201 protein-coding genes and 1 riboswitch (2 of these 202 cut by a window edge) are annotated in these 227,755 nt (G+C 69.5%); of the genes, 125 read left to right on the top strand and 76 right to left on the bottom strand.

What is annotated here, in order from left to right; all coding sequences use genetic code 11:
- Positions 1-99, top strand: the 3' end of a protein-coding gene (locus ACZ5IK_RS11210; RefSeq protein WP_465487582.1) for a TspO/MBR family protein. It extends 378 nt beyond the left edge of the window; 99 of the gene's 477 nt are visible here — the last part of the coding sequence; its start codon lies off the left edge, out of view; its stop codon occupies positions 97-99.
- On the opposite strand, the gene ACZ5IK_RS11205 is transcribed toward ACZ5IK_RS11210, so the two are convergent.
- Positions 92-1,396 (bottom strand): type VII secretion protein EccE, encoded by a 1,305-nt coding sequence (locus tag ACZ5IK_RS11205; protein WP_465487581.1) that lies wholly within the window; start codon positions 1,394-1,396, stop codon positions 92-94. The genes ACZ5IK_RS11210 and ACZ5IK_RS11205 overlap by 8 nt on opposite strands.
- Positions 1,397-1,514: 118 nt before the next feature.
- On the opposite strand from ACZ5IK_RS11205, the gene ACZ5IK_RS11200 reads away from it, so the two are divergent.
- Genes ACZ5IK_RS11200 through ACZ5IK_RS11185 form a run of 4 tightly spaced genes read left to right on the top strand, consistent with a single transcriptional unit; the run spans position 1,515 to position 7,858 of the window.
- Positions 1,515-3,581 (top strand): fibronectin type III domain-containing protein, encoded by a 2,067-nt coding sequence (locus ACZ5IK_RS11200; RefSeq protein ID WP_465487580.1) that lies wholly within the window; start codon positions 1,515-1,517, stop codon positions 3,579-3,581.
- A gap of 28 nt (positions 3,582-3,609) precedes the next feature.
- Positions 3,610-4,563, top strand: coding sequence for an AAA family ATPase (locus tag ACZ5IK_RS11195; RefSeq protein WP_465487579.1), 954 nt, complete (start codon positions 3,610-3,612; stop codon positions 4,561-4,563).
- Between the two features lie 2 nt (positions 4,564-4,565).
- Complete coding sequence (locus ACZ5IK_RS11190) at positions 4,566-5,693, top strand: DUF58 domain-containing protein (RefSeq protein WP_465487578.1); 1,128 nt, start codon at positions 4,566-4,568, stop codon at positions 5,691-5,693.
- A complete protein-coding gene (locus ACZ5IK_RS11185; protein ID WP_465487577.1) occupies positions 5,690-7,858 on the top strand; it encodes a transglutaminase TgpA family protein in 2,169 nt (722 codons plus the stop codon). The genes ACZ5IK_RS11190 and ACZ5IK_RS11185 overlap by 4 nt, the downstream gene beginning before the upstream one ends.
- A 351-nt stretch (positions 7,859-8,209) precedes the next feature.
- Here ACZ5IK_RS11185 and ACZ5IK_RS11180 read toward each other — a convergent pair whose 3' ends face one another.
- The gene (locus tag ACZ5IK_RS11180; protein ID WP_465487576.1) at positions 8,210-9,640 is read right to left on the bottom strand and encodes a serine/threonine protein kinase; all 1,431 of its coding nucleotides are present in this window, start codon (positions 9,638-9,640) and stop codon (positions 8,210-8,212) included.
- 102 nt (positions 9,641-9,742) lie between these two features.
- Here ACZ5IK_RS11180 and eccD point away from each other — a divergent pair, with 102 nt between their 5' ends.
- Together eccD and eccB are read left to right on the top strand one after the other, a co-directional pair.
- Positions 9,743-11,125 (top strand): type VII secretion integral membrane protein EccD, encoded by a 1,383-nt coding sequence (gene eccD / locus ACZ5IK_RS11175; RefSeq protein WP_465487575.1) that lies wholly within the window; start codon positions 9,743-9,745, stop codon positions 11,123-11,125.
- A 4-nt stretch (positions 11,126-11,129) separates the two neighbouring features.
- Positions 11,130-12,563, top strand: a complete 1,434-nt coding sequence (eccB, locus tag ACZ5IK_RS11170; RefSeq protein WP_465487574.1) for a type VII secretion protein EccB — start codon at positions 11,130-11,132, stop codon at positions 12,561-12,563.
- An 84-nt stretch (positions 12,564-12,647) separates the two neighbouring features.
- On the opposite strand, the gene ACZ5IK_RS11165 is transcribed toward eccB, so the two are convergent.
- Both ACZ5IK_RS11165 and ACZ5IK_RS11160 read right to left on the bottom strand, forming a co-directional pair.
- On the bottom strand, positions 12,648-13,901 hold the full coding sequence (locus ACZ5IK_RS11165; RefSeq protein WP_465487573.1) for a sensor histidine kinase: 1,254 nt from the start codon (positions 13,899-13,901) through the stop codon (positions 12,648-12,650).
- On the bottom strand, positions 13,898-14,563 hold the full coding sequence (locus ACZ5IK_RS11160) for a response regulator transcription factor (RefSeq protein ID WP_465487572.1): 666 nt from the start codon (positions 14,561-14,563) through the stop codon (positions 13,898-13,900). The genes ACZ5IK_RS11165 and ACZ5IK_RS11160 overlap by 4 nt, the downstream gene beginning before the upstream one ends.
- Before the next feature lie 180 nt (positions 14,564-14,743).
- Between ACZ5IK_RS11160 and ACZ5IK_RS11155 the strand changes: the two genes are divergently transcribed.
- The 5 genes from ACZ5IK_RS11155 (at position 14,744) to ACZ5IK_RS11135 (ending at position 19,128) form a co-directional block, all read left to right on the top strand.
- Complete coding sequence (locus ACZ5IK_RS11155) at positions 14,744-15,397, top strand: helix-turn-helix transcriptional regulator (protein WP_465487571.1); 654 nt, start codon at positions 14,744-14,746, stop codon at positions 15,395-15,397.
- On the top strand, positions 15,397-17,052 hold the full coding sequence (locus ACZ5IK_RS11150; protein WP_465487570.1) for a right-handed parallel beta-helix repeat-containing protein: 1,656 nt from the start codon (positions 15,397-15,399) through the stop codon (positions 17,050-17,052). The genes ACZ5IK_RS11155 and ACZ5IK_RS11150 overlap by 1 nt, the downstream gene beginning before the upstream one ends.
- Positions 17,053-17,110: 58 nt before the next feature.
- Positions 17,111-17,773, top strand: a complete 663-nt coding sequence (locus ACZ5IK_RS11145; protein WP_101609863.1) for a winged helix-turn-helix domain-containing protein — start codon at positions 17,111-17,113, stop codon at positions 17,771-17,773.
- Positions 17,774-17,836: 63 nt separating this feature from the next.
- A complete protein-coding gene (locus ACZ5IK_RS11140; protein WP_465487569.1) occupies positions 17,837-18,187 on the top strand; it encodes a hypothetical protein in 351 nt (116 codons plus the stop codon).
- On the top strand, positions 18,172-19,128 hold the full coding sequence (locus tag ACZ5IK_RS11135) for a DUF6177 family protein (protein WP_465487568.1): 957 nt from the start codon (positions 18,172-18,174) through the stop codon (positions 19,126-19,128). Before ACZ5IK_RS11140 ends, ACZ5IK_RS11135 begins: the two co-directional genes overlap by 16 nt.
- A 1,180-nt stretch (positions 19,129-20,308) precedes the next feature.
- Here the strand turns inward: ACZ5IK_RS11135 and ACZ5IK_RS11130 are convergent.
- From ACZ5IK_RS11130 to ACZ5IK_RS11115, 4 genes are read right to left on the bottom strand one after another with little or no spacing between them, the layout of a single operon-like run.
- Positions 20,309-22,393, bottom strand: coding sequence for a YrhB domain-containing protein (locus ACZ5IK_RS11130; protein WP_465487567.1), 2,085 nt, complete (start codon positions 22,391-22,393; stop codon positions 20,309-20,311).
- Complete coding sequence (locus tag ACZ5IK_RS11125; protein ID WP_465487566.1) at positions 22,393-32,052, bottom strand: toxin glutamine deamidase domain-containing protein; 9,660 nt, start codon at positions 32,050-32,052, stop codon at positions 22,393-22,395. The genes ACZ5IK_RS11130 and ACZ5IK_RS11125 overlap by 1 nt, the downstream gene beginning before the upstream one ends.
- A 15-nt stretch (positions 32,053-32,067) precedes the next feature.
- Entirely contained in the window at positions 32,068-32,412 is a 345-nt protein-coding gene (locus ACZ5IK_RS11120; RefSeq protein WP_465487565.1) for a hypothetical protein, read from the bottom strand.
- Positions 32,409-32,780: a YbaB/EbfC family nucleoid-associated protein gene (locus ACZ5IK_RS11115; RefSeq protein WP_465487564.1), complete on the bottom strand. Its 372-nt coding sequence runs from the start codon at positions 32,778-32,780 to the stop codon at positions 32,409-32,411. The genes ACZ5IK_RS11120 and ACZ5IK_RS11115 overlap by 4 nt, the downstream gene beginning before the upstream one ends.
- A 116-nt stretch (positions 32,781-32,896) precedes the next feature.
- Between ACZ5IK_RS11115 and mycP the strand changes: the two genes are divergently transcribed.
- Positions 32,897-34,177, top strand: a complete 1,281-nt coding sequence (mycP, locus tag ACZ5IK_RS11110; RefSeq protein WP_465487563.1) for a type VII secretion-associated serine protease mycosin — start codon at positions 32,897-32,899, stop codon at positions 34,175-34,177.
- A 129-nt stretch (positions 34,178-34,306) separates the two neighbouring features.
- Here mycP and ACZ5IK_RS11105 read toward each other — a convergent pair whose 3' ends face one another.
- Both ACZ5IK_RS11105 and ACZ5IK_RS11100 read right to left on the bottom strand, forming a co-directional pair.
- Positions 34,307-34,618: a hypothetical protein gene (locus tag ACZ5IK_RS11105; RefSeq protein ID WP_465487562.1), complete on the bottom strand. Its 312-nt coding sequence runs from the start codon at positions 34,616-34,618 to the stop codon at positions 34,307-34,309.
- Between the two features lie 4 nt (positions 34,619-34,622).
- Positions 34,623-34,925, bottom strand: coding sequence for a hypothetical protein (locus ACZ5IK_RS11100; protein WP_465487561.1), 303 nt, complete (start codon positions 34,923-34,925; stop codon positions 34,623-34,625).
- A 142-nt stretch (positions 34,926-35,067) separates the two neighbouring features.
- Between ACZ5IK_RS11100 and eccCa the strand changes: the two genes are divergently transcribed.
- From eccCa to ACZ5IK_RS11070, 6 genes are all read left to right on the top strand, one after another.
- Positions 35,068-39,036: a type VII secretion protein EccCa gene (gene eccCa / locus ACZ5IK_RS11095; RefSeq protein ID WP_465487560.1), complete on the top strand. Its 3,969-nt coding sequence runs from the start codon at positions 35,068-35,070 to the stop codon at positions 39,034-39,036.
- Positions 39,037-39,123: 87 nt separating this feature from the next.
- Complete coding sequence (locus ACZ5IK_RS11090; protein ID WP_465487559.1) at positions 39,124-39,507, top strand: hypothetical protein; 384 nt, start codon at positions 39,124-39,126, stop codon at positions 39,505-39,507.
- Between the two features lie 10 nt (positions 39,508-39,517).
- The gene (locus ACZ5IK_RS11085) at positions 39,518-41,008 is read left to right on the top strand and encodes a hypothetical protein (protein ID WP_465487558.1); all 1,491 of its coding nucleotides are present in this window, start codon (positions 39,518-39,520) and stop codon (positions 41,006-41,008) included.
- 12 nt (positions 41,009-41,020) lie between these two features.
- Complete coding sequence (locus tag ACZ5IK_RS11080) at positions 41,021-41,437, top strand: hypothetical protein (protein WP_101609851.1); 417 nt, start codon at positions 41,021-41,023, stop codon at positions 41,435-41,437.
- A gap of 103 nt (positions 41,438-41,540) precedes the next feature.
- Positions 41,541-42,668, top strand: coding sequence for a hypothetical protein (locus tag ACZ5IK_RS11075; RefSeq protein ID WP_465487557.1), 1,128 nt, complete (start codon positions 41,541-41,543; stop codon positions 42,666-42,668).
- An 89-nt stretch (positions 42,669-42,757) separates the two neighbouring features.
- Positions 42,758-43,150: a hypothetical protein gene (locus tag ACZ5IK_RS11070; RefSeq protein ID WP_465487556.1), complete on the top strand. Its 393-nt coding sequence runs from the start codon at positions 42,758-42,760 to the stop codon at positions 43,148-43,150.
- Positions 43,151-43,222: 72 nt separating this feature from the next.
- Here the strand turns inward: ACZ5IK_RS11070 and ACZ5IK_RS11065 are convergent, their stop codons facing one another.
- Positions 43,223-43,924 carry an IclR family transcriptional regulator gene (locus tag ACZ5IK_RS11065; RefSeq protein WP_005158149.1) on the bottom strand — a complete coding sequence of 234 codons (702 nt, stop codon included), beginning with the start codon at positions 43,922-43,924 and terminating at the stop codon, positions 43,223-43,225.
- Between the two features lie 79 nt (positions 43,925-44,003).
- Between ACZ5IK_RS11065 and leuC the strand changes: the two genes are divergently transcribed.
- The 3 genes from leuC to ACZ5IK_RS11050 all read left to right on the top strand — a co-directional run bounded on the left by leuC (position 44,004) and on the right by ACZ5IK_RS11050 (position 46,979).
- Positions 44,004-45,422, top strand: coding sequence for a 3-isopropylmalate dehydratase large subunit (leuC, locus tag ACZ5IK_RS11060; protein ID WP_465487555.1), 1,419 nt, complete (start codon positions 44,004-44,006; stop codon positions 45,420-45,422).
- 32 nt (positions 45,423-45,454) lie between these two features.
- On the top strand, positions 45,455-46,057 hold the full coding sequence (leuD, locus tag ACZ5IK_RS11055) for a 3-isopropylmalate dehydratase small subunit (RefSeq protein ID WP_101609847.1): 603 nt from the start codon (positions 45,455-45,457) through the stop codon (positions 46,055-46,057).
- 253 nt (positions 46,058-46,310) lie between these two features.
- Positions 46,311-46,979 (top strand): HU family DNA-binding protein, encoded by a 669-nt coding sequence (locus ACZ5IK_RS11050; RefSeq protein ID WP_465487554.1) that lies wholly within the window; start codon positions 46,311-46,313, stop codon positions 46,977-46,979.
- A gap of 1,002 nt (positions 46,980-47,981) precedes the next feature.
- On the opposite strand, the gene ACZ5IK_RS11045 is transcribed toward ACZ5IK_RS11050, so the two are convergent.
- From ACZ5IK_RS11045 to cofC, 3 genes are read right to left on the bottom strand one after another with little or no spacing between them, the layout of a single operon-like run.
- Complete coding sequence (locus tag ACZ5IK_RS11045) at positions 47,982-48,917, bottom strand: NUDIX hydrolase (RefSeq protein ID WP_465487553.1); 936 nt, start codon at positions 48,915-48,917, stop codon at positions 47,982-47,984.
- Positions 48,914-51,232: an RNA degradosome polyphosphate kinase gene (locus ACZ5IK_RS11040; protein ID WP_465487552.1), complete on the bottom strand. Its 2,319-nt coding sequence runs from the start codon at positions 51,230-51,232 to the stop codon at positions 48,914-48,916. Before ACZ5IK_RS11040 ends, ACZ5IK_RS11045 begins: the two co-directional genes overlap by 4 nt.
- A gap of 58 nt (positions 51,233-51,290) precedes the next feature.
- Entirely contained in the window at positions 51,291-51,920 is a 630-nt protein-coding gene (gene cofC / locus ACZ5IK_RS11035) for a 2-phospho-L-lactate guanylyltransferase (protein ID WP_465487654.1), read from the bottom strand.
- Between the two features lie 66 nt (positions 51,921-51,986).
- Here cofC and ACZ5IK_RS11030 point away from each other — a divergent pair, with 66 nt between their 5' ends.
- From ACZ5IK_RS11030 to ACZ5IK_RS11020, 3 genes are all read left to right on the top strand, one after another.
- Positions 51,987-52,730 (top strand): lysophospholipid acyltransferase family protein, encoded by a 744-nt coding sequence (locus ACZ5IK_RS11030; protein ID WP_465487653.1) that lies wholly within the window; start codon positions 51,987-51,989, stop codon positions 52,728-52,730.
- Positions 52,730-53,755 (top strand): NAD(P)H-dependent glycerol-3-phosphate dehydrogenase, encoded by a 1,026-nt coding sequence (locus tag ACZ5IK_RS11025; RefSeq protein WP_465487551.1) that lies wholly within the window; start codon positions 52,730-52,732, stop codon positions 53,753-53,755. Before ACZ5IK_RS11030 ends, ACZ5IK_RS11025 begins: the two co-directional genes overlap by 1 nt.
- A gap of 259 nt (positions 53,756-54,014) precedes the next feature.
- Complete coding sequence (locus ACZ5IK_RS11020; RefSeq protein WP_465487550.1) at positions 54,015-54,494, top strand: cysteine dioxygenase; 480 nt, start codon at positions 54,015-54,017, stop codon at positions 54,492-54,494.
- Positions 54,495-54,582: 88 nt separating this feature from the next.
- Here the strand turns inward: ACZ5IK_RS11020 and ACZ5IK_RS11015 are convergent, their stop codons facing one another.
- From ACZ5IK_RS11015 to ACZ5IK_RS10990, 6 genes are all read right to left on the bottom strand, one after another.
- Positions 54,583-55,593, bottom strand: coding sequence for an asparaginase (locus ACZ5IK_RS11015; protein ID WP_465487549.1), 1,011 nt, complete (start codon positions 55,591-55,593; stop codon positions 54,583-54,585).
- Between the two features lie 95 nt (positions 55,594-55,688).
- Positions 55,689-56,513, bottom strand: a complete 825-nt coding sequence (locus ACZ5IK_RS11010) for a class I SAM-dependent methyltransferase (RefSeq protein WP_465487548.1) — start codon at positions 56,511-56,513, stop codon at positions 55,689-55,691.
- Positions 56,510-56,890, bottom strand: a complete 381-nt coding sequence (locus ACZ5IK_RS11005; protein WP_101609839.1) for a VOC family protein — start codon at positions 56,888-56,890, stop codon at positions 56,510-56,512. Before ACZ5IK_RS11005 ends, ACZ5IK_RS11010 begins: the two co-directional genes overlap by 4 nt.
- 52 nt (positions 56,891-56,942) lie before the next feature.
- Positions 56,943-57,680, bottom strand: coding sequence for an FAD:protein FMN transferase (locus tag ACZ5IK_RS11000; RefSeq protein ID WP_465487547.1), 738 nt, complete (start codon positions 57,678-57,680; stop codon positions 56,943-56,945).
- On the bottom strand, positions 57,677-58,102 hold the full coding sequence (locus ACZ5IK_RS10995; protein WP_465487546.1) for an FMN-binding protein: 426 nt from the start codon (positions 58,100-58,102) through the stop codon (positions 57,677-57,679). Before ACZ5IK_RS10995 ends, ACZ5IK_RS11000 begins: the two co-directional genes overlap by 4 nt.
- 18 nt (positions 58,103-58,120) lie before the next feature.
- Positions 58,121-59,467: a ferredoxin reductase family protein gene (locus ACZ5IK_RS10990; protein WP_465487545.1), complete on the bottom strand. Its 1,347-nt coding sequence runs from the start codon at positions 59,465-59,467 to the stop codon at positions 58,121-58,123.
- Positions 59,468-59,613: 146 nt separating this feature from the next.
- Here ACZ5IK_RS10990 and ACZ5IK_RS10985 point away from each other — a divergent pair, with 146 nt between their 5' ends.
- The gene (locus ACZ5IK_RS10985) at positions 59,614-60,312 is read left to right on the top strand and encodes a response regulator transcription factor (RefSeq protein ID WP_465487544.1); all 699 of its coding nucleotides are present in this window, start codon (positions 59,614-59,616) and stop codon (positions 60,310-60,312) included.
- Positions 60,309-61,742, top strand: a complete 1,434-nt coding sequence (locus ACZ5IK_RS10980; protein WP_465487543.1) for a sensor histidine kinase — start codon at positions 60,309-60,311, stop codon at positions 61,740-61,742. Before ACZ5IK_RS10985 ends, ACZ5IK_RS10980 begins: the two co-directional genes overlap by 4 nt.
- A gap of 78 nt (positions 61,743-61,820) precedes the next feature.
- Here ACZ5IK_RS10980 and ACZ5IK_RS10975 read toward each other — a convergent pair whose 3' ends face one another.
- Entirely contained in the window at positions 61,821-62,474 is a 654-nt protein-coding gene (locus ACZ5IK_RS10975) for a pyridoxamine 5'-phosphate oxidase family protein (protein ID WP_465487542.1), read from the bottom strand.
- Positions 62,475-62,562: 88 nt separating this feature from the next.
- Between ACZ5IK_RS10975 and pdxR the strand changes: the two genes are divergently transcribed.
- Positions 62,563-63,921 carry a MocR-like pyridoxine biosynthesis transcription factor PdxR gene (pdxR, locus tag ACZ5IK_RS10970; protein WP_465487541.1) on the top strand — a complete coding sequence of 453 codons (1,359 nt, stop codon included), beginning with the start codon at positions 62,563-62,565 and terminating at the stop codon, positions 63,919-63,921.
- A 33-nt stretch (positions 63,922-63,954) separates the two neighbouring features.
- Positions 63,955-64,926: a zinc-binding dehydrogenase gene (locus ACZ5IK_RS10965; RefSeq protein WP_465487540.1), complete on the top strand. Its 972-nt coding sequence runs from the start codon at positions 63,955-63,957 to the stop codon at positions 64,924-64,926.
- Positions 64,927-64,942: 16 nt separating this feature from the next.
- Here ACZ5IK_RS10965 and ACZ5IK_RS10960 read toward each other — a convergent pair whose 3' ends face one another.
- Both ACZ5IK_RS10960 and ACZ5IK_RS10955 read right to left on the bottom strand, forming a co-directional pair.
- Positions 64,943-65,488, bottom strand: a complete 546-nt coding sequence (locus tag ACZ5IK_RS10960; protein ID WP_465487539.1) for a DUF3515 domain-containing protein — start codon at positions 65,486-65,488, stop codon at positions 64,943-64,945.
- A 19-nt stretch (positions 65,489-65,507) separates the two neighbouring features.
- Positions 65,508-65,741, bottom strand: a complete 234-nt coding sequence (locus tag ACZ5IK_RS10955) for an Lrp/AsnC family transcriptional regulator (protein WP_101609830.1) — start codon at positions 65,739-65,741, stop codon at positions 65,508-65,510.
- 133 nt (positions 65,742-65,874) lie between these two features.
- On the opposite strand from ACZ5IK_RS10955, the gene ACZ5IK_RS10950 reads away from it, so the two are divergent.
- The 4 genes from ACZ5IK_RS10950 (at position 65,875) to ACZ5IK_RS10935 (ending at position 68,645) form a co-directional block, all read left to right on the top strand.
- Positions 65,875-66,831 (top strand): thiamine-phosphate kinase, encoded by a 957-nt coding sequence (locus ACZ5IK_RS10950; RefSeq protein ID WP_101609829.1) that lies wholly within the window; start codon positions 65,875-65,877, stop codon positions 66,829-66,831.
- A 62-nt stretch (positions 66,832-66,893) separates the two neighbouring features.
- Positions 66,894-67,364 (top strand): GNAT family N-acetyltransferase, encoded by a 471-nt coding sequence (locus tag ACZ5IK_RS10945; protein ID WP_465487538.1) that lies wholly within the window; start codon positions 66,894-66,896, stop codon positions 67,362-67,364.
- 8 nt (positions 67,365-67,372) lie between these two features.
- Positions 67,373-67,894 (top strand): gamma carbonic anhydrase family protein, encoded by a 522-nt coding sequence (locus tag ACZ5IK_RS10940; protein WP_465487537.1) that lies wholly within the window; start codon positions 67,373-67,375, stop codon positions 67,892-67,894.
- 73 nt (positions 67,895-67,967) lie between these two features.
- A complete protein-coding gene (locus ACZ5IK_RS10935; protein ID WP_101609826.1) occupies positions 67,968-68,645 on the top strand; it encodes a uracil-DNA glycosylase in 678 nt (225 codons plus the stop codon).
- 247 nt (positions 68,646-68,892) lie between these two features.
- Here the strand turns inward: ACZ5IK_RS10935 and rpmB are convergent, their stop codons facing one another.
- On the bottom strand, positions 68,893-69,084 hold the full coding sequence (gene rpmB, locus ACZ5IK_RS10930) for a 50S ribosomal protein L28 (RefSeq protein ID WP_007031450.1): 192 nt from the start codon (positions 69,082-69,084) through the stop codon (positions 68,893-68,895).
- Between the two features lie 133 nt (positions 69,085-69,217).
- Here rpmB and ACZ5IK_RS10925 point away from each other — a divergent pair, with 133 nt between their 5' ends.
- The 5 genes from ACZ5IK_RS10925 (at position 69,218) to ACZ5IK_RS10905 (ending at position 76,016) form a co-directional block, all read left to right on the top strand.
- Positions 69,218-70,801, top strand: a complete 1,584-nt coding sequence (locus ACZ5IK_RS10925) for a DAK2 domain-containing protein (RefSeq protein ID WP_465487536.1) — start codon at positions 69,218-69,220, stop codon at positions 70,799-70,801.
- 4 nt (positions 70,802-70,805) lie between these two features.
- On the top strand, positions 70,806-72,959 hold the full coding sequence (gene recG, locus ACZ5IK_RS10920; RefSeq protein ID WP_465487535.1) for an ATP-dependent DNA helicase RecG: 2,154 nt from the start codon (positions 70,806-70,808) through the stop codon (positions 72,957-72,959).
- A gap of 83 nt (positions 72,960-73,042) precedes the next feature.
- Positions 73,043-73,423, top strand: a complete 381-nt coding sequence (locus ACZ5IK_RS10915) for a hypothetical protein (protein WP_465487534.1) — start codon at positions 73,043-73,045, stop codon at positions 73,421-73,423.
- Positions 73,420-75,510: a caspase family protein gene (locus ACZ5IK_RS10910; RefSeq protein WP_465487533.1), complete on the top strand. Its 2,091-nt coding sequence runs from the start codon at positions 73,420-73,422 to the stop codon at positions 75,508-75,510. The genes ACZ5IK_RS10915 and ACZ5IK_RS10910 overlap by 4 nt, the downstream gene beginning before the upstream one ends.
- A gap of 2 nt (positions 75,511-75,512) precedes the next feature.
- On the top strand, positions 75,513-76,016 hold the full coding sequence (locus ACZ5IK_RS10905) for a GNAT family N-acetyltransferase (protein ID WP_465487532.1): 504 nt from the start codon (positions 75,513-75,515) through the stop codon (positions 76,014-76,016).
- Here the strand turns inward: ACZ5IK_RS10905 and ACZ5IK_RS10900 are convergent.
- Together ACZ5IK_RS10900 and ACZ5IK_RS10895 are read right to left on the bottom strand one after the other, a co-directional pair.
- Complete coding sequence (locus ACZ5IK_RS10900) at positions 76,006-76,413, bottom strand: hypothetical protein (RefSeq protein ID WP_465487531.1); 408 nt, start codon at positions 76,411-76,413, stop codon at positions 76,006-76,008. The two genes, ACZ5IK_RS10905 and ACZ5IK_RS10900, sit on opposite strands and share 11 nt — an antisense overlap.
- Before the next feature lie 140 nt (positions 76,414-76,553).
- The gene (locus ACZ5IK_RS10895; protein WP_465487530.1) at positions 76,554-77,171 is read right to left on the bottom strand and encodes a TetR/AcrR family transcriptional regulator; all 618 of its coding nucleotides are present in this window, start codon (positions 77,169-77,171) and stop codon (positions 76,554-76,556) included.
- Between the two features lie 31 nt (positions 77,172-77,202).
- Between ACZ5IK_RS10895 and ACZ5IK_RS10890 the strand changes: the two genes are divergently transcribed.
- The 5 genes from ACZ5IK_RS10890 to ACZ5IK_RS10870 all read left to right on the top strand — a co-directional run bounded on the left by ACZ5IK_RS10890 (position 77,203) and on the right by ACZ5IK_RS10870 (position 85,231).
- A complete protein-coding gene (locus tag ACZ5IK_RS10890) occupies positions 77,203-78,387 on the top strand; it encodes an erythromycin esterase family protein (protein ID WP_465487529.1) in 1,185 nt (394 codons plus the stop codon).
- Positions 78,388-78,448: 61 nt separating this feature from the next.
- Positions 78,449-79,348 carry a S8 family peptidase gene (locus tag ACZ5IK_RS10885; protein ID WP_465487528.1) on the top strand — a complete coding sequence of 300 codons (900 nt, stop codon included), beginning with the start codon at positions 78,449-78,451 and terminating at the stop codon, positions 79,346-79,348.
- Positions 79,349-79,435: 87 nt separating this feature from the next.
- Positions 79,436-82,813, top strand: a complete 3,378-nt coding sequence (locus ACZ5IK_RS10880; RefSeq protein ID WP_465487527.1) for a pyruvate carboxylase — start codon at positions 79,436-79,438, stop codon at positions 82,811-82,813.
- A gap of 103 nt (positions 82,814-82,916) precedes the next feature.
- A complete protein-coding gene (locus ACZ5IK_RS10875) occupies positions 82,917-83,711 on the top strand; it encodes an arginase family protein (RefSeq protein ID WP_465487526.1) in 795 nt (264 codons plus the stop codon).
- 230 nt (positions 83,712-83,941) lie between these two features.
- Positions 83,942-85,231, top strand: coding sequence for a PucR family transcriptional regulator (locus tag ACZ5IK_RS10870; protein ID WP_465487525.1), 1,290 nt, complete (start codon positions 83,942-83,944; stop codon positions 85,229-85,231).
- Between the two features lie 3 nt (positions 85,232-85,234).
- Here ACZ5IK_RS10870 and ACZ5IK_RS10865 read toward each other — a convergent pair whose 3' ends face one another.
- Genes ACZ5IK_RS10865 through ACZ5IK_RS10845 form a run of 5 tightly spaced genes read right to left on the bottom strand, consistent with a single transcriptional unit; the run spans position 85,235 to position 94,302 of the window.
- Positions 85,235-86,734: an AbfB domain-containing protein gene (locus ACZ5IK_RS10865; RefSeq protein ID WP_465487524.1), complete on the bottom strand. Its 1,500-nt coding sequence runs from the start codon at positions 86,732-86,734 to the stop codon at positions 85,235-85,237.
- 14 nt (positions 86,735-86,748) lie between these two features.
- Positions 86,749-88,812, bottom strand: coding sequence for an AbfB domain-containing protein (locus ACZ5IK_RS10860; protein WP_465487523.1), 2,064 nt, complete (start codon positions 88,810-88,812; stop codon positions 86,749-86,751).
- A complete protein-coding gene (locus ACZ5IK_RS10855) occupies positions 88,797-89,357 on the bottom strand; it encodes a hypothetical protein (protein ID WP_465487522.1) in 561 nt (186 codons plus the stop codon). Before ACZ5IK_RS10855 ends, ACZ5IK_RS10860 begins: the two co-directional genes overlap by 16 nt.
- Positions 89,354-93,187, bottom strand: a complete 3,834-nt coding sequence (locus ACZ5IK_RS10850; protein WP_465487521.1) for a hypothetical protein — start codon at positions 93,185-93,187, stop codon at positions 89,354-89,356. The genes ACZ5IK_RS10855 and ACZ5IK_RS10850 overlap by 4 nt, the downstream gene beginning before the upstream one ends.
- 53 nt (positions 93,188-93,240) lie before the next feature.
- On the bottom strand, positions 93,241-94,302 hold the full coding sequence (locus ACZ5IK_RS10845) for a hypothetical protein (RefSeq protein ID WP_465487520.1): 1,062 nt from the start codon (positions 94,300-94,302) through the stop codon (positions 93,241-93,243).
- Positions 94,303-94,562: 260 nt separating this feature from the next.
- On the opposite strand from ACZ5IK_RS10845, the gene ACZ5IK_RS10840 reads away from it, so the two are divergent.
- From ACZ5IK_RS10840 to ACZ5IK_RS10825, 4 genes are read left to right on the top strand one after another with little or no spacing between them, the layout of a single operon-like run.
- On the top strand, positions 94,563-95,135 hold the full coding sequence (locus ACZ5IK_RS10840; RefSeq protein WP_410664186.1) for a hypothetical protein: 573 nt from the start codon (positions 94,563-94,565) through the stop codon (positions 95,133-95,135).
- Positions 95,132-96,643, top strand: a complete 1,512-nt coding sequence (locus ACZ5IK_RS10835) for a hypothetical protein (RefSeq protein WP_465487519.1) — start codon at positions 95,132-95,134, stop codon at positions 96,641-96,643. Before ACZ5IK_RS10840 ends, ACZ5IK_RS10835 begins: the two co-directional genes overlap by 4 nt.
- Positions 96,640-97,557, top strand: coding sequence for a polyprenyl synthetase family protein (locus ACZ5IK_RS10830; protein ID WP_465487518.1), 918 nt, complete (start codon positions 96,640-96,642; stop codon positions 97,555-97,557). Before ACZ5IK_RS10835 ends, ACZ5IK_RS10830 begins: the two co-directional genes overlap by 4 nt.
- Complete coding sequence (locus ACZ5IK_RS10825) at positions 97,554-99,533, top strand: FAD-dependent monooxygenase (protein ID WP_465487517.1); 1,980 nt, start codon at positions 97,554-97,556, stop codon at positions 99,531-99,533. Before ACZ5IK_RS10830 ends, ACZ5IK_RS10825 begins: the two co-directional genes overlap by 4 nt.
- A 3-nt stretch (positions 99,534-99,536) precedes the next feature.
- On the opposite strand, the gene ACZ5IK_RS10820 is transcribed toward ACZ5IK_RS10825, so the two are convergent.
- On the bottom strand, positions 99,537-100,913 hold the full coding sequence (locus ACZ5IK_RS10820; RefSeq protein WP_465487516.1) for a DUF6801 domain-containing protein: 1,377 nt from the start codon (positions 100,911-100,913) through the stop codon (positions 99,537-99,539).
- Between the two features lie 72 nt (positions 100,914-100,985).
- Positions 100,986-101,612 (bottom strand): DUF6801 domain-containing protein, encoded by a 627-nt coding sequence (locus tag ACZ5IK_RS10815; RefSeq protein WP_465487515.1) that lies wholly within the window; start codon positions 101,610-101,612, stop codon positions 100,986-100,988.
- Positions 101,613-101,957: 345 nt separating this feature from the next.
- On the opposite strand from ACZ5IK_RS10815, the gene ACZ5IK_RS10810 reads away from it, so the two are divergent.
- Positions 101,958-102,872, top strand: coding sequence for an RCC1 domain-containing protein (locus tag ACZ5IK_RS10810; protein WP_465487652.1), 915 nt, complete (start codon positions 101,958-101,960; stop codon positions 102,870-102,872).
- A 78-nt stretch (positions 102,873-102,950) separates the two neighbouring features.
- On the opposite strand, the gene ACZ5IK_RS10805 is transcribed toward ACZ5IK_RS10810, so the two are convergent.
- The 12 genes from ACZ5IK_RS10805 to ACZ5IK_RS10750 all read right to left on the bottom strand — a co-directional run bounded on the left by ACZ5IK_RS10805 (position 102,951) and on the right by ACZ5IK_RS10750 (position 114,360).
- On the bottom strand, positions 102,951-103,610 hold the full coding sequence (locus tag ACZ5IK_RS10805; protein ID WP_465487514.1) for a hypothetical protein: 660 nt from the start codon (positions 103,608-103,610) through the stop codon (positions 102,951-102,953).
- Between the two features lie 62 nt (positions 103,611-103,672).
- Positions 103,673-104,284 carry a hypothetical protein gene (locus tag ACZ5IK_RS10800; RefSeq protein WP_465487513.1) on the bottom strand — a complete coding sequence of 204 codons (612 nt, stop codon included), beginning with the start codon at positions 104,282-104,284 and terminating at the stop codon, positions 103,673-103,675.
- Positions 104,281-104,784, bottom strand: coding sequence for a hypothetical protein (locus ACZ5IK_RS10795; RefSeq protein WP_465487512.1), 504 nt, complete (start codon positions 104,782-104,784; stop codon positions 104,281-104,283). The genes ACZ5IK_RS10800 and ACZ5IK_RS10795 overlap by 4 nt, the downstream gene beginning before the upstream one ends.
- Entirely contained in the window at positions 104,769-105,962 is a 1,194-nt protein-coding gene (locus ACZ5IK_RS10790; protein WP_465487511.1) for an MlaD family protein, read from the bottom strand. Before ACZ5IK_RS10790 ends, ACZ5IK_RS10795 begins: the two co-directional genes overlap by 16 nt.
- Positions 105,962-107,017, bottom strand: a complete 1,056-nt coding sequence (locus ACZ5IK_RS10785) for an MCE family protein (RefSeq protein WP_465487510.1) — start codon at positions 107,015-107,017, stop codon at positions 105,962-105,964. Before ACZ5IK_RS10785 ends, ACZ5IK_RS10790 begins: the two co-directional genes overlap by 1 nt.
- Entirely contained in the window at positions 107,017-108,009 is a 993-nt protein-coding gene (locus tag ACZ5IK_RS10780) for an MCE family protein (RefSeq protein WP_465487509.1), read from the bottom strand. Before ACZ5IK_RS10780 ends, ACZ5IK_RS10785 begins: the two co-directional genes overlap by 1 nt.
- Positions 108,006-108,995 (bottom strand): MCE family protein, encoded by a 990-nt coding sequence (locus ACZ5IK_RS10775; RefSeq protein WP_465487508.1) that lies wholly within the window; start codon positions 108,993-108,995, stop codon positions 108,006-108,008. The genes ACZ5IK_RS10780 and ACZ5IK_RS10775 overlap by 4 nt, the downstream gene beginning before the upstream one ends.
- Positions 108,992-109,993 carry an MCE family protein gene (locus tag ACZ5IK_RS10770; protein WP_465487507.1) on the bottom strand — a complete coding sequence of 334 codons (1,002 nt, stop codon included), beginning with the start codon at positions 109,991-109,993 and terminating at the stop codon, positions 108,992-108,994. The genes ACZ5IK_RS10775 and ACZ5IK_RS10770 overlap by 4 nt, the downstream gene beginning before the upstream one ends.
- Complete coding sequence (locus ACZ5IK_RS10765; protein WP_465487506.1) at positions 109,990-111,264, bottom strand: MCE family protein; 1,275 nt, start codon at positions 111,262-111,264, stop codon at positions 109,990-109,992. Before ACZ5IK_RS10765 ends, ACZ5IK_RS10770 begins: the two co-directional genes overlap by 4 nt.
- The gene (locus tag ACZ5IK_RS10760; RefSeq protein WP_101609801.1) at positions 111,261-112,112 is read right to left on the bottom strand and encodes an MlaE family ABC transporter permease; all 852 of its coding nucleotides are present in this window, start codon (positions 112,110-112,112) and stop codon (positions 111,261-111,263) included. Before ACZ5IK_RS10760 ends, ACZ5IK_RS10765 begins: the two co-directional genes overlap by 4 nt.
- Positions 112,112-112,906: an MlaE family ABC transporter permease gene (locus ACZ5IK_RS10755; RefSeq protein ID WP_076155564.1), complete on the bottom strand. Its 795-nt coding sequence runs from the start codon at positions 112,904-112,906 to the stop codon at positions 112,112-112,114. The genes ACZ5IK_RS10760 and ACZ5IK_RS10755 overlap by 1 nt, the downstream gene beginning before the upstream one ends.
- Positions 112,907-113,364: 458 nt before the next feature.
- The gene (locus ACZ5IK_RS10750; protein ID WP_465487505.1) at positions 113,365-114,360 is read right to left on the bottom strand and encodes an LLM class flavin-dependent oxidoreductase; all 996 of its coding nucleotides are present in this window, start codon (positions 114,358-114,360) and stop codon (positions 113,365-113,367) included.
- A 172-nt stretch (positions 114,361-114,532) separates the two neighbouring features.
- Between ACZ5IK_RS10750 and ACZ5IK_RS10745 the strand changes: the two genes are divergently transcribed.
- Entirely contained in the window at positions 114,533-118,348 is a 3,816-nt protein-coding gene (locus ACZ5IK_RS10745; RefSeq protein ID WP_465487504.1) for an nSTAND1 domain-containing NTPase, read from the top strand.
- Positions 118,349-118,600: 252 nt separating this feature from the next.
- On the opposite strand, the gene ACZ5IK_RS10740 is transcribed toward ACZ5IK_RS10745, so the two are convergent.
- Positions 118,601-120,715 (bottom strand): HelD family protein, encoded by a 2,115-nt coding sequence (locus tag ACZ5IK_RS10740; protein WP_101609800.1) that lies wholly within the window; start codon positions 120,713-120,715, stop codon positions 118,601-118,603.
- Positions 120,716-120,837: 122 nt separating this feature from the next.
- On the opposite strand from ACZ5IK_RS10740, the gene rsmD reads away from it, so the two are divergent.
- The 13 genes from rsmD (at position 120,838) to ACZ5IK_RS10675 (ending at position 129,882) form a co-directional block, all read left to right on the top strand.
- Positions 120,838-121,392 (top strand): 16S rRNA (guanine(966)-N(2))-methyltransferase RsmD, encoded by a 555-nt coding sequence (rsmD, locus tag ACZ5IK_RS10735; protein ID WP_465487503.1) that lies wholly within the window; start codon positions 120,838-120,840, stop codon positions 121,390-121,392.
- A gap of 53 nt (positions 121,393-121,445) precedes the next feature.
- Complete coding sequence (gene coaD / locus ACZ5IK_RS10730; RefSeq protein WP_101609798.1) at positions 121,446-121,928, top strand: pantetheine-phosphate adenylyltransferase; 483 nt, start codon at positions 121,446-121,448, stop codon at positions 121,926-121,928.
- 99 nt (positions 121,929-122,027) lie between these two features.
- On the top strand, positions 122,028-122,732 hold the full coding sequence (locus tag ACZ5IK_RS10725; protein ID WP_465487502.1) for a ribonuclease domain-containing protein: 705 nt from the start codon (positions 122,028-122,030) through the stop codon (positions 122,730-122,732).
- A gap of 67 nt (positions 122,733-122,799) precedes the next feature.
- Positions 122,800-123,315, top strand: coding sequence for an RNA polymerase sigma factor (locus tag ACZ5IK_RS10720; RefSeq protein ID WP_276363069.1), 516 nt, complete (start codon positions 122,800-122,802; stop codon positions 123,313-123,315).
- Positions 123,315-124,115, top strand: coding sequence for a hypothetical protein (locus ACZ5IK_RS10715; protein ID WP_465487501.1), 801 nt, complete (start codon positions 123,315-123,317; stop codon positions 124,113-124,115). Before ACZ5IK_RS10720 ends, ACZ5IK_RS10715 begins: the two co-directional genes overlap by 1 nt.
- Before the next feature lie 129 nt (positions 124,116-124,244).
- Positions 124,245-124,970: a DivIVA domain-containing protein gene (locus ACZ5IK_RS10710; protein WP_101613428.1), complete on the top strand. Its 726-nt coding sequence runs from the start codon at positions 124,245-124,247 to the stop codon at positions 124,968-124,970.
- A gap of 135 nt (positions 124,971-125,105) precedes the next feature.
- On the top strand, positions 125,106-125,723 hold the full coding sequence (locus ACZ5IK_RS10705) for a YceD family protein (RefSeq protein ID WP_465487500.1): 618 nt from the start codon (positions 125,106-125,108) through the stop codon (positions 125,721-125,723).
- Between the two features lie 72 nt (positions 125,724-125,795).
- The gene (gene rpmF / locus ACZ5IK_RS10700; protein ID WP_005160412.1) at positions 125,796-125,978 is read left to right on the top strand and encodes a 50S ribosomal protein L32; all 183 of its coding nucleotides are present in this window, start codon (positions 125,796-125,798) and stop codon (positions 125,976-125,978) included.
- Positions 125,979-125,993: 15 nt separating this feature from the next.
- Positions 125,994-126,740 carry a ribonuclease III gene (gene rnc, locus ACZ5IK_RS10695; RefSeq protein ID WP_020630746.1) on the top strand — a complete coding sequence of 249 codons (747 nt, stop codon included), beginning with the start codon at positions 125,994-125,996 and terminating at the stop codon, positions 126,738-126,740.
- A 26-nt stretch (positions 126,741-126,766) separates the two neighbouring features.
- Positions 126,767-127,627 carry a bifunctional DNA-formamidopyrimidine glycosylase/DNA-(apurinic or apyrimidinic site) lyase gene (gene mutM / locus ACZ5IK_RS10690; protein WP_465487499.1) on the top strand — a complete coding sequence of 287 codons (861 nt, stop codon included), beginning with the start codon at positions 126,767-126,769 and terminating at the stop codon, positions 127,625-127,627.
- 68 nt (positions 127,628-127,695) lie between these two features.
- On the top strand, positions 127,696-128,136 hold the full coding sequence (locus ACZ5IK_RS10685) for a helix-turn-helix domain-containing protein (RefSeq protein WP_037311474.1): 441 nt from the start codon (positions 127,696-127,698) through the stop codon (positions 128,134-128,136).
- A gap of 1 nt (position 128,137) precedes the next feature.
- Positions 128,138-128,701 (top strand): hypothetical protein, encoded by a 564-nt coding sequence (locus ACZ5IK_RS10680; RefSeq protein WP_465487498.1) that lies wholly within the window; start codon positions 128,138-128,140, stop codon positions 128,699-128,701.
- The gene (locus ACZ5IK_RS10675) at positions 128,698-129,882 is read left to right on the top strand and encodes an MAB_1171c family putative transporter (protein WP_465487497.1); all 1,185 of its coding nucleotides are present in this window, start codon (positions 128,698-128,700) and stop codon (positions 129,880-129,882) included. The genes ACZ5IK_RS10680 and ACZ5IK_RS10675 overlap by 4 nt, the downstream gene beginning before the upstream one ends.
- Here ACZ5IK_RS10675 and ACZ5IK_RS10670 read toward each other — a convergent pair.
- The 4 genes from ACZ5IK_RS10670 to ACZ5IK_RS10655 are packed head-to-tail and all read right to left on the bottom strand — an operon-like array spanning position 129,879 to position 132,241.
- Positions 129,879-130,232, bottom strand: a complete 354-nt coding sequence (locus tag ACZ5IK_RS10670; protein WP_465487496.1) for a DoxX family protein — start codon at positions 130,230-130,232, stop codon at positions 129,879-129,881. The two genes, ACZ5IK_RS10675 and ACZ5IK_RS10670, sit on opposite strands and share 4 nt — an antisense overlap.
- Positions 130,233-130,266: 34 nt before the next feature.
- On the bottom strand, positions 130,267-130,956 hold the full coding sequence (locus tag ACZ5IK_RS10665) for an ABC transporter permease (RefSeq protein WP_465487495.1): 690 nt from the start codon (positions 130,954-130,956) through the stop codon (positions 130,267-130,269).
- Positions 130,953-131,843, bottom strand: coding sequence for an ABC transporter ATP-binding protein (locus ACZ5IK_RS10660; protein ID WP_465487494.1), 891 nt, complete (start codon positions 131,841-131,843; stop codon positions 130,953-130,955). The genes ACZ5IK_RS10665 and ACZ5IK_RS10660 overlap by 4 nt, the downstream gene beginning before the upstream one ends.
- Positions 131,840-132,241: a GntR family transcriptional regulator gene (locus tag ACZ5IK_RS10655; protein ID WP_199192913.1), complete on the bottom strand. Its 402-nt coding sequence runs from the start codon at positions 132,239-132,241 to the stop codon at positions 131,840-131,842. The genes ACZ5IK_RS10660 and ACZ5IK_RS10655 overlap by 4 nt, the downstream gene beginning before the upstream one ends.
- A 139-nt stretch (positions 132,242-132,380) precedes the next feature.
- Here ACZ5IK_RS10655 and ACZ5IK_RS10650 point away from each other — a divergent pair, with 139 nt between their 5' ends.
- The 7 genes from ACZ5IK_RS10650 to aspS all read left to right on the top strand — a co-directional run bounded on the left by ACZ5IK_RS10650 (position 132,381) and on the right by aspS (position 141,443).
- On the top strand, positions 132,381-132,704 hold the full coding sequence (locus ACZ5IK_RS10650; RefSeq protein WP_101609787.1) for a PadR family transcriptional regulator: 324 nt from the start codon (positions 132,381-132,383) through the stop codon (positions 132,702-132,704).
- Positions 132,701-133,945, top strand: coding sequence for a DUF1700 domain-containing protein (locus ACZ5IK_RS10645; RefSeq protein ID WP_465487493.1), 1,245 nt, complete (start codon positions 132,701-132,703; stop codon positions 133,943-133,945). The genes ACZ5IK_RS10650 and ACZ5IK_RS10645 overlap by 4 nt, the downstream gene beginning before the upstream one ends.
- A gap of 517 nt (positions 133,946-134,462) precedes the next feature.
- Positions 134,463-135,359: an alpha/beta fold hydrolase gene (locus ACZ5IK_RS10640; RefSeq protein ID WP_465487651.1), complete on the top strand. Its 897-nt coding sequence runs from the start codon at positions 134,463-134,465 to the stop codon at positions 135,357-135,359.
- Between the two features lie 47 nt (positions 135,360-135,406).
- Positions 135,407-136,036, top strand: a complete 630-nt coding sequence (locus ACZ5IK_RS10635; protein ID WP_465487492.1) for an MBL fold metallo-hydrolase — start codon at positions 135,407-135,409, stop codon at positions 136,034-136,036.
- Positions 136,033-138,840, top strand: a complete 2,808-nt coding sequence (locus tag ACZ5IK_RS10630) for a helix-turn-helix transcriptional regulator (protein WP_465487491.1) — start codon at positions 136,033-136,035, stop codon at positions 138,838-138,840. Before ACZ5IK_RS10635 ends, ACZ5IK_RS10630 begins: the two co-directional genes overlap by 4 nt.
- A 112-nt stretch (positions 138,841-138,952) precedes the next feature.
- Positions 138,953-139,873 carry a hypothetical protein gene (locus tag ACZ5IK_RS10625; protein WP_465487490.1) on the top strand — a complete coding sequence of 307 codons (921 nt, stop codon included), beginning with the start codon at positions 138,953-138,955 and terminating at the stop codon, positions 139,871-139,873.
- Between the two features lie 316 nt (positions 139,874-140,189).
- Positions 140,190-141,443: an aspartate--tRNA(Asn) ligase gene (gene aspS, locus ACZ5IK_RS10620; RefSeq protein ID WP_465487489.1), complete on the top strand. Its 1,254-nt coding sequence runs from the start codon at positions 140,190-140,192 to the stop codon at positions 141,441-141,443.
- A 67-nt stretch (positions 141,444-141,510) separates the two neighbouring features.
- Here aspS and ACZ5IK_RS10615 read toward each other — a convergent pair whose 3' ends face one another.
- Positions 141,511-142,035 carry a YflT domain-containing protein gene (locus tag ACZ5IK_RS10615; protein ID WP_465487488.1) on the bottom strand — a complete coding sequence of 175 codons (525 nt, stop codon included), beginning with the start codon at positions 142,033-142,035 and terminating at the stop codon, positions 141,511-141,513.
- Between the two features lie 227 nt (positions 142,036-142,262).
- On the opposite strand from ACZ5IK_RS10615, the gene ACZ5IK_RS10610 reads away from it, so the two are divergent.
- The 13 genes from ACZ5IK_RS10610 (at position 142,263) to ACZ5IK_RS10550 (ending at position 158,258) form a co-directional block, all read left to right on the top strand.
- On the top strand, positions 142,263-143,627 hold the full coding sequence (locus tag ACZ5IK_RS10610; RefSeq protein ID WP_465487487.1) for a glutamine synthetase family protein: 1,365 nt from the start codon (positions 142,263-142,265) through the stop codon (positions 143,625-143,627).
- The gene (locus tag ACZ5IK_RS10605; protein ID WP_465487486.1) at positions 143,608-144,321 is read left to right on the top strand and encodes a gamma-glutamyl-gamma-aminobutyrate hydrolase family protein; all 714 of its coding nucleotides are present in this window, start codon (positions 143,608-143,610) and stop codon (positions 144,319-144,321) included. The genes ACZ5IK_RS10610 and ACZ5IK_RS10605 overlap by 20 nt, the downstream gene beginning before the upstream one ends.
- Positions 144,318-145,721, top strand: a complete 1,404-nt coding sequence (locus ACZ5IK_RS10600) for an aldehyde dehydrogenase family protein (RefSeq protein ID WP_465487485.1) — start codon at positions 144,318-144,320, stop codon at positions 145,719-145,721. Before ACZ5IK_RS10605 ends, ACZ5IK_RS10600 begins: the two co-directional genes overlap by 4 nt.
- Positions 145,722-146,489 (top strand): 3-oxoacyl-ACP reductase, encoded by a 768-nt coding sequence (locus tag ACZ5IK_RS10595; RefSeq protein WP_465487484.1) that lies wholly within the window; start codon positions 145,722-145,724, stop codon positions 146,487-146,489.
- Between the two features lie 136 nt (positions 146,490-146,625).
- On the top strand, positions 146,626-147,000 hold the full coding sequence (locus tag ACZ5IK_RS10590; RefSeq protein ID WP_465487483.1) for a four-helix bundle copper-binding protein: 375 nt from the start codon (positions 146,626-146,628) through the stop codon (positions 146,998-147,000).
- A 214-nt stretch (positions 147,001-147,214) separates the two neighbouring features.
- A riboswitch (glycine riboswitch) is annotated at positions 147,215-147,319 on the top strand.
- 43 nt (positions 147,320-147,362) lie between these two features.
- On the top strand, positions 147,363-150,194 hold the full coding sequence (gene gcvP / locus ACZ5IK_RS10585; protein WP_465487482.1) for an aminomethyl-transferring glycine dehydrogenase: 2,832 nt from the start codon (positions 147,363-147,365) through the stop codon (positions 150,192-150,194).
- 8 nt (positions 150,195-150,202) lie between these two features.
- Positions 150,203-151,294, top strand: a complete 1,092-nt coding sequence (gcvT, locus tag ACZ5IK_RS10580; protein WP_410602732.1) for a glycine cleavage system aminomethyltransferase GcvT — start codon at positions 150,203-150,205, stop codon at positions 151,292-151,294.
- 17 nt (positions 151,295-151,311) lie between these two features.
- Positions 151,312-151,689, top strand: a complete 378-nt coding sequence (gene gcvH, locus ACZ5IK_RS10575; protein ID WP_101609772.1) for a glycine cleavage system protein GcvH — start codon at positions 151,312-151,314, stop codon at positions 151,687-151,689.
- A gap of 3 nt (positions 151,690-151,692) precedes the next feature.
- The gene (gene glyA, locus ACZ5IK_RS10570; protein ID WP_465487481.1) at positions 151,693-152,976 is read left to right on the top strand and encodes a serine hydroxymethyltransferase; all 1,284 of its coding nucleotides are present in this window, start codon (positions 151,693-151,695) and stop codon (positions 152,974-152,976) included.
- On the top strand, positions 152,973-153,974 hold the full coding sequence (lipA, locus tag ACZ5IK_RS10565; RefSeq protein WP_101609770.1) for a lipoyl synthase: 1,002 nt from the start codon (positions 152,973-152,975) through the stop codon (positions 153,972-153,974). The genes glyA and lipA overlap by 4 nt, the downstream gene beginning before the upstream one ends.
- 16 nt (positions 153,975-153,990) lie before the next feature.
- Entirely contained in the window at positions 153,991-155,364 is a 1,374-nt protein-coding gene (locus ACZ5IK_RS10560) for an L-serine ammonia-lyase (RefSeq protein WP_465487480.1), read from the top strand.
- 89 nt (positions 155,365-155,453) lie between these two features.
- Positions 155,454-156,176, top strand: coding sequence for a FadR/GntR family transcriptional regulator (locus ACZ5IK_RS10555; protein WP_101609768.1), 723 nt, complete (start codon positions 155,454-155,456; stop codon positions 156,174-156,176).
- Positions 156,177-156,320: 144 nt separating this feature from the next.
- Positions 156,321-158,258, top strand: coding sequence for a transglycosylase domain-containing protein (locus ACZ5IK_RS10550; RefSeq protein WP_465487479.1), 1,938 nt, complete (start codon positions 156,321-156,323; stop codon positions 158,256-158,258).
- Between the two features lie 71 nt (positions 158,259-158,329).
- Here ACZ5IK_RS10550 and ACZ5IK_RS10545 read toward each other — a convergent pair whose 3' ends face one another.
- Together ACZ5IK_RS10545 and ACZ5IK_RS10540 are read right to left on the bottom strand one after the other, a co-directional pair.
- The gene (locus ACZ5IK_RS10545; protein ID WP_101609766.1) at positions 158,330-158,986 is read right to left on the bottom strand and encodes an O-methyltransferase; all 657 of its coding nucleotides are present in this window, start codon (positions 158,984-158,986) and stop codon (positions 158,330-158,332) included.
- Positions 158,987-159,061: 75 nt separating this feature from the next.
- Positions 159,062-159,889 carry an ABC transporter ATP-binding protein gene (locus ACZ5IK_RS10540; protein WP_410602721.1) on the bottom strand — a complete coding sequence of 276 codons (828 nt, stop codon included), beginning with the start codon at positions 159,887-159,889 and terminating at the stop codon, positions 159,062-159,064.
- Positions 159,890-160,030: 141 nt separating this feature from the next.
- Between ACZ5IK_RS10540 and ACZ5IK_RS10535 the strand changes: the two genes are divergently transcribed.
- Positions 160,031-161,359: an aminotransferase-like domain-containing protein gene (locus tag ACZ5IK_RS10535; protein WP_465487478.1), complete on the top strand. Its 1,329-nt coding sequence runs from the start codon at positions 160,031-160,033 to the stop codon at positions 161,357-161,359.
- A 76-nt stretch (positions 161,360-161,435) separates the two neighbouring features.
- Here ACZ5IK_RS10535 and ACZ5IK_RS10530 read toward each other — a convergent pair whose 3' ends face one another.
- The 3 genes from ACZ5IK_RS10530 to ACZ5IK_RS10520 all read right to left on the bottom strand — a co-directional run bounded on the left by ACZ5IK_RS10530 (position 161,436) and on the right by ACZ5IK_RS10520 (position 165,606).
- The gene (locus tag ACZ5IK_RS10530; RefSeq protein ID WP_465487477.1) at positions 161,436-163,244 is read right to left on the bottom strand and encodes a hypothetical protein; all 1,809 of its coding nucleotides are present in this window, start codon (positions 163,242-163,244) and stop codon (positions 161,436-161,438) included.
- Between the two features lie 111 nt (positions 163,245-163,355).
- The gene (locus ACZ5IK_RS10525) at positions 163,356-165,329 is read right to left on the bottom strand and encodes an SDR family oxidoreductase (RefSeq protein WP_465487476.1); all 1,974 of its coding nucleotides are present in this window, start codon (positions 165,327-165,329) and stop codon (positions 163,356-163,358) included.
- Between the two features lie 58 nt (positions 165,330-165,387).
- Positions 165,388-165,606, bottom strand: coding sequence for a hypothetical protein (locus ACZ5IK_RS10520; RefSeq protein WP_039922712.1), 219 nt, complete (start codon positions 165,604-165,606; stop codon positions 165,388-165,390).
- A 195-nt stretch (positions 165,607-165,801) separates the two neighbouring features.
- On the opposite strand from ACZ5IK_RS10520, the gene ACZ5IK_RS10515 reads away from it, so the two are divergent.
- Positions 165,802-167,025, top strand: coding sequence for an NAD(P)/FAD-dependent oxidoreductase (locus ACZ5IK_RS10515; RefSeq protein WP_465487475.1), 1,224 nt, complete (start codon positions 165,802-165,804; stop codon positions 167,023-167,025).
- A 92-nt stretch (positions 167,026-167,117) separates the two neighbouring features.
- Here the strand turns inward: ACZ5IK_RS10515 and ACZ5IK_RS10510 are convergent, their stop codons facing one another.
- The gene (locus ACZ5IK_RS10510; protein WP_465487474.1) at positions 167,118-168,383 is read right to left on the bottom strand and encodes a Bcr/CflA family multidrug efflux MFS transporter; all 1,266 of its coding nucleotides are present in this window, start codon (positions 168,381-168,383) and stop codon (positions 167,118-167,120) included.
- 208 nt (positions 168,384-168,591) lie between these two features.
- Here ACZ5IK_RS10510 and ACZ5IK_RS10505 point away from each other — a divergent pair, with 208 nt between their 5' ends.
- Genes ACZ5IK_RS10505 through ACZ5IK_RS10480 form a run of 6 tightly spaced genes read left to right on the top strand, consistent with a single transcriptional unit; the run spans position 168,592 to position 175,111 of the window.
- Positions 168,592-169,452 (top strand): fumarylacetoacetate hydrolase family protein, encoded by an 861-nt coding sequence (locus ACZ5IK_RS10505; RefSeq protein WP_465487473.1) that lies wholly within the window; start codon positions 168,592-168,594, stop codon positions 169,450-169,452.
- A complete protein-coding gene (locus ACZ5IK_RS10500; protein ID WP_465487472.1) occupies positions 169,452-170,756 on the top strand; it encodes an enolase C-terminal domain-like protein in 1,305 nt (434 codons plus the stop codon). The genes ACZ5IK_RS10505 and ACZ5IK_RS10500 overlap by 1 nt, the downstream gene beginning before the upstream one ends.
- On the top strand, positions 170,749-171,507 hold the full coding sequence (locus ACZ5IK_RS10495) for an SDR family NAD(P)-dependent oxidoreductase (protein WP_465487471.1): 759 nt from the start codon (positions 170,749-170,751) through the stop codon (positions 171,505-171,507). The genes ACZ5IK_RS10500 and ACZ5IK_RS10495 overlap by 8 nt, the downstream gene beginning before the upstream one ends.
- A gap of 30 nt (positions 171,508-171,537) precedes the next feature.
- A complete protein-coding gene (locus ACZ5IK_RS10490) occupies positions 171,538-172,581 on the top strand; it encodes a sugar ABC transporter substrate-binding protein (protein WP_465487470.1) in 1,044 nt (347 codons plus the stop codon).
- Entirely contained in the window at positions 172,578-174,101 is a 1,524-nt protein-coding gene (locus ACZ5IK_RS10485; protein WP_465487469.1) for a sugar ABC transporter ATP-binding protein, read from the top strand. The genes ACZ5IK_RS10490 and ACZ5IK_RS10485 overlap by 4 nt, the downstream gene beginning before the upstream one ends.
- Entirely contained in the window at positions 174,098-175,111 is a 1,014-nt protein-coding gene (locus ACZ5IK_RS10480; protein ID WP_465487468.1) for an ABC transporter permease, read from the top strand. Before ACZ5IK_RS10485 ends, ACZ5IK_RS10480 begins: the two co-directional genes overlap by 4 nt.
- A 199-nt stretch (positions 175,112-175,310) precedes the next feature.
- Here ACZ5IK_RS10480 and ACZ5IK_RS10475 read toward each other — a convergent pair whose 3' ends face one another.
- Positions 175,311-176,003 carry a FadR/GntR family transcriptional regulator gene (locus ACZ5IK_RS10475; protein ID WP_465487467.1) on the bottom strand — a complete coding sequence of 231 codons (693 nt, stop codon included), beginning with the start codon at positions 176,001-176,003 and terminating at the stop codon, positions 175,311-175,313.
- Between the two features lie 106 nt (positions 176,004-176,109).
- Between ACZ5IK_RS10475 and ACZ5IK_RS10470 the strand changes: the two genes are divergently transcribed.
- Genes ACZ5IK_RS10470 through ACZ5IK_RS10460 form a run of 3 tightly spaced genes read left to right on the top strand, consistent with a single transcriptional unit; the run spans position 176,110 to position 178,201 of the window.
- Positions 176,110-176,412 (top strand): L-rhamnose mutarotase, encoded by a 303-nt coding sequence (locus ACZ5IK_RS10470; RefSeq protein ID WP_101609752.1) that lies wholly within the window; start codon positions 176,110-176,112, stop codon positions 176,410-176,412.
- Positions 176,409-177,380 (top strand): aldo/keto reductase, encoded by a 972-nt coding sequence (locus ACZ5IK_RS10465; protein WP_465487466.1) that lies wholly within the window; start codon positions 176,409-176,411, stop codon positions 177,378-177,380. The genes ACZ5IK_RS10470 and ACZ5IK_RS10465 overlap by 4 nt, the downstream gene beginning before the upstream one ends.
- The gene (locus ACZ5IK_RS10460) at positions 177,377-178,201 is read left to right on the top strand and encodes an amidohydrolase family protein (protein ID WP_465487465.1); all 825 of its coding nucleotides are present in this window, start codon (positions 177,377-177,379) and stop codon (positions 178,199-178,201) included. Before ACZ5IK_RS10465 ends, ACZ5IK_RS10460 begins: the two co-directional genes overlap by 4 nt.
- Positions 178,202-178,545: 344 nt before the next feature.
- Here ACZ5IK_RS10460 and shbA read toward each other — a convergent pair whose 3' ends face one another.
- From shbA to ACZ5IK_RS10440, 4 genes are all read right to left on the bottom strand, one after another.
- The gene (shbA, locus tag ACZ5IK_RS10455; RefSeq protein WP_168214378.1) at positions 178,546-179,202 is read right to left on the bottom strand and encodes an RNA polymerase sigma factor ShbA; all 657 of its coding nucleotides are present in this window, start codon (positions 179,200-179,202) and stop codon (positions 178,546-178,548) included.
- 250 nt (positions 179,203-179,452) lie between these two features.
- Positions 179,453-179,749, bottom strand: a complete 297-nt coding sequence (locus ACZ5IK_RS10450) for a DUF202 domain-containing protein (RefSeq protein ID WP_465487464.1) — start codon at positions 179,747-179,749, stop codon at positions 179,453-179,455.
- Between the two features lie 13 nt (positions 179,750-179,762).
- Positions 179,763-180,113 (bottom strand): YidH family protein, encoded by a 351-nt coding sequence (locus ACZ5IK_RS10445; RefSeq protein WP_101609748.1) that lies wholly within the window; start codon positions 180,111-180,113, stop codon positions 179,763-179,765.
- Positions 180,114-180,123: 10 nt separating this feature from the next.
- The gene (locus ACZ5IK_RS10440) at positions 180,124-180,579 is read right to left on the bottom strand and encodes a GtrA family protein (protein WP_465487463.1); all 456 of its coding nucleotides are present in this window, start codon (positions 180,577-180,579) and stop codon (positions 180,124-180,126) included.
- A gap of 267 nt (positions 180,580-180,846) precedes the next feature.
- On the opposite strand from ACZ5IK_RS10440, the gene ACZ5IK_RS10435 reads away from it, so the two are divergent.
- Positions 180,847-181,158: a hypothetical protein gene (locus tag ACZ5IK_RS10435; protein WP_005153325.1), complete on the top strand. Its 312-nt coding sequence runs from the start codon at positions 180,847-180,849 to the stop codon at positions 181,156-181,158.
- 18 nt (positions 181,159-181,176) lie between these two features.
- Here ACZ5IK_RS10435 and ACZ5IK_RS10430 read toward each other — a convergent pair whose 3' ends face one another.
- Together ACZ5IK_RS10430 and ACZ5IK_RS10425 are read right to left on the bottom strand one after the other, a co-directional pair.
- Entirely contained in the window at positions 181,177-182,301 is a 1,125-nt protein-coding gene (locus ACZ5IK_RS10430) for a glycerate kinase (RefSeq protein ID WP_465487462.1), read from the bottom strand.
- The gene (locus ACZ5IK_RS10425) at positions 182,298-183,263 is read right to left on the bottom strand and encodes a 2-hydroxyacid dehydrogenase (protein ID WP_465487461.1); all 966 of its coding nucleotides are present in this window, start codon (positions 183,261-183,263) and stop codon (positions 182,298-182,300) included. The genes ACZ5IK_RS10430 and ACZ5IK_RS10425 overlap by 4 nt, the downstream gene beginning before the upstream one ends.
- A 156-nt stretch (positions 183,264-183,419) precedes the next feature.
- On the opposite strand from ACZ5IK_RS10425, the gene ACZ5IK_RS10420 reads away from it, so the two are divergent.
- From ACZ5IK_RS10420 to ACZ5IK_RS10370, 11 genes are all read left to right on the top strand, one after another.
- Positions 183,420-183,578, top strand: a complete 159-nt coding sequence (locus tag ACZ5IK_RS10420; RefSeq protein ID WP_465487460.1) for a hypothetical protein — start codon at positions 183,420-183,422, stop codon at positions 183,576-183,578.
- A gap of 377 nt (positions 183,579-183,955) precedes the next feature.
- The gene (locus ACZ5IK_RS10415) at positions 183,956-184,765 is read left to right on the top strand and encodes a CoA transferase subunit A (protein WP_465487650.1); all 810 of its coding nucleotides are present in this window, start codon (positions 183,956-183,958) and stop codon (positions 184,763-184,765) included.
- A complete protein-coding gene (locus tag ACZ5IK_RS10410; RefSeq protein WP_410602678.1) occupies positions 184,762-185,556 on the top strand; it encodes a CoA-transferase subunit beta in 795 nt (264 codons plus the stop codon). The genes ACZ5IK_RS10415 and ACZ5IK_RS10410 overlap by 4 nt, the downstream gene beginning before the upstream one ends.
- Positions 185,553-186,731 (top strand): thiolase family protein, encoded by a 1,179-nt coding sequence (locus ACZ5IK_RS10405; protein WP_465487459.1) that lies wholly within the window; start codon positions 185,553-185,555, stop codon positions 186,729-186,731. The genes ACZ5IK_RS10410 and ACZ5IK_RS10405 overlap by 4 nt, the downstream gene beginning before the upstream one ends.
- A gap of 29 nt (positions 186,732-186,760) precedes the next feature.
- Positions 186,761-187,495, top strand: coding sequence for a protocatechuate 3,4-dioxygenase subunit beta (gene pcaH, locus ACZ5IK_RS10400; RefSeq protein WP_465487458.1), 735 nt, complete (start codon positions 186,761-186,763; stop codon positions 187,493-187,495).
- The gene (gene pcaG / locus ACZ5IK_RS10395; protein ID WP_465487457.1) at positions 187,495-188,043 is read left to right on the top strand and encodes a protocatechuate 3,4-dioxygenase subunit alpha; all 549 of its coding nucleotides are present in this window, start codon (positions 187,495-187,497) and stop codon (positions 188,041-188,043) included. Before pcaH ends, pcaG begins: the two co-directional genes overlap by 1 nt.
- On the top strand, positions 188,036-188,815 hold the full coding sequence (pcaD, locus tag ACZ5IK_RS10390) for a 3-oxoadipate enol-lactonase (protein ID WP_465487456.1): 780 nt from the start codon (positions 188,036-188,038) through the stop codon (positions 188,813-188,815). The genes pcaG and pcaD overlap by 8 nt, the downstream gene beginning before the upstream one ends.
- Positions 188,812-189,216, top strand: a complete 405-nt coding sequence (gene pcaC, locus ACZ5IK_RS10385) for a 4-carboxymuconolactone decarboxylase (RefSeq protein WP_465487455.1) — start codon at positions 188,812-188,814, stop codon at positions 189,214-189,216. The genes pcaD and pcaC overlap by 4 nt, the downstream gene beginning before the upstream one ends.
- Before the next feature lie 9 nt (positions 189,217-189,225).
- Positions 189,226-190,047, top strand: a complete 822-nt coding sequence (locus tag ACZ5IK_RS10380) for an IclR family transcriptional regulator domain-containing protein (RefSeq protein WP_465487454.1) — start codon at positions 189,226-189,228, stop codon at positions 190,045-190,047.
- Positions 190,040-190,609 (top strand): nucleotidyltransferase family protein, encoded by a 570-nt coding sequence (locus ACZ5IK_RS10375; protein WP_465487453.1) that lies wholly within the window; start codon positions 190,040-190,042, stop codon positions 190,607-190,609. Before ACZ5IK_RS10380 ends, ACZ5IK_RS10375 begins: the two co-directional genes overlap by 8 nt.
- A gap of 31 nt (positions 190,610-190,640) precedes the next feature.
- A complete protein-coding gene (locus ACZ5IK_RS10370) occupies positions 190,641-191,513 on the top strand; it encodes an AAA family ATPase (protein ID WP_465487452.1) in 873 nt (290 codons plus the stop codon).
- A 6-nt stretch (positions 191,514-191,519) separates the two neighbouring features.
- Here ACZ5IK_RS10370 and ACZ5IK_RS10365 read toward each other — a convergent pair whose 3' ends face one another.
- The gene (locus tag ACZ5IK_RS10365; RefSeq protein WP_465487649.1) at positions 191,520-192,539 is read right to left on the bottom strand and encodes an aldo/keto reductase; all 1,020 of its coding nucleotides are present in this window, start codon (positions 192,537-192,539) and stop codon (positions 191,520-191,522) included.
- Positions 192,540-192,636: 97 nt separating this feature from the next.
- Here ACZ5IK_RS10365 and ACZ5IK_RS10360 point away from each other — a divergent pair, with 97 nt between their 5' ends.
- The gene (locus ACZ5IK_RS10360) at positions 192,637-193,203 is read left to right on the top strand and encodes a TetR/AcrR family transcriptional regulator (RefSeq protein ID WP_465487451.1); all 567 of its coding nucleotides are present in this window, start codon (positions 192,637-192,639) and stop codon (positions 193,201-193,203) included.
- On the opposite strand, the gene ACZ5IK_RS10355 is transcribed toward ACZ5IK_RS10360, so the two are convergent.
- Positions 193,200-194,234, bottom strand: a complete 1,035-nt coding sequence (locus ACZ5IK_RS10355; RefSeq protein WP_465487450.1) for a nucleoside hydrolase — start codon at positions 194,232-194,234, stop codon at positions 193,200-193,202. The genes ACZ5IK_RS10360 and ACZ5IK_RS10355 overlap by 4 nt on opposite strands.
- 93 nt (positions 194,235-194,327) lie before the next feature.
- On the opposite strand from ACZ5IK_RS10355, the gene ACZ5IK_RS10350 reads away from it, so the two are divergent.
- The 3 genes from ACZ5IK_RS10350 (at position 194,328) to ACZ5IK_RS10340 (ending at position 197,829) form a co-directional block, all read left to right on the top strand.
- Positions 194,328-195,539: an FAD-dependent oxidoreductase gene (locus ACZ5IK_RS10350; RefSeq protein WP_465487449.1), complete on the top strand. Its 1,212-nt coding sequence runs from the start codon at positions 194,328-194,330 to the stop codon at positions 195,537-195,539.
- An 81-nt stretch (positions 195,540-195,620) separates the two neighbouring features.
- Positions 195,621-196,724, top strand: a complete 1,104-nt coding sequence (locus ACZ5IK_RS10345; RefSeq protein WP_465487448.1) for a vWA domain-containing protein — start codon at positions 195,621-195,623, stop codon at positions 196,722-196,724.
- On the top strand, positions 196,717-197,829 hold the full coding sequence (locus ACZ5IK_RS10340) for an XdhC family protein (RefSeq protein WP_465487447.1): 1,113 nt from the start codon (positions 196,717-196,719) through the stop codon (positions 197,827-197,829). Before ACZ5IK_RS10345 ends, ACZ5IK_RS10340 begins: the two co-directional genes overlap by 8 nt.
- Here ACZ5IK_RS10340 and ACZ5IK_RS10335 read toward each other — a convergent pair.
- Positions 197,807-198,286 carry an Lrp/AsnC family transcriptional regulator gene (locus tag ACZ5IK_RS10335; RefSeq protein WP_465487446.1) on the bottom strand — a complete coding sequence of 160 codons (480 nt, stop codon included), beginning with the start codon at positions 198,284-198,286 and terminating at the stop codon, positions 197,807-197,809. The two genes, ACZ5IK_RS10340 and ACZ5IK_RS10335, sit on opposite strands and share 23 nt — an antisense overlap.
- A gap of 70 nt (positions 198,287-198,356) precedes the next feature.
- On the opposite strand from ACZ5IK_RS10335, the gene ACZ5IK_RS10330 reads away from it, so the two are divergent.
- From ACZ5IK_RS10330 to ACZ5IK_RS10300, 7 genes are all read left to right on the top strand, one after another.
- Positions 198,357-199,292, top strand: a complete 936-nt coding sequence (locus ACZ5IK_RS10330) for a threonine ammonia-lyase (RefSeq protein WP_465487445.1) — start codon at positions 198,357-198,359, stop codon at positions 199,290-199,292.
- 84 nt (positions 199,293-199,376) lie between these two features.
- The gene (locus ACZ5IK_RS10325) at positions 199,377-200,045 is read left to right on the top strand and encodes a TNT domain-containing protein (RefSeq protein WP_465487444.1); all 669 of its coding nucleotides are present in this window, start codon (positions 199,377-199,379) and stop codon (positions 200,043-200,045) included.
- A gap of 226 nt (positions 200,046-200,271) precedes the next feature.
- Positions 200,272-200,802 carry a (2Fe-2S)-binding protein gene (locus tag ACZ5IK_RS10320; RefSeq protein WP_101609727.1) on the top strand — a complete coding sequence of 177 codons (531 nt, stop codon included), beginning with the start codon at positions 200,272-200,274 and terminating at the stop codon, positions 200,800-200,802.
- Entirely contained in the window at positions 200,802-203,240 is a 2,439-nt protein-coding gene (locus tag ACZ5IK_RS10315) for a xanthine dehydrogenase family protein molybdopterin-binding subunit (protein ID WP_465487443.1), read from the top strand. Before ACZ5IK_RS10320 ends, ACZ5IK_RS10315 begins: the two co-directional genes overlap by 1 nt.
- Complete coding sequence (locus ACZ5IK_RS10310) at positions 203,237-204,091, top strand: FAD binding domain-containing protein (RefSeq protein WP_465487442.1); 855 nt, start codon at positions 203,237-203,239, stop codon at positions 204,089-204,091. The genes ACZ5IK_RS10315 and ACZ5IK_RS10310 overlap by 4 nt, the downstream gene beginning before the upstream one ends.
- A gap of 19 nt (positions 204,092-204,110) precedes the next feature.
- A complete protein-coding gene (locus tag ACZ5IK_RS10305; RefSeq protein WP_465487441.1) occupies positions 204,111-204,743 on the top strand; it encodes an SRPBCC family protein in 633 nt (210 codons plus the stop codon).
- 50 nt (positions 204,744-204,793) lie between these two features.
- Complete coding sequence (locus ACZ5IK_RS10300; protein ID WP_465487440.1) at positions 204,794-205,852, top strand: NAD(P)-binding domain-containing protein; 1,059 nt, start codon at positions 204,794-204,796, stop codon at positions 205,850-205,852.
- On the opposite strand, the gene ACZ5IK_RS10295 is transcribed toward ACZ5IK_RS10300, so the two are convergent.
- Positions 205,821-206,687, bottom strand: coding sequence for an alpha/beta fold hydrolase (locus ACZ5IK_RS10295; RefSeq protein ID WP_465487439.1), 867 nt, complete (start codon positions 206,685-206,687; stop codon positions 205,821-205,823). The genes ACZ5IK_RS10300 and ACZ5IK_RS10295 overlap by 32 nt on opposite strands.
- 176 nt (positions 206,688-206,863) lie before the next feature.
- On the opposite strand from ACZ5IK_RS10295, the gene ACZ5IK_RS10290 reads away from it, so the two are divergent.
- From ACZ5IK_RS10290 to ACZ5IK_RS10275, 4 genes are all read left to right on the top strand, one after another.
- Positions 206,864-210,655, top strand: a complete 3,792-nt coding sequence (locus tag ACZ5IK_RS10290) for a non-ribosomal peptide synthetase family protein (RefSeq protein ID WP_465487438.1) — start codon at positions 206,864-206,866, stop codon at positions 210,653-210,655.
- Between the two features lie 22 nt (positions 210,656-210,677).
- Complete coding sequence (locus tag ACZ5IK_RS10285; RefSeq protein ID WP_465487437.1) at positions 210,678-211,424, top strand: maleate cis-trans isomerase family protein; 747 nt, start codon at positions 210,678-210,680, stop codon at positions 211,422-211,424.
- A 48-nt stretch (positions 211,425-211,472) separates the two neighbouring features.
- On the top strand, positions 211,473-212,051 hold the full coding sequence (locus ACZ5IK_RS10280) for a TetR/AcrR family transcriptional regulator (protein ID WP_465487436.1): 579 nt from the start codon (positions 211,473-211,475) through the stop codon (positions 212,049-212,051).
- A 103-nt stretch (positions 212,052-212,154) separates the two neighbouring features.
- A complete protein-coding gene (locus tag ACZ5IK_RS10275; protein ID WP_465487435.1) occupies positions 212,155-213,015 on the top strand; it encodes an NAD(P)-dependent oxidoreductase in 861 nt (286 codons plus the stop codon).
- A 58-nt stretch (positions 213,016-213,073) separates the two neighbouring features.
- Here the strand turns inward: ACZ5IK_RS10275 and iolD are convergent, their stop codons facing one another.
- The 7 genes from iolD to ACZ5IK_RS10240 all read right to left on the bottom strand — a co-directional run bounded on the left by iolD (position 213,074) and on the right by ACZ5IK_RS10240 (position 220,628).
- On the bottom strand, positions 213,074-214,915 hold the full coding sequence (gene iolD, locus ACZ5IK_RS10270) for a 3D-(3,5/4)-trihydroxycyclohexane-1,2-dione acylhydrolase (decyclizing) (RefSeq protein ID WP_465487434.1): 1,842 nt from the start codon (positions 214,913-214,915) through the stop codon (positions 213,074-213,076).
- Complete coding sequence (gene iolB / locus ACZ5IK_RS10265) at positions 214,912-215,802, bottom strand: 5-deoxy-glucuronate isomerase (RefSeq protein WP_465487433.1); 891 nt, start codon at positions 215,800-215,802, stop codon at positions 214,912-214,914. The genes iolD and iolB overlap by 4 nt, the downstream gene beginning before the upstream one ends.
- Positions 215,799-216,731: a 5-dehydro-2-deoxygluconokinase gene (gene iolC, locus ACZ5IK_RS10260; protein WP_465487432.1), complete on the bottom strand. Its 933-nt coding sequence runs from the start codon at positions 216,729-216,731 to the stop codon at positions 215,799-215,801. The genes iolB and iolC overlap by 4 nt, the downstream gene beginning before the upstream one ends.
- The gene (locus ACZ5IK_RS10255; protein ID WP_465487431.1) at positions 216,728-217,528 is read right to left on the bottom strand and encodes an ATP-binding cassette domain-containing protein; all 801 of its coding nucleotides are present in this window, start codon (positions 217,526-217,528) and stop codon (positions 216,728-216,730) included. The genes iolC and ACZ5IK_RS10255 overlap by 4 nt, the downstream gene beginning before the upstream one ends.
- The gene (locus tag ACZ5IK_RS10250; protein WP_465487430.1) at positions 217,525-218,559 is read right to left on the bottom strand and encodes an ABC transporter permease; all 1,035 of its coding nucleotides are present in this window, start codon (positions 218,557-218,559) and stop codon (positions 217,525-217,527) included. The genes ACZ5IK_RS10255 and ACZ5IK_RS10250 overlap by 4 nt, the downstream gene beginning before the upstream one ends.
- The gene (locus tag ACZ5IK_RS10245) at positions 218,556-219,584 is read right to left on the bottom strand and encodes a substrate-binding domain-containing protein (protein WP_465487429.1); all 1,029 of its coding nucleotides are present in this window, start codon (positions 219,582-219,584) and stop codon (positions 218,556-218,558) included. Before ACZ5IK_RS10245 ends, ACZ5IK_RS10250 begins: the two co-directional genes overlap by 4 nt.
- Before the next feature lie 153 nt (positions 219,585-219,737).
- Positions 219,738-220,628 (bottom strand): sugar phosphate isomerase/epimerase family protein, encoded by an 891-nt coding sequence (locus ACZ5IK_RS10240; RefSeq protein ID WP_465487428.1) that lies wholly within the window; start codon positions 220,626-220,628, stop codon positions 219,738-219,740.
- Positions 220,629-220,739: 111 nt separating this feature from the next.
- Between ACZ5IK_RS10240 and ACZ5IK_RS10235 the strand changes: the two genes are divergently transcribed.
- The 3 genes from ACZ5IK_RS10235 to ACZ5IK_RS10225 all read left to right on the top strand — a co-directional run bounded on the left by ACZ5IK_RS10235 (position 220,740) and on the right by ACZ5IK_RS10225 (position 223,704).
- Positions 220,740-221,738 carry a LacI family DNA-binding transcriptional regulator gene (locus ACZ5IK_RS10235; protein WP_465487427.1) on the top strand — a complete coding sequence of 333 codons (999 nt, stop codon included), beginning with the start codon at positions 220,740-220,742 and terminating at the stop codon, positions 221,736-221,738.
- A 13-nt stretch (positions 221,739-221,751) separates the two neighbouring features.
- Entirely contained in the window at positions 221,752-222,753 is a 1,002-nt protein-coding gene (locus ACZ5IK_RS10230; RefSeq protein ID WP_465487426.1) for a Gfo/Idh/MocA family protein, read from the top strand.
- Between the two features lie 486 nt (positions 222,754-223,239).
- Positions 223,240-223,704, top strand: a complete 465-nt coding sequence (locus ACZ5IK_RS10225) for a hypothetical protein (protein WP_465487425.1) — start codon at positions 223,240-223,242, stop codon at positions 223,702-223,704.
- On the opposite strand, the gene ACZ5IK_RS10220 is transcribed toward ACZ5IK_RS10225, so the two are convergent.
- Complete coding sequence (locus ACZ5IK_RS10220) at positions 223,701-226,703, bottom strand: AfsR/SARP family transcriptional regulator (protein ID WP_465487424.1); 3,003 nt, start codon at positions 226,701-226,703, stop codon at positions 223,701-223,703. The genes ACZ5IK_RS10225 and ACZ5IK_RS10220 overlap by 4 nt on opposite strands.
- Positions 226,704-227,093: 390 nt before the next feature.
- Between ACZ5IK_RS10220 and ACZ5IK_RS10215 the strand changes: the two genes are divergently transcribed.
- Both ACZ5IK_RS10215 and ACZ5IK_RS10210 read left to right on the top strand, forming a co-directional pair.
- Positions 227,094-227,489 carry a GntR family transcriptional regulator gene (locus ACZ5IK_RS10215; protein WP_410664248.1) on the top strand — a complete coding sequence of 132 codons (396 nt, stop codon included), beginning with the start codon at positions 227,094-227,096 and terminating at the stop codon, positions 227,487-227,489.
- Positions 227,486-227,755, top strand: the 5' portion of a protein-coding gene (locus ACZ5IK_RS10210) for an ABC transporter ATP-binding protein (RefSeq protein WP_465487423.1). Its footprint extends 594 nt past the window's final position; the window shows 270 of its 864 coding nt (coding positions 1-270); its start codon is at positions 227,486-227,488; the stop codon falls past the right edge of the window. The genes ACZ5IK_RS10215 and ACZ5IK_RS10210 overlap by 4 nt, the downstream gene beginning before the upstream one ends.

The raw sequence follows: 227,755 nt of genomic DNA, 5'->3' as shown, positions 1-227,755 counted from the left end.
CGCCGGTCTTCCCGGGTTTCGGCCGTGTTGTTGCTGCCGTACCTCGCCTGGACGTCGTACGCGACGGCGCTCAACGTCGCGATCGTCGTGCTCAACTGACCCCGATCGGCAGCGTGGCGGCCACTCCCTTGGCGTGCCTGCCGTCGAGCCGGTCCAGGGTGAGCCCGCCCCGGCGGACGGCGAGTTCCAGGTCCCGCACCGCGTGCTCGACCGCTTGAGCCCCCGCGGCGGCGACCCTGATCGCCGCGCTCACCCGGGGTTCGGTCTCGGCTCCTCGGCGCGCGGTCACGGCGAGCGTCACCGCGGCCCGGGGCGCGGCGGCGAGCAGGCGGCGCGAAAGGTCCGCCGCGAGCGCCGGTGACAGCGCGTCCCAGCCTTCGAGGCGGAAGGTCGCCTGGCAGATCGGGCCGCTGTGCCAGAACCGCCATTCCTCCCGGATACGTGCCCGGCCCGCGGTGACATGCGCCAGCGACGCGAGCGCGCCGAGCACCTCGTTTTCGGCGAGCGACCGCACGGGCAGGCCGTCGCGGCGGAGTTGCCGCCGCACCCGCCGGACCGTGTTCCCGAGCGCCTGTCGCACGTCGGCGTCGTGATGGACGTCGACAGTGCGCAACGCCTGCAGCGCGACCCAGCCACGCGGCGGCCGTGAGCGGTCCGCGCCGACGTGCTGGATGACCTGCGCGGCGACGTCCAGAGCCTGTTCCCGCGACGGTGGCAGCAACGTCAGCGGTGACGGCATCGGCCGTTCTCGTGCGGCTGATTTCGGTTGCAGCACAGCGGTGATCCCGTCGGCGCGGCTGACCATGAACACCGTCTCGCCACCGATCTCACCGGTGGTCCCCGCCGCTTCCGGGGACAGCAGGCTCAGCAGCGCCCGGCCCGCCTCGCCCGCGTTCCGGAGATCCCGGTCGCGGTCGCGGGTCAGGTATCCCGACGCCGAACCGAGCCATTCGTAGAGCCAGCGCCCGCGAACCCGGACGGCGGTCAGCGCGACGGTCACCACGGACGCGGTGACCACGGCGGCCGCCAGCGGCCATGGCCGTCCCGCCACCAGGACGAGCGCGACGACGACGAGCTGCCAGCAGACGATCTGCAGGACACCGATCCGGCGGGGACGGCGTCCCGAAGCGGGTGCCACCGGATTCGGCCGCGGCGGCCCGGGCACCGGAGCGGGAACGGGCGCCGCCGCGGACCACCGCGGTCGTTGCTCCGCCTGGCGAGCGGCGCTCAACGCGGCCAGCGCGGCCTCACGTGCGGCGGTCCTGGCGTCCGGCGCCGCGTAGGTGAGCTGGCCGGGCAGGGCCTCCACCCGCGGTACGGCCGGCGCCGCCCGGGGAAGCGGCGGGGGCGGAGCCTGGTACCGCTCGCCCGTCCTGGCCGCGCCGAGATCGGTCATCGTCCTGCCTCCTCAAGCCGTGTGCGCCTCAGCGTCCCCGGCGAACATGAGGTTTCGATGACACGGCCGGGACAGGCTGTTTCATCGAAATTTCATGGTCGCTCTCTAGCTTGATCGCGTGAACACCGACGAGCGGAGCACGAAGCGGTTCAGCGTGGTGGCCAGGACCCGGATGGCCGTGGCGCTGGTGGTCGCGGGCTGCCTGGCGCTGGTCGGCCTGGCCGTGAGCGGACAGGCGTCCACGCCGGCGGCGCTGGAATTCGTCCAGGTCGGCCACTGGGTCTACAACGACGCCGCCCAGTCGGCGTTCCACGTCGACGGCTCGACGAACCGCGTGGACGCGCGCGCGAACGTGCCCGGCGCCGAAAGTGGCAGCCAGGTCGTGCAGGGGGACGACTCGGGCTACGTCGTCGAGCGGAACCGCATCACGGAGTTCGACAAGGCGACCTTGAGCGTGGACGAGTCCAAGCCGCCGCCCGCGCCGGAGACCCCGTTCGTGATGGAGGTCATGGGCGGTCCGTACCTGGTCTACCGCAACGCCGGTCAGGTCGTGCGCCTCGGCGATCCGACCGCGACAGTGCCCGCAGGGGGGCCACTGTCCCGGCCGGTCGCGACCGTCGAGGGCACGGTGTGGGTGCACCGCGTCGACAACGGCTCGATCTGCGAGCTGCCCAAGGGCGCCGCCGTCCTGACCTGCACCGCGCATCTCCCGCCGTCGCACGGCGGCGGGCTCACGCTGGTCGGTGACCGGCCGGTCGTGCTCGACACCACCGGCGACAGCCTCCACCGGGTCGGCCTCGACGGGCTCGGTGAAGCCCTTCCCCTCGGCATCAAGCTCTCGCCGTCGGCCCAGGTGGCCACCAGCGCCGTCGGCGACCGGCTGGCCATCGCCGACCCGGAGCGCAACCAGCTCCACCTCATCGACATCAGCGGCCTCGACCAGGACCGCCCGTCCGCGAAGCCGATTTCGGTCGAGCTGACCAAGGGCAGCCGGTTCAACGGCCCGGTCTCCTCGTCGAACGTCTTCGCCATGGTCGACGAAACCCGCGGGGAAGTCCTGACCTACGACATGGCGGGCAAGCTCAAGTCCACGGTGAAGGTGCCAGGCCAGGCCGCGGCGGCGAGGCTGGCCAAGGGCGAGGACAACCGGATCTACGTCGACAGCTCCGACGGCTCGCACGTCCTGGTCGTCAACGGCGAGGACGGCACGGTGCTCGACGTCGATGTCGACAAGGCAGCCAGCAGCCAGACCGCGGGAGCGCCGTCGGCCACGCCGGAACCGCCGTCCGGTAACGAACCCCCGCCGCAGCAACAGCAACCGCCGCAGCAACAGCAGGCGCCGCCGAACACCCAGAAGCCGGTTCCGCCGGTGGCGAAGGCGACCCCGCCCGGCGCGCCGAGGAACGTGGGCGCGACCTCGGGGGACGGCTCGATCAAGGTCTCGTGGAGCCCGGCCGCCGACAACGGCGCGCGGGTCACCGGCTACCGGCTGACCTGGTCCGGCGGTTCCACCCGGGTCGGCGGGTCGGCACGGGGGGCCACCGTTTCCGGGCTGAAGAACGGAACCCCGTACGTGATCACCGTGGTCGCGGAGAATTCGGCGGGCGTCGGGGCGGGGGCCAGTGCCAAGGCCGTCGTCCCGGGACCGGCGTCGCGGCCCGCCACGGCCCCGGTCGTCACCGCGAACGCCGGTGCCGACGGGAAGGTCTCGGTGAGCTGGACCCAGCCCGACCTCCGCGGCGGCACGCTGGTGCACTACCTGGTGAGCGCGACGGGCCAGGGCGAGCGCAAGCTTTCGGCCAGGTCCACGGAGTTCACCGGGGTCAAGGGCGCCATCACCATCACGGTCCGCGCGGTGACGAAATTCGGTTCGGGGGCCGCGCTCACCGGGGCCGCGGGCAGCCGGAAGGTCACCGTGCCGGTGGCTTCGGGGCCGCCGACGATCACCATCACCCAGGTGCGGGGCGAGGGCAGCCAGCTGTTCGTTTCCGTGATCGCCGACGGGAAGGGCGCTCCCGCGACCTGCCAGGCGGAGTTCTTCGGCAAGACCAAACCGGTGGCCTGTTCCGGGGCGACGACCCTGGTCATCTCGGAGGTCTCCTGGATCGGCGCCATCACGATCGACGCATCCATCAAGACCTCGGCGGGTACCGCCACGGACACCTGGCGGGGTGTGCCGTCGTGACCGGCCGACGAAAGGACAAGGAAGTTCTGTGACGCTCACACCCAGGGTCGCCTACGAGCAGATCGCCGAGAACGTGCAATCGGTGGTGCGCGGCAAGCCGGAGGTCGTCCGGCTCACCGTGGCGGCGCTGTTCGCCGAAGGGCACCTGCTGATGGAGGACGTGCCCGGCGTCGGGAAGACGACGATCGCGCGCTGCCTCGCCGCCAGCATCGGCGGCCGGTGGAGCCGGATCCAGTTCACCCCCGACCTGCTGCCCGGCGACATCACCGGCGTGATGGTCTACCACCAGAACACCGAGCGCTTCCAGTTCCACCCCGGCGGGATCTTCGCCAACGTGGTGCTGGCGGACGAGATCAACCGGGGGACGCCGAAGACGCAGGCCGCGCTGCTGGAGGTGATGGCCGAGCGCCGGGTGACCGTCGATTCGGTCGGCCAGGCGGTGCCGCGGCCGTTCCTCGTGGTGGCCACGCAGAACCCGATCGAGCTGGAGGGCACCTACCGGCTGCCCGAGGCGCAGCTGGACCGGTTCCTCATGCGCATTTCCGTCGGCTACCCGGATCTGGAATCCGAGATGCGGGTGGTGATGGGGGACTGCGCGGGGGTGACCCCGGACGAACTGAAGCCGGTGCTGGGCATCGCCGACGTCCAGCAGGTGATCGACGAGGTCCGGAAGTCCCATCTGGCACCGGAGATCGTCAACTACGCCGTCCGCCTCGCAGCGGCGAGCCGGACGCATCCGGACGTCCGCTACGGCGCGAGCCCCCGGGGCAGCATCGCGCTGATCCGCGCGGCACAAGGGCTCGCCGCCACCTTCGGCCGCGACTTCGTCACGCCGGACGACGTCAAGGACGTCGCGCATCCGGTGCTGGACCACCGTCTGGTGCTGACGCCCGACGCGGAACTCAACCAGCGGCGGACCGCCGACATCGTCGACGAACTCCTGGGCGCGACGGCCGCTCCCATGGCCGCGATGGGGAGGTAGGCGTGCGGCTCACTCGCCGCGGCGTCATCGTGCTCGTCTTCGCCGCCGGGTTCTACGCGCTCGGCGAGTTCGGGGGGTACACGTTCTTCCGCGCGTTCGCCGGTATCGCGGCGGCCGCGGTGCTGATCGCCTTGGCCACCACCAGGTTCCGGCCGAAGGTGGAGATCGGCCGGACGGTCCGGCCGGACCGGGTCGAACGCGGGAAGCCCGCGCTGGCCTCGCTCGTCGTGCGCAACACCGCTTCGCGCAGGCACGGCGGTTTCGCCGCGGGGGACGGGATCGGGACCGAAACGCATCGCCTGCGCGTCCGCCCGCTCGCCCCCGGCGCGGAAGCCACGTACCACTACGAACTCCCGACGACGGTACGCGGGAAACTGCGGGTCGGGCCGCTCGTGGTGCACCGGCCGGATCTGTTCGACCTCGCCCGCGGCGAACAGACCGTCGGCGGGACCGCCTGGCTGTGGGTGCATCCGCGGCGGCACGCGGTGCGCGCCGCGCAGGCGGGCCATCCGCGGCACCACCACGAAGGCCCGATCACCGATCCGCCGCTGCGCGGTTCGGCGGATCTGCGCGCGGTGCGGGAGTACGTGATCGGCGACGAGGTCCGGCATCTGCATTGGAAAGCGACCGCCCGGACAGGGCGGCTCATGGTGCGCGAGTACGCCGATCCGGCCCAGCCGCGGTTCACCGCCGTGCTCGACACGCGGCGCTCGTCGATGAGCCCCGCCGTCTTCGAGGAGGCCGTCGAGGTGGCGGCCTCGCTGTGTTACGCGTCGGCGTCGGCGGGACAGCACTGCCGCCTGATCACCGCCACGGGCACGGACACCCTGACCGACAGCGGCGTGCGCGCGGCGAGGACCTTGCTGGACGAACTCGCGCTCGTCACGCAGGACGCGGCGGACGACGCGCCCCTGCTGCCGTCAGTCCTGGCCGCCGGTCAGCGCCCGGGAGGGGTGCTGGTCGTGATCACCGGTCCGGACGCCGACCTCGGCCACGCCGCTCGCTGGCTGCCCGACACCGTGGTCCGGCTCGGTGACCTCAGGCCTTCGGCGGGCGCAGGCGGCCTGATCATCGCCGTCGACGCCGCCGGTGCCGCTGCCCAGTGGAATTCCTTGGCGGGCAAGGCATGAGCGCAGGGTTCGACCGGATCGCGGTCGCCGGGCTGCTCGGCGCGACGGGGGTCGCGGGGCTGCTGTTCGCGCCGGTGTTCGGCTGGGAGGCGTTGCTCGTTCCAGTGCTCGTGGTCGTCCTCGTCGGCTACGGCTGCGCGGAGCTGACGGCGAAGTTCCCCAGGCTGGTTCCCTACCGGCCGTTGCTCTTGGCGCTGCTCGGCCTGCTCGGGCTGATCGAGACGGTGCTGACCTCGACCACGCTCGCCTACCTTCCCACCGCGGCGTCGGTGCAGGGGGTGGCGCGCGGCCTCACCGAAGGCTGGCAGCTCACCCTGCAGTCCACCTGGCCCGCGCGGCCGGTTCCCGAACAACTGCTGTTCGTTCCGCTGTCGGTGCTGATCGCCGTCGTGCTCGGGCTGGAATTGGTGCTGCGCCTGAAGAAACCGCTCGTGTCGCTCGTGCCGAGCCTGGCCGTCGCCGGACTCGCGCAGGCGTACCAGGCGTTGACGGGCATCGGCGCGGTGGCGGCGGCGCTGGGGTATGCGCTGCCCGCCGGGCTCCTGCTGTGGTCGGGCCGCCGGCAAGTGGTCCGGGCCCCCGGCGGGCCGCGGTTCTCGTGGCGCGTGACGGGATCGGCGGTCTGGCCGGCACTGTCCACTGTGGTCGCTCTCGTCGCGGGCGCCGTCGTGCTCGCCGGGCTCGATCCGGTCGGGCGCGATCCGCTGACGCTCAAGGACACCCAGGCCGCGCCGCCGCCGAAGAGCAGGCTCGGCAACCCGCTGGACGACATCGCCCAGCGGCTCACCCGGCCGGACGAGGAGGTGTTCCGCTACCGCGGAGACACCCCCGTCGATCAATGGCGCTTGATCGTGCTGAACGGTTTCGACGGCTCGAACTGGCTGGCCGATTCCCGGCTCCGGCGGCTCGGCGCGGGACTCGACGGCGCTCGCGACGGTGCGGGTGGTTCCGCCGAACTGCGGGTGCGCGGGCTCGCCGGACCGTGGCTGCCGAGCCATCCGGATCTCACCGGTGTGGACGGTCTGACGCCGCTGGTGGACGAATCCGCAGGCACCTTGATGATGGATTCGCCGTCCACCGGCCCAGAACGGAACTATCGGCTCAACTGGTCCTCACCCGACGTCGACCTGGGCTCCGGGGAGGTCGACGCGCGGGCGCCGGGCGGGCTCGGCGGACTCGGCGCGGTGCCCCCCGAACTCGAGCAGGTGGCCAGGGATGCCGTGCGCGGTCTGCGCCCGACGTTCCAGACCGCGTTGCAGCTGGAACGCTTCCTCAGCACGAACTACCAGGTCGCGGTGGGCAAGGAGGATTTGCCGACCGGGCACGGCTGGCCGCAGTTGCGGCACTTCCTGCTGGAGAGCAAACGGGGCACGAGCGAGCAGTTCGCCACGGCGTACGTGGTACTGGCGCGGATGAGCGGCATCCCGGCGCGGCTGGTCGTCGGATTCCGCGGTTCGGCCGAGACCGACGGCGGGATGAACGTCGTCCGCAACCGCGATGTCCTGGCGTGGCCCGAAGTCGCGGTCGCCGGGGCGGGCTGGGTGGCCCTCGACCCGACCGCGACGGCGGGCAAGGCGGGACGGGATCAGGGTGGTCCCGGCAAGGCCGTCGCGCGGGCGAGGGCCCAGTTGCCCGCCGAACAGGAACTCCGGCCGCCGCAGCTTCCGCCGGGTACGCCGCCGGACGCCGCCGAGGACCAGAGCGCCGACGTGGGGGCGGGCTGGTGGTGGCTGGCGGCCGCCGCCCTGATCGTCCTTTTCGGACTCTTGTGGCTCTTCGGGGTGCCGATGGCGAAGGTCGTTCGTGCGCGGCGGCGGCGTCGCCGTTCGGGTGCGGAAGGGGTGCTCGGCGCCTGGGACGAGATCCGCGACCGGTTGCGCGCGCACGGCGTGCCGTTCCGGATCGGGATGACCCCGCGGGATCTCGCGGAGTCGGCGGGCGCGCTCGCCGGGGAGGGGATCCGCGAGCCTGTCGCCAGGCTGGCCAAGGTGCTGGACGTGACGCTGTGGTCCGGTGTCCCGGTGGGCGATGGCGCCGTCCGGCGGGCGTGGCAGGAGGTCGGCGAGGTCCGCCGGGGCCTGGCCACCAGACCGTTCGCGGCTCGGGTGCTGGCGGCACTCGAGCCGCGGACCCTGGTGCCGATCAAGGCTGCGCGCCGGTCTTGAGCGGCGTGGTGGGTCCAGTTGGTCGTGGGGGGGGGGGGGGGGTTTTTTTCCCCCCCCCCCCCCCCCCCCCCCCCCACGACCCACCCGACCCACTCGGTACCGGCACCCTTGTCGCCGGAAGTACGTGAAGGCCCCCTTCCTTGCGCCTAAGTACAGGAAGGGGGACTTCAAGTACTTGGGGAAGGTGTGAAGGTCGCGTTTCTTCGGCTGAGCCGAGTGAAGGAGTCCTTCACGCGCCGTCGCCGGGGCTCGTGAGGTTGCTGAGGCTGAAGGTGCTGTTCTGGGCGAGTGAGGGGAACTTTGAGGGACCCTGGGTCCCTCAAGGAGTCCTTCACGGACTCCGCGGCCGGTTCAGGAGTTGCAGCGGGCGCCGCGGATCGGGATCGGTTCCGTGGTGTAGACGTGACGGCCGTCGGTCGCCCTGAGCTGGAAGCAGTACCGCCGCGCCGGGTCGACCGGGACGTCCAGGCCACGCTGGCGGTGGGCGACGAGCTGTTTCGTCTCGAGCCGCTCGCCCGCCATGATCACGACGAAGTCCAGTTCGCCTTCCGCGGTCCAGGTCAGCCGCACGTGATCGCTCTGATCCTGAGGCGGGGCGAGGGCCAGCTTGACGTCGGGAGCCGGAGCCGAAGTGGGTGACGGCGGCGGGATCGCGGCGGCCACCGGGACCGCCTGCCCGCCGACCTCCGCCGGGCCGAGGGCCAGGGGCAGCACGGCGATCCCGGCGACGAGCACGCCGGCACCCGCCAGCGCGACGGGGCGCCACGGAATCCCGCGTTCGGTCTTGAGCGGTCCGCTGAATTCGCGGATCAGCGTGCGGCCGCCCGCGGGCGGCGCCTGCACCACCTGGACCGGCGCCGGGACCGCGGGGGGTGCCGCGCGGACCGGGGCGGCGGACCGGTGGACTTCGGCGAAGTCGTCGAACTCGACGTCGACGTCCTCTTCTTCGCTTTGCGCGTCAAGGGAATCGCCGGTGACGACCTCTCCGCCGGGCAGGCGCAGTTTCGTGAACAGCCGGGCCAGTGAGGCGACGTCCTGCGGCCGGTCGGCCGGTTCCTTGGCCAGCAACCGGAGGATCGTGCCGGAGAGTTCCCTCGGGACACCGGCGTCCTGGATCGGCGCCACCGGTTCCCTCAGTACCTGGAGGATCCGCTCGCCGGGCTGCTGCCCGGTGTGCTGGGGGAAAGGCGGCGCGCCGGTCAGCGCGGCGTAGAGCACCGCGCCGAGTCCATAAAGGTCGGACGCGGGGGAAAGCGTGTCGTCGCGCAGGGTTTCCGGCGCGGTGTACTCGACCGCGTACATCGGATCGCGCGGGAATCGCCGCCGCAGGGCCACGCCGAAATCGGCGAGCACGAATTCGCCGGACGCGCGGTACAGCACGTTGTGCGGGGTCACCCCGCCGTGCAGGACGTCCGCCCCGTGCGCCGCCGCGAGCGCCGAAGCGATCGAGGCGCCGAGCGCGAGGACATCGGAAACCCCCAGGCGGGCACCGGATTCCAGCAGTCCGGCGAGTGAACCCGGGCACACCTCACGGCGGATACCGGACCGGCCGTCGGGGTAGGACTGGACGTCGTCGATCTGCAGGACCGACCGCGTCGACCGCACGGCGGCGAGCGCCTTCCGTTCGCGCTCGAGCCACGCCGAGGTCTCGCGGTCGAAGGAACCGGGGAACATCTTGACCGCGAAATCGTTGCCCGTCACGGGATCCCGGCCCGCGTAGACGGTGGCGATGGGGCCCTGGGCGAGTAGCCTCGGTCCGCCGACGCCTGTCTCGATGCTCATGACCCCATTGTCGCGCAAGAAGGCCGGATCCGTCGCCCTTTCCCGGCGGCAGGTTCCTGCCGCGGCGGCCCGGCGGCCCGGTTACCGGCCCACCCTTTTCCCATGCAGACTGCCGGCCTGGTCAGGGTCACCATCACCACTCCGCACCGGCGCATCGACATGGCGCTGCCGGAACACGCGTCCGTCGCCGAAATCCTCCCCGGCCTGCTCGCGCGGGCGGGTGAAGGGATGGCCGACGACGGGGTCGCCGGCGGCGGCTGGCAGTTGCGCCGCGCCGACGGCACGGCCTTCGATCCGGACCGGACGCTGGGCGCGCACCGGGTCCGGGACGGGGAGATCCTCCATCTGACGCCGCGCCGCGCCGAATGGCCGGAGCCCGAGTACGACGACCTCGTGGACGCGATCGCCACCGGTTCCGGCCGCACCGGCAAGGCCTGGGGACCGCGGCACACGCGGCAGGCCGGGCTGGCGGCCGGTGCGGTGGCGACGATGTTCGGCCTGGTCGCCGTGCTGCGCGCCGGTCCGCCGTGGACGTCCCCGGCGTTCTGGGCACTGGCGGTTTCCGCGCTGCTGCTCGCCGCGGGCGTCCTGCTCGCGCGGGCCCTGCGCGACGCCGGTGCCGGAGCGGTCCTGGCCGCTGTCGCGCTTCCGTTCGCCTTCACCGGCGGCGGGCTGTTGCTGGCGGGCGACGACCCGATCGGCGCGCTGTCCGCCGGTCACCTGCTGCTGGCGAGCGCGGCGCTGCTGCTCGCGGCCGTCGTCGGGCATCTCGGGGTGACCGCCGCGCCGGAGCTGTTCGCCGGGGCGGCCACCATCGGGGTGCTCGGCGTGCTCGGCGGCTGGCTGGCCACCTTCGACGACCTGGCGGGCTACCGGTCGGCCGCCGTGATCGGCGGCGGGGTACTCGCGCTTTCGACCACGTTCGCGCCCTTGGCGCTGCGGCTCGGCCGGGTGCCGATGCCGGTGCTGCCGCGCTCGACCGCGGACCTCGTCCGCGACGATCCCCAGCCGCCGCTCGCCCTCGTGCACGCCGCCGTGGCCAGAGCGGACGCGCTGCTCACCGGGATGCTGGGCGGCGCCGCGATCGTCGTCATGTACTGCCAGCTGTCGCTGATCCGCAGTGACAGCGAGGCCGCGGTCGTCCTCGTGGCCCTGCTCGCGGCCGGTTTCCTGGTGCGGGCGAGGTTGTATCCGATCCTGCGGCAACGGTTGCCGGTGCTGGTGACCGGGATCTTCGGCGCCGGATGCCTGCTGGCGGGTCCGCTGATGACCGACCGCTCGCTGCTGCTCGTCCTGGCCGGCCCGTTGTCACTGGCGGTGGCCGCGGGCGTGATCGCCTCCGGCGTCGTGCTGAGCACCCGCGCCGCCAACCCTTATCTCGGACGGCTCGCCGAGTACTTCGAGATCCTGGTGATGATCGCCGTCGTCCCGGTGGCGTGCTCGGTACTCGGCCTGTACGGCTACGTGCGCGGACTGGGGGGCTGAAACCATGGCGTCCAAACGAGATCAGCTGCAGGCGTACCAATTCCTGGTGCAGCGCGCGATTTCCGCGCTCGTGACCAGGGAGACCGATCCGGAGCAGCCGCCGTTCCGGCGTCCGTCCGGTGCCGCCTTCGCCAGTGTCGCGCTGGCGATCGTGGCGCTGGCGTGCGTCGGCGTGTACGGGATGATCGTGCCCGGCGGGAACAACGCCTGGCGCAAGGAACCGGCGGTCATCCTGGAGAAGGAGACCGGAACCCGGTACGTCTTCCTGGACGGCAGGCTGCACCCCGTCGCGAACTACACGTCGGCGTTGCTGCTGCTCGGCGATCACCGCGCCACGGAACGGGTTTCGCGCGATTCGCTCGCCGGAGTCCCACGCGGGCCGCGGATCGGCATCGCCGACGCGCCGGACGCCTTGCCCGGCACGGAAAAGCTCCTGACCGGTTCGTGGTCGCTGTGCTCGGCCCCCGCCAGCGATCTCGCGGGCAGCCGGATCGAGGAGTCGGTCCTGCTGGCGGGCGCGTCGCCGTCCGGCGGCGCGGAACTGGGCGAGGGGGCCCTGCTGGTGGAATCGACGTCGACCGGCGACCGGTTCCTGGTGTGGCGCGGACACCGGCACAAGATCGACGACTACAACGCCGTCGGAACCGGCCTCGCGCTCACCGCCGAGCCGTGGGCGCGGGTCGGCAGGGCGTGGCTCGACGTGCTCCCGGAAGGCGCCCCGATCGGCCCGCTCCCGGTGGCGGCGGCGGGCGAGGTGTCCACCGCGGTCCCGGGCCGGGCCGACATCCGCAACGGGATGCTGCTGATGGTGCAGACCTCCGGTGGCGGGCAGCAGCACTACCTCGCCGAGAGGGACGCCCTACGGCCGATCACCGAGCTGCAGTACGACGTCCAGCGCGCGAGCGCCCAGATGATGGCCGCTTATCCCGGTGCCGAACCGAAGACCGTGCCGCTGCCGCCTTCGCTGGCGACGATGTCCCGGCAACTGGACCCGATCCAGGCCGAAGCGGGCGCGGCGCCCGCCACCCGGCCCGCCATCGCGCGGCTGCGCGACCAGGACGCCACCGTGTGCGCCACCTTCGGCGACGGCGCGGCAGCCCCTTCGCTGGCCGTCGATCCCACGCTGCCGCCCGCGGATCCGATGTCCACCACCGCCCGCCGGACCGCGTCCGGGACACCGCTCGCGGACCGCGTCCACGTGCCCCCGGGCAGCGCGATCGTCGTCGAGGCGATGCCGTCGGCACAGGCCCCGGCCGGGACGCTGACCGTCGTGACCGACATGGGGCGCCGCTATCCGCTGGCTTCACCCGACGTGCTGAAGATGCTCGGCTACCCGTTGGCGCGTCCGGTGCGGCTTCCCGCCGGCCTGGTCGCGCGGCTGCCCGAAGGCCCGAGTCTCGACCCTTCGGCCGCTCGGCGCCAGACCCTGGGCGGCTGAAGGGGCCTTTGCCCGCGTCCGACACGACAAAGGGAGCTTTCCCCGCAGCGGATGCGGGGAAAGCTCCCTTCGGCTATTCCGGGGTCAGGAAGTGCTGACCGGGAACCGCAGTTCGAAGATCGCGCCGCCCTCGTCGGCGTTGTACACCGCGAGCGTGCCGCCGTGCGCCTGCGCGACCCATCGCACGATGGAGAGCCCGAGACCGGAAGATCCGCCGGTGCTGGCGAACCGGTCGAAGGCGTCGCCCGCCATCGTGGTGTCGATACCCGGGCCGTGGTCCGCGACCGTCACGGTGCCGCCGGCGACGGTCAGGTGCACGAAAGCCTTCGCTCCCGGTTGGCGGCCGTAGCGCACGGCGTTGTCGAGAAGGTTGCCGATGGCCCGTTGCAGCAGCGCGGGATCGGCGTCGACCTTCGTGGGCGCGGCGGTGACGGTGACCTCGGCGCCGTCGGTCGCGCTGTCTTCGACGATGCCCACCACCAGCTGGTCGAGCCAGATCGGCTGGATGCTCAGCTGTTCCACCCCCGCGGCGAGCCGGGCGCGGACGAGCAGGTCGTCGATGATGCCGCCCATTCTCGCGGCGAGGCGGACCGTCCGCGGCAGCAGTTCCGCCGACTGCGAGGGGTTGGCCATCGCGGTTTCGGCGAGCGCGCGCAGGGCGGCGACCGGGGTGCGGAGGTCGTGCGCGGTTTCGGCGAGCAGGACCTCCTGCTGCTGCAAGGCCGCGGCCGCGGGCCGGATCGAACGGCCGGACAGCAGGTGGCCCGCGAACCCCAGTATCGCGACCAGCAGCACGGTGCCACCGATCACCAGCAGCGTGAACCGGGTGTGCGCGGCGTCTTCGGCCTCGGTGGACTGCACCGCGACGACGGCCGCGAACGTCTTGCCGTCACCGTCGCGCAGCGGTTCGACGCGGACCTTGACCACGTCGCCGTTGGTCGCCTTTTGGTGGCCCTGCACCAGCTTGCCGGTCTTCACCGCTTCGGTGGCGAGCCCGGTCAACAGCTGCATGCTCATCGGGACGCAGGTCGCCCGCGAAAGATGTGGCTGGAACGCGGGCGCACCGCCGGGCAGGACCGCGAACTGCGGGCAGCGGTCGTTCAGCACGTCGGTGTTGACCAGACCGAAGCCGACGGTGCCGTCGAATTCGACCAGCCTGCTGACCGACGACGTGACCTGGTTCAGCGCGGCGTCGATCCGTTCCTCGCCCTGGTCACCGTCCTCGTTGACGAGCAGCCACGCGAAGACGACCAGCCCGAGGGTGTTCATCGCGGTGAACAACGCCGTCAGTGTCCAGCGGAGCCGTCGCAGGCGATCGGCCGAGGAGTGGGTGTTCACCGGGCGCCCAGCCGGTAGCCGAGGCCGCGGACGGCGTGGATCAGTTCGGGTTCCTTCAGCTTGCGGCGCAACCGCTTCACCACCACATCGACCACATTGGACATCGGATCGGCCTGCTCGTCCCAGCAGTGCTCGATCAGATCCGCCCGCTTGACCGGCAGCCCCGCCCTGGTCAGCAGGTATTCGAGCACCGCGTACTCCTTGTTGGTCAAGGTGAGCAGCACGCCTGCCCGGCGCACCTCACGCCGCGCGCAGTCCATCACCAGGTCTTCGTGCTGCAGCACCGAGGGCCGGTCGAACGCGGAGCGGTGACACAGATTGGCCACCCGCTCGGTCAGCTCGGCCATCACGAACGGCTTCACGAGGTAGTCGTCACCGCCGTGCTCGAAACCGGCGACCCGGTCGGCGAGCGCGTCGCGGGCGGTGAGGAACAGCACCGGCGCCCGCCAGCCCAGCTGCCGTCGCATGTGGACGTATTCGATGGCGTCGCCGTCCGGCAGCATCCGGTCGAACACCACGCAGTCGTGGTGCGTACCGCGCAGCAGCCGGTCCGTGGTCGCGATGTCGGCGGCCTCGTCGACGACGAAACCGGCCGAGCGGAGCTGCGTCACCAGCGCGAGCCGCAGATTTTCGTCGTCTTCGACGACCATCACCCGTGTCATCAAAACCTCATGTTCGGACGGCGAAAGTAGACGCGTGCAGTTGCCCCGGCCCACCGTGCCGGCCGTGATGCCCCTGAACGCTAACGCGTCGGGTGTCCCCGGCGGCCCGGACGGGGAGCAACTGGCATGAACAGGACGTCGTCGGCGGCACCGCGCCGGGGGAAGAGGGAGGTACCTGCGATGACCGTGCAGACCGGCCAGCTCAGCCTGGTCACGGGAACGGGCCAGGGCGGCGACCGGGCGGGGCTCGGCGAGCTGCTCGCGGACGCGACCGGCGAGGTGCTCGTGATGAGCACGGGAACGGACACCGCGTTCCAGCGGATCGCGCTCGCGAACGTGCGCCCCGGCGTACGTCACAAGGTGCTCTTCCCCGACTCCGCGCGGATGTCCGGCGCGCTCAACCGGCTGTCGCGGGCCGGGGCCGAGGTACGGACCGACGCCGAGGTCCCGATGGACGCGCTGGTGATCGACCGGACGCTGGTCGTCCTTCCCGCGGAGGGCAGGCAGGCCGGTTCCGCGGTGTTCCGGCTGCCCGGCGTGGTCACCGCGACGGTCGGGCTGTTCGAGCGGATCTGGCAGGCCGCCGCGCCGCTCGTCCCGCTGGAGGACCCGGAGTCGGAAAACGCCTCGATTCTGACCGGCCGCGAGCAGGAACTGCTGACGCTGCTGTTCTCCGGCACGACCGACGAATCCGCCGCCGCGCGGCTCGGCGTCTCGGTGCGCACGGTGCGGCGGATGGTCGCCGACATCATGAACCGGCTCGGCGCCCGCAGCCGCTTCCAGGCGGGGGCCAAGGCGGTCGACCGCGGCTGGCTGATGGCGAAGGCGGGTTGATGACCATCTCGACCCCGGGCCGCGCCATGCTCGTCGCGCGACGGCCCGGTGCCTTCCCGACCATCGGCGAAGCTCTGCTCGAGGCGTCCGACGGTGCTGTCATCACCATCGAGGGCGGTGAATACGCGGAGACCGTCGAAGTGAGCGGTCGCCGGGTGACCCTGGCCGCCGCGAAGGGGGCCAGCGTGGTCATCGACGGCAGGGGCGCGGACCGTCCGGTCTTCCGCTCCACCGGTGGAGCGCTTGTCCTGCGGGGGATCGAGGTGCTGGCCGACACGTCGTCCGCGGTCGTGGCCGACGACACCGAGCTGGTCATGGACCGCTGCACCGTCTCCGGCGGGCGCGGTCCCGCGGTCATGCTCCGCGGGACGGTGGCCTTCACCGTGACCGGCTGCGTGATTTCGGCGGCGGAGCAAGGGATCACCGTCGACGGCGCGCCGGGCAGGATCGAGGACACGACCGTCGAAGGCGTGACCGGTGACGGGATCACCATCGGGTCCGGCGCCGATCCGGTAGTACGCAACTGCACCGTGACCGGCTGCGGATTGCGTGGGTTCTACGTCTACCAGTACGCCCGGCCCGTCATCGAAGGCTGCGCGATTTCGAACGCCGGTCACGAAGGCATCGCCGTGGCGCATCACAGCGCTCCCGTGCTGAAGCGGTGCACGGTCAACGAGGTGGGCGGGTCCGGGATCGCGTTCGGCCCCGGTTGCGGAGGTTCCGTCACCGCCTGCCGGGTCGAGAACACCGCCGAACCGGGGATCGCGATCGCGGAGAGCGCGACGGCGACGGTCACGGCGGCGGATCCGGCGGGTCGCGGTATTTCCGGCGACCTCGAGCTCGACGACATGCTCGCCGAGCTCGACGCGATGATCGGCCTGCCGGAGGTGAAGGAGGAGGTCCGCGCGCTCGTCGACGAATTGCAGGTCAACGAATGGCGCCGCCGGGCCGGGCTGCCGATCGGCGCGGCCGCCCATCACCTGGTCTTCGCGGGCGCGCCGGGTACCGGGAAGACCACGGTCGCCCGGATCTACGGCAAACTGCTGAAGGCGCTGGGAATCCTGCCGCGGGGCCAGTTCTGCGAGGTCTCGCGCCGGGATCTGGTCGGGCAGTACATCGGGCACACCGCGGAGAAGACCGCCACCGTGTTCGAGAAGGCCAAGGGCGGCGTCCTTTTCATCGACGAGGCGTACACGCTGTCGCGGCTCGCCGGTTCCGGTGGCGACTTCGGCCAGGAGGCGATCGACACCCTGGTCCCGCTGATGGAGGAACATCGCGACGAGGTGGCGGTGATCGTGGCCGGGTACACCGGCGAGATGGTCGACTTCCTCGCCGCCAACCCCGGTCTCGCGTCCCGCTTCGGCAAGACCATCGAGTTCGAGGACTACAGTCCCGGCGAACTGCTCTCCATCTTCGGGCGCATGGTGTCGGCGGGTGACTACGAACTCGATCCCGGCGCCGCGCCGGTGCTGACCGAGCACTTCCGGCTCGTCTCCGGCGACGTCAACTTCGGCAACGCGCGGGACGCGCGCAGGCTGTTCGAAGGGGCGCGCAAGGCGCAGGCGCAGCGGTTACGGCTGCTGGGCCGGATGCCGACCGTCGAGGAACTGCGCGCGTTGCACGTGGCCGACGTGGAGGTCGCGACCACACGATGATGCCCTGTCGAAGGTCGATCGCGGACACGGGTTCACCGACAGGCACTAGGGTGCCAGTGTGCGGGTGCTGGTGACCGAGGACGACGAGAACTTGCGGGTGGCGCTGGAATTCGCCCTGCGCGGCGACGGGTTCGCGGTGGACACCGCCGCCGACCTGCCCGGCGCGGACGAGGCGCTGACGGTGAACGCCTACGACTGCGCGGTGTTCGACCGGATGCTGCCATCGGGGGACGCGCTGGCCTACGTGCGCGGCAGGCGGGGTGCCGGCTGGCAGTTGCCCGTGTTGTTCCTCACCGCGCGCGACAGCGTGGCCGACCGCATCGACGGCCTGCGCGTCGGCGGGGGCGACTACCTCGTGAAGCCGTTCGCCATGCCGGAGCTGATCGCGCGGGTGCGCAGCCTGTGCCGCCGCGACATGTCCGGGCAGGCGGTGATCCTGCGGTGCGCCGACGTCGAACTCGACACCGGCAGGCACCAGATCTCCCGGGCGGGCGTGCTGCTCACCGTGACCCGCAAGGAGTATCTCGTCATGGAGCGGCTGATGGCCGCGTCCGGGCGGCCGGTCTCGCGCCGGGAACTCATCCGGTACGCGTGGGACGAGATGGCGGACCCGGCGTCGAACGTGCTGGACGTGGTGATCGCCCGGCTGCGGCGGAAGCTCAAGGATCCGCCGTTGATCCACACCGTACGAGGGTCGGGGTACCGGATGGCGCCGCACTGATCCGGTTCGGCAGCTTCCGGCCAGCGGCGCGCACGGCGCACGCGTCCGGTGTCTGATCGGCAGGTGACCTTCGACATCATCGGCCTGTGCGCGGACCGGCCTGATCCGGCGACCGCCCTCGAGTCGGTCCTGCCGCTGAGCGGCGGGCTGACCGCGTCCACAGTGGAGGGTGGGCCGGTGGTCCAGCTCCGCCATCCCGACGGTCGGCTGCTGGTGAGCATCGAGGACGCCCGCCTCGTGCGCGTCCCCGGCGAGGCGCGGCGGTTGCTCGGCGTCGAGATCGAGGTCCCGCATCCGGTGTGGTGGGTGGAGAGCCGTGCTCCCGACGAGGACCCGGAGGCGGAAGCCGTCGCCAGGGCGTTCACCGAGGCGCTGGTGGGCGGGACCGGGGGGTTGTCGTGGTCGAGCAGGTGACCGGGCATCCCGCCGCGGACTGGGCGACCTCGGAGGCACTGGTCGTCGAACAGTCCCGCCGTATCGTGCCCGCTTCCTCGTGGATGATCGACGCGGCGCGTTCCGCGCTGCGGAGCAAGCGGGTTCTCCAGCTGCTCGCACCCGAGGACAGCAGGCTCACCTACCCGATGGAGCTGCTGCTGCGGGACGCCGCGGCCGAGTGGATCGTGCAGGAAGACGCCGACCGCTACCGGGACGGGATCCGCGGCGTTCCGATGACCTGGACCGGAACGCGCTTCGTCCGCGATCCGGGCGGGCGGGCCGCCACCCCGGTGGAGCCGAAGATCGGCACCGGCGACGTCGAGGTGCGGATCACCACGGTGCACCCGGTCTCCGGGCCGCTCCGGCTCGGCTCCGCCGCCGAAGCCGTGCTGCGGGCGTTCACCGGTGGCGCGCCCGTGGGCTGGGGGGACGCCGAACCCGCCACCTCGCCGTGGTCGGCCGACGAGATCACCGCGTACTGCCGGAACCGCGCCCCCGGCCGCACCCAGCTGGTCGTGGTCGGCGGTGAAGTGACGGGGCAGCTGCGGGTGTCGCCCACGGACGAAGGGACGATCGAGGAAACCAGGCTCAGCGGTTCCGGGACGCTGCGGCCGGAAGACCTCACGGCGCTGGCCGAGCAGGTCTCCGGCAGCGCGCGGCTGATGCTGGCCGCGGTGCATCCCGGCAGGCAGGGCGGGTCTCGTTCGGCCCGCCCGACCCGGCCGGCCCTGCCCTACGGACTCCTTGTCGGACAAGAGATAGTCGCGGCTCGCGGCGTGGTCCACGCCGAGCGGGCCCCGGCCTCGCGAGTCACGATGTTCGGGTCCGCCGCCTGGTGCACGCTGGACGGCGGCCGTCGGCCACCGTACGAACAGCTCGCGGACCTGCTCCGTCACTTCGGCGTGCAGGACACCCCCTGATCGCGACGTCTTTCGCGACATCCCGGGAGGCTGGTGTGGCCTTCACAGTGGTCGGGTTGGTCGTGAGTGGCAAAGAGGGTTATTGAGGGGTAAGTCAAATGTGGCATGACCGAGCCGTCTGCGGCGAAGGACTCCTTCGCTGGCTTCAAGGTTTAGAGGTGGCCTTCGTGGCGTGGTTCAGGACCGGCCTGCGGGCGCCAGTCGTTCCCTGAGTGTCCACAAGGGACACTTTCTGGCGACAGAATGTCCGATTGATGGTTAGGTGTGCGGTTTTCGATGGGGTCGTGAGTGGTAAAGAGGGTTCTAACCCAATGCCACGTAGCTTAAGTTGATCCTGGAATGCGCCCTTCGATGACTGTCGCTCTGATAGATCAGGCTGGATAAGTCGCCAGCACGAACCCGGGGTGCGACCGTCTGCAGAGGACGCCAGTCGGGATCGAAGTGCCTGATTTGGGTGCTTTGCGTAGTCGTACGAGAGGGTCGTGAGTGGTAAAGAGCGTTCTAACGCTCTTTGCCACTCACGACCCCTTGATGGAATTGTCCATTCAGTCGCAAATCGGACATCCGGTCAGCGGCAGGTGTCCACAGTGGACGCCTGGCACTGGTCGGCTCCCATCAGTCAGGGCAACCAAGCATGTGACCTGCGACAATCATCACCAGCGATGATCAAGATCTGCCCAAGATCAACTTAAGCTACGTGGCATTGGGTTAGAACCCTCTTTACCACTCACGACCCCCTTCGCAAAGCGTGCATATGGGTATCAATCAGACATTTACCCGCCTAAATGTGTCCTGTGTGGACGGTCAGGGCGCGGCCGGTCCAGATCCGCGACGCTGAAGACTCCCTTCACCGCATCGGACGCGAAGAAGGGAGCCTTCAGTCCGGCACGCCCCGCCCGCGAACACGACACGTTTGCCCTTCCCCTCAATAGAACCGGCATTGCCACTCACGACCCTCTCGAAAACCGCATATCTAGCCATCAACCGGACATTCAGTCTCCAGAGAGTGTCCCCTGTGGACACTCGGGAACGACTGGCGCCCGCAGGTCAGTCCAGAACCACGCCGCGAAGGCCACCTCTCGACCTTGAGGCCAGCGAAGGGGTCCTTCGTCGCAGAGGCTCGGTCACGCCACGTTCGCCTTACCCCTCAAGAGAAGGCCAACTCGCCTGCGGTGACCTGTCACAGCTCTCGTGGGTAACGCATCGCCCACTCCGCGGCGTAGCGCTCGTCCGCCGACGGCGGCTGCGCGGAGAAGTGCCAGAACGCGTCTCCGGCCACGGTCTCGACCAGGTCGCGGGCGGCGAGCCGGTCGAGCCACTTTTCCGGCAGTCCTGGGATTCCTGCCCGCGATCCGGCGACGGCCCCGGCGATCGCGGCGGTGATCGCGCTGCCGCCGGAGCGGTCGACCGCGGCCATGATCGTCCACTGTGGATCGAAGAAGCGCCGGAACACCGCGGTCATCGAGCCGCCCAGCGCGTCCACGGCGGAAACGCCCGCGAACGGCTCATGCTGATCGGCGCGGACGTCGTCCCGTGCGCGCAGCGCGCTGGACAGCGCTTCGGCCACCGGTCCCGCTGTCGCGCCCGAGTCGATCAGTCGCCTCGCGAGGACATGCGGGGGCGCCGGTTCGGGCCGAAACAGCCCGGCGAACAGAGTCGCCACCGCCGCGGCGGCCTCGGCGGTCACTTCATCGGCTCCGTCGCCGGAGGCCAGCAGGCGGGCGACGCGTGGGGCCGTACCGCCGCACAGCGCGGCCACGATGCCCGGCACGAGGAATCCGGCGTCGTCGGCGGGACCCGGCAGTTCCGGCGGGATCGTGCGCAGTTCCCGGACGCGGCAGAGCCAGCCCCCGTCCTGCGCGTCCTCCAGACGTCGCCTCGCCCGTACGCCGACGGTCATCAGCCCGCTCGGCACCGCCCCGCTATACGGTCCGGGCAGCGCTCGCAGCAGGCCCTCCGTGCAGAACAGCAACCGCCGCGTGAGCGGGCCGATCCCGAGTTCCCCGGTCTCCACCGCCGACCCGAGCGACTCGCCGAGGGCGAACCCGGCGAACGCGCCGGCGACGCGATGCCAGGCGGACTCGCCGTCGACGGCTTCCTGGCGGAAGAACTTGCCGCCGGTCGCCACGTGCGGGCGGATCCGGCCCGCCGCGTCGTATCCGGCGGCGAGCCCGTTGGCGTGGAGGTCGTCGGGCCAGTGCTGTCCGGTGAGGTCGTCCAGCGGGGAACCGACCCCGGACGGGGACACGCCATTGCGCTGTTCCCAGGCCCGGCCGAGGACGAACCGTTCGCATTCCCGCGCAGACAGTTCATACCCGGCGGACCTGGCCTTGGCCGCCGCTTCCGCGAGCCCGGCCGCCGGTTCGGCCGCCCCCGATTCCGCCCTGATCCGCTCGGCCGCGACCAGTACGGACTCCGAGTACTCCGGTGAGACCTCCACTTCCCGGGTGCGAGGGAGAAGTTCCGGCCAGCGCGCCACCGTGTCCGCCAGTTCGGCCGCGCCGACCGTGTCCGACGGGAACGAACCGGGATTGATCGACAAACCGGCTTCGGGGAACTCGCGGACGAACGAGAGGACGTCCGTGCGCAGCCATTTCTCCGTACCGGGCGGCAAACGACGCCGCGAGCCGAACACGAGCAGCGCGTCCGGCTTCTCCTGCCGGAACCCGGGAAGCGGCGTTTCGGTCCGGAAGTCGAGCGGGAGAAGGACTTCCGAACTCAGCAGCCCGGCGAGATAGCGCGGGCGGTCGTACCGGTCCGCCGCCAGCAGGCCGAGGAGCCGGTCCGTCGCGGTGTCCATGGGCGAGTACCCCAGGCGTTCCGGACCGGGCCGGTAGTCCGGGTTGACCCGGATCTCACCGGTCACGGAACCGTCCGGAGCGTATTTGTGCCATGCCATCACGGCACTGGACGGGACGCCGAGATACGCCACGCCGCTTCGCCGGAACTCCGGTTCCAGGATCTCCCGCCAGTCGTCCTCGCCCGCCACCGGCACCGGACTGCTCGGCCCGGTCCCGTCCCGGCTGCTGTCCGGCAGGCGCAACTCCCCGTCTTCACGCACGATCAGCGCCGGTTTCGGCACCAGGGAAGCCAGCCTGTCGCCGTCCAGCGCGCGGACCGTGTCGTAAGGCACGAACCAGCCTTCGGGAACACGCAGGACGTTCGCGAGATCGACCCGGACCGCGTACTCGCCGCTCGTCAGATCGGTGGACGTACCGGTCCGCAGCCATTCTTCGACCTTCGCGGTCGCTTCCTGCGCCTGCACTACGCACCTCGTTCTCGGGGGAAATGGAGCAGCAGAATCTGCAAGGGGAATTCCTCCAGCAGCGTCAGCCAGCCGGTGAGCGGGTCGAGGAAGACGACGCCGCTCGGATGGTGGGCGACCAGTGCCACATGCGATCCGGTCTTCCTGTCCTTCTGGTAGAAGAAGTTCACCGCCGCCAGCGCGCCGACGGGACGAGCCAGCATGGCCGAGATGACACCGTCGTAACTGGCGTCGTCGACTTCCGTCCATTCCCCGCCGAGGTTGTCCGACACGTAGCTCAGCCTGGCGATCTCGTCCTTGAGCTCCACCGGAACCGGCGGCGCGGTCAGGTCCTCACCGAGCAGCCTTCGCACGTAATAGACCACGGAGCGGGTGCAATTCGTGTGGAAGCCGAGCCGGTCGGCCCAGTCCGTGTAATAGCCGGGATTGGTTTCCGGCAGCTGGGGGAAGTGTTCCATGATGAAGGCGACGGCCTCCTTCCAGCGACCGTCCACGGTGTCCGCGTCCATCGCGGGCAGCGAGTGGAGCGGCGTGTCGCGGAACATCGCCGAACCGTCTTGCGGCCCGGATTCCGGCGAAGGCGGGTACCGGTCGTAGGCGGGATGACCGTTGTAACCGAAGTCGGCGGAGAATTCCGGCAGCGAACGGTACACGGCGTCGCCGCGCGGAGAGGTCGTGACGATCTTCTCGCCCAGCTCACGACTTTTCGAGGGTTCCGGTAGGTGGAGATTCCCGGGCGGCGCGTCAGGATCGGTGTAGGGCAGCAAAGCGATCCTGGTGGGCCTCGGCGGCAATTCCATCAGCGCGCCGTCCAGCGGGTCGAGGAACACGACCCCGTGCTTGTCCCGGCTCACCAGCGCGACGTGTTTGTTCTCCGTTCCCTTGGGGGTCCTCGAATCCACGGCGATCACGGCCATCGCGCCGACCGGCCGGTCGAGCATCGCGGAGATGATGCTGTCGTAAGAGGTGCCGTGACCGTGGTCCCACTCGCCACCGAGCCGGTCGGAGACGTACCCCAGGCTCCCCAGTCCGGCGTCCTCCGGCCGGAGCGGCGGTGCGGTGACGTCTTCACCGAGCCTGCGACGCTCGTGATAGACCACCCCGCGCGTGCAGTTCGCCGTGTGGCCGGAAGTCTCGGAGTCTTCGTCGTGGAAACCGGGATTGACCTTGCCGAGCTCCGGATGGAACTTCTCCAGGTACGCCTTGACCTCGGCGGGGCGCAGCCGCGCGGTCCCGGCGTGCAGGGCGCTCAGATCGTTGAGCGAGGTGCTCCTGAACAGTTTCGCGAAGTCGTCGGGATGCCCCAGCGCCACGGGGTTCGCGCTGTTCAGCTCGTCGAGTGTGATCGGGCGGGAGCCCCCGGCGGAGTGGAACATGACCGGACGTTTCCCGTTCGGCGGGAATTCCGCCCAGCCGTCGCCGGCGCCGTAACCTTCGACGACCTCCTGCCCGAACCGCAGCACGGTGCCGTCCGGCAGTTCGGTACGGCGGCCCAGTACGTGCAGGTCGGACACCGGGGCCGTCACCGGCGCGCCCAGCGCGACGGCGAACCGCCGTGCCCACGTCGCCGAACCGCAGGAATGCAGCCGCACCGGGCGGCCCGGCGTGTAGTACTCGCTGCGCAGCGTCGCCGCCGCGAGTTCTTCGGGGCTGGGGAGCGCGCCGTCGTCGTGCACGGTCACCACATACGGCCGGCCGGAATCCGGCCGGTTCGCCATCATCGTCCGGAGGTGCGCCTTCTGCGTCTCCGCGGCGGAGCCGACCGACATTCCCGACGGCGCGTACCGGACTTCTTGACCGTTGCCCAGCGCATGACCCGGAGAGAGAGGGGCCGCCTCGACTGGATTCCCCTTCAGCCCGGGGACCTTCAGCTTCTTGACGGCGAAGATGGCCTTCTTCAGATCCTTCTCCGCAGCCTTCAACGCCTTGTCGTAGCCGGTGGACCCTCGTCCACGGGGAGCGCCGACCTGCCAATAGTGGTGGAGAGCCCAATGCAGTTCGCCGAGCACCTGCCCCAGTTTCGCGTCCTGACCGGCGGCCTCACGCCATTTCGGCGCGCTTTCGCGCCGGTAGCGGTCGATGACCCGCTCGATCTCGTTGAGCGCCGAGGTGATGTTCCCGGCCCGGGCACCCGTCCGCCGCGTGGCGTTGAGCTGGTGATAGCGGGTGATCGCGTGCTTCAGCCCGGTGAGCGCGTCTCTGACCTCGTCGGTGGCCGAATCCGGCCAGCGCCAGCCCGCCGCGGTCGCCTTCCGGTGACGCGCGATCGCGTTCCGCAGGTCGGTGACCGCGGCCCGCATCGCGGGGGCGGACGGTTCGTGCCGCTTCGGATCCCGAAGAGCCTGATAGCGGTCGATGGCCTTGTGCACCCCGGCTTCGTCACCCGTCGCGCGTGCGCCGGGGGCGGATGGCTCCCGATACCGGCGGACGGCTTCGTCCACGGCGCCGAGCGCCGCCCGCACGTCCGAGGTGCGGGGACGACGCCAGGTCGGCGCGCTCCGGTCCAGGTAGCGCCCGGCGGCGCCGTCCACTTTGGACAACGCGTCGCGAGTGGCCTGGACGGCCACGGGCGGCTCGAGATACCTCGGTCCGTTCAGCTGGTATTCGTGCACGGTGTCGTTCAGCGCGGCGATCGTCGTCTGGGCCGGCCCCGCGCCGTACTCGCCGATGGCGTCGAGATGCGTCACTGCCCGGCCGGCGAGGTCGAGGACGCTCGTCAGCAGGCCCAGCCGCTTGGCCAGCGTCGACCAATCGCCCGAGCGGACGGCCAGCTCGGTCCGTTCGGCTTTGACCGACTGGCGGATCTCGTCGAGCGCGGCCTTCGCCTGGTTCCGCACCGCCTGGTCGTGCCAGCGGTCACCTTCGATCCGCAGCGGTCCGAGTTCGTCGAACGGTGCCGCCGGGGACTCGGTCTCGACGTGTCGTGTCAGCATCCCCCAGACGTCGGACAGCAGGGCGAGCACGTCGGTACGGCCTGCCCGCGCCGCGTCGTCCGCGATGGACACGAGGGGATCGGTCAGCCGTTCGGTGAGGAACTCGGCGAGGGCGGTGGCGTCACGTTCGAACTCGGCGAACCCTTTCAGCGCGTCGGCGTCGGCCTTCTTGTTCCTCGCGGCCAGTTCGACCTGCCGATGCCGCCACTTGTCCCGGCCCACCCAGCCACCGGTGGTCAGCGCGGTGAGCGCGGCCACCGCGTAGGAGAGGTCGAGACCGAGCGCCAGCGCGGTGGCGGCGGAGCCCAAGCCGCCGAGAACGCCGAGGGCGCGCCAGATGTGCTTGTAGTCGGTCTTCGTCACCGAGCCCGGCCTCTCGACGGGAACCGGTGAGGGCGGCGGCGTGGTTTCCACCGGTCGCGCCGGAACCGGAGCCACCGGAGCGGGCTTGCCGAACAACCGGCGGAGCAGGCCCGGGCGCTGTGCCACGGCGTTGTCCGCCGCGGTACGGGCGGCCTCCACCGCTGCCAGCTGTGCGGCCAGCAGCGCCTGCTGCTTCGCTTGCTCCGCTTCGAACTTGGCCCTCTTGTCGACGGCCGTCCTGGCGACCTTGTTGATCATCTCGATCTTGTCCACCCGGCTGATCAACGGGATCGCCGGGAGTGCGAACAACGCCTTGCCGATGCCGTAGTCGAGCATGGCTTCGTAGAAGCTGACCGTGAACACCGCGTCCGCGTCGAGCGGCTTCGGTTGCGACGGCGGCACCGCCTGCTTCACGGTCTGGACCGGACCGTCGAGGCCTTCGGTCACGGTGGCGCTCATCGGCAGATCGGGGGCCGCCTGCGCCTGCCCGGGGACAGGGCCGGGCGCGTCGGGGACCGGCCGTCCGCTCACCGCGCGTACCAGGTCGCGATCGGCCTTGTCTTCGGCGTGGTAGGCCTCGGGCAGGAGCCGCCGGGCGTTGCGTTCACCCGCCCGCAGCTCGGTGTTCACCTTGGTGCGTGCCCGTTTCCAGTGCAGGAGCGGCGACACGATGGCCATCACCCCACCACCGATGGCGAGCCCCAGCCGGGTCGACGTCGCCAGCTCCAGTACCGGGAGCATGCTCACGGCGACCGCCGTGGCCGGTGGGACGCCGTACCGCAGATAGAAGTTCCGCAGTTTCTGGGTGCCGGACGAGCTGGCCCCTTCCGGTGCCTTGACCGCAGCCAGATCCGGACCGTGTCCCTCGGGCAGCCCCATGCGCCGCAGCAGCAGGCGTTGCCGATCGGTGGGCCGGAACACGCCCTCGAACTGTCGTTGCGCGTCCAGGTGTTTCCGCAGGGCGCCGATGGCCGCGTCGTCCCTGCTCTCGTGACCGCGGGTGAGGACGCCGGCGGTCACGGCGGCGAGGAAGGTGGTCAGCGTGGCGGCGATGGCCGCGGGCACGCTGCCCATGGCGGCGAGCACCCCGCTCGAGAGCAGGCCGGGGGCGACCGTGCCGCTGAACTGGGTGACGAGGTTGTCGACGGTGGTCGCGAGCCCGAGTTCGTCGTCGAGTGGGGCGAGCCGCCGCCACACCACCGATGCGGCCGGATGGTTCTCCAGCGTGGCCGCCCGGTGCACGAAATCGGGATGGTTCGGATTCAGTCCGAGCTCGTCCAGGAGGCCGCCGAGCTCGTCCCGCAATCGTCGTTGTCGCCAAGGGTTCGCCCAGGAACGGCTGATCGCCCGGTCGAGCGCGGCGATGTGCTTCAGGTTCTCGTGGTCGGTGGCGGTCAAAGTGGCCGGGCCACTGAGATCCCCGTGCCGGTCGAGGTAGCGCGGGGGAAACGCCGGGGTCGTGCCCTCGATCGCGAAGCCGGTCAGCCGCGTTTCGAGGTCCGCTCGCTGTTGCCCGGTCATCTTGCCGAGCACCTTGGGGAGTTTCCGCACGGCGGGCGGCTTCTTCTTGTCCCGCACCTGGGCGACGGCCGCCGCCAAGGTGCCGGCGGCGTTCAGTCCGCGGGAATGGACACTCGCGAGCGCCAGGCGTTCGGCGGCGCTCAGCTCCCGCCACACGGCGAAGGGAATTCCCGGCGGCGGCAGGGGTGAGGACGTCGGCGGGACGGCCTGGGCGCCCGATTCGGGCAGCCGGGCCGGAAGATCCGGGTCCGGACGCCCTGACCCGCCCAGCGTCACCGGCCCGGACGGATCCGGGGACGGCGGCGGGGGTGGTTCGGGCGGGTCCGGCGGTTCGGGCCGGGGATACCTGGTCGTGAACCCGTGCGGATCGGCTTCGAAGGCTTCGGCGACGGGGTTGCCGATCTTCGGGCCGCCCGCCACGGCCTCGCGGATCCGGGCCAGGTCACGTCCATGGCTCACCCCGATCGCCAGTAGCTGCTGGAACAGCGCCGCTTTGTACTCCGGGGCGAGACCTCCGAACTCGACCTGGATGACGCGGTCCAGCTGATCCCAATCCCTTGCCATGGGCGACAAGCGCGGCAGATCCGAGACGTCGCGGCGCAGGTCTCGAGGCACGATCGACTTCTCCGCCTCGGTGCGCATCGCCTCGGCCACGAGGATTTCCCCGCTCCTGCCCTGGAATTCGTGAGCCACCCGGAAAAGGGTTTCGGCCCACAGTCGCACGGCGCCTTCCCCGACGACGAGGGAAGCCGGATCCTGCAGTCCGTGCACCGCGAACTCGTGCATCATGGTGGTGAGGAACTCGGCCATCCCGAGCAAGGGGCGGATCAACCCGGTGCCGGAATCCGGCATGAACACGCCGTCGCGCCTGCTGTCGATCCTGAGCAGATCCCCGAAGATCCCGTCGATGTCCAGACCCGGGTAGCGCTGGTTCAGCGCCGCTCTGTCCAACGGCACCGCGAGAGCGGCGGCCCTGGTGGCGTAATCCAGTCCCGGCGCGCCGAAGATCGATTCGAACCAGTGCGCCACGATCGCCTGGGTCACGACATCGAAGTGGCCCGCCTCGGTGACCGAGGGCTGAAGAGTCCGCAGGCGATGGGGATCCAGCAGGTCGAACCGGATGACTTCGCGCCACCCCGGGAGGGACGAATCGGCGTGCGCCCTGGCGTATTCGCGCAGGGATTCGCTGAACGCGCGCAGTTCTTCGAGCACCGGTCGCACGTCGTCGGTCCGGTCCGCCTCGGCGATCGATTCGCGGAGGCCGCCGGCCCGCACCACGAAGTCCGCCCATGCCGCCATCCGCCGCTGGAACTCGGCGGGTGAGATCCGGCCTTGCGCCAAGGCCCGCGCCAGCTGATCCCGGACAGCGGGTGCCGCGGCTTCGACCCGTGCCGGGAGGTTCGACGGCGAGGCGACGCCACCGGGCATGAGGAACGTCGTCGCGAGCCAGAGTTTCTTGTCGAGCGAGTATTCGGGATCGGACAGCAGGGTGACCAGATCGCGGTGGTGCTTCGGGTCGGTTTCCTGGAGCTGATCCAACTTGGCACGAAGCGCGGGAAGTTCAGGGGCGTAGTCGTCCATCGCCGCGACCTTCGACCAGTCCTCGGGAGTGAGATCCTTCTCGGACGCGATCCCGAACGCCACATTGTCGAGGTGTGCTTCCCTCGGGTGCTCCCGCGCGGCGGATTCGGCGGCGGCGTTCCACTCCTCCCAGGCGGCCGCGGCCTCCGCTCGCAGGGCGTTTCGTTCGGTGAGACCGTCGAGGTACTCCTGGAGACCCTGCGGTTCCGGCCAGGGTACCTGCCACTTCGGATCGGACCAGCGCTCCCAAGGCCGGAACTCCGGTGCGGGCCTCTCCCTCGCGGCCCGGAGTGGATCCGCCGGAATCGACGGCTCCTTGGGCAGCTCCGTGATCTCCGGATCGCTGGGCAGCGCCCGGATCTCGGGATCCTTCGGCAGCTCGCGGATTTCGGCTCCCTCGATCGCCGACCGGACTTCGGGGTCCGTTGGCAGTTCCCGGATCTCTGGTTCCTTCGGCAGCCCTGGAATCTCGGGGAGAGCGGGCGCCACCGGATCTTTCGCGGGAGCGGGCGGGACTTCCGGGGACGGCCCGACGCTGGGGCCGGGTGTCCGCGGGAGAGCGGGTGGCGCGGGGTCGGGTTTCGGCGGCGTCGGCGCGGGGGATCCCGGACTCGGGTCGGCGGGCCGCCCGATCTTCGGCGGCTCTTCCCAGCCGACACGTGGCGACGCGGGGTCGCCGACCCGGGGCGGTTCACCCCAGGCGACGTGGGATGGTTCCGCCCGGCCGATCCCCGGCGGCTCGGTCCAGCCGGGATTCATCCGTGAGGGCTCCACCGGTTTCCCCGGTCCGGTGCCGTGACCCGGCAGGATCTCCTCTCGTGGCACCGGAGTCACCGTCATCGGGCGCAGGGGCTCCGGGGTGCCGTCCGGGTGCAGGATGACCGGTTTGTTCGGGATGGGTTCGGCGGTCCGCGGCTCGGGCCGCGCGGCTTCGCGGACCGGCGCTTCGACTCTGGCCTTGGCAGCGGCCGGAGCACTGTCCGGCCGCGGGGCCGTTTCGACGACCGGCTCGGCGACCCGCGGACGTGTTTCGAGCGCGACGCCGCCGCGCGCGGCTTCGGCCTGTGCGGCACCTCCGGAGCCGGACGGTCGAGGCCCCGGCGAAGGTCGATCGGGATTCCCGGCTCCCGTGCCCGGCGAACCGTCGTCCCGTGGTCCGCCCCCACCGTCCTCGTGTGCTTTGCGGTACTCGTCCGGAAACCGTTCCCTGGCGAACTCGTCGAGTGACGTCCGCCGAGTCGGCTTCGGCGTGGGTTCGGGTCGGTCGGGTTCCGGAGTGTCGTGCCTGCCTGATTCCTTGTTCCGGCCTGGAGTTCCGTCCGGGCTTTTGTCGCCGCCGGTCGGTGGGCCGTTATCTGGATGTGCGCCGCCGGGTGCCCCGTGTCCGCCCCGGATGGATTCGGAGAACGCCATCTGCCGTGACCACGCCTTGACGACGTGGTCCGGGTAGACGACACCTCCGGCGGCTCGCTGTGCTTCCTCGTAGAACTTCCGTTCCATCCGGGCCAGTTCGCGGTTGTCGTACAGCCGCCTGAGCTCCTCGGCGGACGGCTTGGCCGGCGTCCCGCGTTCCGGCCCTGGGGTGTCGGCCCGTTTCGCCGCGTCCCCCGCGGTCGTGTGCACCGGCGTCGTGGCCGCGGGTGCTTCCCGGCCCGGCGCGCTCGCCGGTGCGTCGGCACTCCGGGTCTGCGCGGCCTCGGCGCCGTGCCCCGACGGCTGACCGCTGTTGCCGTGCTGACCTTCGGCCCTGGTGGCGGGCGTGTGGTCCGCCGCCGTCGACGGCGGCGTGCCTCCGGGGGCGTCCTGGTGTGGTTGCAGTTGCCGCGGCTCGGGAGAGCCAGGGGAGGGGTCATGGCGGGCCGCGGGCGGCTCGGCGGCAGGAGGGACCGGATCCCGCCTGAGGCTTTCGGGACCGTCTGCTTTGGACACCGGCCTCGGTTCGGTGTGCGGTGCCACCGGGGTTTCGTCGCGAAGCCGTTCGCCGTGACCACCGGACGGCGGTGAAGGCTGTTCCCGCGTCGGGGGAGGCCCGTCGTGCGGCGGTTTCGGCTCGGGCAGGGCTTCGGGATGCGGCGTCTGTGGTGACGGCGGTTTGGTGGGGCCGGTCCCGTGCGGTTCGGGAGCGCCGGGACCGCGCGAGCCGGCGTTGGGAACCTCGGCGGGACGGTCGTGGATCAGGCGCGCGACTTCGGGGGTGACCGTGGGAGGCAGCACACCGGGCTTGGGCTTGGCGGTGTCGCCGAGCTTGTCGATGACCTTGATCGCCCCATGCGTCAAGGTGAACTTCCCGACGCGCTCACCGAATGCGATCAACTTCGGTGCCTTGCCGACCTTCCCGGCCAGCCTGAGGGCGGCACCCGCGCCGCGGGTGGGACCGAGCAGGCCGATGACCATTCCGGCGGTGTAGCCCACGGCGTGCCACCGGGCCGAGCCACCCTCCGCGGTCCAGTTGTCGTAGTCGATGAAGGCCTTTCCAGCCTCGGTCAGGGTTTCCCCGAGCATGCCGTCGAACAGCATGTCGTCGATCTGCCGGTCGATATCGTTCGGCATGGAGTACAGCGCCAAGGCGCCGAGGAGCTTCTCCAGATGACCCCAGGCGACCTGGGCGTTGAACACCGACCAGTCGCCGTCCTCGCCGCGGCCGAACAGGCCCAAAAACGCCTTGCCCTGGTCGATCGCGGACTTCCAGAGCCCACTGAACGGGTTGTTGCTCACGGACTCGGCCTCGGGCCGCGGACGGGTGGACGGATCCTTGACCCATCCGGCGTGGTCGATCACCGTCTGGTGGACGTTCTCGGCGACGTTCCGGGCGAAGTCCGCCTTCTTCCGCCTCGCGTGCGACGGGATGTCGAAGCCGAGCGCGGTGTACTGCCAGCTCAGATCCTCGACGTAGTCCTTGATGGTGGACTTGGCGCTCTCGAGGATCGCGGCGTAGTACTCGTATTCGCCGGCCATACCCTCCATGGAGGAGACGATTTGGCGGAATCCCTCGTCACCGTTCGTCCTCGTGATGAAGTTCCGCATGTAGCCGCCGGCGGCGTCCGGCCAGGTGCCACCCCCGCCCGGCTCGTGGATCTTCCCGGCGACACCGTTCACGGTGTTCAGCGAGGCATCGAAAGTGTCCTTGGCCTTGCGCCAGCGCGCGGCCTGCTCCTTCGCGAGGGCCTCACTGTCCGGTGGCCAGCCCTCGTTGGCGGGCAGGAGTGCGCGGACCGCGCGCCACAGGTCGCAGTTCGGTTCCGGGACGTCGCCGTCAGCCATACTCGCCGGAACCCGTCAGGAGAGCTGGACGAGGATGAAGTTGGCGGCCTCGGCGTCGCGTGCCACGTACGCCTTCACCAGGTTCTGACCGGCGACCGAGAGATCACGGTAGAAGACGGGGACCGAATCCGCCGCCTTGCGGATCGAGTCGTCCACATCGAGCGTCCGGGTGTTGAACTTGTCGCCGATCAGGCCATGGCCGAACTTCCCCGGCTCGGGCAGCGCGGCCCTGATGGTGTTCCAGGCTTCCTGGAGACGATCTCCTTCCGCCGACATCGCGTTCATTTGCCGGGTGGTGCCATCGGTGTACATGTCGACGAGACCGTCACCGTCCATGCGGACGCCGTCGTCCGTGCTCATCGCTCGCCTCCCGCGATCCGCCGGTCGAGTTCGTGCAGCACGGGACCGACGCGGAGATCGGCCTTCGCGGCGGTGACGCCGGCCGGGAACAGTTCCGAGACGAGGGCGAAACCCTCCTCGTTGGCGAGTTCGGCCGCGCGGTGGACGGTCTTCGTGATGGCTTGCGCGAGGCCCTTCGAATCGGGAGTGCGGAAGATCCGCGGGTCGAGCGTCAGTTCCACCAGTTCGCCGTAACCGCCGACGGTCGCGCTGATCAGCCCGTCGTCGGATTCGGCGGTGGCCCGGATCTCGGCCATCCGCCGTTGCTGCTCGCGCAGACCCTGTTCCGTCCTCAGGTATCCGGCTTTCCTGTCGGCGAAGGTTTCCACCGTGCCTCCTCGTTCGGTCGGTACGAGTGTCGCCGGAACGAGGGGGCCGCGAGGCGACGTGACAGGTTGCGGCCACCACGGCGAGACCGGGCCCGTCCTGCCCGACGATTGCCGAAATGAGACGACTTCCGGCACTCGCGGCGGCCGGTGCGCTGGCCGCGGTACATCTGGTCGGCGGGGCCGTTCCGGCGTCCGCGGCTCCACCGGCAGGGGTGTGTCACGATCCCGATCCCGCCCACGAGCGGATCCAAGCGCTCCCGTGGCCACAGCAGACGCTCGATCCGCAACGGGTCTGGCCGCACAGCAAGGGGGCGGGCGTGCTGGTCGCGGTGGTCGATTCGGGCGTCGACGCCGACCACCCGCAGTTGCGCAGACCGGGCAAAGTACGGACAGGCCGGGATTTCTACCTGCCCGGCGGGCTGCCCGGCTCGTTCGACTGCGTGTCGCACGGCACCGGGGTCGCGGGCATCATCGCCGCCGATCCGTTGCCCGGCATCGGATTCCACGGCTTCGCCCCGGACGCGGAGATCCTCCCGGTGCGGATCACCGACCGGGACATCAGCGATCGGGGAGAGTCGCTGCGGATCAACCCGGACGCGGTGGCCGCCGGAATCCGTTACGCGGCCGATCAAGGCGCTCGTGTGATCAACCTTTCGCTGGCGGGGTTCAGCGATTTCCCCGCCATCCGGGCGGCGGTGGCCCACGCGGTGGCCAGGGACGTGGTCGTGGTGGCGGCGGCGGGCAATTCCCAGCAGAACGCGGCTGCCGGGCTACCGTCCTTTCCGGCCTCTTACGACGGTGTGCTCGGCGTCGGCGCGGTCGACCGCGCGGGGGCGAGATTGGGAACCTCCCAGGTCGGTTCGTACGTCGGCATCGTCGCGCCCGGCGCCGAGGTGCTGACCGCGACCAGGGAGGACGGCCACACCCAGGTCGACGGAACGAGTTTCGCCGCGCCCTTCGTCGCCGCGACCGCCGCCTTGGTGCGCTCGGCGTGGCCGCACTTGTCCGCCGCGCAAGTGATCCAGCGGTTGAAGGCCACGGCCGATCCCGCGCGAGGCGGACTCGGCAGCGACGCCTACGGCGCCGGACTGGTCGATCCCTACCGCGCGGTGACCGACGGCCTCGATCCGGAGAAACCCGCGGCGATGCCCGTTTTCGTGCCGCCACCTCCGGATCTCGCCGGACTCGAGAAGGCCGCGCGGATCGAGAAAACCGGGACCGCGGCGAAATGGCTGACCGTCGCCGCGCTCGGTGCGCTGGTGCTGGCCGGGCTGGTGGCGGCGCTCGTCCCGCGGGGGAACAGGCGCCGTTGGCGGCCGGGCCGGGTGACCTCGGCGCCCGCCGAGCCGCGTGTGGCGGAACCGCCCGAGCAGGTTTTCCTGATCCGCGAACGGTGACCGAGACTCAGGGGTGAGCGCGACGCACCTGTCGCGCTCACCCTGAGTCTCAAGTACGTGAAGGCCCCCTTCACTGCGTCTAGCGCAATGAAGGGGGCCTTCACGTACTTGAAAGGAAAACCGCGGAACTCAGCCCATGCCGCCCAGACGGTTGATCGACATGTCGCGGGCGTTCACCAGCGAGTGGGCCCCGTTGGTCAGGGCGTTGCTCGTCCGGTCGTGACCGTCCCACTGCTCGTTGGCGAGCCGCTTGTTGAAGCGATCCTTCTCCAGGACGGCCTGGCCGTATTCGCCCTGGGCTCCTTCGTAACTGAAGTTCTGGGCGCGCTGGTGCAGGAGATCGGTGTTGTCGCGCGCTTCGGCGCCGGTCTTCTTGGTGCTCTGAGCCGTATCGAGGGTCTGCCCCACGTTGAGGGTGACCCTTTCCTGGTTGTGCGCCATCCTTCTACCTCCCGTAGTTGAATCCGGCCGCGGCGTCCGCGTCGGAGGACGCGTGAGCCTGCAGGCCGTAGTGGATTCCGTCGGCGGTATCGCTGTACTGGGTGCCCACCTTGGTGACCTGTGTCCCGAGCTGGTCGTAGGCGTCGTTGGCCGCGATGTTCATCCGGCCGCTGTTCTGCGCGATCATCGCCTGGGTGGTGCCGTTCAGCCGCTGTTGGCCGTCGTTGATCTGGCCGACCGAGTCGGTGATGAACGAAACCTGGCGCTGACCCATCACGAGATCGAGATCGACGTCTTGATTCGTCAAGGGGCTCTCCTTTCCTTTCGCCGGACCGACGATCACTGTCCTTCTTCAGCGAAGGTAGGCGGCGTGGCGCGCTCGCTCGGCCTCCCGGCATCTTCCTGCCATCGCCGTCGAGACGATCGTGTGGGCGCGCAGGATTCCGGGTATGTCGACAGTCGTCGTGAAGAGGCCGGCCCGACGGCCGGCTCCGGACATGCCCGCCGGAGAGCTGCTTCTGCAGCCGCCGCCGGAGATCCCGCCACCGCCGTCGAGGCAGTGGGCGCAGATCTTCATGGTGCTGCCGATGGTGGCCATGATGGCGGCGATGCTGCTGATGTACTCGGGCTCCATCGGCGGATCCATGCGCTTCGTCGTCTACGGGCTGATGGGTGTCGGCATGCTCGGCATGGTCGCCATGGGTTTCCTGCAAGGTGGCGGCCCGAGTAAGCGGGAGATGGGCCACGCCAGGCGAAAGTACCTGCGCCACCTTTCACAGCACCGGTTGCGGCTGCGCCGATCGGCCCGCAAACAGCGCGCGGCGATGGAGTACCTGCACCCGGATCCCGCTTCGTTGTGGTCGCTGGCGGTCAGTTATCGGCTCTGGGAACGGCGCAAGGAAGATCCCGACTTCGCCGTCGCCCGCATCGCCCGTGGGCGGCAGCGTCCCGCGCTCACCGTGGTCGCCCCGGACACGAAGCCGCTCGAAGAGCTCGAACCGCTCTCCGCCTTGGCATTGCGCCGGTTCGTCACGACCTACGCTACGATCGACCGGCTGCCGATCGCCATCGCGGTCAACGGGTTCAGCCGGATCCACGCGCGCGGCGATCGCGACGCCGTCCTGGGCATGGTGCGCGCGATGCTGGCCCAGCTGGCCGTCATGCAGTCGCCGGACGATCTGCGCGTCGCGGTCTGCGCCGGCGAAGATCGCCGCGCCGACTGGGAATGGGTCAAGTGGCTCCCGCACGTGCTGCATCCGGAGCGCGCCGACGCACTCGGCCCGCTGCGCCTGGTCGCCACGACCATCCCCGCGCTGGAGTCGATGCTCGAAGAGGAGCTCACCAAACGGCCGAGGTTCGATCCGGAGGCGGCGACGCGCCTGCCGGGCCCGCATCTGGTGGTGGTCCTGGACGGCGGCGCGGTCGCCGGTTCCGACCATCTGATGACCGGTGGCGGCGTCGAAGGGGTGACCGTGGTGGACCTGAGCACCGCGCCGCCGAGGGCTTTCGACCGGACCACCGTGCTGCTCGACGTCGCCGCGGACGGCGACCTGCTCAGCGAGACCGTCGACGGCGCGGTCTCCCTCGGCCGGGCCGACCGGCTCGGCGCGGTGGCCGCCGAAGGCCTCGCCAGGCAACTCGCGCCGCTACGGCTGACCTCGGGCCTGCCGGGGGACGCGCCGATGAGCGGTGAACTCGGCCTCGCCGAATTGCTGGAACTCGGTGACCCCTACGACTTCCATCCCGATGACACCTGGGTGCCCCGGCCCAATCGCGACCGGCTCCGGATCAAGCTGGGGATCAAGGAGGACGGGACCCCGATCGAGATCGACCTGAAGGAATCCGCTCAGGACGGGATGGGCCCGCACGGCCTGCTGATCGGTGCGACCGGCTCGGGCAAGTCGGAACTGCTGCGCACGCTCGTGCTGGCGCTGGCGGTCACCCATCCGCCGAACTCGTTGAACTTCGCCTTGGTCGACTTCAAGGGTGGCGCCACCTTCAGCAGGCTGGACAAGCTCCCGCACACCAGCGCCGTGATCACGAACCTGGCCGACGAGCTGCATCTGGTCGACCGGATGTCCGACGCGATCAACGGTGAGCTGATCCGCCGTCAGGAACTGCTTCGCGCGGCGGGGAACTTCTCCTCCTTGCGCGACTACGAGAAGGCGAGGGCCGCGGGTGCGCCGCTCCCGGAGGTGCCCACGCTCCTGGTGATCTGCGACGAGTTCTCCGAACTGCTCTCGGCCAAGCCCGACTTCATCGACATGTTCGTCCAAATCGGACGGGTCGGCCGGTCGCTCGGCGTGCATCTCCTGCTCGCGTCGCAGCGGCTGGACGAAGGCAGGCTGCGTGGTCTCGAAGCCCACCTGTCGTACCGGATCGGGCTGCGCACCTTCTCCGATATGGACAGTCGCGCGGTGCTCGGGGTGCCGGACGCGTTCACCCTGCCGAGGGCTCCCGGGCACGGCTTCCTGAAGGTCGGCACCGAACCGATGGACCGCTTCCGGTCCGCCTACGTGTCCGGTGTGTACCAGCGCGCCACCGGGGCGGGCTCTACGTCGGCGTCCGCCGAGGCGTTCGCGCTGCACGAGTACACCACCGCGTACCTCGCCCCGGACCTCGACGATCCGCCGGAGGAGCGCACGGGCGACGACGATCCGGACCTGACCACCGGCGAGACGCTGCTGGACATCCTGGTCGACCGGTTGGAAGGGCGGGGAGCCGCGCATCAGGTGTGGCTGCCGCCGTTGGGCGACTCTCCGACGCTGGACCAGTTGCTGCCCTCGCTGGTCATCCATCCGCAGCGCGGGGTGACCCCGAATTCGGCCGAGGCGGCGGGTGCGCTGCGCCCGGTTCTCGGCATCGTCGACCGGCCGTACGAGCAACGCCGCGACCCGCTGATGCTGGACCTGTCCGGTGGTGCCGGGCATGTACTGGTGCTCGGGGGACCCCGGTCGGGCAAGAGCACCACGCTGCGCACGATCATCACCAGTGTCGCGCTCACCCACACGCCGCGGGAAACGACTTTCTACTGCCTCGATTTCGGTGGTGGCGCACTCGCTTCCGTCGCCGGCCTGCCGCATGTCGGGGGTGTCTCCGGCCGCCTCGACACGGGCGCGGTCCGGCGCACCATCGCCGAAGTGGCGACCCTGCTCGCCCAACGGGAACGGCTGTTCGCCCAGCACCAGATCGACGGGATGGCCACCTATCGCAAGCTCCGGGCCGAGGGAGGATTCGCCGAAGACCTCCACGGTGACGTGTTCCTCGTCATCGACGGCTGGCTGACCCTGCGCAACGACTTCATGGATCTCGAGGAGACGGTCAACGACATCATCGCGCGTGGCCTCGCCTTCGGTGTCCATGTCATCGCCGGCGCCACGCGTGCCTTCGATCTGCGGATGAACGTGCGGGATCTCTTCGTCAGCACGCTGGAGCTGAAGATCGGCGACCCGATCGATTCGGTGATCGACCGGCGGGCGGCGATGAGTGTGCCGCCCGATTCGCCGGGACGAGGTGTCGCGATGAGCGGGCACCAGATGCTGGTTTCGCTGCCGAGGGTGGACGGAGTGTCCGGCACCGAGGATCTGGCGACCGGGGTGGCGACGCTGGTGGACGCGGTCAAGAAGGCATGGCAGGGGCCGCCCGCCCCCTCGGTCCGGCTGTTGCCGCCGGTCCTGCCCTACCTGGAGCTCCCCGCGACCGACGAACCGTCCGGACCGGACGCGGGCTTCGCCGTCGGCATCCACGAGCGCGACCTCAGCCCGTTGCGCCTCGACTTCGCCGACGACCCGCATTTCCTGGTGCTGGCGGACATCCGCAGCGGCAAGACCAACTTCCTCCGGGTGCTCGCCAGGCGGATCTGCCAGGCGTACACGCCGGAAGAGGCACAGATCGTCCTCGTCGACCATCGCCGGGGGCTTCTCGGTGAGGTCGACGGCGAATACCTGATCGGCATGGGGGTCAACGATTCCCACAGCTCCGAGCTGCTGGCACAGGTGGCCGAGCGGCTCACCGCCCGGCTGCCGGGCCCGGACATCACCACCGACCAGCTGCGGAACCGCAGCTGGTGGACCGGCCCGGAGATCTTCGTCCTCGTCGACGACTACGACCTGGTGGCGACGCACAAGGACCATCCGCTGTTCGCGCTCTTCCCGTTGATCGCACAGGCTTCGGACATCGGCCTGCACGTCGTGCTGGCCCGCCGCAGCGGTGGTGCGGGTCTCGGCCTCGGCGAGCCGTTCCTCGCCAGGCTGCGCGACGTCGGCGCGTCCGGCCTGATGATGTCCGGCGACCGGGACGAAGGGCCGCTGCTCGGCGGAATGCGTCCTCAGGTGCTCCCACCCGGCCGCGGCTGGTTCGTCGACCGGCGCGGGACCAAGAGCCTGACCCAGGTCGCCTGGCTGCCACCCAAGGAATGACCGGTGGCCGCTTCCTGTCGCGGCCCGCCCGCCACGCCGCCGGCGTGGTTGCCTTCATCAGACGTAACGGAAACGAGGAGCGGGACAATGGGATCCGGTGATTCCGTCGACGGCGACGTCACGGTGATGATGCAGGCCGCGCAGAGTTTCAACAACATCGTGCAGGACGTCCCGAAGCTGATGGGCCGTTCCGTCGACGCCGCTTGCGGCAACGGCCTGACCGAATGCGGTCCGCTCGTGCAGGCCGACGCCTACGCGACCAAAGCGCTGCAGACGTTCGTCCAGAACGTCAGGTACGGCATCGCGGCGTACGGGAAGTTCGCCCAGCGCTCCGGAATCGACTATCGCGACGCGGACGAAACGGCCGCGGCGGGAATTCTCAAGGACTGGCGCGACGAACGAGGAGCCGGGCTTCCGGACACCACCAAGGCGCTCCCGCCAGGGGTGGCCGTCGCACCGCGGACGAAGTAGGGGAGCCGACATGGGCGGAGTCTTGGGGTCCCTGTTCGGGTACTCCACCTTGGGACTCAAGGAGCAGCACGACAAGATCACGGCCGAACTCCCGCATATCAAGGGGCTCCACGCGGCGGCGGACATGTGGGGCGAGGCGGCCACCTGGATCGCGGACAAGGCCGTCGCCTTTCACCAGCAGGTGGAGAATCTCGTCTCGCACTGGCCGGACGGGGCGGGAGCCACTTTCGGTGCCGTGGCCAAGCAGGACATCGACACCCTCCGTTCCTGGGTGCAGACGCCGGACGCGCAGATCCCGGTGGCCAACGGGATCATCCTCCCGATGCTGCCGAGTTCGGTTCAGTCACCACTGAGCCGCCCCTCGCACGGCATCACGATGTCCAATGTGGCCAATCGGCTGCGCGCGCTGGCCGACGACATCAAGAGGACGTTCGACTATGTGGACAAGCTGTACCGCGACTATCACGAGCTGTTCGACAACAAGCCGGGCGTTCAGGCCGAGGACAGGAAAGCGGTCGAGGACGACTACCGGGTGAAGGCGGGCTTGGCGCTCGACAACCTCGCGCGCCACTACCGGGATGTCTCGGACAACGCGCTGCCCGACGCCAGGGGACTGGCGTGGACCGGCCCGCGCAGCGACGTCGTCCCGACGGTGAAGTCCGATTCACCGGCGACCGACCCCGGGGGAGGCGGGGACCCGAGCAGCTCCGGCGGAGACCCGGGATCGCCGAATCCTGGTGAGCCCCAGGAGCCGAATCCCGGTGACACACCGGAGACCCCCGAAGAACAGAAGCCGCTCACACTCCAGGAACAGCTGGATCTGGCCTCGTCGGGGCTCGACGTCGCCGGCAAGGCCGTCGACCTCGGAGGCAAGGTCGCCGAACAGTTGCTCGGCGCGGGCGGGGCCGGATCGGTGGACGTACCGGATCCGGCGACCGTGCCGAATCCGTTGGAAGGCTGGAAGCCCGGTGAGTATCCGTCGCTGAGCGGCCTTTCGTCCCCGGACAATCCGCTGGGCCTGCCGACCCTCGCCGGTCTCGGCGACGGTGGCGGCGGAATCGGCGGTGGCCTGGGGGCGGGCGGAATCGGCTCGGGCGGCGGCGTTTCGCCGATGCCCGGAACCGCGTCCCCGGCGGCCGGCGTGGCGGGTTTCGGGGCCGCGCCACCGGGAACCTCCGCCGCGGCGGGGTCGGCGGGCGGAACGACGGGCCTGGGCGGAAGCCCGGGGATGATGCCGATGTATCCGCAGAACGGCGCGGGCGGGAGAGCAGGCGGCGGCGATGTCAGGCCGGGAGCCGCCGAACACGTCAACGCGGTCCGTTCGCGCAAACCCGATGGCGAACCGGGCGTGGCGCTGCGAGGCAGGGCGGGGGCGGCGCCGCGCCCGCCGGTCACCCGGCAGCGCCCGGCCGTCGAAAACGACGTCGTGCACGTGCTCGACGAAGACCTGTGGCAACTCGACCCGGCCACCGATCAACCGAAATACCGCACCGGATACTAGGAGGAGGGGCTCATGTCCGACGTCGTAGACGGCGACCCCAGCTCGATGTTCGCTTATTCCCAGCAACTCAAGGCACCACCGATACCGGGCTCGGTGACCGCGGGTCTCGCGACACCGGCGAATCTGTCCGGGATGGTCGAGAGCGCGCTCTTGTCGGTGCTGGATCAGGCCGTCACCGCCGAGATCAACGCCTATCTCGGCGTTGTCACCGCGGACATGGTCACTTACGGCGCGAAGGTCAAGCAAGCCGCCGCGACCTATTCCCTCGCCGACATCACCAGCGCGCTCGACCTGGCCACGTCCGGGGTCAAGCTCGGCCAGAAGGTGGTCGGCGTCGCTAAGCAGGTGTCCGGGGCCGCGGGCTCGCAGTCCGGCACGACGGATCCCACCGACACGGGCGCGGGCGACGGCTCGCCGCAGACCACTTAAGGAGCCTCTCTTGTTCCCGTATGGCGTACTTCCGATGGAAGTCATGGTCGGGTGCATCACACAGACACAGCTCTGTGTCCCGGTCCTCACGCAGAAATCGGCGATGTGGAAGGAGGCGCGCGTCTGGGTCGAAGAGGCCAAGGTGGAGTTGCAGACCCGCGCCAACAACCTGGCCCCGGACTGGACCGACGACGCGGGCAGGGCGTTCGAGGAGAAGACCAAGCTGTCACTGGCCGACCTGACGATGTGGGGTCAGCGGATCGACGACTCCCGGGTGTCGGAGAACCTGGCCTCGCTGGCGGCCGCCCTGCCGGAGGCGCAGGGGATCGTGCTCGGGATGGCAGGCGAGTACGAGGCCATGCTGCTCAGTCTCAACTTCCCGGGAGCGTTCGCGGTGCAGCAGAAGGCGGGCGTCTTCCTGAGCGGATTGGGTACCCGCTTCGACACGACGATGCTGTCGATGTGCGCCGCCGCCGGGATCGCGAATCCGGCCGATCTGCTGCCCGGTTTCCCCCAGGTCACCGGTTCCGCCGCGGACGCGGTGAAAACGGCAGACGCGGCGGTGAACCTGCTCACCGAGGTGCAGAGCCTGAGCGAATCCCTCGGCATCGGCGGGGCGGGCGGGAAACTGCCGGACTCGTCCGGCCTTCTCGGCGGCTGGAACGGGTCGGAAGCGCCGTCCGCGTCCGGTCTCGCCTCGGCCGCGGGGAACGGGCCGACGCTGGCCGGGCTGGCACCGAACGCCTTGGCGTCCGGCACCCTCCCGGGCGCCCCGCTGAGCGCCCTCTCCGGTGGCGGCCTGCCGTCGGGCGGCCTCGCGTCGCTGCCGCCCATGCCGCTGGGAACACTCGGCGCCGCCGGTGGACTCGGCGGGGTTCCGGCGGCATCGCGAGCAGGCTCGGGAAAGCGCGCCCTCGGTTCGATGGCGGAGATCCCGCCGGGCGGCACGATCGGTTCCGCGAAGGGCGCCGGAGGCGGGATGATGCCGCCGGGGATGCCGCAGCACGCCGCGGGGACGGCCGGAACGGTGCGACCGGGAGCGGCCGAGCACCCGCACGAGCGTTCCGAAGACGCGCCGAGGCCCGCTTCAGGGGCCGACGGCGTGGTGGCGGCACTGCGGGGCAGAGCCGTCGACGGTGACGGGAACGGCTTCACGATCCCGGGCCACCGGCGGGCGGCCGAGTCGGACACGGGATCGCTGCAACTGCTGGAGGACGACACCTGGCGGTGAGCCCCCCGAACGAGACCATCGACACTCCTCCGCCCCGGATGTGCCATGCTCGACAGCGCACGAGGCGGCGAAACCGAGAGGTGACGAGGGTGTCCATCTGGGCAGGCGTGATCAATTTCGTCCGGGCGCGATACGAAGTGCTCGAAGAACGGGGCGACTGGCTCCGGTTCCGGGTCGACACCGAAGACGGCCGTGGCCAGCAGGTCACCTTGCACCATCTGCCGGACCACGACGGGCTGGAATGGGTCGAGCTCTCGTCCCCGGTCGGCTGGGCGGACAAGATCGACCTGCGGCGCCTGCTCGAACTGGCGGGTGGCGACTCGGTCGGCGGCGCGGCGATCGTGGACGGCGTCGCCCTGCTCAAGCACACGATCCCGCTGGCCGACCTGAACCTGCAGAACGAGTTCGGGCATCCGCTGACGTCCCTTGTCGCTCGCGCGGACGCCTTCGAGCACGAGCTCACCCGGGCCGACGAGTTCTGATAGGACGGTAGAACGTGAAGGGCCCCCTGCTCACGGCATGAGCAGGGGGCCCTTCACGTATTTCGAGAGAGCTCAGAGGCGCTCCTGCAGCGCGTCCGCGGCGGCGAGCAGGTCCGCGGCCCAACGGGCCCCCGGCTTACGCCCTATGCGTTCGATGGGCCCGGAAACCGACACCGCGGCGACGACGGTGCCCGTCGAATCCCGCACCGGTGCCGAGACACTCGCCACACCCGGTTCCCGCTCGGCCACGCTCTGGGCCCAGCCACGACGGCGGACTTCGAGCAGTGTGCGCTCCCCGTACACCGCTTCGGAAAGGATCGTCCGCTGCGTATGCGGATCCGACCAGGCGGCGAGCACCTTCGCGCCGGAACCCGCCGTCATCGGCAGCCGTGAACCGATCGGCACGGTGTCACGGAGCCCGCTGGGCGGCTCCGCGGTCGAAACGCAGACGCGCTGGACGCCGTCGCGACGGTAGAGCTGAACGCTTTCCCCGGTGATGTCGCGCAATTTCGGCAGCACCGAACTCGCCGCGTCGAGCAGCGGGTCGGTCGAACCGCCCGCCAGCTCCGCGAGCGCGGTACCCGGCCGCCAGCGCCCGTCAGGGCCCCGGCGCAACAGGCGATGCACCTCGAGACCGACCGCGAGCCGGTGCGCCGTCGCGCGCGGCAATCCCGTCCGCGTGCACAGTTCCGCCAGGCCACAAGGATCTTCGGCCACGGCCTGAAGCACGGCCACGGCCTTGTCGAGTACTCCGATACCGCTATGCTGTCCCACAAGCCGATACTATCTTCCCGAAGTTTGAGATGTCCAGATGGTGGGAAGTACCTATTTCACCGCATGTGAGGAGCCGGAAATGCCCCGGACACTGGCCGAGAAAGTGTGGGAGTCGCACCTGGTGCGGCGCGGCGAGGGGGCCGAGCCCGACCTGCTCTACATCGATCTGCACCTGCTGCACGAGGTCACCAGCCCGCAGGCCTTCGACGGACTCCGTCTGGCGGGCCGGAAACTGCGCCGCCCCGACCTCACCATCGCGACCGAGGACCACAACGTCCCGACGATCGACATCGAGCTGCCGATCGCGGATCCCGTGTCCCGGACGCAGGTCGACACCCTTCGCAACAACTGCAAGGAGTTCGGCGTCCGGCTGCATCCGATGGGCGACGCCGAGCAGGGCATCGTGCACGTCATCGGCCCGCAGCTGGGCCTGACCCAGCCCGGGATGACCGTGGTGTGCGGCGACAGTCACACCTCGACGCACGGTGCCTTCGGCGCGATGGCCTTCGGGATCGGCACCTCCGAGGTCGAACACGTGATGGCGACCCAGACCCTGCCGCTCCGTCCATTCAAGACGATGGCGATCACCGTCGACGGCACCCTGCGCCCCGGTGTCACGGCGAAGGACGTCATCCTCGCGGTGATCGCGAAGATCGGCACCGGCGGCGGACAGGGCTACGTCCTCGAGTACCGCGGCGAAGCCATCGAAAACCTGTCGATGGAAGCCCGGATGACGGTGTGCAACATGTCCATCGAAGCCGGCGCGCGCGCCGGGCTCATCGCGCCGGACGAGACGACGTTCGCGTACCTGAAGGGCCGTCCGCACGCGCCGCAGGGCGCCGACTGGGACGCCGCCGTCGAAAACTGGCGTGAACTCCGCACGGACGACGACGCCGTCTTCGACGCCGAGGTTCACCTGAACGCCGACGAGCTCACGCCTTTCGTGACCTGGGGCACGAACCCGGGCCAGGGCCTCCCGCTGGGCGCCGAGGTGCCCGATCCCGAGCGGATCGGTGACGAGAACGAGCGCATCGCCGCTGAGAAGGCCCTGTCCTATATGGACCTGAAGCCCGGCACGCCGCTGCGCGAGATCTCGGTGGACACCGTCTTCCTCGGCTCGTGCACGAATGGCCGTATCGAGGACCTGAGGGCCGCCGCGGACGTCCTGCGCGGGCACCGGGTCGCCGAGTCCGTCCGGATGCTCGTCGTCCCCGGCTCGATGCGGGTCCGCCAGGCGGCGGAAGCCGAAGGGCTGGACCAGGTCTTCACCGAAGCGGGCGCGGAATGGCGTCAGGCGGGCTGTTCGATGTGCCTCGGCATGAACCCGGACCAGCTCAAGCCGGGCGAGCGCAGCGCGTCGACCTCGAACCGCAACTTCGAAGGCAGGCAGGGCAAGGGCGGCCGGACGCACCTGGTCTCGCCCCTCGTGGCGGCCGCGACGGCCGTGCGGGGAACCCTGTCCAGCCCCGAAGACCTGCAGTCCGCCACCTCCCGCTGACATCGCTGACATCCGCGAAGGAGTTCCCAACCATGGATGCGTTCACCCACCACACCGGCGTCGGGGTCCCGCTGCGCAGGTCCAACGTGGACACTGACCAGATCATCCCGGCGGTCTACCTCAAGCGCGTGAGCCGCACCGGCTTCGAGGACGGTCTCTTCGCCGCTTGGCGCTCCGACGAGTCGTTCATCCTCAACCAAGAGCCCTTCACGAGCGGGTCGGTCCTGGTCGCGGGCCCGGACTTCGGCACCGGTTCCTCCCGCGAGCACGCGGTCTGGGCCCTGATGGACTACGGCTTCCGCGCCGTGATCTCGGCCCGGTTCGCGGACATCTTCCGCGGTAACTCGGGCAAGCAGGGCCTCGTCGCCGCTCAGGTCGAGCAGGCCGACGTCGAACTGCTGTGGAAGCTGCTCGAAAACGAGCCTGGGACGGAGGTCACGGTGGACCTCGAGTCGAAGACGGTACGAGCCAAGGACTTCACCGCGCCCTTCCAGATCGACGACTACACCCGCTGGCGGCTCCTCGAAGGGCTCGACGACATCGCCCTGACACTCCGCCACGCGGAGGAGATCGACACTTTCGAGATCCAGCGCCCCTCCTGGAAGCCGGTGACCCTCCCGGCGGCCACCTCCTAGGCCCGGTCGAAGGGTGCGGATTCCCTTGCTGAGCAGGGAATCCGCACCCCGGCCGAGGGTCCTTCGCAGAGCCCCGAAACCACACCGAACGGCACCTCTAGAGGCCCCGGAGGGGTCCCTCGAGAGGCGGAACAGCCCCCGAGGCAAGGGAAATTTCCGCGCGTCGTTTGGAATTTGTGCTGCATTGGTAATACCGTGTGCGCTAAGTCGGCCGACGGGGCCGTGCACAACAAGTTCTTCTTGGAGGACTGGAATGGCCAACAAGGCCCAGCTGATCGAGGCGCTGTCGGAGCGCCTGGGCGACAAGAAGGTCGCGTCGGAGGCCGTCGATGGCCTTGTCGACATCATCATCCGGACGGTCAACAAGGGCGAGAAGGTGAACATCACCGGCTTCGGTGTGTTCGAGAAGCGCGCCCGCGCCGCCCGTACCGCGCGTAACCCGCGCACCGGTGAGACCGTCCGCGTCAAGAAGACCAACGTGCCCGCTTTCCGCGCCGGCACGACCTTCAAGGACGTCATCAGCGGTTCGAAGAAGCTGCCGAAGGCCACCGCTGTGAAGCGCGCGACCGCCGGCACCACCACTCGGGCCGCCGCCACCCGCGCGACGACGACCCGGACGGCCGCCAGCCGCCCGGCCGCGACGCGCACCACCACCACGCGGACTCGCGCCGCCGCCGCCACTACGCGCACCGCCGCGAAGCCGGCCGCCAAGGCGACCGCGACCAAGGCCGCCGCCAAGCCGGCAGCGGCCAAGGCGGCTCCGAAGGCCGCCGCGAAGGCGACGACCACTCGCGCCACCACGGCCAAGAAGGCGACCGCCACCAAGGCCGCCGCGAAGCCGGCCGCCAAGGCGACTGCCGCCAAGGCACCCGCCAAGAAGGCTCCGGCCAAGCGGACTTCGGCGGCCGCGAAGAAGAAGTAAGCTCTCTCTTCACGAGTGAGCCAACGGCAGGGCCCCGCGCACGGCGCGGGGCCCTGCCGCATTTTCGGGGCAGGTGCGCCGAGGCCGTCTCTATTCCCCTCAACGCCCTTGAGAGAGGGCGTCCGGGGAAACGGACCCGAAACGGATCCGCGGCGGTCTGTGGACGAATGCGCCGGGCATACGGCGGAGTTATCCACTCTTCGTAGAACCGCGCGGGCGCCACGGTCACCCCGATGGCGCATCATCTCGCTCCCCGAGCAGCCCTCCACAGTGGAGCGACGACCGTCCGCACCGGGCTGTTGCCGCTGGACAACGCCTCGCGAGACCGAATCCCGGCGCGGCGGCGGAACGCATTTCGCGGCGGATCCGCCTGCTCGCAAGCACTTCGAAATCCGGCGAGCTTTGCCTCACCGGGACACGGCCGGAGTAGCGGCGCGTCACCCACGTGGGGGAGTCGCATTCGAAACGCGGTGCGGATGAGTGGTGGCCAGGTGGGTCGTGAGTGGCGATTCGGGTTAGTGCCGAAGGGGTCTTAAGTACCTGCTGCTTGTGGCTGGAGTTGGTCGCATCCTGTACCTAGGAGCAAGGAAGGGGGCCTTCATGTACCGCAGAGGCGAGCCAGGGCGGCGGTGGCGTGGTGGGTCGAGTCTCGGAGGGCCGCGCCAGTCAGCCCGAGTGTCGCGAAAGCCACTTTCGCGACGTCTGATGTCCCGAAAGTAGCTTTCGCGACACGGCCGCTGGGCACCACGAACTTGCGAACACTCGCACGCAAATCCAGTAGGTACCTAGGGCACCCTTGGCTAGCACGCGAATCGCCACTCACGACCATCCCGCCCCCTTCGGTACCGGCGCCCTGGTCGCCTGAAATACGTTCACGCGCCAGCGTTGTGGCTGGACACCGCCCAACTCACGAACGCGCCTCCTAGCCCCACCCCGAATCGCGTGAAGGCCCCCTTCCCTCGGCTGAGCCGAGGGAAGGGGGCCTTCACGCGCGAAAAAGCGTCAGTGATGGGCAGGAGCAGGAGTGGGCAAAGGCGACGCGAAGTAGTCCGCGGCCACCAGTACCGGCCCGTTCTCCTCGGTCGGCGCCCGGAAGGACAGAACCCAGAACGAGCCCTTCTTCGACGGCACCACACCGCCGCGCGCGGCGGGCAGGTCGACGCCGTCGCGGTCGGCCAGCGCGCTGACGACGTCCGGGATCACGCCGCCCTGGCTGGAGATCACCGGTGTCCCGCCGTCCCCGGCGATGGCCAGCAACCGTGCGACACCGAGCACGGGATCCGGCCAGTAGCCCTCTTCCGACAGCAGCGGCTCGTGCCGGATCTCGGTTCCGAGATCTTCGGCGAGCCCGTTCACCGTCTGGACGCATCGAAGCCGCGGCGCCGAGAGGACCCTGCCGGGCGCGTAGTGCTTCAGCAGCGAACGCAGTGCTTCCGCCTGGCGCTGACCCGCTTCCGAAAGCGGGCGCAGGTCGTCGTCACCGTTCCACTCGTCCCGCTTACCGGCCTTGGCGTGCCGCACCAGGATCACCGTGGCGAGTTCGGGCGGCAGCGCGGAGAACTCGCGTAGCACCCGGACGTCTCCCGGCCGCGTCAGCAGTTTCTCCGCGGTCTCCGCGTCGACCCAGCGCAGTTCGTCGACCTCGTCGTTCGGAGCGAACGAGCCGGAAGCCGCGTGAGCGGCGAAGTAGTCGACGGTCTTGGGCGAGCCCGCCACGGTGTACTCGGTCCGGAACAGATAGCGGCCGAGCACCGCCTCGAATCCGGTCTCCTCCTGGATCTCCCGGACCGCCGCTTCCGCGATGGTCTCGCCCGGATCCAGCTTTCCCTTCGGCAGCGACCAATCGTCGTAGCGGGGCCGATGGACCAGCGCGACCTCGGTCCGGTCCCCGTCGCGACGCCAGAGGACGGCCCCCGCCGCCCGCACGACCCCGCTCATCCGGCGGCTCCGTGCCGCTTCGCCAGTTCGACCTGATGATCGCGGACGTCGTCGCCGGACGCGGGGAACGGGGTCCACTCGCCGGTCGAGTTCAGCACCCAGCACCGGGTCGCCGGATGCAGCGCCGATTCGAAGATGTAGTCCAGTTGCGCCGTCAGCTTCGGTTCCTTGACCCGCACCAGCGCCTCGATGCGACGGTCCAGGTTGCGGTGCATCATGTCCGCGCTGCCGATCCAGTGCGTGCCGCCCGCGCGGAAGTTGAAGATCCGCGAGTGTTCCAGGAAACGGCCGAGGATCGACCGGACGTGGATGTTCTCGCTCAGTCCCTCCACGCCCGGCTTCAGCGCGCAGATGCCGCGTACGACGATGTCGACCGGCACTCCGGCCTGCGAAGCGTGGTACAGCGCGTCGATGATCTGTTCGTCGACGAGCGAGTTGCACTTGAGCCGGATCCCGGCGGTCTGCCCGGCGCGCGCGAGTTCGATCTCCTCGCCGATCGCGCGCACGATGCCGCGGCGGATCCCGTGCGGCGACGTGAGGATGTTGCGGTAGGTGTCCTGGCGGGAGTACCCGGTGAGCACGTTGAACAGATCCGTCAGGTCCGCGCCGATCGTCGGGTCGGCGGTCAGGATGCCGAGGTCCTCGTAGAGACGCGCGGTCTTCGGGTTGTAGTTGCCGGTGCCGATGTGGCAGTAGCGGCGGATGGTCGAACCCTCCTGGCGCACCACCATCGACACCTTGCAGTGCGTCTTCAGCCCGACGAGGCCGTAGACCACGTGGACGCCCGCGCGTTCCAGGGTGCGGGCCCAGGTGATGTTGGCCTGCTCGTCGAACCGCGCCTTGATCTCGACCAGCGCGACGACCTGCTTGCCCGCCTCGGCGGCGTCGATCAGCGCGTCGACGATCGGGGAGTCGCCGGAGGTGCGGTACAGCGTCTGCTTGATCGCCAGCACCTTCGAGTCCGCGGCGGCCTGTTCGATGAACCGCTGGACGCTGGTGGAGAACGAGTCGTACGGGTGGTGCACGAGGACGTCGCCCTCGCGCAGCGTCGCGAACACCGACTTCGGCGTCTCGCGCTCACCGAACGCCGGATGCGTCGCGGGAACGAAAGGGCGGTCCTTGAGTTCTTTCCGGTCGACGCCGGAAAGCTGGTGCAGGCAGGTCAGGTCCAGCAGACCGGGCACCTCGACGACGTCGCGAGGGTCGACCTCCAGTTCGCGCAGCAGCAGTTCGAGCATGTGCTCGCTCATGTCCTGCGCCACTTCGAGCCGCACGGGCGGGCCGAACCGGCGCTGGGCCAGTTCGCGTTCCAGCGCCTGGAGCAGATCCTCGTCCCGGTCCTCTTCGACCTCGAAGTCCGCGTTGCGGGTGACCCGGAACGCGTGGTGCTCGGTGACCTCCATCCCGGTGAACAACTCGCCGAGGTGGGCGGCGATCAGTTCCTCCAGGGGAAGGAAGGTCGCGGTGCGGCTTTCCCTCGGCTGCTGCTCGATCCGCATCAGGCGCGGCACGTTGCTCGGCACCTTGACGCGCGCGAACCGTTCGGTGCCGCCCTCCGGGTCGCGGACGGTCACCGCGAGGTTGAGCGAGAGGCCGGAGATATAGGGGAACGGGTGCGCGGGATCCACGGCCAGCGGTGTGAGCACCGGGAAGATCTGCTCGCTGAAGTAGTTGGACAGCCGGAGCTGGTCGGCGCCGGTCAGGTCGTTCCAGCCGACGATGTGGATGTCTTCGTCGGCCAGCCGCGGCCGCAGGTGCAGCTCGAAGGCGTTCGTGTGCCGCTCGACGAGATCCTGGTTCCGCTTGGCGATGTAGGCCAGTTGCTCGCGCGGGGTGAGCCCGTCCGCGCTGCGGACCGGGAGCCCCGTCTCGTCACGGCGCTTCAGCCCGGCGACCCGCACCATGTAGAACTCGTCCAAATTGGACGCGAAGATCGCCAGGAACTTGCCGCGTTCGATGAGCGGCTGCGATTCGTCCTCGGCCAGCGCGAGCACGCGCGCGTTGAAGTCCTGCCACGAGAGCTCACGGTTGAAGTACCGGTCATCGGGCAGCGTCTCGACGGCGGTGGGCGCCGACGTCACCGCGGGAGGCGCGGCGGGCAGCGCGCGGAACTCCTGTGCGGGACGGCTCGCCGCCCCGCCGCGGGTCGCGCGGGGAGTGCGGTGATTGCCGGTGCTCTTCACCACGGGACCGGTCTTCCGCGCCCTGGCGGGTTTGGCCGCCGCGCTGGTGTCCGGTTCCGGTTTCGCGGCGGAGGTCTTCCGCTTCCTTGCCGAGTTCGGGGTGCCGCCGTCGTTTGTGCTCACGCGCTTCATTGTTCACCACTCGGCGCGATTATGTGCGCCGCGCGCGGGTCCTCGGGGTGAACTCTCGTCACATCACCACGCAGGGTGTTCCCAACAGTGTTGACGTGCGCTTTCCGACACCGAGGGTGCGGACGTGAGCGAGATCATCCGCGGTGTCCACGTCCGCGCGGAGTGATTCCGCGGGAAGGGTGAGCGGGGTCGCACCGGAGGCGGTGTGCGCCCGCGCGGATCCCCCGCCGAACCGGGGTGCCAGCGCGCGGCCGGCCCCCGCGAGCAACAGCGTCGTGCCCGTTCCCTGCCGGTCCGCGACGAATGCCCGATGCCCGGCGGCTTCGGCGAGCGCGGCGGTGAGGTCCTCGGTCCGCAGCGCGGGCAGGTCGGCCTGCAGCGCACCGACGAGACCGGACGGTGTGTCCCGGCGCAGCAGCTCTTCGCCGTACCGCAGTGCCGCGTTCAACCCGCCCCGCGACGGCTCGATGACGATCTCGACGCCCAGCTCGGTGAGATCCGCCACGGACGCCGGGTCGGCGGCGACCACCAGCACCCGGCGGACCCCGTCCGCCGAGGTCGCCGCGGACAGGGTGTCGTAGGCCAGCGCCAGCACCAGTTCGGGGTGCCGCTCGGGCACGACCGCGCCGCGAAGCCGCGACTTGCCCTCCGCCGGTCGTTTCATCGGCACGATCAGGTCGATGCCCATACTGTCCACATCTCTCTTCTTACCCGACCCTCCCTGGACCCCGCTCGCGTGCGCGCGGCAGGATCAGTGCTCTGGGACGGCACGCGCGACTTGGAGGAGGACGAATTGGCCCGGCGTGAGAAGGGCGGCATCTGGGTTGGCATCGCCGCCGCACTGTTCTACCCGGCGACGGCCATCGGCAAGCGGGTCTACCGCAACGCCGAGCGGATCCCCCGCGAAGGCGGCGCGCTGCTGCTGCTCAACCACGTGTCCCACATGGACCCGGCGGTAGACGCGGTGTTCGTGCACCGTCAGAAGCGGGTGCCGCGGTTCCTCGGCAAGGAGAGCCTGACCAGGACGCCGGTCTTCGGCAAGATCTTCGTCGGCGCGGGCCAGATCCCGGTCTCGCGCGGTTCGGCCGCCGCCGGCGACAGTCTCAAGGCCGCCCACCAGGCGTTGCGTGACGGCAAGGTCGTGGTGATCTATCCGGAGGGGACGATCAGCAAGGACCCGGACGGCTGGCCCAAGAAGCCGTTCACCGGTGCCGCGCGCCTCGCGCTGGAGACCGACGTGCCGGTGATCCCGATCGCCCGCTGGGGCACGAACCACATCTTCAACGGCTACACGAAGAAGTTCACGCCGTTCCCGCGCAAGAAGATCACGCACCTGGTCGGCGAGCCGATGGACCTGTCGGCCTACAAGAACGGTTCCACGCGCAGCGCGTCCAAGCTGCGCGATGTCACCGAGCTGATGATGACCGAGATCACCGCGCTCCTGGCGGAAATCCGCCAGGAGGAACCGCCCGCGAAGAAGCCGGGGGACGACGCCTGATGGCCGGAACCGCCACCGAGGTCCAGCGCCTGACCGTGCTCGGCGCGGGATCGTGGGGGACGGCGTTCGCCAAGGTGCTCGGCGACGCCGGCCGGGACGTGACCATCTGGGCCCGGCGGCCCGAGGTCGCGGCCGAGATCCGGGAACGGCATCGCAATTCATCCTATTTGCCTGATATCGACCTGCCCGCGCGGATCACCGCGACGGCGGATCCCGCCGAGGCGCTCGACGGCGCGCAGGCCGTGGTCCTCGCGGTGCCGAGCCAGACGTTGCGGACCAACCTGTCGGAGTGGTCCGGTCTGCTGCCCTCCGACGCGATCCTGGTGAGCCTCGCGAAGGGCGTCGAACTGGGCACGCTCAAGCGGATGAGCGAGGTCATCGCCGAGATCGCCCGCGTCGACGCCGGGCAGATCGTGGTCGTGTCCGGGCCGAACCTGGCGAAGGAGATCGCGCTCGGGCAGCCGGCGGCGGCGGTGCTCGCCTGCACCGACCACGACAACGCCAAGGCGATCCAGCAGGCGAGCTTCAACCAGTACTTCCGGCCGTACACCAACACCGACGTCGTCGGCTGCGAGCTGGGCGGGGCGTGCAAGAACGTCATCGCGCTCAGCTGCGGGATGGCGGCGGGGCTGGGGCTGGGCGCGAACACCGTGGCCACGCTCATCACCCGGGGGCTCGCCGAGATGGCGCGGCTCGGCGCGAAACTCGGCGCCGACCCGCTGACCTTCGCCGGGCTCGCGGGCGTCGGAGACCTGGTGGCGACGTGCTCGTCGCCGCTGTCCCGCAACCGGACCTTCGGCGAGCGGCTCGGCCAGGGCGAGACGCTGGAGCAGGCGCTCGCGGCCACCGGCGGCCAGGTCGCCGAGGGCGTCAAGTCGTGCACGTCGATCCGGGAGCTCTCGAAGAGCCTCGGCGTCGACATGCCGATCACCGACGCGATGCACCGCGTCTGTCACGAAGGTGTCGACCCCCGGCGGGCGGGCGCGGAGCTGCTCGGGCGGTCGCAGAAGCACGAGTGGTCCTGAGCAAGACCGCAGGATCGCGACAGACCGGGTCCGATTCGTGCTGCGAGCATGGTCGGCAGGTGCAGAACTCACGGTCCACGGTGTGAGATCGGTTGACCGCCGGGATCCGCACTGGTTCGCTGAGGGCATGTTCGCACGTGGGATGACTGTGTCGCGGGGCCTCTCGGGTCTTGGTGCGGTCGCGTGCGCGTGTCTCTGTTGTCGGTGAACCCCGCCCCGGCCCAGTTCGACACCTTCTTTCCTTTGCGAGGACTCCTTCATGTTCGCCGTCCCGGACAACACGCTCGTCATTCCCGAAAACCCCGCCCTGCGTCACCCGGTACGGGTCGCGATCGAGTACGCCGCGGACCGTGACCGCTGGCGGCATCTCCTGCGCTACGACCCCGAGGCGCGGTTTTCCGCCCTCGTCGACGCCGACGAACTGCAGGAGATCTGGTTGATGAGCTGGCTGCCCGGCCAGAGCACCGACCTGCACGACCACGAATTCGCCGCGGGCGCGTTCACCGTGGTCAGCGGGCAGCTGAGCGAGACCGTCGCCCGCCACGCGTCCGACGGGCGGGCGGTGACGGAGCTGCATTCGCTGTCGGAGGGCCAGTCGCGCGTCTTCGGTCCCGGCTACGTCCACGAAGTACGCAACGACGGCCCGGATCCCGCCGTCAGCGTGCACGTCTACCGGCACCAGACCCGCACCATGCGCCCGTACCACTTGGACCCCGTCTCGGGCCCTATCCGGGACTAGCCCCCTTACTTCTCGCAATTCGTCCTCTAGTTGCGGTCCTTGCACACGCAACTACCGCAACTAGAGGACGAATTGCGGCGGATGAGGGCTAGGTGAGGTCGCCGCGCAGCCGGAATTCGGCCTCGACGCGCTCCCAGGAGGCACCGGTGGCGAGCAGGGTGTGCAGCAAAAGCCGGGATTTGCGCGGGTCGAGCCAGCCAGCCATGGTCGCGCCCATTGCGATCAGGTCGGACTCCGAACCGCGGAAGCCGTAGGTACCGCGGAACGTCGGCCCGGCGCCGGTGCGGCCCGCGACCACGATCGGCAGGTCGGGGAGCGCGCGCTCGATCACGTCGGCCGTCCCGGCCGAGACGTGACCGGCGCCGTTCGCGGCGAGCACCACTCCCTTGAGCCCGGCCTTGACCAGCGTCTCCAGGAGTTCGCCGGTGTCTTCGACGCCGCTTTCGAGGATCGGCACCAGCCCGGCGAAGTCCGCGTTCTCCAGGGACAACGCCGCCGGGCGGGCGGCGACCGGGTGGAAGTAGTGCACCGCGCCCTCCGCGAGCAGCCCGAGCGGACCGGCGGGATTCGACGAGAACGCCTCGACGTGGCTCGAATGCGCCTTGCGTACCCAGCGCGCGGCGTGGACGTCGTCGTTGAACGCGACCAGCGAGCCGCGGCCCCGGCTGCGGGGATCGGCGGCGACGGTGAGCGCGGCGAGCAGGTTCGCCGGGCCGTCGGCGCTGGGCAGGCTCGGGTTGCGCATGGCGCCGGTGACGACGATCGGGGCCTCGGAAGCCCAAGTCAGCTCGAAGAAGTACGCGGTCTCCTCGAGGGTGTCCGTGCCCTGGACCACGACGACGCCCTCAGCGCCGTCGGCGACGGCCCGCGCGGCCCAGTCCCGGGTCTTGACGAGGGTCGCGAAGTCCATCGAGGCGCTGGAAATCCCCGCGAGGGTTTCGGCCCGGACGTCCATCGCCAGGTTCTCGCCCAGCTCGCCGAGCAGATCCGCCGCGGTCAGCCTGGGGACCGCGTGGTCCTCGCCGTCGCCGGGGACCATGGAGATGGTGCCGCCCAAGGCGGCGACGGCGACCAGCGGCCGCCTGAACTGACTCGACATGTGCCCCATTCTTCACCCAGTCACCGCAATTAGTCCTCTAGTTGCGGTAGTTGGCAGTCCGAACCACCGCAACTAGAGGACGAAACGCGGGGGTTTCAGGCGCGTTTCACGGCCTCGATGGTGAAGCTGGCCGCCAGCCGTTGGGGATCCTTCGCCAGCCGCCATTCCTCGGTCGCCTCGTCGAGGGTCATGAACCCGGGCAGCGCGTTCCACGGCACGCTGTCGTGCTCCACCAGCTTCGTCAGCGTCAGTCCCGCGTCGAGCAGCGAAGTGACGATCTCGCCCAGCCCGTGGTTCCATTCGTGCGTCCGGTTGTGCTGGAACGAAACGTCGGTGTCCACATAGGTCCCCGGCTCGTCGAACACCAGCGGCTCGGCCTGCTCGAAATACGGGTAGTGCGGGGTGATCAGCGGCTGGGTCTCGTCGAGGGTGCCCAGCATCGGATGCATGTCCCGGATGAACAGCCGCCCGCCCGGCTTCAGCAGCGAGCCGACGACCTGTCCCCAGCGGGCGATGTCGGGCAGCCAGCAGATCGCGCCGATTCCCGTGTAGACGAGGTCGAACTCCCCAGCGCCCAGCACGTCGGCGGCACTGTACACATCGGACTCGTGGTAATCGATCTCCGCGCCCGTCTCGGCCGCCAGCCGCCGCGCGATCTCCAGCGCGGGTGCGGAAAAGTCGAGCCCGGTCATCCGCGCGCCGAGGCGGGACAGGGAAAGCGTGTCTGTGCCGATGTGACACTGCAGGTGGACACCGCGCGCCCCGGAGACGTCGCCGAGCAGCGGCCGGTCGAAGGTGACCACGCCGCTGAGGTGCGCGGGGTCCTTCACGAACCGTTCGTAGCCGTAATCCGCCGACGCCGCGTGCGCCGGGGCGCGTTCGTCCCAGTTCGCGCGGTTGACGGTGACGTAGTCCGTCACGAGGTCGCGGCCTTCTCGGCGGCGCTGCGCAGCACGCAGAATTCGTTGCCTTCGGGATCGCCCAGCACGGCCCAGCCGGTGCCGTCCGGGTTGCGCCGGTCGTGCAGCAGGGTCGCGCCCAGCGCCAGCACGCGTTCCACCTCTTCGTCCCGCGGGATGTCGGGCTCCAGGCACAGGTGGATCCGGTTCTTCACCGTCTTGGGTTCGGGGACCTGCCCGAAGAACAGGGTCACGCCGTTGTCCAGCACGATGATCGCCTCGGGATCGCCGGGCACGTCGTCCTCGGCCATCGGCTTGCCGACGACGCCGCTCCAGAACCTGCCCAGTTCGTAGGCGTCGGCGCAGTCGAAGAAGAAATTCTGTACGACAGAGGTCATGGAGCCGCAGTCTGCCCGAGCCCGCGAACCCCGGCCAACGGTTTAAGGCCACTCAAGCCAGCCGCAGCCCCGGCGACCGGTGCACCTGCCGTTCCGCGTCGATGACCAGCACCTGGCACCCCGGCTGTGACGCGACCCACGCGATTCCCTCGGTTCCCATCGCGAAAGCGGCCGTGGCCAGGGAATCCGCCGTGACGAGGTCGTCGGCGGCGACCGTGACGCTCAGCAGCCCGGTCGCCGGTCGCCCGGTCCGCCCGTCCAGGATGTGCGCGCCGCGCTCGTACTCCGCCGACGTCGCGACGGCACCATTGGACGACTCCACCACGGCGCAGATCGCGTTCGGCCGTTCGGGATGCCGGATGCCGATCCGCCAGGCGCGGCCGGGTTCGGGTTCGCCCGCGGTGACCACGTCCCCGCCGGCGTTGACGCAGAAGACGTCCAGGCCCTCGGCCAGCAGCAGGGACGCCGCCCGCTGCACCGCCCAGCCCTTGACCACCGCGTTCGGGTCGAGCCGCCGTCCGGGGAGCCGCGCGGTGAACGCCCCGCCGGACAGCCGTTCGTAGTGATCGCACAGCGAAAGCACCTCGAGCAGGTCGTCGCTCAGCTGGGAAGGGGCGAGTTCGCCGCGGTCATAGCGGCAGACCTCGCTGTCGGCCCTGAACGGGCTGAACCTGGCGTCGACCTCCCGCAGCCAGCCGAAAACGCCGTCGATCGCGTGGTCGACGAGGGCACCGCCCGCCCGGACGTCGACCGAGACCGGCAGCCCCATCACCTGCTCGACGCGGTTCATCTGGCGTCCAGCGCCGCCTGCAGCGATTTGACGTACGACTCGCTCGTCGAAGTCGCCCCGGAGACGGTGTCGATGTCCGCGCTCTGCGCTGTCAGCGTCTCCTGCTGGAGCACCGGGAGCGCGTCGACCCCGCGTCCGCTGGTCGGCCGCCGCAGCAGCCGGACGTCGGAGATCTTGTCTTCGGCCGAGATCACCAGTTGCACCTGGACGGTGCCGTACCGGTTGCTCTCCACCGAACCGTCGACGGTGCGTTCGGCGCCTTCGGAGGCACCACCGTCCGAAGAGGACACGGTGGACGGCGCGGGCGCCGATGCGGCGACGGCCACGGTCTCCGAACCGAGCGGACCCGGTTCGTACAGCCAGACACCGAGGAAGCCGAAGGCCGACAGGGCGACCGTGGCGGCGACGATGGTCTTCTTCATGATCGGGGACTCCCTGGCTCAGGCGGCGAGACTGAAACGTTCGGCGTGGACCTGACCGGCGGGTACCTGCAACTCCCGCAGGCTGCGCAGCGTCGCCGAGGTCATCCCGGGCGGGCCGCAGACGAACACGTCCCGGTTCCGGACGTCCGGCACCATCCGCCGCAGGCTGTGCGCGCCGAGAACCGGACCGTGCGGACCGGCCAGATCGGACGGTCCACTGAGGACCCGGACGACGGCGCCGCGCGCCCGCGCCAGCCCCATCAGCTCCGGCAGCAGGACGGCGTCGTGCTGGGTGCGGACGCGGTAGAGCACCACGACGTGCCCGGAGATCTCTTCCAGCAGCGCGCGGATCGGCGTGATCCCGACCCCGCCGGCGACCAGCAGCGCGTCCGGTTTCCGTTGGTGCATCGTGGTGAACGCGCCGTACGGTCCTTCGGCGAACACCCGGGTGCCGACCTTCAGCGACCGCAAGGACGCGCTGCCGTCACCGGCCGCCTTCGCGGTCAGCCGCAGGGTGCGGCCGTCCGGCGCGGCGGACAGCGAGAACGGATTGGCCTGCCACCAGCGATCCCTCGTCATGAAACGCCACAGGAAGAACTGGCCCGCCTTCGCGGGCATCTTGTCGAGGTGCTTGCCGGTCATGTACACCGACACGGTGTCGTGGGATTCGGGGACCACGGCGACGACCTTCAGCTGGTGACGCAGGTTCCGCGCCAGTGGCAGGATCACGCGGCCGGCGACCACGGAGCCCAGCGCGACCCCCCACATCGCCCACCAATAGGCCTGCGCGCCCGGCGAGGACGCGAACGATCCGCCCAGCGCGATCTGATGGCTGAACGCCAGAACGACCGCGGCGTAGGTGTAGAGGTGGATGAAGTGCCAGGTCTCGTACGCCAGACGGCGACGGGCGAAGCGCGCGGAAACGGCGCCGACGAGCAGGATCAGCGCGAACGCGACGACCGCGCGCAGGATCCCCTCCAGTTTGGTCACCATCGTGACGAACTCGTCCACCACGCCGTTGTCCTCGACCTGCGCGTAACCGAAGAGGATGAAGACGAAGTGCGCGAGCAGCGTCCACAGGAGGCTGAACCCGGTCCAGCGGTGCCAGACGGTGAGCCGGTCCATGCCGAGGCGGCGGTCGAGCCACGGCAGCCGGGCGACCAGCAGCAGCTGGAACGCCATCGCCAGCGCCCCGTAGAGCCCGGCCAGCCTGCCGATGCTGATGAGGACGTTGTCCGACGGCCCAGCGGCGAAGAAGAGCACGGTCACGGCGGCCACGTTGGCCCCGATGAAGGTCAAGAGCCCGGCGCGTGCGGCGATCCTGGGACGGATCGCCGGGCGCGGTTTCACGGCGGTCTGCGTCATGGTTGTCACACGTGGTCCCTTCCGGTCCGGTTCAAGTCCTGAGCCTCCTGTGCCAACCTGTGACCTTTCTTGGCGGAAGCTGTCGGCTTCCTGTCGTGTGCCCTCCCGCCTCGCTCTCGCGCGTGTGTTCACGGAGGATGGGTTCCGTGAACACCGAAAACCCCGTCCGCCTGCTCGTGGTGGACGACGAGCCGCATATCGCCGACCTGGTGGCCACCGTCGCCCGGTACGAGGGCTGGCAGGCCGTCACCGCCGGATCGGGCGAGGCCGCGCTCGCCAAGGCCGCCGAATTCGTGCCCGACATCGTCGTGCTCGACCTCATGCTGCCGGGGATCGACGGGTTCACCGTGCTGGACAAGCTCCGCGAGGCCGGGACGGCGGTGCCCGTGGTCTTCCTCACCGCGAAGGACGCGACAGCCGACCGTGTCGCCGGGCTCACCCGGGGCGGCGACGACTACCTCGTCAAGCCGTTCTCCGTCGAGGAACTGATGGCGCGGCTGCGTGCGGTCCTGCGCCGCAGCACCAGCCGGTCCAGGGCTGCCGCGGTGCTGCGGGTCGGCGATCTGACCCTGAACGAGGACACCCGCGAGGTCGCCCGCGACGGGAAACCCGCGGAGCTGACGCCGACCGAGTACGAACTGCTGCGTTATCTCATGCGGCGTTCGCCTTCGGTGCTGACCAAGGCGCAGATCCTCGACCACGTCTGGGAGTACGACTTCGGCGGCCGGTCCAATGTGGTCGAACTCGTCATCTCGCACCTGCGCCGCAAACTCGACGACGGCGGCGAACCGCTGATCCACACCGTGCGTGGCGTCGGCTACGTCGTCCGGCAGGCGGCGAGATGAAAATGCTGCGCCGGTGGTACGACGCCTGGCGCCGATCGAGGCTCGGGACCCGGCTCGCGCTCGGCCTCGGTGTCCTGGCACTGATCGTGTTCGCCGTCGTCGGCACCGTGATGGTCGGCATCATGAAGGGCTACCTGAACGACCGGCTCGACGAACAGCTCGCCAAGACCCAGATCAGCCAGGTGCCCTCGTTGCGCACCACGCACGGCGGGAAACCGCAGCAGGCCTACGGCTGGTTCTCGGCGGTCTTCTCGGTACAGAACGGCGACGCGTCGCCGCAGACGGGCGGTTCGCTGCCGCCGGACACGAAAGCGCTCGAAAAGGTCGCCGAGGACGCGACGCAGACCGAAGTGCTGCGCACGGTCTACATCGAGGACAAGGGCACCTACCGGGTCCGGGCCTGCCCGATCGAGCGAGACCAGAACATCGTGCTGGTCAGCGCCGCGCCGCAGGCCGATCTGGACCGGACGGTGAGCCAGCTGGTGATGGTCGAGGTCGTCGCGTTCCTGCTGGCGCTGGCGGTGCTGGTGATCGCGGGAAGGCTGGTGCTGCGGCGCGGGCTGCGGCCGCTGAGCGACATGGCCGGGACGGCGCACGACATCGCGTCGCACGATCTGACCACGAACGCCGATCTCCCGGTGCGCGCGCGGCCGAACGGCGGCGGTGCCGAGGTCGAGGAACTGCGGACGGCGTTCAACCTGATGCTGGCGCACCTCGATTCCTCACTGGTCGCGCGCAGGGAGGCGAACGAACGGCTGCGGCGGTTCATCGCCGACGCCTCACACGAACTGCGCACACCGCTGACGTCGATCCGGGGCTACGCCGAGCTTTTCCGCTACGAGGCGGCCAACGAACCCGCCGAACGCGAGGCGCATCTGTCGAAGATCCGGGAAGAGACCCAGCGGATGAGCGTGCTCGTCGACGACCTCCTGCTCCTCGCGCGCCTCGACGCGCCGGAGACCGAAGCGCCGCTCCGGCTGGTCGATGTCGACCTCGCCGAACTGATCACCGACGCGGGCGAGGCCTTCACCGCCGGGCGCCCGGAGCATCCGCTGACCGTCGGCCCGCTTCCGGAAGGTGTTGTCCTGCAAGCGGATCCGGTCCGGCTGCGGCAGGTGCTGGACAACCTCCTCGCCAACGCGGCGGTGCACACGCCGCCCGGGACGGCGGTCACCGTCTCGGGCGCCGCCTCGGGCGCGCAAGTCGTCCTGCGGGTGAGTGACGCCGGGCCGGGGATCCCGCCGGAAGCGCGGGAGCGCATCTTCGACCGGTTCTTCCGGGTCGACACCGCTCGCACGCGCGGCAACGGCGGGACCGGGCTCGGGCTTTCGGTGGTGCGCTCGCTCGTTTCCGCGCACGGCGGGACGATCGAGGTCGAGAGCGTGCCGGGGGCGACGACGTTCACCGTGCGGCTGCCTCGACGGCGGTGAGCGCCCGCCGAGTGTCATGAAAGGGGCTTTCAGGACACTTTTCGTCCTGAAAGCCCCTTTCATGACATCGGCTACCCCCTACCCGACGCGAGTCTTCACGTGGTCCGGCACCGTCCACTCCGAAACCAGGTCCACCGACGGTTCCGGTTCCCCGAAAACGGTCCGCACCGGCAGCACCCCCGCCCACGACAGATCGGCCGCGACCTCGTCCTCGGGGTCGTCGGGCCCCTCGCCCCGCATCTTCACCGAAGCCTCGGTGAGGTCCAGCTCCAGCACCGAAACCGACGCGAACTCCTTCGCGTTGACGTCCCGCGCGTGCTCCCACGAGCCGGGCGCGAGGTGGTCGGTCAGCACGTGGAGGGCGTGCATCTTCCGTTCGGCGTCGGTGACCGCGGCCGCCTTGCCCAGGATCACCGCGCTGCGGTAGTTCATCGAGTGGTTGTTGACCGAGCGCGCGTAGACGATGCCGTCGAGCAGGGTCACCGTGACGCAGATCTCGACGCCGTCGGAGTCGCGCATGCTCTTCGCCCCGGTGGATCCGTGCAGGTAGAGCGTGTTCCCGTCGCGGCCGTAGCCGGTCGGGATGACCATCGGGGTGCCGTCGCGCACGACGCCGAGATGGCAGATCAGGGCTTCGTCGAGCACCGCGTACAGCGCCGAGCGATCGGTGAGCGCGCGGTTCTTCTTGCGGCCGAGTGTGGTCCGGTCGGTGGGAGAGAGCGGGGTGGACATGCGAGTAGTCTCACCCACGAGAGTGGACTGTAATAACGTCCAATTCTCCTATACTTGAGAAGGCCACTTCCGGAGAGCGGGGTACAGCATGTCCGACACCGCCCTGCCGGTCAGCCTCGATCGCGATTCGCTCGTCCCGCTCGCGGTGCAGCTGGCCGACGCGTTGCGCGCCGCCGCGGGCGACGGGCATCTGCGCGGCGGCGACAGGCTGCCCTCGACCAGGGCGCTCGCGCACCGGCTCGGCGTCAGCCGCACGGTGACGTCGGCGGCGTACGAGCAGCTCCACGCGGAGGGCTGGATCGCCGGTCGCCACGGCTCCGGCACCTACGTCACCACGACACCGCCCGCGGACAGGCCGTCGAAGGGCCCCGCGCCGGGCGTGGCCGCCGCACCGCTCACGCTGGTCGACCTCACCCCGGGCGTGCCGTGGGCCGACGGCATCGAGAAGGCCGCCTGGCGCCGTGCGTGGCGGGCCGCCGCCGACCCGCGGCCGACCTATCGCGAGGACAGGGCCGGGCTGCCCGCGTACCGGGACGCGGTGTCCGAACACCTGCTGCGTCACCGCGGTCTCGCCGCCGGAACGGTGCTGGCCACCGGCGGGACGACGGCGGCGGTGATCGAACTCGCGGGCGCGGTGCTCTCGCGCGGCGACCGGGTCGCGATCGAGGAACCGGGCTACCAGCGCGCGGTGCAGGCGTTCCGGCGGGCGGGTCTCGAGGTCGTGCCCGTCCCGGTCGACGAGGAGGGCCTGCGCCCGGACGCCGTCCCGGCCGACGTGCGCGCGGTGTACTGCTCGCCCGCGCACCAGTACCCGCTCGGCAGCCGGATGAGCGCGTCCCGCCGGGTCGACCTGGTCGAACTCGCCCGCGCCGAGGGCATGCTGGTGATCGAGGACGACTACGACGGGGAGCTGCGGTTCGACGTCGCGCCGCTGCCGCTGCTGGCCGCGCTCGCCCCGGACGTCGTCGCGCATCTCGGGACCACGAGCAAGATCCTCACCCCGGCGCTGGGCGCGGGCTGGATGGTCGCGCCGACCCAGGTCGCGGCCGCGGTGCTGGAGTACCGCGAAGGGACCGGGACGCGCCCGTCGCCGGCGGGGCAGCGGGTCCTCGCCGAACTGGCGCGGCACGGCGATCTGGGGCGGCATCTGCGGAAGCTCCGGCGGGAACTGTCGGAGCGCCGGTCCCTGGTGTCGGCGACGCTGACGTCGGCGGGGATCCCGGTGCTCGGCGACGACGCGGGGGCGCATCTGGTGGTCCCGTGCGGATCGGCGGCCGAGGAAGCGGCGCGGATCGCGGCGGCGGAACACGCCGGGATCCGGCTCGACGGTCTGGCCCGGCACTTCGCGGGGACGCCGACGGTGTTCGGGAACCTCATCGGGTACGCAGGTTGTTCGCGGGAAGCGCTCCACTCGGCGCTCAAACCACTTCTCGCCGTCCTGGCTTGACCTCTACCTTGCTTGAGGTCGTAACTTTCGCTCATGCAGGCGATCAGAGTGTCCCGATTCGGCGGTCCTGAAGTTCTCGAGCCGATCCAACAGCCCACCCCCGAACCCGCGGAGGGTGAACTCCGCATCGCGGTGACGGCGGCCGGAGTCGGCTGGCTCGACGCCCTCATCCGGCGCGGTGACGGCCCTGACGTGTTCGCGGTCGAGCCGCCGTACGTGCCGGGTGGTGCGGTGGCGGGCACCGTCGAGGCGGTCGGCGCCGGAGTCGACGAGAGCTGGCTGGGCAAGCCGGTCATTTCCAGTGCGAAGGGCGGATACGGCGGGGGATACGCGGACAAGGCCATCGCACTGCCGGACAGCACCTTCCCGATCCCTGCGGGCCTCGACTCCCAGCACGCGCTGGCCCTGCTCGACGACGGCAGCACGGCGCTGGCGCTGCTGGAGAAGACCCCGGTCCTGGCCGGGGAGCGGATCCTGGTGGCACCGGGCGTCGGCGGCCTCGGCAGCCTGCTGGTGCAGCTCGCCCGCGCGGCGGGGGCGACGGTCATCGCGGCGGTCCGCGGCGAGGAAAAGGCGGCGATCGCCCGGAAACTGGGTGCCGAGCCGGTCGACTACTCGGTGGCGGACTGGACCGGTCAGGTCCTCGCCCTCACCGGCGGCGAGCGGCTCGACGTGGTGTTCGACGGCGTCGGCGGCGAACTGGGCGCGGCTTCGCTCGCCCTGCTCGGGAACGGCGGCCGGTTCTCCGGCTACGGCATGTCCAGTGGCGTGGAGACCGTGATCGGCGACGCCGACCGGGCCCGGCTGACCATTGTGGATATGGCGCAGCTGGCCGGGTTCTGGCCCGACACGCCGCGCCGGGTGCGGGAGGTGCTGCGGCTGGCCGCGGGCGGGAGCCTGGCGCCGGTCATCGGCCGCACGTACCCGCTGACGGAGGCGTCCGCCGCGCACGCGGACATCGAAGGACGGCGGTACACCGGCAAGACCCTGCTGGTCGTTCCCTGATCAGAAACACTGGCGGTCAGAAACGCAGCGGCACCGCGGGGAGGTTGGCGGCGATGACGTCCGAAATGGTCTGGAGCGGCCCGGTCCCCGCGGTGTCCGGCACGGTGAGTGCCGTGTAGACGGGACGGTCGACCACGAACCACGTCGCCGTGCCCTCGCCCTGGACCTGCAGCCACTGGACCTTGTTGATCGTCCGCAGCTGCGAGGTCCGGTTGAGCTCCGGCGGCTTGCCGAGCCCGCACCGCAGGACCACCGGGTCACCGGTGCCCCAGCCGACCGCCGCCTCCGGGGCGGGCTCGGCCAGCTTCCGCCGGACCAGCGTGTTCCCGGCCGACGTGAGTTCGTGCGGGAGCGCGCCGACGAGCTTCGCACAGTCGGGTGAACCCGACTGGAACGCCGGGATCGGGACGAGCGGGAGCGGCCCGGCTTCGGCCTGATCCGTGACGGGATCCGCGCCGCGCGTCAGCCCGAAGACGGCCACGCCCGCGACGAGCAGGACCGCCAGGCAGGCGGCCGCGATCAGCAGTGGTTTCGGGGGAGCGCCGGTGTCCGTGTCAGCCACCGGACAACTACACCACCTCTTACAGATTCACGACCGGGCAGGTCAGCGTACGGGTGATGCCCTCCACGTTCTGCACCTTGGCGACCACGAGCTGGCCGAGCTGATCGACGGTTTCGGCAGCGGCCTTGACGATGACGTCGTAGGGACCGGTGACATCCTCCGAACTGGTGACACCGGAGATGGTGGAGATCTCCGCGGCGACCGCGGCGGCTTTGCCGACCTCGGTCTGGATGAGGATGTATGCGTGGACCACGGCGCGCCCCTTCGTAAAAGTCGGCTCAAGGTAGGAACGTTGTAGCAACGTATCGCCAGCCCCGGGAAAAACCTAGGGCTTCCGACTATCGGTGATCGACATTTGTCCGGACAAGGGAAAGTGGAGGTGACGGGTGTCACCGAATGACGGCACGGTCGCCGGTACCGGTGAATTCCGGTTGATCGAGGCGGTGACGTCCGGCCGGAAACAGCCGGAGTCGACGCTGCTCGGACCGGGGGACGACGCGGCCGTCGTGGCCACCCCGGACGGCCGGACGGTGGTCTCCACCGACGTCCTCGTGCAGGGCGTGCATTTCCGCCTCGATTGGTCCAGCGCCGAACAAGTGGGGCGCAAGGCGGTCGCGGTGAACCTCACCGACATCGCCGCCATGGGCGCCCGCCCGACGTCCGTCCTCATGGGATTCGCCTGCCCGCCGGACACCGAGACGTCGCTTGTCGTCGAGCTCACCAAGGGCATGTGGGCCGAAGCCGACCGCGCCGGCGTCGGGATCGTCGGCGGCGACATGGTGAGCGCGGGCCAGATCGTGATCAGTGTCACCGCGCTGGGCGACCTCGGTGGCCGGGAACCGGTGACGCGGTCCGGCGCCCGACCCGGCGACGTCGTCGCGGTGTGCGGACGCCTCGGCTGGGCGGCCGCCGGGCTCGCCGTGCTCGGTCGGGGTTTCCGCTCACCGGTCAGCGTGGTCAACGCGCAGCGCTGCCCCGAACCGGACTACGAAGCGGGCGTCCGAGCGGCCGACGGCGGCGCGACGTCGATGATCGACGTGTCCGACGGGCTGCTGTCCGACCTCGGCCACATCGCCACGGCCTCCGGCGTGGGGATCGACGTGCGGACGGCGGATCTCGACGTGTCGAGCAGGCTGACCGAAGTCGGCACCGCCCTCGGCGCCGATCCGCTGAAGTGGGTGCTCACCGGCGGCGAGGACCACGCGTTCGCGGCCACTTTCCCCGCGTTCGCCGACCTGCCGGAGGGCTGGACCGAAATCGGCGTCGTGACGATGCCGGATTCGGGGGTGACGGTGGACGGGAAGCAGTACGGACACAAGAGCGGCTGGGAGCACTGGCGCTAGCGTCCCGGTTGGGCCGATTACCTGCTTCCCCCGCGAGACGGCCGATGGCTAATCTCGCGCTCATGGACCTTCGTGTGCTGCCCTACGACCACCCCGACGCGGTGAAGCTGCTGGCCGAAGCCCAACTCGAACTGGCCGCCCGGTACGGCAGCGAAGACGAGACGCCGATGGACGGCGCTCAGTTCGCCGCACCGAAAGGGCTGTTCCTGGCCGCGTATCTCGATGACGCCCCGGTCGCGTGCGGTGCCTGGCGCGCGCACGACGGACCGGAACCGCTGCTGCCCGGCGACGCCGAGATCAAGCGCATGTTCGTGATGGCCTCGGCACGCGGGCGGGGGCTCGCGCGGGCGATCCTCGCCGACCTCGAACGGACGGCGGCCGAAGCCGGGCGGAAGCGCATGGTGCTGGAAACCGGCGACAAACAGCCGGAGGCCATCGCGCTGTACCTGTCGGCTGGTTACCGGGAGATGCCGGGTTTCGGGTACTACAAGGACGAACCGGAAAGCGTCTGCTTCGGCAAGTCGCTGGTCTAGGAGAACGCATGCCGATCTACGCACTGGGCGACCTCGAACCCTCGATCCACCCCGACGCCTACGTCCATCCCGACGCCACGGTGATCGGCGACGTCCGGATCGCGGCGTTCGCGTCGGTGTGGCCGCAGACGGTGCTGCGCGGCGACCACGGGTACATCGAGATCGGCGAGCGGTCCAACGTCCAGGACGGTTGCGTCCTGCACTGCACCCGCGAGGAGCCGACGGTGATCGGGAAGTCCTCCGCCGTCGGGCATTCCGTGCACATCGAGGGCGCGCGGATCGGCGAGGGCTGCCTGATCGCGTCGGGATCGGTGGTGCTGAACGGAACCGTCGTCGAGGACGGCGGGATGGTCGGCGCGGGCGCGGTGCTCTCCTACGGGTCCCATGTGGACAGTGGGCACATCGCGCTCGGTGTCCCGGCGAAGACCCGGCCGAACACGTCGTTCGGGCCGGACCTGATCAAACGGGTCGTCGATGGGTACGTCGAGCGCGCGGCCCGGTTCCGGGTCGAACTCCGGCGGCTGGACTAGGACGGCGCTGGTGACCGGTGTCTCAGTGCACCGGAAAAAGGGGCGCCGACCGGCCTGGGTAAGCTCGCTCGCCGTGACCGCACGACCGCTGCAGGACATCGTCGAAGCAGGCTGGGCGCAAGCCCTCGAACCGGTGGCGCCGCAGGTCGCCGCGATGGGGGAATTCCTCCGCGCGGAGATCGGCGCCGGTCGGACCTATCTCCCGGCCGGGGAACATGTGCTGCGGGCTTTTCAGCAGCCGTTCCACGACGTCCGGGTGCTGATCGTCGGCCAGGACCCGTATCCGACGCCCGGGCACGCCGTCGGGCTGAGCTTCTCGGTGGCGCCGGACGTCCGGCCGATCCCGAAGAGCCTGATCAACATCTACAAGGAGTACGGCGAGGACCTCGGGCACCCGTTGCCGTCGAACGGCGATCTGACCCCGTGGGCCGACCAGGGTGTCCTGCTGCTCAACAGGGCGCTGACGGTGCAGCCCGGCAAGTCCAACTCGCATCAGGGCAAGGGCTGGGAAGACGTCACCGAGCAGGCCATCAAGGCGCTCGCCGCGCGGGACGAGCCGATGGTGGCGATCCTGTGGGGCCGCAACGCGCGGAACCTGAAGCCGATGCTGGGGAAGGTGCCGTGCATCGAGTCGGCCCACCCGAGCCCGCTTTCGGCGCACGCCGGGTTCTTCGGCTCGCGTCCGTTCAGCCGGGCGAACCAGCTGCTCGCCGACCAGGGCGCCGGCCCCGTGGACTGGAAGCTCCCCTGACCACGCGATTAGTCCTCTAGTTGCGAAAGTTCCCGCGGCGCTGCCACGTGACACCTGTGACAGCTGTGCCTCCTGAGGTGACGCTCAAGTCCGTGAAGGCCTCCTTGAGGGACCCAGAGTCCCTCAAGGAGGCCTTCACGGACTTGAGCCAGGCCTTCACGCGGCACCGCGGCGCAACCAGAGGACTAAACGCGCATAAAAAATGGCGAGTGCTCCGAAGAGCACCCGCCATTCCCCAAAACCTGGCTCAGCCGCGAACGACCTTGCCCGCCTTGATGCACGAGGTGCAGGCGTTCAGGCGCTTGCGCTGGGACAGACCGATCTTGGCGTGAACGGTCTGGATGTTCGGGTTCCACCGGCGGTTGGTACGCCGGTGGGAGTGCGAGACCGACTTGCCAAAGCCCGGTCCCTTGCCACAGACGTCGCACACGGCAGCCACGTCGAACTCCTCTGGATCTGGGACAAAGAATGATGCGCCCAGCATGCTGGGCAACTCGACCATAGTAACCAGTGGCTCAGAGCCCTCCGGCACCGGGTCGATACCCTCGCTGGAACAGCTAGGAGGTTACGGCGTGCGGGTGCTGGACGTGGCGGCGGTGTCGGCTTGGTCGGCGGCCTGTGTGCACAGTTTGTCGGTGCTGCGGCCGGCGATCGACGGCATCAACGTCTACCCGGTCGCCGACTCCGACACCGGCTCCAACCTGCTGTTCACCATGACCGCGGCCCGCGACGCGCTGGCGGAGGCGGAGCCCGGGACCACCGCCGAGGCGCTCGCGGCCTTCGCCAAGGGCGCGGTCGCGGCGGCCAAGGGCAACTCCGGCGTGATCATGTCGCAGGTCGTGCGCGGGATCGCCGAGTCGGCGGCGGCCAGGGAGCTCGACGGGCCCGGGCTCGCGGACGCGCTCGGGTGCGCGGACAGGGCGGCCACGGGTGCGGTGAGCCGCCCGGTCGCCGGGACCATCCTGACCGTCCTCCACACCGTCGCCGCGACCGTCCGCGACGCGACCGGGTCACTCGAAGAGGTGGCCGCGACCGCGGCGAGCGTCGCCGCCGAAGCCCTGGAAGAGACCCCCAAGCAGCTGCCCGTCCTGGCGGTGGCCGGCGTCGTCGACGCGGGCGCCCGCGGGCTGGTCGCGGTCCTCGACGCCCTTGCCGGCGTGATCTCCGGCGGCCTCACCGAACCGGAACACCCGCTCGAAGCGCATCACCATCACACGATCGACGCGCCGACGGCCTGGGAGGTCATGTACCTCCTCGACGGCGTCGACGAGAAAAGCCTCCCCGAGCTGCGCAAGACCCTCAGCGGCCTGGGCGACAGCGTCACCGTGGCGGGCGACGGCGCCGGAAGTTTCGCCGTCCACGTGCACTGCGCGGACATCGGCGCGGCGCTGGAGGCCGGGATCGAGCTGGGCCGTCCTCGAAGAGTCCGGGTCGAGCCGCTGATCACGCCCACGCCGGTCGAGGTCGGCGGCGGTGTCGACCGTTCGGTGGTCGCCGTGGTCCACGGCGGGCCGCTGGCCGAACTGCTGCGGGCCGAGGGGGTCGCGGTGCTGTCCGTGCCGCCGGGCGTCGCGCCGACGGTCGAAGAGATGCTGGGCCTGATCAACGAGGCCGCCGGGCACCACGTCACCGTCCTCCCCGGCGGTCAGGGGCTGACCGCGGCGGCCGACGCGGCGGCGGGTCACGCGATGGCCGCGGACCGCGACGTCGTCGTCATCCCGTGCGTGTCACCCGTTCAGGTGCTCGCCGCGCTGGCCGTGCACGACAAGGACCGCCGCACCAACGACGACGTCGTCGCGATGGCCGAAGCGGCCGCCGCCACCAGGCGTGGCGAGCTGCGGATCGCGCAGGAGGAGTCGCTAACCTGGGTGGGCCGGGCGCAGGCCGGTGACGTCGTCGGTCTCGTCGACGGCGAGGTCGTGCTGATCGAGCCCGCGCCCGCCTCGGAGACGAGCCTGGTCGCGGCGGCGGTCGGTGTGCTGAACCGGATGCTGGCCCTCGGCGGCGAGCTGGTCACCGTGCTGACCGGCGTCGGCGTCCCGGTCCGGTTGCCCGGTGAGCTGGCCGATCAGCTCCGCCTGGAACATCCCGAGGTCGAGTTGACGAGTTACGCCGGCGGCCAGACCGACGCCGTGCTGCTGATGGGGGTGGAGTGACCGGATGACGAACCTGCGCGCGGACCTCAAGCTGGTCGTGGGCGCGGCGACGGCGAAGGCACTCGCCAAGGGCCTCAAGATCGAGACGGTCAGCGACCTGCTGCGCCATTATCCGCGCCGCTACGCCGAACGCGGCCAGCTCACCGACATCGCCGGTCTCGAACTCGGTGAGCACGCGACCGTGATGGCGCGGATCGAGCGGGTCAACAAACGCCGCATGAAGGCGCGCAACGGCACCTTGCTCGAAATGGTGATCACCGACGGCAAACGCCGTCTGCAGTGCACCTTCTTCAACCAGGCCTGGCGCGAAAAGGACCTGGTGCCCGGCAAGAACGGGCTCTTCGCGGGCAAGGTCACCGCCTTCCGCGACGTCCTGCAACTGGCGAACCCCGAGTACGAACTGTTCGACGCCGAGCGCCAGGCCGAGGCGATGGACGACTTCCTAGCCGAGATCATCCCGGTGTACCCGGCGGCGCAGGGGATCCCGACCTGGGTGATCGCCAAGAGCGTGCGCCAGGTGCTGGACGTGCTGGAGGTCGACGAAGACCCGATGCCGCTGGAACTGCTCGCCCAGTACGGCTTGCCCAGCCTGGAAAGCGCGTTGCGCGGCATCCACCGTCCCTCGGGCTGGGACGCGCTGAACTCCGCGCGCCGCAGGCTCAAGTGGGACGAAGCCATGGCGGTGCAGCTGATTTTCGCGCAGCGACGGCACTCCCTGGTCTCCCGGCCCGCGAAAGCCTGTCCGCACACCGACGGCGGCATCCTCGACGCCTTCGACAAGCGGCTCCCGTTCGCGCTGACGTCGGGCCAGGAGGAGATCGGCGAGGAGATCGCCCGGGATCTGTCCACCGAGCATCCGATGAACCGGTTGCTGCAGGGCGAGGTCGGTTCCGGCAAGACCGTGGTCGCGCTGCGCGCCATGCTGCAGGTCGTCGACTCCGGGCGGCAGGCGGCGATGCTCGCGCCGACGGAGGTCCTCGCCGCGCAGCACGCCCGGTCGCTGCGCGAGATGCTCGGCGATCTCGGGCAGGCGGGCGAACTCGGCGGCGCGGAGAACGCGACGCGGGTGACCCTGCTGACCGGTTCGATGGGTGCCAAGGAACGCAAGAAGGCGCTGCTGGAGACGGTCAGCGGCGAGGCGGGGATCGTCGTCGGCACGCACGCGCTGATCCAGGACACGGTGTCCTTCGCGGACCTCGGCCTGGCCGTGGTCGACGAACAGCACCGCTTCGGGGTGGAGCAGCGGGACGCGCTGCGCTCCCGCGGCGCCGACGAGACCAGCCCGCACGTGCTCGTCATGACGGCGACGCCCATCCCGCGGACGGTCGCGATGACCGTCTACGGCGATCTGGAGATCTCCGCGCTGCGGGTCATGCCCGCGGGCCGGTCGCCGATCAAGACGTCGGTCGTGCCGGTCGCGGAGCGTCCCGCGTGGCTGGACAGGGCGTGGCAACGGGTCCGCGAGGAATGCGGCAAGGGGCACCAGGCCTACATCGTCTGCCCGCGGATCGGCGACGAACCGGCCTCGGACAAGGGCGACAAACGGCCGGCGCTCGCGGTCCTCGAAGTGGCACCCGAGCTGGCCGAAGGTCCCTTGAAGGGGTTGAAGATCGGCGTCCTGCACGGCCGGATGCCCGCCGACGACAAGGACGCCGTGATGCAGGCGTTCGCCAAGGGCGACCTGGACGTGCTCGTCGCGACCACCGTGATCGAGGTCGGCGTGAACGTGCCGAACGCGACGGCGATGGTGATCATGGACGCCGACCGGTTCGGCATCAGCCAGCTGCACCAGCTGCGCGGCCGCGTCGGCCGGGGCAGCGTGCCGGGGCTCTGCCTGCTGGTCACCGAGACCCTGGACGGCACGACGACCCGGGAGCGGCTCGCCGCCGTCGAATCCACGACGGACGGTTTCGAACTGTCCAGAATGGACTTGGAGCTGCGCCGCGAGGGCGACATCCTCGGCGCCGCGCAGTCGGGGAAGAAGTCGACCCTGAAACTGCTGTCGCTACTGCAGGACGAGGAAGTCATCGCCGAGGCGCGCGCCCGTGCGCTGGAAATAGTCGAAAAGGACCCGGCTCTGGGGAATTACCTGGGGCTGGCGCACATGATCGCCGACGTCGTGGACGAAGATCGTGTGGAGTATCTGGAAAAAAGCTGACGTGAACATCTCTGCCCGATCGGACCTTGCCGCCGGGCGGCCTGAGGCGTTTCCTCTTTCTGTGCGGGCGAGGGAGGCCGGGGATGACGTCAGCGGTGCGGATCCAGCTCGGTGAGGACGGGGCCGACGCGGAGCGTGTCGACAGGCTCGCCGGCTACCTCCGGGGCGACCTGCTCGATCGCGGGGTCGCCGACGTCAAGGCGTTGCCCGCCGGTCCGGCTCCGCCCGGCTCCCGCGGATTCGATGTCGCGACGGCGGGCGGACTGCTGGTCACCCTGGGGAAGTCCGCCGAAGGCCTGCGCTCGGTCGTCGCGGCCGTGCGGGAATGGCTTTCGCGCGGCGGGCGGGTGAAGCGCACGGTGCGGCTGGAGATCGACGGCGACGTGCTGGAGCTGTCCGAAGCGAGCCTCACCGATCAGGACAAGCTCGTCGACCTTTTCGTGAGCAGGCATTCGACGCCATGACCGGCGAGCGGCGTGCCCTGATCATCGCCAACGGGGAGTACGACAATCCCGGGTTGAGTTCCCTGCGTTCCCCGGCGGCCGACGCCGAGGCGCTCGCCGAGGTCCTGGCCGACCGCAACATCAGCGAGTTCGACGTCCAGGTGGTCCGCGACGAGACCGCGCACGTGATCACGAGCCGGGTCGAGGACCTGTTCGCCGACAGCGCGGCCGACGACGTCCTGCTGGTGCATTTCTCTTGCCATGGCTTGAAAAGCGAGTCGGGCGAGCTGTTCTTCGCCGCTCGCAACACCCGGCCGGAACGGCTGGCGTCGAGCGCCGTCCCCGCCGATTTCGTCCAGCGCTGCATGCGGATGAGCCGGTCGCGGAGCATCGTCCTGCTGCTGGATTGCTGCTACGGCGGCGCTTTCGGCCAGGGGGTCGCGGTGCGCTCCTCCGGTGAGGTCAACGTGCTCGACGCGTTCCCCGGCGGTGGTTTCGGCGGCCGCGGGCGTGCGGTGATCACCGCGTCGAACTCCATCGAGTACGCCTTCGAGGGTGATCATCTCGCCGACGAGCACGCCCGGCCGTCGGTGTTCACCTCGGCACTGGTCGACGGTCTCCGGACCGGCGACGCGGACCGCGACGAGGACGGCTGGATCGCGCTCAGCGAGCTTTACGACTACCTGTTCGACAGCGTCCGCGAGCGGAACCCGAACCAGACGCCCAGCCGCGACATCGAGATGCAGGGCGAGCTGTACCTGGCCCGGAGCAGGCGCCGCCGGATCAAACCGTCGCCGGTCCCGGCCGATCTGCGCGCGGCGAGCGAGGATCCGAACATGTTCACCCGCCTCGGCGCGGTCACGGAACTCCAGCGGCGCCTGACGAGTGAGAACCTTCCCGTCGCCATCGGGGCCCACGAAGTCCTCACCACGATGGCGCAGAACGACATCCAGCACATCGCCGAGGCGGCAGAACTGGCGCGGCGGGAAGGCCGGGTGCGGGCCGAGCCCGACGAGGTGCGTTTTGGCGAAGTCGTCCGGGGATCGCGGCCGATCGCGCGGATCCGGTTGGACGGGCCGCCGATCGCGCGGGCCTGCCGTTTCGCGGCGTCGCATTCCTGGCTGCGGGTCACGGAAGTCGACGGCGGGGCCGAGTTTTCCCTGGACCTGGTGGAACTCGGGGCGTTCGAGGGGCGGATCACGGTGACCGGGCCGACCGGTGAGGCGGTCGTGCGGGTCGAGGGCCAGATCGTCGAGGAGCCGAAGCCGATTCCGGCGCCCGAGCCGGAACCCGAGCCGAGTCCGCCGCCCGAACCCGTCCGAAAGCCCGCGCCGCCACCCGAACCCGTCCGCAAACCCGCGCCGCCCGCCGAAACCGCCGCACCACGGCCGAAACCCGACCCGTTCGCCCCTGCCGCCGGTCTGGCGGCGTTCGTGGCCGCGGTGTACCTGGTGATCATCGCGTTCCCGCTCAGCCACAGCCTGGAGGACTTCTTCGAGGACGGCGGCTGGACCATCGTGCCGCTCGTCGTCTTCGCGATCGGCGCGGGGATCGCGATGTTCCCGCCGAAGACACGCCGGATGGAGGGGCCGGGGCTGCTGTGCGGGCTGGCGCTGCTTTCGACGATCCCGTTCGGTCCGGCCGTCCTCCTGATCTCCGACGGCTGCCTGATCCTCGCGGCCGTCCTCGCGCTGGTGTCGGTGCGGCGTGACCGGGGTTTCCGGCTCGGGCTGGGCAAACCGCGGGGCGCCCTCACCGTCGCGGCGCTGATGGCCGGGATCACCGGCGCGGCCGGTCTCGTGATCGAGGCCGCCGAGCTTTTCGAGTACTCGTCGAGCCGGGTCGACGAGGGAACGATCTATCTTCTCGTCGCGGGGCTCTTGCTCGCCGGGACGGTGCTCGGGGTGACCCTTCGGCCGGCGCGGTTCGGTGTGGCCTTCCTCGGTGGTGTGGCCGGAGGCGGCATCGTCATGGTGTGTGTGCTGTTCTACGCGATGCCCAGCAGTTCGAGCGTGACCGGCGCGGGCTGGGGGATCGCGCTGGGGATGGTGCTCTCATTGGCCATCGTGACCGGCCTCGTCGCCCGCAAGGTGCGGGCGGAAGACTGACGATGGCCACGATCCGTCTCGCGACCGTCGAGGACGCCTGGCCCATCGCCGAGGTGAACGTCCGGTCGTGGCAGTCGGCGTACCAGGGCCTGTTGCCCGAGCTCTACCTGCGCGATCTTTCGGTCGAGGGCCGAGCCGCCCGATGGCAGCGGGTCCTCGCCGACCCCGCCAACCGGGGCGACGTCCTGGTCCTCGTCGAGGACGGCTCGCTCCTCGGCTTCACCGCCGTCGACAGGGTCCGCGGGGAACTGCGCGCGATCTACCTCGAACCGGAACGCTGGGGCACGGGACTGGGACGGCTGCTGCTCGACACCGCCGTCGCCGCGTTGCGGGATTCCGGGCACCGTGAGGCGACGCTCTGGGTGCTCGACACGAACGTGCGCGCCCGGCGTTTCTACTCGGCCGCGGGATGGACGCCGGACGGGGCGGCGAAATCCGACACCATGCCCGGCGAGGACGTCCCGCTTTCCGAAGTGCGCTACCGGATCGACCTCGTCAGCGGGTGAACCAGGCGTGTTCCTCGGGCTTGTTGAGGACGACGATGATGCCGATGGCGATCCCTATCCCGATCAGCTGGGTGAACGCCCCGCCGTTCAACAGGCTGATCGCGCCCAGCACCACGGACAGCCCTTCCACAACCATGACCGTCGGCCGCACCCACGCCGTACCGTGGGAGATCTGTATCGCGCACGCGATCAGCACGATGGAGACCAGGAAGCCGAGGATCGCCAGCACCAGCAAGAGTCCCGCTTCTTCGTTGCCGTGGTTGAGTTCGTTGATCGTGAGGAAGGTCAAGAGCATGGTGACGAGGATGTTGAGGACCGCCTGCAACCAGAGGAAGCCGCGGACGAACCTGAGCCGGCGCGGCATTTCCAGCGGCCGGTTCCGGACTTCTTCGGTCATGACGGGCTCCCTCTCTCGGCACGAAGACGCCAGTGTGGGCCCGGAAGTCATCCGCGGTTGAGGGTAAAAGTGTCCGCAGCCCGTGACCAACCCGCATCCAGAGGACTAAACGCGGTCGTCGGTACCCCGAACGATCGCAATCAGTCCTCTAAATGCGAGTTTGGGACGAAGGCGCCTTCCCGTGCGGCAAGGGCTACCGCTCGTGCGGTGACCCGCGCGTCCGCCACCGTGACGCCTTCCCGTGACAGGAACAACCGGTAGAACATCGGCCCGCACACCGCCCGCACCAGTTCGTCGCCGTCCGTGCCGGGAGGAACCTCGCCCCGCGCGACGGCCCGCTCCGCGATCGGCGCCATCCGGACATGCCGGTCCTGATAGAAGTCGTGCAGCGCCTCGGCGGCCTGCGGCGACTGGAAGGCCGCCAGCACCGACGCCGTCGGCAACTCCTTCAGCGCCGGTTCGGTGAAGTACCGCACGACCTCCGCCGCCACTTCGTGCAGATCGTCCTCGAGGGACCCGGTGTCGGGCGCCTTCCAGTCGTCCTCCGCGCCCATCTGCAGCGCGGCCGCGACGAGGCCGTCCGACGAGGACCAGCGCCGGTACACCGTCGTCTTGTGCACTCCGGACCGTTCCGCGACCGCGTCCACGGTCAGCTCGCTGAACCCGCGTTCGGCCAGCAGGTCGAGGGTGGCGTGCAGCACGGCCTGGCGGGTGCGCTCGGTCCGGCCGCCCGGCCGCTGGGTACCGGAGGTTGCCAATTGCTACTCCTGTTGCGTTAGTCTGGTCAGTATGTCAGACCCAGCGAAGATCGCCGAACTCATCGGGGACGCGAAGATCGTCGCCATCGGCGAGAACAACCACCATCTTCACGAGTTCGGAGATCTGCGCAAGCGTTTGCTCCAGCACCTCGTCGAGTGGCACGGCTTCCGGGTGGTCGGTTTCGAGTCCGGCTTCGCCGAAGGGAAGCTCGTCGACGACTGGCTGAAGGGCGCTCCCGGAGACGTCGCCGACATCGGCCGCGACGGCTTCACCTTCTCGCTCGGCGAGTCGCCCGAGGCGCACGAAATGCTGACCTGGCTCCGCGAGCGCGGTGACGTTCGCTACTTCGGCCTCGACGTGCCGAGTTCCGCGGGCTCGCCCGTGCCGTCGCTCGACGCGGTCCGCGCCTACCTGTCCACTGTGGACGAAGCTGCCGTGAGCCTGGTCGACGTGGCGATCGAGGCGACCAAGGGGTACGCATCGGTCAGCAGCGCGGAATCGCCCGCCAAGTACGCCGCCCTCGACGCCGCCGCGCGAGACAAGGCCACCGCGGCGCTCACCAGGCTCAAAGCACATCTCACCTCGTTGCGCCCGGTGTACGGGAACACCGAGGCGCAAGCCGTCGCGGAACACCACGCCGAAGGCGCGCTGCGCGTCGACACCTACCTCGCCGAGGTGGCCGCGATGATGTCCGGTGACGCGCCCGCCCTGCAGAGCGGTTCGCGGGACGCGTATCTGGCCGAGACCGTCCGCCTGATCCGGCGGCTCCACGGTGACGACACGAAGATCGTCCTGATGCTCCACAACGGACACTTGCAGCGTGTGCCGTTCTCGCCGTTCCCCGGGCTCACCTCGCCCTCCGCCGGAACACATCTCGCGGCCGAGTTCGGCGACGACTACTTCGCGCTGGCGCTCACCGCGGTCGGGGGCGAGACCACCGGCCTCAAGCCGGATCCGGCCGCACGGCTCGGTTTCACCGTGTACCGCCAAGAACTCGACGCGCCCGCGGACGGTAGCGTCGAAGCCGAAGGGCCCGGGCTGGTGGACCTCCGCGCCCGGCGCGGAACCGAGGGACCCCAGAGCATCCGTCACGCGCACCTGTTCAACGCCGTCGACGTCGTCAGCGCTTTCGACGCGCTGGTCTGCTTCCCGGAATCGACGGTCAGCGGCCACCTCCGACCAGCCCCAACCGATCGGGTGACGACCGGAGGTTGAGGTTGCCACCCGCGGGTGACAGGCGTAGGCCCGAGGGATGATCATTCGACTGGTAAGGGTCATGGCCGCGCTGCCCCTCGTGGTGTTGCTGGCGCAGCCCGCCTCCGCGACGGAAGTCCAGCAGAACCCGCCGAACTGGGGGCTGGACCGGATCGACCAGCGAACGGGCCTCGACCAGCTCTATCACTACGAGACCGACGCCAAGGACGTCACGGTCTACGTGATCGACAGCGGTGTCGACGCCGCCCATCCGGATTTCGGCGGCCGGGTGAAGCCCGGTAAGGACTTCCTCAACGGCGGCACGGACACCTCCGACACCAACGGTCACGGGACGTACCTGGCCGGGGTCGCCGCGTCGAGGACCTTCGGCGTCGCGAAGGCCGCGCAGATCGTCCCGGTCCGGGTGATCGACGCGCAGGGCGGCGGGTCGACCGACAAGATCATCGCGGGTATCGACTGGGTGACGCAGAACGCGAAACAGCCCGCGGTCGCCGTCCTCGGCATCGGCGGCGCGCCCAACGACCAGCTCGACACCGCCGTCCGCACGCTCGCGGCGGTCGTCCCGGTCGCCCTTCCGGCGGGCGGCGAGGCCACCGACGCGGGGCAGTTCTCACCCGGCAGGGTGACCGAAGCGCTCACCGTCGGCTCGACCGACGCCAGCGACCAGGTCGGATCCACCTCGAACCACGGCGAGGTCGTCGACCTGTTCGCCCCCGGCGTCGACGTGCCGGGACCCAACGCCGGGGGCAGCGGCGGCCGGGTGCTCAGCGGGACCTCGTCGGCCGCCGCGCACGTCGCCGGGGTCGCCGCGCTGTACCGGTCCCTGCATCCCGCGGTGTCGGCGGCGGACGTCGCGAAGGCGCTCGTCGACACCGCTTCGGTGGACGTCCTGACCGGTGTCCACGCGGGCACCGCGAACCGGTTGCTGCAGAGTCCGGGGGCGCAACTCAAGCAGGGATGACGTCCATCACCTGGGCGACAGCTCCCGCCCTGCGGGAACGGCAGGTAACGTGCCTCACCTACCGATCCGATGATGGGAAGGACCGGCATGTTCCGCAAGGTACTGGTCGCCAACCGGGGTGAGATCGCCATCCGCGCGTTCCGCGCCGGATTCGAGCTCGGCGCGGGCACGGTGGCTGTGTTCCCGCACGAAGACCGCAATTCGCTCCACCGGCTGAAGGCCGACGAGGCCTATGAGATCGGCGAACCCGGTCATCCGGTGCGGGCCTATCTGTCGGTCGAGGAAATCGTGGCGGCCGCCAAGAAGGCGGGCGCAGACGCCGTTTACCCCGGCTACGGCTTCCTCTCCGAGAACCCGGACCTCGCGCGCGCGTGCGAGGACGAAGGCATCACCTTCGTCGGGCCGAGCGCGGACATCCTCGAGCTGACCGGGAACAAGGCCCGCGCGGTCAAGGCCGCGCGCGAGGCCGGGGTGCCGGTGCTGGGCTCCTCCGAACCGTCCTCCGACATCGACGCGCTGATCGCCGCGGCCGAGGAGATCGGCTTCCCGGTCTTCGTGAAGGCCGTCGCCGGCGGTGGCGGGCGCGGTATGCGCCGTGTCCTGGAACCCGCTCAGCTGCGCGAGTCCATCGAGGCCGCCGCGCGCGAGGCCGAGTCGGCCTTCGGCGACCCGACGGTGTTCATCGAGAAGGCCGTCGTCGAGCCGCGCCACATCGAGGTCCAGATCCTCGCCGACGGCGAGGGCAACGTGATCCACCTCTACGAGCGCGACTGTTCGGTCCAGCGGCGGCACCAGAAGGTCATCGAGCTGGCGCCCGCGCCGAACCTGCCGTCCGAACTGCGGGACCGGATCTGCGCGGACGCGGTCAAGTTCGCGCGCCAGATCGGCTACCGCAACGCCGGTACCGTCGAGTTCCTGCTCGACAAGGACGGCAACCACGTCTTCATCGAGATGAACCCGCGGATCCAGGTCGAGCACACGGTGACCGAGGAGGTCACCGACGTCGACCTCGTCCAGTCGCAGCTGCGCATCGCCTCCGGCGAGACCCTCGACGACCTCGGTCTCTCACAGGACAAGGTGTACCTGCGCGGCGCGGCCCTGCAGTGCCGCATCACCACCGAGGATCCCGCCAACGGCTTCCGCCCGGACACCGGGATGATCAGCGCGTACCGCTCGCCCGGCGGTTCCGGCATCCGCCTCGACGGCGGGACCGCGTTCTCCGGCACCGAGATCAGCGCGCACTTCGACTCGCTGCTGGTGAAGCTCACCTGCCGCGGCCGCGACTTCACGACCGCCGTCGGCCGCGCGCGGCGCGCCGTCGCCGAGTTCCGGATCCGCGGCGTGGCCACGAACATCCCGTTCCTGCAGGCCGTCCTCGACGATCCGGACTTCCGCGAAGGCCGCGTCACGACGTCGTTCATCGAGGAGCGCCCGCATCTGCTCACCGCGCGCCACTCGGCCGACCGCGGGACCAGGCTGCTGACCTACCTCGCGGACAAGACGGTCAACAAACCGCACGGCGAGCGTCCGCGCACCCTCGAACCGCAGGTCAAGCTGCCCAAGCTGCCCAAGGACCTCGAACCCGCGCCCGGCTCGAAGCAGAAGCTCGACGAGCTCGGCCCGGACGGTTTCGCGCGCTGGCTGCGGGAGTCGCCGACCATCGGCGTCACCGATACCACCTTCCGCGACGCGCACCAATCGCTGCTCGCCACCCGCGTGCGGACGAAGGACCTGCTCGCCGTCGCGCCGGTCGTCGCGCGGACCACGCCGCAGCTGCTCTCGCTGGAGTGCTGGGGCGGCGCGACCTACGACGTCGCGTTGCGGTTCCTCGCCGAGGATCCCTGGGAGCGGCTGGCGAAGCTGCGGGAAGCGGTGCCGAACATCTGCCTCCAGATGCTGCTGCGCGGCCGCAACACCGTCGGCTACACGCCGTACCCCACCGAGGTGACCAACGCCTTCGTCGAGGAGGCGACGGCGACCGGGATCGACATCTTCCGGATCTTCGACGCGCTCAACGACGTCGAGCAGATGCGACCGGCGATCGAAGCCGTCCGCGAGACCGGTTCCGCGGTCGCCGAGGTGGCGCTCTGCTACACCTCGGACCTGTCGAACCCGGCCGAGAAGCTGTACACACTGGACTACTACCTCAAGCTGGCGGAGCAGATCGTCGGCGCGGGGGCGCACGTCCTGGCCATCAAGGACATGGCGGGCCTGCTGCGGGCGCCGGCGGCGGTGCGGCTGGTGACCGCGCTGCGCAAGGAGTTCGACCTCCCGGTGCACATCCACACGCATGACACCGCGGGTGGCCAGCTGGCCACGTACCTGGCCGCGATCCAGGCGGGCGCGGACGCGGTCGACGGTGCCGTCGCGTCCATGGCGGGCACGACCTCGCAGCCTTCGCTTTCCGCGCTGGTCGCCGCCACCGACCACTCGGACCGGCCGACCGGGCTGGACCTGCAGGCCATCGGCGATCTGGAGCCGTACTGGGAGAGCGTGCGCAAGATCTACGCGCCGTTCGAGGCCGGTCTCGCTTCGCCGACCGGACGCGTGTACCACCACGAGATCCCCGGCGGTCAGCTGTCGAACCTGCGCACGCAGGCGATCGCGCTCGGCCTCGGCGAGCGGTTCGAGGACATCGAGGCGATGTACGCGGCCGCGGACCGGATCCTCGGGCACCTGGTGAAGGTCACGCCTTCGTCCAAAGTGGTCGGTGACCTCGCGCTGCACCTCGTCGGCGCCGGTGTCTCGCCGGAGGACTTCGAGGCGGAGCCGAACAAGTTCGACATCCCCGACTCGGTGATCGGCTTCCTGCGCGGCGAGCTGGGCGACCCGCCCGGCGGCTGGCCGGAGCCGTTCCGCACCAAGGCCCTCGAAGGCCGCGCGAAGCCGAAGCCGGTGCAGGAACTGTCCGAAGAGGACCGCAAGGGGCTGGCCGAGAACCGGCGCCAGACGCTGAACCGGCTGCTGTTCCCCGGGCCCACGAAGGACTTCGAGGCGCACCGCGAGCAGTACGGTGACACTTCGGTCCTGCCGTCCAAGGACTTCTTCTACGGGCTGCGCCCGGGCGAGGAGTACTCGGTCGACCTGGAGCAGGGTGTCCGGCTGCTGATCGAGCTGGAGGCCATCGGCGAGGCCGACGAGCGCGGCCTGCGCACGGTGATGTCCACGCTCAACGGCCAGCTGCGCCCGATCCAGGTCCGCGACACCTCGATCGCGTCGGACATCCCGGCGACGGAGAAGGCCGACAAGGGCGACCCGAAGCAGATCGCCGCGCCGTTCGCGGGCGTCGTCACGCTGCAGGTGTCCGAGGGCGACGAGGTCGAGGCCGGTGCGACGGTCGCGACCATCGAGGCGATGAAGATGGAGGCGTCGATCACCGCGTCCGCCGGTGGCAAGGTGTCGCGGCGCGCGATCAACGCCGTCCAGCAGGTCGAAGGCGGGGACCTGCTGCTCGTCCTGGAGTGAGTGACGTGAGCTGAAGGGGCCCTTCACCGCATGCGACGCGGTGAAGGGCCCCTTCGTCGCGTCTTATGCGGTGAAAGGCCCCTTCAGCCACTAACGTGGTCCGGTGCTGATCAACGCCGTACCCCAGTTTCAAGGCGCGCTGACCAAGCGTGCGCCGGAGTTGCCCGAAGGCTGCGTCGCGCTCGCCGAGCTTGCCGGTCACGTGCTGGGCGTGCCGGTGCACCACATCCGGCAGACCCGCGAGACCTCGCCCGTGGTCGACGGTGTCGCCAACCGCGAAATCCTCATCGGCGAGAACCGCGCCGCGCAGCTCGCCGCGCTGGAGGCGCCGGGCGGGCCGGTACTCACCATCGGCGGTGACTGCGGTGTCGAACTCGTCCCGATCGGGGTCGCGCGCTATCGCTTCGGCCCCGGCCTCGGCGTCGCCTGGTTCGACGCGCACGCGGATCTCAACACCGCGGAGACGTCGCCCTCGGGCGCGTTCCACGGCATGGTGCTGCGCTCGCTGCTCGGCGAGGGCGACCCGGACTTCGCCGCGAACCCGCCGGTGGAACCCGGCCGTGTCGTGCTCGCCGGGACCCGGGTCTTCGACGACGCCGAGCGGGCCGTGGTCGACCGCGGGCTCGTCGTCGAATCCGCCGACCTCGCCGCCGGGCTGGCCGGCGCGGACAAGGTGTACGTCCATCTCGATCTCGACGTGCTCGACCCGGGGGAGTTCGACGGCCTGAACTACCCGGAGCCGGGTGGCTTGACGATCGAGCGTCTGGTGGCGATGCTTCGCGGGCTGAGCGGCTTCGAGGTCGTCGGCGCCGGGATCACCGAATGCGTGGGCACCGAGGTGCGCGTGCTCGAACCCGTGCTCGAAGCACTCGGGGAATTGCTCACCCCCACGCGGTGACGCTCCGTCACGGCGTTCTCACCTTCGGCCGTTCGTACGTACCACGCGAGGCGTTTGCCGGGCACTTGTCATCAAAATTCAGGGGCGACCCGTGATTTTGTCACGACGGTGACAAGAAATCGGTTTCTTCTGCGGAAGGTGACACATTCACGAGCGAGTTTGCGATGTGTTCGTTGTCACCCCACGACGATTGTGGGGTGCCGGACGCTGGGCGGAGCAAAGGAGCTGCGATGACGTTGGAGCGCGGAATCGAACACGCTGCGCCGCATCCCGCAGCCTTGCCGCGCAAGCTCGCCGACATTTTGCGGCCGGAGCTGGGCAGTCTCGCCAACGAGATCGTCGACGAGATCCGGGCGACCATCCCCGCGTACGCGCGCCCGCTCGACGGGCCCTACGGCAAGTCGATCCGCGCGGGCGTCGAGTACGCGATCACGCTGTTCGTCGCCCAGATCGCCGATCCCACCGTCTCCAAAGAACAGTCGCATGAGGTCCACCACCGGCTCGGGCAGAACGAGATGCGGGAAGGCCGCAGCCTCGACACCCTCCAGTCGGCCTACCGGGTCGGCGCGCGCGTCTCCTGGCGGCGCATCATGCGCGTCGGCCGCCGCAGCGGGCTCTCGTCCGCGGTGATGTCGCAACTGGCCGACGCCATGCTCGCGTTCATGGACGAACTCGCGTCCGTCGCGCTGGACGGCTACCTCGAAGCGAAGGCGCGCACCGCGGGTGCCTTGGACACCTGGCGCCGCAAGCTGCTGCACCTGGTGCTGGAAACCCCGCCCGCGCCGTCGAAGGCGATCGCGGAACTCGCGCAGCTGACCGGCTGGACGGTGCCCGAACGCGCGACGCCGGTGGTGCTTCTCCCGATCGACGACACCGTCAGACCGCGGCGGCACAACGCGGTGGATTCGGACGTCCTGGCCGAACTCGACTGCGCTGAGCCGCGTCTGCTGGTCCCCGGCGAGATCTCCGGCGCCCGGCTGGCCACCCTGCAGGCCGCGCTGCCGGACTACCGGCTGTCGATCGGCCCGTGCCGTCCGCTGGACTCCGTCGCCGATTCCCTGCGCTGGGCCCGCGACGCGCTGCACCTCTCCGAACGCGGGATCATCCAGGCCCGCCGCGTGATCCGCGCCGAAGAACACCTCGCCACCCTGCTCGTGAACGCCGACGCCGCGCTGACCTGCCAGCTGCGCGACCGGCTGTTCGCCCCGCTCGCCGAGATGACCGGGAAGCAGCAGGAACGGCTGCTCGAAACCCTCCGCGCCTGGCTCGACAGCCAGGGCAACGTCGTCGACATCGCCGAACGCCTCCAGGTCCACCCGCAGACCGTCCGGTACCGCATGCGGCAGCTGCAGGCGACCTTCGGCGCGCATCTGCGCGACCCGGGGGCGCGGTTCGAAATGGAACTCGCGCTGCGGGCCGGGCTCGGCCAGGCCGACCAGCGAACGGCTACCGACCACGCGATCCCGGAGGTGCTTCCGGTGCCGCGTCGCAGTCCACAGTGGACTCCGAGCGGGTCTTAGCGTTCACGACCCCGGGTAAGGAGCGCTCGCCTGCCAGACGATGTCGGTGGCGTACCCGGTGGCCGTGTCGTGCGGCTGCTGCCCGCTCCCGTTCGCCGCCCAGACGTGGTTCTGGAACTGTCGCAGGAACCTGCCGCGCAGCGTGAACGACTCCAGCGTGGCGGTGGTCCCGGTGGTTCCCGCCTTCGTGCACCATGTCGCGTCGGAACGAAACTGGTCGGTCCCGTCGGACGGCGCGATGACCACCCGCTGCCCGGACTGGCGCAGATAGTGTTCCGGGAACCGGACTGATTCGAACGAATGGCAGTTCACATCGGCTTTGCCGGGTACGACCCGCCACGTCGCGTCGGCGCCGTCGCCGCCGGAGACCCCCGCGGCCACCACGGCGTCACCGGAACCGCGCAGATACCGGTCGCCCGAGAACCGCAGGGACTGCGTCAGCACGGCGTCCTCGTATTGCCCGACGCGAAGGAACAGTTCGACGTCGTCGTAGGTCCCCGCGAGTGCCGCGTTCGCCGCTGTCACCAGAGCCGGATGCACCCGGCTCTGGTCGGCCCTGGTCTTGAGCTCGAAGGCGAGACGCCGGTCGGCCTCGCCCTTCTTCTTGAGCCATGCCTGCCAGTCCTTGAAATTCGCCTGGTGGATCCCGGTGCCGATGTAGGCGACCAGGTCGGCGGGATTCGGGCTGCGCAGCGCCCGTTCGGCCGCGGCGCGGACCTCGCTGCTCGGCTTGGCCCGGTCCCACAGGTCCATGACGAAGTTGACGTCGGGTTCGACCAGGTGGCCTTCGGTGGCGACGAGCGCCACGACCGCCGCCGCCCGGATCCGGGCGTCCCGGGCGTTGCGCCTGGCCTTCTCCTCGGCGTCGGCCTGCTGGTCGGCCTCGACAATCGCCTTCTGGTCCGCTTCACGGGCGGCGAAGATGCCGGTGAGGATGAAGGCCTTCAGGTCGGCGGGTGAACCGTTGTACGCCGCCAGCGCCGCTTCCTTGAGCAGTGGGCCCGAGGCTTGCTGCCACATGGCGAAGACGAAGTCCTTGTCGCTCTGGATGAGCAGTTCGACCGGGGCGACGATCCCGTTGACACGTGCGGCGCGGTCCTTGTTCTCACGTGCGGCCCTCGCCGCCGCGTCGCTTTGCAGCTTGTGCGCCTGGTCCCGGGCGTTCGCCTCGTGGACGCCGGTTTTGATCCACTGTGTCCATTCCGATTCCACGCCGGCGTAGGCGAGTTCGGCCGACGCCCGGACTTCGGTACCGGACGCGCGTTGCCACAGCGCGAAGACGAAGTTCCGGTCGGTCAGGATGAGCAGCTCCGGAGAAGCGACGACACCGATCTCCTGCGCGGCGCGGACCTTGTCGTCCTGAGTGGCGGGCCGGGGTGGATCGGCCGTGACAGCGGCCGTCACGACCGGTTCGGCCACCGCCGGGGTGACCCCGGCGAGCAGGGCCAGTACGGCGGCGGGCACGAGGCCGCACAAGGCGAGCGTTCTTCTTCTTGCGTCCATTGTGGAGTTTCCTGTCAGCTCGTCGCGAGGTGGACGGTGGCGATCTGCGTGGCGGTGTCGTAGTCGATTCGGCCATGCTCGAACGTGCTCCGGCGCCCGCCGGGGATGGCGGTTTCGTCACCGGTCGGGTAGCCCAGCGCGGATTTCTCCGAGCCGATCGACTGCCACTTCGCCCGGATCGCGCCGCGGACGACGTGGGTGCCCGCCCGGTCGATCGAATAGATCGAAGCCCCGCCCGCGAAATGTGCGAACCGCCCCAGTTTGTCCGCGGTGCAGGCGTCGTCGGTGGACGGGGCGCCCAGTTCGGCGTGCCCACCGAGCAAGAGGTAGGTCGCGAGGATTTCCGGTGCGGGACAAGCGGTCCCACGTCCGACGGTCAGGGTGTGCACACCGGTCGCCCTGGTCCAGTAGGACCGGAACGCCCAGTACGAAGGTGCTCCGCGGCGCTGGAAGTCGCGGTACCGCACCCCCGCGTCGATCTGCTCCCCCCGGACGGGCGAGACCATGAGTTCGGTGTACGGGTCGTAGTCCGGTAGATACTTGTTGAGCCAGTTCACCGTGATCTCGGTGGAGTCCGGCTCCGGATCGGTGACCCACCAGTAGAACTCGGATCCCACCCCGGCCCTGCCGTCAGCCTGCCTGGTCAGGAAGTCCGCGCCACCGCGCAGGGTCACCCCGGCGCCGGGAAGGATGTTGTCGACGCACCAGGTGGCGTTCCAGTCGTATTCGACGGTCCCGCTCGCCGGTCGCACACCGATCTGGATCTTCGTCCCGTCGTAGTAGCGCGCCAGGTAGTGGTTGGGCTTGGTCACCGATTCGAGCGACCGGCATTCCGGGTCGGCCAGGCCGGGGACGATCCGCCAGGTGGCGTCGATCCCGTCACCCGCGGCGGGTTCCGCCGCACCGGGGTTGACCACCACACCGGACGTGGTGTCCCGCAGGTACTGCCCCGCGATGTTCCCGTTGAGCGCGGACCGGCTGAACGACTGCGTCGACGCGTCGAACCGGCCCTGGTCGAGGAAGGCGAGGACGTCTTCGACCCCGCCCGCCAGTGCCTTCGCCGCGGCATGGGCGAGTCTCGGCTGGATGCCCGCCCGGACGGCCTCCGTCCGGATCTGCTCGACGAGTTCGCGGTCGGCTTGGGCCTTCTGTGCGAGGACGGCGTCGATGTCGCGCCGGTTCGCGTCGTAGACCCCGACGTCGATGAACCGTTTCCAGTCCGCCCGGTCCCGGCTGCGCAAGGCCTTGACGGCCGCGGTCTCCACCTGGCTGTCCGGCCGCGCGTTGTCGGCGATCACGCGGAGGACGTCGTCGTCCGGCAGGGTCACGATGGCGGGAGTCGGCGGCACCTTCACCACGGAGACCGCCCGGCCTCGCGCGGCTTCGGCGGCCAGCCGGATCCGTTTCGCCTCATCCGCCTGTGCGTCGGCGTCGATGGCGTCTTGCTGGTCCTGTGCGTGCGCCAGCCGGATCCCGTTGGCGATGAACTCCTTCTGCGCGGGCGCGGGCGCGCCGAAAGCCACCAGGGCGGCGGCCTTCACCTTCGGGCCGGTCGACCGCTGGGTGATCACGTGGATGAAATCGCGATCGTTGCGCACGAAGAGCTCTTCGTCGGGCGGGATGCCGAGGATGAGGGCGGCGGCTTCCTTGGCCTCCCTGGCGACCCGTGCCGCGTCGGTGTCCCGCAACCGCTGCTCCTGGTCCCTGGTGTTCGCCGCGAGCACGCCGTTCTTGATCCACTCGGTACAGGCCAGAACGGTTCCGGCGAAGGCGAGTTCCGCCGACGCGCGCACTTCGGTGCCGGTGGAGGCGCGCCAGAGCGCGATCACGAACTCGCGTTCGCCGAGGGCCATCATCGCGTCGGTCGGCACGATCCCGAGTGTCCTGGCCGCACGCAGCTTCTCCGATTCGGAGGAGACCGGCGGCGTGACCGCCTGTCCCGCCGCCGCCGTCACCGGTGCGGCCTCGGCGGTCCCGGCCGGGACCGTCAGGACGGCGGCCACGCTGATGGCCGCGACGACGAAGGCCGTCCGTGCGCCGACGGGTCTCCGGATCCGGGCTCTCACAGCGTTTTCCATTGCTCGTAGCGCTCCTTTTCCGCGGACGGGGGCAAGAGGTGGTCGATCCGCCGGAGGTGCCAGAGCAGGCTCAGCCGTCCGACGATCGCGCCGGCTTCAGGTCCCGGCGACGGACCCGCCAGGAGTTCGCGTGCCGTTTCGACCGGCGGCGAGTCGTGCAGGAACTCGTGGAGGAGCCGCATCGGGTCGAGGAGAGCGATGTCCGTCCTGGGACCGATGGCGAGGATCAGTGTCGTGGACAGATGGAACCTGTTCGCTGTCGCGGAACGCCTGCTGTAACCGCCGTAGGGCATCAGCCAGGAAAAGAACGTCTCGGCGATCTCGGCGCAGTGCCGCAACCGATCGTCGGTGAGTTCCCGGCAGTGCTTGATGAACCCGCCCCGGAAGTCCTCGTCGATCAACACCCAGGGGGCCTCCAGCAGGTCGATCGGATTCGCCTTCGCCAGCCGCGCGGGATCGACGGCCGCCAGCCTGTCGGTCAGCTCCTCGAAGGTCATCCACCTGGCCTCCGAGAACGTCGGTAGTACCGTCTGGTTTTCGCTCATGGGATGAAGTACCCCAACGCTTCGAAGGCTTCCTTGCCGATTTGGTAGTAGCCCCGGTACCGGGAACCGCTCCGCGGCGGATCGTAGTGGCCGCTGTGGAGGTTGAAGTCGGAGATGATCAGGGTCGTACCGTTGTAGTGGACCGTCATCTCACCGACGGATCGGACATCGGCGCCGCCGCTGAGCACAGGGTGCTTGATTTCGGTGTCCTGGACGTACTTCGGGATCACGACGAGTCTGCCGTCGGTCAGGACCGCCCACTTCAGCTGACTGTGGTCCCTGACCAGCGCCAGGAAGTCGGCAGTGCCGACCGCGACCGGGGCGACGTTGAGCAGCCTGGCGATCAGGAGTTCGTCCGCCAGGTCTTCGGGACGCAGGTTCTTGAGTGGGAAGCAGAACACGCTCGACGCGGCGGCGGATACGTCCGAGGTGGAGACGAACCCGGCGGCGCCCGCGCCGTTCCGTTGTGCGACCCGGCTGGTCGCCCGGCAGACCCGGCGGATCTTGTCGAGCACGCTCAGCACCTTGGCGCCGATCTTGCGGATCAGTTCGGCTTTGGCGAGGTACTTGCCGATGTTCACGACCACCGCGCCGATGGCCTTGACGATCGCCTTGCCCTTGATGAAGGGCAGTACCAGGCCGACGACGTTCACGACGGTCCAGAGGCAGGCTTCGATGTTGCCCGAACCGAAACAGCGCTTGAGGTCGGGGATCCCGATGAACTCGAGCAGGACTTCGCCACCGACCTCGAACAGGAAGCTGGTGACGTCGTCACCGTTCATGCAGCCCTGCTGGGCGGCGCGGTACTCGCCGAGAGCGGCGGCGCTCTGGTCGTCACCCATCAGGTCGTCGATGTCCTCGACCGTGAGCCCCGGCAGACAGCCCGCGAGCACCATGGCTTCGGTCTGGCGGCGTTCCGCCTCGCGCTGGCGATCGGCCGCTTCGGACTGTTCCACCGCGTGTTGCGCGTCCGCTGCCGCCTCCCGGGCCCTGGCTGCGGCGGCCGAGGTGTTCTGCGCGTGGATCCTGGCGCGTTCCGCCGCGTCCGCGGCGGCTTGAGCGTCGATGCGGGCTCTTTCCGCTGCCGCCCTGGCCTTGGTCGCGTCCGCCTCGGCTTGGGAGGCGGCACCCCGGGCCGCCTCGGCGTGCCCTTCCGCGGTGTCGGCGGCCAGCCCGGCGATAGCCGCGTCCTGCGCGGCTTCGTTCGCGGCGTTCCTCGCTTCGACGGCGTTGGCGTGCGCGCGGGCATCGGCGGAATTCGCCTGGCTCGCGTTCGACCGGGCGCTGCTCGCCCAACCGTGCGCGGCTTGGGCCGCGCGTTGTGCCTTCGCCGCCGAGACCGCGGTCTCGTGGGCCGACTTCGCGGCGTCCGCCGATGCCTGGAACGCCGCCTTCGCGTCGGCGGCCGCCTGATCCGCCGCTTGCTGTGCCTGGGTGGCGGCGGTCTGCGCCTCGGCCGCCCTGGCTTCCGCGGCCCGCGACTGCTCCTCCCCGACGGCTTGGGACTGCCGGGCCACCTCGGTCACGAAGTCGGCGTCCAGATCGGTGCCGGTGAACGGGGCGACCACGATGATCGCGGTGTTCGCCGGATCGGTGATCGCCGCCGCCGAAGCCCGTGCGGCCACCGAGGCCCGGCTCGCCAATCCCGCCTGCGTCGCCGCTGAATCGGCTTCGCCTTGGGCTTCGTCGGCGTTCCTTTGCGCGTTCACCGCGCTGACGGCCGCGACCCGGGCCCGTTCCACCGCTTCCGCGGCCTGCGCGCCCGCGGTCCGCGCGTTCGCCGCCGCCTGGACCTCGGCCGAGGTCGCGGTGGCGGCCGCGGCGTTCGCCTGCATCGCCGAGTTGTGCACGCCCGCGGCGGTCGCCTCGGTCTGCGACGCCGCGAGATCGGCGTTGGCGGCGTGTTCGGCCGCTTCTTCCGCCGCCGCACGGGACGCGGCCGCGGCGGCGGTCGCCTTGGTCGCCGCTTCCCTGGCGCGTGCCGCGGCCGCCGTGGCCAAGTTCGCCGCGCCTTGGGCCGCGTCGGCCGCACTCGCCGCGTCGTCGGCGTCTCGTCTGGCTTCCTGAGCCGCGGCCCAGGCCGGTGCCTCCTGCGCCGTGCCGCGTGCGGCCGCGGCGGACGCTTCCAGCGCCTGTGCCCGCGCCTCGGCCGTATTGGCATCGCGTTTGGCGGCCCAGGCTCGATCCCGGGCGATCGCGGCCTTCCGCTCTTCTCCTTCGGCGGTCCTCTCGCAGCCGCGGGCGATGCCTTCTTGGGTCTCGGCTCGGTGCCGCGCGTCGGTGGCGGCTCGCTGGAAGGCTTCCGCACGTCCTCGCTGTTCCCGCGCCTCGGCCGCCGCTTCGTCCGCGTCCCGGCGATAGCTCGCGGCCTTGTCACGCTCCAGTTCGGCGGTCTGCCTGGACGCCTTGGCCTTGTCCCGTTCGCGTTTGGCGGTTTCGAGGGTGGCCTGGGTCTCCCATTCGCCCGCCCACGCGGCCTCGACCGCGCGAATGGAATCGTCGAGGGCCGCTCTCGCCCGGACGGCCGCGTCTTCGGCCGCCTTCACCTGATCCTTCGCCGCGGCCGACAGTGACGCGGCGGCGCGAGCGTTCTCTTCGGCTAGCAGACGCCAGCGGCGGGCCTCTTCCGCGCGGGCCGTGGCCTTCGCCTGATCGCCGATCGCGGCGTCGGTGGCCATGGTCGCGTCGATCGTGTGCCGCACGGTCTCGATCGCCGACACCGCGGCTTGGGCCGCGGAAGCCATGCCCTGAGCCATTTTCGCCCAGTCGGCGCCATAGGGGAGGCCGGTCTCGACCAGGATGTCCGCTTCCGCGGTCGCCGCGACGGCCGCGGCCCGTGCTTCGCCGGTGGCCTGTTGCGCGAAGTCGAACTGCCGGGCCGCTTCCTGCTTCACCAGGCTGAACGATCCGGGGGAGTGGTTCCCGCTCGCGTTGTTGGCCGCGAGGATCTGCGCGGCCTGACGGCCCGCCGTCGCCGCCGAAGTCATCGCGTTGGCCGCCCGCTGGAGTGACCGGACGCCCCGGCCGTGCGCGACGACGAGATTCCGTCTCGCCTGTGATGCCCTGGCCGCGCGCTTCGCCAGATCACTGGCCTGTTCGGCGGCTTTGGTCCGCTCTTCGAGCTCCTTCAGGTGCTGCTCGTTCGCGGCGGCGTCCCGTTTCGCCGCTTCGAGGTAGCCGCCGTTGAGGAAGGTCGCGATCGCCGCGTCCCCGGCGTCGAGCGCGGCTTGGGCGGCGCGCTGTACCTCCGGTCCGGCGACCCGGACCAGAACCGTCACCCGGGTGCGGAGCTCGTCGGCCCTGGCCTGGGTGGCTTGCCGGGCACGCTCGTCCCGGTCGGCGGCGATCGTCCTGCCGTAGTCGAGGAAGGCCGCGCGGTCGGAGTCCGAACCGGCGAGGACCCGTTCCACTTCGGCGTTGAAGATCGGCCCGCCGGTACCTCGCAGATCGAGGACCTTCTCACGGTTCACCCTCGCGGTCTCGTCCCGGCGTGCCTGCGCGCGTGCCTGCGCGTCCGGTTCACCGACGTCGAAGAACTCGAAGAGCGCGTCGTCCGTCCCGAGCGCCAGCGCGGCCTCTGCTGCTTCGCGGACTTCGGGCTCTTCGGAGTACTGGGCGATATCGGAGACGAGCTTCCAATATCGGGGATCGACGGGCTCACCGAGCCCGCTTTCGCCGTCCCAGCCCGGATAGTCCTTCGCCGGGATCGGACGGCCGGCGGGTGGCGGATCTGCGGCCACCGCGGCGAGAGCGGGTGTCGACGTCCCCGCCACGGTGACGGTGAGGACGAGCAGGAGCAGGAGTGCCCGGTACGCGAACGTCCGCAGCATGCGGAACCTCCGGAAAGTCGGAGTGCGGGAGAGGATCGGATCGGTGCGGTGGTTCAGGTGCGGGGGGACGTCATCCGCGTCTCGCCGTCGAGGGCCTGCTGGAGCAGGTCCGCCCAGAAGCGGGTCTGACCGTCGGCCCAGCCCTGCTCCGCGGACCATTCGGTGGCGGTGTCACCCGCTGTCGCGGCGATGGCCTTCCAGTTGGGGCCGGTCGCGTTCGCCGCCGCTTCGGCCACCGCGCGCCAGTTCGCGGCCTGCGCCCGCGCGACCTGCTCGGCGTCCGTCCACGCGGTCCTGACGGGCCCCGCCTGCGCCGCCGCCTTGCGCCACGCGCTCGCGGCCGTCGCCCTCGCCTGTTCCACGATGTCCTCCGCCGCCTCCAACGCCGCCTGTTCGGCTTCACGCGCGTCGGTGATCAAACGGCGGATGGCCACCTGGCGGCGGGCTTCCTGTTCGGCGTCGCGGAGGCGATGGGTTTCCAGGTCCAGCCGGGCGGCGGTGGCCCAGCCATAGGCGAAGAATTCGACCAGGTCGGCATCGGTCGAGCCGGGCCGCAGTGCCCATGCCGCAGCGGCGCGGACCTGCGGGCCCGGGTCCGTGGCGCCGAGTTCCCTGATGTAGCGGCGATCTTCTTCGACGATGGCTCGTTCCTGGCTGCCGTCTTCTTCGCGTACCCGCCTGTCACGCGCTTCGGCCGCGGCGAATCCTTGCGCGACGAACGCGGCGCGATCGGAGTCCGCGCCCAGGAGTGCCCGCTGTGCGGCGGCGTGGACTTCGGGGGCGAATTCGGCGGTGTAGGTCGACAGAATGCGGCGACAGAAGTCTGAATTGACCGAATTCGTCTCCGCCGCGCGTCGTTCCGCGGCGGCGAGGCCGTTCTCCAGGAATTCTTCGATCGCCCAGTCTTCGCCCGCCGCCCAGGCCACCCAGGCGTCCGCGCGCACCGCGTCCCTCGGATCCCTGCCTGCGATCCGGCGGACGAGTTTCCGCGCTGCTTCGGAAGAACTCAAAATGTCCACAGTGGACTTCGCGGACGCCGGTGCGGCGAGCGAAAGTCCGGCCAATGGTGTACCGGCGAGGAGAACACTGAGCAGAATTGTCCTGCGCTGAACCATTCGACCGCCCCCCAGTCGACGGACGATCATGCCGTGAAGGTCCGCTGAACAGCAACGTAACACCGCGTCTTGTGGTGATCAATCGCCCGTTCGGCCGTGGTCGGGTGCGGACATCGAAAGTTGTCATGATCGGATGAAGTCCGCCGGTAATACGCGATCACCTTGTGGGGCAATGGTTCCGTCGTTAATGTCTGCCGAAGGCCAGTGAGGCGATTCTTGGGGGAATCACGATGAATCCGGCATTTTCTCGGCGTGCCGCCATGAAAGGCACCGTCGCGGCCGCCGCTGCCACGGTGGCCATTCCGGGTACCGCGGTGGCGAGCGACTTCAAAGAGCTCAACTGGATGGTGTCCGTTCCGGCGACCACACCGGTGCCCTTCCTGACCCGCGTCATCTCGGGCGTGCCGGTGTTCGTGGAGTACGGAAAGCCCGTCGTGTTCGGCCCGGTGATCGTGCAGGCGATCGGAGGGCCGAAGGTGACGGCCATGGCCCGCGCCGCCAACTACGTCTCGTTCGCCGGCGTCATCACCACGACGGTGGCCGTGACGGACGCGCGCGGGCTGTCCGGGCGGTTCCCGATCACCGTGACCTTCCCTCGGACCTCGATCCCGCCGACCAACATCGACTACGTCCTGACCGGCACGGCGACACTCGCGGAAGGAACACCACTTCCGGCACCGCGGAACCCCGGCCCGATGACCATCGCCGCGGAAACCCCGGCGAAGGGCGCGATCACCATCTACAAGGCCACGGGCGCCACCACGGACTACGTCAGTTCGATGACGCTCGTCCACGGGCAGGACCCGGTGCTCGCGACGGTGGAGGTGCGGTGACCGTGTTCATGGACGAACGGACGGCGGCTTCACTGGACCTGGCCAAGGCCCGTCTCGCGGAGTCCCGCGAGGACGATCCCAACGTGGTCGGGGTCGCCAAGGGGTTCCGCACGCGTGACGGCGAGCTGACCGGGGAACCGGTCGTCGTCGTGCTGGTGCGCAAGAAACGGCGCCCCGCGTTGGTATCGAGCAGGCGGCTTCTGCCGCGGACGGTCGAAGTGGACGGGCGGGCGCACGGCGTCGACGTGCTGGAGACCGGTGAGTTCCACTTCTCCGGTGTGACCGCCGCCGCCCCACCGGTCACCGAGCGGTTCCGGCCGCCGCTGCAGGGAGCCGGTCTCGGCACCCTCGCCGACGGCACACTCGGCACCCTGGGCTGTCTCGTCCGGGACAAGACCGACGGCACGATCTGTGTGCTGTCGGCGAACCACGTCCTGGCGAATTTCGGTGCCGCGCCGGAAGGAGCGGAGATCGTGCAGCCCGCCACCCTCGACGGCGGCGCCGTCAGCGACAACGTGATCGCGAAGCTCAAACGGTCCATCCCGTTGGTCAAAGGGGTGGCGAACGTCGCGGACGCCGCGATCGCCCAGCTGGAGCCGGTAATCGTGGTGAGCGGCACGGTGGCGCGCAACCTGATGGCGCCGATCTCACCCACCCACCGGGCGGTCGGCCTCGCGTTCGTCTCCAGCGTGCACGGAAGCACCTTCATGGCCAAGATCGACACCGTCCTGACCGAGCTGAACGTCGAACTGCTGACCCCGGACTCCACCGCGGTGGCGGTCGAAGGCCGTCGCATCGAGAAGGTCGGGCGCACGTCGGGGTACACCTCCAGTGTCATCCTCGACACCACCGCGAGGCTGTGGGTGAACGGCTACTTCTTCACCGACCTGATCTACGCGCAGCGGTTTTCGGTCAAGGGCGATTCGGGCGCGGTGGCGTGTGAGGGCGGCAACGGCAGGACACTCACCCCGCTGCCTTCGGTCGCTTGCCGGATGCTCGGCGCCGTCGGCACCTTCTACGATCTGCCACTCGGCGAGGACAACGGGCACTTCGATCGCGTGCGGGACGAGTTCTTCGCCGAGAGCGCGGTCGGGAACCTGTTGATCCAGGTCGCCTACCAGAACCTGGACAGCGTGGCGGCCAGGGTCGAAGCAGCGGTGGGTACGACGGAAGAGCGCGCTCGGGCCCGGCAGTACTACGACGCCTACCGCGCGCTCGCGATCTCCGTGCTTGGCGACCCGGAATCGGCCGTGACCGTGACGCAGGAGCACGTCGACGACGTCCGCGCGATGATGGCCGGGTTGTCCCCCGAGCTCGTGAGCTTGCCGGAGAAGAAAGCCGCCTGGGTGATCTTCGACGAGGTCGTGACCAGGAGCGTGGGGATGAACCGGGCCCAGGTGCTGGACTTGATGAACGACCTCGCGGTGTATCGGCGGGTGCGGGAACTGCTGGCGGCGATCCCAGGCCTGGACCTGGATTCGCCGTACGAGTTCTCGGATCGTCGATGACGGCGGTGCGTGACCGGCTCACCCTGCTCGTCGGCGGGATGACCTCGCCGATCCGCGACGCGATCGGAACGCTGGCGAGCCGGCCGGGGAAGCAGTTGCGGTCGACGCTGCTGAGCGCTTGCGCGGGGTACGGTCCGGCCGACGAGGACCGGGTCACCGCGGCGGGAGCGGTGGTCGAGCTGCTGCACCTGGCTTCGTTGGTGCACGACGACCTCATCGACCGAGCCGCGGTACGCCGCGGTACGACAGCGGTGCACGTCGCCGCCGGCTCGGATCTGGCCGTACTGGCAGGTCTTTCCTGCTTCAGTGCCGCGGGGACCGAAGCGGCGGAGCTGGGAGAGGACGTGGCGCTGGTGGTGAGCCGGACCGTCGCCGAGCTCTCCCACGGCGAACTGCTCGACGTCGAACGCGGCTTCGACACCTTGCTTCCGTTGGCGGACTACACCGAACTGGTCGGTCGCAAGACCGGTGCGCTTTTCCGGCTTTGCTGCCTGCTGGGCGCGATGGAATCCGGCGTGGACGCGGACTGCCGAAACGCGCTGGGCGAGTTCGGACAGGAACTCGGTGTCGCGTTCCAGATCCTCGACGACTGCCTGGACCTGGAGTCGGATGGGGCGGACAAACCGGTCGGGACCGATCACCTGCTGGGTCTGTTCGGTGCCCCGACGCTCGCGGCGTTGCGGGCCGACACGACCGGGGAGTTGAGCGAGTTGCTGTTGTCGGTCTCGTTCGGCGCGCCGGACCTGGCCGAAGTGCGGCGTCTCGTCGCACACCACGGAGGACTGGAGACGGCGCGCGAACTCGCTTCGGTCCACTATGGGCGTGCGAAGGCGGCGCTCTCGCGGACGGTGGAAGGTCCGGCTCGGGACTCGGTCACGGACGTGGCCGAAGCAGTCTGGTCAGGACGGTCGTGACCACTCGGTACTCGGTCACCGTGGTCGTCCTCGGCGCCGGGCCCGCGGGATCGGTGACCGCGGCCGTCCTGGCCGCCCGGGGGATCGACACTCTCGTGGTCGATCCGGACGAAGACACCGCCGGGCACGGCGTCCTGCTCGGTGCTCCCGCGCGGCACCTGCTCGGCGAGCTGGGGCTGGCGACGTCTTCGAAGATCGAGGACCTGCCGGTCGAACTGTGCTTCGGCCCGGGAACCCGGCACGACCTCCCGGACGTCCGATACTCCGTCGTCGAGGATCTTCGGCTGCGTAAGGCGTTGCGCAGGCACGCCGCTTCAGCCGGTGTGGCTTTCCTGCGAGGAGCCGCCGCCGTCCCGGTCGCGGTGAACGGGCGATTCGAAGTCCGCGTCGGCGAAGACGTCGTCGACGCCGCGCACGTCGTGGCCGCCACCGGTGCGAAGTCCCTGTCGGGCGGGGTGGCACACGGACTCGGTACCACTTGCACTCGATGGTTCAGCGGAGGGACGGTGCGGGGGAAGGTCGTTCTGCGGCCGCTGGCCCCGCCGTCCGACGACCCCCGGGGGAAGCCGCGCTATGCCTGGCTTTCGCCCGGCGAGGGTGGGTTCACGATCGGCGGGATGACCCTCGACGCCACAGCCGACCCCGCGCGGCTCTCGGCTGAAGCGTTCGAAGCGATCGTCGAGGTCGAACCCGGGACGGCTGCCGGTAAGGCGGTCGGACCGGTCGTCAGCGGTCCGGCGTACTGCGGGTTCAGTCCGGCGAGCGCCGTCGAGGACGGTGTGCTGCGCGTCGGGGACGCGGCGGGCCTCGTGAACCCTTTCACGGGTGAAGGTCTCGGGCACGCGATGAGGTCGGGAATGTTCGCTTCGCGGGCGATCGCCGCCTGCGTCCAAGACCCCGCGGCGGCCGCTCGCGAGTACGTCCGCTTGCTCGGCTCGTCCTTCGTCGGCTACTTCGAGACCGCCAGGCACGCGGCCCGGCGCTACCATCTCGCATGGCGTGTGCTGGAAGCAGGCGCTTCCAGCGGCAATGTCTTCTACAGCAAGGGGCGTCGCGCGATCCTGCTCTCGGCGGAACAGTCACAGCCGGCCGCCACCGGACCGGTGATCTTGCCCTCGAAGGAGGCGGCCGTCCTGGCACCGTTCCTGCTGGCGGCCGACGAGGTCGCGGTGCACACCGTACGCCGGGAGTGGCCTTTCCTCGCCGCTATGTTCACTGTGGACGGTGGCGGGAGCGAGTTCCGGCTCCGCCCCGCGATGCTGGTGTACGCGGGAATCCTCGCGGGCGGTCGTGGCCCGAGGACCAGGGAGCCGGTCGTCGCCGCTGCGGTCGATCTGGCCATGCTGGGAGCGCTGGCCTTGTTGGGACCGACTCCGGCTCCTCGAGACCGGCGCGGCGTCGATTGGGAATCGGCCACCACCGTGCTGGCCGGGGACTACCTTCTGGGCCAGGCTTCGCGACTGGTCGCCGAAGCCGCGCCCGCGTTGTCGTGGGCACTGGCCGACTGGCTCGGGGAACTGGCCGCGTTTCGCGCCGCTGACCTGACATCGGCGGAGCCGTCGGGCGTGGCGGAGTCGCTGTTCGAGTTCCCGTTGCGGATCGGAGCCGCCCTGGCGGGAGTGGCGGACGAAGAGGTCCGGGTCTTGCGAGCCTACGGGTCGGCGGTGGGAAGACTGGTCGCCGGAGTGGAAGACGTGCTCGCCCTGCGCGGTGAACGGACCCGGATGGACCTCACCCTCGAAGCGATGCTCGCCGCGAAGACCTCGACACTGCCCGCGTTGTTGCGGCGGCCGGGGCTGACCATTCGCGACTTCGACGACCCCGGTTTCGCGGCGGTCTCCCTGGACGTCGCGGTCCGGGCGGGGAGGCGTCTCTTGGCCGAGACACGCGCCGCACTGTCCGAAGTGAACGGACAGACGGCACGGCTCGTCCTCGAAGCGTTCGCCGGATCGGTGGCCGCGCCACTCCTCGGCTGAGACTCAGCGGCGCGCCACCGGCGGATCCACGTTGGGGCACTTGCGTTCCGCGTCCCAAGGCAGGCCGACCTGGTTGATCCCGACACACGCCTGGTTGCCCGGGCCCGAAGCCATCCCGGTCAGCAGTGAGTCGAGGTCTTCCTTCACCCCGCAACCGGAGAACGCGGGCAAGGTGAAGTCCCGGTAGGCGGGGTCCTCCCACTTCGGGTCGGTGCGCACGACGCCGCCGGTGAACATCCCGTACTTCTCCCCGCGGAGATTGATCTTGATCGGTTCGGCGGTGAGGCAGTTGTCGCCGACGTCGAGGGTGACCCCGTTGACGGTGACCGCGCTCAGTTTTCCGTAGACCTTGAGCGGGGTCAGCACCGTCGAACTTCCCGACGGTTCCGGGATCGCCACCCCGTCGACGTCGATGATGTGGTTGCCGGTCGCGTGGTCCTCGGGCAGCAGTTCCATGGTCGCCGTGATCGGGACGAAGCCGAACCCGAGGAACGTCATCTGGCTCGGCGGCATGATGAGGGAGCCGGTGACCTTGCCGGGTCCCTCGGTGTTCTCCAGGTCGACTTCCCAGACCGCGTTGACCATGATCGCGGGCTTCAGGCGGGCGAAGGCGCCGAGTTTCGTGATCGACGACGTGCCTTGCAGTTCGAACGGCTGCAACGCGATGGGGTAGAGGCCGCTGGCGTGGACGTCGCCCGCGGCCCGGGTGTCGGCCCCGGGGTCCTTCTGCTCGCCGGGCTTGCCGGACGGTGGCTTCGGCTTCCCCAGTGGCAGCAGCGCGACACTGCCGAGCAGCGTGTTCTGGTCAGGGCCCTGGGTGCAGGTGATCGGCTTGAGCGGTGTTTCGGCGGCGGTCAGCGCGAGTGACGGCGCGCCTGTGCTCAGCCGCAGTTCCGACGGCACGTTCAGCAGGATGTCGGAGACCTTGCCCGTCGCGACCAGTTTCAGCTCGCCGGTGGCCGGCACTTTCGTCGCGGGGATCGTCAGGGACACCGGGATCGGGGTCTTCTTGTCCCCGTTCGCTGCGGTGAGCTCGACGGTCGCGCCGCCCACGACCTCGGCGACGGTGCCCAGCGATCCTTCACTGATCGTGAAAGTCAGCGAGAAGTCCTTGACCTGCACCGGCTTTCCGGTTTGGACGACCTTCGGCAGCGTGGCCTGGACGTCCACTGTGACCGGTCGTTCCCCGGCGGGATCCGGGAATACACAGGTGTTCGCGAGGCTTTGGTGTGCGGAGGCGGAACCTTGCAGCGGCGGCGTGGACGGTGCCGCCGGGTCGGTCGCGGCCGAAGAGGCCAGCGCGCCGTTGACCCCCGCGAGCAGGATGACGCCCGCCAGAACGGGAAACCTCCCGAGTGCCCGGCGAACCTGCTGCGTCATAGGGGTTCCTCTCATACGGTGTCCGGTGGAGACCGTGCGGGGCGGGCGTCCCCGCCCCGCACGGATGGTTCATCAGGTGATGGTGATCGACGGGCTGAACGCGCGGTTCTGGGCCGGGTTGGTGTTCTTCACGGTGCAGTTGAAGTTCCAGGCGGTCCAGGTGCCGTCCTTCTTGTGGAAGTCCAGCGGGGCGTTGATCGTGGTGCCGAGCGACGCCGTCGCCGATCCGGGTGCGCCGGCGGTGAACGTCGGGACACCGGTGCCCGCGTCCTGGACGATGTTGAAGATCCGGGGGCCGGGCACGTACGGGTTGATCTGCGTCGGGACGTTCAGGTTCGTCACCGTCGCCGAAGCCGGGGTGGCGTTGGTGATGGTGATCGGCATGTTGGCCTTGCCGCGGACGCCGTCGTAGTTGGCGGCGTTGAGCAGGGCGTTGATGGTGGCGTTGATGGTCGCGCTGCCCGAGATGTTGGTGGGTGTGGCGGTGGCGCCCGAGGCGATCGACGTCGGGCCGTCGAACTGGGCCTTCACGTCCAGCTGCTGCTGGCCGATGCCGGGGAAGTTGCACATGTACGCGACCGTGCCGGTGGCATAGGTGGTCGCGGCGAGGGCCGTGCCGGCGGTGAGCACGGCGACCGCGCCCATCACGATGCCGGTGGTGGCGACGCCTGCTGACAACTTGCCAAGTCTGCGGGACATACCTGTCATCTCCTTTGATCCAGTTTACGTCTCGGGCGGCTTTCCCCATGCGCCTTTCGGCGGATTCTTCTGATCAAATATGCTCGACTTGAGCGGCTTTCTCGGTGGTGGGGTAAACCGAGGTTACCCGCGAGTTATGTACGTAACAAGGATTCATGTCTACATGTTTCAGGGTGGGTGAGTAGCCCGTTCTTTCTTGTCAGTGCGCGCTGAATGCGATTATGAAGTTTGTCCGGCGGTGACAAAGACGCGGCCGATCGGCGGAGCCGGGTTAACATTTCGCCCATGGCTTCCGAGAATCGACGATCCACGACACGGCGCGTGACGAGCACCGCGATTGCCGTAATGATCGCCACGGTTTCCCTTTCCGGTACCGCCCACGCCGCGCCGACCGGCGAAGCGCGGCCGTGGGGAAGCAATGACTACGGGCAGGGGACCATACCGCCCGCGGCACTCGGGGCGAGCGCGGTCTCCGCGGGTGCGCTCACCCACCTGGCCCTCAAGGACGGAGGCGTGGTCGCCTGGGGCAACGACAGTTACGGTCAGGCCACCGTGCCGGCGGCGGCGACGTCCGGGGTTTCGGCGATCGCCGCGGGCTGGGCACACGAACTCGCGCTCAAGAACGGCGGCGTGATCGCCTGGGGCAACGGCTTCTACGGCCAGAACGTCGTCCCGGCCGCCGCGACCTCGGGGGTCAAAGCGATCTCCACCAGCGCCTACTTCAACCTGGCGCTCAAAACGAACGGCAGCGTGCTGAGCTGGGGTTCGAGAACCGCCGTTCCCGCGACGGTTTCGTCCGGTGTCTCCGCGATCTCCGCGGGCGGCGATCACGGGCTCGCGCTCAAGAACGGCGGCGTCGTCGCTTGGGGCAGCAACGGAAAAGGGCAGATCACCGTGCCTGCCGCGGCGACGTCCGGGGTGTCGGCGGTCTCGGCGGGCTTCCGGCACAGCATCGCGTTGAAGAACGGCGGTGTCATCGCGTGGGGTGACAACTTCTACGGCCAGGCGACGGTTCCGCCGGAGGCGCAGTCCGGCGTCGTCGCCATCGACGCCGGCTTCAACCACAACGTCGCGTTGAAGTCCGACGGCAGCGTCTTCGCCTGGGGCAGCAACGTGAAGTCGGAAAGCCGGGACACCAGCACCGAACCGCCGACGGACTTCTGGAAGTTCTCCGGTGTCTGCGTCCCGGTTTACGCGATTTCCGCAGGTGACAGCACTGGGGTGGCCTTGGTCGACCCGGCGGCGCCGTACTTCTGCTGAGGCTGCTGCGAGTCCGTGAAGGCCTCCTTGAGGGACCCAGGGTCCCTCAAGGAGGCCTTCACGGACCGGGGTTGGGAATCAGGACAGGTTCGACTTCATGTTCAGGTTGATCGTGTTGCCCGGGCCGGAGATCAACGCCCCCAGCGCGAGGTCGTTGATGAAGCAGTCCTTGAACTCGGGGATGGTGAACACACCCGACGACGGGATCGTCTCCGCGAACAGGTCCACGTTCTTCGACACCAGGGTCAGGTCGAGCGGCTTGACCGTCTTGCAGGCCTTCGGCGCCGTCGGGAGCGGGATGACCGGCCAGAACAGGCCGACGACGATGTTGTCGATCAGCATGTTCGCCTGCGAATGGGTGGTCAGGTCGCCGTTGGCGAGCGTGCCGGTGACCGGGCCGGTCGGCTCGATCCGAACCCGGGCCTTGATCTTGAAGACGCCCGAGACGAGCGAGATGTTCGCCGTCGAGGGCGGCAGGGACAGGTCGCCTCGGATCCCGACGTTGTCACCGTCGATGACCAGGGCCCCGTTGAGCTGGCCGGGGCCGAGGTCGAGGGAGCCGCCGGTCTTCTTGACCACGGTCTTCCCGGTGACGGTGTAGGACACCGGGATCTCCACCGGGTCGTCCGCGAGGGCGGGGCCGGCGGTGAGGCTGCCCGCCACGGCGATCGCGGAGGTGAGCGCGACGACCGTGCCGAGACGGCGACGGGCGGTTTTCGGGCGCGTTCGACCGAACATGGGTTTCTCCTCGTTTTCTCTCCTGTTTTATAACGCGGACGAAAGGGGGAATGCCCGGTTTGTCACCGGGGAACAAGGTCGGTGATGACCCAGATGTCGCCTTCGCGTTCGGCCGTGACCGAAAGCTGCGCGGCCGCCGCTGTCGAAGAATTGTTGTCGGCCCGGGTCGCCGCTTGATCGAGGAATACCAGCAGTCGTGCTTTACCGCCGCCGAGTTCTTGGACGGCGGATGAGGAGACGCGGGTCGTGAGAACGAGTTTCTGCGCCGGAGCCTTTTCCCTGACTTGCGCGAACAACTGGTTGTAAGACTCCAGCGCCTTACCTCTCAGCGCCGAAGCGGCCGCCTTTTCGGTGACGTCGGTCCGGTCGTAGGAATAGGAGAAGACCTTGTTGAGCGCCACCGTCACCGCGGAGTTCACCTCCGCCGTGGCCCCGACGTCGGTGAGCGCGGTGTTGGCCGCCGACGGGGCCGCCGCGATCGACCTCGCCTCCAGCGTGCCCCACACCCCTGCGGCCACCAGCACGGCGGCCGCGACCAGCAGGATCAGCGGCAGCTTCGGCCGCCGGGACGGCCCGTCGGCGGTCTCTTCGGTGACGGCTTCGGCCGTGGTCTCGGGCTCGGTCTCCGCATCGGCTCCGGCTTCGGTGTCGGCGGTGTCGGCGGTGGCGGTCATCGCGCACCCACCGGGAGCTGGTCGAGCGCGCTGAGCTTCCAGCCGTCGCCGGTCCTGGTCAGCCCGGCGGCGAACCGGTTGCGCTTCGTCGTCGGCGCCGCGCCTTCCCGCGCCATGGTGATCTCCACCGAAGCCAGCATCTTGGCCGTTCCCGCGTGGTCGTCCAGTTCGCTGATCGCCGCGTCGAGCACCTTGCCCGTCGAGACGGTCGCGTCCTTGGCCAGCGTCTGCTTGGTCGCGTCGTCGGTCTTGCCCAGCTGATCGCGCAACGGACCGGTCGACGCGGCGAGCCAGTCGGCGATGCCCTGGTCGACGCGGTGGTGGTCGAGGGTGGTCAGCCGCGCGACGAGCTCACGCCCGTTCTTCAGCGCGTCGTCGCGCGAGGCCCCGTACGACGCGGCCTCGGAGCCGGTCGCGGTGAACCAGGTGTACCCGGCCCATCCCGCGAACGCGCAGGCCGCGGTGAACACGGCGATCGCGATCTTCAGTTGCGCAGCCACAACATCTCCTCGAGGCTGGTGGACGTCGGCTGGCCGTCGGCGCCGAACCCGCCGGGGACGGCGGCGGGCGGGACGCCGCCCTTCGGCGCGTTCTGCGAACCGCGGACCGAACTCGGGTTGCCCTTTTCGAGCGTGCACGCGGCACCGGTGTTGAACGGCAGCGCCGAAAGATCCCTGCTGTCGCGGATCTTCGTGCCCTCGTAGCCCTTCGTGCACGGCATCGGGTCGAAGAAGGTCAGGACCAGCCCGATCTTCCCGGACTTGTCGTCGACAGCCGCGTCGACGGCGGAGACCGCCTTCGGGGTGTTGATCAGCAGCTGCCGCAGGCCGTCGGTGCGCGCGGAGAACACCTGTGACGTGGTGAGCAGGTTCGCCAGCAGGATCGGCAGGCCCGGCTCGTTGTCCCGCAACAGCCCGGAAATCTGGGTCGCCGCGTCGGGCGCGGTCGCGATCAGCCTGCGCAGGTCACCGTCCGAACGGGACAGCTGTTCGGCGAACTGCCGGGCGTTGTCGCTGAACTGCCGCCACTCCAGCGACGAGTCGACCTGGGTCTTCAGCACGGTCGAGCCGTCGGTGAGCAGTTTCTCCGTCTGCGGCAGGTGGAGTGCGGCCCGCTTGGTGAAGTCGGTGGTGGAATCCAGCAGCACCTGGAGGTTCGCGCCGGAACCGCGCAGCGCGTTGTCGAGTTCGTCGACGACGACGCGCAGATCTTCGGTCGGCACGGACGCGGTCAGCGAGTCCAGGTCGGTCAGCAGATGCTGCACCGGCAGCGGGACACTCGCCGCCTCCCGCGGGATGACCGAACCTTCGGCGAGGAACGGCCCGTCGCCGGTGCGCGGCTGCAGGTCGACGAACTGCTCGCCGACCGCGGACCGGTTCGCCACGACCGCCCGCGAGTTCGCCGGGATCCGCGGCGCGTCGTCGTCGATCAGCAGATCCGCTTCCATGCCCCCGGCGGTGAGCCGCAGCTCGCCGACCCGGCCGACGGCGACGCCGCGGTAGGTCACCTCGCCGTTGGTGAACAGGCCCCCGCCGTCGGTCAGCGCGAGTTTCACGGTGTATCCGCTCGCCCCGAAAAGCCGGTCGAGGCCCGCGTAGTTGGCTCCGACGAACGCCGTCGTCGCCAAGGCGATGATGACGAACGCGATCACCTGGATCCGGACACGGGTGGTGAGCATCAGCTACCTCCGGAGGACGGCAGCGGCAGTGTCGGGAGTCCCGGCGGGACGCCTTCGCCCGGGGGCGGGAGTTCGACGCCCGGCGCGGGGATCATCGAGGCGTAGACGTTCAGGTAGTCACCCTTGATCCCGTCCCGTACGGCGTCGGTGAACGGGAACGTCGGCAGGATCTCCAGCGATTGGGGAAGGCTCTGGCCCGCGTCGGCCAGCCGCTTGAGGATCGGCGCGAGCGCGGTCAGATCGGCGACGAGGTCGTCACGGCTCTTCTTGATCACATCGACGCCGACCCCGGAAAGCCGGTCCAGCGATTGCAGCATCGAGACGAGCTGGGTGCGCTGGTCGGAAAGGCTCTTGAGCCCGGGGGTGAGGTCGGTGAGCGCGCCTTCGACCTGCTGCTTCCGGTTGGCCAGCGTCGTCGAAAGCCGGTTGAGCCCGTCGAGCGCCGAGGTGATGTCGGAGCGGTGCGAGTCCAGGTTGGACACCAGCTGTTCCACAGTGGACAGGAACGAGCGGATCTCCTCCTCGTTGCCGTCCATCACCTTCGACAGCTCGCGGTTGATGGTCTGCAGCTGGCCGATCCCGCCGCCGTTGAGCAGCAGGGACAGCGCGCCGAAGATCTCCTCGAACTCCGGGTTGCGGTTCGTGTTCGCGACGGGGATCACCCCGCCCTCGCCCAGCCTGCCTTCGGCCTTCGCCGCACTCGGGGCGAGCTCGATGAACTTCTCACCGAGCAGGCTGGATTGCCGCAGCCGCGCGATGGCGTTGGCGGGCAGGCGGACGTCGCCGTTGACCGCCAAGACGGTTTCGGCCGTCCATCCGTCGTCGCCGAGCTTGATCGTCTCGACCCGGCCGACCGGGACGTCGCCCACCTTCACCGCGGCCTGGGGGACCAGGTCGAGCACGTCGGCGAACTGCACGGTCACCCGGTAGGGATGGTCGCCAATGTCCGCGCCGCCGGGCAGCGGCAGGTCGTAGACGCCCTTGAAATCGGAGGAGCAGGCCGTGAGCGCGAGGCAGCAGGCGGCGAGTACGGCGATCTTCCGGTTCGCGGTCATCAGCGCCCCCCGGTGTAGGTGTCGCCGGCGACCGGCAGCGGGAGCGGGGCGTACTCGAGCAGGTTGCCGCGGCTTTGCAGCTTCCCGGTCTTCGGATCGATGGCCTCGAGCACGTTCGTCACCGCCAGCGGGATCGTGTCGAGGGTTTCGGCCAGCGCGGCGCGTTTGTCGACCAGTGTCCCGGTGGTCACCGCGAGCTTGTCCACATTGGACTTGATCAGCGCGCGGTTGTCGCGGATGAACTGCTGGATCTCGGCCAGCGCGCCGCCGAGGCCGTTGAGCGCGCGGGCGAGTTCGTTCTTGTTCTGCGCCAGCGTGCCGGTCACCGAGGCGAGCTGCTTGTTGATCTCGCTGACGTTCCGGTCGTTGGTCGCCAGCATCGAGGTGAACCGCTGCAGTTCGTCGACGGTGGCGAACAGGTTCTCCGAGTTCCCGGACAAGGTCCTGGCGAGGTCGGCGAAGTTGCGCACCGACTCGTTGAACGGCTTGCCGTTGCCCTGGAGGTTCTTCGCGCCGGTGCGCAGCAGGTCCGACAGCGCGCCGTCGGCGTTGGCGCCCTTGGGGCCGAGCGCCTTGGCGAGGGTGTCGAGGCTGGAGTAGAGCTGGTCGAGTTCCACCGGTGTGCCGGTGCGCTCGACCGGGATGACCGCGCCGTCGTCCAGCCGGTTCCCCGAGCGGGTGAGCTTGGTGAACTGGACGTACCGGTCGGCCACCACGCTCGGCGCCACGACCAGGACGTTGGTGTCGACGGCGATCGGCGTCGAACCGTCGACGGTCAGCACGACCTTGACCTGCTCGCCTTCCGGGGCCACCGATTCGACCTGGCCGACCCGGACGCCGAGTACCCGGACGTCGGATCCACTGTAGACACCGACGGCGCGCGAGAAGTACACCGTGACGCGGTCGAGCCCGCTGCCGGAGAAGATCCACCAGAGACCGCCGACGACGGCCAGCGCGAGGACGAGGGCGAGGGTGACGAACCTGCTGGTCATCGGCCACCTCCGGGAAGCTTCGGCGTACAGGGGTCCCGGTTCTCCGGGACCAGCCCGCACAGGTAGCTGTCCACCCAGCGCCCGTTGCCGAGCGAGTTGTTCACCACGCGGAAGTACGGCGCGGCGAGGTCGAGGCTCTTGGCGAGATTGTCGTTCTGCCGCTGCAGGATGTCGGTCACCTCTCCGAGCTGGCTGAGCGCGCCGCCGAGCTGGTCCTTGTTGTCCCGCACCAGGCCGGAGAGCTGCGTGGCGAGCTCCTGCGAGCCGGTGAGCAGGTCGTGGATCGCCTGCCGCCGGTTGTCCAGTTCGGTGAGCAGCAGATTGCCGTCCGAGAGGAGCTTGGCGAAGTCGTCGTTCGAGTTCGCGAGCGTCGTGGTGAGGCCGTGCGCGTTCGACAGGAGGCTGTTGAGCTCGGTGTCCCGCGAGGAGACCGTCTTCGACAGCGACGTCAGCCCGTCGAGCGCTTTCCGGATGTGCTCCGGCGAGTTCTTGAACGTGTCGCTGAGCGTGGTGAAGCTCTCCGCGAGCTGATCGGTGTCGATCGCTCCCGCGGTGTCGGCCAGCCCGTTGAACGCCTCGGTGACGTCGTAGGGCGTCACGGTCCGGGTGCGCGGGATGACCTGCTTCGGGTTCTGGACCGCCTCGCCGGTCGGGCGCAGCGAGAGGAACTTCCGGCCCAGCAGGGTCTTGATCTTGATCTCGGCGGCGGTCTTGTCGCCGACCCACGCGTCCTTGACCCGGAAGCTGACGACGACGTGGTCTTCGGCGAGCTGGACGGCGCTCACCGCGCCGACCTTGATCCCGGCGATGCGGACTTCGTCGTCCTCCTGCAACCCCGCCGCTTCGGAGAACTCGGCCTGGTAGGTGGTTCCGGAGCCGATGATCGGGAGGGCTTCGTAGTTGAGCGTCGCGGTCAGCAGCCCGGCCGCGACGGCGCTGCCGACGAGACCGATGACGATCGGGTTCCGCTCCTTGAAGGGTTTCACGACGTGCACCTCTCCGCCGTCGCCGGGACCCCGCGGGGAGGTTTGGTCTGGAGGACGGCCGAGCACAGGTAGAAGTTCATCCACGATCCGTAGGAGCTGATCCGGCCGAGTTCGTTCAGCTTTCCGGGAAGCACGGTGAGGGACTGCTCGATGTCCGCTTTGCCCTTCACGAGTTGTTCCGAGAGCAGGCCGACGCCGTTGATGCTGTCCTTGAGCGGTTTCCTGCCCTGTTCGAGCAGACCGGCCGTGGCGGTGGTGAGGTCCGCGAGCCCGGAGACGGCTTCCCCGATCTCGGTGCGGTCGCCGGCGAGTCCGGAGACCAGCTCGCGCAGCGTCGAGACCAAAGTGGACAGGGCGTCGCCCTTGCCGTTGATGGTCTTCAGCACGGTGTCCAGGTTCGTGATCACGTCGCCGATCACCTTGTCCCGCCCGGCGAGCGTGGTGGTCAGCGAACCCGTGTGCGCCAGCAGGCTTTCCACCGTGCCGCCTTCGCCCTGCAGTACCTGGACGATCTCGCCGGAGAGCTGGTTGACGTCCTTGGGGGACAGCGCCTGGAACAGCGGTTTGAATCCGTTGAACAGTTCCGTGAGGTCCAGCGCGGGAGTGGTGCGTTCCAGCGGGATCTCCGCTCCGGGTTCGAGGAATTCGCCTGCGCCCTTGCCGCGTTCGAGGGCGATGTAGCGCTGGCCGACCATGTTGCGGTACTTGATCACCGCGTTCACGTCGGCGGGGAGCCTGCGCTGCGAGTCGAGCGAGAACCTGATGCGGGCCACGCTGTGGTCGGCGATTTCGAGTTCCTCGATCTGGCCGACCCGCACCCCGGAGATCCGGACGTCGTCGCCGACGTTCAGCGACGTCGCGTCGAGGAATTTCGCGCTGTAGGTCTTGGTGTCGCCGAGGCCGGTGTTCGTGATGGACACCGCCAGCAGCACCGTGGCCAGTGTCGTGATGACGACGAAGATCAGCCCTTTGATCAGCGGGCTCACGAAGTTCCTCATCGCAGGGTCACCTCCGTGCCGCGGTAGAGCGGGCCGACGAGCACGCTGCCCCAGGCGGGGACCTGGGCGGCGGGGATGCCGGCCGACGGCGCGACCAGTGTCGAGATCAGTTCGCGTTCCTGCGGCGAGTTCGCCAGGCCGAGGTCGCCTTCCGCGCCGGGGAGCAACGGCAGCGCGCCGGTGTCCTTGCCGGTCGCCGCGATTCCCGGGCTCAGCAGGCCGTTCGTCGGATAGCAACGCGGTTCGCCGGTGGCGTTGTAGACCGGGTCGTCCTTCCCTGGCACGTACTTGCCGCGAGGCTCGGTGACGACGATCTCCGCGTGCAGGCCGGGTTCGTCGGTGCCCTTGCCCAGCACCTTGTCCATCTGCGGCTTCAGTTTGGCCAGCGCGTCCAGCGTGCAGGCGAAGCTCGGCGAGTACTTCGCGCCGACCTCGAGCGGTGCCCGGCTGTCGGCGGCGAGCGCGATGATGTTGGCGCGGTTGTTGGTGAGGAACGTCGTGACATGCTGGGAAGACGCCGTCACCTGCTGGTACACGGTGGCCAGTTCGGCTCGTTTCTCCTGGACGGTGTCGAGGGTGACCGCCGAGGCGCTCAGCGAATCGAGCAGATCCGGCGCGATGTCCCCGTACAGCCTCGAAACCGTGGCGAGGTCGCGGATGTTGTCGTTCAGCGCCGGGAGATTCGGGTTGAACTCCTTGAGGTACTCGGCCGCGGTGGCCAGCGTGTCGCCGATCTGGTCGCCGCGTCCTTCCAGCGCCGTGGCGACGGTGGTCAGCGTGGTCGCGAGCTTCTGCGGCTGCACCGCCTTGAGCAGTGGCAGAAGGTTGTCGAAGACCCGCTCCAGTTCGATCGCGTTGGCCGAGCGGTCCTGGGTGATCACGTCACCGGAGGCCAGCGGGGGACCGGCCGATCCGTCCGGAATGGACAGTTGCACGTACCGCTCCCCGAACAGGGTCTTGGGGACGAGCAATGCGGACACGGTCTTCGGCAGCTGGGAGACCTTGCCGGGTTCCATGGCCAGGTCGATCTCCGCCCCCGCCGGGGTCGCGCGGACGCCGCGGATCTCGCCGACCACCACGCCGCGCGCCTTGACCTGGCCGCCCTCGCGCAACTGGTTGCCGACGCGGTCCGCCTGCAGCGTCACCGGGACCGAGGTGACGAAGTCCTTCTGATAGATCTTGATCGACAGCAGCACGAGGGCGGACATCACCACGAGGAACAACACCCCGGCCGTCCTGACCCCGGCTTTGCGCAGCCCGCGCCGGCTCATCCGGCCACCTGCACCGTCGTGGTCGCGCCCCAGATCGCGAGGCTGAGGAAGAAGTCCAGCACGCTGACGGCCACGATCGCCGTCCGCACCCCGCGGCCGACGGCCACCCCGACACCCGCCGGTCCGCCGCTCGCCCGGAAACCGTAGTAACAGTGGGCGAGCACGATCACGACGCTGAACACCAGCACCTTGCCGAACGACCAGAGCACGTCGCCCGGTGGCAGGAACAGCAGGAAGTAGTGGTCGTAGGTGCCCGCGGACTGGCCGTAGAACCAGACGGTGATCTGGCGTGACGCGAGATACGAGGTCAGCAGGCCGATCGCGTACAACGGGATGACCGCGAGGAAGCCCGCGATGATCCGGGTCGTCACCAGGTACGGGACACTGGGGATGCCCATCACCTCGAGCGCGTCGATCTCCTCGGAGATCCGCATCGCGCCCAGTTGCGCGGTGAAGCCGCAGCCGACGGTGGCCGACAACGCCAGGCCCGCGACGAGCGGCGCGATCTCCCGGGTGTTGAAGTACGCGGAGACGAACCCGGCGAACGCCGACGTGCCGACCTGGTTGAGCGCCGAGTACCCCTGGAGCCCGACGACCGTGCCGGTGAACACGGTCATCCCGATCATCACGCCGATCGTGCCGCCGATGACCGCGAGCGCGCCGCTGCCGAAGCTGACTTCGGCCAGCAGGCGGGTGATCTCCCGGAGATAGCGGTGCAGCGCGCGCGGCACCCAGGCGAGTGCCTTGAGGAAGAAGAGGATCTGGTCGCCGAGCGTGTCCAGGAACCCGAACCGGCGGTCCACGGCCTCGCGGACCCGCGTGGCGCGGGTGGGTGTCGTCGTGGTCATCAGCTGCCCTTCGCCGGGACGAGCTGCAGGTAAAGCGTCGTCAGCACCAGGTTCAACAGGAACAGGAGAAGGAACGTGATCACCACGGATTGGTTCACCGCGTCACCGACGCCTTTCGGGCCACCCTTGGGATTGAGCCCGCGATAAGACGCGACGATCGCCGCGACGAAACCGAAGATGACCGCCTTGATCTCGCTGATCCAGAGGTCCGGCAGTTGCGCGAGAGCGGAGAAACTGGCCAGATACGCACCCGGTGTCCCGTTCTGCATGATGACGTTGAAAAAATAGCCGCCGAGGACGCCGACCACACTGACCATTCCGTTCAGGAATGCGGAGACGCCCATCGCGGCGAGCACCCTCGGCACGATCAGGCGCTGGATCGGGGAGACCCCGAGCACCTCCATCGCGTCGATCTCCTCGCGGATCGTGCGGGACCCGAGGTCCGCGCACATCGCCGAACCGCCGGCGCCCGCGATCAGCAGCGCGGTCACGATCGGGCTGGCCTGCTGGATGATCGCCAGCACACTGGCCGCGCCGGTGAAGGACTGCGCGCCGATCTGCGCGGTCAGCGAGCCGATGTGCAGCGCGATCACGGCGCCGAACGGGATCGCGACCAGCGCCGTCGGCAGGATCGACACACTCGCGATGAACCAGAACTGCTGGATCAGCTCGCGGGCCTGGAACGGCCGCCGGAAGGTCAGGCGGACGACGTCGAGGCCGAGTGAGTAGAGCCTGCCGGTCTCCCGGAGCGCACCCGCGCCGGGAAATGAGGGTGCGTTAGTCCGGACGCCCACGCCGACCCTCCAGTTTTCCGGGCACGGCGAATACACCCCAGCTTGCGCTATTCCTTTGCTCCGAATGGCGGAACGGAATCGTTGAATAGGGTCAACGGGGTGTTACCGTGCTGTTTGCTACTGGTCGGTACGCTAATCACGCGCCTGCTTGGTGACAAGAACTTCGGTGTGATCAAGACATCACGTCCTGGTAACCGGTGAATTATTGTTCCTTTGTGACAAAGGCGGGGGTGGGTCTTGTCCGTTCTTTCGTGTTCGGTGGCGGGAGCGGGCCGGAGGGGTGAGTCGCGGTGGGTGGTCACCCGCTTGGAGTCTCGAGCGGACCTCGAGCCTGACCGGTCGACCTGCGGGAGTCCTTGACCGCCGGATGTCTTGAAAGGGGCTTTCAGGACGTTTTTCGTCCTGAAAGCCCCTTTCCTGACACCTGGGCCTGGCCTGGCGCTCCCGGGATGGTTCGGTCAGCGAGCCAGTTCCGAGACCAGTTCGTAGGACCGCACCCGGTCCGCCTGGTCGTGCACCATGGTCGTGATCATCAGCTCGTTCGCGCCCGTGTCGGTCAGCAGCGTCTCGAGTCCCTTGTGGACCGTCTCGGGCGACCCGATGATGCTGCTCGAAGCCCGGTCCTCGATGAACACGCGCTCGATGTCGGTGTACGGGTAGGCCGCGGCGTCTTCCGGTGTCGGCAGCGGGATGGGGCGGCCCTTGCGCAGGCTGAGGAAGGTCAGGCCGCTGGGCGCGGCCAGGTACTGGGCCCGTTCGTCGGTCTCGGCGGCCACGACGGAGACGCCGAGCATGACGTACGGCTCGTCGAGGACGTCCGACGGTTTGAACGAGTCGCGGTAGAGGGCGACGGCGGGCAGCGTGTTCTCGGCGCTGAAGTGATGCGCGAAGGAGAACGGCAGGCCGAGTTCGCCCGCCATGCGCGCGCTGAAGCCGCTCGAACCGAGCAGCCAGACCGGCGGCTTGTTGCCCTCGGCGGTCACGGCGTTGACGGCGCGCTGGTCGGAGTGCTCGAAGTAGGCCAGCAGTTCCGCGAACTGCTGCGGGAAGTTCTCCGCGGTGAGCCCGCCGGGGCCGCGCAGCGCCAGCGCGGTCCGCTGGTCGGTACCCGGGGCGCGGCCGATGCCGAGGTCGATCCGGCCGGGGTGGAACGCCTCCAGGGTGCCGAACTGCTCGGCGACCACCAGTGGCGCGTGGTTCGGCAGCATGACCCCGCCGGAGCCGACCCTGATGCGTTCGGTGGCGGCCGCGACCTGCCCGATCATCACGGCGGTCGCGGAACTCGCGATACCGGGCATGTTGTGGTGCTCGGCGAGCCAGTACCGGTGATAGCCGAGTGCTTCGGTCCGGCGGGCGAGGTCGAGGGTGTTGCGCAGCGAGTCGCCAACGCCGCCCCCGGCCACGACGGGCGAGAGATCGAGCACGGACAGCGGGATGTCAGGCAAAGAGGTCACGCCTCCGTACAACGCGCCCGGGCCCCGATCCCTTCCCGTGACATCGGGCACCTGTCAATCGATCGAAATTAACCGACGCGATGTACCCGATACTCGGCGGACTTCCTCCGTTTTCACGGTACGGTTGCCCCCGAATGCGATCGTGGGAAAACCACTGAAAGAAAGGATTAAGGTGCCGCGTCCGGAGCGACCTTTGGGCCCTGGGGACGATCCGTTGCTGGAGTTCGCCGCCGATCTCCGGCGTTTGCGGGAGAAAGCCGGGAACCCGACGTACCGGGAGCTGGGCAGGCGCGCCCACTACTCCGCGGGCACCCTCTCCGAAGCCGCCGGCGGGAAGAAGATGCCCAGCTTGGCGGTGGCCTTGGCCTACGTCCGGGCCTGCGAAGGGCCCGAGGCGGAGTGGGAAGCCCGGTGGCACGACGTGACCGAGCGGACGCGTACCGGAGTCAGCGATTCACCGGTTGTCTCGCTGAATGGGGAATCCGCCCCTTATATCGGCCTGACCGCATTCGGGCCGGATGACGCGGGCCGATTCTTCGGACGCGAACGACTTGTCGAAAAACTGGTGACAAGGCTTTTGGGGCAGCGATTCCTGGCCGTTCTGGGAGCGTCGGGTTCCGGTAAGTCCTCCTTGCTCCGCGCGGGTCTTCTGCCCGCCGTCGGCGAGACCTCCGTCACGGTGCTGATGACCCCCGGCTCGCGGCCGCTGCAGGAGTGCGCGGTCCAGTTCGGGGCGGCGCTCGGGCTCGCTCCCGGCGGGCTGCTCGCCGAGTTCACCGAGCATCCGCGCAACCTCGGCCTCGCCGCTCGTCAGCTGGTCGCCGATCGCGAGGGCGACGTCGTCCTGGTCGTCGACCAGTTCGAGGAGGTCTTCACGCTCTGCCAGGACGCCGACGAGCGCGCCGCCTTCCTGTCCGCGCTGGTCACCGCGACGACCGAGCCGGAGAGCCGGACCAGGGTCGTCCTCGGCATCCGCACCGACTTCTACACCCACTGCGCGCGGCATCCCGGGCTGGTCGAGGCCATGCAGGACGCGCAGGTGCTCGTCGGCCCGATGAGCACCGAGGAGCTCCGGCAGGCCATCTCGCGGCCGGCGATCGACGCCGGGTACCGCGTCGAGAACGCGCTGGTCTCGCGGCTGGTCGCCGACGCGACCGGGCAGCCCGGCGTGCTGCCGCTGCTCTCGCACGCGCTGCTGGAGACCTGGCGCCGCCGTCACGGCAACACGCTCACCCTCACCGGCTACGAGTCCACCGGCGGGATCGAACGATCGGTCGCGCAGACGTCCGAGCACACGTTCACCGCGCTGAGCGAACACCAGCAGCGGCTGGCGAACCAGATCTTCCTGCGGATGACCGCGCTCGGCGAGGGCACCGAGGACACCAAACGCCGCATCACCCGCGACGAGCTGGACGCCGACGATCCCGACGTCGCCGTCGTGCTGGACAGACTGGCTTCGTCGCGGCTGGTCACCCTCGACGACAACGGCATCGAGATCGCGCACGAAGCGCTGATCCGCGGCTGGCCGCGCCTGCGCGAATGGCTCGCCCAGGACCGTGAGGGCCTGCGCGTGCACCGCCAGCTCACCGAGGCGACCGACGCGTGGGAATCGGTCGGCCGCGACGACGGCTGGCTCCATCGCGGCGCGCGGCTGGCCATCGCCACGGAGTGGGCGAGCGAGCACGACAGCGCGCTCTCCCAGCGTGAGCGCCGGTTCCTCGACGCGAGCGTGGCCATCGAGAACCACGAGCAGGCCGTCGCGCGCCGCCGCACCCGGCGGCTGCGTCAGCTGGTCGCGCTCCTGGCCGTGCTGCTGGTGCTGGCGACGGCCGCGATGGTGTACGCCGTCCGCGCCGAGCAGACCGCGACCAGCCAGCGCAACAGCGCGCTCGCGCAGAAGGTCGCCGGACAGGCCATCGAAATGCGGGCGACGAACCCGGCATTGGCCGCGCAACTCGCGCTCGCCGCGTACCGCGTCGATCCGAGCGTGGACACCCGCGGCAGCGTGCTCGGGATGTTCGAGTCGCCGTACTCGACCCGGGTCTCCGGACACGGCCATCGGGTCAATTCGGCCGCCCTGCGCGGCGACGGCCAGGTGATGGTGACCGGGAGCTGGGACCAGACGGCCAAGCTGTGGGACGTCAAGAACCCCCATCACCCGGTCGAACTGGCCACGCTGTCCGGGCACATCGCCAACGTCAACTCGGTGTCGTTCAGCGCCGACGGCGGCGCGGTCGCGACGGCGGGCTGGGACAAGACCGCGCGGCTGTGGAATGTCGCCGATCCGGCGAAACCCGGGCAGGGCGTGGTGGTCGGGGAGCATCCGAGCCGGGTCAACGCGGTGGCGTTCAGCCCGAAGGCGGCGGTGCTCGCCACCTCGGACGGCGACGGCACGGTGCGCCTGTTCGACGTTCGCGATCTCACTAAACCGGTGCTCGTGGCCACCCTCCCCGGGCACACCGGCAACGTCAACGGGCTCGCCTACGCCCCGGACGGGCGGACACTCGTCTCGACAGGCGCCGACAAGACAGCGCGGCTGTGGGACGTCGCCGACCCGCTCAAGGCGAGGCCGCTCGGGGTGGTGACCGGGCATACCGCCGGCGTCCACTCCGCGGCGTTCAGCCCGGACGGCCGCACCCTCGCCACCGCGAGCATCGACCTGAGCGCGCGCCTGTGGAACATCGCCGACCCGATGGCGCCGGTTCCGCTGGGGACGATGACCGCGCACAAGACCATCGTGCGGTCCGTGGCGTTCAGCCCCGACGGGACGACGCTGGCGACGACCGGTTTCGACCGCAACGCGCGGCTGTGGGACATCACCGATCCGGCGAAGCCGCGCGAGAAACCGCCGCTCACCGGGCACACCGCGGCGGTGGTCTGGGCGGTGTTCTCCCAGGACGGCCGCACGCTGGTGACCGCGAGCGACGACCAGACGGTGCGGCTGTGGGATCTGCCGGGGCCCGCGATCAGCGGTCCGGCGAGATCGGCCTGCCGGGCGGTGTACAGCGCCGACGGGAAACTGCTGGCCACCGGCAGCCAGGACGGCGTGGTCCGCCTGGTCGACGTCGCCGACACCCGGAACCCGCGCGAGGTGGGCAAGGTCGCGGGCTTTGGCCAGGGCGTCTGCGGTCTCGCGTTCAGCCCGGACGGCCGGACCCTCGCCGCCGGTTCGTGGGACCACACGATGCGGCTGATCGACGTCACCGATCCTCGCAAGCCTGTCGACACCGGGGTCTTCTACCGGCCGGAGGAGGAGATCGACCCGGTCGCGTTCAGCGCGGACGGCCGGACGCTCGCGACGGCGGGCAGCGGGCACACGGTGAAGCTGTGGGACGTGGCCGACATCCGGCGGCCGGTCGAACTCGCGACCCTCACCGGGCACGAGGACGACGTCCATTCGATCGCGCTCAGCCCGGACGGCCGCACCCTCCTGAGCGGCGGGTGGGATCACACCGCGCGGCTGTGGGACATCTCCATGGTGAAGGCGCCGAAGCAGCTTTCGGTGCTGAAGGGCCACTCCGACACGGTGTTCTCGGTGGCCTACAGCCCGGACGGCAAACTCGCCGCCACCGGCAGTGCCGACCGCACCGCGCGACTCTGGGACGTGGCCGATCCGGCGGCGCCCCGGGAAGCCGCGCTGCTCGCCGGGCACACCGACAACGTCATCTCGGTGGCGTTCAGCGGTGACGGGAAGACCTTCGCGACCGGCAGCTACGACCGGTCCGTGCGACTATGGGATGTCTCCGATCCGGGGACGGTTCGCTCGTCGGCGAACCTGACCGACGATGTCGACCGGGTCAACGCGGTGGCGTTCGCACCCGACGGGCACACGCTCGCGGGCTCCGTCGCGGACGGCAGCGTGCGGTTGTGGGAAACGAGCCCCGAGCGGGCCGCCGAACGCATCTGCGCGACCGTCCACCCCCGGATCACGGCGGCCGAGTGGGAGCAACACCTGCCGGGGCTCGATTACCGGCCTCCGTGCCCGTGACCACCGCCGATTCGTTGTTCGGCGTTGTTGTTCGGTGACGGCGGCGTGACACCGAACAACGAATAGGCGCTAGAAATACCCCTGGACGTGCGATACGTCCCCACGACGTTTCACTCACCGGGGGTCTGAAGGGCTCCTTCAGGACATTCACCAGTGCCCTGAAGGAGCCCTTCAGCTTATCTACCGCAAGTCGTCCTCTGGTTGCGGTAGTACGCGATCCCAACTACCGCAACCAGAGGACGAAACGCGGGATCAGGCGGCCGGGATCCAGTCCGGGTTCGAGGCCAGGACGGTCAGCTGCTGGGTCGCTCGTGTGAGGGCGACGTACAGCACCCGGCGTCCGGTGGTCGACTCCGTGATGAGGTCGTTCGGCTCCACCAGGACGACGGCGTCGTACTCGAGGCCCTTGGAGTCGAGACTGCCGACGACCTTGAGCCGCTCGTCCGAAAGCCCGTCGAGCCAGCCCTCGACCTCCGGCACCCGATCCATGGCGGTGATCACGCCGACGGTGCCTTCGACAGCCCCCATCAGTTCCTTCACCGCGGCCTGCGTCGCGGCCTCCAGTCCGGCGGCCTCGACCGGTCGGACCTCCGGCGTGATGCCGGTCTGCCGCACCGCGCGCGGGAGTTCGTCGGCCTCGGCGTGCCCGGCGACGACCTTCGCGGCCAGATCGAAGATCTCCGCCGAGTTCCGGTAGTTGGTGCGCAGGGTGAACCGGCGCCGCGTCGTCTTGATCCCGAAGGCCTGGTCCCGCGCCATCGCGGCTTCGGCCGGATCCGGCCACGAGCTCTGCACCGGGTCGCCGACCACGGTCCAGCTCGCGTACTTGCCGCGCCGCCCGACCATCCGCCACTGCATCGGCGAAAGGTCCTGCGATTCGTCGATGACCACGTGCGAGTACTCGTCGTAGTGCTCGGGCCGGGTCGGGGCACCGCCGCGCTCCGGGTTGACCTCGATGCTCTGGCGGCCGCGGCGGCTCTTCGGCGGCTGGCCGATCAGGACGCGCAGTTCGTCGAGGAGCGCGATGTCCGCGATGGTCCAGCCGCGCGAGCGATCGGCGAAGTCGGCGGCGAGCATGCTGATCTCGGTGCGGTTGAGCAGGCCCTTCGCCGCGCCGGCCAGCCGCTTCTCGACGCCGAGCCAGCGCAGGATCTGCGCCGGGTACAGGATCGGCCACCAGACCACCAGGAACCGGTGGAACTCGATGCGCTCGCCGAGTTCGCTGACCAGTTCGGCCTTGTCGATCTGACGGCCGTCGTCCTTCGCGTGCTGCTCGGCCTTCGAGGCGAGCGCGTCGAGCAGCAGTTCGGCGGCGCGGATCCGCGACCGGTTCGGCGGCCCGCCCGCGGTGTGCACCTTGCGGCGCACCTTGTCGAGTTCCCGCGCGTCCAGCCGCAGCACCTCGCCGCGGTAGACGATCTTCATGTCCTCGGGCGCCTCTTCCGGCGTGTCCCGCAGCGCGCGCAGCAGGATCTTGCGCATCCGCAGCGAACCCTTGATCGCAGCCAGCGGTGCCGGGTCCTGACGGGTCGCTTCGAGGCCGTCGAGGACTTCGCCGAGCGCGCGCAGTTCGACGTTCGTCTCACCCATCGACGGCAGCACCCGCGAGATGTAGCTGGTGAACACCCCGGACGGGCCGATCACCAGTACGCCCGCGCCGCCGAGCTGACGGCGGTGGCGGTAGAGCAGGTACGCCGCGCGGTGCAGCGCGACCGCGGTCTTGCCGGTGCCGGGGCCGCCGGTGATCTCCGTGACCCCGCGCCACGGCGCCCGGATGACCTCGTCCTGTTCCTTCTGGATGGTGGCGACGATGTCCCGCATCTTCTCGCCACGCGAACGCCCGAGCGCGGCCATCAGCGCGCCTTCGCCGACGATCTGCATGGTCTCGGGGACCGCGTCGGCGATCAGGACGTCGTCGTCGACGTCGAGCACGTTCTGGCCGGAACACCGGATCACCCGGCGCCGGACGACGTCCATCGGCTCCTCGGCGGTCGCCTGGTAGAACGCCGCCGCCGCGGGCGCGCGCCAGTCGGTGACGAGGTTGTCGAACTCGGCGTCGCGGATGCCGAGACGGCCGACGTAGATGTGGTCGTTGTCGAGATGGTCGAGCCTGCCGAAGACCAGCCCCTCGTACTCCGCGTCGAGGGTCTGGAGGGTCTGATTGGCGTGATAGACCATCATGTCTCGCTCGAACAGCATCGACGCCTGTTCGAAGATCGCTTCACGCCCGGCGCCATGGCCGATCTCATAGCCCTTGGTACGCATGGCCTCAGCCTGGGCTCGCAGTTCGGCGAGCCTGGTGTAGACCATGTCCACATGGGCTTGCTCGATGGCGATCTCGGCCCGTCTGACCCGAGGTTCGGACACGCAACGCTCCTAAACGCTTCTATCGCCTCCGAGGGCGAAGGACGACTCTACGCGAGCTGGGCGGCGGCTTCACCAAGTCCTGCCGAACGTCACGGCGGATGCCGTTGAGGCACGATGCTCCAATGACCAGGATCGTGGCGGGGACCGCGGGCGGCAGGCGGTTGAAGGTCCCTCCGAAGGGCACGAGGCCCACGTCGGAACGCGTGCGCGAAGCGCTGTTCAACGCGCTGGAGGTCGCCGGCGAGTTGCAGGGGACCCAGGTCCTCGACCTTTACGCCGGTTCGGGCGCCCTCGGGCTGGAGGCGCTGTCCCGGGGCGCGGCGGGCGCGCTGTTCGTCGAACACGACCGGCGCGCGGTCGAAATCCTCAAGGGGAACGTCGCCGCGCTCGGGCTCGGCGGCACGGTCCGGGCGGGGACCGTCGAGTCCGTCGTCGCCGTTCCGGCGCCGGAAACCTTCGACATCGTCCTCGCCGATCCGCCGTACGCGGTGGATTCCACCCGCCTGGGGGAGGTCATGGCCGCGCTCGCCGCGGGCCGGTGGATCGCGGACGGGGCCCTGCTGGTGATCGAACGGGCAGCCCGGGACGGCGATCCCGACTGGCCGCCGGGCTTCGAGCCGATGCGCACGAAGCGCTACGGCGACACGGCGCTGTACTGGGCCGAATACCAGGTGTGAGACGGCGCACGGATGAACGCGCAGGGGCCCCCGCTCCTTGGTAGCGTCCGCGCATGCGGCGTGCGGTCTGTCCCGGGTCCTACGACCCGGCCACCAATGGACATCTCGACATCATCGAGCGGGCGGCGAGGCTGTTCGACGAGGTCGTCGTCGCGGTGGGGGTGAACAAGAGCAAGAAGGGCCTGTTCACCACCGAGGAACGGCTGGACATGCTCCGCGAGATCACCGCGAAACTGCCGAACGTGCGCGTCGACTCCTGGCAGGGCCTCCTGGTCGACTACTGCCGTGAGAACGACATCATCGCGGTCGCGAAGGGGCTGCGTTCGGTCAGCGACTTCGACTACGAGCTCCAGATGGCGCAGATGAACCGCGAGCTGACCGGGCTCGAAACGCTGCTGATGGCGAACAACCCGGAGTACGGGTTCGTGTCCAGCTCGCTGGTCAAGGAGATCACCGCGCTCGGTGGCGACATCGAGCACCTGGTGCCGCCGATAGTGTTCAAACGCCTCGGGGAGAAGTACGCCGAACGAGGTTGACCCGAACGGCCGAAGCCGTTGGTCGGGCAGTGGTGACCGGCGATGAAGAGTTCATCTCGGCGCCTTCTGGTGAATACACGATCGGGTTACGGTCCGAAAATGACCAACAAACGATCGCGGATAGCCGCCGCGCTGCTCGTTCTGGTAGTCACTCTTTTCGGCGGACTCAGTGGTGGGATCAGTGCTTCCCAGGCCACGGCCGCCCCCGTCTCGATCCAGCAGAACCCCTGCGGGGATCTCACCGGGTTCAAGCTCTCGTCGCTCTCGTCGCTGCCCGCCGAGGCGACGACGACGTACAACCTCATCCAGAAGGGTGGGCCGTACCCGTACCCGGACAACGACGGGACGGTCTTCTCGAACCGGGAGAACATCCTCCCGAAGTGTGCTTCGGGCTACTACCACGAGTACACCGTCCCGACCCCTGGCTCGTCGAACCGCGGCACGCGCCGCATCGTCACCGGGACCGGCGGGGAGTACTTCTACACCGGCGACCACTACAAGACCTTCTCCGTGATCGACGTCAACGGCGCGCCCGCTCCGAAGTGCGGTGACACCTCGAAGCTGACGAAGGTCGGCTACTCGACGCTGTCCTCGGCGGCGAAGTCCGTGGTCGACAAGGCCCGCGGCGGTGCGACCGGCACGGTCTACGAGAACCGCGAAGGCGTGCTGCCCTCGTGCGCCGCCGGTTACTACCAGCTGTTCCCGGTGGGCACGAGCGACCGCGTGATCTCCGGCAAGGGCGGCGAGATCGTCTACACGCCGGACCGCTACGCGACGTTCAAGCTGGTGAATCTCGGCGCTTGATCCCGCCATGCAACGCCACGTGCCTCCTCGTCCGTGAGATACACCGGAACACGGAAGAGGAGGCACGATGCGGTCTGGGGACGATGCGAGCTTCAGGGAGTTCGCCAGAGGCAAGGCGCTGCCGCTCAGGCGGACGGCGTACCTGCTCTGCGGCGACTGGCATCTCGCGGAGGATCTGGTCCAAACCGCGCTCATCCGCCTGTACCGGGTCTGGCCGAAGGTCAGCCGGAAAGGGCCCGTAGACAACTACACGAGGCAGATCCTGTTGCGCTGCTGGCTCGATGAGCGGCGACGACCTTGGCGGAGCAGAGAGAACCGCGACGGCGTCGTCCCCGAAGAGCCTTCAGTCCCGGCTGACGCCGGCATCTCGGATTCGTTGCTTCGCGCCCTCTCCGAGGTTCCACCGAAACAGCGCGCCGCCGTCGTGCTGCGCTACTGCGCCGATCTCCCGGTCGCGGAGGTCGCCGTCGCGCTGCGCTGTTCGGAAGGGACGGTCAGGAGCCAGGCCGCGCGGGGACTCGACGTCCTCCGTGCGGCCCTGCAGAGACAGCACGACGAGGCTGTCTCCGGGAGGAGCGCGTGATGGACGAACTCGAAGACAGGTTGCGCGGGATCAAACTGGCCGAGCCCCCGCTCGGCTTCGATCCGGACGAGGTCGCCGGGACGGCGGCGAAGCGGACGCGGAACCGGCGGGCGATCGCTCTCACCGGCGCCGCCACGCTGGCGCTGATCGTCGCGGCCGTGGTGGTCGTGGCACCAAGGGACGGCACGGCGGTCGCGCCCGCCGTGCCGACGCCCCCGCCTGCCGTCCCGGTCGGACCGTCGCCGGACGCCGGGAAGCCGCCGGTCAAGCCGAAGGTGAGCCTGTCGGCGCAGAAGGCGCGGATCGCCGGCCATCTGGCGACCGTGCTGCCGAACGTGCTCACCGGGGCGAAGGACATCCAGGTCCGCTCCGTCGATCAGCTGAGCACCTGGGACATCCTCGTCGCCACGGTCGGCTATCGGGATGTCTCCGGCGTTGAACGCCCCCTGGTCGTCACGATCAGCGGAACCGAGGCCGCCAAGCTGGGCTTCTCCCTCGAAGAGAGCTGTGAACCGGGCCGCGAGACCCGCGACGGGCTCGAGGCGGACATCCCCGGGGTCACGAGTGGGCAACCGGTGGACTGCGTGAAGCTGCCGCAAGCGGACGGGAGCACCGTCGTCGTGACCGGCACCGTCCCGTCGCTGCCCCCCGGCGACGTCGAACCGGGGCGCGCCGCGACCGTGTACCGGGCCGACGGCACAGCGGTCACCGTGGCCTCCGGCGCGGGCTACGGGGGCTCGCGTCCGGCCGACGATCAGCTGATCAGGCTGGTCACGGATCCGGAGCTCAACCTCCGTTGACGGGCGGGCGGTGCCGGGCGGGTCCGTCGGGGGACACGCCCGGTACCGCGTGCTTTCACCTCTTAAGGCCGTGATGCGGGCAAACTGAGCACAGGGAATAGTGGGGATCGCTGTAGGTAGGGAGTGGCCGTGTACCGGGTTTTCGAGGCTCTCGACGAGCTCGTCACCATCGTGGAGGAAGCCCGCGGCGTGCCGATGACCTCCAGTTGCGTCGTACCGCGCGGGGAGGCCCTCGAGCTGCTCGACGACATCCGCGACGCCCTGCCGGGCGAAGTGGACGACGCGCAGGACGTCCTCGACAAGCGTGATCAACTGATCCAGACCGCCCGCACCGAGGCGGCGGAGACCGTCACGACGGCCAACACCGAAGCGGACCGCACGGTCGCCGACGCGCAGGCCGAGGCCGAGCGCATCCTCGCCGACGCCCGTGCCCGCGCCGAGCAGATGATGAGCGACGCGCACGGCGAGGCCGAACGCATGGTCGCCGCCGGGCAGGCCGAGTTCCAGAACCTCACCGACCGTTCGCGGGCCGAGTCGGAGCGGATGATCCAGGCGGGCCGCGACGCCTACGAGCGCGCCATCGAGGACGGCCGCGCCGAACAGGCCCGGCTCGTCGCACAGACCGAGGTCGTCCAGGCCGCGCACGGCGAGGCGGCGCGCATCGTCGACGAGGCGCACGCCGATGCCGACAAGCAGCGTGGCGACTGCGACGCGTACGTCGACGGCAAGCTGGCCGAGTTCTCCGAACTGCTGGCGACCACGCTGCGGACGGTCGACTCCGGGCGCAACCACCTGCGGTCCCCGGTCAACCTGCCGGGCAACAGCCGTACCTCGCTGTACGACTACCAGTCCTGATCGAGGGCCCCAAGCGCGCTAGGAAAGGCCCGTTACTTGCAAAATTTGCAAGTAACGGGCCTTTCCTAGCGTTCGTGAAGGCTTCGCAGGGCGTGCCGGTAAACCGGTGGCGGCACGTGCGTACCCTGGTCACCGATGTCTGAGAACAAGTCGCCGCAGGCCAGGCCTGCGCAACTGGACGACCGGAACCCGTGGGTGCTCGACACCCGCGAGCTCGGCCGTCACGCCGGCCTGAGCAAGGCCGTCCAACGCGCCATTCCCGTCGAGACCGCGCTCGGTGTGCCCGACGTCATCACCATCGACGCCGGCTCCAGCCTCGATCTCGACCTGATCCTCGAGTCCGTCGTCGAGGGTGTGCTCGTCAGCGGTACGGCGTCCGCCGTCGCGACGGGGCACTGCTCGCGGTGTCTCGACCCGATCACCGAGGACGTCGAGGTCGACCTGACCGAGCTCTTCGCGTACCCCGGCTCCGCGACCGAGGAGACCACCGACGAGGACGAGATCCCTCGCCTGGTGGACGACCGGATCGATCTCGAGCCGACGGTCCGCGACGCGGTGGTGCTCGCGCTCCCGCTGGCCCCGTTGTGCACCGAGGACTGCCAGGGCCTGTGCATCGAATGCGGTGTCAAGTGGGCCGATCTCGAGCCCGGGCACGGGCATGAGAAGATAGACCCTCGGTGGGCCTCGCTGGTCGATCGTTTCGGTGACGAAACGGGCGATGACCAGGCTGATGGCCCCGGAAAGCAAGCCTGACGAGCACCAGCTCGTTCCGGAGAAGCAAGTTCGCTCGCGACCGCGGGCAGACCGTCTGAAGGAGATCTACTCGTGGCCGTCCCGAAGCGGAAGATGTCGCGATCCAACACCCGCGCGCGCCGCAGCCAGTGGAAGGCGGCTCCGGTGCAGCTGGTGCCCTGCTCCAACCGCGCCTGCAAGCAGCCGAAGCTCCAGCACATCGCGTGCCCGGCCTGCGGCCAGCACAACGGTCGCCAGGTCGTCGAGCCCGCCTGATCGGCAGCCGACGACATGGGGGGCAAATCGGCCGGTGGACCACCCGCTGACCCCGCACCACTGCTCGAAGCACTCGGGATCACCATCGAGCCCGAGCTGCTGACGCTGTCGCTGACCCACCGTTCTTATGCTTATGAGAACGGTGGGTTGCCGCCGAACGAGCGTCTGGAGTTCCTCGGGGACGCGGTGCTGGGTCTGGTCGTCACCGATCACCTCTACAACACGCATCCCGACCTGGCCGAAGGTCAGCTCGCGAAACTCCGTGCCAGCGTGGTCAACATGCACGCACTGGCCCGGGTCGCGCGCGGCCTCGGCGAAGGCGGGCTGGGTACGCATCTGTTGCTGGGCAAGGGCGAAGAGCTCACCGGCGGCCGGGACAAGGCGAGCATCCTCGCCGACGGTCTCGAGGCCGTCATCGGCGCCGCGTACCAGCAGCACGGCATCGAGATCGCGCGCCAGCTCGTGCACCACCTGTTCGACGGCCTGCTCGCCGAGGCGCCGCTGCGCGGTGCCGGCCTGGACTGGAAGACCAGTCTCCAGGAGCTGACGGCGTCGGCAGGCCTCGGCGTACCCGAGTACAAGGTCGAGGACACCGGTCCCGACCACCGCAAGGAGTTCAGCGCCACCGTGCTCGTCGGCGGGCGTGAACTCGGCTACGGCTCGGGGACGACCAAGAAGGAAGCCGAGCAGAAGGCCGCCGAGACGGCCTGGCGCCAGCTTTCGGCCGAACTCGACATCGAACAGCCGCCGAAAACGACCTGACCGACGACAGTGGGAGAATCGGCCTCATGCCCGAACTCCCCGAGGTCGAGGTGGTCCGTGCCGGGCTGGAGGCGCATGCCTCCGGCCGGACGATCACCGAGGTCGAAGTCCTCCACGCCCGCGCGATCCGTCGCCACGAACTCGGCGCGGAGGACTTCAGCGGACGGCTCTCCGGTATCAAGATCACCGCTGCGCGCCGTCGCGGCAAATATCTGTGGCTGGATCTGTCCGACGGGCAGGCCATGCTCGCCCACCTCGGCATGAGCGGCCAGATGCTCGTCCAGCCTGAAGAGGCGCCCGACGAGAAGCACCTTCGCGTGCGATTCCGCTTCGCAGACAACGGGCCGGAGTTGCGCTTCGTCGACCAGCGGACCTTCGGCGGTCTCGCGCTCGCGGAACTCACCGAGGTCGACGGGACGGCGTTGCCGAGCACCATCGCGCATATCGCCCGCGACCCGATGGACCCGCGTTTCGACCTCGACCAGGCCGTCCGCGCGCTGCGGTCGAGGCGGACCGAGATCAAACGCGCCCTGCTCGACCAGACCCTCGTCTCCGGCATCGGCAACATCTACGCCGACGAGGCCCTCTGGCGGTCCAAGCTCCACTGGGCCCGCCCGACCGACAAACTCACCGCGGCCCACGGCCGCGCCGTGCTCACCGCCGCCACCGAGGTGATGGCCGCCGCGCTCGTCGCGGGCGGGACGTCGTTCGACGCGCTCTACGTCAACATCAACGGCGAATCCGGGTATTTCGACCGTTCTCTCGACGCCTACGGTCAGGAGGGTCTGCCGTGCGGTCGGTGCGGGACGCCGATCCGGCGGGACCCCTTCATGAACCGTTCGTCCTTCTCGTGCCCGCGATGTCAGCCACGCCCTCGCGTGAGGTGAAAACTGTCGTGTATGAATGCGGGCACCGCGTCAACTAGCATGAACGGGCATGACATGTAGGGAGTGGGATGGTGGCCGCGACCGAGCCCGGCAAGACGACGCTCGCCGAAAAGATCGACAAGCTGTTCCAGATCGTGCTGAGACCCGATCGTGAGCCGTACAGCCATGAGGAGGTCGCCAAGGCCTGCCGAGAGGCCACCGGCGAGAGTTTCTCGACGACGTACCTGTGGCAGTTGCGCACCGGTCGTCGCGACAACCCCACGAAACGCCACCTCGAGGCGCTGGCCCAGTTCTTCGGTGTCTCACCGGCGTACTTCTTCGACGACGAGCAGAGCGCCAAGATCGCCGAGGAACTCGCCCTTCTGGGAGCCCTCCGCGATGCCGGTGTCCGGGACGTCGCGTTGCGGGCCGTAACGCTTTCACCCGATGGACTCGACACCATCAGCGACATGATCGACGCGATCGCCCGCAGGGAATCCGGACGGGGCGGCACGAAGAGGGAGGCGTGAAGTGGACCGCCGCCGTAAGGAGTTGTGGCGCCGCTGCCGGAGTCTCGCCGACGGCGTGAGCCTTCCCGAACCCTTCGACGCCGAGGCCTTCATCGCGGAACTGGCGGGCGAACGCGGCCGTCCGATCGAATTGATGCAGGTCAACGTCCCCTCCAGCGGTCCGTGCGGACTTCTGATGAGCACCGAGCGCGCGGACTACATCCTTTACCCGACCAACACCACCGCCCTGCACCGGCGGCACATCCTCCTGCACGAGGTCGGGCATCTGCTGTGCGGCCATGTCGGTTCGGACGCGGGTGCCGACGGCATCGCCCTCGACGCCGCCGCCAGCAAGGCCCTGATGCCGAACCTGTCGCCCGAACTCGTCCGCCGCGTCCTCGGCCGCACGAGCTACAGCGCCGTCGAGGAGCAGGAGGCCGAACTGCTCGCCAGCATCCTCGCGCAACGCGTCGCGAGGACGTCGGTGCGCGGCGCGGCGCACACCGACGAGAGCGGGAGCGACCTCGCCGGCGGGATGGCCAGGGTCGACAACCTCTTCGGCAACCGGAAGCGGCGCCTGCCATGACCGAGACCATCGCGTACTTCTGCTGCGTGGTGGCCTTCGCGGGCTTCGGTTACAAGCTGATCCAAGCCCGCCACACCCAGCCTTTGCGGCGGATGTGGCTCCTCAGTGCCTTCGGGATGTGCATCGCGGGCGGCATCATGCTGCTCACCCCGGCGATGGAGAACGCCGTCGGTGTCGAAGAGCCCATCGGCAGCCTCCTGAACCTCGCGGCCGACCTGCTCAAGATCGGCGCGATGGCCTTCGCGGTCGCGTTCTCCCATTCGCTGAAACTGGGGGAGGGCAAGCGGATCGGCTGGCACGTGGTGCTTTCCTGGACCGTGGTGGCCGCCGAGATCGCGCTCTTCGTGCTCTCCGACAGCTATCGCGTCGGCGAACACACCGCCGCCGGTCCCGGCAGGCTCGGCTGGTTCGTCGCGTACAACGTCGTCTTCCTCGCGTACGGGCTGATCAGCCTGCTGACCTTCTCGATCGTCTTCGCCCGCTTCGCGCGGCATGCCGATCCCGGCCCGCTTCGCACCGGGCTCTGGTTGCTCGTCGGAGGCGGGGTCGCCGCGCTGGGCTGGACCTTCTGGGACGTCGACGACATCTACATCCTCGCCACCACCGGCGAGGTCGACGCGGGTGAGGACACGCTCTCGTCGATCCTGGCGGCGCTGAGCGTCGGCCTCGCCGGGGCGGGCGCGACGCTCAGCGTGTGGGGCCCGGCGCTGGCCACCCCGTTCCGCCTGATCGGCACGTACCGGACCTACCGCCGGATCGAACCGTTGTGGACCGCGATGCGCGAAGCCGTCCCGGGAATCGCGCTGGACCCGGGCCCCGGTATGCCGGGAGGTGTGGAATTCGCCTTGTACCGCAGGGTCATCGAGATCCGGGACGGCCATCTCGCGCTGCGCCCGTACTTCGACCCGGACGTTCCCCCGGTCGCGGAAGCCGAGGCACGCAAGGCGAAGATCCCCGAAGCCCGTGTCCCCGCGACGATCGAGGCCGCGGCACTGGCCGCCGCGCTCGTCGCCTCCGAGGCAGGCCGCCGGTACGCCCCCGACGACGTTCCGGCGACCTATCTCGATGAGCCCGACATCGCCACCGAAGCGGCATGGCTGGTCGAGGTCACGCACGCTTGGCGAAGGTCCACTGTGGTCGGACGCATCCGCGACCGGGCGCGCGAAACCCTGGTGGCCTAAGCCGAAACGATCGCGGTGACGGCGGCCGCCGCCGAGATCAGCGCGAGCCAGACCGGCGGGGCGATGTCCTTGACCCCGTCGCCCGCCCGCGCGTGGGAGACCGCCGCCCCGATCAGCAGCGCCGCCAGGCCGATCGCCGCGGCGATCCCGAGGGGCGGCCAGAAGAACCCGCCCACCAGTCCGGCCGCGCCGGCGACCTCGAGCGCGCCGATCCCCTGGATCTCCCGGACCGAGAAACCGAGCCTCTCGGTCCGGGAAATCAACGACGGCTGACGCAGGAGCTTCGCCACCCCCAGTACGGCGAAGATCGCGGCCAGCATCACGGACAGCACTACTGAGGTCACAGCCATGACAGAACTCCTTGGTGTGGAAGTGTTCCCGCGGTCAGACCGTGACCCGGCGCATCGTGGCGAACCCGCCTGCGGCGGCGACGCCGACCAGTACCGCGAGCACACCGGTCAGTCCGCCGACGGTCAGCGTGCCGAAGAACTCGCCGAGCTTCGACCAGCTGTCGGTCCAGCTGAGCAGCAGAACCCCACCGAGCAGCACCAGGACCTGAGCCGCGGCGAACAGGACGACACCCACCACCGAAGCGCGCCGGTAGATCAGGCCGTACCACATGCCGTAGACGAACATCAGCGTCAGCAACACGAACGCCGTGAGCAGGGTCAGGTACCAGGGGCCGTCGAGCACCCAGGGCACCCGGAAGTAGTGGAGGCCGAGCCCCCAGCCGCGGGTCGCGTCCTCGATCACCTGCAACACGGCGATGCCCACCGCGTACAGCGCGGACAATCCGGCGACCAGCAGGACCGTGCCCAGGTAGTACGACCGCCTCGACACGCCGAGCGCGAGCCCGAACGGCAGTGACTTCGTCATGCTCAAGGCACCGCAGACGAGCATGAACACGAACAGCGTGAACAGGCCGCCGGAGAAGTTGTCCTCGGGTGTTTCGGGGATCAGCGCGAAGATCGCGAGGTTCACCCCGAAGGCGAAGAGCGTGACGCCGACCGGGAGCACCAGGAACTGGAGCCGGTCCACCAGGTGATAACGCGCGACTTTGACCAGGATGTTCATGCGGACGCCTCCTCTGCGGTCGTCTGTCCGTTGGAGGTGTGCACCATCAACTGCTGCAAGGAAAGCGGTTCGAGTTTCAGGTGCAGGGCTTGTGCCCGTGCCTTCGCGGCCGCGTCGAGCGCGTCGGCGACGGTGACCGAAGCCCGCGAACCGATCTTGCGGCGGTGCAGCACCCGGCGGCCGGCGACGAAGGACTCCACCGCCGTGGCCGGGCCGCTGACGGTGGCGGCCGAGCCGCGCAGTTCGTCGGCGGGCGCGTCGAGGACGACGCGGCCCTTGTCGATCATCACGACGTGCTCCAGCAGATCGGCGACCTCGTCGATCAGGTGCGTGGAAAGCAGGACCGTGCGGGGGTGAGCCGAATAGTCGTCGAGCAACCGGTCGTAGAACAGGTGCCTGGCGACGGCGTCGAGACCCGCGTACGGCTCGTCGAGCAGCGTGAGTTCCGCGCGTGCCGCCAGCCCGATCGTGATCGACAGCGCCGAGCGCATCCCTCGCGAGAGCTTCTTGATCGGGCGCTTCAGCGGCAGGTCGAAGTCGCGGAGCAGCGTGTCGGCCAGTTCCGCGTCCCAGTTCGGGTAGAACCACGACGCCGCCGAAAGGGCGTGCCGCACCTTGAAGTCCGGGAACTGCTGGTCCTCGCGGACGAGCACCAGGCGCCGGAGCACCCGCTCGTTCTCCACCGGGTTCTCCCCGAACACGCGGACCGTGCCCGCGCTGGCGAACTCCTGTGCGGTGATGATGCGCAGGAAGGTGCTCTTGCCCGCGCCGTTGCGGCCCAGCAGGCCGGTGATCTTTCCTTCTTCGATGCCGACCGAGACGTCGCTGAGTGCGAGGTGGTCGCCGTAGCGCCGGGTCAGGCCGGTGGTCGAAATGGTCGGCGTCATGCGGCCGGTCCTCCGTTCTGGTGTCCGTTCCCGCGGATGAGCGAGATCAGGCTTTCGTCGTCGATGCCGAGGCGCCTTGCTTCGATCAGCATGGGGTCGAGGTACTGCTCGGCGAAGCGCCGCCGCCGGTCGGTGAGCAGCTTCTGCCGCGCTCCGCCGGCGACGAACATGCCGATCCCGCGTCGCTTCTCGAGCAGGCCGTCGTCGGCCAGCACGTTGATCCCCTTGGCCGCCGTCGCCGGATTGATCCGGTAGAAGGCGGCGAGTTCGTTGGTTGACGGCACGCGTTCCCCCTCGGCCAGGCTTCCCTCGGCGATGTCGTCGGCGATCTGTTCGGCGATCTGCGCGAACAGTGGTGTTCCGTCGTCGAGCACGACACCTCCGTTCCCAGTCGTCATGCACCCTCCCCGGGTGCGGTGGTTCATTACTGGACTAAGTAACCCATGAACCTAGTCCGGACGCAAGTCGCCTCCGCCTTGCGCACTACTGTGCAATGCGTGGTACCTTCTGTTGCGTAAGACTGGGAGGGACGCGACTGTGGAGATCAGTCAGCTACTCAAGGGCGTGCTGGACCTCGCCGTTCTCGCGGTGCTTCGCGGGGAGGACGGCTACGGCTACGACGTACTCCGAAGACTCCGGGTCGCGGGGTTGCAGGAAGTGGGCGACGCCTCGGTGTACGGGACGCTCCGGCGGCTGTACAAGGCAGGCCTGCTGACGTCGTACGTGGTGCCGAGCGAAGAAGGCCCGCACCGGAAGTACTACAGCCTCAACGAGCCGGGTCGTCAGCGCCTGGACGAATCGGCGCAGACCTGGCGGAGTTTCGCCACGACGATGAACAGCCTGTTGGGAGAGGCAGCATGAGCACGCAGAATCCGACCGCCGTGCGGGTGTACTTGGCGAGGGTCAGGAGCGCGCTCGCCGACCTGCCCGAGAGCGAAGTCGAGGAAATCCTCGAAGACGTCCGGCCCCATCTCGCCGAAATGGAGGCGGAACTGGGGGACAACCCCAAGGTCGACGCCTTGATCGAGCGCCTGGGAAGCCCAGAGAGTTACGCCGCCGAACTGCGGGCGTCCGGCGGCTATCCGCCGCGTCCGGCCGACGCGGGCGGACAGACCGCCTTGCTGAAGGCGAAAACCGGGATCGGCGGAGCGCGGTTCGCGTTCTGGGGCCTGGTGTTCTCGGTCGGCGGGTTCGCGTTGTTCGGCTTCGCGGCCGCGGTGTGGGTCCGGGTGGAACCGATGGCGGGCCTGCTTTTCATCGCGCCCGTCTTCGCGATCAGCGTGGTTTACGTGGTCCGGCGGGGCGTCGCGCCGATCGCGGAACTGCCGGAGGTGCTCAAGCTCCGCGAGATCGTGACTTCGTTCCAGGCCAACCGGAACGGCAAGGGACTGAACTACTTCCGCTCGCTCAAACCGGCGTGGTGGATCCTGTGCGCGGCGGTGCTGGTCGTGTTCGGCCTGCTGCTCGTGCTTCGGAACGCCGAGGCCGTGTTGATGCTGCCACTGTTGTTGCTGGCGGCCGTCGCGGTGGTCTGGGCGGGGCCGAAGCTGAAGGCCGACCGGCGGCTGCTGTGGCTGGCCGTGCCGATCTCGGCGTTCGTCATCGGCAGCATGCTCGGCGGGGCGGGCGCGGCGGTCGATCTGATCGCGAAACGGTCCTACGGCAACGATTCCTACAACGGATACACGCCGAGCTACAACGACACGTACGGCAATCCGCAGTTGATGTACGGCAACCAGAGCGTGGACAACATCTACGCGTTCGACGCCGAGGGCAAGCCGCTGACCGAGATCTACCTCTACGACGAGGAAGGTCGTCCGCTCAGCACGACCCGGTACGCCTGCGAGCGGAGCTCGGGCGAGAAGCGGAAGGTCGGCGACGACAACCGCTACCCGCGGCCGCGGCTCGAGCGAGGCGTCCAGGACAACGACGGGAACCTCAACGGCTACAACGGAAACCGCTCCTATTGCCAGGAGCGGACCGACGTCCCGTTCAGCGCGGCGATCCCGAAGGGCGCGCCGGCGCCGCCCTCTTCGTCCGCCCCGCCGGCGCCGTCGTCCTCCGCGGCTCCGCCGTCGAACTCCACCCAGCCGACGCGCTAGGTGGCCCGGGTGGAGGCGGACGTCGGGGGCCGCCTCCACCCGTTTCCCGCGCGGGGGCCGAAGGGGACTTTCCCCGCGTGGGATGAGGTGAAGGGAGCTTTCGTCGCGTGGGATGCGGGGAAAGCTCCCTTCAGCCCCGTTCAGGCGACCAACTGGACCGACGCATCACCGGTCACGCAGCCCGGAAGGTAGCGGGGGGGGGGGAACCCCCCCCCCCCCCCCCCCCAAAAAAAAAAAACCACAACACCCCACACAAACAAACCCCCCCCTTCCCAGCCCCCCAAAAACCCCCCCCCCCCCCCCCCCCCCCCCCCCCCCACCCCCCTCCCCCCCCCCCCCCCCCCGCTACAGGCGACCACCTTCCGGTACCACTCACGACCCCCCGTACGTAACGAGAAGCGAACCGGCCCGAAACGTGCCCAGAATATCCCGCTGCTGCACTGATCGGGTGCTGACCGGTGTGGAAGATCTCGCCCCGCGCAAAAAGGTCGTCCACGGCTACGAACGCGCATACCGGATGGCCGGGCGCGGTCCGGCCGTGCTGTTCGTCCACGGGATCGGCGACGATTCCTCGACCTGGCTCGACGTCCTCGCCGCGTTGTCCGGGCAATTCACCGTCATCGCCCCGGATCTCTTGGGACACGGGGAATCCGCGAAACCCCGCGCCGACTATTCGGTCGCCGCGTACGCGTGCGGAATGCGCGACCTGCTTTCCGTGCTCGGCGTCGACAAGGTCAGCGTCGTCGGGCATTCGCTCGGCGGCGGGGTCGCGATGCAATTCGCCTACCAATTCCCGGACCGGTGCGAACGGCTGGTGCTGGTCGGTTCCGGCGGAATCGGGCCCGGTGTGCATCCCTTGCTGCGGCTGGCCGCCGCGCCGGGCGCGGGTTTCCTGCTCCCGGTCGTCGGTTCGGCGCCGGTCCGGCTCGGCCTCCGCGCCTTTCGCGGGCTGCTGCGCCAGGCGGGCGGGTTCGGGCTCGGCGAGGATCTGGACTACGTGCTCGGCAAGTACGTCCGGCTGGTGGAAGCGCCCACGCGGCAGGCGTTCCTGCGCACCCTCCGCTCGGTCGTCGACTGGCGCGGCCAGGTGGTCAACCTGCTCGACCGGTGCTACCTCACCGCGGGCATCCCGACGATGCTCGTCTGGGGCACCGAAGACCACGTCGTGCCCAGCGCGCACGCCGGCGTCGCGCACGCGGCCATGCCGGGCAGCAGGCTGGTCGTTTTCGAAGGCGCGGGACATTTCCCGTATTTGAGTGATCCCGCACGCTTTCTCGCCGTATTGCGTGAATTCCTCACCGGAACCGACGTCGCGAGCCATGACACGGACCAATGGCGAACGCTCTTGCGCGCCGGAAGCGTACGCCCGGACGACCCGGAACCGCGCCAAGCCGCGATTCCGAGCGGAACGTGACCCATTGGAGCCCTTTCGCCCCGCCCCGTGACCGCTACCATTCTCGGATGCGTCAACTGGCCCCTGGAGTACGGCAACTCCTCGGCCGTCCGCCGCACCTGATGAACGTTTATCTGGTGGAGGACGTCCTGGTGGACTCCGGCACGCCCGGGGCACGGCGGCGGGTCTCCCGACAGCTCGCCGGGGAAGCACTGAGCGCGCACGTCGTCACCCACGCCCATCCGGATCATTTCGGGTCGAGCCACGCCCTGTGCGAGGAGTTCGGAATCCCCTTGTGGGCCGGGGAAAAGGACGTCCAGGCGATCGAGACGGCGACACCGGCGACAGCGCCGGGCCGGATCCCGAAACTGCTTTCCCGGATGAAGATGCCCGACCCCCACCCCGTCGGCCGCGCCCTGAAAGAGGGGGACGACGTCGCCGGGTTCACGGTGCTCGACGTCCCCGGGCATTCGCCGGGGCATATCGCGCTCTGGCGGGAGAGCGACGGCGTCCTCCTGTGCGGCGACGTCTTCTTCCACATCGGGCGGCTGACCGCCCCGCCGGACTTCCTCACCTGGGACGCGGACCTGAACCGCGAGTCGATGCGGCGCCTCGCCGGGCTCCGGCCGCGGCTGGTCCTGTTCGGGCACGGGAAGCCGCTGCGCGATCCTGACCGGCTCAAGCGCCTGACCGGATGAACCACGACGAACCGACCCTCGAACGCGGGCGCGAACTCGGGAGGATCGAAGCGGCACTCGATTCCGCCCTGGCGGGCGAGGGCCGGGTGGTGGTCATCGAAGGCCGGGCGGGGATCGGCAAGACCCGGCTGGTCCAGGAGACCCGCGCGCTGGCGAAAGGCCGTGGCTTCGGACGGCTGCAAGCGGTCGGCGACGCGCTCGAAGGGGCGATGGCCTGGGGCGTCGTCCGTCAGATGGTCGAGCGTTCGGTGTCGCGCTACAGCGGGGAGGTCCGCGAAAAGATCCTCGCCGGTCCCTCCGGCGACGCGCTCCGGGCGCTCGACGCCGCGGCCGCAGACCCGAGCGAGGCCGAACTGGGCAGGACACTGCACGCGCTGTGGTGGGTCGCGGTCGATCTCTCGTCGACCCGGCCGCTGCTGATCACGGTCGACGACGCGCAGTGGGCGGACCATTCGTCGCTGCAGTTCCTCGTCTACCTCTCCCGCCGGATCGTCGACCTGCCGATCGTGCTCGTGGTGGCGACCCGCCCGCCCGCGGAGAACGCCGGACCGCTGGCGCATCTGAGCGTCTCGCGGCAGGCGGAACGAGTCCTGCCGAAGCCGCTTTCGCTCGAAGCGCTCGCCGAACTGATGGCCGTCCGAGGGGTGGTCCCGGCTTGGGCCGTGGTCACCTCGTTGCACGCGGCCAGCGGCGGAAATCCTTTCCTGGCCAGGGTTCTCGTCGACGAACTCGACGCGCTCGGGCTGCCCCTCGACACCGACACGACCGCGGGCCAGGTCGGGAAACTGGGCCCCAGCACCGTTTTCCGCGCGGCGCTGGGCAGGATGCCCGCCGAGGCGGTCGGGCTGGCCGGAGCCGTCGCGATCCTGGGCACCGGCGGCGATCCGTGGCAGGCCGGAGCGCTGGCGAAGCTCGACGCCGCCGGGCTCTCGGTCGCCGTCGAGGCGCTGACCTCGGCCAACGTGCTCACCGGCGACGGTGACCATCTCGTCTTCGTCCATCCCGTCGTCCGTGAGGCGGTCCTCGCCGATCTGGGCCCGATCGCCCGTGCGGCACTGCACGGCGCCGCCGCGAAGGCGTTGCGCGCGGCGAAAGCCCCGGCGGACCGCGTCGCCGCTCATCTCGCGCAGGCGCCGAGAGGCACCCTGCCGGACGCGGCCGAAATCCTGCGCAAGGCCGCGGCCGCGCTGCTCGCGGCGGGTGACCCGAGGACGGCCGCCGCCCATCTGCGCCGGGCCGTCGACGAGACCCCGGACGACGCGGCGTTGCGGGCCGAACTCGGCCGCGCGCTGCTCCGCACGGGCGAGGCGGCCGAAGCGCGGCAACAACTCCTCGTAGCGGCGGATGGCGTTCCCGACGCCGAACTCGTCGCGGCCGCCGCGTCGGCCACGGCGGTCGTCGACGGACCCGAAGCCGCCGTCGCCGAGCTTCTCGGGGCGATCGCCGCCCGCCCCGGCGGTCCGCGTGACCCCGGCCGGATGCATCTCGAAGCGCGGCTCGCGGTGATCCGCTCGTTCCTGCCGCACCACCGCGGCGTGGCGTCGGATCATCTGCGCGCGTACGCGAGTTTGAGCGGCGGCACCCCCGACGAGCGCACCCTGCTCGGCCTGCTCGCGCAGATGGGCCGGTACGAGGTCCGGCCCGCCGACGAGGTCGCGGCGACCGCGTGTCGCGCGCTGTCTCACGGCGCGTACTTCGAAGACGCCACCGGGAGCATCGACGTGATGGTCGGCTGGGTGGTCGCGATGCTCGCGCTGATCTCGGCCGACGGCATCGACGAGGCCCGCCGGGAGATCGAGAGCGCGCGCCGCCGGGTGCGGGCGCACGGTTCGCCCGTCGAGTTCGCGATGGTCGCCAACGCGGCGCTGTTCCTCAACTGGCGGCTGGGCAACGTGAGTGTCATGGAGGCCGAAGCCGAGGGCGCGCTCGCCGCCATCGGTGCCGAGGAGCCCCTGCCCCAGGTGGTCGCGCTCCGGGCGACGTCGACCCATTTCCTGGCCTACGCCGCGATGGAACGCGGTGACCTCGAAGCCGCGGCCGAGGTGCTGGCGCGGTTCGACAGTGACCACGGCGACGGTCCGAGCATGATGCCGACGATGTGGCTGCACGAGCCCCGCGCGCTCATCGCGCTCGCCATCGGCAATCCCGTCCTCGCCAGGACGCAGGCGTTCCTGCAGCGCGACGAGATGCTCGCGGCGGGGGTCGACCCGCCGACCATCCCGTGGCGGGTCCCCGCGGTACGCGCCGCGATGCTGCTCGGCGAATCGGACCACGCCCTCGAACTGGCCGAGGAACAGGTGATCATCGCGCGCAAGTGGGGGACCACGACGGAGATCGGCGCCGCGTTGCGGTTGCTCGCGCACGCCGACGGCGACCGGCGGCTGGACCTGCTGGCCGAATCGGTCGGGGTGCTGGAGCGCTCCCCGGCCCGGTTGCATCTCGCCCGTTCGCTGATCGACCTCGGCGAGGCGATGCGGGTCGCCCGGCGCCGCACGGACGCGCGGACCCCGCTCAACCGCGGGATCGAACTGGCCACCGAATGCGGGTCGGTCGTGCTGCGCACCCGCGCCGTCGAAGCGCTGGAGGCCCTGGGGGACCGGCCGCGGCGGATGGTCTTCGCGGGCCCGTCCTCGCTGACCGCCAGCGAACGCCGGGTCGCGGATCTGGCGGCGTCCGGACGCGCGAACCGTGAGATCGCGCAGGAACTCTTCGTCACCCCGAAGACGGTCGAGAACCACCTCGGACGGATCTACACGAAGCTCGGCATCGCCGGACGGCGAGAGCTGGCGCGAGTCCTTTCGTGAGGGACCCCCAGACCGGAGCCCGAAAGAGTTGAGGGATCTCCCCTCATGCGTTCGGGGGGTCGCGAAGATCAGTCTTTACCTACCGAGCCGGACGAACCCGAAGGTAGGAGCCATGATCCGCAGCCTGATCCTCACCGCCGCAGCGACCCTCACCGCCGTCGCCACCCTCCCCGGTACCGCCGCGGCGGACAAGATCGGCACCCCCGCCCCCTGCGTCAAGGCCACCGACGTCACCGGCGCCGACTTCGACGTCAAACAGTGCGGGGTCAGCGACGTCGACCAGTTCCGCGCCGGACTGGAGAACGACGGCAACGCGTACTGCGGACCGGCTTCGCTGTATAACGTCCTGCACTACTGGGGCCATGTGAAGAACGCGCCCGTCGGCTGGGTGACGACCAGAGTCGGCCAGCTCGACCCGAAGGATCCGGCCGACTACAACGTCATCACCAACTCGATCGGGCGGATCGGCGTCGACGCGAAGTACGACGGGAAGACGACGCTCGGCAACCTTCAGAAGGCCTGGACCATCGCCACGAAACCGGCGCGGGACGCGGGCTGGACGTCCTCGACCGGGAACGTGAGCACCGCGGGCACGGCCGACTTCTCCGGCGAACTGGCGAAGAAGCTCAACGAAGGCCCGCTCCAGATCGCTTACGGCCGCTACAAGGCCGGACCATGGGGGAGCCTGCAGCGCTCCGGCGGGCACATCGTCACCGTGGTCGCGGCGAAGGGTTCGTTCAACGGCGACACCGTTCAGCTGAAGCTGTCCGACCCTGGCCGCGCCGGTGACCACAAGGCGCCGGGCTACCTGGGCACGCAGTCGGAGTACCAGCTGCTGGACGTCACGCTGGAGAAGAAGACGATCTGGGAGTACCGGCCGGTCACCGACGACCCCGACACCGGCGTCGACGAAAGCCTGGAGCCGGGCACCTTCCGGTTCGTCGAGCGGTGGGAGCTCACCGGACCGCAGTACATCGGCACCACGCGGCAGATGATCGAGAACTTCAACTGGTTCGACCTGGTCGCCCCCTGACCGAAACACGGATGCGAGCAGTGCCCCGGAGGTCGTAACCTCCGGGGCAACACGCTGACGGAGACGAGTAGCCAGGGGAGCACGCGAGACCCAGAGAGCCGCCGGTAGCTGGGAAGGCGGCCTCGCGCCCTTCGGTGAAGACCCTCCCGAGTGCGGGGAGGAACGGCGTTCGCGCCCCATGCCCCGCCGTCCGGCCCCCGTCATCGGGCCTTCGAGGCCGCCGCTCGTCCAGGGCGGCGGCGAAAGTGCGGTGGTACCGCGAGTTCCCTTCTCGCCCGCACTCCCAAGGGGTCGCGCAATCCGTACAGGAGTTGTGATGATCTCGCGTGTCCTCGTCGCCGACCTGCCCCGGCACGTCGGCGGCCGTGTCCGCATCGCCGGCTGGGTGCACCGCCGGCGCCGCCTGAAATCCGTCACCTTCCTGGTGATCCGGGACCGCTCCGGACTCGCCCAGGTGGTCCTCGCCGAACCCGGCGGCCCGCCGGAGGAGACCGTGGTCGAGGTCGAAGGCCTCGTCACCGCCAATCCCCAGGCACCCGGCGGCCTGGAACTCACCGAGCCGGCGGTCGGGCTGCTGTCCGAACCGGCCGAGCCGCCCCCGTTCGACCTCTACCGGCCGTCACCGCGGGCCACGTTGCCCACGGTGCTGGACAACGCCGCCGTCGCGTTGCGGCATCCGCGGCTGAAGGAGGCGTTCACGATCGCGGCGGCGAGCGTCGCCGGATTCCGGTCCGCGCTCGACGGTCTCGGGTTCACCGAAACCCAGACGCCCAAGATCGTCTCGTCGGCGACCGAATCCGGTGCGAACGTCTTCGGCATCGACTACTTCGGCGAGCGGGCGTTCCTCGCGCAATCGCCGCAGTTCTACAAACAAGCGCTGGTCGGGGTGTTCGAGCGGGTCTACGAGGTCGGGCCGGTCTTCCGCGCCGAACCGCACGACACCGCGCGGCATCTCGCGCAGTACACGAGCCTGGACGCCGAACTCGGTTTCATCGACGGCCACCACGACGTGATGGCCGTGCTGCGGGAGGTGGTCGCGGGGATGGCCGCCGCCGTCCCGGAGACCGGCGTCGTGGTGCCCGGGGAGATCCCGGAGATCCACTTCGCGGACGCTCAAGGGCTGATCGCGCGGCTGTCCGGCGAAGACCCGCGCGGCGAGCCCGACCTCGCGCCCGCGCACGAACGGCTGCTTTCGGACTGGGCGCTGCGCGAACACGGGTCGGAATTCCTGTTCGTCACGGGATATCCGATGGCGAAGCGGCCGTTCTACACCCATCCGGACCCGGAACGGCCGGAGTACTCGAACAGTTTCGACCTGCTCTTCCGCGGGCTGGAACTGGTGACCGGTGGCCAGCGGCTGCACCGGCACGCCGACTATCTCGCCGCGCTGGCGGCGCGGGGTGAGTCCGCCGAGCCGTATCGCGACTATCTGGCCGTCTTCGCGCACGGGATGCCGCCGCACGGCGGGTTCGCGCTCGGGCTCGAACGCTGGACCGCCCGGGTGCTCGGGCTGCCCAACGTCCGGCAGGCGACGCTCTTCCCGCGGGACTTGCACCGCCTGACCCCGTAACGGACGTCATGAAAGGGGCTTTCAGGACGAAAAACGTCCTGAAAGCCCCTTTCATGACACATCAGGCTCAGTGGATGAACGCGCTCCTGGCTGCCAGGTCGGCCAGCAGGGCGCGGCCCTTCTCGGCGTTGCGCGGCTGGGCCAGGACGTCATAGCGCCGGGCGACCAGCTGGCTCTGCGAGATGAACCCGCGCTTGTTCTTCGAAGACGCGTACCCCAGCGCGCCGAACAGCAGGTTGAACCCGATACCGCCGACGAGGCCGACGAGGATCGGCACCAGTCCGGCGCCCGGGTTCAGCAGGCTCAGCACGAGGCCGAGGAACACACCGAACATCGCGCCGGACAGCGCCGAGCTGGTCAGCACCTTGCTCCAGCCCATCCGCCCGGCGATCCGCTCGACCAGGATCGGTTCGACACCGACGATGGTGACGTCCGTGATCGGGAAGTCCGTTCCCGCGAGGTGGTCGACCGCACGCTGCGCATCGGAGTACGACTCGTAGGAGCCGATCGGCCACCCGCTGGGCAGCGTCGGAAGCTGAGCCCGCCCTTGGGGCTCGGTGAACGTGGTCTGCTGCGTGAATGCCTGTGTCATTCCTTCTCACCTCTCTTGATCCGTACAACGTTCCGGAGGTACGGATCTCCTCCCGTCCGGCGGGATTCACAGCATCTTCTCAGCCGGGCATCACAGACAATCCGCCCAGGGATCAACTACAGTCCGCAATGGGTAGCCGATCAGACCATTGGTCGAGTTGACCGGGTTCGGCTGACCCGGTAGGAAGAAGCCGCAAAGGTACCGCTTCGAACCTTTAGGTGAGGCTGATGGCGAACAGGCGCGGCATGCTCACACTGGATCGGCTCCGGGAACTCGTCGAGGACGGCACCGTCGACACGGTGCTGGTGGCCATCACCGACATGCAGGGCAGGCTGCAGGGCAAACGCTGCGCCGCCGAATACTTCCTCAACGAGGTCGTCGAGCACGCCACCGAAGCGTGCAACTACCTGCTCGCCGTCGACGTCGACATGAACACCGTCGACGGCTATGCGATGTCTTCCTGGGAGACCGGCTACGGCGACTTCGTCATGCGACCGGACTTCGACACGCTCCGCCTGCTCCCCTGGCAGGAGGGCACCGCGCTCGTCCTCGCCGACCTCGAACGGGTGCAGGGCGGCGCCGTGGCCCCGTCGCCGCGGCAGGTCCTGCGCGGGCAACTCGACCGGCTGGCCGCCCTCGGTCTCAGTGCCCACGTCGGCACCGAGCTGGAGTTCATCGTCTTCGACGACACCTTCGAGTCGGCCTGGGACAAGCGGTACCAGGACCTCCGCCCGGCCAACCAGTACAACGTCGACTACTCGATGCTCGGCACCTCGCGGATCGAACCGCTGCTGCGCCGGATCCGCAACGACATGGGCGGCGCGGGGCTGTACGTCGAGTCGGCCAAGGGCGAGTGCAACCCCGGCCAGCACGAGATCGCGTTCCGCTACGCCGAGGCGCTGGCCACGTGCGACAACCACAGCATCTACAAGACCGGGTCCAAGGAGATCGCCGCGCAGGAGGGCAAGAGCCTCACGTTCATGGCGAAGTACAACGAACGCGAGGGCAACTCCTGCCACATCCACATCAGCCTGCGCTCCACGGCGGGCGAGGCCGTCCTATCGGGCGACGGGCCGGGCGGGTTCTCCCCGCTGATGGAGCACTTCCTCGCGGGGCAGCTCGCCGGATTGCGTGAACTGACCTACTTCTTCGCGCCGAACATCAACTCCTACAAGCGTTTCGTCCCCGGCAGCTTCGCGCCGACCGCGGTCGCGTGGGGCACCGACAACCGCACGTGCGCGCTGCGCGTCGTCGGGCACGGGGAGTCGCTCCGCACCGAGAACCGGGTCCCCGGCGGCGACGTGAACCCGTACCTCGCGGTGGCCGCGCTGATCGCGGCCGGGTTGCACGGCATCGAGAACGAACTCGAGCTGGAGCCCGAGTTCCAGGGCAACGCCTACGGTTCCGACAAGCCGACCGTGCCGACGACGTTGCGCGAGGCCGCGGCGCTGCTCGACCGGAGCGAGCTCGCCAGGACCGCGTTCGGGGACGAGGTCGTCGACCACTACCTGAACGCGGCGAAGGTCGAACTCACCGCGTATGACGCCGCCGTCACCGACTGGGAGAGGATCCGTGGCTTCGAACGTCTCTGAGCCCTTGATCGGGCTCACCTGCTATCTGGAGCCCGCGAAGTTCCTGGTGTGGGAGACCGAAGCGGCCCTGCTGCACCGTGTGTACGTGGACGGCATCGTCGCGGCGGGCGGGATCCCGGTCCTCCTGCCGCCGGTGAGCGAGGCGCACGACAGGCTGGTGTCCGCCGTGGACGGTCTCGTGCTGGTCGGCGGCGCCGACATCGAACCGGCGCGCTACGGCCAGGAGCAGCACGCGACGACGTACACCAGGCCGAACCGGGACGCGTTCGAGTTCGGGCTGCTTCGGTCCGCTTTGGACAGTGGCAAACCGGTGCTGGGCGTGTGCCGCGGGCTGCAGGTGCTCAGCGTCGCGCTGGGCGGGACACTCGCCCAGCACCTTCCGGACACTTTGGACACCAAGGATCACCAGCCCGCGCCCGCGACCTTCGGCACCACTACGGTGACTCTCGCCGAGGGCAGCCGGGCCGCGTCGATCCTCGGCACCGAGACCAAGGTGCCGTGTTATCACCACCAGGCCGTCGACAAGCTCGGCGACGGGCTGGTCCCGGTCGGCTGGGCCGCCGACGGGACCATCGAGGCGGCGGAACTGCCCGGCGACGGATTCGTACTCGGTGTCCAATGGCATCCAGAGCAGAATCTCGACGACATAAGGCTTTTCAAGGCACTCGTAACAGCTGCGAAGGAGCGCGCATGACGGGTTACGACGCCGCCTCCGAGGGAGGGAACACGTCGCCGGTGTTCGAGGTGATCAACCCCGCCACGGAAGAGGTGGTGCGGTCGGTCGCGCTGACCTCGGCCGAGGAGACCGACGCGGCGATCGCCCGTGCGCAGGCGGCGTTCCCCGCCTGGCGCGCGGTGGCCCCCGGCGACCGGGCGCGGCTGCTGCGCCGGTTCGCCGACGCCGTCGACGCCGATATCGAGAACCTCGCCCAGCTGGAAGTCGCCAACGCGGGCCACACCATCGGCAACGCGCGCTGGGAGGCGGGCAACGTCCGCGACGTGCTGACGTACTACTCGGCGTCGCCCGAACGGTTGATCGGCAAGCAGATCCCGGTGCCCGGCGGGGTGAACATGACGTTCCACGAGCCGCTCGGCGTGGTCGGGGTGATCGTGCCGTGGAACTTCCCGATGCCCATCGCGGGCTGGGGTTTCGCGCCCGCGCTCGCCGCCGGGAACACCGTCGTGCTCAAGCCGGCCGAACTCACCCCGCTGACCGCGATCCGCCTCGGCGAGCTGGCCAGGGAGGCCGGGATCCCCGCGGACGTCTTCCAGGTGCTTCCCGGCAAGGGATCCGTGGTGGGCCAGCGGTTCGTGGACCATCCGGCGGTGCGCAAGGTCGTGTTCACCGGCTCGACCGAGGTCGGCAAACAGATCATGGCGGGCTGTGCCGCGCGGGTGAAGCGGGTGACGCTGGAACTCGGCGGCAAGAACGCGAACATCGTCTTCGCCGACTCCGATCTGGAGAAGGCCGCGGCCACCGCGCCGTACGGGGTGTTCGACAACGCCGGGCAGGACTGCTGCGCGCGGTCGCTGATCCTGGTGCAGGCGAGTGTGTACGACCGGTTCATGGAGCTGCTGGAACCCGCCGTGAAGGGCGTCGTCGTCGGTGACCCCCGCCTGGAGGTGACCGAGATGGGCCCGCTGATCTCGGCGGGGCACCACGCGAAGGTGTCGTCCTATGTGGACGACGCCGCGCCGGTGGCGTTCCGGGGGAGCGCGCCGCTGGGGCCGGGCAACTGGTTCCCGCCGACCGTCGTCACCCCGCCGGACCTGCGGCATCCGCTGGCCTCGGACGAGATCTTCGGCCCGGTCGTCGCGGTCGTCCCGTTCGACGGGGAGGCGGACGCGGTCACCATGGCCAACGACACGGAGTACGGCTTGTCCGGCTCGATCTGGACCCGCGACGTCGGCCGCGCCTTCCGCGTCGCGCGCGGCGTCGAGGCCGGGAACCTTTCGGTGAACTCGCATTCGTCCGTCCGGTACTGGACGCCGTTCGGCGGGTTCAAGCAGTCCGGGCTCGGCCGGGAGCTCGGCCCGGACGCTGTCGACGCCTTCACCGAGACCAAAAACGTTTTCATCAGCACGGAGGATTAAATGGTGCAGCGTTTCGAAGGCCGCGTCGCGGTCATCACCGGCGGCAGCAGCGGCATCGGCCTCGCCACCGCGCGGCGGCTGGCGAGCGAGGGCGCGAAGGTCGTCATCGGCGACATCTCCGCCGCGGCGGGCAAAGCGGCGGCGGACGAGGTCGGCGGCCTGTTCGTGCAGGCCGACGTCACCGACGCCGAGCAGGTCGAGGCCCTGTTCCAGACCACTGTGGACACCTTCGGCTCGGTCGACGTCGCGTTCAACAACGCCGGTATCTCCCCGCCCGAGGACGACTCGATCCTCACCACGGGCATCGACGCGTGGGAGAAGGTGCAGAAGGTCAACCTGACCTCGGTGTACCTGTGCTGCAAGGCGGTGCTGCCCCACATGCAGCGGCAGGGGAAGGGCTCGATCATCAACACGGCGTCGTTCGTCGCGGTGATGGGCGCGGCGACGTCGCAGATCTCCTATACCGCGTCCAAGGGCGGGGTGCTGGCGATGAGCCGGGAACTGGGTGTGCAGTTCGCGCGGGAGAACATCCGGGTCAACGCGCTGTGCCCGGGACCGGTGAACACGCCGCTGCTGAAGGAACTGTTCGCGAAGGACCCCGAGCGGGCCGCGCGGCGGCTGGTGCACGTGCCGGTCGGGCGGTTCGCGGAGCCGGAGGAGATCGCGGGCGCGGTCGCCTTCCTGGCGAGCGATGACGCCTCGTTCATCACGGCGTCGCAGTTCCTGGTGGACGGCGGGATCTCGGGGGCCTACGTCACCCCGCTGTAAGCCCGCAAGTAGTCGACTACTTGCGGCGCTCTCACTCGTCCCGGTGGTTGGGATGGCGGCCCTCTGGCCTGCACGGTAGTTCTGGGATCGCGGAACCGCACGGTTCCGCGATCCCAGAAGCGCGGAGGCCCCCAGGATGACCCGGCAGATGAGCACCGCCATGCGCGACTGCATCGACCTGTGCAACGAGTGCCACGTCAGGTGCGAGGAGATGATGACGCGCTGCATGGAGATCGGCGGCGCCAAGCTCGGGATGATGATGGTGACCTGCGCGGACATGTCGCGGATGAGCGCCGACATGATGATGCGCTGCTCGGCCATGATCGCCGACCTCGAGATGATGCGCATGTGCGCGAAGATGTGCGGCCTGGCTTCGCAGATGATGCGCATGTGCGCCGAGGAGTGCGCCAAGACCGGCGACGCCGAACTCGCCGAAGCCGCGGACATGATGATGCGCTGCGCCGAGCTCTGCGGCACCATCACCGCCGAAATGATGATGGAGAACGCCTAGCCAGGCCCGACGGCCCGGGCACGTCGGGTGTCCGGGCGAACGGGAGAAGTGACGTGCCCGGCCAGCAGTAGACGCGCGCCGAACACGCCAGGTACGGTGTGCGCACAACTGCAGATCGGGCCGTTGAGCTGGAGCGGGAGAGCCCCCACGAACGTGGTGGGGCACCGAAGGAGCAAACTCCCCGGAATCTCTCAGGTACCCACTACCGCTTCCGCGAGGCCACTCTGGAAAGCAGGCGCGCAAGTGCGCCTCACCCAAGGTGAAAGCCGTCCTCTTCACGGGCGGTGAAACTCTCAGGTGCCATGACAGAGGGGGAGTTCCCAGCGCACCGGTCTATCCGGCGCCTGATTGAAGGAGCTCCCTTGACCAGTACGTCCTTCGACGACCGGCACATCGGCCCCTCGGAGTCCGAGCAGGCCAAGATGCTCGCCGAGGTCGGCTACGGCAGCCTCGATGCCCTGGTACAGGCCGCGGTGCCGTCCGCGATCCGGGTCACCCGTGACCTCGAGCTTCCCCCCGCCGCGTCCGAAGAGGACGCCATCGCCGAACTTCGCGCGCTCGCCGCGCTCAACAAGCCGATGACGCAGATGATCGGCCTCGGCTTCCACGACACGGTCACCCCGGCGGTCATCCGCCGCAACGTGCTGGAGAACCCGGCCTGGTACACGGCGTACACGCCCTACCAGCCGGAGATCTCGCAGGGCCGTCTCGAAGCCCTCCTCAACTTCCAGACCATGGTCTCCGAGCTGGCCGGTCTCGCCACCGCGAACGCCTCCCTGCTCGACGAGTCCACCGCCGTCGCCGAGGCCGTCATGCTGATGCGCCGCGCGTCGAAGGCGAAGTCCAACAAGGTCGTCCTCGACGCCGAGTGCCTGCCGCAGACCATCGCCGTCGTCCGCACCCGCGCCGAGGCCATGGGCGTCGAGGTCGAGGTCCGCGACCTGCTCACCGGCCTGCCGGAGGAGTTCTTCGGCGTCGTCGTGCAGTACCCGGGTGCTTCCGGCGTGCTGCGCGGCGCGGGCTTCTACTCCGCCATCTCCGAGACCGCGAAGGCCGCCGGCGCGCTGTACACCGTCGCCGCCGACCTGCTCGCCCTCACGCTGGTCACCGCGCCGGGTGAGTTCGGCGCCGACATCGCCGCCGGATCCACCCAGCGTTTCGGTGTCCCGCTCGGCTACGGCGGCCCGCACGCCGGGTTCATGGCCGTCCGCACCGGGCTCGAGCGCTCGCTGCCGGGCCGCCTGGTCGGAGTCTCGGTCGACGCCGACGGCAACCCCGCGTACCGCCTCGCGCTGCAGACCCGTGAGCAGCACATCCGCCGCGAGAAGGCCACTTCCAACATCTGCACCGCCCAGGTCCTGCCCGCCGTGCTCGCCGCGATGTACGCGGTCTACCACGGTCCGGACGGCCTCAGGCGCATCGCGACCCGCGTCCACGAGCTCGCCGCCGGGCTGGCCGGAGCGCTGCGCGCCGGTGGCGTCGAGGTCGTCCACGAGGGCTTCTTCGACACCGTCCTCGCCCGCATGCCCGGCCAGGCCGAAGCGGTCGTCGCCGTCGCGCGCGAGAACGGGATCAACCTCGGCCCGGTCGACGCCGACCACGTCCGCATCGCCGTCGACGAGGTCACCACGCCCGCGATCATCGCCAAGGTGCTCAACGCCTTCGGTGTCGACACGACCGCCGCCGACGCCCGCGCGCTGCCCACCGGACTCGGCCGCGAGAGCGAGTACCTCACCCACGAGGTCTTCCACTCGCACCGCTCCGAGACCGCGATGCTGCGTTACCTGCGCAGCCTGTCCGATCTGGACTACGCGCTCGACCGCGGCATGATCCCGCTCGGCTCCTGCACGATGAAGCTCAACGCCACCACCGAGATGGAGCCGATCAGCTGGCGCGAGTTCGCGGGCATCCACCCGTTCGCCCCCGCCGACCAGGCCGAGGGTTACCACGTGCTGGTCGAGCAGCTGTCGACCTGGCTCGCCGAGGTCACCGGCTACGACAAGGTGTCGCTGCAGCCGAACGCGGGCAGCCAGGGCGAGCTCGCCGGTCTGCTCGCGATCCGCGCGTACCACCACGCGAACGGCCAGGCCGAGCGCGAGGTCTGCCTGATCCCGTCGTCCGCCCACGGCACGAACGCCGCGTCCGCGGTGATGGCAGGCATGCGCGTCGTCGTGGTCAAGTGCACCGACGAGGGCAACGTCGACCTCGAAGACCTGCGCGCCAAGGTCGAGGCCAACCGCGAAACGCTGTCCGCGATCATGGTCACGTACCCGTCCACGCACGGTGTGTACGAGAACGGCATCGACGAGCTGGCCAAGATCGTCCACGACGCGGGCGGCCAGGTCTACGTCGACGGCGCGAACCTCAACGCCCTGCTGGGCCTGGCGAAGCCGGGCGAGTTCGGCGGCGACGTCTCGCACCTGAACCTGCACAAGACCTTCTGCATCCCGCACGGTGGCGGCGGCCCCGGCGTCGGCCCGGTCGCGGTGCGCGCGCACCTCGCGCCGTACCTGCCGAACCACCCGCTGCTGGAGAAGGCCGGTCCCTCGACCGGCGTCGGCCCGATCAGCGCCGCCCCGTACGGCTCGGCGTCGATCCTGCCGATCTCGTGGGCGTACGTCCGCATGATGGGCGCGGGCGGGCTCACCGCCGCGACGCAGGTCGCCGTCCTCGCCGCGAACTACGTGGCCAAGCGCCTGAACCAGCACTACCCGGTGCTCTACACCGGCCAGGACGACCTGGTCGCCCACGAGTGCATCCTCGACCTGCGCGGCCTCACCAAGGAGACCGGTGTCAGCGTCGACGACGTCGCGAAGCGCCTGATCGACTACGGCTTCCACGCACCGACCATGTCGTTCCCGGTCGCGGGCACGCTGATGGTCGAGCCGACCGAATCCGAGGACCTCGGCGAGATCGATCGCTTCATCGAGGCGATGATCGCCATCCGCGGCGAGATCGACGCCGTCGCCCAGGGCCGGTGGGCCGCGGACAACAGCCCGCTGCGCAACGCCCCGCACACCGCCGAGACCCTGGTCGGCGACTGGGACCTGCCCTACGACCGCGAACTGGCGGTGTACCCCGCCGGAGTGAACCGCAAGGCCAAGTACTGGCCCCCGGTGCGCCGCATCGACGGTGCGCGCGGGGACCGTAACCTCGTCTGCTCCTGCCCGCCGCTCAACGCCTACGAGAACTGAGGCACTTGATGTCGAAAGAGACGTCCCTGCACGGAGTCCACAAAGGACTGGGTGCGCTGTTCACCGACTTCGCGGGCTGGTCGATGCCGATCCGCTACAGCAGCGAGCTGGCGGAGCACAAGGCGGTCCGCGAGACCGCGGGCCTGTTCGACCTGTCCCACATGGCCGAGATCGAGGTGACCGGCCCGCAGGCCGCCGACGTCCTCGACTTCGCGCTGGTCGGCAACCTGTCCGGCGTCAAGCCGGGCCGGGCGCGCTACACGATGATCTGCGACGAGACCGGCGGCGTGCTCGACGACCTGGTCGTCTACCGCCTCGAAGACGAGAAGTTCCTGGTCGTGGCCAACGCGGGCAACGCCGCCGTGGTCGCGGAGGCGCTGGCCGCGCGGGTTTCCGGCTTCGACGCCGTCGTCGACGACAAGTCCGAAGACGTCGCGCTGATCGCCGTCCAGGGCCCCAAGGCCGTCGAGATCCTCGGCGCGGTCACCGACGCCGACCTCGGCGCGCTCAAGTACTACGCGAGCGTCCCGGCCGTCGTGAAGGGCCACGACGTCCTGCTCGCCCGCACCGGGTACACCGGCGAAGACGGCTTCGAGCTGTACGTCCCGGCCGGTGAGGCTCCCGCCGTCTGGCGCATCCTCACCGAGGCGGGCGAGCCGCACGGTCTGCTCCCGGCCGGTCTCGCCTGCCGCGACACGCTGCGTCTCGAAGCCGGAATGCCGTTGTACGGCAACGAACTCAGCCTCCAGCTGAGCCCGTTCGAGGCCGGCCTCGGCCGCGTCGTCAAGTTCGAGAAGCCGGGCGACTTCGTCGGCAAGGCCGCGCTGGAGGAGCTGTCCAAGAAGGACGTTCCCCGGGTTCGCGTCGGCCTCAAGGGTTCCGGCCGCCGCGCGCCGCGTCACGGCTACTCCGTCCTGGCGGGCGAGACCGAGATCGGCGAGGTCACCAGCGGCGCCCTGTCGCCGACCCTGGGCTACCCGATCGCCATGGCCTACGTGGACCGGGAGCACTCCGAGCCCGGCACCGAGCTTTCCGTCGACATCCGGGGCCGTATCGAGCCCGTCGAGGTCGTCGCCCTGCCCTTCTACTCCCGCGCCTGAAAGGCCCTTTTCCGATCATGAGCATCCCCCAGGACCTGAAGTACACGAAGGAACACGAGTGGCTGAACGTCGTCGACGGCGTCGCCACCGTGGGCATCACCGCCTTCGCCGCCGAGTCGCTCGGTGACATCGTGTTCGTCCAGCTTCCCTCGGTCGGCGACACCGTCACCGCGGGCGAGGTGTTCGGCGAGGTCGAGTCGACCAAGTCGGTCAGCGAGCTGTACGCGCCCGTGGACGGCGAGGTCGTCGAGGTGAACGAGGCCACAACGGACACCCCCGAGCTGATCAACTCGGACCCGTACGCCGAAGGGTGGCTCCTGAAGGTGCGTCTGTCCGGCGACGTGCCCGCCCTGCTCGACGCCCAGGCCTACGCCGTGCTCACCCAGGAGAGCTGATCCATGACCAACGCTTCCGTGTTCAACGCGAGCCTGTCCGAGGTGGACCCCGAGGTCGCCGTGGCCGTCGCCGCCGAACTCGACCGGCAGCAGTCGACCCTGGAAATGATCGCGTCGGAGAACTTCGCCCCGGTGGGCGTGCTCGAGGCGCAGGGTTCCGTGCTGACCAACAAGTACGCCGAGGGCTACCCCGGCCGCCGCTACTACGGCGGTTGTGAGCACGTCGACGTCATCGAGCAGCTGGCGATCGACCGCGCGAAGGCCCTCTTCGGCGCCGAGCACGCCAACGTCCAGCCGCACTCGGGCGCGCAGGCCAACGCCGCCGCCATGGTCGCCGTGCTCAACCCCGGCGACACCATCCTCGGTCTCGACCTCGCCCACGGCGGTCACCTGACCCACGGGATGAAGATCAACTTTTCCGGCAAGCTCTACAACGTCGTCGCCTACCACGTCGACAAAGAGACCGGGATCGTCGACGTCGAGGAGATCGAGCGTCTCGCCAAGGAGCACAAGCCGAAGCTGATCATCGCCGGCTGGTCGGCGTACCCGCGTCAGCTCGACTTCGCCGAGTTCCGCCGCATCGCCGACGAGGTCGGCGCGAAGGTCATGGTCGACATGGCGCACTTCGCCGGTCTCGTCGCGGCCGGGCTGCACCCGAGCCCGGTGCCCTACGCCGACATCGTCACCACGACCACGCACAAGACCCTCGGCGGCCCGCGCGGCGGCATCATCCTGTGCCGTCAGGAACTCGCCAAGAAGATCAACTCGGCGGTGTTCCCCGGCCAGCAGGGCGGTCCGCTGGAGCACGTCATCGCCGCCAAGGCCGTCGCGCTGAAGGTCGCCGCGAGCGAGGAGTTCCGCGAGCGTCAGCAGCGCGTCCTCGAAGGCGCGAAGATCCTGGCCGACCGCCTTTCGCGCACGGACTGCGCCGAAGCGGGTGTCCGCGTGCTGACCGGCGGCACCGACGTGCACCTGGTGCTCGTCGATCTGGTCAACTCCACTTTGGACGGTCAGCAGGCCGAAGACCGGCTGCACTCGGTCGGTATCACGGTCAACCGCAACGCCGTCCCGTTCGACCCGCGCCCGCCGATGATCACCTCGGGCCTGCGCATCGGCACGCCCGCGCTGGCGACCCGCGGCTTCGGCGCCGAGGACTTCGCCGAGGTCGGCGACATCATCGCCGAGGCGCTGCGCCCGGACTTCGACGAGGCCCTGCGCCAGTCGCTGTCCGCCCGGGTCGAACTGCTGGCGAAGAAGCACCCGTTGTACGCGGACCTCAACCGATGAGCGCTGTACCCGAAGGTCGCAAGCTCCTCCGGCTCGAAGTCCGCAACGCGCAGACGCCGATCGAGAAGAAGCCGCCGTGGATCAAGACCCGCGCGCGGATGGGCCCCGAGTTCACCGAGCTCAAGGGCCTGGTCAAGCGTGAAGGCCTCCACACCGTGTGTGAGGAGGCCGGTTGCCCCAACATCTACGAGTGCTGGGAAGACCGTGAGGCCACCTTCCTGATCGGCGGGGACCAGTGCACGCGGCGTTGTGACTTCTGCCAGATCGACACCGGGAAGCCGGAGGCGCTGGACACGACCGAGCCGCGCAAGGTGGCGGAGTCGGTGCAGGCGATGGGCCTGCGCTACTCGACGGTGACCGGTGTGGCGCGGGACGATCTGGAAGACGGCGGCGCGTGGTTGTACGCGGAGACCGTGCGTCAGATCCACGCGCTGAACCCCGGCACCGGTGTCGAGCTGCTGATCCCGGACTTCAACGCGGATCCGGATCAGCTGGCCGAGGTGTTCGGTTCGCGGCCGGAGGTGTTGGCGCACAACGTCGAGACGGTGCCGCGGATCTTCAAGCGGATCCGCCCCGGCTTCCGCTACGCGCGGTCGCTGGAAGTCATCACGCGGGCCCGTGAGGCCGGTCTGGTGACGAAGTCGAACCTGATCCTGGGCATGGGCGAGACTCCGGAGGAGGTGGCTCCGGCGATGAAGGACCTGGTCGACGCGGGCTGCGAAATCCTGACGATCACCCAGTACCTGCGTCCTTCGCCGAGGCACCATCCGGTGGACCGCTGGGTCAAGCCCGAAGAGTTCGTCGAGCATTCGAAGGCAGCCGAAGCGATGGGCTTCGCCGGCGTGATGGCCGGGCCGCTCGTACGCTCGTCTTATCGGGCCGGGCGTCTTTTCGCGCAGACGAAGGCCCACCGCGGCGAAGCGCTGTCGGAGAACTTGGCCCACCTCGCCGCCGAAGGGCCCGCGGCCCAAGAAGCCAGCTCACTGCTGGCCAGATAGGAAGGAGGGCAGATCAATGGCGATCAGCGTCTTCGACCTGTTTTCGATCGGGATCGGCCCCTCCAGCTCCCATACGGTGGGTCCGATGCGTGCCGCACTGACCTTTGTGGACGGCCTCGCCGAAGACGGCGACCTGCCCGCCACGACCCGGGTCCAATCCGAGCTGTTCGGTTCGCTGGGCGCGACCGGGTTCGGGCACGGCAGCGACAAGGCCGTGCTGCTCGGGCTGTCCGGGGAGCGTCCGGAGGAGATCGACACCGACTCGGTGCCCGGCAAGGTCGCCGAGATCCGGGAAGCGTGCCTGCTGAAGTTGCGCGGTGAACACGAGATCGTGTTCACCGAGGACACCGACCTGACCATGCACCGGCGGAAGTCGTTGCCCGCGCACCCGAACGGGATGATCTTCCGCGCGTTCGACGCCGACGGGAAGGTGCTGCGCGAGCGCACCTACTACTCCGTCGGCGGTGGCTTCGTCCGCGACGAGTCCTACGAGACCGACACTGTCGTCGTCGAGGACTCGACGCGGCTGGAGTTCCCGTTCCGCACCGGCGCGGATCTGCTGAAGCACTGCGAAGACACCGGGCTGCCGGTCAGCGAGATCATGCTGCGCAACGAACTCTCCTGGCGTACGCGCGAGGAGGTCCGCGAGGGCCTGCTGGAGATCTGGCAGGTCATGGTGGAGTGCGTGCACAACGGCTGCGAGCACGAAGGCGTCCTGCCTGGCGGTCTTAAGGTGCCTCGCCGGGCCAAGGCGTTGCACGAGAAGCTGCTCGCCGAAGACGGTGTCGGCGATCCGCTGTACGCCATGGACTGGGTGAGCCTGTACGCGCTGGCGGTCAACGAGGAGAACGCCGCGGGTGGCCGCGTCGTCACCGCGCCGACCAACGGCGCCGCCGGGATCATCCCCGCGGTGCTGCACTACTACCAGCGGTTCATCCGGGGTTCGTCGGACGACGGCATCGTGACGTTCATGCTCACCGCGGGCGCGATCGGCTCGATCCTCAAGCAGACGGGCTCGATCTCGGGTGCCGAGGTCGGTTGTCAGGGCGAGGTCGGTTCGGCCAGCGCGATGGCGGCGGCCGGGCTCACCGAGGTCCTCGGCGGCTCGCCCGCGCAGGTGGAGAACGCCGCCGAGATCGGCGTCGAGCACCACCTGGGGCTGACCTGCGACCCGGTCGGCGGGCTGGTGCAGATCCCGTGCATCGAGCGCAACGCCGTCGGCGCGTCCAAGGCGATCCACGCCGCGCGGATGGCGATGCGCGGCGACGGCTCGCACATCGTGACGCTGGACAAGGCGATCAAGACCATGCGCGAGACCGGCGCCGACATGAGCGTGAAGTACAAGGAGACCTCGCGCGGCGGCCTGGCCGTCAACGTCATCGAGTGCTGACACCCCCGCGTTTCGTCCTCTTGTCGCGGTACATGCGTGTGCAAGTACCGCGACAAGAGGACGACTTGCGGGCGGCCTAAACTCGAAGGGTGGAGTCGAGCACGGTCGCGAACGCGGGTGACGCGCTGTTCCGCCCGGTGCGCGCGGGCAACGCCTTCGAGGAGACCGTCGAAAGGCTGCTCCAGGCGATCCGGCTGGGCGTGGTCGGCGCGGGAGAACGGCTGCCTTCGGAGCGCGAGCTCGCCGAGCGGCTCGGCGTCAGCCGGGTGACCCTGCGGGAAGCGATCCGCGCGCTGGCCGACGCCGGCTATGTCGAATCGCGGCGCGGTCGCTACGGCGGCACGTTCGTCAACGACGTCCTGCCCGATCCGCCCGCCGCCGACGGGCGGAAGGTCGACAACGCCACCCTGGAGGACGCGCTCGGCCTCCGGCACGTCCTGGAGACCGGCGCGGCCGAGATGGCGGCGTCGCGCTCGCTCAGCCCGGCCGACCGGCAGCACCTGACCAGTACGCTCGCCGAGGCCGCAGCGGCCGACGTCGGCGACTACCGGCGCAAGGATTCGCGGCTGCACCTGGCGATCGCCGAGGTCACCGCGTCCGGCTCGCTGACCACGGCGATGGCCGACGCGCGGATGCGGGTCAACCAGCTGCTCGACATGATCCCGCTGCTCGAACCGAACCTGGAGCACTCCAACGCCCAGCACGAGGCCATCGTCGACGCGATCCTCGCGGGCGACTCCGAGGCCGCCCGCCGGGCGATGACCGAGCACGTCGAAGGCACCGCTTCGCTGCTTCGCGCCTTCCTCGCCTGACCCCCTCCGCCCGCGTTTCGTCCTCTAGTTGCGGTAGTTGCACACGCAAGTACCGCAATTAGAGGACGAAACGCGGAGAGGGCCCAGGACACGAATAGGTGATTTTCCCACAACCTTTTCACTCGTTCGGGCGTCTTACCTGGCGTGGAAAACCCGGATGACGAAACCGCACCCGAGTCGGAAACCACGGCCACCCCGGAGCCGAAAGGGAAGAAACGCAGGTGGCGCCGGATCGCCGCCTGGTCGCTCGGCCTCCTGATCGGCATCCCGGTGGCCGCGTTCGGGATCGCGTACGTCCTGCTCGACGTCCGCAGCCCGGAGGAGGTGCTCGCCGACCTCGACAAGACCGTCGTCCTGCAGAACACGGACGGATCCGAGCTGCTCAAGGTGATCCCGCCCGGCGGCGACCGCCTGTTCGTGCCCTACAACGCCATCCCCGCGAAGCTGCGCGACGCGATCGTCGCGACCGAGGACCCGACCTTCTGGGACAACGAGGGCTTCGACCTCACCGGCCTCGGCCGCGCGCTGGTGACCGGCGTCGGCGGCGGCTCGGGGATCACCCAGCAGTACATCAAGAAGTCCACCGGCAACGAGGACGCCACCCTCACCCGCAAGTTCTCGGAACTGGTTCTCGCCACGAAGATCACCCAGCAGCAGACCAAGAAAGAGATCTTCGAGAGCTACGTCAACATCATCTCCTTCGGCCGAGGCACCTACGGCCCGGCCTCGGCGATGAACGCCTACTTCGGTCGCAAGCTCGACGACTCGATCACCTGGAGCGAGGCGGCCTTCCTCGCCGGGATGATCCAGTCGCCGTCGGTGCACGACCCGTACGCCTCCACCCACCAGCACGCCATGAAGCGCTGGTCCTACGTGGTGAACAAGCTGGTCACGCGGGGCTATCTCGGTCAGGCCGAAGCGGTCTCGATGACCTATCCGGAGGACGCGATCCAGGCGCCGTCGGAGACCCGCGCCGGTCGCGTCACCTTCGAGAAGTACCACCTCAAGCAGCGGGTTCTCGCCGAGCTGGAGCAGATCGGCTACCCACTGGACCGTCTCCGCGGCGGCGCGATGAAGGTCGAGACGACCATCGACCCGCGCGCCCAGGCTGAAGCCGAGAAGGTGCTCAAGGAGCGGCTACAGGGCCAGCCGGAGCACTTCCGGGCCTCGCTGGTCGCCGTCGAACCCGGGACCGGCGCCATCCGCGCCTACAACGGCGGCGGCTGGAGCGTGCACGACTACGCCGGAACCCCGTACGGCACCGGCTCGGCCTTCCAGCCGTTCACCCTCGCCGCCGGCATCGAGCGAGGAGTCGACGTCGACGCCCCGCTGAAGTCGCCAGGGCAGGTCGACTTCCTCGGCGAGACCTTCAAGTTCCAGGACCACTGCGGCGAGGGCGGGAAGTGCACGCTGCGCGAGGCGATCGCGCGGGGCGCTCGGGGACCGTTCGTCGAGCTGGCGAAGAAACTCGGCGCGGAAGCGGTCCGCGACGGTGCCCGTGCGGCGGGGATCCCCGAAGCCGTCGACGGCGAGGTGACCCTGCGCGAGAAGGACGGGTTCCTGATCGGCCCGGGAATCGCGGTCGGCCGGTATCCGTTGCGGGCGAGCGACATGGCCGGGGCCTACGCGACCTTCGCCGCCGACGGCATGCGCGCCACTCCGCATCTGGTGTCGAAGATCCGGGACGAAAACGGCGAGATCGTCTGGGAACGGCCATCCGACAAGGCGCCCGCGTTCAAGGACGACGAGGCCTTGAGCCGCCGGATCGCCGGCACGGTCAGTCAGGTGCTCGCCACCGGTTTGAAGGACCGTCCGGTGGCGTTGAAGACCGGCGACCTCCAGTACAACGAGACCGACGACAACGCCGCCGGCTGGGCGGCCGGGTACACGCCGCAGCTCGCGACGGCGGTCTGGGTCGGCTCCGACGAGCCGCGCCGGATGCGCGACGCGGCCGGGGAGAAGCTGACCGGCAAGACGATCCCCGGCGACATCTGGCAGCGCTTCATGACCGGCGTCCACCAGGGGATGCCGGTGCGGTGGCCCGTACCCGCCGGGACCACCGCGCCGGCCCGCCCGCGTTAGCGAGAGGTGGTCGTGAGTGGCGTTCCGGGTTAGAACCCGCATTGCCACTCACGACCATCCGGACCGCGGGCTCAGGACGTCACCAGGATGACGGTCAGCCCGTCGTACCCCTTCTTGCCGACGGTCTGCAGCGCTGTCGCGTCGACCCGCGGTTCGGCGGCGATCAGTTCGTGCATCCGCCGGAGTCCCACGATCTCGTCGGCGGTGCTCGACGCGTCGGCCACCGCCCCGGCGCGGACGACGTTGTCGACCACGATCACCCCGCCCGGCCTGGTCAGCCGCAGCGCCGCCTCGAAGTAGGCCGGGTTGTTGACCCTGTCCGCGTCGATGAACGTCAGGTCGATCGGTCCCTCGACGCCGGGCAGCAGATCCAGCGCCTCCCCGAGCCGGATGTCGACGAGCTCGCCCACACCGGCGGCGTCGAGGTTCTTGCGCGCGACGTCGGCGAATTTCGGGTAGAACTCGAGCGTCACGAGACGTCCGTCCGCCGGCAGGGCGCGGGCGAGCCAGATGGTGCTGTAGCCGCCGAGCGTGCCGATCTCGAGGATCGAGCGGGCACCGATCATCCTGGCCAGCAGGTGGAGCAGCTTGCCCTGGTTCGGGGCCACGGCGATGGCCGGCATCCCGGCCTCGTCAGAGGCGGCTAGGGCCGCTTCGAGGGCCGGATCGGACGGGACGAGCGCCTCGATGAGGTACTCGTCTACTTTGGACCAGATTTCCTGAGTCATTGAACCTCCCCAGTCCAACCTAGTGTCGCGATCCGGCCCGCGATGCGTCCATCGGGGCAGCCATCGGGACGCATCTCAAGCGGCGCGGCGGCCCGCCTTCGGGATCACCAGCGGGGTCCCGGTTTCGGGGCAGGGCATGACCCGGCACGGCAACTCGAAGATCTTCTCGACGTTCTCGGCGGTCACGACGTCCTCGGGCGCTCCGGTCGCCAAGACCTCACCGTCCCGCATCGCGATCATGTGCGTCGCGTAGCGGGCCGCGTGGTTGAGGTCGTGCAGCACGGCGACCAGCGTCCGGCCCTGTTCCTGGTGCAGCTGCGCGCACAGGTCGAGAATGTCCATCTGGTGCGCGATGTCGAGATAAGTCGTCGGCTCGTCGAGCAGCAGGAGATCGGTCTCCTGCGCGAGCGCCATCGCCATCCACACGCGCTGGCGCTGGCCGCCGGACAGTTCGTCGACCAGCCGCTCGGCGAGGTCGTCGACCCCGGTGGCGCGCATGGACTCCGCGACCACGGTGGCGTCCTCACGGGACCACTGGCGCAGCAGACGCTGGTGCGGGTACCGGCCGCGCGCGACGAGGTCGGCGACGGTGATGCCGTCGGGCGCGATCGAACTCTGCGGCAGCAGGCCGAGCCGCCGCGCGACTTCCTTGGCGGGGAAGGAACTGATCACCTGTCCGTCGAGGAACACCGACCCCTGGCGGGGTTTGAGCATGCGCGCGAGCGCGCGCAGCAGGGTCGTCTTGCCACAGGCGTTCGGGCCGACGATGACGGTGAACGACCGGTCGGGGATGACCACCCCGAGGTCTTCGGCCACGGTCCTGCCGTCATAGGCGAGCGTCAGCGCGTCCGCGTGCAGGCGGGACGTCGTGCTCTGCTCGGTGAGGGTTTCCACGGTCTCCACGCAGGTTAGGCTAACCTAGGAGTCCGCCGTCGTGGTGTTCCGTAGGTCGCAGTCGGCTCACATCCCTCTTCGATGGCATCATCCCCAGTGCATTCCGCAGTGCAATTCAGCGAGCGGGCTCGGTGCGATCGAGGGTGAGGCATGGAGGACTACCGGATAGTCGCGGACGAGATCTCCGCCGACGTCGAAGCGGGCAGGCTCCGCCCTGGCGACAGGCTTCCGCCGCAGCGGAGGTTCGCCCGTGAGCGGGGAATCGCCAACTCGACCGCCGCCAGGGTCTACGGCGAACTCGTGCGGAGGGGGGTCGTGGTCGGCGAGGTCGGCCGCGGCACGTTCGTCCGCGCCGGGAGGCCGCCGCTGGAGACCGCGCTCGCCGAACCGGGCGGCGCGACGGTCGACCTCGAACTCAACTTCGCCGTCCTCCCGGAGCAATCCGCGCTGGTCGGGAAGGCGCTGGAACCACTCCTGCGGGACGACGTCCTGACAGCGGCGCTGAGGCCGGGCAGCGTCACCGGCTCGAAGCAGGCGCGTGACGCCGTCACCGGGTTGCTCGCGAAAGAAGGCTGGACGCCGGAAGTCCTCTTCGCCGGAAGTGGCCGCGAGGCCATCGCGGCCGCCATCGCCGCCTTTGTGCCGATGGGGGAACGGCTCGCCGTCGAGGCCATCACCTATCCCGTGGTCAAGGCGCTCGCCGGACGGCTCGGCGTCCAGGTGGTGCCCGTCGAGACCGACGACCAGGGTCTCGTACCCGAGGCGCTCATGGCCGCGCACGCCGCCGCGCCCGTCCGCGCGCTCTACGTCCAGCCGACGCTGCACAACCCGCTCGGGTCCACAATGGACGAACAACGGCGCGTCGAGCTGGCGGAAACCGTGCGCCGGATGGACATCCCGGTGATCGAGGACGGGATCTACACCTTCCTCCGGCCCGACGTCCGCCCGTTCGCGGCCTACGCGCCGGAACGCACGGTGTTCGCCGACAGTATGTCCAAACGGCTCGCCCCCGGGCTGACCACCGGTTTCCTCGCCGTGCCACGGGAATGGACGGAGCGGCTGGCCGCGGCGGTGCGCTCGGGCGGCTGGGTCGCGCCGCGGTTCGCGCTCGAAGCCGCCACCCGGTGGATCACCGGTGGCACCCTGGAAACCGTCGAACGGGCCAAACGCTTGGACGCCGCGGAACGCCAGCGGGTGACGGCGGACCGGCTGGCCGGGTTCACGCTGCGCGCGGATCCGCAGGCGTATCACTGCTGGTGGGAGCTCCCCGAGCACTGGCGTGCCGAGACCTTCGTCGCCGCGGCGGCGCGACGCGGGATCGCGGTCACCCCGGCGGCCGCGTTCGCCGTCGTCCCCGGGCACGCCCCGAACGCGGTCCGGCTCGCGGTGTCCTCGCCTCCGCTGGAGACACTCGAGGCCGCTTTGGACGTCCTCGCCGGACTCGCCGCCGGCCGCCCCGAAGACGCCGGCGTCGACTGACTCCCGCCGCGTTTCGTCCTCTAGTTGCTGTAGTTGCACACGCAAGGACCGCAACTAGAGGACGAAACGCGGGAGGTCAGGGGCGGGGCGCCCACTTGCCGATGAAGCTGCCACAGGTGACGGTCTGCCCGGTGAGCCGCGACCGCAGCGCGTTCTCCATCCCCAGGTAGTCGAAGATCGGCGCGTCCGCCGCGACCTCGGCGGGCACCGGCCCGCCCCGGGTCAGCGTCGGCATGTCCACGGTCTGGAACAGCACCAGGTAGTCGCCGTCGCGGTTGAGTTCGTCGGCGGTCGCGAGCATCCGTTGTGGAGCGTCGGCGACGATCTCCAGCGGCAGCGGCCATTCCAGCGGGAACGGGTTGCGCAGGCCGAAGGCGGGATAGGCGAACGGGTTGTCGGGCAGCACCGCCGTGCGCCCCGCCGGGAACCGCGTGACGCAGTCCTGGATCTGGGACACGTAGGTGAAAGTGCCCGGGTTCGTCCGGATCCCGCGCATCGACGGCGTCACCGTGCCGAGGTCGCCGGTCAGCTTCTCGTGCGCCATGTCGAGGTACGCGGCCTCGTCGTGGTGCGCGATCACGGCCCAGCCCGACGCCAGCACCGCGACCAGGCCCATCGCCGTGGCACCCGCCAGTCCGAGCCGCCGGGACGGCGCGGGCAGCGGCGGCAGCGCGTCCGAAAGCAGCAGGATCGCCGTCAGCGCCAGTGTTCCGGTGAACAGCGTCGGGGTGTCGTTCCCCCAGGACAGGCTGGTCATGAAGCCGGTCGCGAAGACCAGCGCGCCCATGCGCGGGAACCGGCGCGTCGCCGCCCAGTTCACCAGCAGCGCGACACCGAGGATCCACCAGAGGACGTCCGCCCAGCGCGAGGCGCCGGTGAAGTGTCCATCGACGACGGTGCCGACCACCACCGCCACCCCGGCCAGTACCAGCAGCCGCGCGACGACCGCGCCGATGAATCCGGCGCGGTCGCGGAAGATCCCGAGCAGGGCGAGAAGCACGCCCGCGATCGCGAAGAAGGTCAAGCCCCGCACCGGTGGCAGCAGGAGGCTCTCGGGATTCCCCAGCCACAGCCCGAGAAGCCGTTCGCCGTACGCGGGGACACCGCCGGTGAGCTGCTCGGCCATCGCCCCGAGCCCGCCGTCGAGGGTGACGATTCCGATGTACAAGACCAAAAAGGCGCCGAGCGCCGGCAGATCCCAGGCCAGCCGCGCCCACCAGCGGCCGGTGCGGAACGCGCCCTCGCGCAGCGAGGGGTGCAGCAGCAACCAGAGCAGCGCGATCAGCGGCACCGGCGCGAAACTCTGCTTGACGAACACCGCGGTGCCCAGCAGGACGAGGCCGAGCCGCCGCGGCCACGTCTTCCCGTTGCGCAACCCGGAATCCAGTGCCCAGGCACCGCAGGCGGTCAGGAAGATCCCGTCGATCGTGTGCCACGCCATCAGCGGGAACGCGTTGAGGTTCAGCAGCGACGCGGCCGCCGTCAGCCCGGTGAGTCCCGGTCCCCAGTCGCGGACGCGGCGACGGGTGACCAGGACGGCGAACGCGATGGTCGCCAGGATGATCTCCAGCATGCTGAGCACGCTCGAGACGAAGAACAGCGGCCCCGGCAGGACGAAATCGACGATGTGCAGGTACGCCGAACCCAGCGGCCGCGCGGAGATGATGTCGGAGTGCGGGACCTCGCCGTGCAGCACCCGCCACGCCTGGGCGAGGATGAAACCCTGGTCCGACGGGTGGAAACCGAAGCGCCCCACCCGGAGTTCGGTGACGACGGCGAGCACGAGGACCCAGGCCACGTGCAGGGAAATCCGCAGCACTGTCCTGGACGGACGTACCACCGCGGTGTCCGGTCCGGTCGACAGCGGGGGACTGGCGACGTCCACACTGCCCCTCCCGCTCGTCACTGCCTCGGCCCGTGCCCGCCGACCCCGGCGTATCGGAAACCGATGGTAGCGGCCGGGGGCGTCCCCCGATCGAGCCCGGCGGTGAGGACGTCAGGGACGACGGCGCCAGACCAGTCTGGTGACCGCGCCCGCCACAGAGGCGAGCGGGGCCTTCCGGGGCAGGCCACGGGATTCCGGCGCGGACTCCGGCATCGCGCGGTAGACGAGGTGGGCGAAGAATCGCGTCGTCCTGGGTGCGACGAGCGTCACCAACTCGGCCGCCGTGCCTTCGGGCAGGTTCAGGATCTCCGGTCGTTTCTCCAGTGCCTTCACCACGAGAGCGGCGGCGCGTTCGGGAGAACTCGACGGCATGCCGCGGTAGGACCCGGTGGGGGTGATCATGTCGGTCCGCACCAGCGGCATCCGGACCGAGGTGAAGGTGACGCCGTCGGAAAGGGTTTCCCGGCCGGCGGTCAGCCCGAACTCCTCCAGCGCGGCCTTCGAGGCCAGGTAAGCGGAAAACCGCGGCGTGTCGGTCTGCAGCCCTTGGGTGGTCACGTTGACGACGTGGCCGAACCCGCGAGCGGTCATCGACGGCAGCAGGCCGAGCGTCAGCCGCACGGGACCGAAGTAGTTGATCGCCATCGTGCGCTCGAAGTCGTGGAACCGTTCGGTGGACAGCGAAAGCGAACGCCGGATCGAGCGGCCCGCGTTGTTGACCAGCATGTCGACGGCGCCGTGCGCGGCGAGCACGTCCTTGACCAGAGCGTCGACCGCGCCGCCGTCGGTGAGGTCGCACGGGTACGCCGACGCCTTGCCGCCCGCCGCGACGATCTGCTCGCGGACCTCTTCGAGTTCGTCGGCCCGCCTGGCCACGAGGATCACTTCGGCCCCCTTCGCGGCGACTGCCAGCGCGGACGCGCGCCCGATCCCCGAAGAGGCACCGGTGATCAGCACCTTGCGGCCGTCGAGCGGCTCCGGCCCCGGACGGCGGCGTCCGCGATCGGGATCCAGGTGTGCGAGCCAGTACCGGTAGAGCGGACCGGCGTACTCCTTCAACGGCGGCAAGGAAATCCCGCTGCCTTCGAGCGCCGCCGTGGTCACGCTCGTGTCGAAGTCGACCTCCAGGCTCAGATGCGGCAGGACTTCGAGCGGAACGCCGAGTTCCGCCAGAACCGCCGCGCGGGCCGAACGCCCGCCCGGGACGCGGTCGAAACCGGCGGCCGCGGACTTCGCCAGCCGGACTCCGGCGCGTTTCAGCGCTCCGGACGGCCGGGCGGGGAGGACGGCGGAGATCTTCGGGCCGCCCGCCGCTCGCGCGAAGGCGTTGTAGACCTCGTGCAGCGGCTGCGGTCGCGGCGACGCGAGGTGGTACGTGCTGCCGCCGGGCGCGTCGACGTGCATGAGGTGCTCGATCGCTTCGACGACGTAATCGACCGGCACGATGTTCGTGGCGCCGAGATCCGGTGCGGCCAGCGGGAGACGGCGCGGCAGCGTGGCGAGCCGTGAGATCGCGGGAAGGAAGTAGTACGGGCCGTCGATCTTGTCCATCTCGCCGGTGCGCGAATCGCCGGCCACGGCGGACGGCCGGTACACGCGGTACGGCGTTTTCCCGTGCCGTCGCACGAGTTTCTCGGCCTCGAACTTCGTCGCGTGATACGGCGACGCGAAGGACTGGCCGAGGTCGAAGTCGGCCTCGGTGAAGCGCCCCGCGTACTGCCCGGCGACCGCGATCGAAGAGACGTGGTGGAAGAGCCCGGCCTTCGCGGCGGCGGCGAACTCCAGGACGTTGCGGGTGCCGTCGACGTTGGCCGCCCGGTTGGCCGCTTCGTCCGCGGTGAGGTCGTAGATCGCGCCGAGGTGCACGACGTGGTCGAGGTGACCCAGGCGGGCGGGATCGATGCCCAGCGAGGGGTCGGTCAGATCGCCGGTGACGGGAACGAGCTTCTCGTGGCTCGGGAGCTTCCCGCGTGAGGTCTCCCTCACGAGAACATGGACGGCTACGGTCTCAGGTCGCCGTAGTAGGCGCGCGACCAGGCGTTTGCCCAGAAAACCCGTCGCGCCCGTCACGAAGTAGGTGGTCATGGCCGGCTCCTTCCGAACGGAGCCGACTCTACCTACTCAGAAGTAGGAACGGTAGTTGTCATTCACTGTGATCCGGATGTTCGGCCACCGCGACCACGGCGTCGCGGAGCGCGGCGCGCAGGCGCCCCACGTCCAGCGGCCCGAGTACGGCGGCTTCTCCGGGCGGGGCCACGAGCACGATCTTGTCGCTGCTCACGAACACCGTCACGTCCCTGCGCCTGCCGGCCAGATCGCGGCAGCCGACCGACCATTCGTCCCGGGGTGCCAACGTCCTCATCCTCCCGTATCCCATGATCTCCCTTTCTCGTCCGTGGCTGGGACGAGGTGATTTCGGGGCCGTGACGCGGGTTGCCCGACATTCCTACTGATGGGTTAACCGAGCGTGCGTCCTGTGATCGACTTCCGGTTTCGCTAGGCCGGACGAGGGCGGACCGGAGTAGCGTCCGAGGGAAAGCCTGCTTGGGAGGTCTTTGTGTCCGAACCCAGGAAGATCGTCATCGTCGGGGCCGGCCTGGCCGGAGCGACGGCCGCCGGGGCGCTGCGAGAACGTGGCTACGCGGGCGAAATCCTGCTGCTCGGGAGCGACACGCATCGCCCGTACGAATTACCGCCGTTGTCCAAAGGCCTTTTGCTGGGCACCACCGATGAACCCGATTGGGTGCACGACGAGGGTTTCTACGAAGAGAAGGACATCGCCCACCGGAGCGGGGCGACCGCGACCAAGATCGAACTCGGCGCGCGGCTCGTGCTCGACGACGTCGGTGGTGAGCACCGGTTCGACAGGCTGGTCCTCGCCACCGGGTCCCAGCCGCGCCCGCTCCCGGTTCCCGGCGGCGATCTCCCCGGCCTGCGGACCCTTCGCACCCTCGATGACGCGCTGGCGTTGCGTTCGGCGTTCAAGGACGCCGGACGGGTGGTGATCGTCGGGGCGGGCTGGATCGGCACCGAGGCCGCGGCGGCCGCCAGGGAACACGGCGCCGAGGTGACCGTGGTCGACCAGGTCGGTTCGCCGCTGCTCGCGGTGCTGGGCGAGCAGGTGTCCGGCGTCTTCAAGGACCTCCACACCGAGCACGGCGTGAACTGGCGTCTGGGTGAAGGGGTCGCCGCGTTCACCGGCGGTCCGGACGGAGTGACCGGCGTCCGCCTTCAGAACGGTGACGAACTCCCCGCGGACGTCGTGCTGGTGGCCGTCGGCGCCGCGCCGCGGGTCGACCTCGCGCACGCCGCCGGACTGGAACTGTCCGACGACGGCGGTGTCTGCGCCGACGCCGGTTTGCGGACCGCCGCGCCCGACGTCTACGCGATCGGCGACATCGCCGCGCACTTCCACCCCCGCTACGGGAAACGCGTCCGCGTCGAGCACTGGGGATGCGCGAAGTGGCAGGGCGAGCACGTCGCGGGGAACCTGCTCGGCGAGAACGAGCCGTATCTGAAGAGCCCGTACTTCTTCTCGGATCAATACGACCTGGGCTGCGAGTACCGCGGCCTCGCCGATCCCGACACCGATCAGTTGGTGGTGCGCGGTGATCTCGCGGCGCGGGACTTCACGGCGTTCTGGGTGCGGGACGGTCAGGTGACCGCCGCGATGAACGTCAACCAGTGGGATGACGGGGACGCGTTGAAGGCTCTGGTCGACGGGCGCGCGACCGTGACCGCGGAGCAGCTGCGGACGGCCGATCTCTCGACTTTGGGGTGAAACCGGAGACGAGCCGTGTCGGGAGTGTCATGAAAGGGGCTTTCAGGACGAAAAACGTCTTGAAAGCCCCTTTCATGACACGCGGGTCGGGGTCAGGACTCCCGCGGGACCGCCATAGCCCGTGGCGCCGCCACGAACCGCGAAGGCCGCGTCATGGTCCCGAAGGCCAGCAGGGCGAGGACACCGAAGGCCGCCATGGTGATCCCCATCGGCACCGCGGTACCGGCACCGCCCAGTCCGACCAGCGGCGTCGCCAGCCCGCCGACGACGAACTGCAGCACGCCCAGCAGCGCCGACGCCGAACCGGCGGACCGCGCCTGGTCGGCGAGGGCCAGCGAACTCGCGTTCGGCGCCACCATGCCGATGCTCGACACCAGGACGAACAGCGGGATCAGCAGCCCGATCAGGCCCAGGTCCAGCACCGCCGCGGCCAGCACGCCGAACCCGGCCACCGCCGCGATGACGAGACCGACGGTCAGCAGCGTCCGCTCCGGGAAACGTCCGACGATGCGCCCGTTCAGCTGGCCGACGGCCACGATGCCGATGCCGTTGAGCCCGAACACCAGGCTGTACGCCTGCGGGCTGAGCCCGTAGACGCCCTGCAGCGCGAAGGACGATCCGGAGATGTAGGCGAACAGGCTGCCGAACATGAGTCCGGAAGCCAGTGCGTAGCCGAGGAAGCCACGGTCGCGGAACAGGCTCGCGTACTTCCGCATCACTGAGCCGAAGCGCGCCGGAGTGCGGCGTTCCTCGGGCAGGGGCTCCGGCAGCAGGAAGAAGACGACGGCGAGCAGGATCGCGCCGAACACGGTCAGGCAGACGAACACGCCTCGCCACGAGGTCCAGTTCAGGATCTGGCCGCCGATGATCGGCGCCAGGATCGGGGCGAGCCCGTTGACCAGCATGAGCAGCGAGAAGAACTTCGTCATCGCGGTGCCGGAGTAGAAGTCGCGCACGGTCGCCCTGGCGATCACGATGCCCGCCGCGGCACCGAAGGCCTGGACGCCGCGGGCGGCGATGAGCAGTTCGGCGCTCGGGGCGAAGGCGCACAGGAGCGAGCCGACCATGTAGAGAACGAGCCCGGCCACGAGCGGTTTGCGGCGGCCGATCGCGTCGGACAGCGGTCCGAGGATCAGCTGGCCGATGGCGAGCCCGATGATGAACGCGCTCAGCGTCAGCTGGACGGTCGCGTCCGCCGCGCGCAGCTCGCCCGCCATCTGCGGGAGCGCGGGCAGGTACATGTCGATGGACAGGGGCCCGAAGGCGGACAGGCCGCCGAGGATCAGGACGAACCGGGCGCGTCCGGTCGTGATCGGGCGCGCGACGGTTTCTTCCACTCGCTCGGGCGCGATGGTCATGCTTTTCCTCTCCCCGGTGACGGTTCCGCGAGGAACAACTTGCTTAGAGTAGGTAACTATTCCCGCTGTGAGCCAGCGCACGCCAGCTTTCGGCAACTGATCCGATCAATTGTCGAACAAATCCGGATGGCTCTAGATCTTGCCGGACCTCGTCGGGTATACATCGGATGTCTGTTCGTTGCTGATGGTTCGGTCGGAAGGAAAATCCGTGCAGCTGTTGCGTCTCGGGGAGCCGGGAAGTGAGCGTCCGTTCGTACGTGCCGGGGATGGCACGGTGCGCGACCTCTCGGGGCTGACCTCCGACATCGATGGCAGCTTCTTCGCGAGCGACGGTGTCGCCAGGGTCGCGGCCGCGCTGGCCGCCGGTGAGCTGCCCGAAGCCGGCGCCGAAGCCGCGGGGGCGAGGGTCGGCGCGCCGATCGCCAGGCCGGGCAAGGTCGTTTGCATCGGGCTCAACTACCGGCAGCACGCCGAGGAGTCCGGTGCCGCCGTGCCGACCGAGCCGGTCGTCTTCATGAAGGCCTCCGACGTCGTCGTCGGCCCGGAGGACGACGTGCTCGTGCCGCGGAACTCGACGAAGACCGACTGGGAGGTCGAGCTCGCCGTCGTCATCGGCAAGACCGCTCGCTATCTCGACAGCGTCGACGAAGCTCTGGAGTACGTCGCCGGGTACGCCGTCTCGAACGACGTGTCCGAGCGCGAGTTCCAGCTCGAACGCGGCGGCCAGTGGGACAAGGGCAAGTCGTGCGAGAACTTCAACCCGCTCGGCCCGTGGCTGGTCACCGCCGACGAGGTGCCCGACCCCCAGGACCTCGGCCTGCGGCTGTGGGTCAACGGCGAGAAGAAACAAGACTCCTCCACCAAGGACATGATTTTCACGGTCGCCGAGATCGTGCATTATTTGAGCCAGTTCATGGTGCTGCGTCCGGGCGACCTCATCAACACCGGAACCCCGCAGGGCGTGGCGCTCGGTCAGCCCGATCCCAAGCCGTACCTGCGGGAAGGTGACGTCATCGAGCTCGAGATCGACGGCCTCGGCCGCCAGCGCCAGACCGCGAGGCAGGCGTGATGGCCAAGATCGTGGGCATGGAGGTGCTCGACGTCCGCTTCCCCACTTCGCGGGAGCTGGACGGTTCGGACGCCATGAACCCGGACCCGGACTATTCGGCCGCGTATGTCGTGCTGCACACCGACGGCGGCCCGGACGGCTACGGGCTCGCCTTCACCATCGGCCGCGGCAACGACGTCCAGGCCGCGGCGATCCGCGCGCTCGAACCGCATGTCGTCGGCCGTGACGTCCCCACGGACGCGGCCGCGCTCGGCGCCCTGTCCAGGGCGCTGGTCGGCGACTCGCAGTTGCGCTGGCTCGGCCCGGAAAAGGGTGTCGCGCACATGGCGATCGGCGCGGTGGTCAACGCCGCCTGGGATCTCGCCGCACGCATTGCCGGGCTCCCGGTCTGGCGGTTCGCCGCCGAGATGTCGCCCGAAGACCTGGTCTCCCTCGTCGACTTCCGCTACCTGTCCGACGCGCTGACCGAACAGGAGGCGCTCGACATCCTCCGCGCCGCCGAACCCGGCCGCGCGGAACGGATCGCCCGGATCGAGCGCGACGGATACCGCGCGTACAGCACGTCTCCCGGCTGGCTCGGTTATTCGGACGCGAAACTCGTCCGGCTCGCCGAACAAGCGGTCGCCGACGGCTTCGAGATGATCAAGCTGAAGGTGGGCGGAGATCTCGAGGACGACGTCCGCCGGATGAAGCTCGCCCGCGAAACCGTCGGCCCGGACATCCATGTCGCCGTGGACGCGAACCAGCGCTGGGACGTCTCGGCCGCGATCACCTGGATGACCGAGCTGGCGCCGTACGACCCGTACTGGATCGAGGAGCCCACCTCGCCGGACGACGTGCTCGGGCACGCCGCGATCGCCAAGGCACTCGCCCCGATCCGCGTGGCCACCGGCGAGCACGTCCAGAACCGCGTGGTGTTCAAGCAGTTGCTGCAGGCGGGCGCGATCTCGGTGCTGCAGCTGGACGCCGCCAGGGTCGGCGGGTTCAACGAGAACCTGGCGATCCTTTTGCTGGCGGCCAAATTCGACGTCCCGGTGTGCCCGCACGCCGGCGGGGTGGGGCTGTGCGAGCTCGTGCGGCACCTGTCGATGTTCGACTTCGTGGCGGTGTCCGGTTCCGACGCCGACCGGTCCATCGAATGGGTCGACCACCTCCACGAACACTTCACCGATCCGGCCGTCGTGACCGATGGCCGGTACCTCGCGCCGTCCGCGCCGGGCTTCTCCGCCCGGATGCACGACGCGACCTTGCGCCGGTTCACCTTCCCCGATGGTCCGGAATGGACGGAGATCGCCAGTGAGTGAGTTCGAAGGCCTCGTCGCCGCCGTCACCGGTGGCGCGTCGGGAATCGGCCTGGCCGTCGCGGATCAGCTCGCTTCCCGCGGGGCGACGGTCGCGGTTCTCGACCTGAAACCGGACGACCTGCCCGAGGGGCTCACCGGATTCCGCTGCGACGTCGGTTCCGACGCCGAGGTCCGGTCGGCGATCGACGCGGTCGCCGAACGCTTCGGCAGGCTCGACGTCCTGGTCAACAACGCCGGGATCGGCGCGCAGGGCGACGTCACCGTCAACGACGACGACGAGTGGCACCGGGTGCTCGACGTCAACGTCGTCGGCATGGTGCGGCTCGCCCGTGCGGCGTTGCCGCATCTGAAGAACTCGCCGTCGGCCGCGATCGTCAACACCTGTTCGATCGCCGCGTGGGCGGGCCTGCCCAACCGCGCGCTGTACTCGGCCAGCAAGGGCGCGGTGCTCTCGCTGACCCTGGCGATGGCGACCGATCACCTCGCCGACCGGATCCGGGTCAACTGCGTCTGCCCCGGTACCGCGGACACCCCGTGGGTCGGCAGGCTGCTCGATTCCGCAGGCGATCCGGAGGCCGAGCGGGCCGCGCTGGCCGCCCGCCAGCCGATGGGCAGGCTGGTCACCGCGGACGAGGTCGCGAACGCGATCGTGTACCTCGCCAGTCCGCTTTCGGCTTCGACCACCGGAACGGCACTCGCCGTCGACGGTGGTATGTACGGGCTGCGTCCGCGCGGCCCGGTCCAGCAGTAGGTTTTCCCCGCTGTCATCAAGGAGGATGCGGTGCGTACGAGGGTGATCAAGGTGGCCGCCGCGGCCACCGCGCTCGGGCTGGCCCTGTCGGCCTGTGGGTCCACGAAGGACAACGCGCCGTCACCGGGTGGCGGTGGGGCGCAGGGCGGCAAGGTCGGCGCGACGATCCCGTTGCTGACCTCGCCGTTCTGGCAGGCCTACAACAACTACGTACCGCAGAAGGCGAAGGAACTGGGCGTCGACGCGCTGCCGACGGTCAACGCGGACAGCGACTCGGCGAAGCAGATCACCGACATCAACACCCTGCTCAACCAGGGGGTCAAGGGCCTGGTCGTGACGCCGCTCGACTCGGCCGCCGTCGTGGCGGGCCTCAAGGCCGCAGAGAACAAGGGCGTTCCGGTGGTGGCGGTCGACGTCGCGCCGGAGAGCGGCAAGGTCGCGATGGTGGTGCGCGCGGACAACAAGGCGTACGGCACCAAGGCCTGCGAGGCGATCGGCGCGAAGGTCACTTCGGGCAAGGTCGTGCAGGTCATGGGCGACCTCGCCTCGGTCAACGGCCGCGACCGGTCCGAAGCGTTCCGGCAGTGCATGAAGGCGAAGTTCCCGGACGTCCAGGTGCTGGAGGTCGCCGCCGAGTGGAAGGCGGACAAGGCTTCGTCCGGTTTGGACAGTCTGCTGACCGCCAACCCGGACATCAAGGCGGTGTACATGCAGGCGGGCGGGGTCTATCTGGCACCGACGCAGCAGGCGCTCAAGCGCAAGAACCTCTACTTCCCGATCGGCGACCCGAAGCATGTCGTGCTGGTCAGCAACGACGGCATTCCGCAAGAGCTGGCCGCGATCCGCGCGGGCGAACTCGACGCGACCGTCTCCCAGCCCGCCGACGACTACGCCAAGTACGGCATGTACTGGGTGAAGAAGGCGATGGCGGGGGAGACCTTCAAGGCCGGGCCGACCGACCACGGCAGCACCGTCGTCGAGATCCGCCCCGGAATTCTCGAAGACCAGCTCCCCGCGCCCGTGATCACCAAGGCCAACGTGGACGACAAAGCCCTGTGGGGGAACAACCTGTGAGCGCGCTGCCCGCCGGGTCCGCCGCCGTGCCGGTGGTCAGCGCACAGGGCGTCGGTAAACGCTACGGCCCGACCGTGGCGCTGTCCGACGTCAGCATCACCGTGCATCCGGGCGAGTCGCACGCGCTCGTCGGCCGCAACGGTGCGGGGAAGTCGACGCTCGTCTCCATCCTCACCGGACTGTCCAAAACGGACACCGGGCGGGTCGAGTTCGGCGGCGTCCCCGCGCCACCTCTGTCCAAACAGGATGACTGGAAGCGCGCTGTCGCCTGTGTCTACCAGCACGCGATGGTCGTCCCGCAGCTGACCGTCGCGGAGAACCTGTTCCTCAATCGCCAGTCCGGCAAGGGTTTCGCGATCGGCTGGCAGCGGTTGCGGCGTCAGGCGAGGGACCTGCTCGACTCCTGGGACGTGGGTGTCGACGTCGACACTCCGGCGGGCGAGCTTTCGGTCGAGGACCGGCAGTTCGTCGAGATCGCCAGGGCGCTTTCCTACGGCGCCAGGTTCATCGTGCTCGACGAGCCGACGGCGCAGCTGGACAGCCAGGCGATCGAACGGCTTTTCGGGCGGATGCGCCAGATGCAGGCGAACGGGGTGACGTTCCTGTTCATCTCGCATCACCTCCACGAGGTGTACGAGGTGTGCCAGGCGGTCACCGTGCTGCGCGACGCGAAGCACATCCTCACCGCGCCCGTCTCGGAAGTCGGTCGCGCCGAACTGATCGACGCGATGACCGGGGAACAGGGCGGGCTCGCCGTCCGCGACGCTTCGACGCGCGAGGCCCTGGCTTCGGACGCCGGTGAGGTGCTGACCGTCGACGGGCTCTCCGGTGACGGCTTCGAAGACGTGAACTTCCGGATCCGCCGCGGCGAGGTGATCGGGCTCGCGGGCAGCAACGCCAGCGGCAAGCATCAGGTCGCCGAGACCGTGTACGGACTCCGTCCGGCGACGTCCGGCACGATCCGGGTCGCGGGAAAGCCGTTGAAACCGGGCGACATCCCGGCCGCGATCCGCGCCGGAATCGGCTGTGTGCCGAGAGACCGGCACCACGAAGGCCTGGTGCTCGACCACTCCATCATGGACAACGCCACACTGTCCATTTTGGATCGCATGGGCAAGGCGGGGATCGCCGCGCCGGGCGCCCGGTACGAGCGGGCGTCGAGAGCGCTGAAGGACTACGACATCGTCGCGGCCGACGCAGACCAGCCGGTGTCCGACCTTTCCGGCGGCAACCAGCAGAAGGTCGTCCTCGCCCGCGCGCTGGCCGGTGATCCGCGCTTGGTCGTGCTGATCAACCCGACCGCGGGGGTGGACGTGAAATCGAAGGAGGCCCTGCTCGCGGTCGTCGACCGGGTGCGGGCCGAGGGCAAGGCGGTGCTGATCGTCAGCGACGAGCTGGACGATCTCCGCCTGAGCGACCGGGTGCTGGTGCTGCGCGCCGGTGCCGTGGTCGCCGAACACCGGGCCGGGTGGTCCGACGGCGATCTGGTGGCCGACATCGAAGGAGTCGAGCGCGGGTGACCGAACTGATGACCGATCCGAAGACCTCGTCGTTCGCGGCTCCGCCGAAACGCCGGAAGTTCCGCTGGCTGCGCGAGCTGGCCCTGGTGCCGGCGCTCGTCGTGGTGCTGATCATCGGAGGACTGATCAGTGACACGTTCCTGACCTTCGGCAGCATCGTCGGCATCCTGTCCGCTTCGGCGGCGTTGTCGATGGTGGTGCTGGGCGAATCGCTCGTCCTGCTCACCGGGAAGTTCGACCTGTCACTGGAATCCACCATGGGGATGGCGCCCGCGCTGGGCGCGATGCTGGTGATCCCGGTGGCGTCCTCGGGCTTCGGCACCGAAATCCCCGGTTTCGCGGGCATTCTGGCCGTGCTGGTGGCCGGTGCCGCGATCGGCTTCGTGAACGGCTTCCTGATCGTCAAGCTGAAGCTGAACGCCTTCATCGTCACACTGGCGATGCTGACGGTGCTGCGCGGCACGCAGATCGGCTCCACACAGGGAAAGACGCTGTTCGACCAGCTGGACGTGTTCACCGCGCTGGCGACGACCACGTTCATCGGGCTGCCGATGTCGGTGTGGCTGGCCGCGGCGCTGTTCACCGCGTTCGGGCTGGGGTTGCGGTATCACCGGATCGGCCGGTCGCTCTACGCCATCGGCGGGAACCGTGAAGCCGCGCGGGCCGCGGGCATCCGCGTCGACCGGATCTCGTGGGGCGTGTTCGTCGTGGCCGGGGTGCTGGCCGCGCTCGGCGGGCTCGCGTACACGGGGTACGTCGGCGCGCTCGGTGCCGATCAGGGGGACGGATTGATCCTTCAGGTGTTCGCCGCTGCGGTGATCGGCGGTGTCTCACTGGACGGTGGGAAGGGCACTCTGGTGGGAGCGCTCACCGGCGTCTTGCTCCTGCAGACGGTCACCAACCTGCTGCAGGTGGCGCAGGTGCCGCCCGAGTGGCTGAAGGCGATCTACGGCGTGATCATCCTGGTCGCGTTGATCATCTCCCGCTACGCGAGCGGGAAGGCCCAGTGATATCTGTCGCGCGCTGACGAAAACGCGCCGAAGGGGCGCCGTTGGCCTTCCACGGCGCGGTGGGTGAGGAGGCGCCCCTTCATCGCGTTTCCGGGGCCTTCGGCCAAAAGAGGCGCGCGACGGTCAAGTCTCCGTCGGGCGCGGGGCGCCCTTGGGAGACCTTGTGGTCACTTCGGTGGCCGGTTGGGAGAGAGTTGTGTCAGGAACCATCTTCGGCGGTGCCGAGGGCATTGCGGAGCCACTGCTCCACCCCCGCGACGTGCACGGTCGCCCACGAACGAGCCAGTTCGGGTTCGCGCGCGGCGATGGCCTCGTAGATCGCCGAGTGCTGCTCGCGGGTCTTCGCGACCGCGCCCTCCTGCGTGAGCCCGCGCCAGATGCGGGCGCGCGCGGTGGGGCCGGACAGGCTGTCCAGGAGCGAGCACAGCACGGGATTACCGGAGCCGTCGGCGATCTTGCGGTGGAACTGCAGGTCGTTCGCGACCAGCGCCTCCACCGTCGGCGAATCGGCCAGTTCGTCGAGCAGGCGGCCTAGCTCCGCGATGTCCTCGTCGCTCATGTGCAACGCGGCCATCGCCGTCGCCGCCGGCTCGAGGATCCGGCGGACGGCGAGGAAGTCCAGCACGGTGTCGTCGCGGTGGAAGTCCACCACGAACGTCATCGCGTCGAGGAGGAGATTCGGTTCGAGGCTGGTGACGTACGTTCCGTCGCCCTGGCGGACGTCGAGCACGCGGATCAGGCACAGGGCCTTCACCGCTTCGCGCAGCGAACTGCGGGACAAGCCGAGCCGCTGGGCCAGTTCCGCCTCTTTCGGCAGCCTGTCGCCCGGAGCAAGCTCGCCGGAGATGATCATGTCCTTGATCTTGTCGATCGCGACATCGGTGACCGGCATGTTCCACCGCCCTCCCCGAAGACCTCGGATGTTTGAGTGTTAGTTGACAGAGTGCCATGTTTCGAGCTGAGGAGGCGCGGTGACCCACGGTGTCGCACTACAAAGAGTGGCACTCCACACCCGGTTGAAGCCGGGCAAGGAGGCCGAATACGAGTCGGTCCACGCCGTCATCCCGCCTGACCTCGACGAAGCGCTGCGTGGTGCGGGTGTGCGTTCGTGGCGGATCTGGCGCGACGGTCTCGACCTGTTCCACGTGGTGGAGGTCGAGGACTACGCGAAGATGCGCGCGGCCCTGCGCGAGCATCCGGCCAACATTCCCTGGCAGGCACGGATGTCGGAGCTGCTCGACGTCGAAGACGACTACTCGGGCGACGATTCGGGCCTCGGCCTGGTTTGGGAGCTTCCGTGAAGATCTCCCTGTCCCCACTGGGGCTCGGCTGCGCGCAGCTGGGCAACCTGTACCACGCCATCACCGACGAGACGGCCGAAGCGACCGTCCGGCAGGCGTGGGACGAAGGCATCCGGTACTTCGACACCGCCCCGCACTACGGTCTCGGACTGTCGGAACGGCGGCTGGGCGAGGCACTTTCGGCTTACCCCCGCGCGGACTTCGTGGTGTCGACCAAGGTCGGCCGGGTGCTGGAACCGAATCCCGCCGGCGCTTCGCGCACTGACTCGCAGGGTTTCGTCGTCCCCGCGGCCTACAAACGACGCTGGGACTTCAGCCGCGACGGGATCCTCCGGTCGCTTGAGGACAGTCTGACGCGCCTCGGGCTCGACCGTGTCGACGTCGTCTACGTGCACGATCCGGACGAGCACTTCGAGGACACCGTCAACGGGGCGTTCCCCGCGCTGCTCGAACTGCGGGAGCAGGGCGTCATCGACGCCATCGGGGCCGGGATGAACCAGGCGCCGATGCTCGCGGAGTTCGTCCGCCGGTTCGACCTCGACGTGATCCTGCTGGCCGGGCGGTACACGCTGCTCGACCAGCCCGCGCTGGACGATCTCCTGCCCCTGTGCGTGGAACGCGGTGTGGACGTGGTGGTCGGGGGCGCGTTCAACGCGGGGATCCTCGCCACCGCCTCGCCCGGCACGATGTACGACTACGCCGAGGCCCCGGCCGAACTGGTCGAGCGGGCCCAGCGGATCGCCGGGATCTGCGAGCGGCACGGCGTCGAACTCCCTCAGGCCGCGCTGGGATTGCCCGCCGCGCATCCGGCGGTGGTGTCCGTCGTCGTCGGCGCGCACGATCCCGGCCAGGTCCGGCTCAACGCCGAACGGTTCCGGCGCCCGGTGCCGCGCGAGTTGTGGGCGGAGTTGATCCGTGCGGGACTGTTGCGAGAGGACACCCCGCTGCGGCCGGAAGGACAGTCGTGATCGACGCGCACCACCACCTTTGGGATCCCTCGCGGCGGCACTACCCGTGGATGACGGGCAGTGCACTGGAACCGATCCGTCGTCCGTACACAGTGGACGATCTCCGTACGGTGACCAAGGCGGCGGGGGTGAAGGGGACCGTGCTGGTGCAGACGGTCTCGTCGGAGGAGGAGACGCACGAGTTCCTCGCCACCGCTCGCGCCGAACCGCTGATCGCGGGTGTCGTCGGCTGGACCGACCTCACCGCCCCCGACGTCGCGGAGCGCGTGGCCGCGTTTTCCGGCCCCCTGGTGGGAATCCGGCATCAGGTGGAGGACGAGCCGGACCCTTCCTGGCTGACGCGGCCCGACGTCTCGCGTGGTCTCGCCGCGCTCGGCGAGGCCGGGCTGGCGTACGACCTGCTGGTGAAGCCGCCCCAGCTCCCGGCGGCCCTCGCGGTGGCTTCCGCGCTACCGGACCAGGTTTTCGTGCTCGACCATGCCGCGAAGCCGCCGATCTCTTCGGGGGAATGGCAGCCGTGGGCGGACGGCGTCGCGGCGTTGGGGGAGCTGGACAATGTGTACTGCAAGCTTTCGGGGCTGGTGACCGAGGCGGACTGGGCACAGTGGAAGGTCGGGCATCTGGCGCGCTGGGCCGAGCACGTGCTGGAGTCTTTCGGGGCTTCGCGGCTGATGTTCGGCTCCGACTGGCCGGTCTGTGAACTCGCGGCCGCGTACGAAGTGGTCGTGGACACGGCCTTTTCGCTGACGGGCTCGTTGAGCGACGCGGAGCGGTTGGAGTTCTTCGACGGCACCGCGCGGCGGGCGTACCGCCTCTCGTGAGTGGTAAGGGACGGTTCATGCCCTGGTCAGGTGTGGGGTCGCTGGGACGACGGTGTTGCGAAAGCCTCGTTCGCAACACCTGCTCCTGAAACCGACACCGAGAGATGGCGCGAACGCGACACGTTTGCATTACCCCTCAAGAGAACCCGGGTGTCGCGAAAGCCACTTTCGGGACATCAGACGTCGCGAAAGTGGCTTTCGCGACGGCCGCTGGGCTCAAGGAGTCGGGGCTCAAGGCATGACAAATCTCCGGCGGGAAGCCGGAGAGAAGAAGAAAGTGGGCGGCGCGGGGTCCGGGCGCCTGCGAACCGCCGATCGACGACCTGCGGCAGGGGGAGAAAAGATCAGAACTCGTCCTGCTTGACCATCGTCCGCAGGCGGGCCAGCGCGCGGTGCTGCGTCACGCGCACGTTGCCGGCGGAGATCCCGAGAGCCTCGGCGGTTTCGGCGGCGGAAAGGCCGACGGCGATGCGGAGGGCGAGAATCTCTTGCTGCACCCGCGGAAGGGTGGAGAGTAGACGGCTGAGCCGGGCACCGAGGTCCAGGTGCAGAGCGTGCGTTTCGGGCTCGTTGTCGCCGATGGGCCGTTCCGGGAGTTCCGGTACCGGCTCCGACCGGTCGCGGGAGACCGCGCGGTAGGCGTCGGCGACCTTGTTGGCGGCGATCGCGTGCACGAGATAGAGGAACGAACCGCCGCGGTCCTGGTAACCCGGCAGTGCCTTCAGCACGGCCATGCACACTTCCTGCGCGACGTCGTCCGCCGACAGGTAGGACAGATCGCGGCCGCCCATCCTGGCGCGGCAGTACCGGACCACGACGGGGCCGATCATCCGCAGCAATGCCTGGATCGCGGCGGGATTCCCGTCGCCCGCGTCTTTGACGAGGGGGTCGAGATCCTCCTTCGTCAGCCGTCCGCCCGGTCGAGGCAGGTTCTCCGGAGTCGTGTATCCGGGGACCGCATCGGGGGTGACGGATCTGGACGCGCTGGAGATGGTTTGCATGGTCGTCCTCCCCGGCCGACCCTGCGACCGTCGCTGTCGAGGGGCCAACACTCCGTAACGATTCAAGGCGGCAAATGCTCCGTAAGATCAGATTCACCTGCCGCCGATGCGACGCAGCGTAATCGTAGGCGCCGATCGGACGGCAGTAAAGATTTCAACTAGAGATAGCCCATTCGACGGAGTCGGCTTAATACAACCGAGACTCTGTGTCGCTAAAAGGGCGGCCGGGATCGCAGGACGTGCGCGGCCCTTAGCGCACCGCGATCAAAGCGACCGCGGTCGCTACGACGAGTGCTGACGCGGTGACAGCGAAGGCTGGGTTAAGAGGTTTCGGGGTGTCCGCCCCGCGCAGTGCCCGTTCACGGATCGAGCCGATGGCGACCAGGACGATCACCATGACGCCCGCGACCGCGACCGGGATGACCGCCGTCCCCCAGCCTCGCCGGGCGGCCGTGTGCAAGAGCAGGAGTGTGCAGGCAGTAGCCGCGAGCGCCGTCCGGCGCCAGGCCAGCCCGGTCCGTTCCGCTTGCGCTCCGTGATCGCTCACGTGCTCTTCACGTTCACGAGAAGACCACCAGGGCCGCGGCGGTCAGGGTGATCACGAGGATTCCGGCCGTCAGCAGGACCAGCAGCCCGCTCTTCGGCAGCGGCCGTCCCTCGCGCATCGCGCTCTGGACCTGCCGCCAGCGCGGATACGCGGACGCCGCGAGGACGGCGGCCAGCACGACGCACAATCCCGCGAGGACGGTGCTCAGCGCGCTCGGGTCGGGAACCAGCTGATGGACGGCGACGCCGCCGGCCAGCAGGCCCAGCGCCGTCCGGAGCCAGGCGAGGAAGGTCCGTTCGTTCGCGAGGGTGAAGCGGTAATCGGGTTCCGAACCACCTTCGTGCGGTCCGTTGATCTCTGTCACCCGACGAACACTAGGCGCTGCGTCGCGCGAAAACCCACCAGCGAAGGACCGCGAAGCGCGCGATACCGCCCACAATGCTGGCCGCGAGCAGGGCGCCTGTCTGTTCCAGCGCGGTCGGCTCGGTGATCACCGCGTCGAGTGACGCGAGCACGATCGAGCCGTAGACGGCGTAAAAAGCGAACGTCATCAAGTCCTGGAAGTGCCGTTTTCCCGGGTGACTCTTCCGGGTGGCGAAGGTGACCCGGCGGTGGAACTCGGTGTTCCCGACGGTCGTGACCGCGAGCGCGACCAGATTGGCCACCTGGGGGCCGAGGATCGGCTGCAGGACGAGGAACAGTACCGCCTGCAGGCCGGTGGCGACGACACCGGCGACGACGTACCAAGCGGCATGGTGGCCGAGCTCGTGGTGCCGTTCCGGCGCGCGCCGGATGATCCGGTGCCCTGGCGCCCACCTGGTGGTGGTCATACCGACGACGCTACTCCTTGTTTCACAAACTTGTGAAGCCAGTAAACCCGCTGAGGGCTGTGATCCCCGCGACAGCGTCCGTAGCCGTTTGGTCGTCGGCGCCATCGGGTAGGCCACAAGGGCCGGGTCGAGTACAGCACGCCCCGGCCGACGTCCGATGAGGAGCCGGGCATCGGCTGAAAATGATCTTCACTCAGACGGCAGGCCATGCCGAGACCCCCTAGCGTGGTCCGTCAAGTGCAAGACCGCGACGAAGGAAGGGCAGAGATGCTTACAGTCACCGAAGCCGCCGCCGAGGCGATCACCGCACTGACCGGGCAGGAGAACGGACAAGACGGAGGCGGGCTGCGTTTCGCGATGCATTCCCAGCAGGGGGACAGTCCCCAGCTCGCGGTTTCCGTCGCCCCCGAACCGGAAAGCGGCGACAAGGTGCTCGGCGCGGACGGCGGCCCGAAGGTGTTCTTGGAGCCCGAGGCTGCCGCGTTGCTCGACGACAAGGTGCTCGACGTCCAGCAGGACGAGACCGGCGAAGTCGCCTTCGCCGTACTCCCGCAGGCTCAGCCCCAGCCTGGCAGCTGAGCCCGGCGGGTTCAGGCTTTAAGTCCGGGCCCAGGCACGGACCAGCTCGCCGGCCCGCTCGCGCAGGAGTTCCGCCGCGTGCGCTCGCGCGTGGTCGAGCGAAGGCGCGTGGTCGATCAGGGCGGCGCTGCCCACGACACCGAGGCCGGCGAGCTGGCTCTCGTCCAGCTGGATCCGCCCGGCCAGCACCATCAGCGGCACCGAGTGCTCCTGCGCGCGGGCCGCGATGCCCGCCGGGGCCTTGCCGTCGAGACTTTGCTCGTCCAGTGAGCCCTCGCCGGTGATGACGAGGTCTGCGCGTTCGATGGCGCCGGCGACCCCGGTGAGCCCGGCGATGAGCTGGAACCCGGACTCGACCGACGCGCCGAGTCCCGCGATCGCGCCCGCCGCGACCCCGCCACCCGCGCCCGCTCCGGGAAGGTCGGAGACGTCGGGGGTACCGGCGTTCCGCAACGCCTGCGCCCAGCGGCCCAAAGATTCGTCCAGTTGCTCGACCTCGCGCGGGCCCGCGCCCTTCTGCGGCCCGAAGATCGCGGCCGCCCCACGCGGTCCGAGCAGCGGGTTCGTCACGTCGGTGGCCACGGCGACCTCGACGGAGCCGAGCCGGTGGCGCACCGGGCCGAGTTCGGCCGACGCGACGCGGCCCAGCGTGCCGCCGCCGAGTCCGACCGGTGCGCCGAACGCGTCGAACACCCCGGCGCCCAGCGCCGCCAGCATCCCGGCGCCGCCGTCGGTGCTCGCGGTTCCGCCGACCGTCAGCACCAGCCGCCGCGCGCCGTGGTCGAGCGCGTGCGCGAGGAGTTCACCGACGCCCCAGGTGTGCGCGGCCAGCGCCACTTCCGGGCTCGGCTCGACGAACTCGATCCCGCACGCGCGGGCCGATTCGATGTAGGCCGTCCCGTCGAGCATCACGTAGCGCGCGTCGACGGTGTCGTCGAGCGGCCCGCGGACCGGAAGTTCCACCAGACTGCCGCCCGCCGCGACGAGGACGTCGAGCGTTCCTTCGCCGCCGTCGGCGACCGGGCAGGAGGAGACTTCGGCCTCGGGCAGCGCGTCGCGGACGCCGTGGGCGATCGCCTCCGCGGCCTCGACCGCGGTCAGGCTTCCCTTGAACTTGTCGGGCGCGATGACGACACGAGTCATGGACGAACCTCCGTCAGGGGGTTTCCGCCGGTGAGCACCGACGCGACGTTCTCGGCCGCGAGCACGGCCATGGCAGTACGGGTCTCGACCGTCGCCGATCCGAGGTGCGGCGTCAAGACGACGTTTTCGCGATCCAGCAGGCGTGGCTCGACCTCGGGTTCGGCTTCGAACACGTCGAGGCCCGCTCCGGCGATCTCCCCGGCTTCGAGCGCGTCGGCCAGCGCCGCCTCGTGGACGACGGGGCCGCGGGTGGTGTTGATCAGGTACGCGCCCGGTTTCATCGACTTCAGCGCGTCCGCGTCGATGAGGTGCCGGGTCTCCGGTGTCAGGGGGCAGTGCAGGGAAACAATGTCGGAGCTTTCCAGCAGTTCGCCGACGGACACGTACTTCGCGCCCAAGGTCTTCTCGACGTCCTCGGCGGCCCGCGAACGTCCTGAGTAGACGATCCGCATGCCGAAACCGAGCGCCCGCCGCGCGACCGCCTGCCCGATCTGGCCCAGCCCGACGATGCCGAGCGTCTTGTCCTGCAGACCGGAGCCGAGCAGGAAACCCAGGTGGAACGACCACGGGGTGCGCGACCGGATCAGCCGTTCACCCTCGCCGACCCGTCGCGTGACCGCGAGGAGCAGCCCGAACGCCAGATCCGCGGTCGCGTCGGTGAGCACGCCGGGGGTGTTGGTGACGGTGACGCCGCGTTCGGCCAGCGCCGGGACGTCGACGTTGTCGTAGCCGACGGCCACGTTCGCCACGACTTTCAGGCCGGGGCCCGCCGCGTCGGCGACCGCTCCGTCGATCCGGTCGTGCAGCATGCCGACGACGGCGGACGCGCCCCGGACGAACTCGCGCAGTTCGTCCGGCGTCAACGGCCGATCGGCGCGCGACAGCTTCACCTCCCCGGCTTCGGCGAGCACTTTCAGTGCTTCGTCGGGAATCCACCGGGTCACCGCGATCGTCGAGGTCACTCCCTCAGCCTAGTGTGCGGCAGTTGGTATCCCAAACGCGCGAATCCCCGTCATGAGGGAGGCGCTTCCCCTGCGTGGGGAGTCGTCACCGCCGGGCACCCCGGATGGTCGTAAGTGCGGAAAACCTCCGCGAGCAGGGGATTCGAGGGGTGGAAGATGAAACGATCACGAGAACTGGCGGCCGTCGGAGCCGCGGTGGTCCTCGCCACGACGCTCGTCGCGGCCGGTCCGGCGTCGGGGGCGGAAGGTCAAGGCCGTCGAATGGTTCCCGCCGGGCAGTGGGGTCAACTGAGCCGGATCGGCGCGCTCGCGTAGTCCTTTTCGGACGGTGCCGGATCGCTCCCGTGTGTGGTCGCGCCTGCGCAGGTCCACCGAGAGCTGAAGGGCCCCTTCACCGTGCGGGTGGTCGTGAGTGCGCACGTGTCATGAAAGGGGCTTTCAAGACGTTTTTCGTCCTGAAAGCCCCTTTCATGACATCTGGAGACGGAGTCGCGGTCTCGCCCTGGCGCCAGGTCCACCGAGAGCTGAAGGGGCCCTTGCCCGCGTCTCGCGCGGTGAAGGGCGCTTTCGCTGCATGCCATGCGGTGAAAGGCCCCTTCGGCCCACCAAAGAAGGAGTGCCCCGACCCGCTCGGCTGTGCTATGTTCAGATACAGAACAAGTGTGCGCGATACGAACAAGCCGGGAGTGGGGATGGCGGAGCTGCTGTCGTTGAAGGAGGCCGTCGCGCGGCTGGTGCGCGACGGGGACACCGTCGCGCTCGAGGGCTTCACGCACCTCATTCCGGTCGCCGCGGGACACGAGATCATCCGTCAGCGCCGCACCGGCCTGACGCTGGTCCGCATGACCCCGGACATCGTCTACGACCAGCTCATCGGCGCGGGCTGCGCGAGCAAGCTTATCTTCTCGTGGGGTGGCAACCCCGGCGTCGGCTCGCTGCACCGCTTCCGCGACGCGGTCCAGCACTCGTGGCCGGTACCCCTGGAGATAGAGGAACACAGTCACGCGGGCATGGCGAATCGCTACGTCGCCGGCGCCTCGGGCCTGCCGTTCGCCGTGCTGCGCGGTTACACGGGCACCGATCTCCCCGCACAGACCGACACGATCAAGCCCATCACCTGCCCGTTCACCGGGGAGCAACTCGCCGCCGTCCCCGCCCTCAACCCGGACGTGACGATCGTGCACGCCCAGCGCGCCGACCGGGCGGGCAACGTCCAGATCTGGGGCATCACGGGTGTGCAGAAGGAAGCGGTGCTGGCGGCGAAGCGGTCGTTGGTCACCGTCGAGGAGGTCGTGGACGAGCTGCAACCCCGCCCTGGCGCGATAGTGCTGCCGTCGTGGGCGGTCACGGCCGTCGCCGAGGTTCCCGGCGGCGCGAAGCCGTCGTACGCGGCGGGCTACTACGAGCGGGACAACGACGCCTACCAGGCATGGGACGCGATCGGCCGGGACAGGGAGAGCTTCACCCGCTGGCTCGACGAGCTGACGGGAGTGAAGGCATGACCGAGTACACCTCCGACGAGATGATGAGCGTCGCCGCCGCTCGCGCGCTCGGCGACGGGATGTCCTGTTTCGTGGGCATCGGCCTGCCCAGCACGGCCGCGAACCTGGCCCGCCGCGGGCACGCGCCGAACCTCACGCTGATCTACGAATCCGGCTGCCTCGGCGCCAAACCGAGCCGGCTCCCGTTGTCCATCGGTGACGGCGAACTCGCCGACACCGCGGACGCCGTGGTCAGCGTGCCCGAGGTCTTCAACTACTGGCTCCAGCCCGGCCGGATCGACGTCGGCTTCCTCGGCGCCGCCCAGCTGGACAAGTTCGGCAACATCAACACCACCGTCATCGGCCCGGACTCCGCTGATGAGTTCTCGGCGGGAACGAGTACCTCGAACTACGCCAACCCCAAGGTGCGCCTGCCAGGGGCGGGCGGGGCGCCGGAGATCGCCGCCTCCTGCCGCGAGGTGTTCGTGGTGCTCCGGCAGAGCACCCGCACGTTCGTCGAGAAGGTCGACTTCGTGACGTCGTTCGGGCACGGCACCGGCAAGGGCGATCGCGAACGCCTCGGCCTCCCCGGCGCCGGGCCGACGCTGGTGGTCACCGACCTCGGCCTGATGCGGCCCGACCCGGAGACCGCCGAACTCACGCTCACCGAACTGCACCCCGGGATCGAGGTCGATCAGGTCGTCGAGGCGACCGGGTGGAAACTGAAGGTGTCCGGCGATCTGGGAACCACCCCGGCGCCGACCGAGGCAGAACTCCGCATCCTCCGAGACCTCAAAAGGGCGAGCGCATGACCGACGTCTTCCTGTTCGACGCCATCCGTACCCCGTTCGGCAAGTACGGCGGCGCCCTGTCCGGCGTCCGCCCGGACGACCTCGCCGCCACCGTGCTGCGGGCGCTGGCCGAGCGCAACGACCTCGACCCGGCCACCGTGGACGAGGTCGTGCTCGGTGACGCCAACGGCGCGGGCGAGGACAACCGCAACGTCGCGCGGATGGCGGCGCTGCTGGCGGGCTGGCCGACGACGGTGCCCGGAGCGACGGTCAACCGGCTGTGCGGCTCCGGTCTCGACGCGGTCATGCAGGCGAGCCGGTCGGTCCAGGTCGGCGACGCCTCGCTCGCCGTCGCGGGCGGGGTCGAGTCGATGAGCCGTTCGCCGCTGGTCATGCAGAAGCCGGAGAAGGCCTTCCCCGCCGGAAATCAGACGCTGTACTCGACAGCGCTGGGCTGGCGCATGGTCAACCCGAAGATGCCCGAGCAGTGGACGGTCTCGCTCGGCGAGTCCACCGAACAACTCGCCGAGCGGTACGGCATCGGCCGCGACGAGCAGGACGCGTTCGCCGTCCGCAGTCACGTCAACGCCGCCCGAGCCTGGGACGAAGGGTTCTACGACGATCACGTCGTCCCCGTCGAGGGTGTCGAACTCACTCGTGACGAAGGCATCCGGCCGGACTCCAGCCCGGAGAAGCTCGCGAAGCTCAAGCCCGTCTTCCGTCCACAAGGGACGGTCACGGCCGCGAACGCCTCGCCGCTGAACGATGGTGCTTCCGCGCTGCTGCTCGGCGACGAGGCCGCGGGCAAGCGGCTCGGCAAGGTGCCGCTGGCCAGGATCGCCGGACGGGGCGCGGCGGGCGTCGATCCCGACGTCTTCGGCATCGGCCCGGTCCGCGCGGCCGAGATCGCTTTGGAACGGGCCGGGATCGGCTGGGACGACCTGGCGGCGGTGGAACTGAACGAGGCGTTCGCCGCGCAGTCGCTGGCCTGTCTGTGCGACTGGTCGAAGCTCGACCCGGAGATCGTCAACGTCAACGGCGGAGCGATCGCGATCGGGCATCCGCTGGGCGCCTCCGGCGGCCGGATCCTCGGCACACTGGCCCATCACCTGCGCCGCACCGGCGGCCGATGGGGGCTGGCGGCCATCTGCATCGGAGTCGGCCAAGGGCTGGCCGTCGTCCTCGAAGCCCGCTGAGCCACTGACCCGCGCCTGGAGGAGGCAGCATGTCCGCACCCGCAGAACTGAGGCTCCCGCGCTACCGGCGCGATCCGGAAGGGACGCATCCGCCGCTCGACTACGCCGGTTACCGGTCGACGGCACTGCGGCACCCCCAGGAGCCGCTGATCGTGCTCCCGCATCTGCTGACCGAGGTCACCGGGCCCGCGCTGGGGCCGGGGCGGATCGGCGAGTTCGACAACGACCTCACCCAGGGGCACGAGGGCGAGCCTCAGGGACAGCGGATCATCGTCACCGGGCGGCTGCTCGACGGCGACGGGCACCCGATCCGGGATTCGCTCGTGGAGATCTGGCAGGCGAACGCGGGCGGCCGGTACCGGCACACCGGTGACCGCTGGCCGTCGCCGATCGACCCCAACTTCGACGGCGCGGGCCGGACGCTGACCGACGGCGAGGGCCGCTACACCTTCACCACCATCAAACCGGGCGCGTACCCGTGGAAGAACCACGACAACGCCTGGCGGCCGGCGCACATCCACTTCTCCGTCTTCGGCAGCGCGTTCACCCAACGGCTGGTCACCCAGATGTACTTCCCGGAAGACCCGCTGTTCTCGCAGGACCCGATCTTCAACTCCATTCCGGACGAGAAGGCCCGGCAGCGGATGATCGCGCGGTTCGACCTCGACCGCACCGAAGCCGAGTGGGCACTGGCCTTCCAGTTCGACATCGTCGTGCGCGGCCGAGAGGCGTCGGTCTTCGAGGACGAGGAGGACGAGCACTGATGCCGGAGACGACGCCCTCTCAGACCGTCGGCCCGTATCTGTCCATCGGCCTGCCCTGGCCGGACGGGCCGGACGTCGTCCCCGCGGGCGAACCGGCCGCGATCCGTATCCACGGCCGGGTCCTCGACGGCGCGGGCGAACCGGTCCCGGACGCGATGATCGAGACCTGGCAGGCCGACGCCGACGGCCGGTTCGATCACCCCGACGATCCGCGCGGAGCGGTCGAGAGCGGGTTCCGGGGCTTCGGCCGCTGCCCGACCGATCCTGGTGGCAACTACGAGATCCGGACGATCAAGCCCGGCGTGGTGCCCGGTCCGGCGGGCAGCTCCCAGGCGCCGCACATCGACGTCTCGGTGCTCGCCCGCGGGCTGCTGCACCGCGTCGTCACCCGGATCTACTTCGAGGACGACGACACTTCCCAGGACCCGGTGCTGGCCTCGGTGCCGGAGGCCCGCCGGGGCACGCTGATCGCCACCGCGACCGGCGACGGCTACCGGTTCGACATCCGGCTCCAGGGCCAAGGGGAAACGGTGTTCTTCGATGTCTGAGCCGGTGAAGGTGCACAGCGTCGCGGAAGGGCCCGAGGACGGTCCGGTCGTGGTCTTCAGCGGGTCGCTCGGCAGTGACCACCGCATGTGGGAGCCGCAGGTCGAACCCTTGGTGGCCCAAGGGTTCCGGGTGATCCGGTACGACACTCGCGGGCACGGCGCGTCCCCGGTGCCGCCCGGGCCGTACGCGCTGGAGGATCTCGGTGGTGATCTGCTCGCACTGCTCGACGAGCACGGCGTCGGACGCGCTCACTTCGTCGGGCTCTCGCTCGGCGGGATGACCGGGATGTGGCTGGGCGTGAACGCGCCGGACCGGATCGAGAGCCTCACGCTGTGCTGCACGTCCGCGAAACTCGGACCGCCGCGAATGTGGGCCGACAGGGCACGGACGGTCCGGGAGAACGGCACCGGTTCGGTCGCCGAAGCCGGGGCCGGCCGCTGGGTGACAGCCGGGTACGCCGCCGCCTATCCCAAGCAGGTCGCGTTCCTGCGCGAGATGATCGCGAACGTCCCCGCCGAGGGGTACGCGGCGTCCTGCGAGGCCATCGAACGGATGGACCTCGTCGGTGACCTGCCCAAGATCTCGGCGCGGACCCTGGTCATCGCCGGGGCCGAGGATCCGGCGACCCCGGTCCAGCACGCCGAAGTGATCGCGGACGGCATTCCGGACGCGCGGCTCGAGGTCGTCGAAGGCGCCGCGCATCTGGGGAGCTTCGAACAGCCGGAGCGGTTCACCGCGCTGATCCTCGAACAACTGGAGGTGGGCCGATGAGCGAAGATCCCTACGAGACCGGCATGCGCGTGCGCCGCGAAGTCCTCGGCGACGCGCACGTCGACCGCGCGGTCGCCCGCACCACCGAGTTCAGCCGCCCGTTCCAGGACTACATCACCCAGGGCGCTTGGGGTTCGGTCTGGTCGCGCGACGGACTCGACCGCAAGACCCGCAGCTGCGTCACCCTGGCCGCGCTCACCGCGTTGCACGCCCATGACGAACTGGCCATGCACGTCCGGGCCGCCGTCCACAATGGACTCACCGCGCAGGAGATCTCCGAGGTCCTGCTGCACACCGCCGTCTACACGGGCGCCCCGGCCGCCAACGCGGCGTTCGCCGTCGCCCAGCGGGTGCTGGCCGAACTCGGTGAGCCTGCGGCCCAGGAAGAGGGTGGCGGTTAGGGTTCCGGTATGGACGAAAGCGAGGTGACCGAGCGCGGAGCGCACCATGTCCAGTCGCTGGAACGCGGGCTGGCGGTGATCAAGGCGTTCAACGCGGACGCGGCGGAACTCACGCTGAGCGACGTCGCCCGCTCCACCGGGCTGACCAGGGCGGCCGCCCGCCGGTTCCTGCTGACCCTCGTCGACCTGGGATACGTGCGCACGGACGGCAAGTACTTCTCGCTCACCGCGCGGGTCCTCGAACTCGGTTACTCGTACCTGTCGAGCCTGTCGCTGCCCGAGGTCGCCCAGCCGCATCTGGAACGGCTGTCCGCCGAGGTGCACGAGTCGAGTTCGGTCTCGGTGCTGGAAGGCCTGGACATCGTCTACGTCGCGCGCGTGGCCGTTTCGCGGATCATGACCGTCAGCATCAACGTCGGCACCCGCTTCCCCGCCCACGCGACCTCGATGGGGCACGTTCTGCTGGCCGGTCTCGAAGGCGAAGACCTGCACGACTACTTCGACGCGGCCAAGCTCGAGAAACTGACCGCGCACACGCTGACCAGGCAGCAGGACCTGATCGCCGAGCTGAAGCGGGTCTACCGGCAGGGTTACGCGATGGTCGACCAGGAGCTCGAAGAAGGTCTCCGCTCGATCGCCGCGCCGATCCGGGACCGGCGGGGCCGGGTCGTGGCCGCGGTCAACCTCTCCACCCACGCCAGCCGCACGACCCCGGAGTCGGTCGAGCGCGAACTGCTGCCGTCGCTGCTCGTGGCGGCACAGGCCATCGAGGCCGATCTGGCGTCGGCGCCGCCGACCAAGGCAGGACACACGAAGGCAGGGCATGGCTGAGGTCGCCGGGCTGCTGCTCGCGGCCGGGGCCGGGCGCCGGTTCGGCGGGCCGAAGGCGCTCGCAGTCCTCGACGGCGAGCCGTTCGTCATTCGGGCCTTGCGGGTGCTGGCCGACGCCGGCTGCGCACCGGTCCGGGTGGTCCTGGGTGCCTCCGCCGAGGAAGTCCGCAGGCTGTTGCCGAACCCTGACGTCGCCGTCGTGGCCGGAGACTGGGAGTCCGGCATGGGCGCGTCACTCCGCGCGGGCCTGAGCGCACTGGAAATGAGCGGCGCCGAAGCCGCCGTCGTGCACCTCGTGGATCTGCCCGGCGTCGGTGCCGACGTGGTGCGCCGAGTCGCCGCCGGAGCCGACGGGAACACTGTCGCGCGCGCCACCTACGACGGTGTTCCCGGTCATCCCGTCGTGCTCGGCCGCCGCTGGTGGCCGGGGATCGTGGCGGGCGCGTCCGGGGACAAAGGCGCGCGAGACTGGCTGAAGGGACGCCCGGACCTGCGGCTCGTCGAATGCGGCGACCTCGGCACCGGACACGACGTGGACCGCCGCGAGGACCTTCCTGGCTGATCTCGCGCTCCCCGAGGCATACGATCGGGAAGTGACCGTCGAATCGCCGGAGAAACTGGCCGAAGCCCTCGAATCGGTCGGCTACCTCGCCGACGACGGCATCGCCACGGCCGGGTTCCTCGCGCTGCGGCTCGGCCGCCCCCTGTTCTGCGAGGGCGAACCGGGCACCGGCAAGACCTCGCTCGCCTTGGGGCTGGCCGAAGCGCTGGACCTGCCGCTCATCCGGCTCCAATGTCATGAGGGGATCGACGCGGCGCAGGCACTGTACGAATGGGACTTCCCCCGCCAGTTGCTGCATTTGCGGGCGCTCGAAGCCGCGGGTGACGGCGGCCTCGATGTCGAGGCCGCCGAGCAGTCCCTTTACACCGAACGTTTCCTGCTCTCCCGGCCGCTGCTGAAGGCGTTGCAGACCGCGCCGTGTGTCCTGCTGGTCGATGAGATCGACCGGGCCGACGACGAGTTCGAAGCCTTCCTGCTGCAACTCCTCGACGAGAACGCGGTGACGATCCCCGAGTTCGGCGAGGTGCGTGCCGAACATCCGCCGCTCGTGGTGCTCACCTCCAACCGGACGCGGGAGGTACACGACGCGCTGAAACGCCGCTGTCTCTATCACTGGCTCGAACACCCGGACCTCGCCCGTGAGATCGAGATCCTGCGCCGCAAGATCCCGGGTCTGGGCGAAGGGCTCGCGGTGCAGGTCGCGACGGCGGTGCAGCGCCTCCGGGCGATGGAGTTGCTGAAGCCGCCCGGAGTGGCGGAATCCCTGGACTGGGCTCAGGCGCTTCTCGCCCTCGGGATGTCCGAACTGGACGCCGCGACCGGCGCGCGAACCCTGGGTTCGGTCCTCAAGTACAGCGAAGACCTCGACAGGGTCCGCGCCAAACTGGACAAACTGCTCGCCTGAGCCGGGTCAGCGCCGCCGCAGCGACGCGTCGAGCAGCGACGGCGGGGTGTCCATCTTCTCGTCCGGCGCGAGGTCGACGCCGGGAGCGACGATCTCGTCGATCGCGTCGAGGACGTCGGCGGCCAGCACCGTGTCCGCGGCGGCGAGTTGCGACTCGAGGTGCACCGGCGTGCGCGGCCCGATGATCGCGCTGGTCACGGCCGGATGGGCGGTCACGAACCCGAGCGCGAGCTGGATCAGCGTCAGGCCCGCCTCGTCGGCGACCTTGGCCAGGCGTTCGACGGCCTCCATCCGGGCCCGGTTGGCCGGGATGGCGAGGTCGAAGCGTTGCGGCCGGCTCTTCGCGCGGTTGGTGGTGATCTCCTGGCCCTCGCGGACGGCGCCCGAAAGCCAGCCCGAAGCGAGCGGGCTCCACACCAGCACGCCGAGCCCGTACTCCTCGGTCACCGGAAGAACGTGCGTTTCGATACCGCGCTGCAGGATCGAATAGCTGGGCTGCTCGGTGACATACCGGCTCAGGCGGGCTTCGCAGGCGGCCCACTGCGCCTGCACGACGCGGTACGCGGGGAAGGTCGACGAACCGAAGTAGCGGATCTTCCCTGCGCGCTGCAGATCGGTCAGCGCCGAAAGGGTCTCCTCGTCGCTGGTCTTCGGGTCCCAGCGGTGGATCTGGTAGAGGTCGACGTGATCGACGCCGAGGCGGCGAAGGCTGTTGTCCAGCGCGGTGACCAGCCAGCGGCGTGACGCGCCCTGGTGGTTGCGATCGTCGCCCATCGGCATGGTCGCCTTCGTGGCCAGCACGAGGTCCTCGCGGCGGCCGGCGATGGCCTTGCCGACCATCTTCTCCGACTCGCCCGCGCTGTACATGTCGGCGGTGTCGATGAAGTTGACCCCGCCCGCGAGCGCGGCGTCGACGATGGCGGTGGCCTCGTACTGGGTGGTGCGCCCGATCGCGCCGAAGTTCATCGCGCCGAGCGCGAGCGTGCTGACCTGCACGCCGGTTCTGCCCAAGGTGCGGTACTGCATGACGGTGTCCTCCATGGCAAAATGAGCAAGCAAGCGGAACGTTGCTCCGCTAACGATACGGAGCACTGTTCCGTTTGGCAACCGAAGGAGTGGCGTGATGAGTGAAGAGGGCACCAAGGCCAAACGTGCGGACGCCCGGCGCAACGAGAAGATCCTGCTCGACGCGGCTGCCGCGGTCTTCGTCACTTCGGGCGTCGAGGCGCCGGTCCGCGACATCGCGGCCAAGGCGGGCGTCGGGATGGGCACGATCTACCGGCACTTCCCGACCAGGGCCGACCTCATCATCGCCGTCTACCGGCATCAGGTCGACGCCTGCGCCGAGGCCGGGCCGGAACTGCTGGCGTCGAGCGCTTCGCCGTACGAGGCGTTGCGCCGCTGGATCGACCTCTTCGTCGACTTCCTGGTCACCAAACACGGCCTCGCCGGGGCGTTCCAGGCGGACAACACCGGTTTCGAGACGTTGCACGCCTACTTCCTCGACCGTCTCCTGCCCGTGTGCGGTCAGCTGCTCGACGCCTCGGCGAAGGCCGGTGAGATCCGCTCCGATCTGCAGGCGATCGAGGTCATGCGCGGCGTCGGGAACCTCTGCATCGGCGCAGACAGCGACCCCCGCTACGACGCGCGCCGGATGGTCGGGGTCCTCATCGCCGGGTTGAAGGCCTAGCCGTTCAGCATCTTCAGGAAGCCGTTCTCGTAGAGCACGGGATCGGCGTCGTAGCCGACATGCTGCGAAGTTCCCTTCGGTGTCACGTAAGTACGGCCGGCCGCGGCGCCGTCCTGTCGCACGTCGACCTTCGCCGTCCGCAGCTTGACCGGGCTCACGGCGTCGAACACCTCGGACGAGGCGAGCGTGTCCCACCAGAACGCCGTTCCGTCCTGGACGTACGGTGCGAGATCGGGCTGCGTGACGATCGCGTGCACCAGTTTGGCCTCCGCTGTCCGGCCTTCCCGGCCCAGACGCTCCACATAGGACGGTGTGATGGGGACGTCGTTCGTGGCGTCCAGCGGGACGATGTCGACCCGGCGGAGCCCGGCGAAGACCTTGTCCGCCGAAGCGGGGTCGAGCCACATGTTGACTTCCTGGGTGCCGTCGAACTTGCCCGCGTCCGGGCCGAACACGTTGCCGGGGACGTCGAAGGCGCCGCCCATCACCGAAAGCCGTGAAATCCGCTGTGCCACACCGGGAACGTCCATGGCTTTCGCGACATTCGTGAGCGGGCCGGTCGCGACCACGACGACCGGCTTGGCCGACTTGAGCACCGTCGTGGCGAGCAGCGCCGACGCGCGGATCTTGGACGGACGGTCCGGGACACCCGCGTCACCGAGTGCGCCGTTGAGGATGCTTTCGGTCCAGGCACGGCCATCGGCGGGCATCGGGTTCACGCCGTGGTCGGAACCGTCGGCGACCGGGATGCCGGAGAGACCGCATTTCCCGAGCGCCGTCCGCACGTGGGTCAGCGCGCGCCCCGGGGTCCCGGCGCCGTTGTTGGTGACGGTGACCGCGCGCAGGTCGATGCGGCGCTGTTTGTGCGCTTGGCACAGATACGCGAGCGTCGCGATGTCCGCGAAGTCGGAGTCGCCGTCGAACACGACCGGGACCGGCGAGGACGGCGGGGTCGCCGAGGCGGCCGGGGCGGCGGCCACGCCGAGGGCGCAGACGAGGAAGGCGGCGAGCACGGCACGGGACGAGAACATGGCGTCACCGTAGCGAGGATTTCCGGCAGGACCTAGGTCCTCTTCCACGCCGAATCCATGGCGACGGCCCATCGGGCACGCTACAACTCGGTTATGGAACGTACACAGTGCTGTGTGGTGGGGGGCGGTCCGGCGGGGATGGTGCTCGGGCTCCTGCTGGCGCGAGCCGGGGTCGAGGTCACCGTTCTCGAGAAGCACAAGGACTTCTTCCGCGATTTCCGCGGTGACACGGTCCATCCGCCGACCTTGATGTTGCTCGACGAACTCGGGCTCGGCGAACGGTTCGCGGAACTCCCGTCGAAACGGCTGGAGAAGATGCGGATGGTGATCGGCGACGCGACGATCGTCGCCGCCGACTTCAGCCGGATTCCCGGGCCGTACAAGTACATCTCGATGGTGCCGCAGTGGGACTTCCTGAATTTGCTCGCCGAAGCGGCGGCGGAGGAACCGACGTTCACCCTGCGGATGGGCGCCGAGGTCACCGGACTGCGCGAGGGTGGCGGGGTGCGTTACCGCGATTCCGACGGCGTGGAACGGGAACTGGCCGCGTCGCTCGTGGTCGGCTGCGACGGCCGGGATTCCCTGGTGCGCGCGGAAGCGGGACTCGTGCCGCACGAGTACGACGTGCCGATGGACGTGTGGTGGGTCCGCGTGCCCAAACTCGAAGACACGGGCAAGGAAGCCCAGGTGTTCGGCTCTTTCGCGAACGGCCTCGCCGGCATGACGATGGACCGCGGCGAGTACTACCAGACGTCGTACCTGATCCGGAAGGGGCAGGACGAGGCGCTGCGTGCCGAGGGCATCGAGAAGTTCCGAGAACGGATCGGTGGCCTGTTCGGCTGGGGAGAGGGCGAACTCGCCGCGATCCGCGATTGGGACGACGTGAAACTGCTGAAGGTCCGGATGTCCAAGCTCCCGCATTGGTACTCCGAGCGGGTGCTCTGCATCGGCGACGCCGCGCACGCGATGTCACCGGCGGGCGGGATGGGCGTCAACATCGCCGTGCAGGACGCCGTGGCGGCCGCGCGGATCCTCGCCGCCCCGCTGCGGCGCGGCACGCTGACCGCGCGGGACCTGGGCCGGGTGCAGCGCCGCCGGAACTTCGTCGTCACTCTCACCCAGAAGATGCAACTGGGGGAGCACAAGATGCTCATCGAGCCTGCTCTCGACGGGACGCTCGACGAGCGGACCATCCCCCTGCCTCTCCGGATCTCGGACCGGTTCCCGCTGCTCACGGGCCTGAGTGCGTTCATGGGTGGTATCGGCCCCCTTCGCGAGAAGACCCCGGCCTTCGCCCGCCGCTGACGCCGCGTTTCGTCCTCTAGTTGCGGTACTTGCGTGTGCAACTACCGCAACTAGAGGACGAAACGCGGGCACAATGGAGGGGTGAGCGATCCACTCGCGGGTTTCGTCGGCTTCGCGGAGGCTTTGCGCGAAGCCGGTTTGCCGTGCGACGCGCACCGAGTGCAGGCGTACCTCGCGGCCGTGGGCGAGATCGACCTGGCCGATCCCGAGCAGCTGTACTGGGCCGGACGGCTGACGCTGTGCGCCGATCCCGACGACCTCCCCCGCTACGACGCCGCGTTCGACGGCTGGTTCACCGAGGCGGAAACCGGGCCACGGCGGCGAGGCCGGGAGGCGGCCCCGAAGCGCGCCAGGATCGCCACGCTCGCGCAGTCACCGGGCCAGGGCGAGTCCGGCGCGGAGCCCGACCAGCTCCGCGTGGCCGCGAGTGAAGACGAGGTCCTGCGACATCGCGACCTCGCCGAACTGACCATCGCCGAACGCGCTCACCTGCGGGAACTCCTCGCGAAACTGCGCCCGGCCCTCCCGTCGCGGTCATCGCCGCGCCGCCGCGCCGCCCGGCGGGGCACCCTCGATCCGTCGCGCACGCTCCGGGCGATGCTGGCCGGCGGCGGCGAGCCCGTGCGCCTGGCGTACCGGCGGAGGGGGACCAAACCACGCCGCCTCGTCTTCCTGATCGACGTCTCCGGCTCGATGGGGCCCTACGCCGACGCCCTGCTGCGGTTCGCGCACGTCGTGGCCCGGCGTGCCCCCGGCCGGGTCGAGGTGTTCACCCTGGGCACCCGGCTCACCAGGGTCTCCCGCCAGCTGCGGCTGCGCGATCCCGAGCACGCGATGCTCGCCGCGGCCGCCGCGGTCCCCGATTTCGCGGGCGGGACCAGGCTCGGCGAGACCCTGCGAGCCTTCCTCGACCGCTGGGGACAACGCGGCGTGGCCAGGCGTTCCGTGGTCACCGTGTTCTCCGACGGCTGGGAACGGGGCGACCCCGGCCTGCTCGGCGAGCAGCTCGCCAGGCTGCGGCGGCTCGCGCACGTCGTATTCTGGGTGAATCCGCACGCGGGGCGGGCAGGCTACGCTCCCGTGCAGTCCGGCATCGTGGCCGCGCTCCCGTACCTCGATCGGCTGCTCGCCGGGCACAGCTTGGCCACTTTGGAACGACTGCTGGTGGAGATCGCCGATGCGTGACGTACTGGACGAACTGCACCGCCGCTGGACGGCCGGTGAAACGGTGGGGGTCGGCACGGTGGTGGCGACGTTCTCGTCGGCACCCCGGAGCCCGGGCGCGGCGATGCTCGTCGCGCCGGACGGCACGGTCACCGGCAGTGTCTCCGGCGGCTGCGTCGAGGGCGCCGTCTACGAACTCGCACAGCAGGTGGTCGCCGAACGCGCCCCCGTCCTGCAGCGCTACGGCGTGAGCGACGACGACGCGTTCGCGGTCGGGCTGACCTGCGGCGGGATCATCGACATCTACGTCCAGCACGTCGACCGCGAGTCGATGCCGGAACTCGGCGACGTCGTCGAGTCGGTCCACAGTGGACAGCCGGTCGCCGTCGTGACGGTGATCGAGCACGAGCGGGAAGGCCTGGTCGGAGAGCATCTGATCGTCTGGCCGGACCGCGTCGCCGGTTCGCTCGGCTCCTCGCGGATGGACGACGCCGTCGTCGACGACGCGCGCGGAATGCTCGTGGCGGGCCGCACCGGCACGCTGCACTACGGACCGGACGGGCAGCGACGCGGCGAGGGGATGACGGTCTTCGTCAACTCCTTCGAACCGCCCGCGCGCCTGCTGGTCTTCGGTGCCATCGACTTCGCCGCCGCGATGGCGAAGATGGGCGCGTACCTCGGCTACCAGGTCACCGTCTGCGACGCGCGCCCCGTCTTCGCGACGAAGAGCCGGTTCCCCGACGCGCACGAGGTCGTCGTCGACTGGCCGCACCGCTATCTCCGCGCCGAAGCCGACGCGGGCCGGGTCGACGGCCGGACCGCGATCGCCGTGCTCACCCACGATCCGAAGTTCGACGTGCCGCTGCTGGAGGTCGCGTTGCGCCTCGACGTCGGCTACGTCGGCGCGATGGGCTCGCGCAAGACCCACGACGACCGGTTCTCGCGGCTGCGCGAGGCCGGGGTCACCGAAGCGGAACTCGAACGGCTGTCTTCACCGATCGGCCTCGACCTCGGCGCGCGGACGCCTGAGGAGACCGCGGTGTCGATCGCGGCGGAGATCATCGCACTGCGGTGGAGCGGTTCGGGCTCGCGGCTCGCCGAACTCAGCGGCCGGATCCACGGCTGACGCCGGGCACCGGGACCGCCTGACTCGACTTGACCACGTCGAAGGCAGGAAGGGTCTCGAACCGTTTGACGTGCTCGGTGAACAGTTCCCGGGAGAGGTACCGGCTCGCCTTGAGATCCGGGGTGAGCAGGACGACGACGTAGTCCCACTGCCCGACGATGCTGTAGCAGTGCTGGACGCGGGGCTCGGCCAGCATGCGCTCGCGGAACGCGTCGTGATGCTCCACGTCGTCGTCGGTCAGCGCGACCAGGATGACCGAGGACATCCCGGCGCCCAGCGCCTCCGGATCGAGGACGGCGACCTGCGCGCGGATCACGCCCGCGGCACGCAGCCGGGTCAGCCGCCGCTGGACCGCGCTCGGGGAAAGGCCGACGGCGTCACCCAGATCGTGCAGCGGGCGGGCCGCGTCGACCTGGACGAGGTCGAGCAGCAGGAGGTCGATCTCGTCGAGAGTCACGCAAGATTTTTGCACGCGGGCGGGAAAATTTACAATCGGCATGATCGGCTCCCGGCCTAGCTTGAACGTCATGACCGACATCGACCTGCAACTGGACCACGTCGCCGAGGCGGCGAAGGTGATCGATCCCGTTTTCCTGAACTCCCCTCAGTACAGCGACGAACAGCTGAACGAGCGCCTCGGGCGTCGCGTGCTGGTGAAGGTCGAGACGCTGAATCCGTTGCGCAGCTTCAAAGGCCGCGGCGCGGACTACTTCGCCGCCGGGCTGGAGCCGGGCACCACGATGGTGTGCGGCACGAGCGGCAACTTCGGGCAGGCCGTCGCCTTCGCCGCCGGGAAACGCGGCCTGCGGGCCGAGGTGTTCGTCCCCATCGACATCTCCCCGATCAAGCTCCGGCGGATGAAGGCGCTGGGCGCGCGCGTGCGCCGGGTCGACGGCGAGGCGAAGGTCGCCGCGGCCGCCTTCGCCGCCGAAGCTCCGGATCGCGTCTTCGTGGTCGACGGCCGTGAGCCCGCGATCTCCGAAGGGGCGGGCACGATCGGCCTGGAGTTGGCGCGGGAGAGCGGGATCGACACGGTCGTGCTCCCGGTCGGCGACGGCGCGCTGATCGCCGGGGTCGCGCTCTGGCTCAAGGCGCACTCGCCGGACGTCCGGATCGTCGGCGTCGGCACCACTTCGGCGCCGGCCATGGCGAAGAGCTGGAAAGCGGGGGAGCCGGTCACCGTCGACCGGGCGAACTGGTTCGCCGGCGGGATCTCGATCCGGACCCCGGAACCGGAGTCCGTCCGGCGGCTGCGGTCACTGGTCGACGATTTCGTCCTGGTCACCGACGACGATCTGCGCACGGCCATGCGGCTGGGCGCGGAAACCCTCGGCGTCGTCCCGGAACCCGCCGGTGCCGCCGGGCTGGCGGCGCTGATGACGCACGACCTCCCCGGCGAGTTCGCCGCCACCGTGGTCACCGGGGCGAACGCGGATCTCTCGGTGCTGGGCATGACGGGCTGAGCACTCACGACCAACCCGGTCGGCTCAGTGACGTCAGTCGATCAGCCGCTGCCCACCCCGGGCGGCGGCTGGTGTGCTCGGAATATGTTGCTGAGACGCACCTTGACGGTGTTCGCCGCCATCGGACTGCTCCTCGCCCCGGTCACCGCGCAAGCCGCCACCGCACAAGCCGGTACCGAACAAACCGCCGCACAACAAGCCGGTCGGCTCACCGAATGTTCGGACGCCGATCACCACGGTGACAAACGGCTCGGCCCGGAGAAACTGCCGGTGCTGGGCGACGTCGGTTTCCAGCTCATCGGCTATCGCCGCACCGGGACCCTGCCGCACCAGAGCTTCCTCGACACCTATTACGACTCGGCGGCCGCGTCCTGGCGCTACCCGCCCAAGAACGGTTACGTCCTGCGGCCCGACGGAACGCCCATCCAGTACGTCGTCACACTGACGCCGGGCAAGCGGATCGACCGGTACGGCAGCGAGTACGGCAGCTTCCTCGCGCCGAAGGGCTCCCCGTACGCCTCGCGGGCGATCCCGCCGCAAAGCCTCGACTCCACACCGGGCGCGAGCTGCAACTACCACGCCTATCAGGTCAAGAAGTCGTTCGCCGTGCACTCCGGCCCGATCGCGGCCTGGTTCGCCCAGCCGGGCGGGGGATTCCAGTATCAAGTGGACGGTGCGTTGCTGCCCGGCGCACCGGGTCCGGTCAACGTCGGGTGGTTGATCACCAACGGTTTTCTCGAGCGTTTGAAGTAGTCCTAACGGAACCGTATCTGCGGAGAAAACCGCTGAATAGCAACGCGTTTGCGGGCCCGGTCGGGAACCACCCCCTGGTGGGGGTTGTCCCGGCCGGGCAGAAGTAGCACGCTCGGCTGTGAGTCCGATCACGGTCCTCCCGGGGTCGGTCCGTGACAACCGAATGACCGGCCGCTCCCGAACGACCCCGGACCAGCGCGGGGTTTCTCTTGCTTTTGGAGGCCTGATGCGCATCACCGTCACCGTCGACGGCACCAGCTACACAGACGACGTCGAGCCCCGCACCCTGCTCGTGCACCATCTGCGCGAACGGGTCGGGAAGGTAGGCACCGTGGTCGGTTGCGACACCAGCAACTGCGGGGCCTGCACCGTCCACCTCGACGGGCACAGCGTGAAATCCTGTTCGGTACTCGCGGTCCAGGCCGACGGCTGCGAGATCACCACGATCGAGGGACTCGCCCGCGACGGCGAACTGCATCCGGTGCAGAAGGCCTTCCACGAGAATCACGCGCTCCAGTGCGGGTTCTGCACCCCCGGCATGATCATGCAGTCGATCGACCTGCTCGCCGACAATCCCGATCCGGACGAAAAGGCCGTCCGAGAAGGACTCGAAGGCAACCTGTGCCGCTGCACGGGCTACCAGAACATCGTCCGCGCGGTGCGTGACGCCGCCCATCAGATGCGGCCCGGTGCGGGCCCCGAAGCCGAGCGGCTCGCCTCGGACACAGCCTCCCGCGTCGGCGCGGGTGGTGAGTGATGACCTCCACGATCGAACCGGAGGTCGGCAAGTCGCGCCGCCGCAAGGAGGACGAGCGCCTCATCACCGGCCGGACGCGCTGGACCGACAACCTGACCCTCCCCGGCATGCTGCACCTCGCGGTGCTCCGCAGCCCGTTCGCGCACGCCAAGATCGTCTCGATCGACGTCTCCGAGGCGAAGTCGGCGCCGGGGGTCGTCGCGGTGTTCACCGGAATGGACCTCGACCCCGAAAGCGCCATCGGCATGCCGTGCGCGTGGCCGATCACGCCGGACATGAAATCGCCGAGGCGGCCCATCCTCGCCTCGGACACGGTGAACTTCGCCGGTGAAGGTGTCGCGGTGGTCGTCGCCAGGACGTCGGCCGAAGCGCATGACGCGCTCGAAGCGATCGACGTCGACTACGACGAACTGCCGGTCGTCCTCGGGCTCGAGAACGCGCTCGCCGAGGGCGCGCCGCTGGTGCACGAAGATCTCGGCACCAACCAGAACGCCGTCTGGGTCTTCGATTCCGCCGCCGCGGGAACGGGATCCGACGTCGAGGACGCGATCGCGAAGTCCGAAGTCGTCCTCAAACGGCGGTTCCGCCAGCAGCGTCTCGTGCCGGCGTTCATGGAACCGCGCGCGTGCGTCGTCGACCCGACCGGCAGCCAGCTGGTCATGTGGTCGGCCACCCAGGTCCCGCACATCCTCAAGACGATGACCGCGGCCACGCTCGGCCTCCCCGAGCACAAGGTGCGGGTGATCGCGCCGGACGTCGGCGGCGGGTTCGGCGGCAAGATCGCCGTGCTGCCCGAAGAGATGATGGCGACGCTGATCGCGCAGCGGCTCGGAAAACCGGTCAAGTGGAACGAGACCCGTTCGGAGACGATGGTCGCCGCGCACCACGGCCGCGACCAGATCCAGGACCTCACCATCACCGCGAACCGCGACGGCACGGTGACCGGCCTCAAGGTCGAACTGCTCGCCGACATGGGCGCGTACCTCGGCCTCGTCGGCCCCGGCGTGCCGATCCTCGGCGCGTTCATGTTCAACGCCATCTACAAGTTCCCGGCGTACCACTTCGCCTGCACCAACGTGTTCACCAACACCACGCTCACCGACGCGTACCGCGGCGCGGGGCGGCCGGAGGCCACGTTCGGGATCGAGCGGATCATGGACGAACTCGCCGTCGAACTCGGCATGGATCCGATGGAGCTCCGCGAGAAGAACTGGATCAAGCACGAGGAGTTCCCGTTCACCACGGTGGCCGGGCTGACCTACGACTCGGGCAACTACGAGGCCGCCACCGCCAAGGCCAAGGAACTCTTCGACTACGACGGTCTCCGCCGGGAACAGAAGGAGCGGCGGGAATCCGGCGACTCCGTCCAGCTCGGTATCGGCATCTCGACCTTCACCGAGATGTGCGGTCTCGCGCCGTCACGCGTGCTCGGCTCGCTGGACTACGCGGCGGGCGGCTGGGAACACGCGGACATCCGGGTGCTGCCGACCGGCAAGATCGAGGTGATCACCGGCGCCTCCGCGCACGGCCAGGGGCACGAGACGGCGTGGAGCCAGATCGTCGCCGACAAACTCGGTGTGCCGTTCGAGGACATCGAGGTCATCCACGGCGACACCCAGTCCTCGCACAAGGGCATGGACACCTACGGTTCCCGGTCGCTGGTGGTCGGCGGGGTCGCGGTGGTCAAGGCGGCGGACAAGGTGCTCGCCAAGGCCAAGCCGATCGCGGCGCACATGATGGAGTGCGCCGAGGACGACCTCGAATTCGAGGCGGGCAAGTTCTCCGTCAAGGGCACGGATTCCTCGACGTCCATCCAGGACATCGCGTGGGCCGTGTTCTCGGCGCACGACCTGCCGGACGGGGTCGAACCCTCGCTGGACTCGTCGGACACGTTCGATCCGGAGAACTTCTCCTTCCCGCACGGAACGCATCTGTGCGCGGCCGAGGTCGACACCGAGACAGGGCGCGTGAAGCTGCGCTCCTACGTCTGCGTCGACGACGTCGGCGTGGCCGTCAACCCGCTGATCGTCGAAGGCCAGGTGCACGGCGGACTCGCGCAGGGCATCGCGCAGGCGCTGTTCGAAGAGGCCGTCCACGACGAAGGTGGGACGCTGACCACCGGGACGTTCGCCGACTACCTCCTGCCGTCGGCGGCGGATCTGCCCAACTTCACCACCGACCGCACCGAGACGCCGTCGACGACGAACCCGTTGGGCGCCAAGGGAGTCGGCGAGGCCGGCACGATCGCCTCGACCCCGGCGGTGGTCAACGCCGTGGTCGACGCCGTCCGGCACTTCGGGGTGAACGACATCGAAATGCCGCTGACCCCGATGCGGGTCTGGCACGCGATCCAGCACCAGACGACCGCCGAGGGCGGGCTGGGCTCCGAAGCCGGAGGCGGTCTCGGTTCGATCGACGCAACCGGAGGTGCCCAGTGATCCCGGCTCCGTTCGACTACGTCGCTCCGTCCACAGTGGACGAGGCGATCAGTGCCCTCGCGGAAGCGGGCGAGGACGCCAAAGTGCTGGCAGGCGGGCAAAGCCTGCTGCCGGTGCTGCGGATGCGGCTCGCGACGCCGACCACGTTGATCGACCTCGGGAAGATCGGCGAACTGCGCGGGGTCCGCGAGGAGGGCGAAGCGCTGGTCATCGGTTCGATGACCACGCACTACGACGTCCAGCGGGACCCGCTGATCGCCGGGCACGCCGCGTTGCTCAAGGCCGCCACCGACACGGTGGCCGATCCGCAGATCCGCCATCGCGGCACATTCGGCGGCGCCATCGCGCACGCCGATCCCGCCGGTGACCTGCTGGCCCCCGTCCTCGCGCTCGGCTGCGAACTCGTCGTCGCCGGGCCGGGCGGGCGGCGGACGGTCGCCGCGGCGGACTTCTTCCAGGACATGTTCACCACCGCGCTCGCCGTGGACGAGATCCTGGTCGAGGTCCGCGTGCCGAAGCACACCGGCTGGCACGCCCACTACGAGAAGTTCAACCGGGTCGCGCAGGCATGGTCGATGGTCGCGGTCGCGGCCTGCGTCCGCATCGAGGCGGGCACCATCGAGGAGGCGCGGGTCGCGCTCACCAACATGGGCTCGACACCGGTGCGGGCGGCCGGGGTCGAAGCGGCGCTGGTCGGCTGTGCGGCCACCGCCGAGGCGATCCGCGGCGCGGCCGAACACGCGGCCGAAGGCACGAACCCGACGGCGGACGGCAACTCCGACGTCGAATACCGACAGCATCTCGCCAGGGTGCTGACCGGCCGGGCGGTCCTCGCCGCGGCAGGTTCTTGAGAGAAAGGGAGGTCGGCCCGTGCGGCTCGACCACGCATTCACCGTTCCCGCCCCGGTCGACGAGGTCTGGAAGGCCGTCGTCGACCCGGAACGGGTGGCGCCGTGCATGCCCGGCGCCACCGTCACCGAAGTCGACGGGGACGCCTTCAAAGGCACGGTGAAGGTCAAGCTCGGGCCGATCTCCCTGCTCTACAAGGGAGCCGGCCACTTCGTCGAGAAGGACGCCGACGCGAAGAAAGTGGTGATCAAGGCGTCCGGCAAGGACGCGCGGGGGGCGGGCACGGCGTCGGCGATGGTGACGCTCACCCTGTCCGAGAAGGACGGCGTCACTCATGGCACCGTCGCCACGGAGCTCGCGGTCACCGGCAAGCCGGCGCAGTTCGGGCGCGGGATGATCTCCGAGGTCGGCGGCAAGATCCTCGACTCGTTCGCGGACTGCCTGTCCGGCAAGCTCGCCACGAAGGCCGAACCCGCGAAGCCCGAAACGCCGGAGCGCCCGCCGTTGAAGGCGGTGAAGCCGGTGGCGGAGGGCGAAGCCATCGATCTCATGGAGTACGCGGGCGAGTCCGTGGTCAAACGGGTGGCGCCGGTGCTGGTGGCCCTCGCCGGGGTGCTCCTGATCGTCGCGATCGTCCGCGCCTTGAAGCGCTGACTGTGACCCAGGGCGCGAAATAGCGGCCGTCGTGAGCCGTTGAACCCGGTATGAAGGCGGATCACGAAGTCGACGTGGCGGTGATCGGGGCGGGCCAGGCCGGGCTGTCGGCGGCATATCACCTGCGCCGCGCGGGATTCGCCAACGAGGCGGGTTTCGTCGTGCTCGACCACGGCAAACGGCCTGGCGGCGCGTGGCAGTACCGCTGGCCTTCGCTGCTCGTGGAGAAGGTCCACGGCATCTACGACCTCCCCGGGATGGCCTTCGGCACCCCGGATCCGAAACTGCCCGCCGCCGACGTCGTCTCCGAGTACTTCGGCCGCTTCGAGCGCACCTACGACCTACCGGTCCATCGCCCCGTCGACGTCCTGTCGGTGAGCGGTGAGGAAGACCGGCTGGTCGTCGCGAGCGCGACGGAAACGTGGGCCGCCCGCGCGGTGATCAGCGCGACCGGCACCTGGGACCGGCCGTTCTGGCCGTACTACCCGGGGCAGGAGACCTTCCTCGGCCGCCAGGTGCACACCGCCGACTACACCGGCGTCGGCGACTTCCGCGGCAAGCGCGTCGTCGTGGTCGGCGGTGGAGCGTCGGCCGTCCAACTACTGCTGGAGATCGCGCCGTTCGCGCACTCGACGCGCTGGGTGACCCGGCGTCCGCCGGTCTGGCGCGACGAGCCGTTCAGCGAGGACTGGGGCCGCGAGGTCGTCGCCAAGGTCGATCGGCGGGTCCGGGAAGGCCTGCCGCCGAAGAGCGTCGTCAGCGTGACCGATCTGGCGGTGACGCCCGAGGTTCGGGCGGGACGGGAAGCGGGGATCCTCGACAGCCACCCGATGTTCGAGCGGATCACCCCGGACGGCGTGGTGTGGGCGGACGGCACCTTCGAGCCCGCCGACATCATCCTGTGGGCCACCGGTTTCCGTGCCGCCATCGACCATCTCGCGCCGCTGCGCCTGCGCGGGCCCGGCGGAGGGATCCGGATGGACGGCACCAGGGTCGTCGCCGAACCGCGGCTGCACCTGGTCGGCTACGGCCCTTCCGCCAGCACCGTCGGCGCGAACCGGGCGGGCCGCACGGCCGTCACCGAAATCCGGCGCCTGCTCGGAGGCTGAGGTCGTCGAGGATCCCGGCCAGTCCGGCGGGCTTCCGGAAGAAACCGGCGTGACTGCTCGCGAGTTCGCGGACGTCGAACGGGTTGTCCGGGGTGAGCGCGTCGCCGTCGGCGATGTAGAGGTCCTGGACGGCCAGTGGTAGCGAATGGTCCCTGGTCAGCTTGACGAACGTACGCGGGATCCGGCCCCAGGAATCCTTGTCGGCGCGGACGTCCCATTCGGGGCCGATCAGCCAGAACACCTCGTCCGGCTGGCTCGTGACGATCACCTGGAGGAACTCGTCCTCGGTGAGTTCGGCGGCGACGGCGTCGCGAAGGGCGGCGCGCTGCCCGCGGTCGGCGCCCCGCCAGTTCACCCGGACGAAGCCCTGCTCCATCGGATTTCCGAGGAGCAGTGGCTCGATCGCGGGAAAGAACCCGGCGGACGCCCATGCGGGTAGCGCCGCGTACTCCCCGGGGGCGCGGTCCACCGGGCACTGCGCGGCGACGTAGACGATCCGGTCGATCAGTTCGGGGATCGCGTTGGCGGCGGCGGTGACCGGAAGCCCGCCGAAACTGTGCGCCACCAGGACGACCGGGCCGTGGTGGCGCACCCGCTGGACGGCGTCGACGACCACCCCGGTGAAGTCGTCCAGGGTCAGGTCGCTCATCACCGACGGTTCGGCCGCGAAGGTCTCGAGGTCCTGTTCGTAGTAGGCCTGGGTGATCCCCGCCCCTCGGCCGGGGAGATCGACCGCGAGTGACCGATGGCCGTGCGAAGCCATTTCCCGCTGGGTCGCCGACCAGGCGTGCGCCGCGCTTCCGGAACCGTGCACGAAGACGAACGTCGGAATCATGCTTCCGATTGTGGCGTACTCCGGCGGCCGGTGTGAGCCGTCGCCCCAAAGGGAGGCAAAGAATGGTCTGCCGGGCGCTGTTCGGATTCTCGTTTATCGGCGGGTATCTCGGGATGTCCGCAGCACTCCTTTGACCCGAGGACCAGAAAACACGAAATTCGCACTGGGGGATGACCATGCCGTCGACCGACAACGTCACGCCGCTTCATCGCGTCCGTTCCGGTACCTGCCTTCCTGATCTGCTCGGGCACTGGTCGAGGACACAGCCGGACGCCATCGCCGTCGTCGACGGAGATCGGGAACTGACCTTTCGCCTGCTCGAAGAAGCGAGCAGGGAACTCGCCGGGCACCTCACGGGACTGGGGATCGGCGCGAACGATCCCGTCGGCCTCTACGTCGAGCCTTCCGCGGACCTGATGATCGGCGCGTGGGGCATCCTCGCCGCGGGTGCCGCCTATCTGCCGTTGTCCCCGGAATATCCGGAAGACCGGCTGCGGTACATGCTCGAAGACAGCCGCACCGGCGTCGTCGTCACGCAGCCGCACCTCGCCGGACGGCTCGCCGGGCTGGTGCCTGCCGGGACGCGGATCGTGTCCGTGGCCGACGCCCGCGGCGAGACCGGCGAGCTCTCGCCCGGGCCCCGGCCGGACTCGCTCGCCTACGTCATCTACACCTCCGGCAGCACGGGCAGGCCGAAGGGCGTGATGATCGAGCACCACAGCGTCGTGTCGCAGATGCGCTGGCTGCAGGCCTGCGGCCACCTGGGCACGGACGTCACGGTGCTGCAGAAGACGCCGATGAGCTTCGACGCCGCGCAGTGGGAGATCCTGGCGCCCGCCGCGGGCGCCCGCGTGGTGATGAGCGAGCCGGGCGGTTTCCGCGATCCCGAAGCGCTGATCGACACGGTGGTGAAGCACGACGTCACCACCCTGCAGTGCGTTCCGACGCTGCTGCAGGCGTTGCTCGACACGGAACGCTTCGCGACCTGCACCACGCTGCGGAAGCTGTTCTCCGGCGGCGAGGCGCTTTCGCGGCAGCTGGCCAAGGAACTCGCCCGTGAACTGCCGTCGGCGCGGCTGGTCAACCTCTACGGGCCGACCGAATGCACGATCAACGCGACCGCCCACCTCGTCGACCCGGACGCGATCGACGAGAGCGCCGGGATGATCTCGATCGGCGTGCCGGTCGACAACACCCAGTGCTACGTGCTCGACACCGACCTCGCCCCGGTGGACATCGGGGAGACGGGCGAGCTGTACATCGGCGGTGTCCAGCTGGCCCGCGGTTACCTGAACCGGCCGGAGCAGACGCGCGAGCGGTTCGTGCCGAACCCGTTCGTGCCGACCGAACGGCTGTACCGCACCGGCGACCTCGCCTACTGGAACCCGGACGGCACGATCCAGTTCGTCGGCCGCGCCGACAACCAGGTCAAACTGCGCGGCTACCGCGTCGAGCTGGACGAGATCGCGGTGGCGATCGAGGAGCACACGTGGGTGCGCCGGGCCGCGGCGGTGGTGACCGACGACGCGAGGACCGGTTCCCAGGCGCTCGTCGCGTGTGTGGAACTGAATCCGCGCGAAGCCGCGGTGATGGACCAGGGCAACCACGGCGGGCACCACCAGTCCAAGGCCAGCAAGCTGCAGGTCAAGGCGCAGCTGTCGAATCCCGGCGTCCGTGACCTCGCGGGCCTTCCGGCCGTCGCGCTGCCGGGCAAGCAGGAGACCGCCTCACAGCGGCGGGAAGTCTTCGCCCGCAAGACCTATCGCTACTACGAGGGTGGCGCCGTCACTCGCGACGATCTCACCGCGCTCCTGACTCCGGGCCCGGTCAGCACGCATTCCCGTGAACCCGATGAGCTCGCGTTCGCCGAACTGGGTGAGCTGCTGCGATGGTTCGGCCGGTTCCAGAGCGACGAACGGCTGCTGCCGAAGTACTCCTACGCTTCGCCGGGCGCGCTGTACGCGACGCAGTTGTACCTGGAGACCAGCGGTCTCGACGGGCTCGGCGCCGGTATCTACTACTACCACCCGATCGACCACACGCTGATCCGGATCGGCGAGTGCGCGGGAACCGGGCATTCGGTGCACTTCCTCGGCCGCACCGGGGCCATCGAACCGGTCTACAAGAACAACATCCGCGAGGTCCTCGAATTCGAAGCCGGTCACATGGTCGGGGTGTTCGAGGAGATCCTGCCCGAGTACGGCCTCACGATCAGCCCTTCGGCGTTCGACCCCGGGGTGGCCCTCCGTCTCGGTGCCGCCGCCGACGACCACTACCTCGGCACGTTCTCCTTGCACGCCAACGACGGAGAACCGCGGCGGGACGACACCGAACTGTTCGTGCAAGCCCATCCGGACCGGGTCGAAGGCCTGCCCGCCGGTACCTATCGCTGGCGGGACGGGGACTTCGAGCGGATCTCCGGCAAACTGATCGAAGCCAAGCACGTGATCGCGATCAACCAGCAGGTGTACGAACGCGCGGGCTTCGGCATCACCGCGGTCAGCCGCACCGCCGACGGGTGGCTCGAGTACCTCGGCCTCGGCGCGAAGCTGCATCACCTGCAGCGCAACGGTTCGGCGCTCGGTCTCATGTCCTCGGGCTACAGCTCGAAGAGTGGCAATCCGCTGCCGGCCGCCCGGCGGATCGACGACATCCTCGCCGGGCAGGGGATCGCCCCCGGCCCGTCGTACTTCTTCGTCGGCGGCAAGGTGAGCCCGGAGCAGATGAGCAGCGAAGGGATGCGCGAAGATGCCGTGCACATGAAGGGGCCGGCGGAGATGATCCGGGACGAGCTCGCGAACATCCTGCCCGACTACATGATCCCCAACCGGGTGCTGGTGCTGGACGAGTTGCCGTTGACCGCCAACGGAAAGGTCGATGCCAGGGCGCTGGCGGAGACCGACGCCGTCCGGTCTTCGAGCGGTGACACGCCGTACGTCGCCCCCTCGACGAGTCACGAACGGTGGCTGGCCGAGGCGTGGGGCAAGGCGCTGAAGTACGACGACGTCTCGGTCCGGGACGACTTCTTCGCCGCCGGCGGCAACTCGCTGACCGCGGTCTCCTTGGTGAACCGGATCAATCGCGAGTACGGCACGCGGCTGCCGCTGCAGGTCGTCTTCGAGTGCCCGAAGCTGGCCGACCTGGCCGCCCGGATCGGCGAGGACTCCGCCCGGCCGTCGTCGCGGCTGGTCCCCTTGGCGGCCGGTGGTGGCGAACCGGTGTTCTGCTGGCCGGGACTCGGCGGCTATCCGATGAATCTCCGGTCGCTGGCCACGGAAATCGGCCTGGGGCGGTCGTTCTACGGGGTGCAGGCGCATGGCATCAACGCGGACGAGAAGCCTTACGCCACCGTCGAAGAGATGGCGAAGGCCGACGTCGCCGAGATCCGGCGCGTCCAGCCGGAGGGGCCGTACACGCTGTGGGGCTACTCGTTCGGCGCGCGGGTCGCCTTCGAAACGGCGTGGCAGCTCGAGCGACAGGGACAGCGGGTGGCCGAACTGCTGCTGATCTGCCCGGGAAACCCCGAGGTCGAAGGCGGTGGGGAAAGGGTGGCCGGCTACACGAACCCGGCGTACCTGACGATCCTGCTGTCGGTCTTCATCGGGTCGATCTCCGGACCGGAACCGCTGGCCTGCCGGGAAACCGTCCGTGACGAGGACGGATTCGTGACCTTCGTGGCGAAGCTGCTGCCCGACCTCGGGGAACAGCTGATCCGGCGGATCGTCCGCATCGTCGAGGAGACCTACGAGTTCGACTACGGCTTCCGTGAACTCGCGCGGCGGCGGATCATGGCTCCGGTGACCCTCTTCAAGGCCGACGGCGACGACTACTCGTTCGTCGAGAACAGTTCCGGGTATTCGGCCACGCCGCCGGAGGTGGTCACGCTCGAAGGCGACCATTACAGCGTCCTCAAGGAAAGCGGGGTCGGCGAGCTGGTGTCGGCGATCCGCGCCGGGAAGGGGCGCTGACCGACGAAGGAGAAACCAGCCCGTGACTGACTCTCTCGGTCCCCGCCTCAAGGTCGGCGTCGTCGTCCCGTCCACCAACACCTCGGCCCAGCCGGAACTGGACGCGATGCGACCCGACGGCGTCACCAACCACACCGGGCGGATGGTCATCGCCGACGATCCGATGGTCGACGCGCCCGGCTTCGACCGGGTGATGCGCGGTATCCGCACGTCGACCCACCCGGCGATCGAGAGTGTCACCGGCTGCGACCCCGATTGCGTGATCATCGGGGTCTCGCCGGAGAGTTACTGGAAGGGACCGGGGTCGCACGGCCGCGTCCTCGACACGATGAGGGCGGCCGCGGGCGGGCGGCCGGTGACGATGAGCCCGGACGCGATCAACGCCGCGCTGTCGGCGTACGACGCCCGCCGGATCGCGGTCATCACGCCGTACCTGCCGGTGGGCGACGATCCGGTGAGCCGGTTCTTCTCCGGCAGCGGCTACGACCTGCTGAGGCTCCATGGCCTCGGCAGGTCGAGCCCGGCCAGGATCTCCCACGTCTCCGAGGCCGAACTCCGGGACGCGGTCAAGACGATCGACAGCGCCGACGTCGAAGCCATCGTCCAGGTCGGCACCAACGTCGCCATGGCACGCCTCGCCGCGGCCGCCGAGTTCTGGCTCGGCAAACCGGTCATCTCGAACAACACCGTCCTGTACTGGTACGCCTTGCGCCAGAACGGCATCGCCGACAGCGTGCGCGGCTTCGGCTCCCTGCTGTCGGCGCACTGACCCACCGCTATTTGACTGGTCGTTACAGAACGTGCGATGCTGGACGCCATGCCCCGTCCGAAGGGATTCGATCCCACCGAAGTGCTCGACGCGGCCGTCGGCACGTTCTGGCGCAAGGGCTACGCGGCCACATCGGCCCAGGACCTGGTCGAGGGCACCGGTCTGGGACGCGGCAGTCTCTATCACACGTTTTCGAGCAAGCAGCAGCTTTTCCAGGAGTCGCTGCGCCGCTACGAGGAAACCTCCGCCACGCGGGTGGAGGAGATGCTGGCCGCCCCGGGCACCATCCGCGAGCGGGTCAGGCGGGTCTTGACCGACGTCGTCGACGACGAGCTGGACTCCTCGGCCGGGCACCGCGGTTGCCTCGCCGTCAACGCCGCCCTGGAACTCGGCGGGATCGACGACGAGATCACCGCCCGCGTCCGCCACAACTTCGAGCGGGTGGAGAACGCGTTCCACGTCGAGTTCGCCGCCGCGCGGCAGGAGGGCGAGATCGGCGCGAACCAGGATCCGCGGGCGCTGGCGAGGTTCACCCTCGCCGCGATGTACGGCCTGCGGGTGCTGGGCAAGACCGCGGACCGGCAAGCGCTCACCCAAGTAGTCGAAACCACCATCCAGGCGTTCTGATGTTCCAGGTTTCGTAACCAGACCCCCGCGCCCGCGCGGATTTCCTTCGCCTTCGTTCTTTAACGAGGGTTCCACTATCGAGGGCTAGGAGTGAAGGCAAGTCATGACGGAGACCGTCGCGGTGCTCGGCACCGGAATCATCGGCGCCCCGGTGGCCCGCAACCTGAGCAAGGCCGGATTCACCGTCCGGGCCTGGAACCGCACCGCGGCCAAGGCCGAAGCCCTGGCCGGGGACGGTGTCCAGGTCGCGGCGAGCGCCGCGGAAGCGGTCGAAGGCGCGCCTGTCGTGTTCACGATCCTCACCGACGGTCCGGCGGTGCTCGAGGCGATCCGCGCTGCCGCTCCCGCCCCGGGCACGATCTGGGTGCAGCTCAGCACCGTCGGCGACGCCGTCGACGACTTGATCGCTCACGCCGACGAGCAGGGCCTCGTCTTCGTCGACTCGCCGGTTCAGGGCACCCGTCAGCCCGCCGAACAGGGCCAGCTGATCGTGCTGGCGGCGGGCGCTGCCGAGGCACGCGAGACCGTCCAGCCGCTGTTCGACGCGATCGGCAAGCGCACGGTGTGGGTCGGCGAAGACGGCCGTTCCGGCGCGGCGAGCAGGCTCAAACTGGTGCTGAACACCTGGGTGATCGCGCTGACCCACGGTGTCGGCGAGGCGCTGGCGCTGGCCGAGGGGCTCGGCGTCGACCCGCGGCATTTCGTCGACGTCGTCACCGGTGGCCCGATGGACAACGGTTACTTCCAGGGCAAGTCCGCCGCGATCCTCACCAACGACTACACCACCGCGTTCTCCGTCGACAACGCCGCGAAGGACGCCCGGCTGGTACTCGAAGCCGCGGGTCGCGCGGGGATCCGGATGGACGTCGTCGAGGCCGGGCGTGCCCGCTTCGCCCGCGCTTCCGAAGCCGGGCACGGCGACGAGGACATGGCGGCCGGGTACTTCGCCAGCTTCGACAAATAGACGGGGGTCGGACGCGGCCGCGTTCGGTTCGCTGAACGCGGTCGCGCCCGTTTACTTGTCAATGACCTTTCAGGTATCGCAGCTGTCCGGACTTCCCGTCTTCGATGCCTTCCCGCCCTGAAAGGTGTTCAGGGACGCCGACCTCCCACCAGGCGCCGGCCTCGGTCCACGAGTCCGGCTGGGTCCGGACCACGACCACCGCCGGCCGCTTCTCCGCCACCGCTGCTTCCCGCGCCTTCGCGTAGGCAGCCCGCACCTCGTCCGAGGAGGACGCGGTGAACACCGCGCAGCCCAGCGATTCCGCGTGCCGTGCGAAGTCGACCCGGGGCGGTGACGCGTGCGCGCTCCGGCAGTCGGCGAGGAAGTTGTTGAACGGCTTGCCGCCTTGACCTTCCTGCAGGCGGGCGATGACCGCGTAGCCGTCGTTGTCGCAGACCACCGCCACGAACGGATGTCCGGCGAAGGCGGCCGAGAACAGCTCCGAATTCAGCATCAGGTACGAGCCGTCGCCGAGCATCGTGGTGACCAGGCCACCGGTGTGCGCCATCGCGGCGCCCCAAGCCCCCGCGAGTTCGTAACCCATGCACGAGAACCCGTACTCGACGTCCATGCTGACCGAACCCGATCCGCGCCAGCCGCCGATCAGTTCCCCCGGCATCCCGCCGGACGCTGTCATCACGTAGTCGTCCGGCTCGGAGAGCTCGTTGACCGCGCCGACGACCTGGGCGTAGGTCGGTGTCTCGCCGGAAACGCCGCGCAGCGAGTCGATGTGCGCGTCCCACCGGTCGCGTTCCGCCGCCGCGCGTTCCGTCCACAAAGGATCGACCTGCCAGCTTTCCAGCTGGGCGGCGAGATCCGAGAGACCCGCGTCGGCGTCGCCCACCACGGCCAGCGCGCCGTGCTTGACCGCGTCGAACCGGGCGGCGTTCAGGGTGATCAGCCGGACATCGGACGAGAACACCGTCCAGGACGCCGTGGTGAAGTCCTGCAAGCGGGTGCCGATCGCCAGCACGACGTCGGACTCGGCGGCCAGGACGTTCGCGGAGGCCGAGCCGGTGACTCCCAGCGGCCCGGCGTGCAGCGGATGGCCGTGGGGGACCAGCGTGCGCCCGGCCGTGGTTTCGGTGACCGGGATGCCGTGCCGTTCGGCGAAGGCCAGCGCACGCGCGCCGGCGCCGGAGTACCGGACGCCGCCTCCGAGCACCAGCAACGGTTTCCGCGCCGCTCGCAGCGCGCCTGCCGCCTCGGTGAGGGCCCGGCGGTCGGGCCGCGGGCGCAGCAGGCGATGCGTCACCGGCTCGAACAGCACGTCCGGGAAGTCGTACGTCTCGACCTGGACGTCCTGGGGCAGCGCCAGTGTCACCGGGCCCGCGTCCGCCGGATCGGTCAGCACCCTGGCGACTTGCGGCAGCGTCGACAGCAGTTGTTCCGGCCGGGTGATCCGGTCGAAGTACCGGCTCACCGGGCGGAAGGCGTCGTTGACCGTGGCCGTCGGATCGCCGAAGTGCTCCACCTGCTGCAGCACCGGATCCGGCGCGCGGCTGGTGAAGGTGTCGCCGGGGAGCAGCAGTACCGGCAGCCGGTTGGCGTGCGCGACCCCGGCCGCGGTGACCATATTCAGCGCGCCGGGCCCGATCGACGACGTCACCACGCCGACCTGGCGCCGATGGGTCGCCTTGGCATAGCCGACCGCGGCGAGCGCCATGCCCTGCTCGGTTTGCCCGCGCCACAGCGGAAGCTCGTCGCGGTGCTCCTCCAGTGCGGTACCGAGACCGAGGACGTTGCCGTGCCCGAAGATCGCGAACACCCCGGGGAACAACGGGACTTCCCGCCCGTCCAGGGTTTCCGACCGCTGCGCGAGCAGCCAGCGCACCAGGGCCTGTGCCGTGGTCAGCTTCATGACACTCGCCCCTCGTGACTCGTGACCGGGCAGCGTGGATCGAGTTCCTGGCTTTCCCAGGTCTCGCGGACCCAGCTGTGCGCGGGGTCGTCGCAAAAGGCCATCGACCGCTCGGCGGCGGGACCGGCCAGGACGTTCAGGTAGTACATCGGGTAGCCCGGCGCCGCGACGCAGGGACCGTGATAACCGCGCGGGATCAGGAAAACGTCGCCGTCGCGGACCGCGACGTCCTCGTCCAGCTCACCGTCCGAGGTGTACGTCCGGTGGAGACCGAAACCTTCGCGCGAGGGCGTCACACCGTCGCGCCCGGCGACGCGGAAGTAGTAGATCTCCTCGTTGACGACCTCGCATTCGGACGCCTCGTCGTGCTTGTGCGGTGGGTAGGACGACCAGTTGCCGCCGGGGGTGATCAGCTCGCAGGCGTTCAGCTTGTCGGCGTGGTCCCAGACGCCGGGCACCCCGAAGTTGGTGACCTGTCTCGTCGCCTGCCCCGCTCCGCGGACCTCGACCGGCACGTTCTCGGCCGGTCCGTAGCGTGCTTCGAGACGATGGGTGCACCGCGCCATCGGCAGCGCGACCTCGATCCCGCCCGCTGTCGACAACTCGACTTCGGCGTCGCGCGGCACGTACGCGAAGTCCGTGACCCGCGTGAACACGGAGTCCCGCCCCGCGAGTGCGAAGACCTGCCCGTCGACCCGGACCGTGCACGCCCCCGCCAGAGGCAGTACGAAGGCCTCGTACTCTCCGGTGCGCACGACCCTGGTCTCCTCGGCGGCCAGCGAAAGCACCCGCAACCCGCTGTAGGTCCAGCCCGCCGAGTCCGGGGTCAGCCGGACCGGGTCCCGCTCGTCGGAAAGCGTCCCGAGTGGACGGTGCAGCTTGCTCACAGCAACTCCTCGATCTCGTCGGCGGTGGGCATGGCGTCGGCGCAGGCCAGCCGGGACGCGACGAGCGCGCCCGCCGCGTTGGCGTAGGCGGCGATGCGCACCGGATCCCAGCCGGACAGCAGCCCGTGGATCAGCGCGCCGCCGAACCCGTCCCCGGCGCCGAGCCCGCAGACGACCTCGACCCGCTGGGGAGGCACGGTCCAGCTGCCCTCGGCGGTGGCCACCAGCACACCCTCGGCGCCCTTCTTGATCACCGCCAGCTCGACACCTCTGGCGAGCATCCGCGCCGCGGCCTCGTCGGGGTCCGCCGTCCCCACCGCGACCTCCGCCTCGGTGCGGTTGCCGACGGCGACCGTGACGTGGTCGAGCATCCAGCCGATCTCTTCCCGCGCGGTCTCGGTGTCCGGCCAGAACATCGGCCGGAAGTCGAGGTCCAGCACGGTATGCGACCGGCGTCCGCGCCGCTCCAGCATCTTGCGCTGGGTACCGCGTGCCGGTTCGACGGACACCCCGGTCCCGGTGACCCACAGCAGGGGCACCGTTTCCACGACGTCCCAGGGCACGTCGGTTTCGGTGAGGGTCAGATCCGGGGCGATGGGGGACCGGTAGAACAGCAGCGGAGGATCCGCGGGCGGGTTCAGCGCGCAGAACACCACCGGCGTCTGCAGCCCCGCCGACGTCCCGACGTGATCGGGCGACACGCCGAACTCCCGCAGCGCCTGCCGTACGTAGTCACCGAAGCCATCCGGGCCGACCTTCGTCAGCACCGACGTCGAACGGCCGAGCCGCGCGGCGGCGACCGCGACGTTGGTCGCGGTGCCGCCGAGCGATTTGGCGAAGGTGCTGACTCCGGCCAGCGGCACACCGCTCTGCTCGGGGTAGAGGTCCACCCCGACCCGGCCGACGGTCAGTGCTTCGAGAGCGGTCATGAAGGGGACTCCACAGCTCGCAATTCGTGTTCGAGGGCTTCCAGTTCCGCGCCGCCCGCCATCTGCCGGGTCAGTTCGGGCAGGTCGATCTCGGACTTCTCGTAGGTGCCGAGGGGCGCGCCCCGCTTGAGCAGCAGGAAGCGATCGGCCACCGGGTACGCGTGATGCGGGTTGTGCGTGATCAGCACGACGCCGAGCCCGCGGTCACGGGCCTGCGCGACGTCCTTGAGCACGACCCCGGCCTGTTTCACGCCCAGCGCGGCAGTCGGCTCGTCGAGGATCAGCACCTTCGCCCCGAAGTGCACCGCCCGCGCGATGGCGACGCACTGCCGCTCGCCACCGGACAGGGTGCCGACCGGCTGCTCGACGTCACGCAGGTCGATGCCCATGTCGGACAACGCCTTCTTGGTCGTCTCGCGGCCCTTCTTCCGGTCCAGGGCCCGGAACGGGCCGAAGCCGACCGTCGGCTCGGAGCCGAGGAAGAAGTTCCGCCAGACGCTCATCAGCGGCACGACCGCCAGATCCTGGTACACCGTCGCGATACCGCGATCGAGCGCCTCACGCGGCGAGGCGAACGTGACCGGCGCGCCTTCGACCAGGAACTCGCCCTTGTCGTGCTGGTGGACCCCGGCGAGGATCTTGATCAGGGTGGACTTGCCGGCGCCGTTGTCGCCGAGCACGCAGGTCACCTCGCCCGCGTTGACCACGGTGGACACGTCGCGCAGCGCGATCACGCTGCCGTAGGTCTTGCCGACATCCTTTACGGAGAGCAGCTCTTTGGCTTGGCCGTGACTCATCGCCGGACCCTTTCCGCGCGCCGCCGGAAGGCGTTGTTGACCAGGACCGCGGACAGCAGCATCACCCCGAGGAACAGCATGAACCAGTCGCTGTCCCAGCGGGCGAACACGATGCCCTGCCGTGCCATGCCGAAGATCAGCGCGCCGATCGCGGCGCCGATCGCCGAACCGAAGCCACCGGTCAGCAGGCAGCCGCCGATCACGGCCGCGATGATGTACTGGAACTCCAGTCCGATGCCCTGGTTCGCCTGGACACTGGCGAACCGCAGGATGTTGATCGAGCCGACCAGCCACGCGGCGAGCGCGGTGGTCATGAACAACATGATCTTCGTGCGCACCACCGGAACCCCGACCGCGCGGGAACTGGGCGCGTTGCCGCCGACGGCGAAGATCCAGTTGCCGAACCGGGTCCGGACCAGCAGCCAGGCCGCCAGCACGGCGAACCCGATCCACCAGACGATGGAGATCTGGAAGGCCGTCCCACCGACGTCCACTGTGGACGCGAAGACGAAACCGGCGGACTCGTAGCCGTCGGTCGACCGCATCCCGGAGACCTGGACGGTGCCGGTGACCAGCCGCGTGACGCCGAGGTTGAGCCCTTGCAGCGCCAGGAACGTGCCCAGGGTGACGATGAAGCTGGGAAGCCCGGTGCGCATCACCAGCCAGCCGTTGAAGGCGCCGACCGCGAGGGCGAAGACCAGGGACGCGAACAGCGCGAGCCAGACGTTCCAGCCCGCCTGCGTCGCCAGTGTCGCGGTGACGAGCGCGGTGGACGCCGTCATCACGCCCGCCGAGAGGTCGAACTCGCCGCCGATCATCAGCAGGGACACGGCGACCGCCATGATGCCGAGCGTCGAGGCGTCGTCCAGCCAGGTCGCCACGCCGCTGCCGCTGAAGAACTGGTCGGTGACGAGGGTGAAGAACAGGAAGACGACGACGGCGCCGAGGAGCGCGCCGATCTCGGGCCGGACGACCAGCCTGTCGAGCAGGCGCGGTTTCGCGATCCGTTCGTCGAGGGTGCTGGTTGTCATCGCGTGCCCCTTTGCACGTACTGGCCGACGGTGTCCACAGTGGATTTGTCGACCAGGTCGGGCCCGGTGAGCACCGGCTTCCCGCCACCGACGACGTTCGCGTTGTCCCGGTAGAGCTTGAGGAACTGCACGGGGAGGTAGCCCTGCTCGTACTGCTGCTGGTCGACCGCGAAGACCACCTCGCCCGCCTTGATCGCGCCGACCACGTCGGTGTTCAGGTCGAAGGTGCCGACCTGAGCCTGTGAGCCGACCGCCTTGATCGCGCTCACCGCCCGCGCCGCGACCTGCGAGTTCAGCGTCAGGACGGCGTCGAGGGCGGTGTCCGTCTGCACCGCGCCCCGGATCCGGGATTCGGCGTCGGCCGGGTTGCTGATGTCGACCTGAAGGGTCTGCACGTCGCCCGTGAAGCCTGCCTTGGCGCCGTCACAGCGCTGCGCTTGACCGACGTTGCCCGCCTCGTGGACCACGCAGAGCAGCTTCTTCTTGCCGAGTTCCTTGAACTTCTTCCCGGCTTCCTCGCCCGCGATGGTCTCGTTCTGCCCGACGTGGGTGAGCGCGCCGTAGCCCGCGCTCTTGTCTTCACCGGAGTTGATGGTGATGACCGGGATCCCCGCGCGGACCGCGTTCTCGATCGAGGTCTTGAGCGCCTCAGGATTCGCCATGGACACCACCAGCCCGCCGACCTGCTGTGCGACCGCGTTGTCGACGAGCTTGGCCTGGTTGCCGGGATCCCCGTCGGAGTTGTACTCGACCTGGACGCCGAGCTGCCTGCCCGCCTCCTCGGCACCGTTCTTGACTACGTTCCAGAACGCGTCGCCCGCAGTGCCGTGCGAGATGACCGCGACCCGCAACGGCCCACTGTTCTGGCTCGTCACCGGACCGGTGGCCGCCGCGGGTTTCTCCTCGGCTTTCGGCCCGGTGCACGCGGACAGGAGCAAAAGTCCCGCCGCGGCCAGTAAAGCCGCTTTCAGTGTCTTCCCGGGAACCCGCGACCGGAATCGCGTCGCCAGGGCGCGACCTGGCATTGTCCCTCGCCGAACGGCGGACGGCGCCCTGCCGCCACGATTCCGGGGCCTGCCGGCCGTGGCGGGTTCCAGCGTGGAGTCCTCCTCGTAGGTTCCGTTGCTGCGCCATTTCCTCAAGCGATGGGACATCGTCGTCTCTCCTCGCTTCTTCCGTTACCTGGCAGCCGGGAGCCGGCTGACGATTCCGTCGAGATGCGCCAGGCTCCTGGCCACGTCCCGCTTCGGCAGATCTTCCGGGCTCCCCTCGCTCAGCGCGGTGTCCTGTTCGAGCACGTACCACCCGTCGTAGCCCGCCTCGTGGACGAACCTGACCATCGCTTCGATGTCGACGTCCCCCGCACCGAGTGGGACGTACAGACCCTTGCCCACCGCCTCGGTGTAGGGAAGCCTTCCGGCGCGGACGTCTTCGGCGAGTTCGCCGCGCACGTCCTTGAGATGCAGGTGACCGATCCGTTCGGGGTAACGCTTGGCCAGCGCGACCGGATCGGTCCCGCCGATCAGGAGATGCCCGGTGTCCAGGCACAACGGGAGCTCGGAATCGGCGAGGAAGCGCTCGACCTCCTCCTCGGTTTCCGCATGGGTCCCGACGTGCGGGTGCAGCACGGTGCGCAGCCCGTGGCGCGCGGCGATTTCCCTGATCTCGCCGGAGTTTTCGATCAACGTCGCCCATTCGGCTTCGCTCAGCTTGGGCCGGTCGTCGTAGCCGTCGAGACCGGTCGCGGCGGCGAGAACGAGCATGTCGCCACCGCACGCGGCGAACAGCGCGGCGGACTCCTCGGCCGCCGCCAGCGCGGCGACGGGACTCTCGTGCAGGGCGACGGCCAGGAAGCCGCCGACCAGGTCGAGCCCGTACCCGCCGAGCAGCTCCCGCAGCGCGGCCGGGTCTCGCGGCAGGTAACCGGGAGGGCCGAGTTCGGTCGCGCGGACCCCCAGCTCCGCCATTTCGCCCAGCACGGTCCCCGCGTCGAGCACGCGACCCCAGCCGGGGACTTCGCATACGCCCCAAGAGATCGGGGCGGCGGCGATTCGGATCCGGGATGTCATCGGCGGCCTCCAGAGCGGGGAACGGGAGCGGGTTGGAGCGCTCTATTGATTAGAGCGCTCTAATCTTGTAGCGTCCGTCACAGTAAAGTCAAGGGCAGGGGGAGGCTGGAAATGGCACGACCGACGATGGAGGACGTCGCCGCGAAAGCGGGGGTGTCCCGCGCGCTCGTGTCACTGGTGATGCGGAACGCGCCGAACGTCTCCGACGAACGGCGGACGCGGGTGCTGTGCGCGGCGCACGAACTGGGCTACGAGCCGCACGCGATGGCCAGGTCGCTGGCCAGCCGGACTTCGACGGTCCTCGGCGTGATGGTCTCCGATCTCCGCAACGCGTTCTTCGCCGACGTCGTCGAGGGGCTCGACGCGGCGGCCGAGGCGGCCGGATTCCACTTGATCCTCAATACCGGTGGCCGTAGTCCCGCGCGCGAGCGGTCCGCGCTGAAGAGCCTGCTGTCCTTCCGGCCCGCCGGGGTGATCCTGTTGTCGCCGGTGGTGCCGGCGTCGGCGATCGAGGAAGCGGCCGCCCAGTGCCCCGTCGTCCTGGTGTCGCGCACCTCGCGCGTTCCGGGGGTGGACACCGTGAACGACGACGGCGAGGCGGGTGCCGCGCTCGCCGTCGAGCACCTGGTTTCGCTGGGACACCGCCGGATCGCCCATCTGGACGGTGGGGTCGCCGCCGGTGCGGCCGCCCGGCGGCGCGGTTACCAGCAGGCCATGCGGCGTCATCGGCTGCATCCGCTCATCGTGCGCAGCGAACACACCGACACCGCCGGGGAGAAGGCCGTGCACGAGCTGCTCGGCGACCATCCGCGAGAGAAGTTGCCGACGGCTTTGCTGGCGGGCAACGACTTCAACGCCGTCGGCGCGATCTCCGCGCTGGAAGAGGCGGGCCTGCGGGTCCCCGAAGACGTCTCCGTGGTCGGCTACGACAACACCTCGCTGGCCGCGCTGCGCCACCTCTCACTGACCACTGTGGACCAGCCGCGGACGGAAATGGGAAGGCTGGCCGTCGAAGCACTGCTCGAACGGGTCCGGGGCGAACGTACCGAACCGGTCCGGCATCTGCTGCACCCGTCGCTGGTGGTCCGATCGACCACCACCGCACTCTAGGAAGGTTGCGAGAATGAGGTTGGGACTCGCCGGCACCGGCCGGATCGGCACTTCGCACGCCGAGACCTTGAAGAGCTTCGACGAGGTTTCCTCCGTGGTCGTCGCCGACGTCGACGCCGGCCGCGCCCAGGCGGCCGCGGCGAAACTCGGCGTCGAAGCGGTGGCGGACATCCCCGCACTCTTCGCGTCCTCTTTGGACGGACTGGTGATCGCCGCGGCGACGGACGCGCATCCGGAACTGATCCTCACGGCGGTCGACGCGGGGATCCCGGTGTTCTGCGAAAAGCCGGTCGCCGCCGACATCCCGGGCACGCTCGCGGTGATCGACAAGATCTCCGGTTCGGACGTACCGGTGCAGATCGGCTTCCAGCGCCGGTTCGACGCCGGCTACGCGGCCGCCCGGGACGCGGTGGCGTCGGGAGAACTCGGCTGGCTGCACACCTTGCGCGCGACCACTCTGGACCCGGCGCCGCCGCCCGCGGAGTACGTCGCGCATTCCGGTGGCCTGTTCCGTGACTGCGGAGTGCACGACTTCGACGTCGTCCGGTACGTCAGTGGCCGTGAGGTCGTCGAGGTCTACGCCGTCGGGACGAACAAGGGCGAACGGTTCTTCGCCGACGCCGGTGACGTCGACACCGCGGCCGCGACCCTGACCCTGGACGACGGAACGCTGGCCGTCGTCTCGCTGACGCGTTACAACGGCGCTGGCTACGACGTCCGGCTGGAAGTACTCGGCTCAGCGGGGAACGCTGTGGTGGGCCTGGACGATCGCGCGCCGCTGACCTCGGTGGAACCCGGCGTCCAGCCGTTGCCAGGTCCGGCCTATCCCGGTTTCATGGAACGCTTCCGGTCCGCGTACGTTAGTGAACTGAAGGCCTTCCTCGACGTCGCCGCCGGTCGCGCGCCGAGCCCGTGCGGAGCGGCGGACGCGCTGGAAGCGTTCTACATCGCCGAGGCGTGCGAGGTCTCCCGTCGGGAACGCCGCCCAGTCAGGGTGGACGAAGTACGCGTCTGACTCACCGCCTCGTGAGTGGTAAAGGCGGCTCTCTAAATAACCGTCCTAGCCACTCACGAGACCCACTGCGGTTCGGCCCCTGGTCGCCCGGAAGTACGTGAAGGCCCCCTTGCTTGTGCCTAGGTACAGGAAGGGGGCCTTCACGTACTTGGGGAAGGTGTGAAGGTCGCGTTTCTTCGGCTGAGCCGAGGGAAGGGGTCCTTCACGCGCCGTCGCCGGGGCTCGTGAGGTTGCTGAGGCTAAGGGTGTTGTTCTGGGCGAGTGAGGGGAACTTTGAGGGACCCTGGGTCCCTCAAGGAGTCCTTCACGGAACCGTGACCCCGCCGGCCGGTGTTGCGAGGGGGCTTGCCCCTCAAGAGAAACCGACTGGCGTCGCCTGGAAGGCAGCTTGCTGCCATCACCGGCCATCACCGACACCCCTCTCGCTAAGGTGATCGTGGTCTTGATAGGCGACAGATTCGGGTCGCTGGAAGCGTGAGGAGTGCGATGCAGCCGTATGGTCAGCCGCCGTCCAAGCCGAGGGCGAACGCCGCGGCGGCGGTGATCGCCGGCAGCCTGGCGCTGCTCACCGCCGGCATGCTCGTCTGGTTCGTGCTCTACAACGTCGTCCACGCCAACGGGGCCGGTCAGTGGTCCGGCGTGGAGATGCAGAACGTGCTCTTCGGAGTCATCAGCACCGGGGCGCTGGTGGTCGCGGCGGGCTTCACGTTCGCCCGCAGGATTTCCGGCGCGTGGACACTGTTCGGACTGTGCGGGCTCTTCGCGGTGGCGATGCTCGTCGCGGCACCGCTGCTGTGGGGCACGCCCCTCGACGCTCAGCTCAAGTGGATCTTCGGCTTCGACAAGAGCAACGGCGTCGCCATCGCGCTGGCGGTCATCTTCAGCGTCCTGACGGCGAGCATGGCTGCGATCGCCGGCAGCGTCAGGTCGTACGAGAAGACGCGCGGCTAAAGCTTGTCCAGGATCAGCTTCGCGCGTTCTTCGACCAGCCGGTAGCCGGAGCGCGCGGCGAGTTCCAGTGCCAGCTCGCCGTGTGTGCGGGCTTCTTCGAGTTTTCCCAGTTCCAGCAGCGTTTCCGCGAGCCCCGTCCGCGCGGCGGCCTCACACCAGAAGAAGCTGGTCGTCCGCGCGATCGACAACGCGAGCCGCTGATGCTCGGCGGCCTCCCCGGGCAGGCCGAGCCGCAGGCAGACTTCGCCGAGTCCGACGAGCGTCCAGGCCTCGGTGCCCCGGTCGCCGATCTTGCGGGTGAGTTCGACGGCTTCGAGCGCGTCCGCGCGGTTTTGCTCGCTCGGGTCGCGCATGCTTTCGAGTACGGCCCGACCGGACAGGGCCGTCGCCTCGCCGTAGGTGTAGCCGAGTTCGCGGTTGGCCGCGAGCGCGCGGGTGTAGAAGTCGTAGGCGTCGTCGGGCAGGCCGAGATCGCGGTGCACGGTGCCGAGGTCGACCAGCAGCACCGCGACGCTGAACCGGGCGCCGTCCCGTTCGGCGACCGCGAGCGCGCGGGTGAAGTTGGCGAGCGCCTCGTCGAGCTGACCCGTCTGCCAGTACGGGAAACCGAGGTTCGCCAGCGCCATCGAGATACCCGGCAGGGACAGCTCTTCGCACAGCCGCAGGGATTCCAGCCCGCAGCGGATCGCCTCCTGCGGATCGCCGAGACGCTGGTGCACGGCGCTCAAGTTGTTGAGCACCGCCGCGCGACCGGGGTCCCAGCCTGCGAGGAGGTCACCGCGCAGGGCGCTGGTGAGGTGTTCGCGCGCCTCGTCGTAGCGGCCGCTGTTGACGCAGGCGAGCGCGATGCTCAGATGCATCGCCGCTTGGGCTTGTCCGGCGTCGCTGCGGCGGGCGGCCTTGAGCGCCGTCGACGCCGTGTCGATCCATTCCGCGTGATGGCCACGCTGGTGGAAGAAGGCGCGGAGCGCGTCGGCGAGGTGCCAGGAGAACTCAGGCGGCCCGTGTTCGGCGCTGTGCTCGACGGCGGCGGCGAGGTTCGGCCACTCGGCGTCGAGCCAGGCCAGCGCCTCTTCGGTGTCGGCGAAGGGTTTGTCGTCCGGTTCCTCGCGCGGCAGGCGAAGGAAATGCGGGATGAGGACGCGGCCCGCGGCGTCGGCGGTGGTCAGGTAGCTCTCGAAGAGCCGCCTCTCCGCGGCGTCGCGATCGGGCTTCGTGTCCTCCGACAGGGTGCGGCCCGCCGCGAAACTGCGGAGAAGGTCGTGGAACCGGTAGCGCCCCGGGGTGTAGCGCTCGATCAGATGAGCCGCGGCGAGCGCCTTGAGCAGCTGGTTGCCCCGCGTCGCACCGGTCAGCGCCTGGGCGGCGGAGGCGGTGAACGTCTGGCCCGGGACCAGCGCGAGCCGTCGGAACAGCAGGCGGTGATCTTCGGGAAGTGCCCGGTAGGACACGCCGAACGCCGTGGTCACGGCGCTTTCCTCGGCGCCGTCGACGGTCAGTTCCGCCAGCGGGTCGCCACCGGCCAGCTCGCGGGCGAATTCGGCGATCTCGGGTTCACCGCTCGCGCCGAGGTTGGCCGCCGCGATCCGGAGGGCGAGCGGGAGATGCCCGCACAGCCGGGCCAGCTCCGCCGCCGCGCCCGCCTCGGCGGCGACGGTTTCGCTGCCGAGCACGGCTTCCAGTAGATGCCGCGCGTCTTCGGCGGGCAGGACGGACAGCGGGAGCGCGCGGGCGCCGGTGCGGGCGATGAGGTCGCCGAGCCGCTGGCGGCTGGTGACCAGGACGGTGCCCGACGGCGGCAGCAACGGCAGCACCTGGCCGGTGTCGCGCACGTTGTCGAGGACCAGCAGGACCTTGTTGTCGGCGAGGAGGGAACGCAGGAGCGCGGCCCGCGTGTCCGTGTCCGGCGGGATGGCTTTGGGCGCCGTGCCGAGCGCTTGCAAAAGCTGGGTGAGCGCGACGGCCGGGGTGAGCGGTTCGTGGTCGGGGTCGAATCCGCGCAGGTCGAGGTAGAGCTGCCCGTCGGGGAACGCGTCGCGGACGCGATGGGCCCAGCGGACCGCGAGCGCGGTCTTGCCGACGCCCGCGGTCCCGCTGATCACCCAGATGTCGGTGCCCTCGCCCGCGTGACGGGTCGCCTCGTCGAGCCGCTCCAACTCGGTCGCGCGCCCGGCGAACCCTCGGACGTCGTGGGGCAGCTGCGCCGGGCGGACCGGCTCGGGTTTGACCGAGGCCGCGGCCGGTTCCAGGGCGGGATCGGCGGCGAGGATGGCAGTTTCGAGTTTTCGCAGCTCCGGCGAGGGATCGAGGCCGAGGTCGGCGCCCAGCCTGTCGCGCAGGGAGCGGAAAGCCTCGAGGGCATCGTCGGTGCGGCCTTCGCGGTGCAGCGCGAGCATGAGCTGCCCGACGAACCGCTGCCGCAGTGGATGCGCGGCGACCAGTTCGATCAGTTCCGCGAGGACCTGGCGGCCGCGGCCGAGCCGTAACTGCGCTTCGGCGCGATCTTCCAGCGCCGTCCAGCGTGCTTCGTTCATGCCGCCGCGGAGCCGCTGGGCGACCTCGCCGCTCACGACGTCGGACAACGCCTCGCCACGCCACAGTCCGAGCGCCTCGTCGAAGAGGTCGACGGCGGTTTCGTCGTCGGCCTTGCGGGCTTGCGCCGTCAGCTCGGTGAAGCGGTGCAGGTCGACCTGGCGCGGCTCGACCCTGAGCAGGTAACGGGTCCCCTCGGAGACGATCTCTGGCCCGCCCGCGCCGCGGAACACCGCCCGCAGCCGGGACACCAGCGCTTGAACGGTGTTCCGGGCGCTCGCCGGCGGCTCTTCGGGCCACAGCAGGTCGATGATCCGGTCACGCGGTACCGGTTTACCCGCCTCCAGCAGCAGAACCGCCAGGACGAGCCGTTGTTTGGGCGAGCCGAGATCGACCTGACCGTCACCGGCCCACGCCTCGACGGCGCCGAGGACGCGGAACTCCACCCGGCCACCTCCGCCCACCATCGTCAGAGCCTGCAAGCGTAGTGCAAGCGCCCTGCATCCGGCCGCCGCGATCCTTGCCAGTGTCCACCGAGGACCCGTCGCCGGAACCGTGCCCAACCAACAAGACGGGCAGGACCCCCCATTCGGTTCCGGTACGACGGTGGACACCTTCAACTTGCACAGGCACCGCCTTCTGACGGCGGTGGGGGTTGGGGGTAGTGCCAGCTCGACGTCTTCCCCCGTGTCGTCGGACTGGCGCTTCTTCTTGACTGGGGCTGGGGTTTTACGTGAAGGCCCCCTTGAAGGACTCTGAGTCCTTCAAGGGGGCCTTCACGTATTTGCGGATCACTTGACAAGCATGCCCACCGTCCTCCACCCTTTCACTACTTAATTAGTGAAAGGGTGTTGCCAGTGGTCACCTTCCACCTGGACAAGGGCTCGGGCGTCGCGACGTACGTCCAGCTCGTCCAGCAGGTCAAAAACGCCCTCCGGCTGGGATTGCTGGAGCCGGGGGACCGGCTGCCGACGGCGAAGGAGGTGGTCGCCGAGCTGGCGATCAACCCCAACACCGTCCTCAAGGCCTATCGCGAGCTGGAGCGCGAAGGACTCGTCGAGGGGAAGCCGGGCCTCGGCACCTTCGTCCAGAAAACGCTGGGAGGCGCTTCGTTCGCGGAGCACACGCGGTTGCGGAAGAGCCTGGGGGTCTGGGTCCGCGACGCGAGGGAATCCGGGCTGGATCAGGAAGACGTCGAGGCGTTGTTCACCTCGGTGATGGTCGATGGCTTTCGAGGAGAGCGATCCGCATGATTGATAAACCCGTCATCGAGGCGACCGGCCTCGGCAAGCGTTACCGCCGCAAGTGGGCGCTGCGCGACTGCTCCCTCTCCGTCCCGAAAGGACGTGTCGTCGCCCTCGTCGGGCCCAACGGCGCCGGCAAGACGACCTTCCTGCATCTGGCCGTCGGGTTGCTCGACCCGACCGTCGGTTCGGTCTCGATCCAAGGAACCTCCGCGTTCCTCGCCCAGGACAAGCCGTTGTACTCCGGCTTCAGCATCGCCGAGATGCTCAAGTTC

Source organism: Amycolatopsis sp. NPDC031561 (genome assembly GCF_055580625.1).
The sequence above is the reverse complement of the archived record's forward strand: the minus strand, read 5'-3'. Positions and strand labels throughout refer to the sequence as shown.

Excerpts from the sequence above, each read along its gene's own strand:
- ACZ5IK_RS10760 (WP_101609801.1), bottom strand. The coding sequence starts at position 112,112 with ATGACCACGACGACACCCACCCGCGCCACGCGGGTCCGCGAGGCCGTG.
- recG (WP_465487535.1), top strand. The coding sequence starts at position 70,806 with ATGACGAACCTGCGCGCGGACCTCAAGCTGGTCGTGGGCGCGGCGACG.
- ACZ5IK_RS10365 (WP_465487649.1), bottom strand. The coding sequence starts at position 192,539 with ATGCAGTACCGCACCTTGGGCAGAACCGGCGTGCAGGTCAGCACGCTC.
- gcvT (WP_410602732.1), top strand. The coding sequence starts at position 150,203 with ATGTCGAAAGAGACGTCCCTGCACGGAGTCCACAAAGGACTGGGTGCG.
- ACZ5IK_RS10720 (WP_276363069.1), top strand. The coding sequence starts at position 122,800 with ATGCGGTCTGGGGACGATGCGAGCTTCAGGGAGTTCGCCAGAGGCAAG.
- ACZ5IK_RS10440 (WP_465487463.1), bottom strand. The coding sequence starts at position 180,579 with ATGACCACCACCAGGTGGGCGCCAGGGCACCGGATCATCCGGCGCGCG.
- ACZ5IK_RS10830 (WP_465487518.1), top strand. The coding sequence starts at position 96,640 with ATGACGGCGGTGCGTGACCGGCTCACCCTGCTCGTCGGCGGGATGACC.
- ACZ5IK_RS11005 (WP_101609839.1), bottom strand. The coding sequence starts at position 56,890 with ATGACCTCTGTCGTACAGAATTTCTTCTTCGACTGCGCCGACGCCTAC.
- ACZ5IK_RS10815 (WP_465487515.1), bottom strand. The coding sequence starts at position 101,612 with ATGTCCCGCAGACTTGGCAAGTTGTCAGCAGGCGTCGCCACCACCGGC.
- iolD (WP_465487434.1), bottom strand. The coding sequence starts at position 214,915 with ATGAAGCTGACCACGGCACAGGCCCTGGTGCGCTGGCTGCTCGCGCAG.
- ACZ5IK_RS11015 (WP_465487549.1), bottom strand. The coding sequence starts at position 55,593 with ATGTCGAGTCAGTTCAGGCGGCCGCTGGTCGCCGTCGCCGCCTTGGGC.
- ACZ5IK_RS10890 (WP_465487529.1), top strand. The coding sequence starts at position 77,203 with ATGTCAGACCCAGCGAAGATCGCCGAACTCATCGGGGACGCGAAGATC.
- ACZ5IK_RS10600 (WP_465487485.1), top strand. The coding sequence starts at position 144,318 with ATGACGGGTTACGACGCCGCCTCCGAGGGAGGGAACACGTCGCCGGTG.
- pcaC (WP_465487455.1), top strand. The coding sequence starts at position 188,812 with ATGAGCGAAGATCCCTACGAGACCGGCATGCGCGTGCGCCGCGAAGTC.
- ACZ5IK_RS10975 (WP_465487542.1), bottom strand. The coding sequence starts at position 62,474 with ATGTCCACCCCGCTCTCTCCCACCGACCGGACCACACTCGGCCGCAAG.
- ACZ5IK_RS10545 (WP_101609766.1), bottom strand. The coding sequence starts at position 158,986 with ATGACTCAGGAAATCTGGTCCAAAGTAGACGAGTACCTCATCGAGGCG.
- ACZ5IK_RS10725 (WP_465487502.1), top strand. The coding sequence starts at position 122,028 with ATGACCAACAAACGATCGCGGATAGCCGCCGCGCTGCTCGTTCTGGTA.
- ACZ5IK_RS11040 (WP_465487552.1), bottom strand. The coding sequence starts at position 51,232 with ATGAAGCGCGTGAGCACAAACGACGGCGGCACCCCGAACTCGGCAAGG.
- ACZ5IK_RS10500 (WP_465487472.1), top strand. The coding sequence starts at position 169,452 with ATGGCCAAGATCGTGGGCATGGAGGTGCTCGACGTCCGCTTCCCCACT.
- ACZ5IK_RS10805 (WP_465487514.1), bottom strand. The coding sequence starts at position 103,610 with ATGTTCGGTCGAACGCGCCCGAAAACCGCCCGTCGCCGTCTCGGCACG.
- ACZ5IK_RS10340 (WP_465487447.1), top strand. The coding sequence starts at position 196,717 with ATGCGTGACGTACTGGACGAACTGCACCGCCGCTGGACGGCCGGTGAA.
- ACZ5IK_RS10315 (WP_465487443.1), top strand. The coding sequence starts at position 200,802 with ATGACCTCCACGATCGAACCGGAGGTCGGCAAGTCGCGCCGCCGCAAG.
- mycP (WP_465487563.1), top strand. The coding sequence starts at position 32,897 with ATGAGACGACTTCCGGCACTCGCGGCGGCCGGTGCGCTGGCCGCGGTA.
- pcaG (WP_465487457.1), top strand. The coding sequence starts at position 187,495 with ATGCCGGAGACGACGCCCTCTCAGACCGTCGGCCCGTATCTGTCCATC.
- ACZ5IK_RS10290 (WP_465487438.1), top strand. The coding sequence starts at position 206,864 with ATGCCGTCGACCGACAACGTCACGCCGCTTCATCGCGTCCGTTCCGGT.
- ACZ5IK_RS10675 (WP_465487497.1), top strand. The coding sequence starts at position 128,698 with ATGACCGAGACCATCGCGTACTTCTGCTGCGTGGTGGCCTTCGCGGGC.
- ACZ5IK_RS10635 (WP_465487492.1), top strand. The coding sequence starts at position 135,407 with ATGCGTCAACTGGCCCCTGGAGTACGGCAACTCCTCGGCCGTCCGCCG.
- ACZ5IK_RS10630 (WP_465487491.1), top strand. The coding sequence starts at position 136,033 with ATGAACCACGACGAACCGACCCTCGAACGCGGGCGCGAACTCGGGAGG.
- aspS (WP_465487489.1), top strand. The coding sequence starts at position 140,190 with ATGATCTCGCGTGTCCTCGTCGCCGACCTGCCCCGGCACGTCGGCGGC.
- eccD (WP_465487575.1), top strand. The coding sequence starts at position 9,743 with ATGCAGACTGCCGGCCTGGTCAGGGTCACCATCACCACTCCGCACCGG.
- ACZ5IK_RS10360 (WP_465487451.1), top strand. The coding sequence starts at position 192,637 with ATGAGTGAAGAGGGCACCAAGGCCAAACGTGCGGACGCCCGGCGCAAC.
- ACZ5IK_RS10900 (WP_465487531.1), bottom strand. The coding sequence starts at position 76,413 with ATGACCGAAGAAGTCCGGAACCGGCCGCTGGAAATGCCGCGCCGGCTC.
- lipA (WP_101609770.1), top strand. The coding sequence starts at position 152,973 with ATGAGCGCTGTACCCGAAGGTCGCAAGCTCCTCCGGCTCGAAGTCCGC.
- ACZ5IK_RS10965 (WP_465487540.1), top strand. The coding sequence starts at position 63,955 with ATGCAGGCGATCAGAGTGTCCCGATTCGGCGGTCCTGAAGTTCTCGAG.
- leuC (WP_465487555.1), top strand. The coding sequence starts at position 44,004 with ATGCCCCGGACACTGGCCGAGAAAGTGTGGGAGTCGCACCTGGTGCGG.
- ACZ5IK_RS10660 (WP_465487494.1), bottom strand. The coding sequence starts at position 131,843 with ATGACGCCGACCATTTCGACCACCGGCCTGACCCGGCGCTACGGCGAC.
- ACZ5IK_RS10885 (WP_465487528.1), top strand. The coding sequence starts at position 78,449 with ATGGCCGCGCTGCCCCTCGTGGTGTTGCTGGCGCAGCCCGCCTCCGCG.
- ACZ5IK_RS10980 (WP_465487543.1), top strand. The coding sequence starts at position 60,309 with ATGAAAATGCTGCGCCGGTGGTACGACGCCTGGCGCCGATCGAGGCTC.
- ACZ5IK_RS10665 (WP_465487495.1), bottom strand. The coding sequence starts at position 130,956 with ATGAACATCCTGGTCAAAGTCGCGCGTTATCACCTGGTGGACCGGCTC.
- ACZ5IK_RS10350 (WP_465487449.1), top strand. The coding sequence starts at position 194,328 with ATGGAACGTACACAGTGCTGTGTGGTGGGGGGCGGTCCGGCGGGGATG.
- rnc (WP_020630746.1), top strand. The coding sequence starts at position 125,994 with ATGGGGGGCAAATCGGCCGGTGGACCACCCGCTGACCCCGCACCACTG.
- mutM (WP_465487499.1), top strand. The coding sequence starts at position 126,767 with ATGCCCGAACTCCCCGAGGTCGAGGTGGTCCGTGCCGGGCTGGAGGCG.
- ACZ5IK_RS10685 (WP_037311474.1), top strand. The coding sequence starts at position 127,696 with ATGGTGGCCGCGACCGAGCCCGGCAAGACGACGCTCGCCGAAAAGATC.
- ACZ5IK_RS10790 (WP_465487511.1), bottom strand. The coding sequence starts at position 105,962 with ATGCTCACCACCCGTGTCCGGATCCAGGTGATCGCGTTCGTCATCATC.
- ACZ5IK_RS11155 (WP_465487571.1), top strand. The coding sequence starts at position 14,744 with ATGACCGTGCAGACCGGCCAGCTCAGCCTGGTCACGGGAACGGGCCAG.
- ACZ5IK_RS11120 (WP_465487565.1), bottom strand. The coding sequence starts at position 32,412 with ATGAGCACGGACGACGGCGTCCGCATGGACGGTGACGGTCTCGTCGAC.
- ACZ5IK_RS10990 (WP_465487545.1), bottom strand. The coding sequence starts at position 59,467 with ATGACGCAGACCGCCGTGAAACCGCGCCCGGCGATCCGTCCCAGGATC.
- ACZ5IK_RS10860 (WP_465487523.1), bottom strand. The coding sequence starts at position 88,812 with ATGGAAAACGCTGTGAGAGCCCGGATCCGGAGACCCGTCGGCGCACGG.
- iolC (WP_465487432.1), bottom strand. The coding sequence starts at position 216,731 with ATGACCGCTCTCGAAGCACTGACCGTCGGCCGGGTCGGGGTGGACCTC.
- ACZ5IK_RS10905 (WP_465487532.1), top strand. The coding sequence starts at position 75,513 with ATGGCCACGATCCGTCTCGCGACCGTCGAGGACGCCTGGCCCATCGCC.
- gcvH (WP_101609772.1), top strand. The coding sequence starts at position 151,312 with ATGAGCATCCCCCAGGACCTGAAGTACACGAAGGAACACGAGTGGCTG.
- ACZ5IK_RS10280 (WP_465487436.1), top strand. The coding sequence starts at position 211,473 with ATGCCCCGTCCGAAGGGATTCGATCCCACCGAAGTGCTCGACGCGGCC.
- ACZ5IK_RS11105 (WP_465487562.1), bottom strand. The coding sequence starts at position 34,618 with ATGGCGCACAACCAGGAAAGGGTCACCCTCAACGTGGGGCAGACCCTC.
- coaD (WP_101609798.1), top strand. The coding sequence starts at position 121,446 with ATGCGGCGTGCGGTCTGTCCCGGGTCCTACGACCCGGCCACCAATGGA.
- ACZ5IK_RS10410 (WP_410602678.1), top strand. The coding sequence starts at position 184,762 with ATGACCGAGTACACCTCCGACGAGATGATGAGCGTCGCCGCCGCTCGC.
- ACZ5IK_RS10770 (WP_465487507.1), bottom strand. The coding sequence starts at position 109,993 with ATGAGGAACTTCGTGAGCCCGCTGATCAAAGGGCTGATCTTCGTCGTC.
- ACZ5IK_RS11160 (WP_465487572.1), bottom strand. The coding sequence starts at position 14,563 with ATGACACGGGTGATGGTCGTCGAAGACGACGAAAATCTGCGGCTCGCG.
- ACZ5IK_RS10910 (WP_465487533.1), top strand. The coding sequence starts at position 73,420 with ATGACCGGCGAGCGGCGTGCCCTGATCATCGCCAACGGGGAGTACGAC.
- ACZ5IK_RS10820 (WP_465487516.1), bottom strand. The coding sequence starts at position 100,913 with ATGACGCAGCAGGTTCGCCGGGCACTCGGGAGGTTTCCCGTTCTGGCG.
- ACZ5IK_RS10995 (WP_465487546.1), bottom strand. The coding sequence starts at position 58,102 with ATGAAGAAGACCATCGTCGCCGCCACGGTCGCCCTGTCGGCCTTCGGC.
- rsmD (WP_465487503.1), top strand. The coding sequence starts at position 120,838 with ATGACCAGGATCGTGGCGGGGACCGCGGGCGGCAGGCGGTTGAAGGTC.
- ACZ5IK_RS10250 (WP_465487430.1), bottom strand. The coding sequence starts at position 218,559 with ATGACAACCAGCACCCTCGACGAACGGATCGCGAAACCGCGCCTGCTC.
- ACZ5IK_RS10520 (WP_039922712.1), bottom strand. The coding sequence starts at position 165,606 with ATGAGGACGTTGGCACCCCGGGACGAATGGTCGGTCGGCTGCCGCGAT.
- ACZ5IK_RS10615 (WP_465487488.1), bottom strand. The coding sequence starts at position 142,035 with ATGACACAGGCATTCACGCAGCAGACCACGTTCACCGAGCCCCAAGGG.
- ACZ5IK_RS11045 (WP_465487553.1), bottom strand. The coding sequence starts at position 48,917 with ATGAGCGGGGTCGTGCGGGCGGCGGGGGCCGTCCTCTGGCGTCGCGAC.
- ACZ5IK_RS10855 (WP_465487522.1), bottom strand. The coding sequence starts at position 89,357 with ATGAGCGAAAACCAGACGGTACTACCGACGTTCTCGGAGGCCAGGTGG.
- ACZ5IK_RS10325 (WP_465487444.1), top strand. The coding sequence starts at position 199,377 with ATGTTGCTGAGACGCACCTTGACGGTGTTCGCCGCCATCGGACTGCTC.
- ACZ5IK_RS11125 (WP_465487566.1), bottom strand. The coding sequence starts at position 32,052 with ATGGCTGACGGCGACGTCCCGGAACCGAACTGCGACCTGTGGCGCGCG.
- ACZ5IK_RS10380 (WP_465487454.1), top strand. The coding sequence starts at position 189,226 with ATGGACGAAAGCGAGGTGACCGAGCGCGGAGCGCACCATGTCCAGTCG.
- leuD (WP_101609847.1), top strand. The coding sequence starts at position 45,455 with ATGGATGCGTTCACCCACCACACCGGCGTCGGGGTCCCGCTGCGCAGG.
- ACZ5IK_RS10330 (WP_465487445.1), top strand. The coding sequence starts at position 198,357 with ATGACCGACATCGACCTGCAACTGGACCACGTCGCCGAGGCGGCGAAG.
- pcaH (WP_465487458.1), top strand. The coding sequence starts at position 186,761 with ATGTCCGCACCCGCAGAACTGAGGCTCCCGCGCTACCGGCGCGATCCG.
- ACZ5IK_RS11085 (WP_465487558.1), top strand. The coding sequence starts at position 39,518 with ATGGGCGGAGTCTTGGGGTCCCTGTTCGGGTACTCCACCTTGGGACTC.
- ACZ5IK_RS11020 (WP_465487550.1), top strand. The coding sequence starts at position 54,015 with ATGTTCGCCGTCCCGGACAACACGCTCGTCATTCCCGAAAACCCCGCC.
- ACZ5IK_RS10945 (WP_465487538.1), top strand. The coding sequence starts at position 66,894 with ATGGACCTTCGTGTGCTGCCCTACGACCACCCCGACGCGGTGAAGCTG.
- ACZ5IK_RS10320 (WP_101609727.1), top strand. The coding sequence starts at position 200,272 with ATGCGCATCACCGTCACCGTCGACGGCACCAGCTACACAGACGACGTC.
- ACZ5IK_RS11185 (WP_465487577.1), top strand. The coding sequence starts at position 5,690 with ATGAGCGCAGGGTTCGACCGGATCGCGGTCGCCGGGCTGCTCGGCGCG.
- ACZ5IK_RS10355 (WP_465487450.1), bottom strand. The coding sequence starts at position 194,234 with ATGTTCTCGTCCCGTGCCGTGCTCGCCGCCTTCCTCGTCTGCGCCCTC.
- ACZ5IK_RS10245 (WP_465487429.1), bottom strand. The coding sequence starts at position 219,584 with ATGCCAGGTCGCGCCCTGGCGACGCGATTCCGGTCGCGGGTTCCCGGG.
- pdxR (WP_465487541.1), top strand. The coding sequence starts at position 62,563 with ATGTCCGACACCGCCCTGCCGGTCAGCCTCGATCGCGATTCGCTCGTC.
- ACZ5IK_RS10800 (WP_465487513.1), bottom strand. The coding sequence starts at position 104,284 with ATGACCGCCACCGCCGACACCGCCGACACCGAAGCCGGAGCCGATGCG.
- ACZ5IK_RS10865 (WP_465487524.1), bottom strand. The coding sequence starts at position 86,734 with ATGGACGCAAGAAGAAGAACGCTCGCCTTGTGCGGCCTCGTGCCCGCC.
- ACZ5IK_RS10300 (WP_465487440.1), top strand. The coding sequence starts at position 204,794 with ATGAAGGCGGATCACGAAGTCGACGTGGCGGTGATCGGGGCGGGCCAG.
- eccB (WP_465487574.1), top strand. The coding sequence starts at position 11,130 with ATGGCGTCCAAACGAGATCAGCTGCAGGCGTACCAATTCCTGGTGCAG.
- ACZ5IK_RS10510 (WP_465487474.1), bottom strand. The coding sequence starts at position 168,383 with ATGACCATCGCGCCCGAGCGAGTGGAAGAAACCGTCGCGCGCCCGATC.
- ACZ5IK_RS11050 (WP_465487554.1), top strand. The coding sequence starts at position 46,311 with ATGGCCAACAAGGCCCAGCTGATCGAGGCGCTGTCGGAGCGCCTGGGC.
- ACZ5IK_RS10840 (WP_410664186.1), top strand. The coding sequence starts at position 94,563 with ATGAAAGGCACCGTCGCGGCCGCCGCTGCCACGGTGGCCATTCCGGGT.
- ACZ5IK_RS10610 (WP_465487487.1), top strand. The coding sequence starts at position 142,263 with ATGGCGAACAGGCGCGGCATGCTCACACTGGATCGGCTCCGGGAACTC.
- ACZ5IK_RS10295 (WP_465487439.1), bottom strand. The coding sequence starts at position 206,687 with ATGATTCCGACGTTCGTCTTCGTGCACGGTTCCGGAAGCGCGGCGCAC.
- ACZ5IK_RS10940 (WP_465487537.1), top strand. The coding sequence starts at position 67,373 with ATGCCGATCTACGCACTGGGCGACCTCGAACCCTCGATCCACCCCGAC.
- glyA (WP_465487481.1), top strand. The coding sequence starts at position 151,693 with ATGACCAACGCTTCCGTGTTCAACGCGAGCCTGTCCGAGGTGGACCCC.
- ACZ5IK_RS10430 (WP_465487462.1), bottom strand. The coding sequence starts at position 182,301 with ATGACTCGTGTCGTCATCGCGCCCGACAAGTTCAAGGGAAGCCTGACC.
- ACZ5IK_RS10255 (WP_465487431.1), bottom strand. The coding sequence starts at position 217,528 with ATGAGTCACGGCCAAGCCAAAGAGCTGCTCTCCGTAAAGGATGTCGGC.
- ACZ5IK_RS10595 (WP_465487484.1), top strand. The coding sequence starts at position 145,722 with ATGGTGCAGCGTTTCGAAGGCCGCGTCGCGGTCATCACCGGCGGCAGC.
- eccCa (WP_465487560.1), top strand. The coding sequence starts at position 35,068 with ATGTCGACAGTCGTCGTGAAGAGGCCGGCCCGACGGCCGGCTCCGGAC.
- ACZ5IK_RS11150 (WP_465487570.1), top strand. The coding sequence starts at position 15,397 with ATGACCATCTCGACCCCGGGCCGCGCCATGCTCGTCGCGCGACGGCCC.
- ACZ5IK_RS10845 (WP_465487520.1), bottom strand. The coding sequence starts at position 94,302 with ATGGTTCAGCGCAGGACAATTCTGCTCAGTGTTCTCCTCGCCGGTACA.
- ACZ5IK_RS11000 (WP_465487547.1), bottom strand. The coding sequence starts at position 57,680 with ATGAACCGCGTCGAGCAGGTGATGGGGCTGCCGGTCTCGGTCGACGTC.
- ACZ5IK_RS10435 (WP_005153325.1), top strand. The coding sequence starts at position 180,847 with ATGCTTACAGTCACCGAAGCCGCCGCCGAGGCGATCACCGCACTGACC.
- ACZ5IK_RS10415 (WP_465487650.1), top strand. The coding sequence starts at position 183,956 with ATGGCGGAGCTGCTGTCGTTGAAGGAGGCCGTCGCGCGGCTGGTGCGC.
- ACZ5IK_RS10235 (WP_465487427.1), top strand. The coding sequence starts at position 220,740 with ATGGCACGACCGACGATGGAGGACGTCGCCGCGAAAGCGGGGGTGTCC.
- ACZ5IK_RS10705 (WP_465487500.1), top strand. The coding sequence starts at position 125,106 with ATGTCTGAGAACAAGTCGCCGCAGGCCAGGCCTGCGCAACTGGACGAC.
- ACZ5IK_RS10715 (WP_465487501.1), top strand. The coding sequence starts at position 123,315 with ATGGACGAACTCGAAGACAGGTTGCGCGGGATCAAACTGGCCGAGCCC.
- ACZ5IK_RS10405 (WP_465487459.1), top strand. The coding sequence starts at position 185,553 with ATGACCGACGTCTTCCTGTTCGACGCCATCCGTACCCCGTTCGGCAAG.
- ACZ5IK_RS10655 (WP_199192913.1), bottom strand. The coding sequence starts at position 132,241 with ATGACGACTGGGAACGGAGGTGTCGTGCTCGACGACGGAACACCACTG.
- ACZ5IK_RS11205 (WP_465487581.1), bottom strand. The coding sequence starts at position 1,396 with ATGACCGATCTCGGCGCGGCCAGGACGGGCGAGCGGTACCAGGCTCCG.
- ACZ5IK_RS10625 (WP_465487490.1), top strand. The coding sequence starts at position 138,953 with ATGATCCGCAGCCTGATCCTCACCGCCGCAGCGACCCTCACCGCCGTC.
- ACZ5IK_RS11090 (WP_465487559.1), top strand. The coding sequence starts at position 39,124 with ATGGGATCCGGTGATTCCGTCGACGGCGACGTCACGGTGATGATGCAG.
- ACZ5IK_RS10780 (WP_465487509.1), bottom strand. The coding sequence starts at position 108,009 with ATGACCAGCAGGTTCGTCACCCTCGCCCTCGTCCTCGCGCTGGCCGTC.
- ACZ5IK_RS10670 (WP_465487496.1), bottom strand. The coding sequence starts at position 130,232 with ATGGCTGTGACCTCAGTAGTGCTGTCCGTGATGCTGGCCGCGATCTTC.
- ACZ5IK_RS10525 (WP_465487476.1), bottom strand. The coding sequence starts at position 165,329 with ATGACCACCTACTTCGTGACGGGCGCGACGGGTTTTCTGGGCAAACGC.
- ACZ5IK_RS11080 (WP_101609851.1), top strand. The coding sequence starts at position 41,021 with ATGTCCGACGTCGTAGACGGCGACCCCAGCTCGATGTTCGCTTATTCC.
- ACZ5IK_RS10870 (WP_465487525.1), top strand. The coding sequence starts at position 83,942 with ATGACGTTGGAGCGCGGAATCGAACACGCTGCGCCGCATCCCGCAGCC.
- ACZ5IK_RS10535 (WP_465487478.1), top strand. The coding sequence starts at position 160,031 with ATGGAGGACTACCGGATAGTCGCGGACGAGATCTCCGCCGACGTCGAA.
- ACZ5IK_RS10275 (WP_465487435.1), top strand. The coding sequence starts at position 212,155 with ATGACGGAGACCGTCGCGGTGCTCGGCACCGGAATCATCGGCGCCCCG.
- ACZ5IK_RS10810 (WP_465487652.1), top strand. The coding sequence starts at position 101,958 with ATGATCGCCACGGTTTCCCTTTCCGGTACCGCCCACGCCGCGCCGACC.
- ACZ5IK_RS10765 (WP_465487506.1), bottom strand. The coding sequence starts at position 111,264 with ATGAGCCGGCGCGGGCTGCGCAAAGCCGGGGTCAGGACGGCCGGGGTG.
- ACZ5IK_RS10640 (WP_465487651.1), top strand. The coding sequence starts at position 134,463 with ATGGCCGGGCGCGGTCCGGCCGTGCTGTTCGTCCACGGGATCGGCGAC.
- ACZ5IK_RS11180 (WP_465487576.1), bottom strand. The coding sequence starts at position 9,640 with ATGAGCATCGAGACAGGCGTCGGCGGACCGAGGCTACTCGCCCAGGGC.
- ACZ5IK_RS11025 (WP_465487551.1), top strand. The coding sequence starts at position 52,730 with ATGGCCGGAACCGCCACCGAGGTCCAGCGCCTGACCGTGCTCGGCGCG.
- ACZ5IK_RS10475 (WP_465487467.1), bottom strand. The coding sequence starts at position 176,003 with ATGCCGGTCACCGATGTCGCGATCGACAAGATCAAGGACATGATCATC.
- ACZ5IK_RS10220 (WP_465487424.1), bottom strand. The coding sequence starts at position 226,703 with ATGGTGGGCGGAGGTGGCCGGGTGGAGTTCCGCGTCCTCGGCGCCGTC.
- cofC (WP_465487654.1), bottom strand. The coding sequence starts at position 51,920 with ATGGGCATCGACCTGATCGTGCCGATGAAACGACCGGCGGAGGGCAAG.
- ACZ5IK_RS10375 (WP_465487453.1), top strand. The coding sequence starts at position 190,040 with ATGGCTGAGGTCGCCGGGCTGCTGCTCGCGGCCGGGGCCGGGCGCCGG.
- ACZ5IK_RS10645 (WP_465487493.1), top strand. The coding sequence starts at position 132,701 with ATGAGCACGCAGAATCCGACCGCCGTGCGGGTGTACTTGGCGAGGGTC.
- ACZ5IK_RS10590 (WP_465487483.1), top strand. The coding sequence starts at position 146,626 with ATGACCCGGCAGATGAGCACCGCCATGCGCGACTGCATCGACCTGTGC.
- shbA (WP_168214378.1), bottom strand. The coding sequence starts at position 179,202 with ATGCAAACCATCTCCAGCGCGTCCAGATCCGTCACCCCCGATGCGGTC.
- ACZ5IK_RS10560 (WP_465487480.1), top strand. The coding sequence starts at position 153,991 with ATGGCGATCAGCGTCTTCGACCTGTTTTCGATCGGGATCGGCCCCTCC.
- ACZ5IK_RS10230 (WP_465487426.1), top strand. The coding sequence starts at position 221,752 with ATGAGGTTGGGACTCGCCGGCACCGGCCGGATCGGCACTTCGCACGCC.
- ACZ5IK_RS10240 (WP_465487428.1), bottom strand. The coding sequence starts at position 220,628 with ATGACATCCCGGATCCGAATCGCCGCCGCCCCGATCTCTTGGGGCGTA.
- ACZ5IK_RS10420 (WP_465487460.1), top strand. The coding sequence starts at position 183,420 with ATGAAACGATCACGAGAACTGGCGGCCGTCGGAGCCGCGGTGGTCCTC.
- ACZ5IK_RS10785 (WP_465487510.1), bottom strand. The coding sequence starts at position 107,017 with ATGACCGCGAACCGGAAGATCGCCGTACTCGCCGCCTGCTGCCTCGCG.
- ACZ5IK_RS11075 (WP_465487557.1), top strand. The coding sequence starts at position 41,541 with ATGTGGAAGGAGGCGCGCGTCTGGGTCGAAGAGGCCAAGGTGGAGTTG.
- pcaD (WP_465487456.1), top strand. The coding sequence starts at position 188,036 with ATGTCTGAGCCGGTGAAGGTGCACAGCGTCGCGGAAGGGCCCGAGGAC.
- ACZ5IK_RS10915 (WP_465487534.1), top strand. The coding sequence starts at position 73,043 with ATGACGTCAGCGGTGCGGATCCAGCTCGGTGAGGACGGGGCCGACGCG.
- ACZ5IK_RS10880 (WP_465487527.1), top strand. The coding sequence starts at position 79,436 with ATGTTCCGCAAGGTACTGGTCGCCAACCGGGGTGAGATCGCCATCCGC.
- ACZ5IK_RS10850 (WP_465487521.1), bottom strand. The coding sequence starts at position 93,187 with ATGCTGCGGACGTTCGCGTACCGGGCACTCCTGCTCCTGCTCGTCCTC.
- ACZ5IK_RS10225 (WP_465487425.1), top strand. The coding sequence starts at position 223,240 with ATGCAGCCGTATGGTCAGCCGCCGTCCAAGCCGAGGGCGAACGCCGCG.